Annotated in this window: 219 protein-coding genes and 2 pseudogenes (2 of these 221 cut by a window edge); 129 read left to right on the forward strand and 92 right to left on the reverse strand. The window is 60.9% G+C overall.

All coding sequences use genetic code 11. From position 1 onward, the window contains the following. Positions 1–1,144, reverse strand: partial view of a CaiB/BaiF CoA-transferase family protein gene (locus JOE27_RS16015; protein WP_174142402.1) — the 5' portion only. The gene continues 77 nt to the left of window position 1, outside the view; only the first 1,144 of its 1,221 coding nucleotides appear in the window; the start codon lies at positions 1,142–1,144; the stop codon falls past the left edge of the window. Positions 1,145–1,158: 14 nt separating this feature from the next. Continuing rightward, positions 1,159–2,340, reverse strand: coding sequence for an acyl-CoA dehydrogenase (locus JOE27_RS16020; RefSeq protein ID WP_204919201.1), 1,182 nt, complete (start codon positions 2,338–2,340; stop codon positions 1,159–1,161). Between the two features lie 162 nt (positions 2,341–2,502). Here JOE27_RS16020 and JOE27_RS16025 point away from each other — a divergent pair, with 162 nt between their 5' ends. The 10 genes from JOE27_RS16025 (at position 2,503) to JOE27_RS16070 (ending at position 12,302) form a co-directional block, all read left to right on the forward strand. Next, positions 2,503–3,411 carry a LysR substrate-binding domain-containing protein gene (locus tag JOE27_RS16025; protein WP_119687968.1) on the forward strand — a complete coding sequence of 303 codons (909 nt, stop codon included), beginning with the start codon at positions 2,503–2,505 and terminating at the stop codon, positions 3,409–3,411. Positions 3,412–3,821: 410 nt separating this feature from the next. Next, positions 3,822–4,943, forward strand: a complete 1,122-nt coding sequence (locus tag JOE27_RS16030) for a Re/Si-specific NAD(P)(+) transhydrogenase subunit alpha (RefSeq protein ID WP_039604735.1) — start codon at positions 3,822–3,824, stop codon at positions 4,941–4,943. An 11-nt stretch (positions 4,944–4,954) separates the two neighbouring features. After that, the gene (locus tag JOE27_RS16035) at positions 4,955–5,269 is read left to right on the forward strand and encodes an NAD(P) transhydrogenase subunit alpha (protein WP_012316824.1); all 315 of its coding nucleotides are present in this window, start codon (positions 4,955–4,957) and stop codon (positions 5,267–5,269) included. Positions 5,270–5,271: 2 nt separating this feature from the next. After that, complete coding sequence (locus tag JOE27_RS16040; protein ID WP_042111833.1) at positions 5,272–6,708, forward strand: NAD(P)(+) transhydrogenase (Re/Si-specific) subunit beta; 1,437 nt, start codon at positions 5,272–5,274, stop codon at positions 6,706–6,708. A 188-nt stretch (positions 6,709–6,896) separates the two neighbouring features. Further along, on the forward strand, positions 6,897–8,390 hold the full coding sequence (locus JOE27_RS16045) for an acetyl-CoA hydrolase/transferase family protein (RefSeq protein WP_039604671.1): 1,494 nt from the start codon (positions 6,897–6,899) through the stop codon (positions 8,388–8,390). Between the two features lie 375 nt (positions 8,391–8,765). Then, a complete protein-coding gene (locus tag JOE27_RS16050) occupies positions 8,766–8,981 on the forward strand; it encodes a DUF1127 domain-containing protein (RefSeq protein ID WP_012316827.1) in 216 nt (71 codons plus the stop codon). A gap of 316 nt (positions 8,982–9,297) precedes the next feature. Then, positions 9,298–9,615 (forward strand): DUF2388 domain-containing protein, encoded by a 318-nt coding sequence (locus tag JOE27_RS16055; RefSeq protein ID WP_204919203.1) that lies wholly within the window; start codon positions 9,298–9,300, stop codon positions 9,613–9,615. Positions 9,616–9,697: 82 nt separating this feature from the next. Beyond that, on the forward strand, positions 9,698–10,042 hold the full coding sequence (locus JOE27_RS16060) for a DUF2388 domain-containing protein (protein ID WP_046786716.1): 345 nt from the start codon (positions 9,698–9,700) through the stop codon (positions 10,040–10,042). Further along, complete coding sequence (locus JOE27_RS16065; RefSeq protein WP_012316830.1) at positions 10,027–10,347, forward strand: DUF2388 domain-containing protein; 321 nt, start codon at positions 10,027–10,029, stop codon at positions 10,345–10,347. The genes JOE27_RS16060 and JOE27_RS16065 overlap by 16 nt, the downstream gene beginning before the upstream one ends. Then, entirely contained in the window at positions 10,344–12,302 is a 1,959-nt protein-coding gene (locus JOE27_RS16070) for a DUF4105 domain-containing protein (RefSeq protein ID WP_204919205.1), read from the forward strand. Before JOE27_RS16065 ends, JOE27_RS16070 begins: the two co-directional genes overlap by 4 nt. 60 nt (positions 12,303–12,362) lie before the next feature. On the opposite strand, the gene JOE27_RS16075 is transcribed toward JOE27_RS16070, so the two are convergent. Beyond that, positions 12,363–12,764: a GFA family protein gene (locus JOE27_RS16075; protein WP_046786718.1), complete on the reverse strand. Its 402-nt coding sequence runs from the start codon at positions 12,762–12,764 to the stop codon at positions 12,363–12,365. A gap of 266 nt (positions 12,765–13,030) precedes the next feature. Here JOE27_RS16075 and JOE27_RS16080 point away from each other — a divergent pair, with 266 nt between their 5' ends. From JOE27_RS16080 to JOE27_RS16120, 9 genes are all read left to right on the forward strand, one after another. Then, on the forward strand, positions 13,031–14,338 hold the full coding sequence (locus tag JOE27_RS16080) for a CitMHS family transporter (protein WP_012316833.1): 1,308 nt from the start codon (positions 13,031–13,033) through the stop codon (positions 14,336–14,338). A gap of 73 nt (positions 14,339–14,411) precedes the next feature. Then, positions 14,412–15,182, forward strand: a complete 771-nt coding sequence (locus JOE27_RS16085) for a TerC family protein (RefSeq protein ID WP_012316834.1) — start codon at positions 14,412–14,414, stop codon at positions 15,180–15,182. Positions 15,183–15,410: 228 nt separating this feature from the next. Next, positions 15,411–17,069 carry a Na/Pi cotransporter family protein gene (locus JOE27_RS16090; protein ID WP_046786720.1) on the forward strand — a complete coding sequence of 553 codons (1,659 nt, stop codon included), beginning with the start codon at positions 15,411–15,413 and terminating at the stop codon, positions 17,067–17,069. 30 nt (positions 17,070–17,099) lie between these two features. Beyond that, complete coding sequence (locus JOE27_RS16095; protein WP_115273167.1) at positions 17,100–18,506, forward strand: pitrilysin family protein; 1,407 nt, start codon at positions 17,100–17,102, stop codon at positions 18,504–18,506. Between the two features lie 90 nt (positions 18,507–18,596). Next, positions 18,597–19,619 carry a DUF5924 family protein gene (locus JOE27_RS16100; protein WP_046786722.1) on the forward strand — a complete coding sequence of 341 codons (1,023 nt, stop codon included), beginning with the start codon at positions 18,597–18,599 and terminating at the stop codon, positions 19,617–19,619. Between the two features lie 126 nt (positions 19,620–19,745). Beyond that, positions 19,746–20,879 carry an MlaE family lipid ABC transporter permease subunit gene (locus tag JOE27_RS16105; RefSeq protein ID WP_046786723.1) on the forward strand — a complete coding sequence of 378 codons (1,134 nt, stop codon included), beginning with the start codon at positions 19,746–19,748 and terminating at the stop codon, positions 20,877–20,879. Next, a complete protein-coding gene (locus JOE27_RS16110; protein ID WP_115273168.1) occupies positions 20,876–21,667 on the forward strand; it encodes an ABC transporter ATP-binding protein in 792 nt (263 codons plus the stop codon). Before JOE27_RS16105 ends, JOE27_RS16110 begins: the two co-directional genes overlap by 4 nt. 3 nt (positions 21,668–21,670) lie before the next feature. Beyond that, positions 21,671–22,609 carry an MlaD family protein gene (locus tag JOE27_RS16115; RefSeq protein WP_115273169.1) on the forward strand — a complete coding sequence of 313 codons (939 nt, stop codon included), beginning with the start codon at positions 21,671–21,673 and terminating at the stop codon, positions 22,607–22,609. Continuing rightward, on the forward strand, positions 22,606–23,235 hold the full coding sequence (locus JOE27_RS16120) for an ABC-type transport auxiliary lipoprotein family protein (RefSeq protein WP_204919207.1): 630 nt from the start codon (positions 22,606–22,608) through the stop codon (positions 23,233–23,235). The genes JOE27_RS16115 and JOE27_RS16120 overlap by 4 nt, the downstream gene beginning before the upstream one ends. Here JOE27_RS16120 and JOE27_RS16125 read toward each other — a convergent pair. The 6 genes from JOE27_RS16125 to JOE27_RS16150 form a co-directional block, all read right to left on the reverse strand. Next, a complete protein-coding gene (locus JOE27_RS16125; protein WP_012316842.1) occupies positions 23,217–24,446 on the reverse strand; it encodes a spore maturation protein in 1,230 nt (409 codons plus the stop codon). The two genes, JOE27_RS16120 and JOE27_RS16125, sit on opposite strands and share 19 nt — an antisense overlap. Positions 24,447–24,598: 152 nt before the next feature. After that, positions 24,599–25,927: a glutamate/aspartate:proton symporter GltP gene (gene gltP, locus JOE27_RS16130; protein WP_204919208.1), complete on the reverse strand. Its 1,329-nt coding sequence runs from the start codon at positions 25,925–25,927 to the stop codon at positions 24,599–24,601. 734 nt (positions 25,928–26,661) lie between these two features. Continuing rightward, a complete protein-coding gene (locus JOE27_RS16135; protein ID WP_046786729.1) occupies positions 26,662–27,132 on the reverse strand; it encodes an inhibitor of vertebrate lysozyme family protein in 471 nt (156 codons plus the stop codon). Between the two features lie 2 nt (positions 27,133–27,134). Further along, positions 27,135–27,296: a DUF1328 domain-containing protein gene (locus JOE27_RS16140; RefSeq protein WP_003252966.1), complete on the reverse strand. Its 162-nt coding sequence runs from the start codon at positions 27,294–27,296 to the stop codon at positions 27,135–27,137. A gap of 56 nt (positions 27,297–27,352) precedes the next feature. After that, a complete protein-coding gene (locus JOE27_RS16145; RefSeq protein ID WP_046786730.1) occupies positions 27,353–27,637 on the reverse strand; it encodes a hypothetical protein in 285 nt (94 codons plus the stop codon). Between the two features lie 177 nt (positions 27,638–27,814). After that, a complete protein-coding gene (locus JOE27_RS16150; protein WP_204919209.1) occupies positions 27,815–28,636 on the reverse strand; it encodes a BON domain-containing protein in 822 nt (273 codons plus the stop codon). 210 nt (positions 28,637–28,846) lie between these two features. Here JOE27_RS16150 and algB point away from each other — a divergent pair, with 210 nt between their 5' ends. Continuing rightward, positions 28,847–30,193, forward strand: coding sequence for a sigma-54-dependent response regulator transcription factor AlgB (gene algB / locus JOE27_RS16155; protein ID WP_046786732.1), 1,347 nt, complete (start codon positions 28,847–28,849; stop codon positions 30,191–30,193). Next, on the forward strand, positions 30,190–31,968 hold the full coding sequence (locus tag JOE27_RS16160) for a KinB sensor domain-containing domain (protein WP_115273172.1): 1,779 nt from the start codon (positions 30,190–30,192) through the stop codon (positions 31,966–31,968). The genes algB and JOE27_RS16160 overlap by 4 nt, the downstream gene beginning before the upstream one ends. A 56-nt stretch (positions 31,969–32,024) precedes the next feature. Here the strand turns inward: JOE27_RS16160 and JOE27_RS16165 are convergent, their stop codons facing one another. The 7 genes from JOE27_RS16165 to JOE27_RS16195 form a co-directional block, all read right to left on the reverse strand. Beyond that, complete coding sequence (locus tag JOE27_RS16165; RefSeq protein ID WP_115273173.1) at positions 32,025–33,644, reverse strand: EAL domain-containing protein; 1,620 nt, start codon at positions 33,642–33,644, stop codon at positions 32,025–32,027. A gap of 87 nt (positions 33,645–33,731) precedes the next feature. Beyond that, positions 33,732–34,520, reverse strand: coding sequence for an N-acetylmuramoyl-L-alanine amidase (locus JOE27_RS16170; RefSeq protein WP_115275451.1), 789 nt, complete (start codon positions 34,518–34,520; stop codon positions 33,732–33,734). A 52-nt stretch (positions 34,521–34,572) separates the two neighbouring features. Continuing rightward, positions 34,573–36,534, reverse strand: a complete 1,962-nt coding sequence (locus tag JOE27_RS16175; RefSeq protein ID WP_204919210.1) for a GGDEF domain-containing protein — start codon at positions 36,532–36,534, stop codon at positions 34,573–34,575. Between the two features lie 97 nt (positions 36,535–36,631). Further along, positions 36,632–37,486: an endonuclease/exonuclease/phosphatase family protein gene (locus JOE27_RS16180; protein ID WP_046786736.1), complete on the reverse strand. Its 855-nt coding sequence runs from the start codon at positions 37,484–37,486 to the stop codon at positions 36,632–36,634. An 11-nt stretch (positions 37,487–37,497) separates the two neighbouring features. Next, positions 37,498–38,133, reverse strand: coding sequence for a thiol:disulfide interchange protein DsbA (gene dsbA / locus JOE27_RS16185; protein WP_039602079.1), 636 nt, complete (start codon positions 38,131–38,133; stop codon positions 37,498–37,500). A 169-nt stretch (positions 38,134–38,302) separates the two neighbouring features. Continuing rightward, complete coding sequence (locus JOE27_RS16190) at positions 38,303–38,920, reverse strand: c-type cytochrome (RefSeq protein WP_115273175.1); 618 nt, start codon at positions 38,918–38,920, stop codon at positions 38,303–38,305. Positions 38,921–38,951: 31 nt separating this feature from the next. Next, complete coding sequence (locus JOE27_RS16195) at positions 38,952–39,254, reverse strand: c-type cytochrome (protein ID WP_046786739.1); 303 nt, start codon at positions 39,252–39,254, stop codon at positions 38,952–38,954. Between the two features lie 193 nt (positions 39,255–39,447). On the opposite strand from JOE27_RS16195, the gene yihA reads away from it, so the two are divergent. Then, positions 39,448–40,080: a ribosome biogenesis GTP-binding protein YihA/YsxC gene (gene yihA / locus JOE27_RS16200; RefSeq protein WP_119687974.1), complete on the forward strand. Its 633-nt coding sequence runs from the start codon at positions 39,448–39,450 to the stop codon at positions 40,078–40,080. A 369-nt stretch (positions 40,081–40,449) separates the two neighbouring features. Here yihA and polA read toward each other — a convergent pair whose 3' ends face one another. Then, entirely contained in the window at positions 40,450–43,197 is a 2,748-nt protein-coding gene (gene polA / locus JOE27_RS16205; protein WP_204919211.1) for a DNA polymerase I, read from the reverse strand. Positions 43,198–43,271: 74 nt separating this feature from the next. Here polA and JOE27_RS16210 point away from each other — a divergent pair, with 74 nt between their 5' ends. Then, the gene (locus JOE27_RS16210) at positions 43,272–43,559 is read left to right on the forward strand and encodes a DUF2782 domain-containing protein (RefSeq protein ID WP_012316858.1); all 288 of its coding nucleotides are present in this window, start codon (positions 43,272–43,274) and stop codon (positions 43,557–43,559) included. 69 nt (positions 43,560–43,628) lie between these two features. After that, the gene (locus tag JOE27_RS16215; protein ID WP_012316859.1) at positions 43,629–44,579 is read left to right on the forward strand and encodes a homoserine kinase; all 951 of its coding nucleotides are present in this window, start codon (positions 43,629–43,631) and stop codon (positions 44,577–44,579) included. 151 nt (positions 44,580–44,730) lie between these two features. On the opposite strand, the gene JOE27_RS16220 is transcribed toward JOE27_RS16215, so the two are convergent. Beyond that, the gene (locus tag JOE27_RS16220) at positions 44,731–45,687 is read right to left on the reverse strand and encodes a zinc ABC transporter substrate-binding protein ZnuA (RefSeq protein WP_046786741.1); all 957 of its coding nucleotides are present in this window, start codon (positions 45,685–45,687) and stop codon (positions 44,731–44,733) included. 18 nt (positions 45,688–45,705) lie between these two features. Between JOE27_RS16220 and zur the strand changes: the two genes are divergently transcribed. The 4 genes from zur to JOE27_RS16240 all read left to right on the forward strand — a co-directional run bounded on the left by zur (position 45,706) and on the right by JOE27_RS16240 (position 48,571). Beyond that, the gene (gene zur / locus JOE27_RS16225) at positions 45,706–46,191 is read left to right on the forward strand and encodes a zinc uptake transcriptional repressor Zur (RefSeq protein WP_046786742.1); all 486 of its coding nucleotides are present in this window, start codon (positions 45,706–45,708) and stop codon (positions 46,189–46,191) included. Further along, positions 46,188–46,961, forward strand: a complete 774-nt coding sequence (gene znuC / locus JOE27_RS16230) for a zinc ABC transporter ATP-binding protein ZnuC (RefSeq protein ID WP_046786743.1) — start codon at positions 46,188–46,190, stop codon at positions 46,959–46,961. The genes zur and znuC overlap by 4 nt, the downstream gene beginning before the upstream one ends. Continuing rightward, the gene (gene znuB, locus JOE27_RS16235) at positions 46,954–47,736 is read left to right on the forward strand and encodes a zinc ABC transporter permease subunit ZnuB (RefSeq protein WP_046786744.1); all 783 of its coding nucleotides are present in this window, start codon (positions 46,954–46,956) and stop codon (positions 47,734–47,736) included. Before znuC ends, znuB begins: the two co-directional genes overlap by 8 nt. A 127-nt stretch (positions 47,737–47,863) precedes the next feature. Beyond that, positions 47,864–48,571 carry a PA5502 family lipoprotein gene (locus tag JOE27_RS16240; RefSeq protein ID WP_115273177.1) on the forward strand — a complete coding sequence of 236 codons (708 nt, stop codon included), beginning with the start codon at positions 47,864–47,866 and terminating at the stop codon, positions 48,569–48,571. Between the two features lie 52 nt (positions 48,572–48,623). On the opposite strand, the gene katE is transcribed toward JOE27_RS16240, so the two are convergent. Next, positions 48,624–50,768: a catalase HPII gene (katE, locus tag JOE27_RS16245; RefSeq protein WP_115273178.1), complete on the reverse strand. Its 2,145-nt coding sequence runs from the start codon at positions 50,766–50,768 to the stop codon at positions 48,624–48,626. A gap of 226 nt (positions 50,769–50,994) precedes the next feature. Here katE and JOE27_RS16250 point away from each other — a divergent pair, with 226 nt between their 5' ends. The 3 genes from JOE27_RS16250 to JOE27_RS16260 all read left to right on the forward strand — a co-directional run bounded on the left by JOE27_RS16250 (position 50,995) and on the right by JOE27_RS16260 (position 53,508). Then, complete coding sequence (locus JOE27_RS16250) at positions 50,995–52,002, forward strand: methionine ABC transporter ATP-binding protein (RefSeq protein ID WP_046786747.1); 1,008 nt, start codon at positions 50,995–50,997, stop codon at positions 52,000–52,002. Continuing rightward, positions 52,002–52,673, forward strand: a complete 672-nt coding sequence (locus JOE27_RS16255) for a methionine ABC transporter permease (RefSeq protein WP_039603885.1) — start codon at positions 52,002–52,004, stop codon at positions 52,671–52,673. Before JOE27_RS16250 ends, JOE27_RS16255 begins: the two co-directional genes overlap by 1 nt. A gap of 64 nt (positions 52,674–52,737) precedes the next feature. Further along, the gene (locus tag JOE27_RS16260; protein WP_012316868.1) at positions 52,738–53,508 is read left to right on the forward strand and encodes a MetQ/NlpA family ABC transporter substrate-binding protein; all 771 of its coding nucleotides are present in this window, start codon (positions 52,738–52,740) and stop codon (positions 53,506–53,508) included. 95 nt (positions 53,509–53,603) lie between these two features. Here the strand turns inward: JOE27_RS16260 and JOE27_RS16265 are convergent, their stop codons facing one another. Further along, positions 53,604–55,130 (reverse strand): PLP-dependent aminotransferase family protein, encoded by a 1,527-nt coding sequence (locus JOE27_RS16265; protein ID WP_204919213.1) that lies wholly within the window; start codon positions 55,128–55,130, stop codon positions 53,604–53,606. Positions 55,131–55,219: 89 nt separating this feature from the next. On the opposite strand from JOE27_RS16265, the gene JOE27_RS16270 reads away from it, so the two are divergent. The 3 genes from JOE27_RS16270 to JOE27_RS16280 are packed head-to-tail and all read left to right on the forward strand — an operon-like array spanning position 55,220 to position 56,997. Next, positions 55,220–55,849: an FMN-binding negative transcriptional regulator gene (locus JOE27_RS16270; protein ID WP_115273180.1), complete on the forward strand. Its 630-nt coding sequence runs from the start codon at positions 55,220–55,222 to the stop codon at positions 55,847–55,849. A gap of 12 nt (positions 55,850–55,861) precedes the next feature. Then, entirely contained in the window at positions 55,862–56,308 is a 447-nt protein-coding gene (locus tag JOE27_RS16275; RefSeq protein ID WP_046786750.1) for a GNAT family N-acetyltransferase, read from the forward strand. 14 nt (positions 56,309–56,322) lie between these two features. After that, entirely contained in the window at positions 56,323–56,997 is a 675-nt protein-coding gene (locus tag JOE27_RS16280) for a GNAT family protein (protein ID WP_115273181.1), read from the forward strand. Between the two features lie 3 nt (positions 56,998–57,000). Here the strand turns inward: JOE27_RS16280 and JOE27_RS16285 are convergent, their stop codons facing one another. Beyond that, positions 57,001–57,900: a homocysteine S-methyltransferase family protein gene (locus JOE27_RS16285; RefSeq protein WP_046786752.1), complete on the reverse strand. Its 900-nt coding sequence runs from the start codon at positions 57,898–57,900 to the stop codon at positions 57,001–57,003. Between the two features lie 106 nt (positions 57,901–58,006). Here JOE27_RS16285 and JOE27_RS16290 point away from each other — a divergent pair, with 106 nt between their 5' ends. After that, the gene (locus JOE27_RS16290) at positions 58,007–58,828 is read left to right on the forward strand and encodes an ABC transporter substrate-binding protein (protein WP_039604255.1); all 822 of its coding nucleotides are present in this window, start codon (positions 58,007–58,009) and stop codon (positions 58,826–58,828) included. Further along, positions 58,825–59,646, forward strand: a complete 822-nt coding sequence (locus tag JOE27_RS16295) for an amino acid ABC transporter permease (RefSeq protein WP_046786753.1) — start codon at positions 58,825–58,827, stop codon at positions 59,644–59,646. The genes JOE27_RS16290 and JOE27_RS16295 overlap by 4 nt, the downstream gene beginning before the upstream one ends. Positions 59,647–59,769: 123 nt before the next feature. Here the strand turns inward: JOE27_RS16295 and oadA are convergent, their stop codons facing one another. Both oadA and JOE27_RS16305 read right to left on the reverse strand, forming a co-directional pair. Next, a complete protein-coding gene (gene oadA / locus JOE27_RS16300; RefSeq protein WP_046786754.1) occupies positions 59,770–61,578 on the reverse strand; it encodes a sodium-extruding oxaloacetate decarboxylase subunit alpha in 1,809 nt (602 codons plus the stop codon). A 98-nt stretch (positions 61,579–61,676) separates the two neighbouring features. After that, positions 61,677–63,092, reverse strand: a complete 1,416-nt coding sequence (locus tag JOE27_RS16305; protein ID WP_204919216.1) for an acetyl-CoA carboxylase biotin carboxylase subunit — start codon at positions 63,090–63,092, stop codon at positions 61,677–61,679. A gap of 205 nt (positions 63,093–63,297) precedes the next feature. On the opposite strand from JOE27_RS16305, the gene JOE27_RS16310 reads away from it, so the two are divergent. Further along, positions 63,298–64,245, forward strand: a complete 948-nt coding sequence (locus tag JOE27_RS16310) for a LysR family transcriptional regulator (RefSeq protein WP_204920641.1) — start codon at positions 63,298–63,300, stop codon at positions 64,243–64,245. Here JOE27_RS16310 and JOE27_RS24890 read toward each other — a convergent pair. Both JOE27_RS24890 and hexR read right to left on the reverse strand, forming a co-directional pair. Further along, positions 64,187–64,405: a hypothetical protein gene (locus JOE27_RS24890; RefSeq protein WP_080765901.1), complete on the reverse strand. Its 219-nt coding sequence runs from the start codon at positions 64,403–64,405 to the stop codon at positions 64,187–64,189. The two genes, JOE27_RS16310 and JOE27_RS24890, sit on opposite strands and share 59 nt — an antisense overlap. Positions 64,406–64,518: 113 nt before the next feature. Next, positions 64,519–65,385, reverse strand: coding sequence for a transcriptional regulator HexR (gene hexR, locus JOE27_RS16315; protein ID WP_012316879.1), 867 nt, complete (start codon positions 65,383–65,385; stop codon positions 64,519–64,521). Positions 65,386–65,488: 103 nt separating this feature from the next. Here hexR and zwf point away from each other — a divergent pair, with 103 nt between their 5' ends. From zwf to JOE27_RS16335, 4 genes are all read left to right on the forward strand, one after another. Beyond that, the gene (zwf, locus tag JOE27_RS16320) at positions 65,489–66,931 is read left to right on the forward strand and encodes a glucose-6-phosphate dehydrogenase (protein ID WP_046786757.1); all 1,443 of its coding nucleotides are present in this window, start codon (positions 65,489–65,491) and stop codon (positions 66,929–66,931) included. A gap of 97 nt (positions 66,932–67,028) precedes the next feature. After that, entirely contained in the window at positions 67,029–69,218 is a 2,190-nt protein-coding gene (uvrD, locus tag JOE27_RS16325) for a DNA helicase II (protein WP_115273184.1), read from the forward strand. 120 nt (positions 69,219–69,338) lie between these two features. After that, positions 69,339–70,193: a TIM44-like domain-containing protein gene (locus JOE27_RS16330; protein ID WP_012316883.1), complete on the forward strand. Its 855-nt coding sequence runs from the start codon at positions 69,339–69,341 to the stop codon at positions 70,191–70,193. A gap of 114 nt (positions 70,194–70,307) precedes the next feature. Then, entirely contained in the window at positions 70,308–70,715 is a 408-nt protein-coding gene (locus JOE27_RS16335) for an SMI1/KNR4 family protein (RefSeq protein ID WP_046786759.1), read from the forward strand. A gap of 96 nt (positions 70,716–70,811) precedes the next feature. On the opposite strand, the gene JOE27_RS16340 is transcribed toward JOE27_RS16335, so the two are convergent. Next, on the reverse strand, positions 70,812–72,572 hold the full coding sequence (locus JOE27_RS16340; RefSeq protein WP_204919218.1) for a cation:proton antiporter: 1,761 nt from the start codon (positions 72,570–72,572) through the stop codon (positions 70,812–70,814). A gap of 321 nt (positions 72,573–72,893) precedes the next feature. Here JOE27_RS16340 and JOE27_RS16345 point away from each other — a divergent pair, with 321 nt between their 5' ends. After that, a complete protein-coding gene (locus JOE27_RS16345) occupies positions 72,894–73,379 on the forward strand; it encodes an acyl-CoA thioesterase (protein ID WP_012316886.1) in 486 nt (161 codons plus the stop codon). Here JOE27_RS16345 and pdxY read toward each other — a convergent pair. After that, complete coding sequence (pdxY, locus tag JOE27_RS16350; RefSeq protein ID WP_119687983.1) at positions 73,376–74,248, reverse strand: pyridoxal kinase PdxY; 873 nt, start codon at positions 74,246–74,248, stop codon at positions 73,376–73,378. The two genes, JOE27_RS16345 and pdxY, sit on opposite strands and share 4 nt — an antisense overlap. Before the next feature lie 120 nt (positions 74,249–74,368). Here pdxY and JOE27_RS16355 point away from each other — a divergent pair, with 120 nt between their 5' ends. Continuing rightward, on the forward strand, positions 74,369–74,761 hold the full coding sequence (locus JOE27_RS16355) for a DUF3301 domain-containing protein (protein ID WP_012316888.1): 393 nt from the start codon (positions 74,369–74,371) through the stop codon (positions 74,759–74,761). Here the strand turns inward: JOE27_RS16355 and JOE27_RS16360 are convergent, their stop codons facing one another. From JOE27_RS16360 to zigA, 3 genes are read right to left on the reverse strand one after another with little or no spacing between them, the layout of a single operon-like run. Continuing rightward, positions 74,762–75,733, reverse strand: coding sequence for a CobW family GTP-binding protein (locus JOE27_RS16360; RefSeq protein WP_204919220.1), 972 nt, complete (start codon positions 75,731–75,733; stop codon positions 74,762–74,764). Positions 75,734–75,772: 39 nt separating this feature from the next. Continuing rightward, positions 75,773–76,399, reverse strand: a complete 627-nt coding sequence (locus tag JOE27_RS16365) for a DUF1826 domain-containing protein (protein WP_119687984.1) — start codon at positions 76,397–76,399, stop codon at positions 75,773–75,775. After that, positions 76,396–77,604 (reverse strand): zinc metallochaperone GTPase ZigA, encoded by a 1,209-nt coding sequence (gene zigA / locus JOE27_RS16370; RefSeq protein ID WP_119687985.1) that lies wholly within the window; start codon positions 77,602–77,604, stop codon positions 76,396–76,398. Before zigA ends, JOE27_RS16365 begins: the two co-directional genes overlap by 4 nt. 111 nt (positions 77,605–77,715) lie before the next feature. Between zigA and JOE27_RS16375 the strand changes: the two genes are divergently transcribed. After that, positions 77,716–78,096, forward strand: coding sequence for a hypothetical protein (locus JOE27_RS16375; RefSeq protein WP_039602354.1), 381 nt, complete (start codon positions 77,716–77,718; stop codon positions 78,094–78,096). A 24-nt stretch (positions 78,097–78,120) separates the two neighbouring features. After that, entirely contained in the window at positions 78,121–79,008 is an 888-nt protein-coding gene (folE2, locus tag JOE27_RS16380) for a GTP cyclohydrolase FolE2 (protein ID WP_125924280.1), read from the forward strand. A 5-nt stretch (positions 79,009–79,013) separates the two neighbouring features. On the opposite strand, the gene JOE27_RS16385 is transcribed toward folE2, so the two are convergent. Beyond that, complete coding sequence (locus JOE27_RS16385) at positions 79,014–79,541, reverse strand: DUF3617 domain-containing protein (RefSeq protein WP_012316894.1); 528 nt, start codon at positions 79,539–79,541, stop codon at positions 79,014–79,016. 129 nt (positions 79,542–79,670) lie between these two features. Between JOE27_RS16385 and cls the strand changes: the two genes are divergently transcribed. Continuing rightward, positions 79,671–81,110 carry a cardiolipin synthase gene (gene cls / locus JOE27_RS16390; protein ID WP_046786766.1) on the forward strand — a complete coding sequence of 480 codons (1,440 nt, stop codon included), beginning with the start codon at positions 79,671–79,673 and terminating at the stop codon, positions 81,108–81,110. A gap of 35 nt (positions 81,111–81,145) precedes the next feature. Here the strand turns inward: cls and cfaB are convergent, their stop codons facing one another. After that, positions 81,146–82,330, reverse strand: coding sequence for a C17 cyclopropane fatty acid synthase CfaB (cfaB, locus tag JOE27_RS16395; RefSeq protein WP_046786767.1), 1,185 nt, complete (start codon positions 82,328–82,330; stop codon positions 81,146–81,148). Between the two features lie 201 nt (positions 82,331–82,531). On the opposite strand from cfaB, the gene lpdA reads away from it, so the two are divergent. Together lpdA and JOE27_RS16405 are read left to right on the forward strand one after the other, a co-directional pair. Beyond that, on the forward strand, positions 82,532–83,932 hold the full coding sequence (gene lpdA / locus JOE27_RS16400) for a dihydrolipoyl dehydrogenase (protein WP_204919222.1): 1,401 nt from the start codon (positions 82,532–82,534) through the stop codon (positions 83,930–83,932). A gap of 203 nt (positions 83,933–84,135) precedes the next feature. Further along, positions 84,136–85,044 carry a LysR substrate-binding domain-containing protein gene (locus JOE27_RS16405; RefSeq protein ID WP_115273191.1) on the forward strand — a complete coding sequence of 303 codons (909 nt, stop codon included), beginning with the start codon at positions 84,136–84,138 and terminating at the stop codon, positions 85,042–85,044. A gap of 68 nt (positions 85,045–85,112) precedes the next feature. Here the strand turns inward: JOE27_RS16405 and JOE27_RS16410 are convergent, their stop codons facing one another. Continuing rightward, positions 85,113–86,816, reverse strand: coding sequence for a BCCT family transporter (locus JOE27_RS16410; RefSeq protein ID WP_115273192.1), 1,704 nt, complete (start codon positions 86,814–86,816; stop codon positions 85,113–85,115). A gap of 397 nt (positions 86,817–87,213) precedes the next feature. Here JOE27_RS16410 and JOE27_RS16415 point away from each other — a divergent pair, with 397 nt between their 5' ends. The 12 genes and pseudogenes from JOE27_RS16415 to arsJ all read left to right on the forward strand — a co-directional run bounded on the left by JOE27_RS16415 (position 87,214) and on the right by arsJ (position 98,085). Further along, on the forward strand, positions 87,214–88,404 hold the full coding sequence (locus tag JOE27_RS16415) for an aromatic ring-hydroxylating dioxygenase subunit alpha (RefSeq protein WP_115273193.1): 1,191 nt from the start codon (positions 87,214–87,216) through the stop codon (positions 88,402–88,404). A 10-nt stretch (positions 88,405–88,414) separates the two neighbouring features. Next, positions 88,415–89,860 (forward strand): aldehyde dehydrogenase family protein, encoded by a 1,446-nt coding sequence (locus tag JOE27_RS16420; RefSeq protein WP_115273194.1) that lies wholly within the window; start codon positions 88,415–88,417, stop codon positions 89,858–89,860. A gap of 12 nt (positions 89,861–89,872) precedes the next feature. Further along, positions 89,873–90,034: pseudogene (locus tag JOE27_RS24895) on the forward strand (rubredoxin); the annotation flags it as partial. Next, entirely contained in the window at positions 90,023–91,258 is a 1,236-nt protein-coding gene (locus JOE27_RS16425; RefSeq protein ID WP_239539515.1) for an FAD-dependent oxidoreductase, read from the forward strand. The pseudogene JOE27_RS24895 and the gene JOE27_RS16425, both read left to right, overlap by 12 nt. A 9-nt stretch (positions 91,259–91,267) precedes the next feature. Continuing rightward, on the forward strand, positions 91,268–92,596 hold the full coding sequence (locus tag JOE27_RS16430) for an FAD-dependent oxidoreductase (protein WP_046786774.1): 1,329 nt from the start codon (positions 91,268–91,270) through the stop codon (positions 92,594–92,596). Continuing rightward, the gene (locus JOE27_RS16435) at positions 92,593–92,964 is read left to right on the forward strand and encodes an ethanolamine utilization protein EutQ (RefSeq protein WP_119687993.1); all 372 of its coding nucleotides are present in this window, start codon (positions 92,593–92,595) and stop codon (positions 92,962–92,964) included. The genes JOE27_RS16430 and JOE27_RS16435 overlap by 4 nt, the downstream gene beginning before the upstream one ends. A gap of 28 nt (positions 92,965–92,992) precedes the next feature. Continuing rightward, positions 92,993–94,150, forward strand: a complete 1,158-nt coding sequence (locus JOE27_RS16440; protein WP_204919224.1) for an MFS transporter — start codon at positions 92,993–92,995, stop codon at positions 94,148–94,150. Positions 94,151–94,529: 379 nt separating this feature from the next. After that, positions 94,530–94,886 (forward strand): metalloregulator ArsR/SmtB family transcription factor, encoded by a 357-nt coding sequence (locus JOE27_RS16445; protein WP_204919226.1) that lies wholly within the window; start codon positions 94,530–94,532, stop codon positions 94,884–94,886. Beyond that, positions 94,852–94,983: pseudogene (locus tag JOE27_RS24995) on the forward strand (arsenate reductase ArsC); the annotation flags it as partial. The gene JOE27_RS16445 and the pseudogene JOE27_RS24995, both read left to right, overlap by 35 nt. 17 nt (positions 94,984–95,000) lie before the next feature. Beyond that, positions 95,001–95,717, forward strand: a complete 717-nt coding sequence (arsH, locus tag JOE27_RS16450; RefSeq protein WP_204919228.1) for an arsenical resistance protein ArsH — start codon at positions 95,001–95,003, stop codon at positions 95,715–95,717. 121 nt (positions 95,718–95,838) lie between these two features. Continuing rightward, entirely contained in the window at positions 95,839–96,843 is a 1,005-nt protein-coding gene (locus tag JOE27_RS16455; protein ID WP_204919230.1) for an ArsJ-associated glyceraldehyde-3-phosphate dehydrogenase, read from the forward strand. 9 nt (positions 96,844–96,852) lie between these two features. After that, positions 96,853–98,085: an organoarsenical effux MFS transporter ArsJ gene (arsJ, locus tag JOE27_RS16460; protein ID WP_204919232.1), complete on the forward strand. Its 1,233-nt coding sequence runs from the start codon at positions 96,853–96,855 to the stop codon at positions 98,083–98,085. Between the two features lie 59 nt (positions 98,086–98,144). Here arsJ and JOE27_RS16465 read toward each other — a convergent pair whose 3' ends face one another. The 3 genes from JOE27_RS16465 to JOE27_RS16475 all read right to left on the reverse strand — a co-directional run bounded on the left by JOE27_RS16465 (position 98,145) and on the right by JOE27_RS16475 (position 101,717). Further along, complete coding sequence (locus JOE27_RS16465) at positions 98,145–99,020, reverse strand: isocitrate lyase/phosphoenolpyruvate mutase family protein (protein WP_115273200.1); 876 nt, start codon at positions 99,018–99,020, stop codon at positions 98,145–98,147. Positions 99,021–99,137: 117 nt separating this feature from the next. Further along, positions 99,138–100,445, reverse strand: coding sequence for a C4-dicarboxylate transporter DctA (dctA, locus tag JOE27_RS16470; protein ID WP_115273201.1), 1,308 nt, complete (start codon positions 100,443–100,445; stop codon positions 99,138–99,140). Positions 100,446–100,547: 102 nt separating this feature from the next. Beyond that, positions 100,548–101,717: a mandelate racemase/muconate lactonizing enzyme family protein gene (locus JOE27_RS16475; RefSeq protein WP_089230364.1), complete on the reverse strand. Its 1,170-nt coding sequence runs from the start codon at positions 101,715–101,717 to the stop codon at positions 100,548–100,550. Positions 101,718–101,816: 99 nt separating this feature from the next. Here JOE27_RS16475 and JOE27_RS16480 point away from each other — a divergent pair, with 99 nt between their 5' ends. Continuing rightward, the gene (locus JOE27_RS16480; protein WP_115273202.1) at positions 101,817–102,710 is read left to right on the forward strand and encodes a LysR substrate-binding domain-containing protein; all 894 of its coding nucleotides are present in this window, start codon (positions 101,817–101,819) and stop codon (positions 102,708–102,710) included. 223 nt (positions 102,711–102,933) lie between these two features. Here JOE27_RS16480 and glmS read toward each other — a convergent pair whose 3' ends face one another. The 21 genes from glmS to rpmH form a co-directional block, all read right to left on the reverse strand. Beyond that, positions 102,934–104,769 carry a glutamine--fructose-6-phosphate transaminase (isomerizing) gene (glmS, locus tag JOE27_RS16485; protein WP_046786781.1) on the reverse strand — a complete coding sequence of 612 codons (1,836 nt, stop codon included), beginning with the start codon at positions 104,767–104,769 and terminating at the stop codon, positions 102,934–102,936. A 2-nt stretch (positions 104,770–104,771) separates the two neighbouring features. Then, on the reverse strand, positions 104,772–105,548 hold the full coding sequence (locus JOE27_RS16490; protein ID WP_039602579.1) for a DeoR family transcriptional regulator: 777 nt from the start codon (positions 105,546–105,548) through the stop codon (positions 104,772–104,774). A gap of 214 nt (positions 105,549–105,762) precedes the next feature. Then, positions 105,763–107,130 (reverse strand): bifunctional UDP-N-acetylglucosamine diphosphorylase/glucosamine-1-phosphate N-acetyltransferase GlmU, encoded by a 1,368-nt coding sequence (gene glmU / locus JOE27_RS16495; protein WP_046786782.1) that lies wholly within the window; start codon positions 107,128–107,130, stop codon positions 105,763–105,765. Positions 107,131–107,250: 120 nt separating this feature from the next. Next, positions 107,251–107,670, reverse strand: a complete 420-nt coding sequence (locus JOE27_RS16500; protein WP_012316945.1) for a F0F1 ATP synthase subunit epsilon — start codon at positions 107,668–107,670, stop codon at positions 107,251–107,253. 43 nt (positions 107,671–107,713) lie between these two features. Further along, a complete protein-coding gene (atpD, locus tag JOE27_RS16505) occupies positions 107,714–109,090 on the reverse strand; it encodes a F0F1 ATP synthase subunit beta (RefSeq protein ID WP_016489910.1) in 1,377 nt (458 codons plus the stop codon). 27 nt (positions 109,091–109,117) lie between these two features. Beyond that, a complete protein-coding gene (atpG, locus tag JOE27_RS16510) occupies positions 109,118–109,978 on the reverse strand; it encodes a F0F1 ATP synthase subunit gamma (RefSeq protein ID WP_046786783.1) in 861 nt (286 codons plus the stop codon). Between the two features lie 48 nt (positions 109,979–110,026). Then, positions 110,027–111,571, reverse strand: a complete 1,545-nt coding sequence (atpA, locus tag JOE27_RS16515; protein WP_021785310.1) for a F0F1 ATP synthase subunit alpha — start codon at positions 111,569–111,571, stop codon at positions 110,027–110,029. Between the two features lie 21 nt (positions 111,572–111,592). After that, the gene (locus JOE27_RS16520; RefSeq protein ID WP_003253191.1) at positions 111,593–112,129 is read right to left on the reverse strand and encodes a F0F1 ATP synthase subunit delta; all 537 of its coding nucleotides are present in this window, start codon (positions 112,127–112,129) and stop codon (positions 111,593–111,595) included. A gap of 12 nt (positions 112,130–112,141) precedes the next feature. Then, positions 112,142–112,612, reverse strand: coding sequence for a F0F1 ATP synthase subunit B (locus tag JOE27_RS16525; protein WP_096426923.1), 471 nt, complete (start codon positions 112,610–112,612; stop codon positions 112,142–112,144). A 56-nt stretch (positions 112,613–112,668) separates the two neighbouring features. Further along, positions 112,669–112,926, reverse strand: coding sequence for a F0F1 ATP synthase subunit C (gene atpE / locus JOE27_RS16530; protein ID WP_003097235.1), 258 nt, complete (start codon positions 112,924–112,926; stop codon positions 112,669–112,671). A 143-nt stretch (positions 112,927–113,069) separates the two neighbouring features. Then, positions 113,070–113,939, reverse strand: coding sequence for a F0F1 ATP synthase subunit A (gene atpB / locus JOE27_RS16535; protein ID WP_003260030.1), 870 nt, complete (start codon positions 113,937–113,939; stop codon positions 113,070–113,072). 16 nt (positions 113,940–113,955) lie between these two features. Further along, entirely contained in the window at positions 113,956–114,363 is a 408-nt protein-coding gene (locus JOE27_RS16540) for a F0F1 ATP synthase subunit I (RefSeq protein ID WP_012316950.1), read from the reverse strand. Between the two features lie 149 nt (positions 114,364–114,512). Continuing rightward, positions 114,513–115,385: a ParB/RepB/Spo0J family partition protein gene (locus JOE27_RS16545; protein WP_046786784.1), complete on the reverse strand. Its 873-nt coding sequence runs from the start codon at positions 115,383–115,385 to the stop codon at positions 114,513–114,515. Positions 115,386–115,394: 9 nt separating this feature from the next. Then, positions 115,395–116,186 carry a ParA family protein gene (locus tag JOE27_RS16550; RefSeq protein WP_012316952.1) on the reverse strand — a complete coding sequence of 264 codons (792 nt, stop codon included), beginning with the start codon at positions 116,184–116,186 and terminating at the stop codon, positions 115,395–115,397. Between the two features lie 18 nt (positions 116,187–116,204). Next, a complete protein-coding gene (gene rsmG, locus JOE27_RS16555) occupies positions 116,205–116,855 on the reverse strand; it encodes a 16S rRNA (guanine(527)-N(7))-methyltransferase RsmG (protein ID WP_115273204.1) in 651 nt (216 codons plus the stop codon). Beyond that, entirely contained in the window at positions 116,852–118,744 is a 1,893-nt protein-coding gene (gene mnmG / locus JOE27_RS16560) for a tRNA uridine-5-carboxymethylaminomethyl(34) synthesis enzyme MnmG (protein WP_012316954.1), read from the reverse strand. The genes rsmG and mnmG overlap by 4 nt, the downstream gene beginning before the upstream one ends. A 514-nt stretch (positions 118,745–119,258) precedes the next feature. After that, entirely contained in the window at positions 119,259–120,629 is a 1,371-nt protein-coding gene (gene mnmE / locus JOE27_RS16565) for a tRNA uridine-5-carboxymethylaminomethyl(34) synthesis GTPase MnmE (RefSeq protein ID WP_115273205.1), read from the reverse strand. Positions 120,630–120,715: 86 nt separating this feature from the next. Continuing rightward, positions 120,716–122,398 (reverse strand): membrane protein insertase YidC, encoded by a 1,683-nt coding sequence (gene yidC, locus JOE27_RS16570; protein WP_204919234.1) that lies wholly within the window; start codon positions 122,396–122,398, stop codon positions 120,716–120,718. A 2-nt stretch (positions 122,399–122,400) separates the two neighbouring features. Continuing rightward, a complete protein-coding gene (yidD, locus tag JOE27_RS16575) occupies positions 122,401–122,646 on the reverse strand; it encodes a membrane protein insertion efficiency factor YidD (protein ID WP_080516506.1) in 246 nt (81 codons plus the stop codon). Further along, positions 122,639–123,043: a ribonuclease P protein component gene (rnpA, locus tag JOE27_RS16580; protein WP_080516507.1), complete on the reverse strand. Its 405-nt coding sequence runs from the start codon at positions 123,041–123,043 to the stop codon at positions 122,639–122,641. The genes yidD and rnpA overlap by 8 nt, the downstream gene beginning before the upstream one ends. Positions 123,044–123,056: 13 nt before the next feature. Next, on the reverse strand, positions 123,057–123,191 hold the full coding sequence (rpmH, locus tag JOE27_RS16585) for a 50S ribosomal protein L34 (RefSeq protein ID WP_003253163.1): 135 nt from the start codon (positions 123,189–123,191) through the stop codon (positions 123,057–123,059). A gap of 583 nt (positions 123,192–123,774) precedes the next feature. Between rpmH and dnaA the strand changes: the two genes are divergently transcribed. Genes dnaA through gyrB form a run of 4 tightly spaced genes read left to right on the forward strand, consistent with a single transcriptional unit; the run spans position 123,775 to position 129,998 of the window. Then, the gene (gene dnaA, locus JOE27_RS16590) at positions 123,775–125,310 is read left to right on the forward strand and encodes a chromosomal replication initiator protein DnaA (protein ID WP_046786788.1); all 1,536 of its coding nucleotides are present in this window, start codon (positions 123,775–123,777) and stop codon (positions 125,308–125,310) included. Between the two features lie 40 nt (positions 125,311–125,350). Next, complete coding sequence (dnaN, locus tag JOE27_RS16595; RefSeq protein WP_012312006.1) at positions 125,351–126,454, forward strand: DNA polymerase III subunit beta; 1,104 nt, start codon at positions 125,351–125,353, stop codon at positions 126,452–126,454. A 15-nt stretch (positions 126,455–126,469) separates the two neighbouring features. Further along, the gene (recF, locus tag JOE27_RS16600; RefSeq protein WP_115273207.1) at positions 126,470–127,573 is read left to right on the forward strand and encodes a DNA replication/repair protein RecF; all 1,104 of its coding nucleotides are present in this window, start codon (positions 126,470–126,472) and stop codon (positions 127,571–127,573) included. 4 nt (positions 127,574–127,577) lie between these two features. Next, the gene (gyrB, locus tag JOE27_RS16605) at positions 127,578–129,998 is read left to right on the forward strand and encodes a DNA topoisomerase (ATP-hydrolyzing) subunit B (protein WP_046786790.1); all 2,421 of its coding nucleotides are present in this window, start codon (positions 127,578–127,580) and stop codon (positions 129,996–129,998) included. A 53-nt stretch (positions 129,999–130,051) separates the two neighbouring features. On the opposite strand, the gene JOE27_RS16610 is transcribed toward gyrB, so the two are convergent. From JOE27_RS16610 to JOE27_RS16620, 3 genes are all read right to left on the reverse strand, one after another. Then, entirely contained in the window at positions 130,052–131,329 is a 1,278-nt protein-coding gene (locus JOE27_RS16610; protein WP_204919236.1) for a DUF2254 domain-containing protein, read from the reverse strand. Positions 131,330–131,444: 115 nt separating this feature from the next. Beyond that, positions 131,445–131,870 (reverse strand): RcnB family protein, encoded by a 426-nt coding sequence (locus JOE27_RS16615; RefSeq protein ID WP_115273209.1) that lies wholly within the window; start codon positions 131,868–131,870, stop codon positions 131,445–131,447. 134 nt (positions 131,871–132,004) lie between these two features. Further along, positions 132,005–133,309, reverse strand: a complete 1,305-nt coding sequence (locus JOE27_RS16620; protein ID WP_115273210.1) for a sigma 54-interacting transcriptional regulator — start codon at positions 133,307–133,309, stop codon at positions 132,005–132,007. Positions 133,310–133,532: 223 nt separating this feature from the next. On the opposite strand from JOE27_RS16620, the gene JOE27_RS16625 reads away from it, so the two are divergent. Genes JOE27_RS16625 through JOE27_RS16635 form a run of 3 tightly spaced genes read left to right on the forward strand, consistent with a single transcriptional unit; the run spans position 133,533 to position 136,543 of the window. After that, positions 133,533–134,417, forward strand: a complete 885-nt coding sequence (locus tag JOE27_RS16625; RefSeq protein WP_046786793.1) for an MBL fold metallo-hydrolase — start codon at positions 133,533–133,535, stop codon at positions 134,415–134,417. Positions 134,418–134,456: 39 nt separating this feature from the next. After that, entirely contained in the window at positions 134,457–135,728 is a 1,272-nt protein-coding gene (locus JOE27_RS16630) for an FAD/NAD(P)-binding oxidoreductase (RefSeq protein ID WP_204919238.1), read from the forward strand. Then, positions 135,725–136,543 (forward strand): sulfite exporter TauE/SafE family protein, encoded by an 819-nt coding sequence (locus JOE27_RS16635; RefSeq protein WP_119689102.1) that lies wholly within the window; start codon positions 135,725–135,727, stop codon positions 136,541–136,543. Before JOE27_RS16630 ends, JOE27_RS16635 begins: the two co-directional genes overlap by 4 nt. On the opposite strand, the gene JOE27_RS16640 is transcribed toward JOE27_RS16635, so the two are convergent. Further along, on the reverse strand, positions 136,532–137,419 hold the full coding sequence (locus tag JOE27_RS16640) for a LysR family transcriptional regulator (RefSeq protein ID WP_046786796.1): 888 nt from the start codon (positions 137,417–137,419) through the stop codon (positions 136,532–136,534). The two genes, JOE27_RS16635 and JOE27_RS16640, sit on opposite strands and share 12 nt — an antisense overlap. Before the next feature lie 126 nt (positions 137,420–137,545). Between JOE27_RS16640 and JOE27_RS16645 the strand changes: the two genes are divergently transcribed. After that, on the forward strand, positions 137,546–139,192 hold the full coding sequence (locus JOE27_RS16645) for a GMC family oxidoreductase N-terminal domain-containing protein (protein WP_204919239.1): 1,647 nt from the start codon (positions 137,546–137,548) through the stop codon (positions 139,190–139,192). A gap of 97 nt (positions 139,193–139,289) precedes the next feature. Beyond that, complete coding sequence (locus JOE27_RS16650) at positions 139,290–140,909, forward strand: MFS transporter (RefSeq protein WP_046786798.1); 1,620 nt, start codon at positions 139,290–139,292, stop codon at positions 140,907–140,909. 177 nt (positions 140,910–141,086) lie between these two features. On the opposite strand, the gene JOE27_RS16655 is transcribed toward JOE27_RS16650, so the two are convergent. The 4 genes from JOE27_RS16655 to glyQ are packed head-to-tail and all read right to left on the reverse strand — an operon-like array spanning position 141,087 to position 145,444. After that, the gene (locus JOE27_RS16655; protein WP_046786799.1) at positions 141,087–141,857 is read right to left on the reverse strand and encodes a lysophospholipid acyltransferase family protein; all 771 of its coding nucleotides are present in this window, start codon (positions 141,855–141,857) and stop codon (positions 141,087–141,089) included. Between the two features lie 60 nt (positions 141,858–141,917). Next, positions 141,918–142,445 (reverse strand): D-glycero-beta-D-manno-heptose 1,7-bisphosphate 7-phosphatase, encoded by a 528-nt coding sequence (gene gmhB, locus JOE27_RS16660; protein ID WP_046786800.1) that lies wholly within the window; start codon positions 142,443–142,445, stop codon positions 141,918–141,920. Between the two features lie 3 nt (positions 142,446–142,448). Further along, positions 142,449–144,500, reverse strand: coding sequence for a glycine--tRNA ligase subunit beta (gene glyS, locus JOE27_RS16665; RefSeq protein ID WP_012312031.1), 2,052 nt, complete (start codon positions 144,498–144,500; stop codon positions 142,449–142,451). Next, on the reverse strand, positions 144,497–145,444 hold the full coding sequence (glyQ, locus tag JOE27_RS16670) for a glycine--tRNA ligase subunit alpha (RefSeq protein WP_012312032.1): 948 nt from the start codon (positions 145,442–145,444) through the stop codon (positions 144,497–144,499). Before glyQ ends, glyS begins: the two co-directional genes overlap by 4 nt. An 83-nt stretch (positions 145,445–145,527) precedes the next feature. On the opposite strand from glyQ, the gene JOE27_RS16675 reads away from it, so the two are divergent. Next, positions 145,528–146,079: a DNA-3-methyladenine glycosylase I gene (locus tag JOE27_RS16675; protein WP_012312033.1), complete on the forward strand. Its 552-nt coding sequence runs from the start codon at positions 145,528–145,530 to the stop codon at positions 146,077–146,079. 41 nt (positions 146,080–146,120) lie between these two features. Then, positions 146,121–147,008: a lysophospholipid acyltransferase gene (locus tag JOE27_RS16680; protein WP_012312034.1), complete on the forward strand. Its 888-nt coding sequence runs from the start codon at positions 146,121–146,123 to the stop codon at positions 147,006–147,008. Between the two features lie 333 nt (positions 147,009–147,341). Here JOE27_RS16680 and JOE27_RS16685 read toward each other — a convergent pair whose 3' ends face one another. The 5 genes from JOE27_RS16685 to def are packed head-to-tail and all read right to left on the reverse strand — an operon-like array spanning position 147,342 to position 151,863. Further along, positions 147,342–147,650, reverse strand: coding sequence for a tetratricopeptide repeat protein (locus JOE27_RS16685; protein ID WP_204919241.1), 309 nt, complete (start codon positions 147,648–147,650; stop codon positions 147,342–147,344). An 11-nt stretch (positions 147,651–147,661) separates the two neighbouring features. Further along, complete coding sequence (gene trkA / locus JOE27_RS16690) at positions 147,662–149,035, reverse strand: Trk system potassium transporter TrkA (RefSeq protein ID WP_012312036.1); 1,374 nt, start codon at positions 149,033–149,035, stop codon at positions 147,662–147,664. Positions 149,036–149,057: 22 nt separating this feature from the next. Further along, positions 149,058–150,368 (reverse strand): 16S rRNA (cytosine(967)-C(5))-methyltransferase RsmB, encoded by a 1,311-nt coding sequence (gene rsmB / locus JOE27_RS16695; RefSeq protein WP_204919243.1) that lies wholly within the window; start codon positions 150,366–150,368, stop codon positions 149,058–149,060. After that, positions 150,365–151,297 carry a methionyl-tRNA formyltransferase gene (gene fmt, locus JOE27_RS16700; RefSeq protein ID WP_204919245.1) on the reverse strand — a complete coding sequence of 311 codons (933 nt, stop codon included), beginning with the start codon at positions 151,295–151,297 and terminating at the stop codon, positions 150,365–150,367. Before fmt ends, rsmB begins: the two co-directional genes overlap by 4 nt. A gap of 59 nt (positions 151,298–151,356) precedes the next feature. After that, positions 151,357–151,863, reverse strand: coding sequence for a peptide deformylase (def, locus tag JOE27_RS16705; protein ID WP_012312039.1), 507 nt, complete (start codon positions 151,861–151,863; stop codon positions 151,357–151,359). Between the two features lie 206 nt (positions 151,864–152,069). Here def and dprA point away from each other — a divergent pair, with 206 nt between their 5' ends. The 3 genes from dprA (at position 152,070) to JOE27_RS16720 (ending at position 154,444) form a co-directional block, all read left to right on the forward strand. Beyond that, on the forward strand, positions 152,070–153,167 hold the full coding sequence (gene dprA, locus JOE27_RS16710; RefSeq protein ID WP_204919247.1) for a DNA-processing protein DprA: 1,098 nt from the start codon (positions 152,070–152,072) through the stop codon (positions 153,165–153,167). A gap of 38 nt (positions 153,168–153,205) precedes the next feature. Next, positions 153,206–153,763, forward strand: coding sequence for an L-threonylcarbamoyladenylate synthase (locus tag JOE27_RS16715; RefSeq protein WP_012312041.1), 558 nt, complete (start codon positions 153,206–153,208; stop codon positions 153,761–153,763). A 381-nt stretch (positions 153,764–154,144) separates the two neighbouring features. Continuing rightward, positions 154,145–154,444 carry a hypothetical protein gene (locus JOE27_RS16720; RefSeq protein WP_204919249.1) on the forward strand — a complete coding sequence of 100 codons (300 nt, stop codon included), beginning with the start codon at positions 154,145–154,147 and terminating at the stop codon, positions 154,442–154,444. A 107-nt stretch (positions 154,445–154,551) separates the two neighbouring features. Here the strand turns inward: JOE27_RS16720 and JOE27_RS16725 are convergent, their stop codons facing one another. Continuing rightward, positions 154,552–155,529, reverse strand: a complete 978-nt coding sequence (locus JOE27_RS16725) for an NADPH:quinone reductase (RefSeq protein ID WP_119688011.1) — start codon at positions 155,527–155,529, stop codon at positions 154,552–154,554. A 134-nt stretch (positions 155,530–155,663) separates the two neighbouring features. On the opposite strand from JOE27_RS16725, the gene hemF reads away from it, so the two are divergent. Continuing rightward, on the forward strand, positions 155,664–156,575 hold the full coding sequence (hemF, locus tag JOE27_RS16730; RefSeq protein WP_046786806.1) for an oxygen-dependent coproporphyrinogen oxidase: 912 nt from the start codon (positions 155,664–155,666) through the stop codon (positions 156,573–156,575). A gap of 25 nt (positions 156,576–156,600) precedes the next feature. After that, complete coding sequence (gene aroE / locus JOE27_RS16735) at positions 156,601–157,425, forward strand: shikimate dehydrogenase (protein WP_204919251.1); 825 nt, start codon at positions 156,601–156,603, stop codon at positions 157,423–157,425. 91 nt (positions 157,426–157,516) lie between these two features. Here aroE and JOE27_RS16740 read toward each other — a convergent pair whose 3' ends face one another. The 3 genes from JOE27_RS16740 to betC form a co-directional block, all read right to left on the reverse strand. After that, positions 157,517–159,082: a SulP family inorganic anion transporter gene (locus JOE27_RS16740; RefSeq protein WP_119688012.1), complete on the reverse strand. Its 1,566-nt coding sequence runs from the start codon at positions 159,080–159,082 to the stop codon at positions 157,517–157,519. Between the two features lie 153 nt (positions 159,083–159,235). Then, complete coding sequence (choX, locus tag JOE27_RS16745; RefSeq protein ID WP_204919253.1) at positions 159,236–160,159, reverse strand: choline ABC transporter substrate-binding protein; 924 nt, start codon at positions 160,157–160,159, stop codon at positions 159,236–159,238. Between the two features lie 14 nt (positions 160,160–160,173). Continuing rightward, positions 160,174–161,691, reverse strand: coding sequence for a choline-sulfatase (betC, locus tag JOE27_RS16750; protein WP_115273219.1), 1,518 nt, complete (start codon positions 161,689–161,691; stop codon positions 160,174–160,176). Between the two features lie 109 nt (positions 161,692–161,800). On the opposite strand from betC, the gene JOE27_RS16755 reads away from it, so the two are divergent. Beyond that, positions 161,801–162,700 carry a LysR family transcriptional regulator gene (locus JOE27_RS16755; protein ID WP_125924436.1) on the forward strand — a complete coding sequence of 300 codons (900 nt, stop codon included), beginning with the start codon at positions 161,801–161,803 and terminating at the stop codon, positions 162,698–162,700. Positions 162,701–162,792: 92 nt separating this feature from the next. Here JOE27_RS16755 and JOE27_RS16760 read toward each other — a convergent pair whose 3' ends face one another. Then, on the reverse strand, positions 162,793–163,341 hold the full coding sequence (locus JOE27_RS16760; protein WP_046786812.1) for an NAD(P)H-binding protein: 549 nt from the start codon (positions 163,339–163,341) through the stop codon (positions 162,793–162,795). 53 nt (positions 163,342–163,394) lie between these two features. Here JOE27_RS16760 and JOE27_RS16765 point away from each other — a divergent pair, with 53 nt between their 5' ends. Further along, positions 163,395–163,727: a DOPA 4,5-dioxygenase family protein gene (locus JOE27_RS16765; RefSeq protein ID WP_012312051.1), complete on the forward strand. Its 333-nt coding sequence runs from the start codon at positions 163,395–163,397 to the stop codon at positions 163,725–163,727. Positions 163,728–163,775: 48 nt separating this feature from the next. Here JOE27_RS16765 and trpA read toward each other — a convergent pair whose 3' ends face one another. Continuing rightward, the gene (gene trpA, locus JOE27_RS16770; protein ID WP_115273221.1) at positions 163,776–164,585 is read right to left on the reverse strand and encodes a tryptophan synthase subunit alpha; all 810 of its coding nucleotides are present in this window, start codon (positions 164,583–164,585) and stop codon (positions 163,776–163,778) included. Beyond that, positions 164,582–165,799: a tryptophan synthase subunit beta gene (gene trpB / locus JOE27_RS16775; RefSeq protein WP_039603723.1), complete on the reverse strand. Its 1,218-nt coding sequence runs from the start codon at positions 165,797–165,799 to the stop codon at positions 164,582–164,584. Before trpB ends, trpA begins: the two co-directional genes overlap by 4 nt. Positions 165,800–165,909: 110 nt before the next feature. Between trpB and JOE27_RS16780 the strand changes: the two genes are divergently transcribed. Continuing rightward, positions 165,910–166,806, forward strand: coding sequence for a LysR family transcriptional regulator (locus JOE27_RS16780; RefSeq protein ID WP_161872431.1), 897 nt, complete (start codon positions 165,910–165,912; stop codon positions 166,804–166,806). Here JOE27_RS16780 and JOE27_RS16785 read toward each other — a convergent pair. Next, positions 166,803–167,126 carry a DUF883 family protein gene (locus JOE27_RS16785; RefSeq protein WP_012312055.1) on the reverse strand — a complete coding sequence of 108 codons (324 nt, stop codon included), beginning with the start codon at positions 167,124–167,126 and terminating at the stop codon, positions 166,803–166,805. The two genes, JOE27_RS16780 and JOE27_RS16785, sit on opposite strands and share 4 nt — an antisense overlap. A gap of 150 nt (positions 167,127–167,276) precedes the next feature. Between JOE27_RS16785 and JOE27_RS16790 the strand changes: the two genes are divergently transcribed. Both JOE27_RS16790 and JOE27_RS16795 read left to right on the forward strand, forming a co-directional pair. Further along, positions 167,277–167,492: a dodecin gene (locus JOE27_RS16790; RefSeq protein WP_012312056.1), complete on the forward strand. Its 216-nt coding sequence runs from the start codon at positions 167,277–167,279 to the stop codon at positions 167,490–167,492. Positions 167,493–167,594: 102 nt separating this feature from the next. Next, on the forward strand, positions 167,595–167,816 hold the full coding sequence (locus JOE27_RS16795) for a DUF1161 domain-containing protein (protein WP_039603612.1): 222 nt from the start codon (positions 167,595–167,597) through the stop codon (positions 167,814–167,816). A 97-nt stretch (positions 167,817–167,913) separates the two neighbouring features. Here the strand turns inward: JOE27_RS16795 and JOE27_RS16800 are convergent, their stop codons facing one another. Then, a complete protein-coding gene (locus tag JOE27_RS16800; protein WP_115273224.1) occupies positions 167,914–168,918 on the reverse strand; it encodes an LLM class flavin-dependent oxidoreductase in 1,005 nt (334 codons plus the stop codon). A gap of 154 nt (positions 168,919–169,072) precedes the next feature. Between JOE27_RS16800 and JOE27_RS16805 the strand changes: the two genes are divergently transcribed. Together JOE27_RS16805 and JOE27_RS16810 are read left to right on the forward strand one after the other, a co-directional pair. Next, entirely contained in the window at positions 169,073–169,498 is a 426-nt protein-coding gene (locus JOE27_RS16805; RefSeq protein ID WP_204919256.1) for an OsmC family protein, read from the forward strand. Positions 169,499–169,571: 73 nt separating this feature from the next. Beyond that, the gene (locus JOE27_RS16810) at positions 169,572–169,802 is read left to right on the forward strand and encodes a DUF1161 domain-containing protein (protein WP_046786817.1); all 231 of its coding nucleotides are present in this window, start codon (positions 169,572–169,574) and stop codon (positions 169,800–169,802) included. 40 nt (positions 169,803–169,842) lie between these two features. On the opposite strand, the gene JOE27_RS16815 is transcribed toward JOE27_RS16810, so the two are convergent. Both JOE27_RS16815 and JOE27_RS16820 read right to left on the reverse strand, forming a co-directional pair. Further along, a complete protein-coding gene (locus JOE27_RS16815) occupies positions 169,843–170,256 on the reverse strand; it encodes a lipoprotein (RefSeq protein WP_046786818.1) in 414 nt (137 codons plus the stop codon). Between the two features lie 55 nt (positions 170,257–170,311). Continuing rightward, positions 170,312–170,725, reverse strand: a complete 414-nt coding sequence (locus JOE27_RS16820; protein WP_046786819.1) for a hypothetical protein — start codon at positions 170,723–170,725, stop codon at positions 170,312–170,314. 84 nt (positions 170,726–170,809) lie between these two features. On the opposite strand from JOE27_RS16820, the gene JOE27_RS16825 reads away from it, so the two are divergent. Further along, a complete protein-coding gene (locus JOE27_RS16825) occupies positions 170,810–171,883 on the forward strand; it encodes an aminopeptidase (protein WP_204920642.1) in 1,074 nt (357 codons plus the stop codon). 39 nt (positions 171,884–171,922) lie between these two features. Here JOE27_RS16825 and JOE27_RS16830 read toward each other — a convergent pair whose 3' ends face one another. After that, positions 171,923–172,573 (reverse strand): HAD family hydrolase, encoded by a 651-nt coding sequence (locus tag JOE27_RS16830; RefSeq protein ID WP_039603779.1) that lies wholly within the window; start codon positions 172,571–172,573, stop codon positions 171,923–171,925. A gap of 20 nt (positions 172,574–172,593) precedes the next feature. Continuing rightward, positions 172,594–173,142: a gamma carbonic anhydrase family protein gene (locus tag JOE27_RS16835; protein WP_039603776.1), complete on the reverse strand. Its 549-nt coding sequence runs from the start codon at positions 173,140–173,142 to the stop codon at positions 172,594–172,596. A gap of 66 nt (positions 173,143–173,208) precedes the next feature. Between JOE27_RS16835 and prlC the strand changes: the two genes are divergently transcribed. From prlC to JOE27_RS16995, 31 genes are all read left to right on the forward strand, one after another. Beyond that, positions 173,209–175,296 (forward strand): oligopeptidase A, encoded by a 2,088-nt coding sequence (prlC, locus tag JOE27_RS16840; protein ID WP_204919258.1) that lies wholly within the window; start codon positions 173,209–173,211, stop codon positions 175,294–175,296. Then, positions 175,293–175,574: a YheV family putative zinc ribbon protein gene (locus JOE27_RS16845; RefSeq protein ID WP_046786820.1), complete on the forward strand. Its 282-nt coding sequence runs from the start codon at positions 175,293–175,295 to the stop codon at positions 175,572–175,574. Before prlC ends, JOE27_RS16845 begins: the two co-directional genes overlap by 4 nt. A gap of 100 nt (positions 175,575–175,674) precedes the next feature. Continuing rightward, a complete protein-coding gene (locus JOE27_RS16850; protein ID WP_204919260.1) occupies positions 175,675–177,669 on the forward strand; it encodes a M3 family metallopeptidase in 1,995 nt (664 codons plus the stop codon). A 65-nt stretch (positions 177,670–177,734) separates the two neighbouring features. After that, positions 177,735–178,793: a PA0069 family radical SAM protein gene (locus JOE27_RS16855; protein ID WP_204919262.1), complete on the forward strand. Its 1,059-nt coding sequence runs from the start codon at positions 177,735–177,737 to the stop codon at positions 178,791–178,793. Between the two features lie 567 nt (positions 178,794–179,360). Beyond that, positions 179,361–180,311, forward strand: coding sequence for a P-type conjugative transfer ATPase TrbB (trbB, locus tag JOE27_RS16860; RefSeq protein WP_305955519.1), 951 nt, complete (start codon positions 179,361–179,363; stop codon positions 180,309–180,311). Between the two features lie 14 nt (positions 180,312–180,325). Further along, positions 180,326–180,721: a conjugal transfer system pilin TrbC gene (gene trbC / locus JOE27_RS16865; RefSeq protein ID WP_115273230.1), complete on the forward strand. Its 396-nt coding sequence runs from the start codon at positions 180,326–180,328 to the stop codon at positions 180,719–180,721. Between the two features lie 3 nt (positions 180,722–180,724). Next, a complete protein-coding gene (locus tag JOE27_RS16870; RefSeq protein ID WP_115273231.1) occupies positions 180,725–181,036 on the forward strand; it encodes a conjugal transfer protein TrbD in 312 nt (103 codons plus the stop codon). Next, entirely contained in the window at positions 181,033–183,591 is a 2,559-nt protein-coding gene (locus JOE27_RS16875; RefSeq protein WP_204919264.1) for a VirB4 family type IV secretion/conjugal transfer ATPase, read from the forward strand. The genes JOE27_RS16870 and JOE27_RS16875 overlap by 4 nt, the downstream gene beginning before the upstream one ends. Further along, positions 183,588–184,352 (forward strand): conjugal transfer protein TrbF, encoded by a 765-nt coding sequence (locus tag JOE27_RS16880; protein WP_115273233.1) that lies wholly within the window; start codon positions 183,588–183,590, stop codon positions 184,350–184,352. Before JOE27_RS16875 ends, JOE27_RS16880 begins: the two co-directional genes overlap by 4 nt. Positions 184,353–184,362: 10 nt before the next feature. Next, positions 184,363–185,253 carry a P-type conjugative transfer protein TrbG gene (gene trbG, locus JOE27_RS16885; RefSeq protein ID WP_115273234.1) on the forward strand — a complete coding sequence of 297 codons (891 nt, stop codon included), beginning with the start codon at positions 184,363–184,365 and terminating at the stop codon, positions 185,251–185,253. Between the two features lie 2 nt (positions 185,254–185,255). Beyond that, positions 185,256–185,699 carry a conjugal transfer protein TrbH gene (locus JOE27_RS16890; RefSeq protein ID WP_204919266.1) on the forward strand — a complete coding sequence of 148 codons (444 nt, stop codon included), beginning with the start codon at positions 185,256–185,258 and terminating at the stop codon, positions 185,697–185,699. A gap of 6 nt (positions 185,700–185,705) precedes the next feature. Continuing rightward, positions 185,706–187,094, forward strand: a complete 1,389-nt coding sequence (locus JOE27_RS16895; protein ID WP_115273236.1) for a TrbI/VirB10 family protein — start codon at positions 185,706–185,708, stop codon at positions 187,092–187,094. A gap of 21 nt (positions 187,095–187,115) precedes the next feature. Next, on the forward strand, positions 187,116–187,895 hold the full coding sequence (gene trbJ, locus JOE27_RS16900) for a P-type conjugative transfer protein TrbJ (protein ID WP_115273237.1): 780 nt from the start codon (positions 187,116–187,118) through the stop codon (positions 187,893–187,895). Positions 187,896–187,904: 9 nt separating this feature from the next. After that, positions 187,905–188,150, forward strand: a complete 246-nt coding sequence (trbK, locus tag JOE27_RS16905; protein ID WP_115273238.1) for an entry exclusion lipoprotein TrbK — start codon at positions 187,905–187,907, stop codon at positions 188,148–188,150. Between the two features lie 14 nt (positions 188,151–188,164). Beyond that, entirely contained in the window at positions 188,165–189,880 is a 1,716-nt protein-coding gene (gene trbL, locus JOE27_RS16910) for a P-type conjugative transfer protein TrbL (RefSeq protein ID WP_115273239.1), read from the forward strand. 13 nt (positions 189,881–189,893) lie between these two features. Further along, positions 189,894–190,196 (forward strand): TrbM/KikA/MpfK family conjugal transfer protein, encoded by a 303-nt coding sequence (locus JOE27_RS16915; protein WP_115273240.1) that lies wholly within the window; start codon positions 189,894–189,896, stop codon positions 190,194–190,196. A gap of 11 nt (positions 190,197–190,207) precedes the next feature. Further along, positions 190,208–190,813, forward strand: a complete 606-nt coding sequence (locus JOE27_RS16920; RefSeq protein WP_115273241.1) for a muramidase — start codon at positions 190,208–190,210, stop codon at positions 190,811–190,813. A gap of 129 nt (positions 190,814–190,942) precedes the next feature. Further along, positions 190,943–191,248 carry a hypothetical protein gene (locus tag JOE27_RS16925; RefSeq protein WP_204919268.1) on the forward strand — a complete coding sequence of 102 codons (306 nt, stop codon included), beginning with the start codon at positions 190,943–190,945 and terminating at the stop codon, positions 191,246–191,248. A gap of 139 nt (positions 191,249–191,387) precedes the next feature. Beyond that, on the forward strand, positions 191,388–192,014 hold the full coding sequence (locus tag JOE27_RS16930) for a hypothetical protein (protein ID WP_147405232.1): 627 nt from the start codon (positions 191,388–191,390) through the stop codon (positions 192,012–192,014). A gap of 67 nt (positions 192,015–192,081) precedes the next feature. After that, positions 192,082–193,776, forward strand: coding sequence for a DUF2235 domain-containing protein (locus JOE27_RS16935; protein WP_204919271.1), 1,695 nt, complete (start codon positions 192,082–192,084; stop codon positions 193,774–193,776). Positions 193,777–193,891: 115 nt separating this feature from the next. Next, positions 193,892–194,350 carry a hypothetical protein gene (locus JOE27_RS16940; RefSeq protein ID WP_115273245.1) on the forward strand — a complete coding sequence of 153 codons (459 nt, stop codon included), beginning with the start codon at positions 193,892–193,894 and terminating at the stop codon, positions 194,348–194,350. A gap of 116 nt (positions 194,351–194,466) precedes the next feature. Next, entirely contained in the window at positions 194,467–195,093 is a 627-nt protein-coding gene (locus tag JOE27_RS16945; RefSeq protein WP_204919273.1) for a hypothetical protein, read from the forward strand. Positions 195,094–195,152: 59 nt separating this feature from the next. Then, positions 195,153–196,847, forward strand: a complete 1,695-nt coding sequence (locus tag JOE27_RS16950) for a DUF2235 domain-containing protein (protein WP_119688030.1) — start codon at positions 195,153–195,155, stop codon at positions 196,845–196,847. A 303-nt stretch (positions 196,848–197,150) separates the two neighbouring features. Beyond that, positions 197,151–197,777 carry a hypothetical protein gene (locus JOE27_RS16960; protein ID WP_237859707.1) on the forward strand — a complete coding sequence of 209 codons (627 nt, stop codon included), beginning with the start codon at positions 197,151–197,153 and terminating at the stop codon, positions 197,775–197,777. 61 nt (positions 197,778–197,838) lie between these two features. Beyond that, positions 197,839–199,539, forward strand: coding sequence for a DUF2235 domain-containing protein (locus JOE27_RS16965; RefSeq protein WP_119688031.1), 1,701 nt, complete (start codon positions 197,839–197,841; stop codon positions 199,537–199,539). Then, entirely contained in the window at positions 199,536–200,306 is a 771-nt protein-coding gene (locus JOE27_RS16970; protein WP_330929200.1) for a TraX family protein, read from the forward strand. Before JOE27_RS16965 ends, JOE27_RS16970 begins: the two co-directional genes overlap by 4 nt. Positions 200,307–200,317: 11 nt before the next feature. Continuing rightward, positions 200,318–200,857, forward strand: coding sequence for an IncP plasmid survival protein KfrC family protein (locus tag JOE27_RS16975; RefSeq protein WP_119688032.1), 540 nt, complete (start codon positions 200,318–200,320; stop codon positions 200,855–200,857). A 44-nt stretch (positions 200,858–200,901) separates the two neighbouring features. After that, complete coding sequence (locus tag JOE27_RS16980; RefSeq protein ID WP_119688033.1) at positions 200,902–202,740, forward strand: type IV secretory system conjugative DNA transfer family protein; 1,839 nt, start codon at positions 200,902–200,904, stop codon at positions 202,738–202,740. Beyond that, complete coding sequence (gene traF, locus JOE27_RS16985; RefSeq protein ID WP_115273252.1) at positions 202,737–203,276, forward strand: conjugative transfer signal peptidase TraF; 540 nt, start codon at positions 202,737–202,739, stop codon at positions 203,274–203,276. The genes JOE27_RS16980 and traF overlap by 4 nt, the downstream gene beginning before the upstream one ends. Positions 203,277–203,562: 286 nt before the next feature. Then, entirely contained in the window at positions 203,563–204,282 is a 720-nt protein-coding gene (locus tag JOE27_RS16990) for a carbonic anhydrase (RefSeq protein ID WP_012312070.1), read from the forward strand. A gap of 192 nt (positions 204,283–204,474) precedes the next feature. After that, the gene (locus tag JOE27_RS16995; protein ID WP_115273253.1) at positions 204,475–206,001 is read left to right on the forward strand and encodes a SulP family inorganic anion transporter; all 1,527 of its coding nucleotides are present in this window, start codon (positions 204,475–204,477) and stop codon (positions 205,999–206,001) included. Between the two features lie 2 nt (positions 206,002–206,003). On the opposite strand, the gene JOE27_RS17000 is transcribed toward JOE27_RS16995, so the two are convergent. Then, positions 206,004–207,092 carry a hypothetical protein gene (locus JOE27_RS17000; protein ID WP_115273254.1) on the reverse strand — a complete coding sequence of 363 codons (1,089 nt, stop codon included), beginning with the start codon at positions 207,090–207,092 and terminating at the stop codon, positions 206,004–206,006. 115 nt (positions 207,093–207,207) lie between these two features. Then, positions 207,208–207,849: a hypothetical protein gene (locus tag JOE27_RS17005; RefSeq protein ID WP_012312073.1), complete on the reverse strand. Its 642-nt coding sequence runs from the start codon at positions 207,847–207,849 to the stop codon at positions 207,208–207,210. 369 nt (positions 207,850–208,218) lie between these two features. Here JOE27_RS17005 and coxB point away from each other — a divergent pair, with 369 nt between their 5' ends. Genes coxB through JOE27_RS17025 form a run of 4 tightly spaced genes read left to right on the forward strand, consistent with a single transcriptional unit; the run spans position 208,219 to position 212,460 of the window. Then, positions 208,219–209,346, forward strand: coding sequence for a cytochrome c oxidase subunit II (gene coxB / locus JOE27_RS17010; protein WP_046786826.1), 1,128 nt, complete (start codon positions 208,219–208,221; stop codon positions 209,344–209,346). A 43-nt stretch (positions 209,347–209,389) separates the two neighbouring features. After that, positions 209,390–210,979 (forward strand): cytochrome c oxidase subunit I, encoded by a 1,590-nt coding sequence (gene ctaD, locus JOE27_RS17015; RefSeq protein WP_012312075.1) that lies wholly within the window; start codon positions 209,390–209,392, stop codon positions 210,977–210,979. A gap of 10 nt (positions 210,980–210,989) precedes the next feature. Further along, positions 210,990–211,556: a cytochrome c oxidase assembly protein gene (locus tag JOE27_RS17020; RefSeq protein WP_046786827.1), complete on the forward strand. Its 567-nt coding sequence runs from the start codon at positions 210,990–210,992 to the stop codon at positions 211,554–211,556. Positions 211,557–211,572: 16 nt separating this feature from the next. Beyond that, positions 211,573–212,460: a cytochrome c oxidase subunit 3 gene (locus tag JOE27_RS17025; RefSeq protein WP_046786828.1), complete on the forward strand. Its 888-nt coding sequence runs from the start codon at positions 211,573–211,575 to the stop codon at positions 212,458–212,460. A 149-nt stretch (positions 212,461–212,609) separates the two neighbouring features. Here the strand turns inward: JOE27_RS17025 and JOE27_RS17030 are convergent, their stop codons facing one another. After that, positions 212,610–212,813 carry a twin transmembrane helix small protein gene (locus tag JOE27_RS17030; RefSeq protein WP_012312078.1) on the reverse strand — a complete coding sequence of 68 codons (204 nt, stop codon included), beginning with the start codon at positions 212,811–212,813 and terminating at the stop codon, positions 212,610–212,612. 51 nt (positions 212,814–212,864) lie between these two features. Between JOE27_RS17030 and JOE27_RS17035 the strand changes: the two genes are divergently transcribed. From JOE27_RS17035 to JOE27_RS17055, 5 genes are read left to right on the forward strand one after another with little or no spacing between them, the layout of a single operon-like run. Beyond that, entirely contained in the window at positions 212,865–213,605 is a 741-nt protein-coding gene (locus tag JOE27_RS17035) for an SURF1 family protein (RefSeq protein ID WP_174141087.1), read from the forward strand. After that, positions 213,571–214,155, forward strand: a complete 585-nt coding sequence (locus tag JOE27_RS17040; protein WP_046786830.1) for a hypothetical protein — start codon at positions 213,571–213,573, stop codon at positions 214,153–214,155. The genes JOE27_RS17035 and JOE27_RS17040 overlap by 35 nt, the downstream gene beginning before the upstream one ends. 10 nt (positions 214,156–214,165) lie before the next feature. Continuing rightward, on the forward strand, positions 214,166–215,239 hold the full coding sequence (locus tag JOE27_RS17045) for a COX15/CtaA family protein (protein ID WP_115273257.1): 1,074 nt from the start codon (positions 214,166–214,168) through the stop codon (positions 215,237–215,239). Then, positions 215,224–216,117, forward strand: coding sequence for a heme o synthase (cyoE, locus tag JOE27_RS17050; RefSeq protein WP_115273258.1), 894 nt, complete (start codon positions 215,224–215,226; stop codon positions 216,115–216,117). The genes JOE27_RS17045 and cyoE overlap by 16 nt, the downstream gene beginning before the upstream one ends. Next, positions 216,114–216,746, forward strand: coding sequence for an SCO family protein (locus tag JOE27_RS17055; RefSeq protein WP_115273259.1), 633 nt, complete (start codon positions 216,114–216,116; stop codon positions 216,744–216,746). Before cyoE ends, JOE27_RS17055 begins: the two co-directional genes overlap by 4 nt. 97 nt (positions 216,747–216,843) lie before the next feature. On the opposite strand, the gene JOE27_RS17060 is transcribed toward JOE27_RS17055, so the two are convergent. The 5 genes from JOE27_RS17060 to aspA form a co-directional block, all read right to left on the reverse strand. Further along, positions 216,844–217,947: a polyamine ABC transporter substrate-binding protein gene (locus JOE27_RS17060; protein ID WP_115273260.1), complete on the reverse strand. Its 1,104-nt coding sequence runs from the start codon at positions 217,945–217,947 to the stop codon at positions 216,844–216,846. Beyond that, positions 217,947–218,990: a histone deacetylase family protein gene (locus JOE27_RS17065; protein ID WP_204919275.1), complete on the reverse strand. Its 1,044-nt coding sequence runs from the start codon at positions 218,988–218,990 to the stop codon at positions 217,947–217,949. Before JOE27_RS17065 ends, JOE27_RS17060 begins: the two co-directional genes overlap by 1 nt. A 111-nt stretch (positions 218,991–219,101) precedes the next feature. Continuing rightward, the gene (locus JOE27_RS17070; RefSeq protein ID WP_204919277.1) at positions 219,102–220,094 is read right to left on the reverse strand and encodes an AraC family transcriptional regulator; all 993 of its coding nucleotides are present in this window, start codon (positions 220,092–220,094) and stop codon (positions 219,102–219,104) included. 289 nt (positions 220,095–220,383) lie between these two features. Next, positions 220,384–221,202, reverse strand: coding sequence for a hypothetical protein (locus JOE27_RS17075; RefSeq protein WP_204919279.1), 819 nt, complete (start codon positions 221,200–221,202; stop codon positions 220,384–220,386). Between the two features lie 429 nt (positions 221,203–221,631). Beyond that, positions 221,632–223,056 (reverse strand): aspartate ammonia-lyase, encoded by a 1,425-nt coding sequence (gene aspA / locus JOE27_RS17080; RefSeq protein ID WP_042111854.1) that lies wholly within the window; start codon positions 223,054–223,056, stop codon positions 221,632–221,634. A 182-nt stretch (positions 223,057–223,238) separates the two neighbouring features. On the opposite strand from aspA, the gene JOE27_RS17085 reads away from it, so the two are divergent. Then, positions 223,239–224,156: a LysR substrate-binding domain-containing protein gene (locus JOE27_RS17085; RefSeq protein ID WP_182445235.1), complete on the forward strand. Its 918-nt coding sequence runs from the start codon at positions 223,239–223,241 to the stop codon at positions 224,154–224,156. Here the strand turns inward: JOE27_RS17085 and JOE27_RS17090 are convergent. After that, complete coding sequence (locus JOE27_RS17090; RefSeq protein WP_115273263.1) at positions 224,148–224,768, reverse strand: hypothetical protein; 621 nt, start codon at positions 224,766–224,768, stop codon at positions 224,148–224,150. The two genes, JOE27_RS17085 and JOE27_RS17090, sit on opposite strands and share 9 nt — an antisense overlap. Before the next feature lie 271 nt (positions 224,769–225,039). On the opposite strand from JOE27_RS17090, the gene purE reads away from it, so the two are divergent. The 3 genes from purE to JOE27_RS17105 all read left to right on the forward strand — a co-directional run. After that, entirely contained in the window at positions 225,040–225,531 is a 492-nt protein-coding gene (gene purE, locus JOE27_RS17095) for a 5-(carboxyamino)imidazole ribonucleotide mutase (RefSeq protein WP_003253304.1), read from the forward strand. A 10-nt stretch (positions 225,532–225,541) separates the two neighbouring features. Further along, positions 225,542–226,624 (forward strand): 5-(carboxyamino)imidazole ribonucleotide synthase, encoded by a 1,083-nt coding sequence (locus JOE27_RS17100; RefSeq protein ID WP_046786838.1) that lies wholly within the window; start codon positions 225,542–225,544, stop codon positions 226,622–226,624. A 108-nt stretch (positions 226,625–226,732) separates the two neighbouring features. Beyond that, positions 226,733–226,955, forward strand: the 5' portion of a protein-coding gene (locus tag JOE27_RS17105; RefSeq protein WP_046786839.1) for a GlsB/YeaQ/YmgE family stress response membrane protein. 23 nt of this gene lie beyond the right edge of the window; the window shows 223 of its 246 coding nt (coding positions 1–223); the start codon lies at positions 226,733–226,735; its stop codon lies beyond the right edge, outside the window.

A 226,955-nucleotide genomic window follows, 5' to 3' on the forward strand; every position in this document is an offset into this window, starting at 1 on the left:
TGTGCTCACCTAGCAGCGGCGGCGCACGACGATACTCAACGGGCGTTTCCGATAACCTGATAGGGCTGGCCACCTGCGGCACACTCCCAGCCAAGGCATGGGGCATGCTCACAGCCAGGCCGCGCGCAAGCACTTGCGGGTCCTGGAACATCTGCGCCAGATCATTGATCGGCCCACAGGGCACGCCTGCAGCTTCCAACTGGCTCACCCACTCAGCCGTTGTCTTGAACACCGTGGCCTGGCGAATCAACGGAATCAGCTCCGCCCGATTGGCCACCCGCAGCTTGTTGGTTGCGAAGCGTGGGTCATCAGCCCATTGAGGCTGACCAGCCACCTCGGCGAACTTGCGGAACTGGCCATCGTTGCCGACGGTAAGAATGAAGTCGCCATCTGCGGTCGGGAAATCCTGATAAGGCACAATATTAGGATGTGCATTGCCCAGCCGTCGCGGCGGGTTGCCAGTAGTGAGGTAGTTCATCGCCTGATTGGCCAGGCAGGCTACCTGCACATCCAGCAAGGCCATATCGATGTGCTGCCCGACACCGGCCTGGTCGCGATGGGCGAGGGCCGCCAGTATGGCCACGGTCGAATACAGCCCAGTCAGAATATCGGTAAGCGCTACCCCCACCTTCACAGGTCCGGCACCCTCATCACCGTCGGGGCGCCCGGTCAGGCTCATCAGCCCGCCCAGCCCCTGGATCATGAAGTCATAGCCCGCGCGCTTAGCGTAGGGCCCGGTCTGACCGAAGCCAGTGATCGAGCAATAGATAAGCCGGGGATTCACCAACTTCAGGCTCGCGTAATCCAGCCCATAGGCAGCCAGCCCGCCAACCTTGAAGTTTTCAATGACGATGTCCGACTTCGCAGCCAGCTCACGCACCAGGCGCTGCCCCTCTGGCTGAGTAAAGTCGATGGTCACCGAACGCTTGTTACGGTTGGCCGACAAATAGTAAGCCGCCTCACTGGTGTTCTCGCCTTGTACATCCTTGAGGAAGGGCGGCCCCCAGGCGCGAGTATCGTCGCCGCTGCCTGGGCGCTCGACCTTGATCACGTCGGCGCCCAGGTCAGCCAGAATCTGACCAGACCAAGGCCCAGCCAGCACACGGGAGAGGTCCAGCACCCGCAGATGAGATAGCGCGCCCATACCCTGGCTCCTTATCAATAGAAGGCCTGGATGCCGGTTTGCGCGCGCCCCAGAATCAGCGCGTGTACGTCATGGGTGCCCTCATAGGTATTGACCACCTCAAGATTGACCAGATGACGCGCCACGCCGAACTCGTCGGAGATACCGTTACCACCCAACATGTCACGGGCCATACGCGCAATGTCCAGCGACTTGCCGCACGAGTTGCGCTTCATGATCGAGGTGATCTCCACCGCAGCGGTGCCCTCGTCTTTCATACGCCCCAAACGCAGGCAGCCTTGCAGGGCCAGGGTAATTTCGGTCTGCATGTCGGCCAGCTTTTTCTGGATAAGCTGATTGGCAGCCAGCGGGCGACCGAACTGCTGACGGTCCAGGGTGTACTGGCGAGCGGTGTGCCAGCAGGCTTCAGCAGCCCCCAAAGCACCCCAGGAAATACCATAACGGGCAGAGTTCAGGCAGGTGAACGGACCTTTGAGGCCACGCACATCCGGGAAGATGTTTTCCTCAGGCACGAACACATTGTCCATCACGATTTCGCCGGTGATCGACGCGCGCAGCCCGACCTTGCCATGGATCGCCGGTGCACTGAGGCCCTGCCAACCCTTTTCAAGAACAAAGCCGCGGATATCGCCAGCGCCATCCTTGGCCCAGACCACGAACACATCGGCGATCGGGCTGTTGGTGATCCACATCTTGCTGCCGCTCAGGCGATAGCCGCCGTCCACCTTTCTGGCACGGGTGATCATCGAGCCCGGGTCGGAGCCATGGTTAGGTTCGGTCAGGCCGAAGCAACCGATCCACTCACCGCTGGCAAGCTTGGGCAGGTACTTCTGCTTCTGCGCTTCGGTACCGAACTCGTTGATCGGCACCATCACCAGTGAAGACTGCACACTCATCATCGAGCGATAGCCAGAGTCGATACGCTCCACTTCCCGGGCAATCAGCCCGTAGCACACGTAGTTGAGCCCACTCCCGCCATATTGCTCGGGAATGGTCGCGCCCAGCAGGCCGACTTCACCCATTTCGCGAAAAATAGCGGGGTCGGTCTGCTCATGACGGAAAGCCTCCAGCACCCGCGGGGCCAGCTTGTCCTGGGCGAACTGATAGGCGCTGTCACGAACCATGCGCTCTTCTTCAGTGAGCTGCTGGTCCAGCAGCAGCGGGTCGATCCAGTTGAAGCTTGCTTTACCGGCCATGAGTGAAATCCTCGAAATAGGGGAGCAGATTCTTGTGCCTTTGATCCTAGGCCTGATCTACAACGAGGACAAACGAGGATTGCGCACGTATTAGTGATAATTTATCACTCCGAAACACACAAAAACCCCATCTTGCAAACCCTATAAGTGAGGTTGCCGTACATGCGTCGCAAGATCCCCAGTACCACCGCATTGGTCTGCTTCGAAGCGGCAGCGCGCCACGAGAGCTTTACCAAGGCCGCTCAGGAACTTGCCCTGACCCAAGGCGCCGTCTGTCGCCAGATCGGCGGCCTCGAGGGGTTTCTCAACGTGGAACTGTTCCGGCGCTCGCGGCGCGGCGTCAAGCTGACAGAGGCGGGACTGTCGTATAGCCGCCAGGTTGCCGCACAGCTGGATGCTGTAGAGCGTGACACCTTGTCGGTAATGCGCCAGCAAGGTGCCAACGTGATCGAACTGGCCGTAGTACCGACTTTCGGCACCCAATGGTTGCTGCCGCGGCTCAAGGACTTCCAGCAACGGCACCCGGATGTCACCGTTAACCTCACCAACCGCACACGGCCGTTCCTGTTTGCCGACACCACGTTCGATGCCGCTATCTATTTTGGCGATGCCGACTGGTCAGGCACGCACTCCCACCGCCTGATGGGCGAAAACCCGGTACCCGTGTGCAGCCCAGCCTTGCTGGACGGGCAAGGCATGCTCGACGCGACGCGAATCGCCAACCTGCCGCTGCTGCAGCAGACCACGCGGCCCTATGCCTGGCGACAGTGGTTCAATGGTCTGGGCATGAACGTTTCCGGGGACATGACAGGCCCGCGCTATGAACTGTTCTCAATGCTGGCCCAAGCTGCCACCCACGAGATGGGCATCGCGCTGATACCACCGTTCCTGATCCAGCGGGAACTGGAGGAAGGCAGACTGGTGGTCGCTAACAGATACGCCCTGTCCAGCGACAAGGCCTATTATCTGATGATTCCCGAGCGCAAGGCCGAATCGGCGTCGCTGCGGGCATTCCGTGATTGGCTACTGGGGCAGGCACAGCATTACATCGCCCCTTCCCTACCCTTGTAGTCAATTATTTTGAACACCTACAGATGTATGTTTTTGTCGCATATAAGCAAACTGTTCAGGTGAATCGAAAAACCCCGACAAAACCGCTAAACACGCGGCTTTCAGAGGGTTTTACGACCTTCGCGAGTCCATCTGCGAAATCAGCGCAAAAAATTTCAAAAAATCCCCTAATCTGCCAATAGCCCATGTTTGACGGGCTGCGCCCTATCCGTTGCGACATACGGTCACAGGGTGACTTGTAGTTTTAACTTCGTTTCGCTCCAGAACCGGTTGAAGGCCCCTGGGTTCGTCTGCAAAATGCTCCGCCCGCCCTGGATTCGGCGGACTGGCGCTCAACAGCCAAACCCGCGCACCACCCGAAGTGCGCTGGCTTCTATAAAGACAAAAAGGTCACCGCAGGAGAAATAGTCGTGCACATTGGTGTTCCTCTCGAGACGCAGACCGGTGAGACAAGGGTCGCTGCGACCCCGGAAACCATCAAGAAACTGATTGGCCAGGGCCATCAGGTCACCGTCCAACGGGGGGCAGGGCTCAATGCCAGCATTCCGGACAGTGCCTATGAGGCCGTGGGCGCTTCCCTGGGAAGTGCAGCCGATGCCTACGGCGCCCAACTGGTCCTCAAGGTGGTCGGTCCCAACGACCAGGAGCTGGCCCTGATCAACAGCGGCAGCCTTCTGGTGGGCATGCTCAACCCATTCAACAACGAGCTGATCGGCAAGATGGCAGAGCGCGGTATCACTGCCTTCGCCCTGGAGGCCGCGCCGCGTACATCCCGGGCCCAGAGCCTGGACGTGCTGTCGTCCCAGGCCAACATCGCCGGTTACAAGGCCGTGTTGCTGGCTGCCCATCATTACCCGCGCTTCATGCCCATGCTGATGACCGCCGCCGGTACTGTGAAAGCCGCGCGCGTGCTGATCCTGGGTGCTGGCGTTGCCGGCCTGCAGGCCATCGCCACCGCCAAGCGCCTGGGCGCAGTCATCGAGGCGTCCGACGTACGCCCGGCTGTCAAGGAGCAGATCGAGTCGCTGGGCGCCAAGTTCATCGACGTGCCCTACGAGACCGATGAGGAGCGCGAGTGCGCGGAAGGCGTCGGCGGCTATGCCCGGCCGATGCCGGCCAGCTGGATGCAGCGCCAGGCCCAGGCCGTGCATGAGCGAGCCAAACAGGCCGACATCGTCATCACTACGGCGCTCATCCCCGGCCGCAAGGCACCGACCCTGCTCAGCGCCGAAACCGTGGCGCAGATGAAACCAGGCTCGGTGGTCATCGACCTGGCCGCTGCCCAAGGCGGCAACTGCCCGCTGACTGTCGCCGACCAGGTCGTGATGGAAAACGGCGTGACCATCGTCGGCCCGACCAACCTGCCGGCCCAGGTGGCAGCAGATGCCTCGGCACTGTATGCACGCAACCTGCTGGATTTCATGAAGCTGCTGTTCGACAAGGACGGCGCGCTGGTCATCAACCTCGAAGACGACATCGTCGCCGCGTGCCTGATGTGCCGCGACGGCCAGGTCGTGCGCAAGAACGGCTAAGGAGCACGACAATGGAAGACATGCTGATTTCCCATGGCATCTACAACCTGATCATCTTCGTGCTGGCCATCTATATCGGCTACCACGTGGTCTGGAACGTGACCCCGGCACTGCACACACCCCTGATGGCGGTCACCAACGCCATCTCGGCCATCGTCATCGTCGGCGCCATGCTGGCTGCCGCGCTGACCGTGACCCCGGCCGGCAAGCTGATGGGCACCCTGGCGGTGGCCCTGGCTGCGGTCAACGTGTTCGGTGGCTTCCTGGTCACCCGTCGCATGCTTGAGATGTTCAAGAAGAAAACCAAGAACGAGGCGCAGAAGTAAGCATGAGCATGAATCTGGTAACGCTCCTCTACCTCGTCGCCTCGGTCTGCTTCATTCAGGCGCTCAAGGGCCTGTCGCACCCGACCACGTCGCGGCGCGGCAACCTGTTCGGCATGATCGGCATGGGGATCGCGATCCTCACCACGGTTGGCCTCATCTATAAGCTTGGGGCAGAGCTGGCAACTGCCGGGATTGGCTACGTCATCGTCGGCCTGCTGGTCGGCGGTACCGCGGGCTCGATCATGGCCAAGCGCGTAGAAATGACCAAAATGCCGGAGCTGGTCGCCTTCATGCACAGCATGATCGGCCTGGCGGCGGTATTCATTGCCATCGCGGCAGTACTCGAGCCGCAATCGATGGGCATTGTCGCCAGCATCAGCGACCCGATCCCCACCGGTAACCGCCTGGAGCTGTTCCTTGGCGCTGCCATCGGTGCAATCACTTTCTCCGGTTCCGTGATCGCGTTCGGCAAGCTGTCGGGCAAGTACAAGTTCCGCCTGTTCCAAGGCGCACCGGTACAGTTCGCCGGCCAGCACAAGCTGAACCTGATTCTGGGCCTGACCACGATTGCCCTGGGCCTGCTGTTCACCTTCACCGGCCACTACAGCGCCTTCACCTTGATGCTGGTCCTGGCCTTCATCATGGGTGTACTGATCATTATCCCGATCGGCGGTGCAGACATGCCGGTGGTGGTGTCGATGCTCAATAGCTATTCGGGTTGGGCGGCGGCCGGTATCGGCTTCTCGCTGAACAACTCGATGCTGATCATCGCCGGCTCCCTGGTGGGCTCCAGCGGTGCGATCCTCTCGTACATCATGTGCAAAGCGATGAATCGCTCGTTCTTCAACGTCATCCTCGGCGGCTTCGGCGGGGATACCGATACCGGCGCAGCGCAAGGCTCGAAAGAGCAGCGCCCGGTGAAGTCCGGCTCGGCTGACGACGCGACCTTCCTGCTGAGCAACGCCGACACGGTGATCATCGTACCCGGCTACGGCCTGGCGGTAGCCCGTGCCCAGCACGCGCTCAAGGAGCTGACCGAGAAGCTGACCCACAACGGCGTGACCGTGAAGTACGCGATCCACCCGGTGGCAGGGCGCATGCCTGGGCATATGAACGTATTGCTGGCCGAGGCCGAAGTGCCCTACGACCAAGTGTTCGAGATGGAAGACATCAACGCCGAGTTCGGCCAGGCCGACGTAGTGTTGGTGCTGGGCGCCAACGACGTGGTCAACCCGGCGGCGAAGAACGATCCAAAGTCGCCGATCGCGGGCATGCCGATCCTGGAGGCGTACAAAGCCAAGACCATCATCGTCAACAAACGCTCCATGGCCAGCGGCTACGCCGGTCTGGACAACGAACTGTTCTACCTGGACAAGACCATGATGGTGTTCGGTGACGCGAAGAAGGTCATCGAGGATATGGTCAAAGCCGTCGAGTAACCCCGCTTCCACCACCCAGTGGACTATAAAGAAGCCCCGGCGAGATCCCTCCCGGGGCTTTTTCATTTTGCTGATCCAGATCAATGGCTCTATTGCGTGGCTCCTCATACGACCATGGTCGCGGGACGGCGCCGGGGTAAATCTCTAGACTGCGCTGCAGTAGCTTCAGTAGCCCGAGATAACAATCCATGTACCGTGATCGTATCCGCTTGTCCTCCCTGCACAGCAAGGTAATGAGTGCGGCTGACGCCGCTGGCCTGATCGAGGACGGCATGACCGTCGGCATGAGCGGGTTCACCCGCGCCGGCGAAGCCAAGGCCGTACCGCATGCCTTGGCCGAACGCGCCAAGCTGTCGCCTCTGAAAATCAGCCTGATGACCGGCGCCAGCCTGGGCAATGACCTGGACAAGCAACTGACCGAGGCTGGCGTGCTGGCGCGCCGCATGCCGTTCCAGGTCGACAGCACCCTGCGCAAAGCCATCAACGACGGTCAGGTGATGTTCATCGACCAGCACCTGTCGGAAACCGTCGAGCAACTGCGCAACCAGCAGCTCAAACTGCCGGACATCGCGGTAATCGAAGCGGTGGCCATTACTGAACAGGGCCACATCGTGCCGACCACTTCGGTGGGCAACTCGGCGAGCTTCGCGATCTTCGCCAAGCAGGTGATTGTCGAGATCAACCTGTCGCACAACGCCAACCTCGAAGGCCTGCACGACATCTATATCCCGACCTATCGCCCAACCCGCACGCCGATCCCGCTGGTGAAAGTGGATGACCGCATCGGCAGCACCGCAATCCCGATCGACCCCGCCAAGATCGTCGGCATCGTCATCAGCGACCAGCCAGATTCGCCCTCCACCGTGCTACCGCCGGACGATGAAACCCAGGCCATCGCCGACCACCTGATCAACTTCCTCAAGAACGAAGTGGATGCAGGCCGCATGACCAACAGGCTCGGCCCGCTGCAAGCCGGCATCGGCAGCATCGCCAACGCGGTGATGTGTGGCCTGATCGAGTCGCCGTTCGAAGACCTGACCATGTACTCCGAAGTACTTCAGGACTCGACCTTCGACCTGATCGACGCTGGCAAGCTGAGTTTTGCCTCGGGCAGCTCCATCACCCTGTCGGGCCGTCGCAATGCCGACGTATTCGGCAACCTGGAGCGCTACAAGGACAAGCTGGTACTGCGCCCGCAGGAGATCTCCAACCACCCTGAAGTCGTGCGCCGCCTGGGCATCATCGGCATCAACACGGCGCTGGAGTTCGACATCTACGGCAACGTCAACTCCACGCACGTCTGTGGCACCCGGATGATGAACGGTATCGGTGGCTCCGGCGATTTCGCCCGTAATGCCCACCTGGCCGTATTCGTCACCAAGTCGATCGCCAAAGGCGGCGCGATCTCCAGCGTGGTGCCTATGGTGAGCCATGTCGACCACACCGAGCACGACGTGGACATCCTGGTAACCGAACAGGGGCTTGCCGACCTGCGGGGCCTCGCGCCACGGGAACGGGCACGGGCGATCATCGATAACTGTGTCCACCCGGATTACCGTGCAGCGCTGAACGACTATTTCGATCGCGCTTGCCTGCGTGGCGGCCACACTCCGCATATCCTGCGTGAGGCGCTGAGCTGGCACGAAAATCTGGAAGAAAGTGGGCGCATGCTCGCCAGCTGATCTGTAGCAGCGGCCTGCCTTTGCCAACGGCCGCCACGCACTCCTGACGCCACAGCAACACCTCGAGGGCTGCCCTGCAGCCCTTTCTCGGCACAAGCCCGATTCAGCAAGCACTGAATACGATAAAACTGTACTACTGTACCGTTAATTCGCCACGCTCCCGCCTGCTCAAAGCCATATAAAACCTGAAAAAGCACCATAACGGTGCGGACCAGTACAGTTGCGCCTGTTTCGAGTGCAACAGTAGGGTTACACAGTTAACTGAACCATCGTAATGCAGTAGAACTGTATCTACTGTTATGGACAGCAGAGGAGGATCATTGGCATCAGTTAAACCACTCCCTAGTCCCGCCATAAGCGGAAGGATGAAACATCATGGAACGTACCCTCAGTTCCGGTCTCGTTTTCGAAAACAACGCCCAGCAAACCAACGCTTCGCTGCCGCTGCGCGCGCTCTCTACCCTGCTGCTGTGGCAGCGCCGCATGGCCAGCCGCCGTCAGCTGGCGCGTCTCGATGCCCGCCTGCTGGCCGATGCCGGTATCAGCGAGTCGCAGCGTTACGAAGAGCTGAGCAAGCCGTTCTGGCGCTAAGCACCGGCTCGCCGGCTTCAGCTGGCACCGTGAATCTCAAACCCGTTGCAGGAGACTGCAGCGGGTTTTTTTATGGGGTAACTCCCGGCCACCCTTGAAGCAGAGCCTGCCATCACTGAACCAGTACAATTTTAAAAGTATAAAAATAGACCATAACAGTTACCTTGTGCGCCGTTCATTAACATCCATAAATTCCGGCGCGTGATACGCTTGACTGGGCGGTCTGGTAAAAACCAGATGTTCAAAGCCACCGTGACGAACCGTGTGAGCGTCCAATAAGCAGATCCACCCGAATCTTCCCCAGGAGTGCACGACCATGATCCGTAATTACCTGATTGGCGCAGCCCTGCTGCTCGGCCTGGCCGGCACTGCCCACGCCACCAGCTTCATTGTCACTACTGATGCAGTCGTTGGCGCGGTTGCCGCCTCCACCGACGCTACCTCCGATGTGTCCTCGTCTTTCCGTGATGACAAGATCGTTCAGGCCGCTCGCGATGATGCGGCCAGCTACGTGGGCAGCCAGGGCGCCATTCGCGGCGCCAAGCTCGAGAGCGCTTTGCTGCACATCCGCTCGAGCATGCCAGCCCTGCAGGCCAGCGATGCGCAATTGGCCCAGGCCATCCTCGCGATCTGACCTGCTACAGCCCACAAGCGCTGGCCCTGGCCGGTACTTGTGGGCTAGCCTTCGCCGTTCCGTTCCTGTCGTAAGAAAGCCAATGCGTTATCTGTTGCCGCTGCTGTTTTCCGTAGTCGCCATGGGCAGTGCCCATGCCATGGACACCACCACGCAAGGCCTGGTCATCACAGGCTACGTCACCAGCCAAGTCACGACTGCCCCATTCGACCGAAAGCTGGTCAGGCAGGCTCGCGACGATGCCGCGGCCTTCGTCGCCAGCGACGGCCTGATTCACGGAGCACGCCTGGAAGCAGCACTCAAGTCGCTGCGCCATGACGGCGGCCGTCAATCTGTCGGCGACCTTGAACTGGCAGAAGCAATTCTCGTCCAATCACTAAATCTGACTCCCTGCATTTCCGGAGATGCTCCATGCGTAAACCGCTGATCGCCGCTACCCTCGGCATGTTGCTGCTGGCCGACCTGGCCCAGGCACAAACTCTGGTGGCCACCAGCAACATCATCGTGCGGGCCTTTGGCCGCTCGATCGACTTCACCTCTGACACCACCACCTCGATCCGCGACTCCAAGGTCGTGCGTGAAGCCCATGACGATGCCGCCAGCTTCGTCGCCAGCAACGGTGATATTCGTGGCGCCCAGCTTGAGGCCGCCTTCAACACCCTGCGCGAACGCGTGCCTGAAGCGCGCGGCGCCAGCGACCAGGTGCTGGCCGAAGCCATCCTGGCGCTGTGAACCGCGTACGTGCCTGGTTGCTCGGCTGCGCCCTGACGCTGCTGGGCACGCCCGCCCTGGCCGGCCTGCAGCTCGAGCTGCAGGCAGCCGGCCTGGCCCCACAGCAGGCTCAAGCCACCCAAGCCCTGCTTGATGAGGCTTTGGCCAAGCTCCCTCCCCGCTTCAAGCAACGACTCGACCGGCGCATTGAGGTCAGCTGGAGCGACAACATGCCAGCCGATGCCTACGGGCAGGCCTCCTTGGTCTCGACCCTGCAGCTAAACCGGCGCCTGCTGCCCGGCCTGACTGACGGCAGTGCTGCACAGGAGCGCACCAACCGTCCGCATGGCACGGTGCGTGAGGAGTTGCTGGCTACAGTCCTGCACGAACTTACCCACATATACGACCGAGCCCGGCTCTGGCCCAGTGCTGAACATTCGCTGATCGCCCGCTGCAAGCGCCAGCAAGGCACCGTTGGCAAGGTCGGTCTTCCCGAGCAATGCCGCGGCCAGGCCGAGCGCCGCTTTACCCTGAGCGACGACCCGCGCCTGCTCGACCTGGCCGGCTGGCAGCAATACGTCGGCCGCCGCGGTGAGCGCGAACAGCACAATGGCCAGTTCCTGCGCAGCCCCGACAGCTATGAGCTGAGCAGCCCCAAGGAATACATCGCGGTCAACATGGAGTACTTCCTCCTGGACCCGAGCTACGGCTGCCGTCGGCCAGCACTCAATCAGTACCTGGCTGATCATTTCGGCTGGGCGCCCGAGCAGGCAACGTGCGCCAAGGGCTTGCCATTCCTCAACGCCGGCAGCGACTTCGCCCGCCAGCCGTTGGGCGAAATCGACCCGGAACGGGTCTATGAGGTGGACTTTCTCCTGGCCGAGGCCAACCAGAACCTGGTGAGCCGTTGGGGCCACAGCATGCTGCGCCTGGTGATCTGCAAACCCGGCCGGCCTCGCGGGCCAGACTGCCGACTGGACCTCGACCAGCACCTGGTGCTCTCCTACCGTGCTTTCGTCAATGACGTTCAACTGTCCAGCTGGGATGGTCTGGTTGGCGCCTATCCGTCGAGGCTGTTCGTGCTACCGCTGGCCCAAGTGATCGACGAATACACCAAGACCGAACTGCGCAGCCTGGCGTCGGTGCCGTTGAAGCTCAACCGCGACGAAATTGAAAATCTGGTACGCCAGGCCGCCGAGATGCACTGGAGCTATGACGGCAACTACTGGTTCCTGTCCAACAACTGTGCGGTGGAGTCACTGAAGCTTCTGCGCAGCGGCACCGCCAACCCGCGCCTGAACGACCTCGACAGCATCATGCCCAACGGTTTGCTTGCAGTATTGAAGGGCCGGGGGCTGGCCGATACCAGCGTGCTCGACGACCCGCGCGAAGCCTTGCGCCTGGGCTACCGTTTCGACTCGTATCGCGACCGCTATCAAGCGATGTTCGATGTGCTGAAGCAACAGCTGCCAGTCAAGCAGGACAAGGTCGAGGACTGGCTGGCCCAGGACGCCGAACAGCGCCGCGGCTGGTTCTTGCAAGCCGACCTGCGCACCAGCGCCGCCTTGCTTCTGCTGGAACAGGCCAGCCTGCGCCGCCAACTGCTGCTGGCTCAGGATGAAGTGAAGCAGCGCTATCTGAATGCGGCCGCGCTGAAAGATGGCAGTATCAACAAGGCCGACCAGACCCTGAAGCAGATGCTCGCCAACAGTGGCTTCCTCAGCCGCCCGGCCGAACTGCTGGATACAAAGGGATACGGGCTGCCGCAGCCGGATGAGCGCAAGCATCTGGAAAAAGTCAGTAGTGAACGGCAGGCCCAGTTGCTGCGCTTGAGCACTGACCTGGACAGAGAAGTCAGGGCGCTGCTGGAGCCTTCGCGGGCCAAGGAAATTGCTGCGGTCGAGGCCAATGTGAAGCTGATTGGTGAGCACCTGCGGGCGCTGCACAAGGCAGCAGGCGGCCTGCAACTGCCTTGATTGCCCTCCTGGCCCTGTCGCCGGCAAACCGGCGACAGGGCGGGCAATGCCATCCAGAGGCTAGCGTTTTTCCTCTTCCTCTTCAGGCAAACCTTCATCCACATGCAGCCAGGGCAACCGGCTCCCGGTCCAAATGTGCCGCGTGGCCCGCACCCGTTCCGGGTGGTCCAGCGTCGCTACCGTCACATCGATGCTGCCCGGGCTATGCGACGTCACCAACGCCACATGTGCACCACAATCACCGCAGAAGTAGCGCTTGCAACTGGCCGGAGCCACATAGCACTGCGGCCTGCCCGCCACCCATTGGAAACCGGAGCGAGGCACGGTGAGCCAGGTCACCAGCAGGCCGCCGCTGACCCGCCTGCAGATCGAGCAATGGCAATGGGCGATATCCGTCAACTCACCCTTCAAGCAATAGCGCAAGGCGCCGCAATGGCAGCCACCTTCAGTTACATCAGACATCTCCTACCTCCCGTCGCCCTTTTCCTGGCGAAAGCTGGCTGAAAGCTTGCCCCCATAGGATAGCCACCACTACCGGCACAAGACCGGTCAGCCAGGGCACCCGGAATCTTCCGCGCCCGGCCCAATCAACAACAACAATGGTGATTCTGATGTATTCCTGTGCCCGCCCTTTCGCAGTCCCCCCCCGCTTGCTCCCCGCGCAGCGCTCAACGCGCTGATTCGCCCGATCGACTTTCCTTTCGCCGCGCCACGCCTGGAGTATTGCCATGCTGACCTTCCTCGGCTTTGCCATGGTCATCACCTTCATGTACCTGATCATGACCAAGCGCCTGTCGGCCTTGATCGCGCTGATCCTGGTACCGATCCTGTTCGCCCTGTTCGGTGGTTTTTCCGCCAAGATCGGCCCGATGATGCTCGAAGGCATCAGCAAGCTCGCGCCCACCGGCGTCATGCTGATGTTCGCCATCCTTTACTTCGCCCTGATGATCGACTCCGGCCTGTTCGACCCGGCGGTGCGCAAGATCCTCAAGCTGGTCAAGGGCGACCCGCTGAAAGTCTCGGTCGGCACCGCCGTGCTGGCCCTGGTGGTCTCGCTGGACGGTGACGGCGCCACCACCTACATGATCTGCTGCGCCGCCATGCTGCCCCTGTACAGCCGCCTGGGCATGAGCCCGCGGATCATGGCCGGCCTGATCATACTCGCCGGTGGGGTAATGAACATGACCCCATGGGGCGGCCCTACTGCCCGCGCAGCCAGTGCCCTGCACGTAGACCCTTCGGACATTTTCGTACCGATGATCCCGGCCATGGTCTTTGGCGTGCTGGCGATCCTGGCCATCGCCTACATGTACGGCAAGCGTGAGCGTGCCCGCCTGGGTGAACTGCACCTGCCTACCGACGACATCGATCACAGCGAAATCACCGTGTCGCAGTTCCCCGACGCACGCCGGCCGAAGCTTCTGTGGTTCAACGGTGCGCTCACCGCTGCGCTGATGGCTGCACTGATCGCAGGCCTGCTACCACTGCCGGTGCTGTTCATGATCGCCTTCAGCATCGCCATGATCGTCAACTACCCTTGCCTTCAGCAGCAGAAGGACCGTATTGCCGCCCACGCTGGCAGCGTACTCGCCGTGACCGGGCTGATCTTCGCCGCCGGTATCTTCACCGGCATCCTGTCGGGCACCGGCATGGTCGAGGCCATGTCCAAAAGCTTGCTGGCGGTCATTCCCGAAGCGCTGGGCCCTTACCTGGCGGTGATCACCGCGATCGTGAGCATGCCGTTCACCTTCTTCATGTCCAATGACGCCTTCTATTACGGCGTGCTGCCGGTGCTGGCCGAAGCGGCCAGCCACTACGGCATCAGCCCGGTGGAAATGGCCCGCGCTTCGATCGTCGGCCAGCCGGTACACCTGCTGAGCCCGCTGGTACCCTCGACCTACCTGCTGGTGGCGCTGGCAGGCATCGAATTCGGTGATCATCAGCGCTTCACCCTCAAGTGGGCAGTACTGGTGTGCATGTGCATAATGCTCGCCGCACTGCTGATGGGCATTTTTCCGCTGTTCAGCAGTCTGTAAATAAACGCCTGTCACCGCAACGCGAAGTGCCCTGTGCAGGGGCGCTTCGCCACTATCGTTCGAAGGAATACACATGGAATGGCTGACCAGCCCGGAAATCTGGGTTGCCTTTTTCACCCTCACTGCGCTTGAGATCGTTCTCGGTATCGACAACATCATCATGATCTCGATTCTGGTCAGCCGCATGCCCAAGCACATGCAGGCGCGCACCCGAATCTTCGGCCTGGCCCTGGCCATGGTCACCCGCATTTTGCTGTTGCTGTCGATCACCTGGGTCATGCGCCTGACTGCCGACCTGTTCGTGGTATTCGGCCAGGGCATCTCGGGCCGCGACCTGATTCTGTTCTTTGGCGGCCTGTTCCTGCTGTGGAAAAGCTCGCAGGAGATCTACCACGGCCTGGAAGGCGAGGACGAAAGCGGTGACGAGCCCAAGGGCAAGGGCGGCACGTTCCTCTTCACCATCATTCAGATCGCCATCATCGACATCGTGTTCTCCCTGGACTCGGTGATCACTGCTGTAGGCATGGTTTCGCATGTGCCGGTGATGGTCGCAGCAATCATCGTTGCAGTACTGGTGATGATGTTGTGCGCCGGTGCCATCAGCAACTTCATCGACAAGCACCCTTCGCTGAAGATGCTTGCGCTTTCGTTCCTGATCGTCGTAGGTACCGTGCTGATTGCCGAATCTTTCGATGTGCACGTGCCCAAGGGCTACGTCTACTTCGCCATGGCGTTCTCCCTGGGGGTGGAGGCCATCAACATCCGCATGCGCACCGCCATGGCGCGCAAGCGCGGCAAGGAGCAAGACGCAGTTAAATTGCGCAAGGACATTCCGGGTCAGTAAGCACCGCGAACGCAGTATTCGAGGGCCCTCATCAGGGCCCTTTTTCATGCCTTGGGTTTCGTGACAGACAGGTTTCAAATACTGGCCGAGCATGCCAAGCTGGCGACAGGCCCGCAAAACAACTAAAGCTTGAGTAAGCACTGGATAAAAACACCCACCCCCGGGCCAGGCTTACCGCTTCACCCATTGGCTCCGCCTTTGGAGCCCGGATAAGAGGGGGGCTACACCATGCTGACCCTGCTCAACCTGCTTTCCGCCGTCGCGTTGCTGGTATGGGGCACGCACATCGTCCGTACCGGCATCCTGAGAGTGTTCGGCTCCAACCTGCGCCGGGTCCTGAGCCAGAACATGAACCGGCGGCCATTGGCATTCATCGCCGGTATCCTGGTCACGGCCGTAGTGCAGAGCAGCAACGCGACCGCCATGCTGGTGACGTCATTCGTGGGTCAGGGCTTGATGGCCATGACCCCGGCCTTGGCAATCATGCTCGGTGCAGATGTCGGCACTGCACTGATGGCCAGGGTGCTTACCCTGGACCTTTCATGGCTCTCGCCGTTGCTGATATTCCTGGGTGTGATCTTTTTTCTGTCGCGCAAGCAAACGCGCGCGGGCCAGCTGGGCCGGGTAGGCATCGGCCTGGGTCTGATCATTCTGGCGCTGGAACTGATCGTTCAGGCGGCCACCCCCATCACCCAGGCTCAGGGTGTGAAAGTACTGTTCGCCTCATTGACCGGAGACATCCTGCTCGATGCTTTGGCTGGCGCAGTGTTCGCCATGGTTTCGTACTCCAGCCTGGCAGCAGTGCTGCTGACCGCCACCCTGGCCGGCGCTGAACTGATCAGCCTGCCAGTGGCCATCGGCCTGGTGGTCGGCGCCAACATCGGCAGCGGGCTGCTGGCCTTTCTCAGCACCAGCATGCAGAACGCCGCGGGCCGGCGAGTGGCCTTGGGCAGCCTGTTGTACAAGCTGATCGGCCTGGTGCTGATCATTCCGGTGCTCAATCCACTGGTGGCGTGGATGGACTCGCTGAGCTTCAGCCCACAGGAGCTGGTGATCGGCTTCCACCTGCTCTACAACACGCTGCGTTGCCTGGTCCTGCTGCCCACCGTCAAGCCCATGGGGCGCCTGTGCAACTGCTTGTTGCCGGAGCGCGAGAACGGTAACGGCCAAGTGCGCCCACGCCACCTGGACGCCTCGGCACTCACCACACCCAGCCTGGCCTTGGCCAATGCTGCCCGCGAAACGTTGCGCCTGGGCGATATCGTCGACAGCCTGCTCGAGGCCATGCTCAACGCCCTGCGCGGCACCCAGACCGCCCTCCCACAGCAGGTCCGTGCCCTGGGCGAAGATGCCGAAGCGCTGTACAGCGCCATCAAACTGTACCTGGCCCAAATGCCCCGGGAAGACCTCAGCGATCAGGACAACAGGCGCTGGGCCGAAATCATCGAACTGGCGATCAACCTCAAGCTGGCCTGTGACCTGGTCGAACGCATGCTGCGCAAGGTCCAACAGCAGAAGACCAGCCAACGCCGGGAGTTTTCCCAGGTCGGCCTGCAAGAGCTGGCCGGCCTGCAAGAGCAATTGCTGACCAACCTGCGCCTGGGCCTTTCGGTATTTCTCAGCGCCGACCCAGAGAGCGCACGCTTGCTGTTGCGGGAAAAACGCCGCTTCCGTGCCCAGGAAAGACGCCTGGCCCATGCCCATGTCAGCCGCCTGCAACGCAAGGTAGTGCAAAGTATCGAGACCAGTTCGCTACACTTGGAGCTGATCGCTGACATGAAGCGGTTGAACTCTTTGTTCTGCAGCAGTGCCTATGTGGTACTGGGTGGCTCGGACACCGGCGGGCTAATGCTCGACAGTGTGCCGGACGAAGCCCGCCTACCCTGATCTCGCCTACCTGGAGACCCAAGCTCGCCCATGCGTTGCCTGACCTTCGTTTGCCTGCTGATCTGTAGCCTGCACTCCTTCGCCCTCGATCGTTCGCGGGTCGAGGGCTACCTGCTGCCCAACGGTCTGCAGGTTATTCTTAAATCCGGCTACGAACGCGATCATGTGGCGATCCGCCTGGTGGTGGGTGTGGGCCTGGACGACTTCGACTGCGAGCAGAAAGAGCTGCCGCACCTGCTCGAGCACTTGCTGTTCAGCGGCATCGACGAGACCGGTGAGGGCGGCCTGGAAGAGCGCCTGCAGGCTTTGGGTGGCGAATGGAATGCCTTCACCAGCAGCGCCGACACCACCTTCGTCATCGAGGCCCCGGCGCGCAACCAGCGCAAAGTGCTCGACCTGCTGCTGGCGGTACTGCGCGACACCCGCATCGACGCCAAGGCGTTGGCCACGGCCAAGCGCATCATCGAACGTGAAGACGGCGGCCACTACGGCCACCTGCAACGTTGGCTCGACCGCCAGGACATCGGTCATCCGGCCAGCGATCAGTTGGCAACCGAACTGGGCCTCAAATGCCCGGAACGCTCCAACCTCGATGGCATGACGCTGGAGCAGGTGCAGGCCCTGCGTGATCGCTGGTACGCCGCCAACAACATGACCTTGATCATGGTTGGCGGCCTCGATCGGCTGCTGCCGGCCTACCTGGAGCGCACCTACGGCGAGCTGCCCGCCACCGAGCCGCAGGAGCGGCGCAACCTGGAAAGCATCAGCCAGCAGGCCGAACAGCGACGCGACCTGACCCGTGGTTTTCTGGGCGACAGCGTCAAACTGCACTGGTTGTTCATCGAGCCGGTACTGGACAACGACCACCAGTCGACCCTCGACCTGCTCTCACGCTATCTGGACTGGGCCCTGTACGACCAGTTGCGCCTGCGTAACGGCCTGTCCTATGGGCCTTCGGCACAACGCGAAAGCTTTGGTGACAGCGGCCTGCTCAGCCTGAACGCTGACCTTGAGCGCGATGACGTCGACGAGGCGGTCAAGGTGATGCAGAAACTGTTCGACCACTTGCGCGAGGACGGCCTTGATCCGGATACATTCGCCCGTATCAAGGAGGCCGCCGTCGCCAAGGAAAGCTGGAGCACCCAGGGCAACAGCGCGCTGGCCGATTATTACTGGGGGGCACTCAACGCCTACAGCAACGGGCGCTTTGCCGACCCGGCCCGGCAGCTGCGACAGGTCAGCCTGGAGCAGGCCAACGAGGCGCTGAAGGCATTGCTCAAGGATGAGGGTTATCTGCGCATCGAGAAGCCGTTGCTTGGGTATGACGAGCTGTATGGGCTGATTGCGCTGCTACTGGGGGTGATCCTGGCTGCCGGGCTGCTACGTCGCCGGCGTACTTCACCCCAACCACCGAGCGGTGCTACACGGCAGCGGTGATTCGGCGGTATCCTTTCGCCAGTACCGGCCTCTTCGCGGGTTTACCCGCGACGGCGCGGCACAGTCACCCTATCACTCTGTTGTATACCCATGCCCCCTATTCCCCATATCGTCCAGCGCGTCATCGAACTGCTCAAACGCTACCCCGGCATCATCGCGCTCGGCGGTTTCCTCTCCGGTATCGGCAGCTTCATTCTGGTCGACCGCCAGGCCAGCCTGGCCAGCTGGGTCGCCATTCTCATGCTGGTGAGCTGGATCTGGCTGATGCTGGAGAACACCCTGACAGGCCTGTTCGCCCGTACCTTCAAACGGGAAATTCCTCAGCCGCTGCTGCGCTACGCGACGCAGATGATCCACCAGGAAAGCCTGTTCTTCGTACTGCCGTTCTTTTTCATCACCACCACCTGGAACAGTGGCCAACTGGTATTCACCGGCCTGCTCGGTGCCGCCGGGCTGGTCTCGATCATCGACCCGCTGTACTACAAGTGGCTGGCACCGCGGCGCTGGCTGTTCATGGCGCTGCACACCCTCACCCTGTTCGCCGCGCTGTTGACGGCCCTGCCGATCATCCTGCACCTGACCACCGCGCAAAGCTTCAAGCTGGCACTGGTTGCAGCCATGGTGCTGTCGTTCCCGAGCCTGGCCAGCAGTTTCCCGATCAACACCTGGCGCCGTGGCGTGGCGCTGGTACTGGTGACCCTCGCGGTCGGCGGGGGCGGTTGGTTACTGCGCTCGTGGGTCCCACCGGCCACCCTGTGGATGACCGAAGTGGCGGTCAGCACAGAGGTATTGAACCGCCAGCCCGGCGAATCGCTGGATGAAGTTGCCGCCAGCCGCATTCGCAGCAGCGGCCTGTATGCCTACACCGCCATCAACGCACCGCGCGGCCTCAACGAGCGCATCTACCACGTGTGGCAGAAGGACGGCAAGGAAGTGGACCGTATCGCCCTGGATATCCATGGCGGGCGCAAGGAAGGCTACCGTGCGTGGACCCACAAGCAGAACTTCCCGCCAAACCCCGCAGGTAAATGGCAGGTGCGCGTACTGACCGAAGATGGCCAAGTGATCGGTGTGCTGCGCTTCAAGGTGGTAGACGACGCGCCGGCGAAGTAAGCGCTCCTGTGGGGGGCCGGCTTGCCGGCGATTGGGCCGCAACGCGGCCCCAACAGCACTCAGCACATTTCAACAAACCCCGCCATGCCTGCTGCGCTATGATCAGCCTCTACGCCTGTCAGATGCATGGAGCCTATGACCACCCCCAGCGCCACTCTGGACACCAGCAGCCAACCGGCCTGCCTGCGCATTGCCGGTGACTGGACCCTGGCCCACTACGCCAGCCTCAAGCGCGACAGCGAACACCTGCGCACCCAATACGGCGCGGACGCCGTAGCCGATCTCAGCCAACTGGGCCAGCTCGATACCGCCGGTGCCTCGCTACTGGCTGAGCTGCTGGGCTCTGAGCGCCTGTCGCACTGCACTCAACAGCTGCCCGCTGCCAGCCGCGCCCTGCTCAAGAACGTCTACTGCTCGGTTCAGGACTACTGCATCCCGGTAAAGGAACCCGAGCGCCCTGTGCTGCTCCTGCTGCTGGAGCGCATCGGCCGCGCGGTCAATACGTTGTGGCAAGACACCCTGCAGTTGCTCGGCTTCATCGGCCTGATCCTGGAAACCCTGCTGCGCCGGGCCTTGCAACCGCATCGCTGGCGGCTCACCCCGGTTGTCTCGCATATCGAGCAGACAGGTCTGGACGCCGCGCCTATCGTCGCGTTGCTGACGTTTCTGGTGGGCGCGGTGGTCGCCTTCCTCGGGGCGACCGTGCTGGCCGATTTCGGCGCAACCGTATTCACCGTCGACCTGGTGGCGTTCTCGTTCCTGCGCGAATTCGCCGTGTTGCTGACTGCCATCCTGATGGCCGGCCGCACAGCCAGTGCCTTCACTGCCCAGATCGGCTCGATGAAGGCCAACGAGGAGATCGACGCCATCCGTACCCTGGGCCTGAACCCGATCGAACTGCTGGTCGTACCCCGGGTGCTGGCACTGCTGATCTCGCTGCCGCTGCTGACCTTCGTCGCGATGATCTGCGGCATCGTCGGCGGTGCTGTGGTCTGCGCGCTTTCACTGGATATTTCGCCGGCCATGTTCCTCTCGCTGCTGCAAAGCGATATTGGCGTGCAGCACTTTCTCGTCGGCTTGGCCAAGGCACCCTTCTTTGCCTTCCTGATCGCGGCCATTGGCTGCCTGGAAGGCTTCAAGGTCAGCGGCAGCGCTGAGTCGGTAGGCGCCCATACCACCTCCAGCGTGGTTCAGTCGATCTTCGTGGTCATCGTGCTCGACGCAGTGGCTGCGCTGTTCTGCATGGAGATGGGCTGGTGAGTACCCCGGAAGCAGTGATCCAGGCGCGGGGCATCTGCAACCGCTTCGGCAGCCAGAGCGTGCACGAAAACCTCGATCTGGACCTTTACCGCGGTGAAATCCTGGCCGTGGTTGGCGGTTCGGGCAGCGGCAAGTCGGTGCTGTTACGCAGCATCATAGGGCTACGGCTGCCGAATGAAGGCCAGATCAAAGTGTTTGGCCAGAACCTGGCCGGCCTGCATGAAGAGCAACGCTCATTGGTCGAACGGCGCTTTGGCGTGTTGTTTCAGAAGGGTGCGCTGTTCTCCTCGCTGACCGTCACCGAGAACGTCGCATTGCCACTGATCGAGCATGCAGGCCTGTCGCGCGCCGATGCAGAGCACCTGGCCGGGGTGAAGCTGGCCTTGGCCGGCCTGCCGATTTCGGCCGCAGACAAATACCCCTCTTCACTGTCTGGCGGCATGATCAAGCGCGCCGCACTTGCCCGCGCACTGGCCCTGGACCCGGACATCCTGTTCCTTGACGAACCCACTGCCGGCCTCGACCCGATCGGCGCCGCCGCCTTCGACCAACTGATCCTCACCCTGCGCGACGCCCTGGGCCTGAGCGTGTTCCTCATCACCCACGATCTGGACACGCTCTACACCATCACTGACCGCATCGCGGTACTGTCGCAGAAGAAGGTGCTGGTGGCAGGCCCGCTGGCCCAAGTCGAACAGACCGACGACCCGTGGATTCACGATTACTTTCACGGCCCACGCGGACGGGCGGCTGAACAGGCCGCCAACCGTGCCGGGCAGGAGCGCTGAACGATGGAAACCCGAGCTCATCACGTCCTCATCGGCCTGGTCACCGTGCTGGTGGTGGCCGGTGCCATGCTGTTTGGCCTGTGGCTGACCAAGTCCAGCGTCGACGACGCCTTCAAGGACTACGAAGTGATCTTCAACGAAGCCGTCTCCGGGCTGTCCCGCGGCAGCCCCGTGCAATACAACGGCATCAAGGTCGGTGACGTGACCAGCCTGCGCCTGGACCCCAAGGACCCGCGCCGGGTGCTGGCCCGGGTTCGCCTGAGCGGCGATACCCCGGTCAAGGAAGACACCCAGGCGAAACTGACCCTCGCCGGCGTCACCGGCAACTCGTTCATCCAGCTCAGCGGCGGCACTCCGAAAAGCCCAGAGCTCAAGGGCAAAGACGGCAAGTTACCCGTGATAATCGCCTCGCCCTCCCCCATCTCGCAGCTACTCAATGACAGCAGCGACCTGGTCACCAACATCAACCTGCTGCTGCACAATGCGAACCAGATGTTCTCGGAAAACAATATCGACCGCCTGAGCAACACCCTGGCCAATCTGGAACAGACCACCAGTGCGTTCGCCAACCACAAAGGCGGCATTTCCCAGGCCATAGAACAGCTGGCCCAGGTCGGCAAACAGGCCAACGCCACGCTGGCCGAAACCCAAGCGCTGATGCGCAATGCCAACAGCCTGCTCGGCACCGAGGGCAAACAGGCCATCGGCAGCGCCGAGCAGGCCATGCAATCGCTGGCCGCCAGCACTGCGACCATCAACAGCCTGCTCAATGACAACCGCCAGTCCATCGACGACGGCGCGCAAGGCCTCAACCAGCTGACACCGGCCATCCGCGAACTGCGTGAAACCCTCAACTCACTCAAGGGCATTTCCCGACGCCTGGAAGCCGACCCGAGCGGCTACCTGCTTGGCCGCGACAACAACAAGGAGTTCCAGCCATGAAGCTGTCGCTGCGCCTGCTGGCCCTGACGGCCGCGCTGAGCCTGTCTGCCGCCTGCTCGATCCTGCCCCAGAGCGAGCCTGTGGACATCTACCGGCTGCCGGTCAACCAGGCCAGCCACAGCGCGACCCCGGTGCCATGGTCGTTACGCTTGAACAAGCCGCTGGCAAGCGAAGTGCTGGCCGGGCCACGCATCGCTGTGATCCCCAAGGGCGACGTGGTCAGCAGCTACAAAGGCGCCCGCTGGAGCGACCCGGTGCCGTTGCTGTTACGCAACCGCCTGCTCGATGGCTTCCAGCGCGACGGGCGTGTACAGCGTCTGAGCGCCGACGACAGCAACCTGCAGGCCGACTATGAACTGGCCGGTGAACTGCAGGCGTTTCAGAGCGAGTACCGGCCAACCGGTGCGGTGGAGGTGGTGATCCGCTATGACGCGCATCTGGTTCACGGGCGCAGCCAGCGAATCCTTGCCAGCAAGCGTTTCGAGGTGCGTCAGCTGCTGGCAGATACGCAGGTTTCGGCCGTGGTGGCCGGCTTCGGCATGGCCAACGATCAACTCGCCGCGCAGGTGGTGAACTGGACCGTCGCGCAAAGCGCTCAGGCTCAGGCTCAGGCAAAGAACCAGTAGCAGACCAGGATGGCCGCAATGACACCGGACAGTTCGGCCAGCAAGGCGCAACCTACGGCATGGCGTACGCGCTGGATGCCGACAGCACCGAAATACACCGCCAGCACGTAGAACGTGGTTTCGGTGCTGCCCTGAACGGTAGCGGCTACCAGTGCCGGGAAGCTGTCCACGCCGTGGGTCTGCATGGTCTCGATCAGCATCGCCCGCGCCGCACTGCCGGAGAACGGCTTGACCAATGCGGTCGGCAGGCCCTCGACGAAGCGGGTGTCCATACCCATCCAACTTACCGCGTGACGAATGCCATCCAATGCCAGCTCAAGGGCCCCGGAGGCGCGCAGCACACCAACGGCTACCAGCATGGCCACCAGGTAGGGCAGCAGGCTCTTGGCCACGTCGAACCCTTCCTTGGCGCCTTCGACAAAGGCCTCATACACCTTCACCCGCTTCAGCGCACCGATCACCAGGAACAGCATGATCACACCAAACAGCGTGAGGTTGCCCAGGACAGACGACAGGCTGGCCAGCGCAGCAGCCGACAGGGTACCGAGGAAGGCCATGAAGCCGCCCAGCAGCAGAGCACCCGGGATCATGTAGGCCAGCACCACCGGGTCCCACAGGCGCAAGCGCTGCATCACCGCCACCGACAGCAGACCGACCAGGGTCGAAACGCTGGTCGCCAGCAGGATCGGCAGGAACACCAGGGTCGGGTCAGTAGCGCCTTGCTGGGCGCGGTACATGAAGATGGTGACCGGCAGCAGGGTCAGCGATGAGGCATTGAGCACCAGAAACAGGATTTGCGCGTTGCTCGCGGTGGTGCTGCTGGGGTTGAGCTCCTGCAGGGCGCGCATGGCTTTCAGGCCGATCGGCGTAGCGGCGTTGTCCAGGCCCAGGCCGTTGGCAGCAAAGTTCATGGTGATCAGGCCCAGTGCCGGGTGGCCGGGTGGCACTTGCGGCATCAGCCGGGCGAACAGCGGGCCGAGCACTTTGGCCAGCCATTCCACGATACCGGCCTTTTCCGCAATCTTGAGGAACCCCAGCCAGAGGGTAAGGGTGCCGAACAGCAGGATCATGACTTCGACCGACAGCTTGGCCATGGCGAAGATGCTCTCGACCATCGCGGCGAAAATGCCGGCGTTGCCGCCCACCAGCCATTGAGCCAGGGCCGATACGGCCGCCACCAGGAAAAAGCCAAGCCAAAGGCCGTTGAGCATCCGTGTGTTCCCCCTGAAAAGTGCCTGAATGATAACGCACCAACGGCTGCTTTAGCCTGCGCTGGCCACATCGCCGGTTCGCCGGCGATGTGGCCCTTACAGACAGCAAAAAGCCCCGAATGAATCGGGGCTCAATGTTCAACGCGTCAGGTTCAGCGCTTGGCGGTCTCGCCAACCAGCGCCGCTTCCTTCTTGTCCGCAATCAGCGAGGCGTAGTATTGCTCGCCCTTGGCGGCGTCGTACATGCCTTCCCAACGAGCGATCACCAGGGCAGCCAAGGCATTGCCGACCACGTTCAGAGCGGTACGCGCCATGTCCATGATGCGGTCGACACCTGCGATGAAGGCCAGGCCTTCCAGCGGGATGCCTACGCTGCCCAAGGTTGCCAGCAGGACCACGAACGATACGCCCGGCACACCGGCAATACCCTTGGAGGTCACCATCAGGGTCAGCACCAGCAGCAATTGCTGGCTCCAGGACAGGTCAATGCCGTACAGCTGGGCGATGAAGATCGCCGCGATGCTCTGGTACAGGGTCGAGCCGTCGAGGTTGAACGAGTAACCGGTCGGTACCACGAACGAGCAGATCGACTTCGGCGCACCGTACTTTTCCATCTTCTCGATGACACGCGGCAGCACGGTTTCGGAGCTGGACGTGGAGTAGGCCAGGATCAGCTCATCTTTCATGATGCGCATGATCTTGATTACCGAGAAGCCAAAGATGCGTGCGACAAGGCCCAGCACCATGAAGGCGAAGAAGGCGATGGCGAAGTACACCAGCAGCACCAGCTTGGCCAGCGGCAGCAGCGAGCTGAAACCGAAGTTGGCGACCGTCACGGCGATCAGGGCGAATACGCCGATCGGGGCGTAGTTCATGATCATGTGGGTGACCTTGAACATGGTCTCCGACACGCCCTGGAAGGTACGCACCAGTGGTTCACGCAGGTCGGCCTGCAGGCTCGACAGGCCCAGGCCGAACAGCACCGAGAAGAAGATGATCGGCAGCATCTCGCCACGCATCAGCGCCGCGAAGATGTTCGACGGGATCAGGTTCAGCAGGGTCTCGATGAACGCATGCTCATGCTGCACCTCGGCGGCGGTCGCCTGGTACTTGGAGATGTCGACGGTGCCCAGGGTGCTCATGTCGATGCCGGCGCCCGGGTGGAACAGGTTTGCCAGCACCAGGCCGACAACGATGGCGATGGTTGTCACCACCTCGAAGTAGATGATGGTCTTCAGGCCGATGCTGCCCAGTTTCTTCGCGTCGCCAACCCCGGCGATGCCCACGATCAGCGACGAAATCACGATCGGGACGACGATCATCTTGATCAGGCGAATGAAGATGTCACCGGCGGGCTGGAGAACGTTGCTGATCCACCATGCCTTTTCTGCACTGAAATGATTCAGTAGCGCGCCGATTGCAACGCCCAGGATCAGACCGATGACGATCTGCCAGGCGAGGCTCAATTTTGCCTTCTTCATGTCTTTACCCTTTGTTCTAGTGATCACGGGCACCGACCGGAAAAGCCCGTAACAGAGCCGTTGGCAACGTCACGGGCATCGTACAGCTTCCGTCCGGAGGCCTCATGTAAGGACACCGCAAGCGAGCGACAGGGCGCTCGGGCCAGCGAAAAGGCGGCAACTATTGCGATGGGCAAGGACGAAATCTAATGCCGGAAGCGCATACCCCATGCCGATTCGACATACAGCAATGCGTCAAAATGAGGCATTCGCAAGTCATTGATTTATAACGTTCGGAAACCCGAACACGACCAAACCGCCAGATCTCGGCTGATTTGGCAGTACGCAAAAGAGGACATTGATGGCCTGTTCGACAATCCGAATGGCCGAAATGACACCTGACAACGGCAGCGTTGAGCGAAAAAAAATTGATGTGCGGTCAAGACAAAATGTGTCTCAGCAGGAAAAAGCTGAAAGGGAGATGTTGAAATGAAGATGGCATCTCGGAAGTCAGGCCAGCTCTATGTGGGAAAACTCACTGCTGACCTGAACCTCCGATTTTGCCTTGCCTGACCCGGCCCATTGCTGGAGGCACTCCCTGTACCCCTAGGCCACTCCGATCCTGCAACAATCAGAACAGCCCGGCCCCTTGGTCATGTGCGGCCCCTCCTCGGGGCAGCGCATCATAGAAGCGAGAACTATAGAAAGGTTCCACTTCTATTACGTGACAGTGCGCGACCAATCGTCCCTGACACTCAGTACCAGTTCGGGTCACGCTTGAGCTGCTCCTTCAGCATCGCCTGCATGCCTTCATCCGGCTCACCCAGCCAACGATACTGCGCATGGCGGGTTGGGGCCTTGTCACTCGGCAGGCCCTCGGGTACCTCCACCAGCATCCCGTAGGCATCGTCCTTGTCCCAGCTGAACGCTACGATCAGGCGTTTGTAGGTGCAGTTGTCCTTGGACTCACACAGCGGTCCGACCAGATATTTGTCACCATCCTCGGTCACCGCGGACATCTGCTGCTGCGCACTGCCCGTCAGGTTGATCACCCAGTCGGGCAGGCGTTCCTCGCCTTTGATCGCGTCCTGCCAGGTCTCCCGGTACTCAGGGTCAGAGCCGAGCAACTTGTCGGCGCTGACCTGGCCATCATTGGCCGCCATCGCCGCTGCGCTACCCCCCAACAGCAGAGCGGCAGCTACGGCGTTGCAAAGCTTCCTGCTCATCGTCAACCTCGACCACGTCCAAAGAAGAAGGAGGCTACGAACAGGACCAGGAAGACAATGAACAGGATCTTCGCGATACCCGTGGCAGCGCCGGCGATACCACCGAAGCCGAGTACGGCGGCGACAATGGCGATGATGAGGAAAGTGATAGCCCAACTCAGCATGATGCTTCTCCTTTCTTTTTTGAAATCGATCCGGTCGGTGTCGAAACCGCAGCGCCTTAGAACACCCAGCGTTGCTGGGGCACGACTTTTTCGACTGTGGCCGGCGAGGTGTTGGCCGAAGGCAGCTTTTGCGCTGCCCTCACCAATGTGTTGGCACGTGTAGCCTGGATTTGCGCCAGCAGCGCAGTCTGCGCCGCAACCTGCTCAGTGAGTCGCGCGGTCTGCCAGCTGTAGTAAAAAAGGCCTGCGGCCAAAGCCAGCAGCAACGCCATCCCCAGTATCAGGAACTGGCGCAGTGGCAGTGCGGCGATCTGCGAACGGTTGACGGATTGGCGGTTCATGCCGGCTTCTCCTGCTGTAATTTTTCTATTCAAACCTGAACAGGTAATTGCAGCCTGCGTGCCAGTGGCTCGATTTCTAATAAATCCTTATAAATCAGATAGTTATACAAACACATGATTGGGCCTGAGGACGTATCCTGCACGATGCCCGTCTTGGCGTCGTGCGTATTGCACGATTCATCCTTCAACCTTGGTCGCCACCTTGAGCAGATCGGCATCCACCCCACGTACGCCAATGATTTGCCGCGCGATCTCAACGGCGATGGTTTTCTGCTCGCTGCTGACCACCTCACCCGACAGCCGCACCATGCCGCCCTCACTGGCAACCTTGATGTTCAGGCCATCAAGGTTGCGGCTGAAGCGGAAGCTGTTCTGGATCTTGTCGATCACCCAACTGTCACTTGGCTGCGGCCCGGTGGACACGCCCACCGGCGTTTCGCGAGCCTGGGCCATGGCTGCGGAATCCAGACTGACCAGGTTGTTGACCAGGTACACACCGTCAGTGGTCCGCGCCACCACCCCAGCCAGTTCCTTGGCTTCAGCGCTGTCGACCTTGCCGCGCAGGGTGATCACACCTTCACTGCTCTGTACCTCGATAGGCGCCTTCTGCGTCGTACGGCTCCACAGCAGACGGGCACGAATGACGGCAGCCAGGGTTGCATCCTCAAGACGCTGAGCGTAAGCCCGCAATTCGAGCGGGCGCTCGACCAGCCCGGCGTTGACCTGCAACTGGTTATCGACCTGCTCGATGCCTCGAGTCGCCTGTGCGACGTGTTCGGCCAGCTGGCGCTCAACCTCATTCTCGACCTCACCCGTCAGGCGTGCCCGCTGGCCATCCACCTCGACCTCAATGCGAAACGGGTTGAGCATGCGGTTGAGTGCCAGCGCAGTCTGTAGGGAGCCCTCCAGGCGGGCATCCTGAACCGGGTCGGCAAACGCTGGGCTGCAAATGGATAACAGGCTGGCCGTCAACACAGCCGTTCGAGTGGTAAAAGGCATGACCGCACTCCTTCTGTAGGCTAAATCCACAAATCATCGCAACCAATGTGCCACCTCAATGCTCTAAGGCAATCATTGAGATATCGCGGGTTCACGGCATTCTTTGGCCATTGGCTAGCATGCATAGGACAGAATCCTTCAGAATTGACCATGCAACTTGCCCGATTTTTCCCACACTAAATGAAGATCTTTCCCAAAGGAGCGCTGGAAATGGAATCAGCCCAGGACAACCAAGGCCGTATTCTGCTTGTGGATGACGAGTCCGCGATCCTGCGCACCTTCCGCTACTGCCTCGAAGATGAGGGCTACAGCGTGGCCACCGCCAACAGTGCCGCGCAGGCCGAAGCCTTGCTCCAGCGCCAGGTGTTCGACCTGTGCTTCCTCGACCTGCGTCTGGGTGAAGACAACGGCCTGGATGTGCTGGCACAGATGCGCATCCAGGCACCGTGGATGCGGGTGGTGATCGTCACCGCGCATTCGGCCATCGACACTGCAGTCGATGCGATCCAGGCCGGTGCCGCCGACTACCTGGTCAAACCCTGCAGCCCCGACCAGTTGCGCCTGGCCACCGCCAAACAGCTGGAAGTCCGCCAATTGTCGGCACGCCTGGAGGCGCTCGAAGGTGAAGTGCGCAAGCCCAAAGACGGCCTGGACTCGCATAGCCCGGCAATGATGGCCGTGCTGGAAACCGCACGTCAGGTAGCCACCACCGACGCCAACATCCTCATTCTTGGCGAATCGGGGACCGGCAAGGGCGAACTGGCCCGCGCCATTCACAGCTGGAGCAAGCGTGCACGCAAGGCCTGCGTGACCATCAACTGCCCGTCGCTGAACGCCGAGCTGATGGAGAGCGAATTGTTCGGCCACACCCGCGGCGCATTCACTGGCGCCAGTGAAAGCACGCTGGGCCGCGTCAACCAGGCCGATGGCGGCACGCTGTTCCTCGACGAGATCGGCGATTTCCCCCTGACATTGCAACCCAAGTTACTGCGTTTCATCCAGGATAAAGAGTATGAGCGGGTAGGCGACCCTGTCACCCGACGCGCCGATGTGCGCATCCTCGCGGCGACCAACCTGAACCTGGAAGAAATGGTCCGCGAAAGCCGCTTCCGTGAAGACCTGCTCTACCGCCTGAACGTCATCACCCTGCACCTGCCGCCCCTGCGCGAGCGCAGTGAGGACATCCTTACCCTGGCCGATCGCTTCCTCGCCCGTTTCGTCAAGGAGTACGCGCGCCCTGCCCGCGGCTTCAGCGACGAAGCCCGCGCCGCGCTGCTCAATTACCGTTGGCCTGGCAATATCCGCGAACTGCGCAACGTGGTCGAACGCGCCAGCATCATCTGCCCACAGGACCGGGTGGAGATCATTCACTTGGGTATGGGCGAGCAACCTGCCGGCAGCGCTCCCCGGGTTGGTGCGGCGCTGAGCCTGGATGAACTGGAGCGTGCCCACATCGGCGCTGTGCTGGCAGCCAGTGACACACTGGACCAGGCCGCCAAGACCTTGGGTATCGATGCCTCGACCCTGTACCGCAAGCGTAAGCAGTACAACCTATGAAATGGCCGATGAAGCTGCGTACGCGGCTTTTCCTCAGCATTTCAGCGCTGATCACAGTCGCTCTGCTGGGCCTGATGCTAGGTTTGGTCAGCGTGTTGCAAATGACTGCCGCGCAGCAAGCTTCGGTGAGCAATACCACCCATGTCCTGGAAATAGGCTTGAAGCTTCGGCAGAACCTGGGCGAGCAACTGATGCTCATCCTCGATGCGCAAACTTCGCCTCAGAGCCTGCGAGCGCTGCAAGACAATTTCCAGGACCTGCTTGACCAAGGGCTTGCACAAGGCGGTGAACGTACCGGCTTCAACAAGGCCAGCAGCAACTATCAGGCCTTCCTGAGTGCCTATCGCCAAAGCCCTGCACCGGCAAACAGCATGGGTGCCGACCAGCCACTGGGCGCCGCGTTCAACCAAGTGCGCACCGACCTGATCGATTCGCACAAGCTTGCCATCGATTACATCACTCGCAGCGAACAACTGTCCCGCGACCGCGCTTTACTGGTCAGTGGTGTACTCGGCCTGACGGGCTTGGTGGTGCTTATGCTCGGCTTCTTTACCGCACACAACATCGCCCGCCGCTTCGGGCAACCCATCGAAGCCCTGGCCAAGGCCGCAGATCAACTCGGCCAAGGTAACTTCGATGTCACGTTGCCCGTCAGCCAAGCCATAGAAGTCAACCAGCTGACCCGCCGCTTCGGGCTGATGGCCGAGGCGCTGCGCAAGCACCAGGAGACCAACGTCGATGAACTGCTGGCCGGCCAACAACGCCTGCAGGCTGTGCTCGACAGCATCGACGATGGCCTGCTGATCATCGACCGCCAAGGCAACCTGGAGCATCTCAACCCGGTCGCCCAGCGCCAGCTCGGCTGGAGCAACAACCGCCTGGGCAGCCCCTTGGCAGAGGCACTGCAGCGCCCAGAGCTGGAGCAACAGCTGCGCCAGGTGCTGCGCGGCGGTAGCCTGGACCGCCCACCTGAGGACCTGAGTATCGAGGTTGATGAAGAGTCACGCCTGCTGTCCTACAGCCTGACCCCGGTCAGCCACCCGCAAGGACCGATTCTCGGTGCCGTGATGGTGCTGCACGATGTGACCGAGCAGCGCGCTTTCGAGCGTGTGCGTAGCGAGTTCGTACTGCGCGCCTCCCACGAACTGCGTACGCCGGTCACCGGCATGCACATGGCCTTCGGCCTGCTGCGAGAGCGCGTGAAGTTTCCACCTGAGGCGCGTGAGAATGACCTGTTGGAGACCATCGGCGAGGAAATGCAGCGCCTGACCCAACTGATCAACGACCTGTTGAATTTTTCACGCTACCAGAGCGGGCTGCAAAAACTCGAACTCGCCCCCTGTGCCATCGACGAACTGCTCGAACGTGCCCAGGTACGGTTCAGCGAGCAGGCATCAGTCAAGCAGATCGAGCTGATCAAGGCGCTGGAGCCGCCGCTGCCTCGGATCCAGGCCGACATCGCCCAACTGGATCGTGTGCTCGACAACCTGCTGCACAACGCCATTCGGCATACCGGCAGCGGGGGGCGAATCCGCCTGCATGCGCGACGCCACGCGGAGCGCGTCATCATCAGCGTCGAGGACAATGGCGAAGGCATTGCCTACGGACAGCAGGGGCGCATTTTCGAACCCTTTGTACAGGTAGGGCGCAAGAAGGGCGGGGCCGGGCTGGGGCTGGCATTGTGCAAGGAAATCGTGCAATTGCACGGCGGCCGCATGGGCGTCTTCTCCCGGCCCGGGCAGGGAACACAGTTCTACATGGCTCTTCCGGTGTGATTTCTTGACCTGCAGAGGTCGTTGAGGCAACGCCTTGCCGGCCACTGCAAGTACACTCACGGTTCATCATCTATCCGCGGCCTGCGGACTTGCCGGCCTCGCGTCACCAACTCGACGAACTGCCGGGCATTGAGCGGATGGGCGAAGAGCCAGCCTTGGCCATAATTGACACCCTCGCTGTTGAGCAGCACTGCCTGGGCCTCGCACTCTATGCCTTCGGCTATCACCCGTAGATGAAGGTCATGGGCCATGCGAATGATATGAGGCGCCACACCACTGCTGGCGGCATCGTGCCCGAGCGCGTCGATGAAGGCCTTGTCGATCTTCAGGCAGTCCACCGGCAAGGTCTGCAGATAAGCCAGGCTGCAGTAGCCAGTACCGAAGTCATCGATCAACACCTGATGCCCCACCGAACGAAGCGCCTGCAGGTTGTCACGGGCCACCACCACATCGATCAGCCCCCGCTCGGTAACCTCGAAGGCAATCTGGCTGGCAGCCACCCTGTGCAGTGCCAGCAACCGTGCAGCCACCCGGCCGATGCGCGGGACCATCACATCACAGGCCGCCAGGTTCACCGAGATGTAAAGGTTGCGGTGCGAACGCAGCAACTGGCCAAGTTGCTCAAGCACCCGTTGCAGGACGAAATCGGTGATCTGGCGAATCTGCCCGGTATTTTCAGCCAGCGGAATGAACAGGTCCGGGCTGGTCAGGGTCCCGTCAGGGCGCCGCCAGCGTACCAGCGCCTCAGCGCCCACACAGCGGCGGCTGTCGAGTTCGATGATCGGCTGATAGAGCACCTGCAGTTCACCGCGGCGCAAAGCGTTCTGCAATTCTGAACTCATGGAACGCCGCTGCAGGATCAGCTGCAGTACCAGCCAACCGATACAACAGGCCGCCAGAACGCTGCCTGGGAACAATAGCCAGAGCATGCCGTTCATCCGCAGTGGCAGGCTGGCTCGTGGGGCGATCAGCACGAGCTGGTAATCGGGCGATTTGGTCAGCATGCGATAGACAAGGCGGTCATGCAGTTCGAACAACGAATTGCCGCTGGGTGGCGGCCAATTGTCAGCTGGCGGCCAGACTTGTGGCGGGCCCAGTACCGGTATCGCTCTGGTGCCATTGTCCAGCACCACCAACAGGCTACCTCCGGGCGGCAGGTCAACCACGTCGGTCAAGTGCCCACGCGACGTAGAAACCAGGAAGTTGCCACGTGCAAGCATCAACGCGGCAAGGTTCTCGTTGGGTTCGGTGGTGGTATTGAGCCAATAGCTGTAAGTCGGGCCCTGGATGTCCGGAGCCCGCGTGGGCACGAAAGCCCGTGCCCCCCCGCGGTTGGAGCAGGCGACATTGACGTCTACGTATGCCGCCTCATAAATGAAACGCGAGCCCAGCCCAACTTGCTGCAACAACGCCAGCATCGCCGGGTTGCAGCCGCGCAAAGGCTGCGCCTGCAGGTCGTCGACACCCTCGCGCAACTGGCCGAAAACCTGCTCGAGGCGGTCGAGAAAACGCTCGCCCTGCGCATTCATCTGCGCACTCTCGCTCTGCTTCATCTGCTGCAGCGCAATACCGATACTGGCAGTCAGCAACACCGCAGCGCTGGCCAACGCTGCCAGAGAGGCCAGCATCCAGGGGCGGTAAAAAAATTGGCGCAACGCGGTAATCAGAGCCGACATGGGCAGCATCCAGTTGATATACAGGGTATAGCAACTGAATGGCGTATTGGCTTGGCCGTTTGGCGGAGCCCAAGGGCGCGCGGAGGATCAGCGCATCCGGTTGAGCACTTGAAGCATGGCAGCCGTCTGCGCATCGGGCATGCCGTCGAAGCGCTGTGGCCGGAAACGCATCTGGAACGCCGCAATGACATGGCGGGTAGCGACATCGAGCTGCCCGGTCTGTTCGATGGCGTAGCCGAAGCGTGCCAGCTCTTGCTGGTACCAACCCATGCTCGGTGGATTGGCGTTGAAATACGCCTGCTGGCGCGCCACGGCATTGGGCTCTGGCCATACCCCAAGCCCCGCATCGGCAAGACGCTTCCATGGGAACAACGGCCCCGGATCCAGTTTGCGCAAGGGTGCGATATCACTGTGGCCAATGATATGGCGAGGGTCGATGTTGTTACGTTTGACGATATCCTTTAGCAGCGCGATCAAAGACTGAATCTGCGCTTCGCTGTACGGATACCAGACTCGCCCATTGGGCGTGGTGTCAAAGCCTGGGTTGACGATCTCGATACCGATTGAGCTCGAGTTCAACCAGGTTCGCCCCTGCCATTGGCTGTCCCCGGCATGCCAGGCACGACGGCTTTCATCGACCAGTTGATAAACCTTGGCTGGGCCATCGCCGATCAGATAGTGGCTGCTGACCTCGCCATGAGTTAGCAGCGCCAGCGAGCGCTCCAGCGAAGCATTGGTGTAATGCAGCACGACGAACTGGATGCGGTTGTCCTGGTTGGCCGAGGGATGGCTGCGGTCGATACGCAGGCCGGTCGAACAACCGGCCAGTACGATCAGCAAAAATGCAGTGAACAACGCTTTCATGGAAGAAGCCAGGGTAATTAGCAGTGACGCATTAGCATAACGTATGCGCACCCGGCTCACCCGCTCAGCTTTGTTCCACCCGATTACGGCCCAAGTCCTTGGCCCGGTACAGCGCTGCATCAGCACGCTTGAGCACCTGATCACCGCGCTCACCCGAGCGGAATGCGCTCAAACCGATGGAGGCGGTGATAACCACCCGTTCGCCCTTGAAATGGAACGGACACGCTTCAATAGCGGCACGCAGCACCTCGGCCACTTGCGCAGCTACGGTGGGTGACGTCTGCGCCAGCAACAGTACGAACTCCTCGCCACCGAAACGGGCGATGAAATCGCGCGGCCGCAAGCGCTTGCGCAACTGGTCAGCGACAATCTTCAGTACCTTGTCACCCGCCAGATGGCCATAGCTGTCATTGATGCGCTTGAAGTGGTCCAGGTCGAGAATCGCCATCGCCAAGTGGCCGCCGTTCTCCTGCCAGGCCTGCATTTCGCGCTCTACCTGCTCGCTCCAGGCCGCGCGATTGGGCAGCCCGGTCAGCGGGTCGATCAATGCCTTCTGCCGCTGTTCCTCCAGGTGTTCGCGGTAGCCGAGGGCCTCCTGCTCCATGTTAGCGACGCGCTCGGCCAAGCCCTGAAGGCGCCCGGCGAGTTCCTGTTCGCGGCGGTCACGCTCATGCTGATGCTCATCCATGGTGCCCAGCAGCCCTTCCAGGCGGTTCTCGAGAATGTGCTTGAGGCTGTCCACATCGGCCGCCCCCTGCACGCTGCTTTGCAGGCCATCGACCTGCTCACGCAGCTGGCTGTCCAGCTCGCGCGCAGCAGAACTGTTGTCGGCATGACCGGCACTGGCTTCATGAAGGTGGCTCTGGAAGCTTTCCAGACGCTCATTGAGCTGCTGCAGGTAAGTCTCGAATTCGTGCTGCCCGCTGTCAGTGATGGCCAGCATGAGCACGGCCAGGTCATCGAGCACCGGGATCAGCTCGTACCAGTTCAGCCCCCGCGCCACGCGCTCGCGCATTTCCAGGGCTTGGGCCTTGTGGCGTTCCGGCAGGCTGAGGTCATCGAGCAGGCCGATCAGGGTTTGCTCGATATGCGCGGCAACCTGACTGTAGGGCGGCTCGACTGCGTCAGGGAGTGAATAGGGTCCGTCTTCGCCGAAGGTTTCTTCCAGGGGCTTGAGCGCTTGTGGCTCATCGACCTGTATTGGCAGCTCGGTTCGAGCGCCCTCAAGGCGCTGCGGTTGCTCAGCGCAGACGGCTGCAACCTCGACCGGCTCCTGTGCGTGCGGCTCAGGCTCGCCTGGAGCGGGCGGTGCGGCAACAGGCGTTTCAGGCACCACAGGCACAGGGTCATGAACCTCAGGTGCTACCAACGGCTGCAGCTCGTCGATATCCGGGGGTGGTAGATCCACCAGCACCGGCCCGTCCGGCAATGGCTGCAGTTCAGGCGCAGCGATTACAGAAGGGGCCGCCGGTTCTACAGCGTTTACACCCTGTGGTTCGCTCTCACGGTTGCCGAACAAGCGCTGCAAAAAGCCCGGCCTGGCATCCTCATCCGGCCTGTTCAACGATGACAGCGCCCGCCCCTGCAACCCGCTCAGCTCTCCGAGCAGCGGCGGCAACTCGCGCGACTGGCTGACGCCGCCGTCGAGTTTCTTCGCCAGTTTCTTGAGCGACCGCGATACGTCACCGGACAACGGCAGGCCTTGCAGTTGCGTCACGAGCGCGGTCAGCGCATCGCTGACCTGGTTCATGCGGGTTTCGCGGCGCTGCTCGGAGTCGAGCACGGCCTTTTCAAGACGCGGGATCAACCCGGCAAGGCCGGCATCCATGTTGTCGCTGCGAATGACCTCACGCATTTCCTTCATGCATTGGTCCACCGCCTTGTCGCTGCCTTCTGCGGCCAAGGTACTGCGCACCAGGCCTCGACGCAGCAGGTCAAGCCGCGCTGCCCATCGGCGCTCCAGCTTTTCCTGCTGTTCGATGCTTTTAAGGTATTTTTCTTTCCAGCGCTCGGCTTCTTCGGTCATGCCTGGATCCGCAACGGGTGATGCATCGGTGGGCTATGGTTACACGCTGTCGGCGCACGGCTGGAACTCTTGAGTGCTCCAATGGCCTTTTGCTGATCTAGCTCAGGGCCGGAAGCGTATCCACAGTCAATGCATCAGGCAATCGGATCTCTACGGCGACCGGGAGATGGTCGGAAATAGGCTGGGCCAGCACCTCGACCCGCTCCAAGGTCAGGCTCGGGCTGAGCAGGATGTGGTCCAGGCAACGCTGCGGGCGCCAGCTGGGGAAGGTGGCTTCGACCTGAGGTGCAATCAGGCCCAGATCACGCAATGGAGAATGGTCGAGCAGGTCGTTGGCATGGGTGTTCATGTCGCCCATCAGGACCTGATGGCGGTATCCACCGATCAGTTCTCGGATGTAGGCGAGCTGGCGAGCGCGGGTCCTTGCACCAAGCGCAAGATGCATCATGACCACGATCAGCGCGTCCTCGCCTTCGCCGAAGCGCACCAGGATCGCACCGCGGCCGGAGGGACCGGGCAGGGGGTGATCTTCCAGCAGATGCGGCTTGAGGCGGCTGAGCACCCCATTGCTGTGCTGGGCGAAATGCCCAAGGTTGCGGTTGAGCTGTTGGTACCAGTAAGGGAAGCCCCCCAACTGGGCCAGGTGCTCCACCTGATTGACGTAACCAGAACGAAGGCTGCCGCCATCTACTTCCTGCAAGGCCACCAGGTCGAAATCATTGAGCAGGTCGCCGATTTTCTGCAGATTGCCGGCGCGCCCGGTGTGCGGCAGCAGATGCTGCCAGCTGCGGGTCAGGTAATGCCGATAGCGCTCGGTACTGATGCCGACCTGGATATTGAAGCTGAGCAGCCGCAGGCGACCATCTTCCGGCAGGCCATTGGCCTGCAGATGATGCTCGTTGACCTGCGGCTGATGCAGGCCAATACCACGCGCGGCTCTGAAGCGGGGCATGGGTTCGCCGCTTACTTAGCGGCGCGCTCCTTGTCGATCAGTTGGTCAGCGACGTTCAGCACGCCTTCCGGGCCCTGAGCGGTGCCGAGGTCAAAACGGTACTTGCCGTTGACCACCATGCTAGGTACGCCGGTGATTTCGTACTTCTTCGCCAGCTCTTTGGCCTGGTTGACCTGGCCCTTGATGGCGAACGAGTTGAAGGTGGCGAGGAACTTGTCCTTGTCGACGCCCTGGGTGGCGAGGAAGTCAGCCATGTCCTGGGGATCGGTCAGGCGCTTGCGCTGGTTCTGAATGGCATCGAACACTGCGGCGTGAACCTTGTGCTCGACGCCCATGGCTTCGAGGGTCAGGAACATTTGGCCGTGGGCGTCCCATGCACCGCCGAACATCGCCGGCACACGTTTGAAGTTGACGTCCTTCGGCAGTTTTTCAACCCAAGGGTTGATCACCGGCTCGAAGTGATAGCAATGAGGGCAGCCGTACCAGAACAGCTCGACCACTTCGATCTTGCCGGGAACGGACACCGGAACAGGGTTGCTCAGCTCGAGGTACTCCTTGCCGGCCGTGGCAGGCTCCGCAGCCTGAACGGCGGACATACCGAATACGCTGGCGGCGACCAGCGCAGCGCTGAGAATCAGTTTACGCATGCTTTACTCCTGAGCAGTCTTTGGTCGCCTCGACACGACCTGTACTGAGACAGGTCGGGAAGGGCCCGAGTTCTGTAGTGTACCGGCTGCGGACTGAAAAAAGGGCGGTCCGCGCCGCCCTTTCATCTTTAGCGTTGCAGCATTAACCGAATGTTAATGCGCAGATAGCTCAGTGAAGGCCCTGGATATAACTGGCCAACGCTTCGATATCATGGTTGCTCAGCTTGCCGGCTATGGTCCGCATGGTCATGGCATCACCATCATTGGTGCGGTTGCCTTCACGGAAGTCGGTGAGCTGCTTGGTCACGTACTGCGAATGCTGGCCACCCAGGTGTGGAAAGCCGGCCAGCGCGATGCCTGCGCCATTGGGCGAATGGCACCCGGTGCAGGCAGGCATGCCTTTTTCCAGATCGCCGCCATTGAACAGCGCCCGGCCACGCTCGACCAACTTGGGGTCGGCGGCGCCGACGCTGCCTTTCTGGCTGGCGAAGTAGGCGGCGATGTCGGCCAGGTCCTGGTCATTGAAGTTGGCCAGCATGCCGGTCATCTCCAGCACGGTACGCTTGCCGGACTTTATGTCATGCAACTGTTTTTCGAGATAGCGCTGGCCCTGGCCGGCCAGTTTCGGAAAATTGGGTGCCAGGCTATTGCCGTCGGGGTTGTGGCAGGCGCCACAGATGGCGGTCTTGGCCTGGCCGGCGGCGGCGTCGCCTTTGACAGGTTCTGCAGCATTGGCCGCACCTGCGACACCCATGGTCAACAGCAGACTCACGACTAGTTTGTTCATCAGCTAATCCAACACGGCTAAGGGTGAAATGTTATGTATCGGGACTGCCGCTCATCCAAAGGATGACCAAACGGTAGTCCTCGGCACTGCAGTCCCTGCACAATCCACGCGGCGGCATAGCCTTGAAACCCTGAGTCACATGTGCCATGAGTACCTCCATGCCTTGCGCCAGCCTTGGCTCCCAGGCTGCCCGGTCACCCTTCTTGGGCGCCTGTGGCAACTGCCCGGCGTGACAGGCCGCACACGTGCGGTTGTACAACGCCTCGGGATCCTGTGTAGCCTGTGCGCTGAAAAACGGCAGGAACATACCGACAGCTAGCAGCCATTTCGCCATGCGGAACGGCCTGACAGGGTTGGGGGACGCGCTGCGTTCTGATGCGCGAGCTATTGTTCGACACCCCATGCCCGTTCTCCTTCGCTGGGAGAATGAGCACACAAATACTGGGGCATTATATACTTCCGCCATCCAAACGGAAACGACACCGCTTGCCGGCCTAGGCTTTGGCAACACCCACATCGGATATCCCATGCAAGTCAAGAACCCCATCCTCGGCCTCTGCCAGAAAGCCACATTCGCCCTCAGCGCTGCCAAGGTCGAACAATGCCCGGACGACCAGGGTTACGAGGTGGCTTTCGCCGGCCGTTCCAACGCCGGCAAATCCAGCGCCCTCAATACCCTGACTCATGCCAGCCTGGCGCGAACCTCGAAAACTCCAGGGCGCACCCAGCTGTTGAATTTCTTCAGTCTGGACGATGAACGGCGTTTGGTCGACCTGCCAGGTTACGGATATGCAAAAGTCCCGATCCCGCTCAAGCAGCATTGGCAGCGTCACCTGGAGGCCTACCTGGGCAGCCGCGAATGCCTGCGCGGCGTCATCCTGATGATGGATGTGCGCCACCCGATGACCGACTTCGACAAGATGATGCTCGACTGGGCCAGGGCAAGTGGCATGCCTATGCACATCCTGCTGACCAAGGCAGACAAGCTGACCCACGGCGCAGGCAAGAACACCCTGCTCAAGGTGCAGTCGGAAATCCGCAAAGGTTGGGGGGATGGCGTGACCATCCAGCTGTTCTCGGCTCCCAAGCGTCTGGGGCTGGAAGAGGCCTACAAAGTGCTGGCGGGCTGGATGGTGCTGGAAGACAAGCCGGTAGCCTGAAGCGACGTCATCGCCGGCAAGTCGGCTTCCCACCCTGTGGGGGCCGGCTTTTGGCGATAGTGCCGCCATCGTCACCCCCAAATTTCGGGCAAAAAAAAACCCGGACTTCGTATGGGGAGGGGGAAGTTCGGGGTCCAAGTCCGGACCGCTAGGGCGGGGTCCAGATATCTGCCAACACTTAACACAACATAGGAGCATCGAAGGGCTTCACCAGCCATTCAGTTACTCTGAGTTCCGCTTCACCGGTTTAGTTCCAGAGCCCTCAAAACTATTTGCGATAGTTTCATGAAACCGTAGTACTAATGGCATCGAGCCATGCCAGGATCCGCGTCGCTGCAACCCGGATCCTACACAGGTTTCCCTGCTCAATCAGTGAGCTTCGTCCCAATTCGAACCAACGCCGACCTCGACCAGCAGCGGTACATCCAGCTGCGCGGCCTTGCTCATGTGCCCGCGAATTTCATCTTTCACCTGCTCGACCAGGTCTTCGCGCACTTCAAGCACCAATTCGTCGTGTACCTGCAAGATCACACGAGCATCGAGGCCGCTTTCGCTCAGCCAGTTGTCCACGTTGACCATGGCCCGTTTGATGATGTCGGCGGCGGTACCCTGCATCGGTGCGTTGATCGCCGTGCGCTCGGCGCCCTTGCGTAGGGCCGGATTCTTGGCGTTGATGTCCGGCAGGTAAAGCCTGCGGCCGAACAAGGTCTCGACGAAGCCTTGCTCGGCAGCCTGGGCGCGGGTGCGTTCCATGTAGGCCAAGACGCCTGGGTAACGGGCGAAATAGCGGTCGATGTAATCCTGCGACTGCTTGCGGTCTACGCCGATCTGCTTGGCCAGGCCGAAGGCGCTCATACCGTAGATCAGGCCAAAGTTGATGGCTTTGGCGCTACGACGCTGATCGGTGGTGACCGCTTCCAGGGCTACGCCAAAAACTTCCGCAGCCGTGGCACGGTGCACATCCAGGTCATTGCGGAAGGCGTGCAGCAGGCCTTCGTCCTTGGCCAGGTGGGCCATGATGCGCAGTTCGATCTGCGAATAGTCCGCCGCCAGCAACTTGTAGCCCGGGCTGGCGATGAACGCCTGGCGGATACGCCGGCCTTCGGCGGTACGGATAGGGATGTTCTGCAGGTTCGGGTCGCTGGACGACAGGCGCCCAGTGGCGGCCACGGCCTGCTGGTAAGACGTATGGATCCGCCCGGTTCGCGGGTTGATCTGCCCCGGCAACTTGTCGGTGTACGTGCTCTTGAGCTTGCTCAGGCTGCGGTACTGCATCAGTACCTCCGGCAACGGGTAGCCTTGCTCGGCCAACTCGTCCAGTACTGCTTCGGCCGTGGAAGGCTGGCCCTTGGCGGTCTTGCTCAGCACCGGCATGCCGAGCTTGTCGTAGAGGATCGAGCCGAGCTGCTTGGGCGAGCCGAGGTTGAATTCCTCACCCGCCAGCTCGAAGGCCCGACGCTCGAGGTCGGCCATTTTCACGCCCAGCTCACCGCTCTGTATCTGTAACAGGGCGGCATCAACCAGCGCGCCCTGGCGCTCGATCTTGGCCAGCACCGGCACCAGCGGCATCTCGATATCCATCAGCACCGGCTGCACGCTCGGTGTCTGCGCAAGGCGGGCCTGCAGCGCCTGATGCAGGCGCAGGGTAATGTCGGCATCTTCGGCGGCGTAAGGGCCGGCCTTGTCCAGGTGGATCTGGTTGAAGGTCAGCTGTTTGGCGCCTTTGCCGGCGATGTCTTCGAACGCGATGGTGGCGTGGTCGAGATACTTCTGCGCCAGGCTGTCCATATCATGACGGGTCGCAGTGGAGTTGAGCACATACGATTCAAGCATGGTGTCATAGGCAACGCCCTGCATCTGGATCGCCGGCGAGCCATTGGCAAGGATGTTGATATCGTACTTGGCGTTCTGCCCTACCTTTGCCTTGGCCGGGTCTTGCAGGAGCGGCTTCAATGCCAGCAGCACGGCTTCGCGATCCAGTTGCACCGGCGCGCCTTCATAGTCGTGTGCCAACGGTACGTAAGCCGCTTCATGGGGTTCGACAGCGAAGGACAGGCCGACCAGCTGTGCCTTTTGCGCATCGAGGCTGGTGGTCTCGGTATCGAAAGCGAACAGCGGCGCCTGACGCAGCTTTTCCAGCCAGGCATCGAAGCGAGCCTGATCGCGGATGGTTTCGTATTTCGGCTCGACCGTGGCCGCAGGCGCCTGCACAGGCGCAACTTCATCGCCGGCCCTGGCCGCGTCCCGCTGAACGTCGGCGATCCAGCTCTTGAATTCCATCTCGGTATAAAGCGCCAGCAGCGCTTCACGGTCCGGCTCGCCGCACACCAGGGCATCCACTTCGATATCCAGCGGCACGTCGACTTTGATGGTCGCCAGTTCGTAGGACAAAAACGCCGCGTCACGGTGTTCTTCGAGCTTGGCCGGCAGGGTCTTGGCGCCACGAATCGCCAGTGCCGGCACCTTGTCCAGGTTGGCGTACAGGTCGCTGAGGCCGCCGCCGATACCGGTCAGCAGCCCTACTGCGGTTTTTTCACCGACCCCAGGTACGCCTGGGATGTTGTCGACCTTGTCGCCCATCAGGGCGAGGAAGTCGATGATGTGCTCCGGGCCGACGCCGAACTTCTCATGCACGCCAGCCACATCCAGCACACTGCCCGTCATGGTGTTGACCAGGGTAACGTGGCCGTCCACCAGCTGCGCCATATCCTTGTCACCGGTCGAGATGATCACTGGCCGCCCCTTTGCCGCACTGCTGCGCGCCAGCGTGCCGATCACGTCGTCGGCCTCGACCCCCTCGACGCACAGCAGCGGGTAACCCAAAGCCTTGACGCTGGCATGCAGCGGCTCTACCTGCACCCGCAGGTCGTCCGGCATGCTGGGGCGGTTGGCCTTGTACTCGGCGAACATGGCATCGCGGAAGGTACCGCCCTTGGCATCGAACACCACGGCGAAAAGGCTGTCGGGGTATTGCTTGCGCAGGCTCTTGAGCATGTTCAACACACCCTTGACCGCGCCGGTGGGCATGCCCTTGGAAGTGGTCAGCGGCGGCAGCGCGTGGAAGGCGCGGTAAAGGTAGGAGGAACCGTCCACCAGGACGAGGGGCGCTTGGCTCATGAGCAGAATCAACCTTTTCGGCGGGTCCGGAGCTAGAATAGCCGGATCAATGACGACAAAGGGACAAGGTTATCATGCGTACACTCAATCGCCTGTTACTGCTCAGCCTGTTGGCAACCATGCCAGTCGTCACCCTGGCGGCGGACGACGCCCCCTCGGCAGATCCCGAGGTGACCATTCGCACGGAAGGCGATAAAACCATCCAGGAATACCGGCAGAACGGCTTCCTGTATGCGATCAAGATCACGCCGAAAAACGGCAAGCCTTATTTTCTGGTACGCGCCGATGGCTCTGATGGCAATTTCATTCGTTCCGACCAACCGGACATGCTGATACCGTCCTGGAAGATCTTCGAGTGGTAATCTGACGCGTACCGTTCACATCAACCTGGCACTTCCCGGCGGAAGTGCCCGTATGGGCATTCTTTCATCATGTCAGTCTTCACCCCCGTGACCCGGCCTGAGCTGGAAACCTTTCTGGCGCCGTATCAGCTGGGCCGTCTGCTCGATTTCCAGGGCATTGCCGCCGGCACCGAAAACAGCAACTTCTTCGTCAGCCTCGAACAGGGGGAGTTCGTCCTGACGCTGATCGAGCGCGGCCCCAGCGAGGACATGCCGTTCTTCATCGAACTGCTAGACACGCTGCACGCCGCCGATATGCCGGTGCCTTACGCCATACGTGACCGTGACGGCAATGGCCTGCGCGAGCTGTGCGGCAAGCCGGCACTGCTGCAACCAAGGCTGTCGGGCAAGCACATCAAGGCGCCGAACAACCAGCACTGCGCCCAGGTAGGTGAGCTGCTGGCGCATATCCACCTGGCCACCCGCGAGCACGTCATCGAGCGCAAGACCGATCGCGGCCTGGACTGGATGCTCGCCAGCGGTGCCGAGCTGATGCCGCGCCTCACGGCAGAACAGGTTGCCCTGTTGCAGCCGGCGCTGGACGAAATCATCGCGCACAAGGCGCAGATCCTGGCATTGCCGCGGGCCAACCTGCATGCCGACCTGTTCCGCGACAACGTGATGTTCGAAGGCACCCATCTGACCGGCGTGATCGACTTCTACAATGCCTGCTCGGGGCCGATGCTGTACGACATCGCCATCACCGTGAATGACTGGTGCCTGGATGAAACCGGCGCGATCGATATGCCTCGTGCCCAGGCCCTGCTGGCGGCCTATGCAGCGCTACGGCCGTTCACGGCAGCCGAGGCCGAGCTCTGGCCACAGATGTTGCGGGTCGGGTGCGTGCGCTTCTGGCTGTCGCGTTTGATCGCGGCCGAGTCGTTTGCCGGGATGGATGTGATGATCCATGACCCGAGCGAGTTCGAGGTGCGTCTGGCGCAGCGCCAGCAAGTGGCTTTGCACCTGCCGTTCGCGCTCTGACCGAAGCGCCACCGCTCTCGGTAGGAGCGGCCTTGTGTCGCGAAAGGGCCGCAAAGCGGCCCCGGATATCGCGCTGCCGCAGACATGTCTGGGGCTGCTGCGCAGCCCATTCGCGACACAAGGCCGCTCCTACAGCGCCTATGCAAATGGCTTAAAGCTGCTCCAGGCACCCTGCCAGCTCTGCGCCCAGCTTTTCCAGCAAACGCTCGTAGCCCTTGGCATCCACTGGGTCATTCCCGCCCAACGCATCCAGCTCAGCCAAGCGCACCGGCAGCCCGGCCGTCAGCGTCTCAGCCAAGCGCGGTCGCAGCGGCGGCTCACTGAACACACAGGTCTTGCCCACTTCCTGCAGACGCTTGCGCATGGCAGCGACATGCTGCGCCCCCGGCTGCACTTCGGCCGCCACGCTGAACACACCCGCGTGCTTGAGCCCATAAGCAGACTCGAAGTAGTCAAACGCTTCGTGGAACACGAAGTAAGGTTTGTCGGCAATACCCGCCACCCGGGCCTTGATGCGTGCATCCAGGCTATCGAGGCGTGCAGTGAAGGCCTTCAGGTTGCTCTGGTAGCGCGCGGCATTGGCAGGGTCCGCCGACGCCAGGTCCGCCGCCATCTTCGCCGCAATCACCCGGGCGTTAACTGACGACAACCATAAATGCGCGTCCAGGCTGCCCGGACGATGATCGTGGTCATGCTCATCGTGGTCTTCTTCATCGTGTGAATGGCTGTCCTCGCCAAAGTGGCGCAACTGCATGCCCGGCAGCGACTGAACAGCCACGACAGGTTTGCTGCGGCTGCCCAACACCCGCGGCAGGAAACCTTCCATGTCGGGGCCGATCCAGTACAGCAGGTCGGCATCGCCGACGCGGCGCACGTCGGATGGGCGCAGGGCATAGTGGTGCGGCGAGGCGCCAGGAGGCAGCAGCACCTCGGGGCTACCAACCCCGTCCTGCACAGCGGCGGCAATCTGCTGCAACGGTTTGATACTGGTCAGCACACGCACGTCGGCTTGCGCCGAGCAGGCGATAAAAGCGACAAAAAGCACAAGCAATCGGGACACAGTGAATACTCGACTCGTCAGAAACAGGTAACATAATAACGTCTCCATCCAGAACCGTCGCTGCTCATGTCCATCACGCCGCTGGCCCACCGTCCCCACGATCACTCTCATTGCGTGCACAGCGCCCTGACCGAGGCCGAGGTGCTGTGCACCCGCCAGGGCCTGCGCCTGACCGCACTGCGCCGGCGTGTGCTGGAGCTGGTATGGCAAAGCCACAAGCCGCTGGGCGCCTACGACATCCTCGCCGTGCTCAGCGAACAGGATGGCCGGCGTGCTGCGCCACCAACCGTTTATCGGGCGCTGGATTTCCTGCTGGAAAACGGCCTGGTACACCGCATCGCTTCACTCAACGCCTTCATCGGTTGCAGCCACCCCGAGCACGCGCACCAGGGCCAGTTCCTGATCTGCCGCGAATGCCACGTCGCCATCGAACTGGAGCAGGACAGCATCAGCGATGCGATCATCGCCAGCGCCAAAGGCGTGGGTTTCAGCGTGGAAACGCAGACGGTGGAAATCGTCGGCCTGTGCGGCAATTGCCGGGGCGCCGCATGAGCGATGCACTGATCCGTCTGGAGCAAGTCGGCGTCACGTTCGGCGGCGAGGCCGTGCTCGACAGCATCGACCTGTCGGTGGCACCCGGCCAGATCGTCACCCTGATCGGGCCCAACGGCGCAGGCAAGACTACCTTGGTCCGTGCTGTGCTCGGGCTGCTCAAGCCGCACCGCGGCACAGTGTGGCGCAAGCCGAAACTGCGTATCGGCTACATGCCGCAAAAAATCCAGGTGGACGCCACGCTGCCGTTGTCGGTGCTGCGCTTTCTGCGCCTGGTACCCGGTGTAGACCGGCAGGCAGCGTTGTCGGCACTGCAGGAAGTGGGCGCCGAACAGGTCATCGACAGCCCGATCCAGACCATTTCCGGCGGCGAGATGCAGCGCGTGCTGCTGGCCAGGGCGCTGCTGCGCGAGCCCCAGCTGCTGGTACTGGATGAGCCGGTACAAGGCGTCGACGTGGTCGGCCAGACCGAGCTGTACAACCTCATCACTCGCCTGCGCGACCGCCATGGTTGCGGGGTATTGATGGTCTCGCACGATCTGCACCTGGTGATGAGCGCCACCGACCAGGTGGTCTGCCTCAACCGGCATGTGTGCTGCTCCGGCCACCCCGAGCAGGTCAGCAACGACCCCGCCTTCGTCGAACTGTTCGGCCAGAACGCACCGAGCCTGGCCGTCTACCACCACCACCACGATCACAGCCACGACCTGCATGGCTCGGTGGTCGCCCCTGGCACCCATGTTCACGGAGACCACTGCAAGCATGGCTGATTTTCTTCTTTACGCCCTGCTCGCGGGTCTTTCCCTGGCGCTGGTGGCTGGCCCGCTGGGCTCCTTCGTGGTGTGGCGGCGCATGGCCTATTTCGGCGATACCTTGTCCCACGCAGCGCTGCTGGGCGTGGCCATGGGCTTCGTGCTGGACGTCAGCCCGGCGCTGGCGGTAACCGTGGGGTGCCTGTTGCTGGCGTTGCTGCTGGTAACCCTGCAGCAACGCCAGCCATTGGCGTCCGACACCCTGCTCGGCATCCTCGCGCCCAGCACCTTGTCGCTGGGCCTGGTGGTGCTGAGCTTCATGCACGACGTACGCATCGACCTGATGGCCTACCTGTTCGGCGACTTGCTGGCCATCAGTACCACTGACCTGGCCTGGATCCTGGGCGGCAGTGCGCTGGTACTGCTGCTGCTTGCAGTCCTTTGGCGACCGTTGCTGGCGGTTACCGTCCACGAAGAGCTGGCCATGGTTGAAGGCCTGCCGGTCGCTGGCCTGCGCCTGGCGCTGATGCTGCTGATTGCCGTGGTCATCGCCGTCGCCATGAAGATCGTCGGCGTGCTGTTGATCACCTCCCTGCTGATCATCCCTGCCGCTGCGGCACAGCGCCACGCGCGCTCGCCGGAGCAGATGGCAGTGGGGGCCAGCCTGCTGGGCGTCACGGCCGTCTGCGGCGGCCTGGCCATGTCCTGGTTCAAGGACACCCCGGCCGGCCCATCGATCGTGGTCTGCGCGGCAGTGCTATTCTTGCTGAGCCTGGCCCTGCCCAAACGCTGAAAACCGGGGTGCGCCATGGCACACCCTGCAACCTTTTCGCGGGTAAAGGGTCTGTAAGACTTGTTTTCGAGCGTGCGCACCTGGGTGTAGACTTGCTCGCTTTTTGCGCAAATAGAGAGTCGCAGGAATGAAGCCGTTCGCATCCCGTTATCTGCTTGTTGCCGCGTTTTCCCTGTTCCTGGCCGCTTGTTCAAGTGCGCCGGTCGAGCAGCCCGGTGCACCTGCCCAAGCCGATGCCTGGCAGCAGCTGCAGCAAAGTATCAACAGCAATGAACTGGCCACAGCCGAAGATCAGCTTGCCTCGCTGCAGGCTCAATCGCCCGACGATGGCCGCCTGGAACAGTACCAGCGGCAGTTGGCTGAGGCTTACCTCAAACGCAGCCAGATCGTCCTTCAGAAGGGTGACGTCAACGCTGCCGCAACCGCGCTGGCACGTGCCCGCGCACTGATGCCGCAGGCACCTGCCGTGACTGGCGGTGACGCGGTCTCACAGGCACGCAAGGCTGAGCTGGAAAAAGCCGAGGCCGCCCTGAAGGCTGCCGAGGCCAAGCCCAAGGCGCGGGTGATCGACCCGACCGCGCCTAGCACGGTCATTGCACTGAAGACCACGGACATCCGGGCCATGCGCCGGCAGCTCGATGAAATTGCCACTGATGTGGTGAATTATCAGTGCGACGTGGTGTTCCAGGTACCTCGCACCGAAGATGCGCCTTGGTTGAAGACCTTGCTGGAAAAGCGGGTTCGCAAGATCGACAGCGGCTTCGCACTTGAGCAAAAACACGAGATTCAGCGCAAGTTGCCCGCTCAGGTGGTATTGGTACCGCATCAGCGTTGACACTTCTGGGGGCCCATCGCCGGCAGCCGGCGATGGGTACCAACGCAGCGTCTTACGCAGGGATCGCCTCTGCAGCCGCCTCCCGCTCCCAGACCCGATGCCCTTCCACGGCTTTGACGAAGGCATCCACTGCCTTCTGATCATCCCCAAGCAACAAGCCTTTGTCCTCCTTCAGGCCCAAGCTGCCCAGCAACGCTTTGGCCTCTTTGGCCAACACGATCGCCTTCAAATGCTTATAACCCTCGAGCAGGAAGTGCTTGGCCACACCACTGCCGCTCAAGGCATCGATTGAAGCCTTGCCTCCCGGCACCACTATCCCGTCGAACATGATCGACGGCATACCCTCGATCGAAGCATCCACCGGCAATTGCTTGCCATCGGCGCTCTTCACCGGCGCCGAGGATGGCCCCAGCAGCATGGGCCGCGCGCTTTGTGCTTCGAGCGCCTTGACCAGCCTGTCGACGCTCGCGGCGTCCACGCCATCGGCGACCACAACGGCAATCTTGCGTCCCTTGATGCCCACATCTCCAGGGTGGTTCATCTGGCTCAAAGCCTTGGACTGCGCAAGCTTGCTACCTTTGACCTGAACCGTGCCCTGCTTGGGCGCCGGCAAGCCGAGGTTGGCCGCCACAGCCGCTGCCAGCTTCAGGTCGATATTGGCCAGGATCTCATTGACCTCACGCGCGCGGATTGCTTCGCGCTCCACCTTGCCCAATTCAAAGCTGTAGGCCTTGATGATGTGCTGCTGCTCGGTCGGGCTCATGCTCTGGAAGAACAGCCGCGCCTGCGAGAAATGATCGCCGAACGACTCGCTGCGCTGGCGGATCTTGTGTGCCTCGATGCGCTCCTGATAGCTCTCGAAGCCACCATCCTGCGCCGCCGGCGGCGTTTCCCGCGGCCAGCCGCCATCGATCGAATTGGGCTCGTAGGAAGCACGGCCCTTGTCGATGGTCATGCGGTGCATGGCGTCGCGCTGGCTGCTGTGGTTCGGCGCTACCGGCCGGTTGATCGGGATCTCGTGGAAGTTCGGGCCGCCAAGGCGGCTGATCTGTGTGTCGGTATAGGAGAACAGCCGGCCCTGTAGCAGCGGGTCGTTGCTGAAGTCGATGCCCGGCACGATATGGCCAGGGCAGAAAGCGACCTGCTCGGTCTCGGCGAAGAAGTTGTCCGGGTTGCGGTTGAGCACCATCTTGCCGAGCGGCGTCACCGGTACCAGCTCCTCGGGGATCAGTTTGGTCGGGTCGAGCAGGTCGAAATCAAACTTGTGCTCATCGGCCTCTGGGACGATCTGCACGCCCAGTTCCCACTCGGGGTAATCACCCGTCTCGATCGCATCCCACAGATCGCGGCGATGGTAGTCGGTGTCCTTGCCTGCCAGCTTCTGGGCTTCGTCCCACAGTACCGAATGCACACCCTGGCGTGGCTTCCAGTGGAACTTGACGAAGCTGGCCACCCCTTGGGCATTGATCAGGCGGAAAGTATGCACGCCAAAGCCTTCCATCATCCGCAGGCTCCGCGGGATGGCGCGGTCGGACATGGCCCAGATGACCATGTGCGCCGACTCAGGCACCAGCGAGACAAAATCCCAGAACGTGTCGTGGGCTGAACCGCCCGTGGGCATTTCATTGTGCGGCTCAGGTTTGACCGCATGCACGAAGTCGGGAAACTTGATGGCATCCTGAATGAAAAATACCGGCATGTTGTTGCCAACGAGGTCAAAATTGCCCTCATCGGTGTAGAACTTCACAGCAAAGCCACGCACGTCGCGCACCGTGTCACCCGACCCGCGCGGGCCTTGTACGGTGGAGAAGCGCACGAAGACCGGGGTTATCTTTTCGGGGTCCTGGAGGAAACCGGCCTTGGTCAGTTCGCTATGGTTGCCGTAGCTCTGGAAGTAGCCGTGGGCACCGGTACCTCGGGCGTGGACGATACGCTCGGGAATGCGCTCGTGGTCGAAGTGGGTGATCTTCTCACGCATGATGAAGTCTTCGAGCAGCGATGGCCCACGAGCACCAGCCTTCAGGCTGTTCTGGTTGTCGGCTACCTTCACACCCTGGTTGGTACGCAAGGCCTGGCCAGTGGCATCGCTGCGAAACGCCTCCAGGCTCTGCAGCTTGGCGTTGGTGTTGGCGCGGTCGGGGGTCTGCGTGCCGGCGGCCTCACTGTGCTTGGGCGCGTCCGTTTTCTTGCTGGTCATGGTCGGCTCTCCTCATCAGTCTTCAGGCTTGCCCTCTGCGGGCTCGTTCCAGTAGTGACTAGAGGGCTTTGGCGAGCGTTCAATCGGGATTACCAGTTGTCGCGTTATGCCTGATGGATTGGTCCATTACGAAATAAATGCTAAGAACAACTATTGGAAAAGGCTAAAATGCGCCACCCCAGCCAACCGCTGACCCAAATTCCATGCGCCCCACAAGGTTCGCTACGTGATCGAGTTCCAACATGTACACAAGACCTACCGCGTCGCCGGTAGGGAAATCCCCGCTCTGAACCCAACCAGCCTGACCATCGAAGACGGCCAGGTGTTCGGCCTGATCGGCCATTCCGGCGCAGGCAAAAGCACCATGCTGCGCCTGATCAACCGGCTGGAAGAGCCCTCTGGCGGGAAGATCATCGTCGACGGCGAAGACGTTACCGCCTTCAACGCCAACCAGCTGCGCGGCTTCCGCCAGCAAGTCGGGATGATCTTCCAGCACTTCAACCTGCTGGCCTCCAAGACCGTCGCCGACAATGTCGCCCTGCCGCTGACGCTGGCGGGTGGGCTGTCGCGGGCCGAAATCGACAAACGCGTCACCGGGCTGCTGGCCCGCGTGGGCCTGTCGGACCACGCCAAAAAGTACCCGGCGCAGCTCTCCGGCGGCCAGAAGCAGCGCGTCGGCATCGCCCGCGCCCTGTCGACCAACCCGAAGATCCTGCTGTGCGACGAAGCCACCAGCGCCCTGGACCCGCAAACCACCGCATCGGTGCTGCAGTTGCTGGCCGAGATCAACCGTGAGCTGAAGCTGACCATCGTGCTGATCACCCACGAGATGGACGTGATCCGCCGTGTCTGCGACCGCGTCGCGGTGATGGACGCCGGCCATATCGTCGAGCAAGGCTCGGTGGCCGACGTGTTCCTGCACCCGCAGCACCCCACCACCAAGCGCTTTGTCCAGGAAGACGAGCAGGTCGATGAAGGCGAGCAGCGCGACGATTTTGCCCACGTGCCAGGCCGCATCGTGCGCCTGACCTTCCAGGGCGACGCCACCTACGCGCCGCTACTGGGCACCGTGGCCCGCGAAACCGGTGTCGACTACAGCATCCTCGCCGGGCGTATCGACCGCATCAAGGATGTGCCCTATGGGCAGCTGACCCTGGCCGTCACCGGCGGCGACATGGAAGCGGCGTTCGACCGCTTCACGGCAGCTGACGTACATATGGAGGTACTGCGTTGATGGACGCCCTGAATTTCTTCGCCAACGTCGACTGGGCCGAAATCTGGCTGGCCACCATCGACACCATGATCATGCTGTTCGGCTCGCTGTTCTTCACCGTGCTGCTGGGCCTGCCACTGGGCGTGCTGCTGTTCCTCTGCGGGCCGAAGCAGATGTTCGAACAGCGGGGCGTGTATGCGCTGCTGTCGCTGGTGGTCAACATCCTGCGCTCGTTGCCGTTCATCATCCTGCTGATCGTGATGATCCCGATCACTGTGCTGATCACCGGTACCTCGCTGGGCGTTGCCGGCGCCATCCCGCCGCTGGTGGTGGGTGCCACGCCGTTCTTCGCCCGCCTGGTGGAAACTGCCCTGCGTGAGGTGGACCGCGGCATCATCGAGGCCACCCAGTCGATGGGCGCCACCACCCGCCAGATCATCACCAGTGCGCTGTTGCCGGAGGCCCGCCCGGGCATCTTCGCGGCCATTACCGTCACCGCCATCACCTTGGTCTCGTACACCGCCATGGCCGGCGTTGTCGGCGCTGGCGGCCTGGGCGACCTGGCCATCCGCTTCGGCTACCAGCGTTTCCAGACCGATGTAATGGTGGTCACCGTGGTACTGCTGCTGGTTCTGGTTCAAGTACTGCAGAGCGTGGGCGACAAACTGGTCGTGCATTTTTCCCGTAAGTAACCCCAATGGGGTCGGCCCGGCCGACCCGTTCGGGGGCCGTCGCGGCCCTCACAAGGAGTGATTCATGAAGAAGCTGCTTGCTGTCGCTGCCGCTGTCGCGGCGTTCTCGGCCCACGCCGGTGACCTGACTGTCGCCGCCACCCCGGTGCCGCACGCCGAAATTCTCAACTTCGTCAAACCGCAGCTGGAAAAAGAGGGTGTAAACCTGAAGGTGAAAGAGTTCACCGACTATATCCAGCCGAACGTACAAGTCGCAGAGAAGCGCCTTGATGCCAACTTCTTCCAGCACCAGCCGTACCTGGATGAGTTCAACAAGGCCAAGGGCACCAACCTGGTCAGCGTTGCCGGCGTGCACATCGAGCCGCTGGGCGTCTACTCGGCCAAGATCAAGAAGCTCGACGAACTGCCTTCCGGTGCCACCGTGGTCATCCCCAACGACGCCACCAACGGCGGCCGTGCCTTGCTGCTGCTGGACAAGGCCGGCGTGATCAAGCTCAAGGACAACAGCAATATCCTGTCGACCGTGAAGGACGTTGTCGCGAACCCGAAGAACGTGAAGTTCCGTGAGCTCGAAGCGGCCACCATCCCGCGTGTACTGACCCAGGTCGATGCTGCCCTGATCAACACCAACTACGCGCTGGAAGCCAAACTGAACCCGGAAAAAGACGCGCTGGCCATTGAAGGCAGCGACTCACCGTACGTGAACATCCTAGTTGCCCGCCCGGACAACAAGGACTCGCAAGACATGAAGAAACTGGCGGCTGCGCTGCATTCGCCTGAGGTGAAGCAGTTCATCACCGAGAAGTACAAAGGCGCTGTAGTGCCGGCGTTCTGATCAGAAATCCCCGGGCCGCTTTGCGGCCCCAGGATTTCATCGGCATGCAAAAACCGTCGGCCTGCTTTGCAGGCCTTTGGCGACACCAGGCCCCCCTACCTCCAAGCCTTGCGCAAGCGCATCAACGCCTCAGCAATCTCTCCCTCTGGCACCGCCGCAAACCCAAGCACCAACCCCGCGCGTTTATCCACAGGCACCTCGCTGTCCTCAAGCCAGTAACTGCTGAGCGGATTCACTTCCACTCCCACCGCCTCGGCCTTGGCCACCAGTTCCTGCTCGCGTGTAAAGTTATCCACATCGACTTTCACATGCAGCCCCGCTGCCACATCCGGCATCCCCGCAAGCCCTGGCACGCCCACAGGCCACCCTGCCTTCAGCACATTGCGCCGGCTCAACGCCGCACGGCGCATGCGGCGTATATGCCGCTGAAAGTGCCCCTGGGCCATGAACTCGGCCATCACGCACTGGGTTCCCACCTCGGAATGCCGCACTGCCAGCGCCCTGCCCTGGCTGAAAGCCTGCACCAACCGCGCCGGCAATACCAAATAGCCAAGGCGCAGCGCTGGGAAAGCGATCTTGCCAAAGGTACCGACGTACAGCACCCGCCCTTGCCGGTCCAAAGCCGCCAACGGCGCCAGCGGTGCTCCGTTGTAACGGTACTCGCCGTCATAGTCATCTTCGATGATCCAGCCATCCTGGCGCTCGGCCCAGGCCAGCAACGCCAAGCGCCGGGCCAGGCTCATGGTCACCCCCGTCGGGTACTGGTGCGCCGGGGTGACGTAAACCAAGCGACAGTCGCCAGCGAGGGCAAGCCTGGCGCAGTCGAGGCCCTCTTCATCTACCGGCACACCCCTCACCCGCCCGCCCGCTACTGCAAACGCATGCCCGGCTGCACGATACCCGGGGTTTTCCACAGCCACCTCATCCCCGGGCTGCAACAACAACTGTGCACAAAGACTTATTGCCTCCTGCGCACCACTGGTGATCACAATTTGTCCAGCCGTGCACGACATCCCCCTCGACCGACGTAGATACGCAGCGATCAATTCACGCAGTAACGGCTCGCCCGCCGGGTCGCCATAGCCAAGCTGCGCTGGATCGGGATTTCGCCAGAAGCCCGCATGCAGCTTGGCCCAGACCTCAAAGGGGAACAGATCGAAGGCCGGAACACCTACCCGAAACGCCCGCGGCGGGCCAACTTTTGGGAATGGCAGATGGTTACTTTTCAGACGCTCCAAACGCTCACTGGAACGCCCACATCTGGATAAATCATCAGTGCTTTCTGAGCATTTTGTGGATAACCCTGTTGATAAGCCATGGGATAACCCTGTGGACAGTTGTGTGGATAGTTTCGGCAGATGGCAAACATAGGTGCCATCTCCAACCCGGCTTTCTATGTAGCCTTCGGCATACAGTTGGTCATAGGCACGCACCACGCTGTTGCGCGAGAGCGCGAGCATGCCCGCCAGGTCTCGTGTCGACGGCAGGCGCGTGCCGCTGCTCAAGCGCCCATCCAGCACGCGAGCGCGCAGCGCTTGATAGAGCTGCTGACTCAACCCTCGGCGTTGATCGAGGACGATCCCGGCGGGATCGAATGGCAATACCAAAGGGCGCTCGCTCATCGCATTGGACCTATCAAAATCATCACCAATGGCTCTTAACCTGAACCAATAGCCTGCCTACGATGAAGCCAATCGACAAGGATCCGCCCATGTACAACAGCAAACCGCACCAGGAACACAACCTTGAGCGCCTGCATCAACAGATGCGGGAAACCCGCCTGGCCCTGCTTGTCACCCACGGCGAGCAAGGTCTGCTGGCCAGTCACATACCCGTGTTGATCGATACCAGCGAAGGTGACTTGGGCACCGTTTACGGGCATCTGGCCCGTGCCAACCATCAGTGGCTGGCCTTGGAGCAAGGTGTAGAAGCCTTGTTGGTTTTCGCCGGCCCTGACGCTTATGTCAGCCCCGGCTACTACCCGAGCAAGCTCGACAACCCCAAGGTTGTGCCCACCTGGAACTACTTGGCGGTGCATGCCTACGGCGTCGCTGAAGTGGTGCAGGGCGGCCCCGACCTGCTGGATATCGTCAGCCGCCTGACCGACCTGCACGAGCAAGGACGCAGCGCCCCATGGAAGGTCGCCGATGCACCCAGCGATTACATCGAAGGCATGCTCCGCGCCATCGTCGGCTTCCGTCTGCCCATCGCACGCCTGCAGGGGGCACGCAAACTCAGCCAGAACCGCTCGGCGCAGGACATCGAAGGCGTACGCCAAGGCTTGGCCAGCAGTACCGATCAGCTAAACAATCAACTGGCGGCGCAGATGCGCACGCCCTGAAGGAACAGCCCCATGCCCAACGTCATCCTGCGCCCCGTCAGCGCCAACGACCACGCCGCGTGGCTGCCCCTGTGGCAGGCCTACCTGCGCTTTTATCAAACCGAACTGGCCGATGAAGTCAGCGCCGTGACATGGCAACGCATCCTCGACTCGCAGGAGCCAACCCACTCGGCGCTGGCCTGGATCGATGGCAAGGCGGTAGGCATGGTCAACTGGATCTATCATCGAACCAACTGGAGCATTGCCAACGCCTGCTACCTGCAGGACCTGTACGTTGACGGTAAGCAGCGCGGCCTGGGCGTTGGCCGGCAACTGATCGAACTGGTCAACGCCAGTGCCAAAGCGGCCGGCTGTTGCAAGGTGCACTGGCTGACACATGAAACCAACGCTACCGCCATCGGCTTGTACGAGCAGGTCGCCGAGCGACCCGGCTTCATCCAATTTCGCCAAACGCTGTGAGACGGGAGCAACGCATGAGTCAACCCAATAACTGGCAACCTGCAGCCCTGCCCCAGGCCGAGCCCCTTGAAGGGCGTTTCATCCGCCTGGAGAAGCTCGATCCGGCGGGTCATGCGGACGATCTCTGGGAGGTGCTGCAAGGTCCGCACTGCGACCCAGCACTGTGGGACTACCTGCCCTATGGCCCGTTTGCCGAGCGCGGTACGTTCGATCAATGGCTTGCAGACAATGCCGCCAGCCGCGATCCGCTGTTTTACAGCGTCATCGACCGCAGCAGCGGCCAGGTACAAGGCATTCTGAGCCTGATGTCGATGGTGCCTGCCCACGGTCGCATCGAGATCGGCCATATTGCCTTCGGCGCAGCCATGCAACGCACCCCCAAGGGCACCGAAGCGGTATACCTGCTGGGCAAGCTCGGTTTTGAACTGGGTAATCGCCGACTGGAATGGAAGTGCAACAACGCCAATGCCCGCTCCAAGCGCGCAGCGGAGCGCTTTGGCTTCATCTACGAGGGTGTGTTCCGCAATCACATGGTGATCAAGGGCCAGAACCGCGACACGGCCTGGTACTCGATTACCGATCACGAGTGGCCTGCAGTGGCGGCCGCTTTCGAGCGCTGGCTGAGTGCCGACAACCAGCGCCACGAGGGTCAGTCGAAAACGCTGGAAGCCTGCCGGGAGCAGGGCTGAGGCTCAGCTCAGGTTACGCTTGAGCTCAGCGATGTGCTCTGGCCCGATGCCACAGCATCCGCCGAGCAAGCTGGCGCCGCGCTGGCGCCAATCCTGGGCCCAGCTCAGGTAACCCGGCGGGTCGAGGTCTTCGCGCAGCTCATCCAGGCCATCGTTAGCGGTGGCGTCCTTGGGTTGCGGCGGGAAGGCGTTAGCGTAGGCTCCGATGGCGATATCCACACCCAGGCGCTCAAACACTTCGCGCGCAGCGTCGATGGCAGCACCGATCACTTCCGGCTGGCTGCAGTTGAACAGCATGGCTTTGACGCCCAGCGTTGCTACTGCTTCGGCAGCTGCGGTCACACTTTCACCAGAACGCAGCTGCGGTACGTCGCCGACCTCTTCATCCTGCAAGGTGAACGATACCCACAACGGCTTGCCATCTGCTGGCAACTGGCCGGCAATTGCCTGCACTTCTGCGATCGCACTCTGGGTTTCGGCCAGCCAAAGATCGACATACGGTGCCAGCCCCACCACCAGTGGGAGCAATACCTCGGACACGCGCTGTGGCTCGAACAGGTCAGGGCGGTAGGAGCCGAACAGCGGAGGCAATGAGCCAGCGACTCGCACTGGCCGTGGGCTGGCATCCGCCGCAGTACGTGCCAGCTGACCAGCGGTGGCGGCCAAGGCGAAGCCTTCATCAGCGAAGCGGTCTTCACCAATATGGAACGGCACCACTGCATAACTGTTGCTGGTGATCACCCCAGCACCGGCTTCGATATAGGCCGCATGCACCGCCACTACGGCTTCCGGCGCTTCGCTCAGTGCAAGTGCCGACCACTCCGGCTGGCGGAACGGCGCGCCTCGGCGCTGCAGCTCCCGACCCATACCGCCATCAAGAATTTCCAACGTCCGATCGCCCATATAACTTCCGCTTATATTGATATGAATAATATTCACTGGTGGCTTTAAACTTATAACTATTAAATATCGAAATCTGATTTTTTAACAACTTTTTCCAGGTGTCTTCATGCGTTTGCCTTCCTTGATTTGCGCAGGCCTTCTGGCCCTGAGCGCCACCTCTGCAGCCTTTGCCGGTGCCACACTGGACCGCGTCGAGTCGCGCAAGGAAGTCGTCAACGTACTGATGGAGAGCTACCCGCCGTTCTCCTTCCTCAATGAACAGAACCAGCTCGATGGTTTTGACGTCGATGTGGCCAAGGCGGTCGCGGCCAAGCTCGGCGTAAAGCTGCGACTGGAAACACCCTCCTGGGATGTCATTGCTGCGGGCCGCTGGAGTGGTCGCTACGACCTGTGCATCTGTTCGATGACGCCAAGCAAGGCCCGCGCCGAGGTGTTCGACTTCCCGGTGGAGTACTACGCCTCGCCTGCGGTGATCGTGGTCAACGCCAAGGATGAGCGGATTCACACGGCCAAGGACCTCGACGGCCTCAAGGTCGGCCTGACCAGCGCCTCCAGCTATGAGAGCTACCTGAACAAGAACCTGGTTATCGAAGGCGCGGAAGACAAGAAGATCGAGTACCCCTTCGACTTCGTCCAGATTGCCCCCTATGACACCGACAACGTCGCCTTCCAGGACCTCGGCCTGGGTGCAGGCGTGCGCCTGGATGCGATCCTGACCAACTTGGTGACCGCGCAGCCACGCCTGGCCCAGGACAAGCGCTTCAAACTGGCAGGCGCGCCGCTTTACGAAGAGCCCAACTCAGTCGCCATCGAGAAAGGCGATCCAGAGTGGGACGCCAAGCTGCGGCAAGTGTTCGCCGAGCTGAAGGCCGATGGCACGCTGGCCAAGCTGTCGCAGAAGTGGATCGGCGCCGACATCAGTAAATGAGCGCCCATCAACCTGCACCCAAGCCCGTCGCCTCCGCGACGGGTTCACGCCTGTTCGGCTTTCGCACCCGTCTGTACCTGACGTGGCTGGTACTGCTGTTGCTGTTCGTGGGTTTCTTTCTCAGCTTTGATCTGAAATTCTCGATTATCGTCGAGAAGTTCCCCAACCTGGCAGGCTTCAAGCTGGGCCCCAATGGCTTCCTGCAGGGCGCTGCGCTGACCCTGTTCCTGTGCTTGTGCTCTATGGTGGTGTCGGTGCTGTTGGGCTTTGCCGCCGCCCTGGCACGGTTGTCGAAGAGTGCCCTGCTATTCGGCGTGGCCAGCTTCTACACCTCGTTCTTCCGCGGCACGCCGCTGCTGATCCAGATCCTGTTGATCTACCTCGGCTTGCCCCAAGTAGGCCTGGTGCCAGGTGCAATCGCAGCGGGCATCATCGCCCTGTCGCTAAACTATGGCGCTTACCTGAGCGAAATCTTCCGAGCCGGCATCATTGGCGTTGCCTTGGGCCAGCGCCAGGCAGCGCTCGCCCTGGGCATGCGCCCGGTGGCGATCTTCTGGCACATCACCCTGCCCCAGGCAATGCGCACCATCATCCCGCCGAGCGCCAACCAGTTCATCTCGATGCTCAAGGACTCGTCGCTGATTTCGGTGATGGGTGTCTGGGAAGTGATGTTCCTGGCCCAGTCGTATGGGCGCTCAAGCTATCGCTACCTGGAGATGCTGACGACAGCTGCAGTGATCTACTGGGTGCTGTCGATCCTGCTCGAACTGGCCCAGGCCAGGCTGGAGCGGCATTTTGGCAAGGGCTATCAGCGCTAGGTCCAGCGCAACCGAGGGGTATTTGAGCTAGCGCCGCCCGCATCGCAAGGGGCCTGACAACCACCCAAAAAAAGGGGAGCATCCGCTCCCCAGAGGTTAACCGCTTGTAGATGAGGGCTTATGTCAGCCCTCGATCTCGATCAGGATCTCACCCGGCGTCACGCGATCGCCCTTGGCCACGTGGATGGCAACGACCTTGCCGGCGATGGCCGCCTGCACTTCGGTTTCCATCTTCATCGCTTCGGTGATCAGCACTGCCTGGCCGGCCTTGACTGTGTCGCCTTCCTTGACCAGCACATCGACGATGTTGCCCGGCATGGTAGTGCTGACGTGGCCTGGCGCGCTGGCCTGCTTGCGCTTGCTGCTGCCGCCGCCGACAAACTCGTTGAGGGGCTCGAACACCACTTCTTCCGGCATGCCGTCGATCGACAGGTAGAAGTGGCGCTTGCCTTCGGCCTTGACGCCCACGCCGGTGATGTCGACGCGGTAGGTTTCACCGTGCACGTCGATGACGAACTCGGTCGGCACACCTTCACCCCCCGGGGCGGCGACCGCACCGGCTTCCGGGATCGGCAGCAGCGCTTCGGGGGTCAGGGTGCCGGCTTCACGCTCTTCGAGGAACTTACGGCCAATGTCCGGGAACATGGCGAAGGTCAGCACATCTTCCTCGCTGTGCGCCAAGGCGCCGATGTCGGCACGCAGTTTGGCCATTTCCGGCTTGAGAAGATCGGCCGGGCGCACATCGATCACGTCTTCGCTGCCGATCGCCTGGCGGCGCAGTTGCTCGTTGACCACGCCCGGCGCCTTGCCGTAACCGCCTTGCAGGTACAGCTTCACTTCGTTGGTGATGGTCTTGTAGCGTTCGCCGGCCAGTACGTTGAAGAACGCCTGGGTACCGACGATCTGCGAGGTCGGGGTCACCAGAGGTGGGAAGCCAAGGTCTTCTCGCACCCGCGGGATCTCGGCCAGCACTTCGTTCATGCGGTTGAGTGCGCCCTGCTCCTTGAGCTGGTTGGCAAGGTTGGAAATCATCCCGCCTGGCACCTGGTTGACCTGCACGCGGGTGTCCACCGCAGTGAACTCGCTTTCGAACTGGTGGTACTTCTTGCGCACGGCATAGAAGTACAGGCCGATTTCCTGCAGCAGTTCCAGGTCCAGACCGGTGTCGAACTCGCTGCCCTTGAGCGCGGCGACCATCGATTCGGTACCCGGGTGGCTGGTCCCCCAGGCAAAGCTGGAGATGGCGGTGTCGATATGGTCAGCACCGTTTTCCACAGCCTTGAGCTGGCACATGGCGGCCAGGCCGGCAGTATCGTGGGAATGGATGAACACAGGCAGCGACTGCTCGGCCTTCAGCGCCTTGACCAGCTCGCCGGTGGCATACGGGGTCAAAAGGCCAGCCATGTCCTTGATCGCCACCGAGTCGCAACCCATGGCTTCCATCTGTTTGGCCTGGTTCACGAAGGCTTCGATGGTATGCACCGGGCTGGTGGTGTAAGCGATGGTGCCTTGGGCGTGCTTACCGGCAGCCTTCACCGCCTCGATGGCCACGCGCAGGTTACGCACGTCGTTCATTGCGTCGAAGATGCGGAACACGTCGATACCGTTGACCGCCGCCTTGGCGACGAACGCCTTGACCACATCATCGCTGTAGTGGCGGTAGCCCAGCAGGTTCTGCCCGCGCAGAAGCATCTGCAGGCGGGTATTGGGCAGCGCATTGCGCAGTTTGCGCAGGCGCTCCCACGGGTCTTCCTTGAGGAAGCGCACGCAGGCATCGAAAGTGGCGCCGCCCCACACTTCCAGCGACCAGTAGCCGACCTTGTCGAGCTTGTCGCAGATCGGCAGCATGTCTTCGGTCCGCATACGGGTAGCCAGCAGGGACTGGTGGGCGTCACGCAGGATTGTGTCGGTAACAAAGATCTTCTTGGACATTCTTATCTCCTCATGGCGACAAGCTTGAAGCTACGAGCCGCAAGAAAAAGCCGATTCGCTTCAACTTGCAGCGGGTCGCTCACAGCTTGCAGCTGCATTCATAGGCCTGCGTGGGCGGCGATGGCGGCGGCGATGGCCAGGGCCAGCTCTTCGGGTTTGCGCTTGATCGAGTAGTTGGTCAGTTCAGGGTGGCTTTCGACGAAGCTGGTGTTGAACTGGCCGCTACGGAATTCCGGATTGCGCAGGATTTCCTGGTAGTACGCGGCGGTGGTCTTCACCCCTTGCACGCGCATGTCGTCCAGGGCCCGCAGGCCACGGTCCATGGCTTCTTCCCAGGTCAACGCCCACACCACCAGTTTCAGGCACATGGAGTCATAGAACGGTGGGATGGTGTAACCGGTGTAGATCGCTGTATCGGTGCGCACACCCGGGCCGCCAGGGGCGTAGTAACGGGTGATCTTGCCGAAACTGGGCAGGAAGTTGTTCTTCGGGTCTTCGGCGTTGATGCGGAACTGCAACGCGTAGCCGCGGTGCTGAATGTCTTCCTGCTTGACCGACAGCGGCAGGCCCGAGGCGATGCGGATCTGCTCGCGGACCACGTCGATACCGGTAATTTCTTCGGTGATGGTGTGCTCGACCTGCACGCGGGTGTTCATTTCCATGAAGTACACCTCGCCATCGGCGAGCAGGAACTCCACAGTACCGGCGTTCTCGTAGTTCACAGCCTTGGCTGCCCGGACCGCCAGGTCACCGATGTAGGCACGCTGTTCGGGGGTGAGCTGGGGGCTTGGGGCAATTTCGATGAGCTTCTGGTTGCGGCGCTGGATCGAGCAGTCACGCTCGAACAGGTGCACCACATTGCCGAAGCTGTCGCCCAGAATCTGCGCCTCGATGTGCTTGGGGTTGACGATGCACTTTTCCAGGAACACTTCCGCTGAACCGAAGGCCTTGGTAGCTTCGGAGATGACGCGGGGGAAGTTCTGCTCCAGCTCTTCACGGCTGTTGCACCGGCGAATGCCCCGGCCGCCACCGCCGGAGGTGGCCTTGAGCATCACTGGGTAACCGATACGCTCGCCTTCGCTCAGGGCTTCGTGGATGTCGGCAACGTTGCCTTCGGTGCCTGGGGTAACGGGCACGCCGGCCTGAATCATGGTGCGGCGCGCTTCGGTCTTGTCGCCCATGCGGCGAATGACGTCGGCGGCCGGGCCGATGAACTTGATACCACGCTCGGCGCAGATCTCTGCCAGCTCCGCGTTTTCCGACAGGAAACCGTAGCCCGGGTGCAGGGCATCACAGCCGGTTTCCACAGCAAGATTCACCAGCTTGCGCGGGTTCAGGTAACCAGCCAGCGGCTCGGCACCAATGCTGTAGGCCTCGTCAGCGCGCTTGACGTGCAAGGCGTGACGGTCGGCGTCGGAGTAGATCGCGACAGAGCGAATACCCATCTCGGCGCAGGCACGCACGATGCGGACTGCGATTTCACCCCGGTTGGCGATCAGGATTCTTTTTATCACTGGAGTCTTCCCAAAGCCGTAGGAACAGTCGAGCCGGTTCTACCGGTCGGCGCGTGACCAAGCGTCGCTGGCCAGTCGCACATTCACCCTAGCGCTGTAGGTCGATAAACAAAAATCAATATTTGTTAGAGGCTGTATTAGCAAAAGCTTATAGTTAGGTAACAAGGTTTTACCGGAGCCTAGAATAAAAATGCGTAAGTCCTTGATGCGTATGACTTTGCGTCAGTTGCAGGTCTTCAATGAGGTGTGCGATTTGCGCTCATACAGCCGCGCCGCCGAGGAGATGGCGCTGACGCAACCCGCCGTTAGTCTACAAATTCGTCAGCTGGAAGAGCTGGTAGGGCAGCCGCTGTTCGAATACGTCGGCAAGAAACTTTACCTGACCGAAGCCGCCGAGGCGCTGCAGCGCGCCAGCCGGGACATCTTCGGGCGCCTGGAAAGCCTCGACATGCAGCTTTCCGACATGCAGGGCTCACTGCAAGGGCAACTGAAACTGGCGATCGAATCCAGCGCCAAATACTTCGTCCCACACCTGTTCGCCGCCTTCAAGCAACGTCACCCGGAGGTCAACCTGACCCTTACCGTGGTCAACCGCGCCCAGGCGATTCGGCGCCTTTCCGACAACCGCGACGACCTGATCATCATGTCCATGGTGCCGCAGGACATGGGCCTGGAGTTCCTGCCGTTTCTCAACAACCCGATCATCGCCGTGGCGCCGCCGGACCATGCGTTGTGCAAACTGGAGCAGTTGCGCCTGCAGGACCTCGAGCCTCATACACTGCTGGTCCGTGAACAGGGCTCAGGGACGCGCAAAGCCTGCGAGGAGTACTTCAAGGACAAGCGTGTGCACTTCACCCAGACGCTGGAGGTAGCGTCGGCCGATGCCCAGCGCGAATGCGTCATCGCCGGCCTTGGTGTCGCCCTGCTGACCCGCCATGCAGTGAACATGGAGCTGGCCATGGGCGTGCTCAAGGAATTGCCAGTGGAGGAACTACCGCTGTACCGCAGCTGGTGTGTGGTGCAGGCCAAGGCCAAGCGGCAGTCACCGGTAGCCTTGGCCTTTCTGGCTTTCATTCGCAGCGAACGTGCGCTGATCAGCGCGCTTGTTGAGCGCTTTTCGGGGAAGCTGGCGCTGAAGTCTGCCACACCGTGAGGGCTTGCAGCTCCGGGTAGTCTGCAAGGTCGCGCAGCAGTTGACGTTGGTCGCAGTAGCTTTCGATCGCACGGCGGTACTCCATGCGGCGCTGATCTTTTTCCTGCTGTTTGCGAGCCTTGGCGCTAGGTAGGTAAGAGCCATCGAAATCACGAGCCATGCCTGTCTCCCTGATCGAGTGCGGGGAGTTTCAGACTGGCTCGAGCGCTTTACCGTTTTGCTGAGGATTGGTGACAAATCGATGAAATTTGCAGATTCTTCCGCAATTGCCGATCAGTCATCCATCGCCTTGATCGACTTGGGCGACAACCGCAGGCTGCGCAAGCTGCGCTTCACACTCTTGAGGTGATTGACCAGGCTCGGCCCACGGGCCATGGCCACGCCCATGGCCAGTACATCGATCACTACCAGGTGGGCGATACGCGAGGTCAGCGGGGTGTAGATTTCAGTGTCTTCGTGCACATCGATCGCCAGGTTGACGGTCGAAAGCTCGGCCAGTGGGGTCTGGCTGGGGCACAGGGTGATCAGGTTGGCGCCGCTCTCACGCACCAGGTTGGCGGTGATCAAAAGGTCCTTGGAGCGCCCGGACTGGGAAATGCATACCGCCACGTCACCCGGCTTGAGGGTGACCGCCGACATGGCCTGCATGTGCGGGTCGGAGTACGCGGCGGCACTGAGCAACAGGCGGAAAAACTTGTGCTGCGCGTCTGCAGCAACCGCGCCGGATGCACCAAAGCCATAGAACTCCACACGTTGCGCCTGCGCCATGGCACTCACCGCCTGTTGCAACGCGTGCGGGTCAAGGTGCTCGCGCACTTCCATCAGGGTGTGCAAGGTAGTGTCGAAAATCTTCAGGCTGTAATCGGCAACCGAGTCGTCCTCATGGATGGCGAACTGCCCGAAGCTGGCGCCGGCAGCCAGGCTCTGCGCAAGCTTGAGCTTGAGGTCCTGAAAACCTGAACAGCCGATCGCCCGGCAGAACCGCACGATGGTCGGCTCGCTGATACCCACGCTGTGTGCAAGGTCCGCCATCGAGCTGTGCATGACGGCAGCCGGGTCCAGCAGCACGTGGTCGGCCACTTTCAGTTCCGATTTGCGCAGCAGGTGGCGCGATTGGGCGATATGTTGCAACAGATTCACGGGCTGGACTCGGTTATGATCGGCTGGCCGGGATGTAGCTTTCTTGTAGTTATACTACATGGACGCCAACCCGCCCAGTTAAACGAACGTGGAGAGTGGTGGTTTGACTATTCCTTGCGACATTCTGGTGTTCGGCGGCACTGGCGATCTGGCCCTGCACAAACTGCTGCCGGCGCTCTATCACCTGTATCGCGAGGCACGCCTGAACATTGCCGTGCGCATCATTGCCCTGGCCCGGCGCAACCTGTCGCGCAATGAGTACCTGAAGCTCGCCGAACGCCATTGCCGAGTGCAGATCGCCCGGAGTGATTTCGACGAAGAAGTGTGGCAACGCTTTTGCGCACGCCTGGACTACTTTCCCATGGACGCCGCGCAAAGTGCCGACTTCGGGCGCCTGGCGCGCTACCTCGGCGAGCCTGGCGGGCTGACCCGCATCTATTACCTGGCCACCGCGCCCAATCTGTTCGTGCCGATTGCCAACCACCTACGGGTGGCGGGCCTGGCCGACCATGAGGCGCGTATCGTGCTGGAAAAGCCGATTGGCCATTCGCTGGAGTCGGCCACCGCCATCAACGAAGCGATCGGCGCGGTGTTCGAGGAATCTCAGGTGTTTCGCATCGACCACTACCTGGGCAAGGAGACCGTGCAGAACCTCATGGCTCTGCGTTTCGCCAATGCGCTGCTTGAACCGGTGTGGCGCAACGGGCAGGTCGATCATGTGCAGATCAGCGTCTGTGAAACCCTCGGTGTAGAAAACCGGGGCGGCTACTACGATCGGTCCGGGGCCACCCGCGACATGCTGCAGAACCACCTGCTGCAGCTGCTGTGCCTGGTAGCCATGGAGCCGCCTGCGCAGTTCGAGGCCGAGGCGGTACGCGACGAGAAGGTCAAGATTCTGCGCGCCCTCAAGCCAATCACCGGCCAGGACGTTCAGGACAAGACCGTGCGCGGTCAGTACGGTGCCGGGCACATCGGCGGCCAGGAAGTGCCCGCCTACTACTTCGAGAAGGACGTGGACAATGACAGCGACACCGAAACCTTCGTCGCCGTCCACGCCCACATCGACAATTGGCGCTGGGCTGGCGTGCCTTTCTATCTGCGCACCGGCAAACGCATGGCACGACGCTCGTCGCAGATCGTCATCCAGTTCAAGCCCGTCCCCCACGAGCTGTTCAACGGTGGCCAGGTCAACCAGCTGTTGATCCGGCTACAGCCCGACGAGCGCATCAGCTTGCGCATGATGACCAAAAGCCCCGGCAAAGGCATGCGCCTGGAGCCGGTGGACCTTGACCTCAACCTGGCGCAGGTGTTCGGCCAGACGCGTCGCTGGGAAGCCTATGAACGCCTGCTGCTGGACGTGCTGGAAGGTGATTCGACGCTGTTCATGCGGCGTGACGAGGTGGAAGCCGCCTGGGCTTGGGTCGACCCGATCATCAAGGGTTGGGAGGAGCATTTTCAGGCCCCCCGCCATTATGCGGCCGGCAGCAATGGCCCCGACCAGGCCAACAGCCTGTTGGCCAGGCACGGCAGGCACTGGCATGGCTGAAGAGGTACGCCACGCAACGATGGGCGGCGGCGCGGCAGGGTGAATATTTATACAGTAGGCGTTTGCCCCGTAACCGGCCTGCCCCTAGAATGGGCGGATGCACACAGATGACCTCTCCCTCCTGCTGAACTCCCTCAACGATGCCCAACGCCAGGCCGTCGCGGCCACGCTCGGGCGTCAGCTGGTGCTTGCTGGCGCCGGTTCCGGTAAAACCCGCGTGCTGGTGCACCGCATCGCCTGGCTGATCCAGGTCGAACAGGCCTCGCCGCACTCGATCCTGTCGGTGACCTTCACCAACAAGGCCGCCGCCGAGATGCGCCAGCGCATCGAGCAATTGCTGGGCATCAACCCGGCCGGCATGTGGGTGGGCACCTTCCACGGCCTGGCGCATCGGTTGTTGCGCGCTCACTGGCAGGAAGCCCGTCTGGTGCAGAACTTCCAGATCCTCGACAGTGATGATCAGCAGCGCCTGGTCAAGCGGGTGATCCGTGAGCTTGGCCTCGATGAGCAGCGCTGGCCCGCGCGCCAGGCCCAGTGGTTCATCAATGGGCAGAAGGACGAAGGCCTGCGCCCACAGCATATCCAGCCCGGTGGCGACCTGTTCCTGGGGACCATGCGCAGCATCTACGTGGCCTACGAGCAGGCCTGCGAACGCGCCGGGGTGATCGACTTCTCCGAGCTCCTGCTGCGGGCCCTGGACCTGTGGCGCGACCACCCGGGCCTGCTCGAACACTACCAGCGGCGCTTCCGTCACCTGCTGGTGGACGAGTTCCAGGACACCAACGCCGTGCAGTACGCCTGGCTGCGCCTGCTGGCTGGCAAGGGCGGCGGCAGCCTGATGGCCGTGGGCGACGACGACCAGTCGATTTACGGCTGGCGCGGCGCCAAGATTGAAAACATTCACCAGTACACGGCTGACTTCCCTGATGCCGAGATGATCCGCCTGGAGCAGAACTACCGCTCCACCGGCGGCATCCTCAAAGCCGCCAACGCGCTGATCGCAAACAACAGCGGGCGCCTGGGCAAAGAGCTGTGGACCGACCTGGGCGAAGGCGAGCCTCTGACCCTTTATGCGGCTTACAACGAGCATGACGAAGCGCGCTACGTGGTCGAGACCATCGAGAGCCTGATCAAGCAAGGCAATTCGCGCAGCGACATCGCCATTCTTTATCGCTCCAATGCCCAGTCGCGCGTGCTGGAAGAAGCGCTGCTGCGCGAGCGCATCCCCTACCGCATCTATGGTGGGCAGCGCTTCTTCGAGCGCGCCGAGATCAAGAACGCCATGGCTTACCTGCGCTTGATGGAAGGCCGTGGCAACGACGCCGCGCTCGAACGGGTAATCAATGTGCCGCCGCGTGGCATCGGTGAAAAAACCGTCGAGGCCATCCGCGAACATGCGCGCCACGGTCAGTTGTCGATGTGGGGCGCCATGTGCCAGTTGCTGGCAGCCAAAGCACTCAAAGGCCGGGCCGCCAGTGCATTGGGCGCTTTCATCGAGCTGATCGAGAGCCTGGCTGGCAAAGTCGCGGACATGCCCCTGCATACCATGACGCAGACGGTCATCGAGCAGTCCGGCCTGATCATCTATCACCAGGAAGAAAAGGGTGAAAAGGGCCAGGCACGGGTAGAAAACCTTGAGGAACTGGTCAGCGCCGCTCGCAACTTCGAAACCACTGACGATGACGCCGACCTTTCGCCGCTGTCGGCCTTCCTCGGCCATGCTTCGCTTGAAGCCGGCGAGGCCCAGGCTGACGAGCACGAAGACAGCATTCAGCTGATGACGTTGCACAGCGCCAAGGGCCTGGAATTCCCCTACGTCTTCTTGGTGGGCATGGAAGAAGGCCTGTTCCCGCACAAGATGAGCCTGGAAGAGCCAGGCCGCCTGGAAGAAGAGCGCCGCCTGGCGTACGTGGGCATTACCCGCGCCATGCGCCAGCTATTCATGACCTATGCCGAAACGCGTCGCCTGTATGGCAGTGAGACCTACAACAAGGTGTCACGATTCGTACGTGAAATTCCGCCTGGCCTGGTTCAGGAAGTGCGTCTTTCGAACAGCGTCAGCCGCCCGTTCGGCGGCGCCAAGAGCACCAGCGCGAGCAGCCTGTTCGCCAATGCCAACATTCCGCAGACCGCTTTCAATCTGGGCCAGCGGGTACAACATTCGGTATTCGGTGAAGGCGTGATCCTCAACTTCGAGGGTTCCGGCGCACAGGCGCGTGTGCAGGTGAACTTTGCCGAAGGCAGCAAGTGGCTGATGCTTGGCTATGCCAAGCTCGAAGCTATCTGAAGCCTGTGGGGCGCGCTGAAATATTTAGGCAAAAGCTGGAAACATTATGTCGCTGGTCATGTGCACAGGAACCTGTGCAACATGACGCGCGTGCAATCCACAACAGGGGAAATCCCATTTATGCAACGTTTTCTTAGCATCGCACTGGCGCTTTGCGTCGGCCTGACGCTGAGCCTGGACGCCAACGCCAAGCGCTTCGGCGGCGGCAAGAGCTCGGGCTCCGCGCCTATCCACCAGACCCGCCAGGCTACGCCAACCACGCCCGCCGCTGCACCGACCGCTCCTGGCCGTGCACCGGCCGCCGCCAGCGGTGCTTCGCGCTGGCTGGGCCCACTGGCCGGCCTCGCCGCCGGTGGCCTGCTGGCGTCCATGTTCATGGGTGACGGCTTCGAGGGCCTACAGATCATGGACTTCCTGATCGTCGCCCTGATCGCGTTCCTGGTGTTCCGCTTCATCGCCGCACGGCGCCGCCAGCAGCAGCCGCAGATGGCCGCTCCGGGCCACGCACCGTTCCAGCGTGAAGCCCACGGCCAGCCTGCCCAGCCGTCGATCTTCGGTGGTTCGGCTGCACCTGCAGCGCCAGCCGCGCCGGTCATCAACGCCCCGGCCTGGTTCAACGAGCAGAGCTTCCTGGCCGCAGCCCGTAGCCACTTCCAGTCGCTGCAGCAGCACTGGGATGCCAACGAGATGGACAAGATCGCCGAGTTCGTCACCCCGCAGATGCTCGAGTTCCTCAAGCGTGAGCGTGCTGATCTGGGTGATGGTTTCCAGGCTACCTACATCGATAACCTCGATGTGCAACTGGACGGTGTCGACGATCGTGCCGACCGCACCGACGCCACCCTGACCTTCCGTGGCGTGTCGAAGACCTCGCGCTTCGACCAGGGCGAACCTTTCAGCGAAAGCTGGCACATGGTTCGTGCCCCGGGCGAGAACCAGCCTTGGCTGGTCGCCGGTATCCGCCAAAACGGTTAACCGTCGCACGTTGCACAAAAAACCCCGGGCTAGCCCCGGGGTTTTTGCTTTTGCCAGACCGCCCTACTAGGGTATAACGCGCAGCGATGTCATCAAGGTTGGAGGAAATGAACCGTGGAAGAAGTGATCGAACAACTCCGTGAAGCCAATGAACCGGTACCGGTGCCCCTGGAGCTTCCCGACGAGGACCAACTGGTCGAGATCGAGGAACAACTGTTCATCAACATTCCGTTCGTATTCAAAGAATTCCTCTTGACCGTCAGCGACGTGGTGTACGGCTCCCTGGAGCCGGTCACCGTCACCGATCCCCAGTCACATACCTACCTGCCCGACGTGGCCGCCAATGCCTGGGATGCTGGAGTACCGCGTGACCTGATCCCGCTGTGCCAGGACGGCGACAATTTCTACTGCGTCGAGGAAGACGGCACGGTGGTGTTGTGGGATGCCGACGAGGAAGGGGTTGGTGAAGACAGCTGGGAATCGGTCTGGCACTGGGCACGGGACGTCTGGCTGGAAAGCTGATGACTTGCACGGTCGCCAGGCTTTAAGCGCCTGGCGACATCGTTACCGCACCGTCCACTCCCACAATGGTGGAATCCAGCGCAGAGACCCTCCCGCTCAGTGCGTGTTTTCCCGGCTGTTTTCCAGCGTCTCCAGCAGGGCGATCTGCATCCGCGAATGCACGCGGATGAACCAGCGCCACAGCACCGCCACCACTATCGCGGCCACCACGGCGATGATCAGCAGCAATTCGTTGGTCGGCAGGATGCTTGCCGACAACGCCGACAGCAGCAGGAAGATGACCAGCAGTGACAGCAGCGGGATCACTTCGGCCACTACACGGCGAACGCGCTGGGTATGGCGCCCTGCCATTTCCGGTTTGACACCCATCTCCGCCAACAGCATCGACAACGCTTTGAGCTTGCGATAGGCAGCGATAAGGAAGGGCAGCGACAACAACAGCGCCGCGCCCCAGATTATCGCCTTTTGCTGGCTGATATCGCTCACCCATTCACTGAGCCAAGTACCGATACGTACAGCGAAATAGCCGCCGCTGAAGAAGATCGCGATCACCAGCGCCAGGTTGACACCCACCTGCAGCAGGATGCGCCGGATCATCGCGGCCAGCATCGCGCTTTCACCCTGCGGCTGGATACTGCGCAGCCATTCGCCATACAGCGACAGCACGCGCGACAGCCGGCTCGGCATCACCTTGCCCAGCTTCAGCGACAGCGGGTCCGCGGCGCGGATGAGATAGGGCGTAAGCAACGTGGTGATGGCCGAAACGGCCACCGCAACCGGATAGAGGAAGTCACTGGTAACCTGCAGCGTCATGCCCAAGGCCGCAATGATGAAAGAGAACTCGCCGATCTGTGACAGCCCCATGCCCACGCGCAGCGAGGTACGGCCGTCGTTGCCGGCAATGAATGCACCCATGCCGCAGGACAGCATCTTGCCCAGCACCACGGCCACAGTGATGACCACAATCGGCCAGGCGTAGTCGAGCAGCACGTTCGGGTCGATCATCAAGCCAATGGCGACGAAGAAAATGGCGCTGAACAAGTCACGTACCGGCTCGATCAGCCGTTCGATCTTCAGCAACTGGCGGGATTCGGCCATGATCGCACCGATCAGGAAGGCCCCCAGCACCATGCTGTACTCCAGTTTGACCACCAGCAGGCAGAAGCCGAAACACAGGCCCAGGACGGTGATCAGCAGCATTTCGTTGCTTTCGAATTTCGCCACGTAGGCCAGCAGTCGCGGCACCAGCAAAATGCCGATAACCAGCGCCACGATCATGAAAAGCGACAGCTTGCCGACTGTGGAAAAGACCTCACCGGAACTGACCGTACCGCTGACCGCAATCCCCGATAGCAGGGCTATGATGCCGATGCCGAGAATGTCCTCGACGATCAGCACGCCGAAGATCAGCTGAGCAAAACGCTCGTTTTTCATCTTCAGGTCGTTGAGTGCCTTGACGATGATGGTGGTCGAGGAAATCGCCAGGATCGCACCGAGGAACAGCGAGTCCATAGTGCTCCAGCCAAACCAGCGGCCAATCTCGAAACCGATCCAGATCATCAGGACGATTTCCAGAAATGCTGCAATGAACGCCGTGGCCCCCACCTTGAACAGCTTGCGCAGGCTGAACTCAAGGCCCAGGCAAAACATCAGGAAGATCACCCCCAGCTCAGCGAGGGTCTTGATGGTGTCTTCATCGTGAATCAGGCCGAACGGCGGGGTGTGCGGGCCGATGATGAAACCGGCAACGATGTAGCCCAGCACTACTGGCTGCTTGAAGCGATGAAACAGAATGGTCACTACCCCGGCGACCAGCATGATCACTGCCAGATCCTGGATGAAGCTGATGGCATGCATGGCGCGATACTCCTTTTCGTTGCCCGGGCAAACCGCTCCTCTGCCAAGGAAAACCCGAGCGAGCAGCAAGTACATACTGTATTGAATGCAGGAAGGCCCATGTTGCATGGGCGTACTCAGGTTAACATCGCACCCCGCCGCATATTGCCGACGCAATATGTAGAAACAGATCGGCCGAGCAACGGCCCCTGATGGCATGATCGGCGTGACGACGGAGCGTCTGTCAGCGTCCCGTATCAGGAAGGCAAACTTCAAGAGGGGAAACAGAAAGTGTCAGCAGATACCCGCCCCGATTCAGCGCAACCTCACCGTGAGCACACTATGGAACCTGGAAACGCCCAGCTGAGCATGACCGTCCTGATGACCCCGGACATGGCCAACTTTTCTGGCAACGTACATGGCGGCACCTTGCTCAAGTATCTCGATGAAGTGGCGTATGCCTGCGCTAGCCGCTATGCCGGCAGCTATGTGGTAACCCTGTCGGTCGATCAGGTGATTTTCCGCGAGCCGGTGCACGTGGGCGAACTGGTGACGTTCCTGGCCTCGGTCAACTACACCGGCAATACCTCCATGGAGGTGGGCATCAAGGTGGTGACCGAGAACATTCGCGAACGCTCGGTGCGGCATTCCAACAGCTGCTTTTTCACCATGGTCGCGGTCGACGACAACCGCCGCCCGGTCCCGGTCCCTGCGCGTCAGCCGCAGTCCAGTGAAGAAAAGCGCCGTTTCCTGCAGGGCCAGCAACGCCGGCAGATCCGTCAGGAGCTGGAAAAGCGTTACCAGGACCTGAAGACCGACGCCCTTTAAAACGCCAGGCGCTGCGCCTCGAAGCGTACACGCGGGTGAGCGATGCGGTCCTGAGCGCGCACCAACTGCAGTTCGTAGCTGGCGCAGGCCTGGGTTTCCAGCAGCACCTCATGGACAGCTGCCGCGGTGTATTCGAAGGCTTGCACCCAGCTGTCGCCCAACAGCACCCGGGCCAGGAACAGCCCTGAGGTCAAGTCCCCTACCCCGACCGGCTGGCGAGGGAATGCCAGCAGCGGGCGGCGCAAGTGCCAGCTGTGGTCATGGGTGACCAGCAACATTTCAAACATGTCTTCGCAACGCCCCGGGTAGGCCAGGTGCTTGACCAGCACAACCTGCGGGCCACGCTCGAGCAGGCCGCGAGCCATGTCCACGCAATCTTCCAGGCTTTGCGCGCGCCGGCCACAAAAACTGTCCAGCTCCAGCTGGTTGGGGCACAGGATGTCAGCCTGGGCAACCGCATCGTCCAGCAGGAACTCGCTCACCTCCTGGGGCACGATGCAGCCCTTCTCCGCATGCCCCATGACCGGGTCGCACAGGTACAGCGCCTTCGGGTTGACCGCCTTGATCCGCTCTACACCTGCCAATATCGCCCGCCCCTGTTCGGCGCTACCCAGATAGCCCGAGAGCACGGCATCGCAATGCCCCAGTTCGCCAATGTTGGAAATGCCTTCCACCAACGCAGGAATTTGCGCTGGAGCAAGCACTTCGCCCGCCCACTGGCCATACTGAGTGTGGTTGGAGAACTGCACGGTATTGAGCGGCCAGACATTGACCCCTATACGCTGCATGGGGAACACCGCGGCGCTGTTGCCGGCGTGGCCGAACACCACGTGGGACTGAATGGCGAGCAGGTGCGGAGTGCGTTTCATGCGGGCGTTTTCCAAAGCTGTTTCAAGGATTGTGCGTCGCGCAGTATGAACTCGATTGCCACCTGTACGACAGACCAGGGACGCAGTTAAGCTGGATCGACCTGTTTGGAGCATACGCAAATGTTGACCCTGGAGAATCTCTTCGTCCTGATGCTGGTGGCCACGGCAGGCGCTTGGTTATGGCACAACCACGGGCTGCGCGAGAAAGCCTTGGAACGGGTCAAACAGCATTGTGCCAAGCTGGATCTGGAGCTGCTCGACGATGCCGTCGCGCTCAAGCGCATCGCATTCCTGCGCGATGCCAACGGCAGAAAGCGCCTGGCCCGCGTGTATGCCTTCGAGTTCACTGTCACCGGCGAACAACGCCACCCGGGCACGGTGACTCAGTTTGGCGCTCATAGCGTGCAGATCGAGCTGGCGCCCTACCCGTTCGAGATCAATACGCCGCCACGGGCCGACAACGTGATCGAGATGAAGCAATGGCGCCAGGAACACAATCGCTGGCACAACTGATCACACCACCCGGCAAGCCTCCAGCGCAGCCTGCAGCGCTTGAAGGGGTTGGGGCTGGTCGAAAATAAGCTCAATGCGCGTGTCCTTGCGCCAGTCACTCGGCTGCCAAGCCGGCAAATTGCCGTCAAGGCCGTTGAAAGACTGCCACCCCTGCGGGCTGTGGATAACACCTTTGGCCCGACGCCATGAGTGAGAGTCAAGCAAGCCACGCAGAGCCTGTGGATCGAATTGCTGGCTTGGGTGCCAGCGCCAGCCGACACTCCAGCCGCCCTCACCTTGCTGTGCATGACAGATTGGCTGACGTGGGTCTATCCACAGGGCGCCTGCGGCCGCTTGGTGATTGTCCACAACCCTTTTATCCACAGCAGCATCGCTCACGGCGGCTGTGGATGAATAAGGAAGCCTGGAAACTGCTAACAGCCCCTGCTCTGTCCAAACGCCCTGTTTCGCTGCAAATTCCTTATTTATCAACAACCTACTATTTTCATCAACAGCCTCGCTCTTATTGAAAACGACCAGCGCCGCAGCTGCCAGGGCCTGCTGTTGCGCATCAGGTAACGGCTCACCTCGCGCCAGCGCTTGAGCATCCACAACCATCACCATCGGCTGCAGCGTCAGCACTCCAACCCAGGGGGCCTGATTCAGTTGAGCCAGTAACTGCAAGGGGTGACCAAGACCCGAAGGTTCAATGAACAGCCGGTCGGGCCGCGCCTTGCGCAACAGGCGCCCCAGCCCGACCTGAAACGGAGTGCCATTGACGCAGCACAGGCATCCACCCGCCACTTCGGCAATGGCAACCCCATCTTCATCACGGCTGAGCAGGGCCGCATCCAGGCCGATCTGGCCAAACTCATTGACCAGTACGGCCCAACGCTCGCCGGCCGGGCGCTGAGCCGTAAGCTGACGGATGAGGCTGGTCTTGCCTGCACCCAAGGGGCCAGCGATGACGTGGGTAGGAATGTTCTGCAGCATGCGTTTACTTCAGGCCGAAATTCACTCCACTATGCCCCGTCACGCCAACCAGTCAAGGCTGAGCAACAGGCGAGGGTCATGGCCAGCCGGCGAGCGATGGATCAGGCCTGCCCCTTCGTTGCCTACCCATTTTTCGCCCTTCAGCAGCGCAACATCACCCGCTTGCAGTCGTTGGATGTTATCCACAGGTGCCGGTGCGAGCTGCAATCCGGCTCGTTCGATGGCTCCTTCGCACAGCCATTCGCTGCCGCAGCCCACATAAGTCGTGAGCAGGCGCACAGGCACGTTATCCACATGAAAGCGCGGGCACATTGCATTGTGCAGTACCCGCACGCGCAGACCGACCCGACGAGCACCCAACAGGCACGTATAGGCTGAAACCAGCCAGCACACATCTGCGACGAAACTCTCATAGCCCTGCAGATCAGCCGCTTCCCCCAAAAAGCCCGGCAATAACGGCGGCTCATGCTCATCCACCTCGAGCACCCGCTGGTCCGCCAACGGTTGGCCGAGGCTGACCACCAATCCCGCGAAGTCTTCAACCTGGGCAGGCAAGCGTCGCTGCCAGACTGCCAGGTTCACGCCCTCTTGAAATATGTCGGTGAGTACCCGAGGCGATTCGCCGTGTACTTGGCGGATATCCACAGGCTGAGCCGCTGGCGTCATGCTGCCTCCTCGGTGTGCCAGGGACCGAAGGGATCCGGCAAGCGCAGCCAGCCCGCATGACCCATTTCCATCTCGTCATCGGTCAACAAGCAGGCATCCAGGTCTGTGGATAACTGGGCGAAGTCGATGTTCTGCCCAATGAACACCAGCTCCTGACGGCAGTCACCACTCTCAGCCACCCAGTGTTCAAGAATTTCTGCAGCGCTCTGTTCGTCCTGCGGCCAGTGTTCCTTTGGCACAAAACGCCACCAGCGGCCGGCCAGTCCATAGCGCATCATGCCGCCAGCCTGCGACCAGCTGCCAGCCTCCTGAAACTTGCTGGCCAGCCAAAAGAAGCCTTTGGAGCGCAGTAACCGGCCATTGCTCCATTGCTTGTGGATAAAATCAAAGAAGCGTTGTGGGTGCAGCGGCCTGCGAGCTTGCCAGGTAGTAGCGGCAATGCCGTATTCCTCGGTTTCCGGCACATGCTCACCGCGCAGTTCCTGAAGCCATCCAGGTGCCTGTGCAGCCTGCTCGAAATCGAAAAGGCCGGTATCCAGGATCTGTGCCAGCGGCACCTGGCCCATGACCATCGGGAAAATCTGCGCTCGGGCATTGAGGCTGCGCAAAATGGCGATGAGCTCCTCGCGCTCATGCTGGCTGATCAGGTCGATCTTGCTCAGCAGCAGCACATCAGCAAACTCCACCTGTTCGATCAGCAGGTCGCTGATCGATCGCTCATCGTCGTCCCCCAAGGTTTCGCCACGGCTCGCCAGGCTGTCCGCCGCCTGATAGTCGCGCAGGAAGTTGAGGCCATCGACCACCGTCACCATGGTGTCCAGCCGTGCCATGTCGCTCAGGCTACGGCCCTGCTCATCGCGGAAAGTGAACGTCTCAGCTACCGGCAACGGCTCGGAGATGCCGGTCGACTCGATCAGCAGATAATCGAACCTGCCTTCCTCAGCCAGCCGTGCGACTTCCTCCAGCAGGTCCTCACGCAGGGTGCAGCAGATGCAGCCGTTGCTCATCTCAACCAGCTTTTCTTCAGCCCGATTCAGGCTGACATTACGCTGGACCTCACTGGCATCAATGTTGATTTCGCTCATGTCATTGACGATGACTGCGACACGCAGGTTGTCGCGATTACGCAGGACATGGTTGAGCAAGGTGCTTTTACCGGCACCCAGGAAGCCGGAAAGCACAGTAACGGGAAGACGATTGGGCATGGCGAAACCTCTACAGGCAGACGCATTCGAAACGATGCATTGCACAATGTTATAAAGTAACAATACAATTTCGCCAAGCCGTACTCGTCGGATGAGTACCCGGAGATGGAAATGAACCTGTCACCTGCCGCCCTGTTGCTGCTGCTCGCTGCGCCTACATCCTTGCTTGCGATGCCTCAGCAAAACACGCTGGCGGTATGTACACGCAGCGCGACGCTGTTGGCCTGCAAGGACGCCAATGGCAGTTACTACAGCGTGCGTACGGAGGGCAGCCACTTCTACCTGCGCGGTTTCGACAGTGCGACGCGCCGCTTATGGGCGCAAACCAACAGCCGCTATGGAGCGCTGACATTCTTCACCGGCCTGGCCAGCGATGGTGAAGCCTGGGTTGGCTACAGCCGCCGAGTTGGCTGGACCTCTCTTAACCGCGTTTCCAGCTCCAACGGCCAACGATTCAATCTGCATTGCAGCCTGGTCGGTGGCTGCCGCTGACATTTCTTTTATCTGGTATTGCCAATGACTAGCCTGACGCTCCCCGATATCGCCGCACAGACACATCAGCATGCTACGCCACTGGCCTGGGTGGGCATGTGCGGGATCGCCCAGCTCGTGCACTTCGACGGGCGTAGCGTAGCGGCCATGGCCGATGCAGGTGTAAGCCTGGAGGATGGCGCCTCGCGCGGTATTCATATGTCCCGGCTGTACCTGTCACTGGAGCGTCTCGAACGTCAATCGCTGACTCCGTTGGCAATCCGCCAAATACTGGCAGATTTTCTGGCTAGTCATGAGGGCCTATCCCATGCCGCCTACCTGCGTTTGACCTTCGATCATTTGTTGAAAAGGCCGGCCCTTGTCAGCCCATTGGCAGGATGGAAAAGCTACTCGATCACCGTGAATGCCAAGGTTGAAAATGGAATGTTCCACGTGGAACTATCGGTTCGCGTGCCTTATTCGTCGACCTGCCCATGCTCTGCGGCACTTGCACGGCAATTGATTCAGCAACAATTCCAGGCAGACTTTTCCGGGCAGGCAATGAACCGAGAGGCGGTCGTGGAGTGGTTGGGCAGCAGCCAGGGCATCGTTGCTACCCCCCACAGCCAACGGAGCCTGGCTGAGGTTCACGTACGGTTGGGCGAAAGCCTGGAAGTACTACCGGTCACGAAGCTGATCGACCAGATTGAGGCAAGCTTGGGCACCGCCGTTCAAACAGCCGTGAAACGCGCAGACGAACAGGCGTTCGCCTTGGCCAACGGACAGAACCTGATGTTCTGCGAAGATGCCGCCCGCCGCCTGCATGAAGCGTTGCGACAGATGGAATGGACCACGGCCTTCAAGCTGCGTGTGGTACATGCAGAAAGCCTGCATGCCCACGACGCAGTAGCCGCCAGCCATTGGCAATGGTGAGCTCTTCAGGTACGCGGCTTTACTGTTCCACAGTCATTTCCCAGCCATACCGCACGGGTATTCATACTGCCCCGTTGTTGGACACCCGAAGCATTGAATGTCCCGTTGACCTGGGTAGTGAACTCCTTATCGCTGAGGAAAGTAGCCTGGCCGGTACCCTGAGCTTTTGGGCAACTGAACTGAAACTTCCAGACATTGCCGGTCCGGTCGGTAATCTTTTGCGTGCAGCCTGACTGAGGGTCCTGCAAGGGAATATCGTTTGTTTTCACCTGCTCCGGCGTCAGGCAGGAACGCACGCCATTACCTGCTACCGCGATGCCCTGCTTGGCCAGCGCCCCTTCCATCATAGCCCTCTGCTCGGGCGGCAGGTTCTTCAGTTGGCCAAGCATGAACTGCATGTCCGGCAACGGCTTACCGTCGACCTGCATGTTGCTGGTGGTGAGCTCCCACAGACCAGGCTGCAACATCTGCGCATGCACCAGTGGGCTGGCCAGGCCAAAAGCCAGGGCCAGCAGTGGCAGACGAATCTTCATGGACGAACGCTCCTCAAATTAACCGGCTCATGGCCGGGCAAAGGCTTAGACGGCAAATCCGCTTTCAGGTTGCAAGGCGGCCCTGGAAGTGTTCTGTTATCTGCTGTGTATTTGCCAAGCAGGATGCGTATGGATTACCACAGCCCCTACTTCTTCGGCTATGTGCTCGGGCTCGTTCACTTGCTTGGCATCATCGCCGCGCTGCATGCGGTGTTTACCGTGCGTACTGCCCAAGGGGCCATCGCCTGGGCCATGTCGCTGTTCTTCATTCCCTACTTCACCCTCATCCCCTACCTGGTATTCGGTGCCCGCTCCTTCAATGCCTACATCAAGGCTCGGCGCCAGGCCAACCAGGAAATGCACGTGGCCATGGCCAACCTCAACTGGCGGCCATGGGTGGAGGAAGCCCTAACCGCTCGGGAGTCACAGAGCTACGCCGCCCTGCGTGCCATGCCGAAACTTGGGCGAATGCCATGCCTGGCCAATAACCAAGTGAAGCTGTTGATCGATGGCAAGGCCACCTTCGACGCCATCTTTGCTGCTATCGAACAAGCGCGAGAAGTGGTGCTGGTACAGTTCTTCATCATCCACAACGACACCCTCGGCAAAGCACTGCAGCAACTGTTGCTGCGCAAAGCGGCCGATGGCGTGAAGGTGTTCGTGCTGTATGACAGGGTTGGCAGCCATGCCTTGCCCGCCAGCTATAGCCAGAGCCTCAGAGACGCAGGTGTACAGATCCATGCCTTCGCCACCCGCCGCGGCTGGTTCAATCGCTTCCAGGTGAACTTCCGTAACCACCGCAAGATTGTCGTGGTCGATGGGGTCACCGGTTTCATCGGCGGGCACAACGTCGGTGATGAATACCTTGGCGGCAACCCCCAGCTCTCGCCCTGGCGTGATACCCACGTGCAGATCGGCGGCCCGGTGCTGGCCTGCCTGCAGGAGTCTTTCGCCGAAGACTGGTACTGGGCAACGCGTCAGCTACCGCCACTGATCCTGCCGGACACCTATCCTGACAATGGTGTGCTGTGCCAGGCCCTGGCCAGCGGGCCGGCAGATTCCCAGGAAACCTGCTCACTGTTTTTCATCGAAGCCATCCACTCCGCGACTCGCCGCGTATGGATCACCAGCCCCTACTTCATTCCCGACGAGGCCGTGTTCGCCGCACTGCGCCTGGCCGTGCTGCGCGGTGTGGATGTGCGCATCCTGATTCCAGCGCGGCCTGACCATCGGATCGTTTACGCAGCCTCCAGCCTGTTCGCCTTCGAGGCCGTACGGGCGGGGGTACGCATGTTCCGCTATCAGCCAGGTTTCCTTCATCAGAAGGTGGTGTTGGTGGACGACGAGGTCAGTGCTATCGGTAGTGCCAACCTGGACAACCGGTCGTTCCGGCTCAACTTCGAAATTACCCTGCTGACCGTGGATCGAGATTTCGCGGATCAGGTCGAAACGATGTTGACCACTGATTTCGAGAAGGCCAGGGAAATTACGCCTGAGGACAGCAGTAAAACCCACCGCATTCAACAGCTAGGGATGCGTATTGCGCGGTTGATTTCGCCGATACTCTGATAGGTAACCGGGGCCACTGAAGCGCCCCGGGGGAATCAGCGATACAGGTCTTCACGCGTCCAGGGCAGGTCATGATGCCCATCGGCGTAGGGTTTGACGGCAAGGATCTGATGCAGGTTGATCCAGCCCTTCTGGAATGCGTAGGCGCAGCCGGCCAGGTACAGACGCCAGATGCGCAGGGTCTTTTCCGGCACCAGCGCGGCAGCCTTGTGCAACTGGTTCTCCAGGTTTTCGCTCCAGTGGTGCAAGGTCTTGGCGTAATGCAGGCGCAGGCTCTCGACGTCGACGACCTCCAGCCCGGCCGCACAGATACTTGCACTGATCATCGACAAGTGCGGCAGCTCACCGTTGGGGAATACGTAACGGTCAATGAACTCACCCGCCCCTCGCCCCACCGGACGGCCATCGACATGCTTGGCGGTGATGCCATGGTTCATCACCAGGCCGCCCTCTCGCACAGCGCCGAACAATTTCTGGCTATACAGCGCCAGGTTGGCATGCCCGACATGCTCGAACATGCCAACGCTGACCACCTTGTCGAAGCGGCCATCCTGAGGAAGGTCGCGATAGTCGAGGATCTGCAGGTCGACCCTGTCGGCCAGGCCTTCTGCCTTGACCCGTTGCCGCGCCAGCTTGAGCTGCTCTTTGCTCAAGGTAATGCCGAACACTTTCGCCCCGTACTCGCGTGCGGCAAAGCGTGAAAGCCCCCCCCAACCGCAGCCGACGTCCAATAGGTAGTCATCGGTTTGCAGGCGCAGCTTGCGGCACAAGTGGTCAAACTTGTCCTGCTGTGCCTGATCGAGGGTGTTGTCCTGCTCACGGAAGTAGGCGCAGGAATACGCCATGTCCTGATCGAGCCAGAGTTGATAGAACGCGTTGGAGACGTCGTAGTGATAGGAGATGGACTTGGCGTCTGTGCGCTTGTCGTGAGCCACACGCTGTGGCGGTGCATCATCTTCCCCCGTCAGCAAGGCTTCGCTCAGCTCATCGCACACCCGAATGGCTTCACCGATATCGCCCTCCAGCTCCAGCTTGCCTTCCACGAACGCGGCGCCCAGCTGGTCCATGGTTGGATGGGTCAGCTGAGCGATCAACTGAGGCTCCTTGACGAGGATGGTGACCTGCGGACTGGGCCCCAGATCGAACTGGTTACCGTCCCACAATTTCAGACGAAGTGGCAGATGCAGGCTCTGCAGCGCCGGCGGAAGTTGCGCAAGCATGAACGACCCTCCTTCTGGGCTCGATACATGAAATTTCGAACACCACCGAAACAGGGTAGTTCATTCGTGCGAAGTTTCCGCTGAACGAGACCAAGGTCTAGAACCAACTGATCTTATGAATACCTCAGATTGTATACAATTTAGCGCTCTCAGCTTAACCTTGTGTCCATCTCGCGCTTCTTCATCTGGAGTAGAAAACCCATGAAATCCTATGACGTGGTGATCATCGGCGGTGGCCCCGGCGGCTACAACGCGGCGATTCGTGCCGGGCAACTGGGCCTGAGTGTCGCCTGTGTGGAAGGCCGCTCGACCCTTGGCGGTACCTGCCTGAATGTCGGCTGCATGCCGTCCAAGGCATTGCTGCACGCCTCGGAGTTGTATGAGGCTGCCAGCGGTGACGAGTTTGCCCACCTCGGCATCGAAGTGAAGCCAACCCTGAACCTCGCCCAGATGATGAAACAGAAGGACGAGAGCGTGACTGGCCTGACCAAGGGCATCGAGTACCTGTTTCGCAAGAACAAGGTCGACTGGATCAAAGGCTGGGGCCGCCTGGATGGCGTCGGCAAGGTCATTGTCAAAGCCGAGGACGGCAGCGAGACGCCGTTGCAGGCCAAGGACATCGTCATCGCTACCGGCTCCGAGCCCACTCCCCTGCCAGGCGTGACTATCGATAACCAGCGCATCATCGATTCCACGGGCGCCTTGGCCCTCCCCGAGGTGCCCAAGCACCTGATCGTGATCGGCGCCGGCGTCATCGGCCTGGAGCTGGGTTCGGTGTGGCGTCGCCTGGGCAGCCAGGTCACCGTCATTGAATACCTCGACCGCATCTGCCCCGGCACAGATGAGGAAACCGCAAAGACCCTGCAAAAGGCCCTGGCCAAGCAAGGCATGGCCTTCAAGCTCGGCAGCAAGGTGACCCAGGCGACGGCCTTGCCCGACGGGGTCAGCCTGACGCTGGAACCGGCCGCCGGCGGCGCTGCAGAAACACTGCAAGCCGACTACGTACTGGTTGCCATCGGCCGTCGTCCTTATACCCAAGGCCTGAATCTGGAAAGCGTCGGGCTGCAGACCGATAAACGCGGCATGCTCACCAACGAGCATCATCGCACCTCGGTGCCAGGTGTCTGGGTCATTGGCGACGTCACCTCCGGCCCGATGCTGGCGCACAAGGCCGAAGACGAAGCGGTCGCCTGCATCGAGCGCATCGCCGGCAAACCCCACGAGGTCAATTACAACCTGATCCCCGGCGTGATCTATACCCGCCCCGAGCTGGCCAGCGTCGGCAAGACCGAAGAGCAACTCAAGGCAGAGGGCCGCGCCTACAAAGTGGGCAAGTTCCCCTTCACCGCCAACAGCCGCGCGAAGATCAACCATGAGACCGAAGGCTTCGCCAAGGTCCTCGCCGATGCCAACACCGATGAGGTACTGGGCGTGCATCTGGTCGGCCCGAGCGTCAGCGAGATGATCGGCGAGTTCTGCGTGGCGATGGAATTCTCGGCCTCGGCTGAAGACATCGCCCTCACCTGCCACCCGCACCCGACCCGCTCCGAGGCCTTGCGCCAGGCGGCGATGAATGTGGATGGGATGGCGATGCAGATCTGAGGTTCGAAACCCCGGAACGACGCCCCTCTCACTGAGGGTTGTTACAGTGAGTTCGAAGAACTGAAGCTGTTGCGGCAGGCCCCAAATCATGGGGCCTGTGGTCTGGTCCAGTCTTCAAAATATTTCTCCCGACTGCCCCCTGGAGACTGAACGGATCATTAATATAGAGCGGCTGATAATAATAATGAGTGGAACCCCAAGCCGTGAAAATCCAGCCTCTTCCGCCGCTCAACAGCCTGCATGCGTTTGAGTCTGCAGCCCGCCATTTGAGCTTTACCCTTGCTGCCAAAGAACTGAACGTCACCCAGGGTGCCATCAGCCGTCAGGTTCGCCTGTTGGAAGACTACTTGGGCAAGGCACTGTTCACCCGCACCACCCGCACCATGACCCTCACCCATACCGGCACGCAGTACTACGAAACGGTGCGCGAGTGCATGTTGCACCTGGCCCGTACCACGGGCGAGATTCGCCAGTGGCATGGCAACCAGCAAGTGACGGTGGCCACCAGTACCGCCATGGCCTCACTCTGGTTACTGCCCAAGGTGTCGGAGTTCCAGAGTGCCCATGAAGACATCGATCTGCGGATCATCGCCCACGATCATGTGAAGGATTACGCCAGGCTCGAGAGCGACCTCGCGCTGTACTACTGCAACCCACCGCCCAAGGACATGACTGTCACGCCGCTGTTCTCGGAAAAGATCTTTCTGGTATGCAGCCCGGCCTATCTGGCCAGGCATCCGCAACTGAGCAGCATCGAAGGCTTGTCGACGTGCACCTGGCTGTGGCTTGAAGACTCCCAGCGCGACTGGGTAGGTTGGCCGGAGTGGTTCAAGCGCCTGGGGTATCAGCCGATGACGCCCAAGCACCGCGTGAACATCAACAGCTACAGCATGTTGATCCAGTCGGCGATCAGTGGCCAGGGCGTGGCTCTGGCCTGGGGCAACCTGGTGGACGATGCGTTGAGCAGTGGCGCGCTGGTCATGCCCAATGATGTGGTGCTGCAGACCGATGCCAAGTTCTGCCTGCTGGAGTCGACCAACGAGCGGGGCCCCCGTGAAAGCGTGCGGCTGTTCCGGGACTGGTTGATGGCCCAGCCATCCGTGCAGAAATAGGCTGCCAGAAAAGCCCAAGACCGACAGCGGATGACTGCCGGTCTTGGGTATTGCATACCGGGTTGGGCTCAGCTGGCTTTCTTCGCCGTCAGCCCCCCATCAAGGCCCCCGCCCGTCAGTGTGCCCGTCACCGGGGTGATGCCCTGAGGGATGATCTGCGGGATTGGCATGCGCCCGCCCGGCGGTGTATCGAGCACGCCATCAGCCATTTCCTGGCGCAAGCTGCGCATCAGGGTGTAACTGATAAGCAGGATGAACCCCGCAATGGGCAAGCCCGCTGCGATGCTTGCCATCTGGATCGCCTTGAGCCCTCCCGCCATCAGCAGGGCCGTAGCAATGGCACCCTCCAGAATGCACCAGAGCAGGCGGATACTCTGCGGCGGGTTGGCACTGCCCATGGAGTTCAACGTACACAGCACCTGGGTGCCGGAGTCAGCCGAAGTGATGAAGTACGTCGCAAGCAGGATACAGACCAGCACGCTCAGCACCTTGCCCAACGTACCTGCTTCGATCTTGTGCAGCAGGGTGAACATGGCGGCGGTGGTTTCCTGCTTGGTCGCCAGCAACACCGTGCCACCTTCGAACTTGGCCTTGTCGCCCTGCAGTTCGCCGCTGGCTACCTGCTGCTCGTGGTGCTGGCGGTCGACCTGTTCGGTCTTGAGGGCTGCACCCCCGAACACCGACATCCAGACAATGGTCACCAAGGTTGGCACCAACAGCGCGCCAGCAATCAGTTCACGAATGGTGCGGCCCTTGGAGATCCGGGCGATGAACAGACCTACAAACGGCCCCCAGGTCATCCACCACGGCCAGTAGAAGGCCGTCCACCAGTTCTGCCAGCCACTGTCCTTCTGGGCATCGCTCCAGAAGCTCAAGCCGACGATGTGCTGGGCATAGTCGCCGGTGCTTTCAAGCATCAGGTTGAGAATGTAGCGCGTCGGCCCAAGCAGCAGGATCAACACCACCAGTATCACCGACAGCAGCATGTTCCATTCCGACAGGCGCTTCATGCCACGCGAAACACCAGCCATCACCGATACGGTGGTCACCAGGGTAATGAGCACGATCAAGGTGACTTGCACCCCCAGGCTGATGGGCAGGTCGAACACCTGGCTCAAGCCGGTGTTCATCTGCACTACACCCAGCCCCAACGACTGGGAGACACCGAATGCAGTGATCACCACTGCAAGGATATCGACCACGTGACCGATAGGCCCATAGATGCGCTCACCGATCAGTGGGTAGAGGATCGAGCGCATGCTCAGCGGCAAGCCCTTACGATAGGCAAAGTACGCAAGACCAAGGCCCACGATGGTAAAGATTGCCCACGGATGCAGGCCCCAGTGGAACAAGGTGATGCGCATGGCGGTGGTCGCCGCTTCGTCGGTCAGGCCCGTGGCAAAGGGGTTGCCCGCGTAATGCCACATGGGCTCTGCAACCGACCAGAAGATCAGGCCGATGCCCATGCCACCACTGAACAACATGGCGATCCAGGAGCCGAAGCTGAACTCAGGCTTGTCGTCGTCACGCCCTAACTTGATGTGCCCGAACTGGCTGCACATGAGATAAAACAGTAACCCCAACACACCAGTGACCGAGATCAGGTAGAACCATTTGAAGTTCTGCAAGATAAAGTCGGAGGCACGTTGAAAGGCAGCAGCCGCGTGTTCTGCGAACAGGGCGCAAAACAGCACGAAAAGTACAACGGCCAGCAACGACCATATCGTCACGGTGGGATTGAGGCCTTTGAGCAGGCCAGATTCGGCACGCATGGGTTATCCCCTATTGTTTTTGTTCAAGGGTTTTATGTCACGGCTGGATAGCGCCGCTGCCACAGGCAGGTGCCAGATCCCTGGCGGCGGTCCTCCCGTAGGCCCAAGGCACGGCACGCTCCCTTGGGCCCTGACAAAATGGGAGAATCACCCACACTTCGACAAACTATTTCTTGTCATCAATTGATTACAAAAAATCATAAACGTGGGCAATCCAGAAGATGACCGTTCATCAACTATTCCTTTGCGAAGACCCTAACCTGCGCGCAAATCATTAATGATTAAAACTGATAAATAACGCTGAAATAAATCGTTTGTCGAGCCCTCCTTCTCTTGCTGAAACTGGCGCCAGGCATCAAGGCACTGCCTGCCGTGCATCTGACAAGAGAAAACAAAAATGACCGTATCGACTGATTCCCGCCTTATTCCCGTCCACGCCCTGGAAACCGTTCTGGCACCGATCCATGAAGCCCATGGCCTGACCAATGAGTTCTACACCGACCAGCGCTATTTCGAGCTTGAGCGCGATGAAGTGTTGGGGCGCAACTGGGCCTGTATCGGTTTTGCCAGCGACCTGCCGACCACCAGCTACGTCAAGCCTGTGGACTTCATGGGCCTGCCGCTGTTGATGATGCGCAACCGCGAAGGCCTGGTGCAGGTGTTCCATAACGTCTGCAGCCACCGCGGCGTGAAACTGGTGCAGCAGGCGGGTGAAGTGCAGGGCGTGATCCGCTGCCCCTACCACTCCTGGACCTACGACCTCAATGGCGGCCTCAAAGGCACACCGCACGTCGGCGGGATCAATCAGCACAAGGACGAGCGTTTCGCCTGCGAAAAGCATGGCCTGAAGGCACTGCGCACCACGATCTGGATGGACATGGTGTTCATCAACCTGTCCGGCGATGCACCGGCCCTTGAAGAGCAACTCAAGCCACTGACCGAGCGCTGGACCCAGTTCCTGGGCAGCGACGGCATGAACCTGCTGCGCCGTGAAGCGAACAGCGGCGCCATGAGCATCGAGGTCAACTGCAACTGGAAGCTCGCGGTCGAGAACTACTGCGAGGCCTACCACTTGCCGTGGGTACACCCGAGCCTGAACAGCTACTCGCGCCTGGAAGACCACTACAACATCATGTTCGAGGAGTTCGCCGGCCAGGGCAGCCACGCCTACAACCTCTCGGCCGTTGCCGGCACCCATTTGCCGATTTTCCCATCCTGGCCACAGGAGCGCCTGCGCACCGCCGAGTACGTGGCGTTCTTCCCCAACGTGCTGCTCGGCATCCAGGCCGACCACGCCTTCGCCATGATGCTGGAGCCCGTGGCCCCAGGCAAAACCATCGAACACCTGCGCCTGTTCTATGTCGGCGATCAGGCCCTGGACAGCCACTACGACGCCTCGCGCAAAGCCGTGATGGAGTCCTGGCGCGTGGTGTTCGCCGAAGATATCGCTTCGGTCGAAGGCATGCAGAAGGGCCGCCTCTCCCCTGGCTATAGCGGTGGCGCATTCTCGCCGGAAATGGACCTGCCGACCCACTACTTCCACAAGTGGGCTGCCCGCCAATTGCTCGACTGCGCGCAGCGCGCCTGAGGTGATCACCATGCATTCGATAGCCCCGCACTGGCTGAACTTCATCGACGGCCAGTGGACCGACAGTGAGCAGCACCTGACCATCCACAACCCCGGCACCAGCGCACCTGTGGCGACCGTCGCCCAGGCCAGCGTGGCCGACGCCGAACGCGCCCTGCAGGCCGCCCGACGCTGTGTCGACAGCAATGTGTTGAGCCGCGTGCGGCCGGCGCAGCGTGTGACCTGGCTGCTTGAGATTGCGGCGCAGATTCGTGCAATCACCGATGAAGGCGCCTGGGTGCTGTGCCAGGAAAACGGCAAGAGCCTGCGTGATGCGCGTGACGAATTCGTCGAGGCTGCGCGCTACTTCGAGTATTACGCCGGCATGGCCGACAAGATCGAAGGCAAGTCGATTCCGCTGGGCGACGGCTACATGGACTTCACCGTCTACGACCCGATGGGCGTGTCGCTGCAAATCGTGCCGTGGAATTTCCCGGTGTCGATCTGCGCGCGCTCCCTGGCCCCGGCCCTGGCGGCGGGCAACGCTGTGGTGATCAAGTCGCCGGAGCTGTCGCCGCTCGGCCTGTGCGTGCTGATGCAGGCCATCGAGCGTGCTGGCCTGCCACAGGGTGCGGTCAACCTGATCTGCGGCCGGGGCCGTGAAGTGGGGGCCTATTTGGCCGGCCATCGCGACGTCGACCAGATCGTCTTCACCGGCTCTGTTGCTACCGGCCAGAGCATTTTGCGTTCCGCCGCCGACCACGCGACCCCCAGCGTCATGGAGCTGGGCGGCAAGTCGGCTGCCCTGGTGTTCCCCGATGCCGATCGCGAGCAAGTGATCAACAGCGTGAAAAGCGGCATTTTCTTCAACGCCGGCCAAGTATGTTCGGCCATGTCACGCCTGTTGGTGCATCGCTCGGTCTACGACGATGTCGTCGCTGATGTCGTGGCAATGGCAGAGGGGTTGAGCGTCGGCCTGGGCCAGGACAACCCGGACCACACACCGGTGATCTCTGCAGGCCAGCTCGAGGGTATCGAAGCCCTGTGCCAGCGGGCCCAACAGCAAGGCGCCGTCGTCGCAACCGGCGGCGAGGCCATCTCTGGCCTGCGTGGGCACTACATGGCGCCGACGGTACTGCGCGATGTAACCCCGGACATGGAGATCGCCCAGGCCGAAGTGTTCGGCCCGGTGTTGGCAGTGATGCCCTTCGACAGCGAAGAGCAGGCCATCGCCATTGCCAACGGCACCGTCTTCGGGCTGGTGGCAGGCGTGTTCACCCAGGACCTCAACCGCGCTCTGCGCTGCGCACGGCGCCTGTGCGCCGGCCAGGTGTTCGTCAACGAGTGGTATGCCGGCGGCATCGAAACCCCGTTTGGCGGGGTCGGGCTCTCGGGCTTCGGACGCGAAAAAGGCCAGGAGGCGCTCTACAGCTACGTCAGGACCAAAAACCTGGCCGTACGTATCAAGGGCGAGTGAGGAGGTAACGCGATGAAAACCTGGCTCTGCATCATCTGTGGCCTGATCTACGACGAAGCCAAAGGCTGGCCCGACGACGGCATCGCCCCCGGCACCCGCTGGGAAGATGTGCCCGAGGACTGGCTGTGCCCTGAGTGCAAGGTCGGCAAGGCCGACTTTGAAATGATCGAACTGAGCACTCCGATTGCTGCTGTGGCGGCGGCGCCGGTCATCCAGGCACCACCTGTTGCCATCGCCCGCCCGGCGCAACCGGTGGTCATCATCGGTAGCGGCCATGCCGGCTATGGCCTGGCACAAGCCCTGCGCAAGGCCGACCCGCAGCTGGAGATTCGCGTACTGACCCAAGAGTCGGGGCATATCTACTCCAAACCTGCCTTGTCGATCGCCCTGGCCCAAGGGCGCACTGCTGCAACCCTGGCAACTGAAAGCCCGCTGGCGATCGAGCAGCGATTGGGCATTCGTATCTATGCCGGATGCAAGGTCGAGCGTATTGATACCCAGGCGCGACGGCTGCATACCAGCCTAGGCGAAATGGACTACGGCCAACTGGTACTGGCCAGCGGTGCTTCTGCGGTGCGGTTGCCTATCGAGGGGTGCGCCGAGGCCCTGCTCAGCGTCAACAACCTGCACGATTACCAGGCGTTCCGCCAACGTCTCAAAGATGTAAAGAGCGTGGCAATTCTGGGTGACGGGTTGATTGGCTGCGAGTTCGCCAACGATATGGCGAGCAATGGCTACAAGGTGCGGGTGATCGGCCTGGGCGCCTGGCCCATGGAGCGCCTGCTGCCCGAGGCGGCAGGCCAGCACTTGCAGCAGGCGCTTTCGGGCCTTGGCGTGCAATGGAATCTGCGCACCACCTTGCAGCGCATCGAGCGCAACAGCGACGGCTACCAACTGACTCTGGCCGACGGTCAAGTGGTCGAGGCAGACCTGGTGCTCAGCGCAGTGGGCTTGCGCCCCAACCTTGAACTGGCGCTAGAGGCCGGCCTGGACTGCGGCCGGGGGATCAAGGTCGATGCACAACTGCAGACCTCGCACCCGGGCATATACGCCTTGGGTGACTGCGTCGAGATTAATGGCCAGTTGCTGCCCTACCTGGCGCCGATCAACGAGGGTATTCGTGCCCTGGCCAAGACGTTGCTGGGCCAACCGACCGCTGCCCATTACCCACTGGCGCCTGTGACCGTGAAAACCCCGGTTGCCCCACTGTGCCTGCTGACGCCACCCGGTGACTGTCAGGGGCAATGGCGTTGCGATCCGACCAGCGATGGATTGAGCGCGGCGTTCCACGACCACGCCGGTGCCCTGCGCGGGTTCGTGCTGCTCGGGCGCCAGGCGCAACTGCAACGTAATACCTGGCTGCAAAGCTGCCAGGACACCCAGCAACATGTGGCCTGAGGCCGAACCATGAACAGTATTGTCAATCTGCCTCACGACGACCGCAGCTGCGGTTGGTACGCCGCGCTGCCTGAGCCGGCACCGAGCAAGCGCCTGAGCGGCGAACAGAATGCCGACCATGTAGTGATCGGTGCAGGCTTCGCCGGGCTTGCGGCCGCACGGCGGCTGGCCGAGCACCTGCCACAGGCGCGCATTATCCTGGTGGATGCCCAGCGCATCGCCTATGGCGCCTCGGGTCGCAACTCGGGCTTTGTCATCGACCTGCCGCACAAGTTCGCTCTGGAGCATCCCGACCCGCAACACAAGCAGCGCCTGCTGGGGCTGAACCGGGCCGCCATCGACCAACTGCAGACCTTGATCGACCGTCATGGCATCGAGTGCCAGTGGTCTCATGCGGGCAAGTACCAGGGCGCGGTGGGCGAGCGTGGCCAGGGCTACCTGGACCATTTCGAAAAACTCATGGCCGACCTGGGTGAGCCCTATCGCGTGGTGGAGCGTGACGAACTGGCCGGCGTACTCGGTAGCCGCTACTACAGCCGTGCTATCTATACCCCGGGTTGTTACTTGATGCAGCCTGCCGCCCTGGTCCGTGGCCTGGGTGGTGCGCTGCCGGCCAACGTCGAAGTGCTTGAAGAGTCGCCCATCCGCTCACTCGAGAAAGACCCCAGCGGCAAGTGGCTGCTGCGCGGCGACAACGGACTGATCCGTACCCCGCAGGTATTGCTGGGCACCAGCATTTTCACCCAGGAGTTCGGTTACCTGCGCAACCGCCTGCTGCCGGTGATGACCTTCGCCAGTTGGACACGGCCGCTGAGCGATGCCGAGATGGCAGCAATCGGCGCCCAGGCCGACTGGGGGCTTACCCCTGCCGACCACGCCGGTACCACGGTGCGCATGACCCAGGACCGACGCCTGATCATTCGCAATACCTACAAGCACGTTCCTCGCTACGGCCGTAGCATCACCGATACCGCCCGCAACAAGATTCGCGATGATCATCGCAAGGCGTTCGAGGCGCGCTATCCACAACTCAAACAGGTGCCGTTCACGCATACCTGGGGCGGTGCCTATGCGATCTCGCGCAACTTCACCAATTACTTCGGTCAACTCGATGACGGCGTCTACGCAACCGCCTGCGACAACGGCGTTGGTGCCGCCTGGGGCACCATTTCCGGCACGCTGCTGGCCGACATGGCAGTGGGCGCGGACTCGCGGCAATTGAGCGACATCCGCGCCGTGACCGGGATGCCCTCACGCAACCCGCCTGAGCCGTTCCTGGGCCTGGGCGTGCGCACTCGGATTCGCTGGGCAGCGTTCAACAGCAGGCGCGAAGTATGAGCCGCGTGCCGAGCGGCAAAGGCCCGGTGCGCCTGGTCGATCATCGCGACCTGGATTTTGCCCAGCGTGGCGGCCCGCCGGGTGACGCATGGGTCGCACGCGCCATCAGCAACGAAGTGTCGCCCAACCTGGGCATCGGCTTTGCCCGCTGGGCAGGTGCCGAAGTGGCCTGGACGGTGCTTTACGACGAAGTGATTTTCATCATCGAGGGCTGCTTTGAGCTCCAGGCCAACGGCGAGCTGTATCGGGTATCGCCTGGCCAGGTGTTGTGGATTCCCGAAGGCACGCAACTGGTTTATGCAGGCCACGCGCTGTTCGGCTATGTGGTGTACCCGGGCGACTGGAAACAGCGTCACGGCCTTGCCTGACTACCGACCCTCTCCCTGGGGAAGCCAATTGTTCGCACTAAGTAAAAGGTTCGGCACGATTTATGTCGCTGCCTTGTTGATGCAACTGGGCTCCAGCCTGCTGATGACCTACCTGGCCCTGCGCCTGGATGCAGCCGGAGTGGCACAGTTGTGGGGCGGCGCGCTGATGGCCGCAAACGCGTTGGGGATGGTGTTCGGAGCCCGCTCCGGCTACTGGCTGATTGGCCTGGCCGGCCATGCGCGGGCCTTTGTGGTGAGCGCCGGGGTGATAGTGACCGCGGTGCTTACGCACCAGCTCAGTGATGGCTTGCCGCTGTGGCTTGCCCTGCGGTTTATCGTGGGGGCGGCGATGATGTGCCAACTGATGGTCATCGAGAGCTGGCTCAACGATTGTGCCCCGGTTAGCCGGCGAGGCGGCGCCATGTCGCTGTACATGGTGGCCAGCTATGTCGGCATGATGCTTGGCCAGCTGATGCTCAGCCTTGGAGATGGGTTGCACACACTGGCGCTGACAGGCGTGGCCATTGCCTTTGCCATTGGCTTGATCCCAGTGGCCCTGCACAGCGGCGCCCAGCCGAGCGGTATCAGCCAGGCTCGGATCAAACCGATGCTGTACCTGCGCCGGCTTCCTCAATCGTTGTTCACCATCCTTGCTTCGGGATTGCTGAACGGCTGCCTGTATGGGCTGACCCCAATCTTCGCCGCGCAACTGGGCTTTACCCCGGCGCAGGTTGGGCAGTTCATGGCCATCAGCATTGCCGCCGGGCTGCTGGCGCAGCTGCCGCTGGGCAAACTGTCGGATCATTTTTCGCGCATCACGCTGATCCGGGCTACGGCCTTATTGCTGTGCATCGCTTACCTGCCGCTGGCTCTGGGCCTGGCATCAGGACAGCTGTGGATAATTTTGGCGGGCGCCACCATCGGTTTCTTGCAGTTCTGCCTGTATCCACTGGGTGTGGCGCATGCCAACCACAATCTGGAGCCTGAGCTGCGTGTAGCGGTGGCTGGGGTATTGCTGATGACGTTTGGCATTGGCGCCACCATCGGGCCCTTGATTGCCAGTGCGATGATGGAGCAATCCGGCCCGCAGGCGCTGTATATCTTCAGCATTGGCGTGGCGGCGATGGTGACGTGTTTTATAAGAGAAAAGCACAGAGTGGGTGGGTCACTGGCAGGGGCAGCATAGCCGTAGCTGTGCATGTTGCGCTTTCCGCTGGGCGAACAACTGCAGGCTGTCGCAGTAGCTACGCCAGTCCCGCCTGGGGATGTCTGCTCATCCAGGATGAGTACACCCATCATCGAAGGGTTGCGATACATTCGAAAAAGCGTATATTCGAAAAAACATATAGACGCGGATTGGCAAGATCCGCGTCCTGTTTGTTTGTACCGCAAACGCAGCTCGCTCGCCGCTCGCCAAGCTTTGCTCCGGCACACGAACCCTGTGCATTTCGACGCTTTCAGCGCGGCGACCAGTGACAAACACGATGCCTCCGACACACCCTTCACGAGAACCATGAGCGCATCAAGCTGCTCGTCCTTGTGAATACCAAACACTGAGTAACCCCATGACTGACTCGCTGACCCCTACCAAGGTCTTCAAATGCCTCGCCGACGAAAACCGCATTCGGATGATGCTAATGATCGCTCGCGAGGAAGAACTCTGCGTCTGTGAACTGACCTGCGCGCTGGAAGAAAGCCAGCCAAAGGTTTCCCGCCACTTGGCGCAGCTTCGCACCTGTGACCTGCTGGAAGACCGCCGCCAGGGCCAGTGGGTTTATTACCGGCTGCATCCATCGCTTCCCGCCTGGGTACGTGAGGTCCTGGCAACGACGCTGGAGGCCAACCGTGAATGGCTGAGTACCAGCACCAAACGTCTGGACTCCATGGGTGACCGCCCACAACGCGTCGCCTCGTGCTGCTGATCCTTGCCGAGAAGAACCGATGAAAGTTCTGTTCCTCTGCACAGCCAATAGCTGCCGCAACACCCTCTGCGAGACCGCTTTCAGCCACCTGGCGCCTTGTCTCAGGAGTAAATCATGACCGAACACCACATCCCCAACATCGACAACGATCTGGTCGACCTGCCGACCGCAGCCAAACTGGCAGTCGAGCAAAAGTCCACCCATAAGCCTCGCATCCTGCTGCTGTACGGATCGACCCGAGAACGCTCGTTCAGCCGCCTGCTGACGGAAGAAGCAGCACGCCTGCTGGAGCACTTCGGTGCCGAGACGCGCATCTTCAATCCGACCGGCCTGCCATTGGCGGACGACGCCCCCGATGACCACCCCATGGTCAAGCAGCTGCGCGATCTGGTGCTGTGGTCCGAAGGCATGGTCTGGTGCTCGCCAGAACGCCACGGTGCAATGACCGGCGTGTTCAAGTCGCAGATCGACTGGATTCCATTGAGCATGGGCGCCGTGCGCCCGACCCAAGGCAAAACCCTAGCGGTGATGCAGGTCTGCGGTGGCTCGCAGTCGTTCAACGTGGTCAACCAGCTGCGCGTCCTCGGCCGCTGGATGCGCATGTTCACCATCCCTAACCAGTCGTCCGTGCCGAAGGCCTATCTGGAATTCGACGAGGCGGGCCGCATGAAGCCCTCTTCGTACTACGACCGTGTCGTCGACGTTATGGAGGAGCTGGTGAAGTTCACCCTGCTGCTTCGTGATCGCTCCGACTACCTGGTCGATCGCTACTCCGAGCGCAAGGAGTCGGCTGAAGAGCTTTCCAAACGCGTTAATCAACGATCCATCTGAGGCTTTCTGAGCAGGCAACTGCACCCGTATCCCGTGCTGGCAACGCTGCGCACGTTGGGTACATCAACCAGTTCAGCGACACCCTCTGACCATTCGCTAATCGCGATCCGAGAACAAGAACATGGCTATCAAAGTAGGTATCAACGGGTTTGGCCGTATTGGCCGCTTGGCGCTTCGCGCGTCCTGGGACTGGCCAGAATTCGAGTTTGTGCAGATCAATGACCCGGCCGGTGACGCCGAGACCCATGCCCATCTGATCAACTTCGATTCGATCCACGGACGCTGGCACCGTGAAGCCCGCGCAGAAGGTGACGCGGTAGTGATCGAGGGCAAGCGCATCAAGGTCACCGCGAACAAGACCATCGCGGACACAGACTGGTCGGGCTGCGATCTGGTCATCGAGGCCAGCGGCAAGATGAAGTCGGTAGCCGTGCTCCAGGCCTACCTGGATCAGGGCGTCAAACGCGTGGTGGTCTGCGCTCCAGTGAAGGAAAAAGGCGCACTGAACGTGGTGATGGGCGTCAACCAGCACCTGTTCGACCCGGCGCAGCACCGTATCGTCACCGCCGCTTCTTGCACCACCAACTGCCTGGCCCCGGTGGTCAAGGTGATTCACGAGAACCTGGGCATCCGCCACGGCTCGATCACCACCATTCACGACCTCACCAATACCCAGAGCATCCTCGATACACCGCACAAGGACCTGCGGCGCGCGCGTGCCTCGGGCATGAGCCTGATACCGACCACCACAGGCTCGGCCACCGCAATCGCCGAGATCTTCCCCGAGCTGCGCGGCAAGCTGAATGGTCACGCCGTGCGTGTACCGCTGGCCAATGCCTCGCTGACAGACTGCGTGTTCGAAGTGGAACGACAGACGACGGCTGAAGAGGTCAACGCGCTGCTGAAAGCCGCTGCCGAAGGGCCGCTGAAGGACATCCTGGGCTACGAAGAGCGCCCCTTGGTGTCCATCGACTACCGCACCGATCCACGCTCCTCAATCATCGATGCGCTGTCCACCCTGGTGGTCAATGGTTCCCAGGTGAAGATCTACGCCTGGTACGACAACGAGTGGGGCTACGCCAACCGTGCAGTTGAGCTGGCACGCTTGGTCGGCGCAGCGGAGTAAACAGCGATCATGAAGGCGTTGTCAGCCCTGCCTGCACAAGTGCGTCAGTACCTGCTGGTTACCGGCAATTACTGGGCCTTCACCCTCACCGACGGCGCATTGCGCATGCTGGTGGTGCTGCACTTCCATTCGCTGGGCTACACGCCGCTGCAGATCGCGGCGCTGTTCCTGTTCTACGAAGTGTTCGGTGTGATCACCAATCTGGTGGGCGGTTACCTCGGCGCCCGCCTGGGGCTCAACCGCACCATGAACATCGGCCTTGGCATGCAGGTTGTGGCCTTGCTGATGCTCACGGTACCGGCAGCCGGGCTGACGGTGCCGTGGGTGATGGCCGCCCAGGCGCTATCCGGCATCGCCAAGGACCTGAACAAGATGAGCGCCAAAAGCTCCATCAAGCTCCTGGTCCCGGACAGCCAGCAAGGCACGCTCTACAAGTGGGTGGCCATCCTCACGGGCTCCAAGAACGCGCTCAAAGGCGTCGGCTTCTTCCTCGGGGGAGCACTGCTTGCGCTGCTTGGTTTCACCCTGGCGGTGCTGGCCATGGCAGCAGTACTGGCTCTGATCTGGATCGGCAGTTTGATGCTGCTGAAAAAGGACTTGGGCAAAGCCAAGGCCAAACCGAAGTTCCGCGACATGCTGTCCAAGAGCCGGGCCATCAACATCCTCTCGGCCGCACGGCTGTTTTTGTTCGGTGCGCGGGACGTCTGGTTCGTGGTGGCGTTGCCGGTGTACCTGAGCACGGCGTTTGGCTGGGACTTCTGGCTGGTCGGTGGTTTCTTGGCCGCGTGGGTGATCGGCTATGGCATCGTCCAGTCGCTTGCTCCTCACATCACCGGCAAGAAGCGCGGTCATGTGCCCGATGGCAGAGCGGCCTTCATCTGGGCAATCGCCCTGGCCGGGCTCCCTGCGCTCATAGCCGTGGGCCTGTCGGCAGGCTGGTCGGCGCAGCTGGTGCTGCTCGGTGGGCTGATGCTGTTCGGCGTGCTATTCGCGGTGAACTCATCGCTGCACAGCTACCTGATCGTCAGCTATGCCAAGGAAGACGGCGTCTCCCTGGATGTAGGCTTCTACTACATGTCCAACGCCCTCGGTCGCTTGGTCGGCACGTTGCTGTCAGGTTGGGTGTTCCAAGCTTATGGGTTAGAGGCTTGTTTGTGGGTCTCCAGCATCTTCGTATTGGCTGCCGCACTCATCTCGATCGCATTGCCCAGGCACAGTGAGATTGCACACCAGGCAAACTGATCAGTGAGGAAATGCGGGGACCGTCAGGCCTCCGCTTTCACCGGGCCGCGTGGGATGACTCAGCGTGGCGAGTCGTGCCCTACCTTCAGATACGTCTTCGTCCACTCTCGATAACTTTCGACGCGCGTGTACTTCGAAATCAGCTCAGGGAGGGAGAGTTCGCGCCCCTGTGAACCGCTTTGCTCACGCAGCGCTTGGTAGATCGACTTGATCGCTGAAAAATAAGGAGTATGCCCATTGACCACGATGCGCACATTGGCCGCGCTGAGTTTTTCAACATCACTGAGGGCCGGATTACCGTAGTTGATAAGCATGATCGGCGTGGTGAGGTGTTCCGTGAGTGCCGCTAGGTGATGGAAGTCTTTGACCCCGACCAAGCAGATAGCATCTGCACCCGCTTTCTCATAGGCCGCAGTACGAGCGATAGAATCTTCCAGAGTGGTTGCGGCCACGTTCGTTCTGGCGATGATGCTGAGGCTGTCATCCGAGCGGGAAAATCGAGCAGCGTAGATCTTGGCTGCTGCCTCTTCCCCTCCGATCAACGCCGGCGATTGCTCTTCGTATCTGGCCGGCAGATGAGTGTCTTCCAAAGTCAACGCGGCAACGCCGGCTTTCTGTAACTCAGTGACTGTGCGCATGACATTCAGCGCATTCCCAAACCCATGGTCAGCGTCAGCGATGATAGGGATTTGGCTCGCACGCCCAACTCTGTTGACCTGCTCGACATACTCATCAAGCGTCAGGAGTGCAATGTCCGGTGCCCCAAGCACTTGAAGCGAGGCGACAGACCCTCCCTGTATACCCACCTCGAAACCGAGGTCGGATGCCATACGCACCGATATGGGATCGAATACGGAAGCAGCAAATTTACAGACATGTCCTTGAAGCAAATCACCAAACGCCTTGCGCAATTCATGATGCGATCGCTCGATCATATTCGGCTCCATCAAATTCATTCAGCTGGTGCAGAGCACGCTTTGCGGGGCTAAAGAAACCAGATCACAACCGATCATCGCCGACTTTCAAGCGCGATGACCGGAAGTGAAGGTGAGTCACTTATGCGCCAGCAAGGCCTTCCTTGCCGCCTTTTCCTGTTTCATGGCTGCGATTTCTCGTTCACAAGCTTCGACATCAAAGGAGTTGTCCCACTTGGCGATCGCGATGGTGCCGATGCCATTACCGATCAGGTTGGTCACCGCCCGCGCTTCGTTGAGGAACCGATCGATGCCCAGCAGCAGCACAAGGCCTACCAGCGGAATGGAATGGATAGTTGTGAGCGTTGCAGCCAGCGTTACAAACCCCGCACCCGCAACGCCAGCCGAGCCTTTGGAGGTCAGCAGGAATACGGCCAGCAGAATCATTTGATCCATGAATGTCAGCGGCGTGTTGGTCGCTTGGGCGATGAAGATGGCAGCCATTGTGAGGTAGATGCATGTGCCGTCCGCGTTGAAGGTGTAGCCCGTAGGCAGCACCATGCCGACCACCGATTTCTTGCAGCCAAGCTTCTCCAGTTTCACCATCATTCTCGGAAGCACGGCTTCGGTTGAGCAGGTACCTAGGGTGATGAGAATTTCATCTTTGAAGTAACGGAGGAACTGCATCAGCGGCATTCCGGACCATCTGGCGACGGCACCGAGCACGACCACAATGAATATCAGAGTGGTGATATACAGTGCGATCAGCAATTGGCCGAGTGACAGCAACGTGCCGATACCGTACTTGCCAATGGTGAATGCCATGCCGGCACCGGCGCCGATCGGAGCGAGGCGCATGACCATTGCGACGATTTTGAACAGGCCTTGAAGGAACAAGTCGATGGTATTGATCAGCGGCTTGCTGGTTTCACCCATCTGCACCAGAGCGACGCCCATCAAGACAGAAAGCAGGATCACCTGCAGCATTACGCCGTTGGAGAAAGCGCCGACGAAGGTATGCGGGATGATATTGAGGAAGAATTCGATCGTGCCGCCTTGTTCACTCGCGGCTTGGCTGTATTTGCTGATGGCACTGCCATCGAGGGCGTTGGCATTGATGTTCATGCCTTCGCCGGGTTTAACGATGTTGACCACAATGAGGCCGACGACCAAGGCAATGGTCGACAGTATCTCGAAGTAGATAAGCGCCTTAACGCCAATTCGGCCAACCTCTTTGATGCTGCCCATCTTGGCGATACCAACAACGACAGTACCGAAGATGATCGGTGCCAAGAGCATCTTGATCAGTTTGATGAAGCCATCGGCGAAAGGTTGGAGCTTGGCACCGATATCGGGTAAGAAGTAACCGATTGCCGCGCCGATCACGATGCCGATCAGCACTTGCACATACAGCTGGCCGTACCAGCGGGATTTGGAAATTTCCACGAAAGCACCTCATTTTATTTTTGTGATGGGCATGTGGCTTGGCGGTGCTGCGCTCCGCCTGGTACTGCGGCCTCTTCTACAGAGACCGCATACCGAGGATGATCAACCCTCGCCCAGCTCACGCATCACTGCGTACAAGGCGGATTTGGCTTCAAAGCCCACACCCGGAATGTCGGGCAGGCCGACGTAGCCGTTTTCAACCTTGATGCCGTCCGCGAAGCCGCCGAACGGCTGGAAAACATCCGGGTACGACTCGTTACCACCAAGGTGCAGGCCGGCGGCAATGTTGAGCGACATCTGGTGGCCACCGTGGGGTACAACGCGGCGGGAAGACCAGCCCATTTCTTCCATCACCTTGAGGGTGCGCATGTATTCGACAAGGCCGTAAGACAGCGCGCAGTCGAACTGCAGATAGTCACGATCAGGTCGCATACCGCCGTGGCGCAGCAGGTTGCGGGCGTCCTGATGAGAGAACAGGTTTTCGCCAGTGGCCATAGGCAGTTCATAGTGATTTGCCAGCTCAGCCTGCAGCGCGTAGTCGAGCGGATCACCGATCTCTTCGTACCAGAACAGGTTGTATTTCTTGATGGCTTCGGCGTAGGCGATGCCGGTCTGCAGATCGAAGCGCCCATTGGCATCGACGGCCAGGCGGCGGCCGTCGCCAACCACTTCAAGCACGGCTTCGATACGGCGGATGTCCTCGTCCAGCGGGACCGCGCCGATCTTCATTTTCACGACGTCGTAGCCGCGGTCGAGATAGCTCTGCATCTCGGCTTTGAGCTTGGTTTGATCTTTGCCAGGGTAGTAATAGCCGCCGGCTGCGTACACCCAGACTTTATCGTCGGCGACGCCGTTGCGGTAACGATCAGCGAGCAAGCGGTACAGCGGTTTTCCTTCGATTTTTGCTACGGCATCCCAAACCGCCATGTCGATGGTGCCCACGGCGACAGAGCGCTCACCGTGACCTCCTGGTTTCTCGTTGGTCATCAGGGTTTTCCAGATGGCAAACGGGTCCAGGTTGTTGTTTTCGTGGTCGATGAGAGTCTCTGGGTCTGCTTCAGTGATACGTGCAAGGAAGCGGTCACGCATCAAAGCGCCTTGGCCATAGCGACCGTTGGAGTTGAAGCCATAGCCGATGACCGGCTTACCGTCGCGAATCACATCCGTGACAACAGCGACGACCGAGCAGGTCATCTTGGAAAAATCGATATAGGCATTGGCGATTGGCGAGGCAATGGAAACGGTTTTTTCACGGATGTCGACGATACGCATGACGGGTTCCTCTTGTTGTATGTGACCCCACGTTATGCTTTGAGGTAGCGCTCGCCCAATGCTATTAATGCCGGACCCTATGCACAGGAGGCATGGCCCTTGGAACTTGTTTGGCTAGAAGATCTTTCAGCGCTGGCGGAGTACGGAAGCTTCGTGCGGGCGGCCGAAGCGCGACACGTAACCCAGCCGGCCTTCAGCCGCAGAGTCCGCTCTCTTGAGAACTGGATGGGAGTTGAGCTGTTCGTGCGCTCACCACATGGAGCCACGCTCACCGAGGCTGGCAGGCATATCTTGCCCAGTGCCCAAGAAGCGGCCCGATCCTTGTACCGGATACGCAGCGAAGCTCAAGAGGTCGCAGGGGTAGCAGCCAGGTCACTACAATTCGCAGCGACACACTCCCTCTCGTTTACATTCTTCCCGAAGTGGCTCCGGAGTTCCGAAAGCGGTGCGCCAATCGAGGCAGTTCAACTGCACTCAGATAGCATGGCCGTTTGTGAGCAAATGCTGATTCATGGCCAGGTTCAGTTTTTGCTATGCCACCGCCACCCCGACGTACCGCCGCTATTGGCACCCGAACAGTTCACCAGCAAGAAGGTAGGCGAAGACACTCTCGTTCCGCTTGCCAGTGCCCGCGCTGACTTCGGTACTTCTCCTGCGGCATTGCCTTACCTCGCCTACACCCATGAATCCGGACTGGGCCGTATCGTCGCGCACAGACTGCGCGGCAAAGAAGATTACCTTCACCTCAAGCCCCTGTTCACCAGTCACCTTGCAGCGGTGTTGATGTCCATGGCCTTGGAAAGCAAGGGCGTGGCGTGGCTACCCAAGAGCCTTACGGAGCAGGAGATACTGGACGGGCGTTTGATCCGGGCGCTCGATGAAAGCTGGGACATTCCCCTGGAAATTCATCTGACCCGGCCAAAAGCAACCCTCAGTCAGTCTGCAGAAACATTCTGGGCCAGGGCGGGAGTTGATCAGTCGCCTGCAATGTAAGGCGACGCGGGATGGCGCTTGTCACGTACGACGAAAGAGTTTCATCAGCCTTAATTGGGAAGGCTGCGAGAAAACGCCAGTCTGAGGTAGGGGAGAAGCAGGGAGGCTTGTAAAACCGCCGGTAGAGGAAAAGCGAACGCTTCCCCCTCTACCGGCGGCAGTTTCAATTGTTCGACGACCGTTTTAATTCAACGAAACCAATTGGCCTCTTGGCCGCCGATGCTTATTCCACCGTCACCGACTTAGCCAAGTTACGCGGCTGGTCAACATCAGTGCCCTTGAGCACCGCCACGTAGTACGACAGCAACTGCAGTGGAATGGTGTACAGGATCGGTGCCAGCGCGTCAGCGATATGCGGCACCTTGATTACATGGGTACCTTCGCCGTTGCTCATACCGGCGTGCTCATCGGCGAACACCACCAGCTCACCACCCCGGGCGCGGACTTCCTGCAGGTTCGACTTGAGTTTCTCCAGCAGCTCGTTGTTCGGCGCTACCGTTACCACCGGCATGTCGTTATCCACAAGCGCCAGCGGGCCATGCTTGAGCTCACCCGCCGGGTACGCTTCGGCGTGGATGTAGGAAATCTCTTTGAGCTTGAGCGCACCCTCCATCGCAACCGGGTACTGCGCACCACGGCCCAGGAACAGGGTGTGGTGCTTGTCGGCGAACAGCTCGGCGATCTTTTCGACGGTGTGGTCCATGGCCAGGGCTTCGCCCAGGCGTGCCGGCAGGCGACGCAGCTCTTCGACCAGCTCCGCTTCCACACCAGCCTCGAGGGTGCCACGCACCTGGCCCAGGGCCAGGGTCAGCAGCATCAGCGATACCAGCTGGGTAGTGAACGCCTTGGTCGACGCCACGCCGATTTCCGGGCCGGCCAGTGTCAGCAGGGTCAGGTCGGATTCGCGTACCAGCGAGCTGATACCCACGTTGCAGATGGCCAGGCTGCCGAGGAAGCCCAATTCCTTGGCATTGCGCAGGGCAGCGAGGGTGTCGGCAGTTTCGCCAGACTGGGAAATCGAAACGAACAGGGTGTCCGGCTGGACCACCACCTTGCGGTAGCGGAACTCACTCGCTACTTCGACCTGGCAAGGGATGCCGGCCAAGCTTTCCAGCCAGTAACGGGCAACCATGCCGGCGTGGTAGCTGGTACCACAGGCCACGATCTGCACGTTGCGCACCTTGGCGAACAGTTCAGCAGCCTGTGGGCCAAAGGCCTGGACCAGCACATGGTCCTTGCCCAGGCGGCCTTCCAGAGTGCGCTGAACCACGGTCGGCTGCTCGTGAATCTCCTTGAGCATGAAGTGGCGATATGCGCCCTTGTCAGCGGCTTCGGCGCCTTCGTGATACTGCACGGTTTCGCGCTGGACCGCGTTGCCGGCCTGATCCCAGACCTTCACCTGGTCACGGCGGATCTCAGCGATGTCGCCCTCCTCCAGGTACATGAAGCGGTCAGTGACCTGGCGCAGCGCCAACTGGTCGGAAGCCAGGAAATTCTCACCATGGCCAAGGCCAATCACCAACGGGCTGCCACTGCGCGCGGCAACCAGACGATCGGGTTGTTTCACGCTGATCAGCGCCAGGCCATAGGCACCGTGCAGGCGCTTGACCGCTGACTTCAGTGCGTCCGCCAGGTCCGGGATGGTCTTGAGAGTATGGTGGATCAGGTGGACGATAACCTCGGTATCGGTTTGCGAAACGAACACATAGCCAAGGCCTTTGAGCTCTTCGCGCAGCTCTTCATGGTTTTCGATGATGCCGTTGTGTACCACTGCCACTTCTTCACCCGAGAAATGCGGGTGCGCATTGCCCTCGGTCGGTGCGCCGTGGGTAGCCCAACGGGTGTGGGCAATGCCCAACTGGCCGATCAGCGGGTCGGCAGCGTTGGCAGCGTCCAGTTCAGCGACCTTGCCGATGCGGCGCCGGCGCTGCAGTTCACCTTGCTGGGTATAAACGGCAAGGCCGGCGCTGTCGTAGCCGCGGTACTCGAGCCGCTTGAGGCCTTCGATGAGAATGGCGGTGATGTTGCGTTCAGCTACGGCGCCAACGATTCCACACATGATTATTTCTCCTGGCTGATCGCGGCGCAGATCAGGTTGACGCCGCGGGCTTGAATCTGTTCGCGTGCCGCTGCTGGCAGGCGTTCGTCTGTAATGAGGGTGCTGACACTGCCCCAAGGCAGTTCAAGATTGGGGATCTTGCGCCCGACCTTGTCGGATTCGACCATCACGATCACCTCGCGGGCCACTTCGGCCATGACTCGGCTCAGGCCCAGCAGCTCATTGAAAGTCGTGGTGCCGCGGTTGAGGTCGATGCCATCTGCGCCGATGAACAACTGGTCGAAATCGTATGAGCGCAGTACCTGCTCGGCGACCTGGCCCTGGAACGACTCGGAGTGCGGGTCCCAGGTGCCGCCGGTCATCAGCAGTACCGGTTCATGCTCAAGCTCGCTAATGGCGCGGGCCACGTTCAAAGAGTTGGTCATCACCACCAGGCCTGGCTGGCGGCCGAGCTCCGGGATCATCGCGGCAGTAGTGCTGCCACTGTCGATGATGATCCGCGCGTGTTCACGGATACGGCCGACAGCAGCGCGGGCGATGGCTTTCTTGTAGGCAGACACTGGCTGTGCGGTTTCCCCAAGCATCTCCTGCGGAACCGGTACCGCGCCGCCGTAGCGACGCAGCAGCAAGCCATTGGCCTCTAGGGCCGCGAGGTCCTTGCGTATGGTGACTTCCGACGTTTCAAAGCGCTTGGCCAACGCGTCCACACTGACCTCACCTTGCTCGCTGAGCATGGCCAGGATGTTGTGACGGCGTTGGGGGGTATTTCGTTTCGACATGGGCGCTTAAGTTTCGATTCGAAAGATAATGATTGCAATCAAAACCTATGAGAGAGATTTCGTCAAGGCTGTCGATCTGAAAAATCACCGGCCTGTGGATAAATAAATGCCACCGATCGCGGTGCAGCGGCTTGCCCCTCCGATGCCTTTACAGCCAATAAAAAAGCCGACTTATTCACACAGGTCGGCTTTCGATCGAACGGGCTGTGGATAATCAGCCCTTCTTGATCTTCTCCGGCCGCTTCCAGCCCTCGATGTTACGCTGACGCGCACGTCCCACGGCAAGTTGCCCAGCCTCGACAGTCTGGGTAATCGTCGAACCCGCCGCAGTCGTGGCCCCTGCCTTGATATCCACAGGCGCCACCAACGAGTTGTTCGAACCGATGAACACATCCTCGCCCATCACAGTCTTGAACTTGTTGGCGCCATCGTAGTTGCACGTGATGGTGCCAGCACCAATATTGGTGCGTGCCCCGATCTCGGCATCACCCAGGTAGCTCAAGTGACCCGCTTTGGCGCCTTCACCCAGGTGGGCATTCTTCAGTTCGACAAAGTTACCCACATGGGCCTTGGCATCCAGCACGCTGCCCGGGCGCAGGCGCGCGAACGGGCCGGCATCGCTACCCTCGCCCATCACGGCGCCTTCAATATGGCTGTTGGCCTTGACCACCACGCCTTTGCGCAGGGTGCTGTCCTTGATCACGCAGTTAGGCCCAATCTGAACGTCGTCCTCGATCACGACCTTGCCTTCGAGGATGACGTTGATATCGATCAGCACATCGCGACCAACGGTCACTTCACCACGCACGTCGAAACGAGCCGGGTCACGCAGGGTCACACCCTGTGCCATCAATCGTCGGCCTTCGCGCAGTTGATAGTGGCGCTCGAGTTCGGATAGCTGGCGCCGGTCATTGGCACCCTGCACTTCCATCGGGTCGTGCGGTTGTTCGGTAGCCACCACCAGGCCATCAGCCACTGCCATGGCGATGACGTCGGTCAGGTAATACTCACCTTGGGCGTTGTTGTTCGACAAACGCCCCATCCAGTCGGCAAGGCGAGCGGCTGGCAGGGCCAGGATGCCGGTATTGCCTTCCTTGATCGCTTTCTGCACATCGCTGGCGTCCTTGTGCTCGACGATCGCAGTCACCTTGCCTTGGGCATCACGCACAATGCGCCCGTAGCCGGTCGGGTCTTGCAGGTTAACGGTGAGCAGGCCCAGCTGCTGGTCGGTGGCCTTGGCCAGCAGGCGTTGCAGGGTTTCCACTTCAATCAGCGGTACGTCGCCATACAGCACCAGCACCGTGTCGGCAGTGATCGCCGGCAGCGCTTGGGCAACGGCATGCCCGGTACCCAGTTGCTTGTCCTGCATAACGAAATTCAGGTCGTCGGCTGCCAGGCGCTCACGCACCTGCTCCGCACCATGGCCAATCACTACGTGAATGCCTTGAGGCTGAAGCTGCCGTGCGCTGTGGATAACATGGCCGAGCATGGAATTGCCGGCCACCGGGTGCAGCACCTTGGGCAGCGCCGAGCGCATGCGGGTACCTTGGCCGGCGGCGAGAATAACGATATCGAGTGACATTGACTGGCTACCAATCCTGGGCGGTCAGAGAAATGACCGAGGGGGAATTCGGAAAAAGAAAAAGGGTAGCCGAGGCTACCCTTTTACTCAATCGCAACAGCAGTGATCAGCCGGGGCCGATTACTTGCCTTTGCGCATTTGCTGGACGGTACGCAGCTGAGCTGCGGCCTCGGCCAGACGTGCGGCGGCGGCGCCGTAATCGAAGTCCGCGCCTTTCAGACTCAGGGCGTTCTCGGCAGCCTTGAGGGCTTCCTGAGCCTGAGCTTCATCCAGGTCTGTAGCACGTTGCACGGTATCGGCAAGCACCTTGACCATGTTCGGCTGAACCTCGAGGAAACCACCAGAGATGTAATACACCTCTTGGGCGCCACCCTGCTTGGTCAGCGTGATCGGACCTGGCTTCAGATTGGTGATCAGAGGCGCGTGGCCTGGAGCGATACCAAGATCACCCAGGTTACCGTGCGCAACCACCATCTCGACCAGACCGGAGAAAATCTCTCCTTCCGCGCTGACGATATCGCAATGGACTGTCATAGCCATCTGCTTGCCTCAACCTGATAGCGCCCCTTGCGGGGCGCAGGAATTACAGTTTCTTGGCTTTCTCGATCGCTTCGTCGATGCTGCCGACCATGTAGAACGCTTGTTCTGGCAGGTGGTCGTAGTCACCTTTGAGGATACCGCTGAAGCCAGCGATGGTGTCTTTCAGGGAAACGTACTTACCTGGCGAACCGGTGAAAACTTCGGCCACGAAGAACGGCTGCGACAGGAAGCGCTGGATCTTACGAGCGCGGGCTACCAGTTGCTTGTCGGTCTCGGACAGTTCGTCCATACCCAGGATCGCAATAATGTCCTTCAGCTCTTTGTAGCGCTGCAGAACATACTGAACGCCACGAGCAGTGTCGTAGTGCTCATTGCCGATCACGTTCGGGTCCAGCTGACGCGAAGTCGAGTCCAGTGGGTCGACCGCTGGGTAGATACCCAGGGAGGCGATGTCACGGGACAGAACGACGGTGGCGTCCAGGTGGGCGAAGGTGGTCGCTGGCGACGGGTCGGTCAAGTCGTCCGCTGGTACGTATACGGCCTGGACGGAGGTGATCGAACCTTCCTTGGTGGAGGTGATGCGCTCTTGCAGAACGCCCATCTCTTCAGCCAGGGTCGGCTGGTAACCTACTGCCGAAGGCATACGGCCCAGCAGTGCGGATACTTCGGTACCGGCCAGGGTGTAACGATAGATGTTGTCGACGAACAGCAGAACGTCGTTACCTTCGTCACGGAACTTCTCAGCCATGGTCAGGCCGGTCAGCGCTACGCGCAGACGGTTTCCTGGTGGCTCGTTCATCTGACCGTAGACCAAGGCTACTTTGTCGAGAACGTTGGAGTCCTTCATCTCGTGGTAGAAGTCGTTACCCTCACGAGTACGCTCACCCACACCAGCGAACACGGAGTAACCGCTGTGTTCCATGGCGATGTTACGGATCAGTTCCATCATGTTTACGGTCTTGCCGACACCGGCACCACCGAACAGACCAACCTTACCACCCTTGGCGAACGGGCAAACCAGGTCGATAACCTTGATGCCGGTTTCCAGCAGGTCGTTGCCGCCTGCCTGGTCAGCGAACGAAGGCGCTGGCTGGTGGATACCGCGACGCTCTTCTTCGCCGATCGGGCCGGCTTCGTCGATCGGGTTGCCCAGTACGTCCATGATACGGCCCAGGGTGGCCTTACCAACAGGAACGGAAATGGCAGCACCGGTGTCGACGACATCCAGACCGCGCTTCAGGCCTTCGGTCGAGCCCATCGCAATGGTACGAACCACGCCGTCGCCCAGCTGCTGCTGAACTTCCAGGGTGGTTTCCGCGCCTTGTACTTTCAGCGCGTTGTATACACTCGGCACGACGTCACGTGGGAATTCCACGTCGATGACGGCGCCGATGATTTGAACGATACGTCCGCTACTCATAGCTGGATCCTCTGAATATGTGAACCGTTAAACCGCGGCAGCGCCGCCGACGATTTCCGAGATCTCCTGGGTGATCGCAGCCTGACGCGCCTTGTTGTAGATCAGCTGGAGCTCTTTGATCAAATCACCGGCGTTGTCTGTGGCGTTCTTCATCGCGATCATCCGGGCCGCTTGTTCAGCAGCGTTGTTCTCGACCACCGCCTGGTATACCTGCGACTCCACGTAACGCACCATCAAGCCGTCCAGCAGCTCTTTTGCGTCGGGTTCGTACAGGTAATCCCAGTGGTGCTTGAGTTCCTGATCCGGGGTTGCCACCAACGGTACCAATTGCTCGACCGTCGGCTTCTGGGTCATGGTATTGATGAACTTGTTCGAAACCACGCAGAGGCGATCGATACGGCCGTCCAGGTAGGCGTCCAGCATCACTTTGACGGAGCCGATCAGATCGTTGATCGATGGCTCTTCGCCCAAGTGGCTGATCGCGGCTACGACGTTGCCGCCAAAGATGCGGAAGAAAGTCGCACCCTTGCTGCCGATCACGCACAGGTCGATTTCCACGCCCTGTTCGCGGTTCGCGTTCATGTCCTTGACCAGGGCCTTGAACAGGTTGGTATTCAAGCCACCGCACAGACCACGGTCACTGCTCACCACAATATAACCGGCACGCTTTACAGGGCGCTCGATCATGAAGGGGTGGCGGTATTCCGGGTTGGCGTTGGCCAGATGACCGATCACCTGGCGGATACGCTCCGCGTAAGGACGGCTAGCAGCCATGCGCATTTGTGCCTTGCGCATCTTGCTGACCGCCACTTTCTCCATGGCGCTGGTAATTTTTTGCGTGCTTTTGATGCTCGCAATCTTACTGCGAATCTCTTTTGCGCCTGCCATGTATCACCTATCAGGTTAGCAAGCGGGGGCCTGAGCCCCCGCTGCGGCTTACCAGGTCTGGGTGGCCTTGAACTTCTCGATACCGGCTTTCAGGCCTGCGTCGATTTCGTCGTTGAAGTCACCCTTCACATTGATCTTCGCCATCAGTTCAGCGTGATCACGGTTGAAGAAGGCGATCAGTGCTTGCTCGAAGCTGCCGATCTTGGAGACTTCTACGTCAGTCAGGAAACCACGCTCAGCGGCGTACAGCGACAGGGCCATGTCCGCGATGGACATTGGCGCGTACTGCTTCTGCTTCATCAGCTCGGTAACGCGCTGACCATGCTCCAGCTGCTTGCGGGTCGCTTCGTCCAGATCGGAGGCGAACTGGGCGAATGCAGCCAGTTCACGGTACTGAGCCAGAGCGGTACGAATACCACCGGACAGCTTCTTGATGATCTTGGTCTGAGCAGCACCACCTACGCGGGATACCGAAACACCGGCGTTCACTGCAGGGCGGATGCCCGAGTTGAACATGGCCGATTCCAGGAAGATCTGACCGTCGGTGATGGAAATCACGTTGGTCGGAACGAACGCGGAAACGTCGCCAGCCTGAGTTTCGATGATCGGCAGCGCAGTCAGGGAACCGGTTTTGCCAGTTACAGCACCGTTGGTGAACTTCTCGACGTACTCTTCCGAAACGCGCGATGCACGCTCCAGCAGACGGGAGTGGAGATAGAACACGTCGCCTGGGTACGCTTCACGTCCTGGTGGACGGCGCAGCAGCAGGGAGATCTGACGGTAGGCAACGGCCTGCTTGGACAGGTCATCGTAAACGATCAGTGCGTCTTCGCCGCGGTCACGGAAGAACTCGCCCATGGTGCAACCGGCGTATGGCGCCAGGAATTGCAGTGCGGCGGATTCCGAAGCACTGGCAACCACCACGATGGTGTTGGCCAGGGCGCCGTTTTCTTCCAGCTTGCGAACGATGTTGGCAACGGTGGAACGCTTCTGGCCGACAGCAACATAAACGCAGAAAATACCGGAGTCTTTCTGGTTGATGATGGCGTCGATGGCCATGGCGGTCTTGCCGATCTGACGGTCACCGATGATCAGCTCACGCTGGCCACGGCCGACCGGGATCATGGCGTCGACGGACTTGTAGCCAGTCTGTACAGGCTGGTCTACCGACTTACGCCAGATCACGCCTGGAGCAACTTTCTCGACCGCGTCGGTCTCGGTGTTGCCCAGAGGACCTTTGCCATCGATCGGGTTGCCCAGTGCGTCGACTACGCGGCCCAGCAGTTCCTTACCAACCGGAACTTCCAGGATGCGGCCGGTGCACTTGGCGCTCATGCCTTCGGCGAGGGTGTCATAGGCACCCAGGATCACTGCACCTACGGAGTCTTGCTCCAGGTTCAGGGCCATGCCGTAGACGCCGCCAGGGAACTCGATCATTTCGCCGTACATGACGTCGGCCAGACCGTGGATCCGCACGATACCGTCGGAAACCGAAACGACGGTACCTTCGTTACGGGCTTGGGAGCTCACATCGAGGTTGTCGATGCGGCCCTTGATGATTTCACTAATTTCGGAAGGATTGAGTTGCTGCATTGCTCTGCTGCCCCTTCAAACTCAAGATTTCAATGCTTCGGCCAGTTTCGCGATTTTGCCGCGAACAGAGCCATCGATTACCAGGTCACCAGCGCGGATGACGACGCCGCCAATCAGGCTGGCATCCTCCGACGCGTGCAGGCGCACTTCCTGGCCTAACCGTGCACTGAGAACCTTGGCGAGTTTGTCTTGCTGTTCTTGGTTCAACGCGAAGGCACTGGTGACTTCCACGTCCACGGATTTCTCTTGCTCGGCCTTGTACAGGTCGAACAGAGCGGCAATCTCCGGCAGAAGCAGGAGACGGTCGTTTTCCGCGGCAACATGAATGAAATTCTGTGCCTGTGCATTGAACTTGTCACCGCACACGTCAATGAACGTGGCGGCCTTTTCTGCGCTCGTCAGTCGCGGGGCCTTGAGCAGGCGCTGCATGGTGTCGTCTTGCGACACCGCAGCAGCCAGGCCGAGCATGGCTGACCAATTGGCCAGTTGCTGATGGGCCTGGGCATGCTCAAAGGCAGCCTTAGCGTAAGGTCGGGCCAACGTGGTCAGTTCTGCCATGATCGCCCTCGCTTAAATTTCAGCGGCCAGTTTGTTAACCAGCTCCGCATGCGCGTTTTGATCGATTGTGGCGCCAAGGATCTTTTCAGCACCGCCAACGGCCAGGGCACCCACTTGGGTACGCAGGGCGTCTTTGGCACTGTTCAGTTCCTGTTCGATCTCGGCCAGAGCCTGAGCCTTCACACGGTCAGCTTCGACGCGGGCCTGTTCACGGGCTTCCTCGACAAGCTGAGCAGCGCGTTTCTTGCTTTGCTCAATGATTTCGGCTGCCTGTGCTTTAGCTTCACGCAGTTGCTGACCCGCTTTCTCTTGGGCCAGCTCCAGGTCGCGAGCTGCGCGGTTGGCAGCGTCCAAGCCGTCGGCAATCTTCTTTTGGCGCTCTTGCAGAGCAGTGATGACCGGAGGCCATACATACTTCATGCAGAAGAGTACAAAAATCAGGAAAGCAACGGATTGGCCAATCAGGGTTGCATTAATGTTCACGCCAACACCTCGCTCGGTCTTAATTCATACAGCCATCAACTCGTGGATACGAGTGATTAGCCGGCGATCTGACCAACGAACGGATTCGCGAAGGTGAAGAACAGAGCGATACCAACACCGATCATGGTTACGGCGTCGAGCAGACCGGCAACGATGAACATTTTGACCTGCAGCATCGGAACCATCTCAGGCTGACGAGCAGCGCCTTCCAGGAATTTGCCGCCCAGCAGGCCGAAACCAATGGCGGTACCCAGAGCACCCAGGCCGATCAGCAGAGCAACAGCGATAGCGGTCAGACCAACTACAGTTTCCATCTTTCCTCCCGACTTTTACGTCGTATTGGTTAGGTTTTTAGTTTGAAGCGGTAAAACAAATCGTTTGGAACAGCTGCCCTTGCGGACTTTTAAAGCCCTCCCCCCAAACGAGCGGGGAAGGCTATCAGACACGCCAGGCGGTCTTAATGGTTATCTTCGTGAGCCATCGACAGGTAGACGATGGTAAGCATCATGAAGATGAAAGCTTGCAGGGTGATGATCAGGATGTGGAACACAGCCCACGCCCACTGCAGCACCACACCCAGGCCGCTCAGCCACAGAAGGCCGGAGCCGAACATCACGGCGATCAGGATGAACACCAGCTCGCCGGCGTACATGTTGCCGAACAGTCGCAGCGCCAGCGAGATCGGCTTGGCGATCAGGGTGACAAACTCGAGCAGGAAGTTGACCGGAATCAGCAGGATCTGCACGAAGATGTTCTTGCTGCCGAACGGGTGCAGGGTCAGCTCACCGATGAAGCCGCCCAGGCCCTTGACCTTGATGCTGTAGAAGATGATCAGGGCGAACACGCAGAAGGCCATTGCCAGCGTCGCGTTCGGGTCGGTAGTCGACACGGCGCGGAACGGAATGTGCGGATCACCGGAAATCAGGATGGCCAGCTGAGGAATCCAGTCGACCGGTACCAGGTCGACGGCGTTCATCAGGAATACCCAGACGAAGATGGTCAGTGCCAGCGGCGCAATCACCGGGCTACGGCCGTGGAAGGAGTCCTTCACGCTGCCGTTGACGAAATCGACCATCACTTCGACGAAGTTCTGCAGACCGCCAGGCTGGCCGGAGGTCGCCTTCTTCGCCGCCATGCGGAAGATGAACAGGAAGATCAGACCCAGCGCGACGGACCAACCCAGGGTGTCCAGGTGGAACGCCCAGAAGCCCATTGCCTTGGCTTCTGCAGCCGAATGGGCGAAGCCCCAGCTGCCGTCTGGTAGTTGACCGTAGGTCAGGTTCTGCAAGTGGTGCTGGATATAGCCCGAAGCGGTTTCTGCTGCCATGGTTGCCTCAAACGCCCTAAGGTCTCGAAAGTCTTTTATTCATCAGCAGGGGCGCAAACCAGCTGACCAAAAGGGTCAACACGAAGACGCCGAAGACTGCTAACGGCGCCAGTGGCTTCACTCCTGCGAAGGTCAGTGCGAACAGCACTGCCGTCAAAATCATCTTGCCGGCCTCGCCTGCGTAAAACGACTTGACGATGGCCTGCGCCGCCCGGGCTCCGCTAAAGCGAAAAGCCTTCCAGGCGAAATACATATTCGGCAGCCAGGCAATCAAACCTCCGCAGAGACCTGAATATCCACTGACTGCCCCTTTCCACTGCCACAACACCAATGTTGCCAGCAGCAGCACGACAAATTGAGCCAGCAGTACCGGAAAAACCGCCCAGCGATGGAAAGGCAGGCGGTTTGGCGTGCGGATTTCCATCACAACTGCTCCTCAGAAGTCGACCAACAAGTCAGTAACGACTTGGCATAAATTGTGCCGACAAAATGCGCGCAGAGTATAGGGGTGGATTAACCCCTATTCAACTCTTGGGTAGTGATTTCCGACTGCGCGCTACAACTGGAATTGTTTCAGCGGATGTGAGCAAGGACGCCCTGCAACTCGTCGAGCGAGTTATAGCGAATAACCAGCTGGCCTTTTCCCTTGTTTCCGTGACGAATCTGCACCGCGGAGCCCAGGCGCTCTGCGAGCCTCTGTTCAAGGCGCTCGATATCCGGATCAGGTTTGCTCGGTTCTACCGGGTCAGGTTTGCCACTGAGCCACTGGCGCACCAGTGCCTCGGTTTGGCGCACGGTAAGCCCACGTGCGACAACATGACGCGCCCCTTCTTCCTGGCGATCTTCTTCAAGACCGAGCAAAGCACGTGCGTGGCCCATCTCCAGATCACCATGGGCAAGCATGGTCTTGATCGCTTCAGGCAGCGAGATCAGGCGCAGCAGATTGGCCACGGTAACCCGCGACTTGCCTACGGCATCGGCTACCTGCTGCTGGGTCAGTTCGAACTCCTGTTGCAGGCGCTGCAGGGCCAGGGCCTCTTCCAACGGGTTGAGGTCCTCTCGCTGGATGTTCTCGATGAGGGCCATGGCGATGGCCGCTTCATCAGGCACTTCCCGCACCATCGCCGGGACGGTGTCCAGGCCAGCCTGCTGCGTGGCCCTCCAGCGGCGCTCACCGGCAATGATCTCGTAGCGGTTGCCATCGATCGGGCGCACCACGATCGGCTGCATCACACCGTGCGTGCGAATCGAGTGCGCCAGTTCTTCCAGCGCCTGCGGATCCATGTCACGGCGCGGCTGGTATTTACCGCGCTGGATCAACTCGACCGGCAGGTGTTGCAGTTCTTTCTGGTCGATCTTGACAGCCTGCTCTTCGAGCGCGCTGACGGAAGGACCACTGAGCAGTGCATCCAACCCACGTCCGAGACCCCGTTTCTTAACGGCCATGCGGATTCCTTAAGTTGTTTGTGCAGTGCGTGATTGACGGCGTTGACGGCGAACCAGTTCCCCGGCCAGGGCCAGATAGGCCAGTGCGCCACGCGATTGCTTGTCGTAGGCCAGCGCCGGCATGCCAAAGCTCGGTGCCTCGGCCAAGCGGATGTTGCGCGGAATGACGGTATCGTAAAGCTGCTCGCCGAAGTGCTCCTTGAGCTGCGCCGATACATCGTTGTTCAGGCTAAGACGCGGGTCGTACATGGTGCGCAGCAGCCCTTCGATCTTCAGCTCCGGGTTCAGACGGGCGGCAATGCGCTTGATGTTATCCACAAGGTCGCTGAGACCTTCCAGTGCGTAATACTCGCACTGCATCGGGATGATCACACCATCGGAGGCGACCAGGGCATTGAGCGTCAGCATCGACAGCGACGGTGGGCAATCGATGAGGATGAAGTCGTAATTCTCGCGGATCGGCGCCAGGGCGTTGCGCAGGCGGCTCTCCTTGACCTGCATTTCCAGCAGCACCACTTCCGCGGCAGTCAGGTCGCGGTTGGCCGGCAGCAACTGGAAGCCACCATGCTCGGAGTAGTGCATGGCCTGGGCAAGGTCGCATTCCCCGATCAGCAGGTCGTAGACCGAGTGTTCGAGTTCGTGTTTGTCCACACCGCTGCCCATGGTGGCGTTGCCCTGCGGATCGAGGTCGATCAGCAGCACACGACGCTTGGTCGCAGCCAGCGATGCGGCGAGATTGATACAGGTGGTGGTTTTACCCACTCCACCTTTCTGGTTCGCGATTGCGAATACCTTAGCCATTGTTGCGTGTGTTCCCAGTCATGCCTTGCGGCGCAGTATCAGCAGATGGCGCTGGCCCTGGCAACCTGGAACGGTCAGGGCCTGCTCGCTTTCCACTGTGAAGTCTGCGGGCAATGCTACCAGTTCATCGGCAGGATGCAGCCCCTTCATTGCAAGCCATTGCGTCCCGGTGTCGCCCAAGTGGCGGGTCCAGTTGGTGAAGTTCTCCATGCTGCTGAAGGCGCGAGAGATGATGCCCTTGAACGGCTGTGCTGGCTGGAAGGCCTCGACCCGGCTGTGGATAACCGTGAGGTTGTCCAGTTTCAGCTCCATCTTCACCTGGGTGAGGAAGCGGGTTTTCTTGCCGTTGGCGTCCAGCACGGTTACGCGTTTGTGCGGATGCAGGATAGCCAATGGAATCCCGGGCATGCCACCGCCGCTGCCGACATCAAGCCAGCTATCGCGATCGCTGTGGATAAAACCCATTACGCTGAGGCTGTCCAGCAGATGGCGCGAAACCATCTCGTTCGGGTCGCGCACGGCCGTCAGGTTGTAGGCTTTGTTCCATTTGATCAACAGGGCCAGGTAGCCAAGCAGCCGTTCGTGCTGCTCGGCGCTCAGCTCGACACCGAGCTGGCGTGCACCTGTGGACAACTCTTCAGCGTGTTGCGGGGTGACCAAGGAACTCAAGCGCTTTGCTCCAATTCGCGGCCAGCGCCGCGTTTTTTCAGATGTATCAACAACAGGGAAATTGCCGCTGGTGTCACGCCAGGGATCCGCGAAGCCTGGCCCAGCGTCTGCGGGCGAGTCTGGCCGAGCTTGCCCTGGATTTCCTTGGACAGGCCGGAAATCGAGGTGTAGTCGATATCCACAGGCAGGCAGGTGTCTTCACTGGCACGCAGGCGAGCGATCTCGTCCTGCTGGCGATCGATGTAGCCAGCGTACTTGGTCTTGATTTCGACCTGTTCGGCAACCTGTGGATCGATCTGTTCGCCGCCGGTCGCTTCGATCAGCCCGGCGTAGTCCACTTCCGGTCGCGCCAGCAGGTTGAGCAGGCTGTATTCGTGGCTCAGCGGGGTACCGAACTTATCCACAACGGCCTGGCCCTGCGGGGTATTCGGGCGTACCCAGGTCGATTTCAAGCGCTGTTCCTCACGCTCGATGCCGTCACGCTTGGCGCAGAACGCGGCCCAGCGCTGGTCGTCGATCAGACCAAGCTCACGACCTTTCTCGGTCAGGCGCAGGTCGGCGTTGTCTTCGCGCAGGATCAACCGGTATTCGGCTCGCGAAGTGAACATGCGGTACGGCTCCTGGGTACCCAGGGTAATCAGGTCGTCGACCAGCACTCCGATGTACGCCTCGTCACGGCGCGGGCACCAGCTTTCGCGGCCCTGCGCGCGCAGTGCGGCGTTGGTACCGGCCAGCAGGCCTTGGGCGCCGGCTTCTTCGTAACCGGTAGTGCCGTTGATCTGGCCAGCGAAGAACAAGCCACCGATAACCTTGGTCTCGAGGCTGTACTTGAGGTCACGCGGATCGAAGTAGTCGTATTCGATGGCATAGCCCGGGCGCACGATGTGCGCATTTTCCATACCGCGAATCGAGCGCACCAGCTCCAGCTGCACGTCAAACGGCAGCGAAGTGGAAATGCCGTTGGGGTACAGCTCATGGGTGGTCAGGCCTTCCGGCTCGATGAACACCTGATGGCTTTCCTTGTCGGCAAAGCGATGGATCTTGTCCTCGATCGACGGGCAGTAACGCGGGCCGACACCTTCGATGACGCCCGAGTACATCGGCGAACGGTCGAGGTTCGAAGCGATGATTTCGTGGGTACGCGCATTGGTGTGGGTAATCCAGCAGCTGACCTGACGCGGGTGCATCGCGGCGTTGCCCATGAACGACATGACCGGGATTGGTGTGTCGCCCGGCTGTTCGGTCATCACCGAAAAGTCCACCGAACGACCGTCGATACGCGGAGGTGTACCGGTTTTCAGACGACCGACGCGCAGCGGTAATTCACGCATGCGGTGGGCCAGGGCAATCGACGGTGGATCGCCAGCGCGGCCGCCGGAATGGTTCTGCAGGCCGATGTGGATAAGGCCACCCAGGAAAGTGCCGGTCGTGAGCACCACCGAATCGGCGAAGAACCGCAGCCCCATTTGCGTAACCACGCCTTTGACCTGGTCTTGCTCGACGATCAGGTCGTCACAGGACTGCTGGAATATCCACAGATTTGGCTGGTTTTCCAGGATTTCGCGAACCACGGCCTTGTAGATGGCGCGGTCGGCCTGTGCACGGGTGGCGCGAACAGCCGGGCCCTTGCGGTTGTTCAACACGCGAAACTGGATGCCGCTCTTGTCAGTGGCCAGTGCCATGGCACCGCCGAGCGCATCGATCTCTTTGACCAGATGGCTTTTACCGATGCCACCGATGGCCGGGTTGCAGCTCATGTGACCGAGGGTTTCCACGTTATGGGTCAGCAGCAGGGTTTTCACACCCATGCGTGCAGACGCAAGCGCAGCCTCGGTACCGGCATGGCCGCCGCCGATGACGATCACTTCAAAACGGGAAGGGAAATCCACCACGCACCTCGTGCCTGTTTTTGCGAATAGAGAAGGTAAGCGGACAAGTATAGGGACTTCACCCCCTCTAAAGAAACCTTTTGCGCAAATTTTGACCAGGCTGTGGATGAGTGGCTGATAACAGAAACTAGAGAGAAGAAATTTAAAAAAGCTTTGTTTTTATGTTTATTCTTATGCACGCACCAATCTGTGGATAACGTTCTACATCCCTCTGGATTCGCCATGTAGAAGAAAATTAAACCCTGTGGTTGGAGTGCCATGAGGGCTATGGATAACCGGATTTAGCCTGTGGATGAAATGCCTACTTACCCACAGGGCAGGTTTTCCTCAGAAAAAAAGCATGCTTATCAACGGAGCTGAAGCCGACTTTTCCACAGGGCTCATGAGCGCTTTTTCAGGCCGGTGATTAAAAATTTGCAGCTACAAAACCCTGTCCGAGACGCCCGAGCCCCAAATCTCAGGCAAAAAAAAGCCGCTCCAGGAAGAGCGGCGTCGTGAATGGTTTGGCTAAAAGCTACTTACCGATGCAGAAACTCGAGAAAATCCGCCCCAGCAGGTCATCCGAACTGAACGCGCCCGTGATTTCCCCCAACGCGTGCTGGGCCTGGCGCAGGTCCTCAGCCAACAGCTCTCCGGCCCCCGCCAAGGTCAATTGCGCACGACCGTGCTCCAGATGAGCACTGGCCTGGCGCAGGGCATCGAGGTGCCGCCGGCGTGCGCTGAAGCCACTCTCTGCAGTCTGTTCATAACCCATGCAGGCTTTGAGGTGATCGCGTAACAGCAGCAAGCCCTGATCGTCACCTTTGGCGCTCAAGGTGATGGTTACATGACCGTCATCGCACTGTTCCAGCCCTACGGGTTCGCCGCTGAGGTCGGCTTTGTTGCGAATCAGTGTGACCTTGCCCGGATCAGGCCTTTGATCAAGAAACTCCGGCCACAGGGCGAACGGATCACTGGCCTCAGGGGCGGTGGAGTCGACCACCAACAACACTCTGTCGGCTTCGCCTATGGCCTTGAGTGCGCGCTCGACGCCTATCTTTTCCACATGGTCGTCGGTGTCGCGCAAACCGGCCGTATCGACGACGTGCAGCGGCATGCCATCGATGTGGATATGTTCACGCAGGATATCCCGCGTAGTACCTGCGATGTCGGTGACGATTGCCGCCTCACGACCGGCCAGTTGATTCAGCAGGCTCGATTTGCCTGCATTCGGCCTGCCGGCGATCACCACCGTCATGCCGTCACGAAGCAGCGCACCCTGCCCGGCCTCACGCTGCACTGTGGACAACTCGGCACGCACTGAGTCGAGCATCGACAGGACGTGGCCATCGGCAAGAAAGTCGATTTCCTCCTCGGGGAAGTCGATCGCTGCCTCGACATAGATCCGCAGCGCGATCAGTGCTTCAGTCAGGCTGTGCACACGCTTGGAGAACTCCCCTTGCAACGAGCGCAGGGCGTTGCGTGCTGCCTGGCTGGAGCTGGCTTCGATCAGGTCGGCAATCGCTTCGGCCTGGGCCAGGTCGAGCTTGTCGTTGAGAAACGCCCGCTCACTGAACTCACCCGGGCGGGCCAAGCGGCAACCCACCTGCACGCAGCGTTGCAACAGCATGTCCAGTACGACCGGGCCACCATGCCCCTGCAATTCGAGCACGTCCTCACCGGTGAACGAGTTGGGTCCGGGGAAGAACAGTGCAATACCTTCATCCAGCACCAGCCCTTCCTGGTCGCGGAATGGGCCGTAATGGGCATGGCGCGGTGTCAGTGTGCGCCCGGTTATGAGCTGGCCAGCCTTGGCCGCCAATGGGCCGGACAGCCTGACAATACCCACCCCTCCACGTCCTTGTGCGGTTGCGATGGCAGCGATGGTTTCACGCACAGTGTTCATGCTCGAAAGCCTCTACGACAAAAACGACAGATAGCAAAAACGCCCCCGAGGGGGCGTTTTTATTCACAGGCTAGCGCAGTAGCCCGTCAAGCAGCAGCTTTTTTGGTCGCTGCTTCAATACGGCGGGTGATGTACCACTGCTGCGAAATCGACAGGCAGTTGTTCACAACCCAGTACAGCACCAGGCCAGCCGGGAACCACAGGAAGAAGAAGGTGAAGATGATCGGCATCATTTTCATCACCTTGGCCTGCATCGGATCCGGCGGCGTCGGGTTCAGGCGCTGCTGGATGAACATGGTAGCGCCCATGATGATCGGCAGGATGAAGAACGGATCCTTGATCGACAGGTCGGTGATCCACAGCATCCATGGGGCCTGGCGCATCTCGACGCTTTCCAGCAGCACCCAGTACAGGGCCAGGAACACCGGCATCTGTACCAGGATCGGCAAGCATCCACCCAGTGGGTTGATCTTCTCTTTCTTGTACAGCTCCATCATCGCCTGGGACATCTTCTGGCGATCGTCACCGAAGCGTTCCTTCAGTGCGGCGAGCTTCGGCGCCACGGCACGCATGCGCGCCATCGAGCGGTAGCTGGCGGCCGACAGCGGGAAGAACAGGCCCTTGATGAGCATGGTCAGGACAATGATCGACCAGCCCCAGTTACCCAGCAGGCTGTGGATATGTTGCAGCAACCAGAAGATCGGCTGGGCAATGAACCACAGGAAGCCGTAATCGACGGTCAGTTCCAGGCCTGGGGACAATTCCTTGAGCTTGGACTGGATCTTCGGGCCGGCATACAGCATGGCGCTGGTTTCGGCCTTGCCGCCAGCCGGTACGCTGATGGCCGGGCCGGTGTAGCCGATGATGTAGTTGCCCTGGCTGTCCTTGCGGGTCTGGACGACATTGTTGTCCGACTTGGCAGGGATCCAGGCAGTTACGAAGTAGTGCTGCAGCCAGGCAACCCAGCCGCCAGACACATTTTCTTTCAAACTACCTTTGTCGATGTCCTTCATCGACACTTTCTTGTACGGCTCGCCAGCTGTCCACAGGGCAGCACCCAGGTAAGTGGCGGTACCGGTGGCGGTGCTCGAGGACGGATCACCACTGGCGTCACGCTTGAGCTGGGCAAACATGTTGCCGCTCCAGGCCTGGCCGCTCTGGTTGTCGATCAGGTAGCTGACGGACAGGTCGTACTCACCGCGCTTGAAGCTGAAGCGCTTGATGTAGTTCACACCGTTGTCGCTGAACTTCAGGTCGACCACCAGTTGTTCCTGGCCATCAGCCAGCTGGAAGGACTTCTGCTCTGCGGCGTACAGCGGACGGCCGGTGGAGCGCGCATCCGGGCCGTTGGCACCGGTCAGGCCGCTCTGGGCCAGATATACGCGCTCGCCACCGTTGTCGAACAGCTGGAACGGAATGTCCGGATGATCCTGACGACGCGGGTACTTCGGCAGGTGCAGCTGGACGATGTCACCGCCGACTGGATCGATAGCCAGTTCCAGGACATCGGTCTTGACCCGGATGAGATCCTTGCTGAGTGCAACAGGTGCCAGTTCGGCAGGGCTCGACTCGGCGTTGGCGCTCGGTACATCGGCGCTGGCGCCGTTGTTAGCGGCCGGTACGCCATCGGGCAGGCCCGGAGCAACAGTGCTGGCAGCAGTATTCTGAGTCGGCAAGGCAGCCTGGCCGTAGTCATCGTTCCACTTCAGGACCATGACGTAGGACACGATTGCCAGGGCGGCGATCAGGATCGTGCGTTTAATATCCATGATTACTCGGCTATCGAAGAAGTTCGGGAGGAAGGCGCGGGGGGAACGGGATCGAAACCGCCGTCGTTCCACGGATGACAACGCCCCAGGCGACGAACGGTTAGCCACCCGCCACGCAAGAGGCCATGGGTTTCTATGGCTTCCAACGCATAACAGGAGCAACTGGGGTAGAAACGACAGTGGCTGGCCATCAGAGGACTGATGGCATAACGGTAAAACTGGATCGGAACGAGTGCCAGTTTACGCATCTTGGCTGTCTACCCCTGCGGAATCGGCGTTAGCCGCTGGAGTGGGCCGGCTGCGCGCCAGGCGTTTCCAGAGCTTGCCAAAGTGTTGGTGCAATTCCGGGTTTTCTATCTCACCCAATCCCTTGCGCGCGACGATCACTATGTCCAGGCCAGCGAGCATTTGCTGGTGCAGACGGAAGGAATCGCGCATCAAGCGCTTGAGGCGATTGCGTTGAACGGCAAGCTTGACGCTCTTCTTGCCAATCACCAAGCCAAGGCGTGGATGATCGAGACCGTTCTCGCGAGCAAGGATCAGCAGGTTTTTCCCTGGAACCTTGCCGGTTGGGGAGTCGAAGACCGCTTTGAAATGCCGGGGTGTAAGCAGTCGCTTTTCCCGACTGAAGTCCTGACTCACCACCTTTGCCGAAAGATCAAATGGCCAGACGCTTACGGCCTTTGGCACGACGACGCGACAGAACAGCACGGCCGTTCTTGGTAGCCATACGGGCACGGAAGCCGTGGGTGCGAGCGCGCTTGATGGTGCTTGGTTGGAAAGTACGTTTCATGGCGTGTTACCTGGTTTGTCGACAACGGGCCGGAATGGCCCCCTTTTTAAGAGATCGGCGATTCTAGAGAAAGCAAGCCAATAGGTCAATTTCCAACCAGCCTTTCCTTATGGAAGGTGCTTTCAGCGATCGAGCGGGGCGGCGTCTGGTCGGGCAGGCAAACGGATGACAAAACTAAAAAAAAGAAGAGACATATAAAAAGCTTTTCTGAATAACTTATAAATCTTAGGTGGATAAGTTTCTGTGGATAACCTTCTGCAGGCCAAAGATTACGGGCTGTACAGCGATCAAAAACATTGTCCACAACCCGTGCTGCGCTTGTGCTGGGCCTGAGTACAGCCTGTGGATGAAAAGGCTCATTATCCACAGGTGAGTTATCAACAGATCTTGACCCTGGGTTGTGCATAGCCCTTATGGCGGGTTATCCACAGAGCTTATTCACAGTCCTTCAGGGTCGTTTTGGTCGCTAAATGGCTGTTTTGCCATGGCTCATAATGTTTCCACATGTGGATAACTGATCGCTTGACCGGTACAATGGCCGTTTGTTTTTGCCTCATCCGGCTTTCAAACTCAGGGGATATCCGTGTCAGTGGAACTTTGGCAGCAGTGCGTGGAGCTTCTGCGCGATGAACTGCCTGCCCAGCAATTCAACACCTGGATCCGTCCGCTACAGGTCGAAGCCGAAGGCGACGAGTTGCGCGTGTATGCGCCTAACCGTTTCGTTCTCGATTGGGTGAATGAAAAGTACCTCGGCCGTCTGCTCGAACTGTTGGGTGAGAACGGTAGCGGCATCGCGCCTGCCCTTTCCTTATTGATAGGTAGCCGTCGCAGCTCCGCACCGCGGGCCGCGCCCAATGCCCCGGTCAGCGCTGCAATGGCTGCGTCCCTTGCGCAGAGCCACGCGCAGCCAGCAGCCGCGCCAGTCATGGCTGTTGCTGACCCGGTCTCGGTGCCCACTGCTGAACCTGCGCAGGCCACCGACATGGCCGAGGCGTCGTCGCGAGGCAGCTATGATTCGATGGCGGACAGCGCTCCGGCACCTGTCGCGCCGGGGCGTACCGAACAGCGCAACGTTCAGGTGGAGGGTGCGCTCAAGCACACCAGTTATCTGAACCGTACGTTCACCTTCGAAACCTTTGTCGAAGGTAAATCGAACCAGTTGGCCCGGGCAGCCGCCTGGCAGGTTGCCGACAACCCGAAGCATGGCTACAACCCACTGTTCCTTTACGGTGGCGTGGGCCTGGGTAAAACGCACTTGATGCATGCTGTGGGTAACCACCTGCTGAAGAAGAACCCGAATGCCAAGGTGGTGTACCTGCATTCCGAGCGCTTCGTCGCGGACATGGTCAAGGCGTTGCAGCTCAACGCGATCAATGAGTTCAAGCGCTTCTACCGTTCGGTCGATGCGCTGCTGATCGACGATATCCAGTTCTTCGCCCGCAAGGAGCGTTCACAGGAGGAGTTTTTCCACACCTTCAACGCATTGCTCGAAGGTGGCCAGCAGGTGATTCTCACCAGTGACCGCTACCCGAAGGAAATCGAAGGTCTGGAAGAGCGACTGAAGTCGCGTTTCGGCTGGGGGCTGACGGTGGCTGTGGAGCCGCCGGAGCTGGAGACCCGCGTGGCGATCCTGATGAAGAAGGCCGACCAGGCCAAGGTCGAGTTGCCGCACGATGCCGCTTTCTTCATCGCTCAGCGTATTCGCTCCAACGTACGTGAGCTTGAAGGGGCATTGAAGCGCGTCATCGCCCACTCGCACTTCATGGGCCGCGACATCACTATCGAGCTGATTCGCGAGTCGCTGAAGGACCTGCTGGCGCTGCAAGACAAGCTGGTGAGTGTGGATAACATTCAGCGCACCGTGGCCGAGTACTACAAGATCAAGATCTCCGATCTGTTGTCCAAGCGCCGTTCGCGCTCTGTAGCGCGCCCGCGTCAGGTGGCCATGGCGTTGTCCAAAGAGCTGACCAACCACAGTCTGCCGGAGATCGGCGACATGTTTGGCGGCCGTGACCACACCACCGTGCTGCACGCTTGCCGCAAGATCAACGAACTGAAGGAATCCGACGCGGACATCCGCGAGGACTACAAGAACCTGCTGCGCACGCTCACCACCTGATGGCCGCCAGCGCAGCTAATTGAAGGCAAGGGACTAGACCATGCATTTCACCATTCAACGCGAAGCCCTGTTGAAACCCCTGCAACTGGTCGCCGGTGTCGTCGAGCGCCGTCAGACCTTGCCGGTCCTGTCCAACGTACTGCTGGTCGTGCAAGGCCAGCAGCTGTCGTTGACCGGTACCGACCTGGAAGTCGAACTGGTAGGCCGCGTCCAACTGGAAGAGCCGGCCGAGCCTGGCGAAATCACTGTCCCGGCGCGCAAGCTGATGGACATCTGCAAAAGCCTGCCGAACGACGTTCTGATCGATATCAAGGTCGACGAACAGAAGCTGTTGGTCAAGGCCGGCCGTAGCCGTTTCACCCTGTCGACCCTGCCAGCTAACGACTTCCCCACTGTGGAAGAAGGCCCAGGTTCGCTGACCTGCAACCTTGAGCAGAGCAAACTGCGTCGTTTGATCGAGCGCACCAGCTTCGCCATGGCTCAGCAGGATGTACGTTACTACCTCAACGGTATGCTGCTGGAAGTGTCGCGTAATACCTTGCGTGCCGTGTCTACCGATGGGCATCGTCTGGCGCTGTGCTCCATGAGCGCAGCCATCGAGCAGGATGAGCGTCATCAGGTCATCGTGCCACGTAAAGGTATCCTCGAACTTGCGCGCCTGCTCACCGACCCGGAAGGCATGGTCAGCATCGTCCTGGGCCAGCACCACATCCGTGCGAACACAGGCGAGTTCACCTTCACGTCCAAGCTGGTCGATGGCAAGTTCCCTGACTATGAGCGTGTACTGCCCAAGGGTGGTGACAAGCTGGTCATCGGCGATCGCCAGGCCTTGCGCGAAGCGTTCAGCCGTACCGCAATCCTTTCCAACGAGAAGTACCGCGGTATCCGCCTTCAGTTGGCTGCCGGTCAGTTGAAAATCCAGGCAAACAACCCGGAACAGGAAGAGGCGGAAGAAGAGATCAGCGTGGACTATGACGGTGCATCGCTTGAGATTGGCTTCAACGTCAGTTACCTGCTGGACGTATTGGGTGTGATGACAACGGAACAGGTTCGCCTGATTCTCTCCGATTCCAATAGCAGTGCTCTGCTGCAGGAAGCCGGCAATGACGACTCGTCTTACGTTGTCATGCCGATGCGCCTGTAACCTGTAGCAGGCCAAATGTCCCTTCGACGTATCATGGTCACCGCGGTGCGCAACCTGCACCCGGTGACCCTCTCACCCTCCCCCCGCATCAATATCCTCTACGGCGCCAACGGCAGCGGCAAGACCAGTGTGCTGGAAGCTGTGCATTTGCTCGGGTTGGCCAGATCGTTTCGCAGTACCCGGCTCAATCCCGTCATTCAGTACGAGCAGGCTGCGTGTACGGTTTTCGGCGAAGTACAGTTGGGCGAAGGCGGCACCAGCAACTTGGGTGTGTCGCGCGAGCGGGCGGGCGACTTCACTATCCGTATCGATGGGCAGAATGCCAAGAGCGCCGCGCAGCTTGCAGAACTACTGCCCCTGCAGCTCATCAACCCAGACAGTTTCAGGTTGCTTGAAGGCGCGCCGAAGATCCGTCGCCAGTTTCTGGATTGGGGAGTGTTCCACGTGGAACCTCGCTTCATGCCAGCTTGGCAGCGCCTGCAGAAGGCGTTGCGGCAGCGGAACTCATGGTTGCGGCATGGTACACTTGACCCAGCTTCGCAAGCCGCCTGGGACCGGGAATTGTGCCTGGCCAGCGCGGAAATAGATGAATACCGTCGCAACTACATCAAGGCCTTGAAGCCCGTCTTCGAGCAAACCCTGAGCGAACTGGTCGAGCTGGACGGGTTGACCCTTAGCTACTACCGAGGCTGGGACAAGGACCGGGAACTCAACGAAGTACTCGCCTCTTCTCTCCTTCGCGATCAGCAGATGGGCCATACCCAGGCCGGTCCGCAGCGTGCTGATCTGCGTCTTCGTCTGGCTGCCAACAACGCAGCCGACATCTTGTCGCGTGGTCAGCAAAAGCTGGTGGTTTGTGCATTGCGCATCGCCCAAGGCCACCTCGTTAGTCAGGCTCGCCGCGGCCACTGTATTTATCTGGTGGATGACTTGCCGTCCGAGTTGGACGACCAGCATCGCCGTGCACTGTGCCGCTTGCTAGAAGAATTACGCTGCCAGGTGTTTATCACCTGTGTAGATCACGAATTACTGAGGGAAGGCTGGCAGACGGAAACGCCAGTTGCTTTGTTCCACGTGGAACAAGGCCGTATCACCCAGACCCACGACCATCGGGAGTGAAGGCATGAGCGAAAATCAAACGTACGACTCTTCAAGCATCAAGGTGCTGAAAGGTTTGGATGCCGTGCGCAAGCGTCCCGGCATGTACATTGGCGACACCGATGACGGTAGCGGCCTGCACCACATGGTCTTCGAAGTGGTCGACAACTCGATCGACGAAGCCCTCGCCGGGCACTGCGATGACATCACCGTCATCATCCACACCGATGAATCCATCAGTGTGCGCGACAACGGTCGCGGCATTCCGGTCGACGTGCATAAAGAAGAAGGCGTTTCTGCAGCCGAGGTCATCATGACCGTACTGCACGCCGGCGGTAAATTTGATGATAACTCCTACAAAGTTTCCGGCGGCCTGCACGGTGTAGGTGTTTCGGTAGTAAACGCCCTTTCGGAAAAGCTGGTGCTTACCGTTCGCCGTAGCGGCAAGATCTGGGAGCAGACCTACGTTCATGGTGTTCCACAGGCGCCGATGGCCGTTGTGGGCGAAAGCGAAACCACCGGCACCCATATTCATTTCAAGCCTTCGGCCGAGACCTTCAAGAATATTCACTTCAGCTGGGACATCCTGGCCAAGCGTATTCGTGAACTGTCCTTCCTGAACTCTGGCGTTGGCATCCTGCTGAAAGACGAGCGCTCGGGCAAAGAAGAGTTCTTCAAATATGAAGGCGGCCTGCGTGCATTCGTTGAATACCTGAACACCAACAAGACTCCGGTCAACTCCCAGGTGTTCCATTTCAACGTCCAGCGTGAAGATGGCGTGGGTGTTGAAGTTGCCCTGCAGTGGAACGACAGCTTCAACGAAAACCTGCTGTGCTTCACCAACAACATTCCGCAGCGCGATGGCGGTACCCACCTGGTTGGTTTCCGCTCTTCGCTGACCCGTAGCCTGAACAGCTACATCGAGCAGGAAGGCCTGGCCAAGAAGAACAAGGTTTCCACCACCGGTGACGATGCTCGTGAAGGCCTGACCGCAATCATTTCGGTCAAGGTGCCGGATCCGAAGTTCAGTTCGCAGACCAAGGACAAGCTGGTCTCCTCGGAGGTGAAAACCGCCGTGGAACAGGAAATGAACAAATACTTCGCCGACTTCCTGTTGGAAAACCCCAACGAAGCCAAAGCGGTAGTCGGCAAGATGATCGACGCTGCCCGTGCCCGTGAAGCGGCGCGCAAAGCGCGTGAAATGACTCGCCGTAAAGGCGCGCTGGATATCGCGGGCTTGCCGGGCAAACTGGCGGACTGCCAGGAGAAGGACCCTGCCCTTTCCGAACTGTACCTGGTGGAGGGTGACTCCGCAGGTGGCTCGGCCAAGCAAGGTCGTAACCGTCGTACCCAGGCGATCCTGCCGCTGAAGGGCAAGATTCTCAACGTCGAGAAAGCACGCTTCGACAAGATGATCTCCTCCCAGGAAGTGGGCACACTGATCACCGCGCTGGGCTGTGGCATCGGCCGCGAAGAGTACAACATCGACAAACTGCGCTATCACAACATCATCATCATGACCGATGCTGACGTTGACGGTTCGCACATCCGTACCCTGCTGCTGACCTTCTTCTTCCGTCAGCTGCCAGAGCTGGTCGAGCGTGGCTACATCTACATTGCCCAGCCACCGCTGTACAAGGTGAAGAAAGGCAAGCAGGAGCAGTACATCAAGGACGACGAGGCCATGGAAGAATACATGACCCAGTCGGCCCTCGAAGATGCCAGCCTGCACCTGGATGAGTCTGCGCCGGCCGTTTCCGGCGTTCAGCTGGAGGTTTTGGTCAACGAGTTCCGTGGTGTGATGAAGACCCTCAAGCGTTTGTCTCGCTTGTACCCGGAAGAGTTGACCGAGCACTTCATCTACCTGCCGGAAGTTACCCTGGAGCAATTGGGCGACCATGCCGTCATGGAGAACTGGTTGGCCAAACTGCAGGAGCGCCTGAGCAACAGCCAGAAGTCTGGCCTGATGTACAAGGCCACCCTGCGCGAGGACAAGGAGCGCAATGTGTGGCTGCCTGAAGTGGAAATCACCTCGCACGGCCTGGCCAGCTACATCACCTTCAACCGCGATTTCTTCGGCAGCAACGACTATCGCACGGTGGTCAACATTGGCTCCAAGTTGTCGAGCCTGCTGGGTGAAGGTGCTTACGTACAGCGCGGTGAGCGTCGCAAGGCGATCGTCGAGTTCAAGGAAGGCCTGGATTGGCTGATGAACGAGACCACCAAGCGTCACACCATCCAGCGATACAAAGGGCTGGGTGAGATGAACCCGGACCAGTTGTGGGAAACCACCATGGACCCAACTGTACGTCGCATGCTCAAGGTCACCATCGAAGACGCGATTGCCGCCGATCAGATCTTCAACACCTTGATGGGTGACGCGGTTGAGCCTCGCCGCGACTTCATCGAAAGCAACGCGCTGTCGGTTTCTAACCTGGACTTCTGATCAGGTTGTTCTTACCAAAAAGCCCGCGCAAGCGGGCTTTTTGGTTTGGGCTGTCATTCAATCGTCCTGAGCTTCACGTGCACTGACCTCAGCTGATCTTTTTCATGCGCGAGTGTAAGTGACGCCTCTGCACGCATGACAAGCTGCTCCCCATGCCTGATGCAACTCTGCTTGAAAAGCGCGGGGTTTATCTGGGCCAGGCTGACAAGTGCCTTGAGCAACCGAAGGTCGACTTCTAGAAGAGCGGCGCCGTCTCTGCTGATAGGGGCAAAAAAATCGTCGAACAAATCGTCCACCGTCAACCCTCGCAGGTGGACCCACTCGCAGCTTTTTTCCTGGTCCGGTTCGCAAGCGTGTGCTTTGCCCCAGTACGTCAAAGTTCTAAGGCCCCTGCCAATCACATCAATAGCGGTGCCCGGATCATTGACCGCTGGTGACAACGCGCGGGATGCGATTTCCGATAGCACGCATAGCCCAAACCTCGGGTCATGTTCAAAGGTTCTTCGGGTGCCTATGGTCAACGTCGCCAGCGTGTCCTTGAGGCTTTGCTCATCAGGATGCTTGTCACTCAAAGGTACAATGCGAGCGACCGGCATACCGATGTGGACAAAACTACCTGGGAGAACTTCCACATAGATCCGGATCTGTAGCGCGTTGGAAATGGCGCCCAAGGCTTGCACATCGATATGTTGGACGTAGCCAGTCTGGTTGCTGGCAATGGTTTGCGCGGATAGCGGTAGTACAAGGTCTACCGGGTACGCTGAGCCTCCCAGATAGGGCCAGCGAATGCGATGAGCCATGGCCTCTATCGCCGCCTTTTCCACACGGTCAATGGTTTCTCCAACCCGTCCGAGTTTGGAAAGGTGGTCTATCCAGCGCAGCAGTGTGTAAATGATCAGCGTCACGACAGCTAGCGTCACCGCAAAAAGCACGACTCGGCCCTGGCTTCCATAGAGGCCGGTACTCAGGGCAATGATGCCAACCAGGCTGAAGAGAAACGAACCGATGAATGTGGCCAGCGCGTTCTGGGTCGTGGTGTCTTCCATGACCAGCGTTGTGGCACGCGGGGTCACCCCGCTACTTGCGGCCCCGTAGGCGGTGACCATCGTGCTCAATGAGAAGGTAGTCACAGCCAGCATGCTGGAGGCAATGATCCCGAGAATCTTGTCCACTGCATCTGCGCCGATGCGCGCTGGCAAGGTTTGCGGGATGAAGTCTCTGAACAGGATGGCAAGCAATGCAGTCGCCACACCCAGAATGGAGAACAGAGAGGCTCTGAACCAGAGTCGCTTGGTGAGTTGACCCGCTACCCAACGCCAACGCGCAATCATGTGCAGTACCTTCAAGAGACTGATCGAATAGTTAACAGACTAGAAGTTTCAATCCACAACCCAGCAAAAAACCCGCGCAAGCGGGCTTTTTGTTGGCGGCTGGTTTTATACGGCCTTAGTAACCGCTGAGGATGTTTACGATCACCCCGGAAGCAATGGCCACCAGCACGTAGTCGCCGTTGACGTACAACCAACGGTGGTCGCGGGGCGGCGGCGAGAGGTGCCGGGCGCGCCAGTCGGTCACCCAGTAACGGTCATTGCGATAGTGCGGGTCTACCACATGGCCGCGCTTCCATTGCTGGTGAGGTACCGGCATCCCCGGTTGTGGACGGAAGTTCGGATTACGGTAGGACTGAGCCTGGCCGTTGCCGGGTTTGCCATGTTGTTGCGGATGGCCTTGCTGCTTGCTCTGCTGCGGATGACCTTGGCCCTGATGCGAGCGGTCGCCATCGTGCCCTTGAGGCGGGCCGGGTTGGGCGAAGCTGGCCAGTGGTACGCTGAGCATCAAGGTAGCGCAGAGCACAGAGAGGCTTTTTTTCATCGTATGTCGATCCTTTGCATGTTCACGTCCGGCGGGTTTCAACGAGACGCCGATTACGGTTAATGCTTCAGACCGTGATTCGCGATGAGTAATCCCTGGCAAGAGGTAAAGGTCCGGTAAAGAATCGCCAAGCCCTAAGCCGGATTCAGCCCCAGCGCTTTCAAGCGCCGATACAGCGTACGTTCACTCATCCCTAAGTGGCGCGCCAGTTCGCTACGCGGGCCCTGAAACTGTTCCAGCGCTTGTGCCAGATCACTCAGGTCGCTGCGAGCGCGACCCTTGTTCGCACCGGTTGCGATTTGCGGGCCTACATCTTCCGGCAGATGCTCAGGCCGTATCAGCCCATCATCGGCAAACAGCCGCGCCCGTTCCAGGATGTTGCGCAGCTCGCGGATATTGCCTGGGAACGTATGCAGGGCCAGTTGCTGAAGCGCAGCGTCAGTAAGGCTCGCGGCAGGTTTGCCTGCCATGCGTTGCAGCAGGCTCTGCGCAAGCAGCGGCAGATCCTCTACGCGTTCGCGCAAGGCAGGCAGGCGGATGGGAAAGCCACTGATGCGGTAATACAGGTCTTCCCGGAACGTACCCTCGGCAACCATCTGCTTGAGCGGTTTGTGTGTTGCAGACACCAGGCGGAAGTCCGCATGCACGGTGCGCAGGCTGCCAACCGGGCGCAAGGTGCCGGATTCGATCAGGCGCAGCAATTTGACCTGCATCGCCAGTGGCACCTCACCAATCTCGTCGAGGAACAGCGTGCCGCCGTGGGCCGCTTCTGCCAGGCCGATCTTGCGCTGGTTGGCACCGGTAAAGGCTCCCTTCTCATAGCCGAACAGCTCGCTCTCGAACAGTGACTCGGTCAAGCCGGTGCAGTCGACCACCACCAAAGGGCCATTCGCCCGTGGGCTACCCATATGGATCGCCCGGGCGAAAAGCTCCTTGCCTGTACCGGATTCACCCTGGAGCAATACCGGGATCTGTGCGGGGGCCGCACGTTGCAGGCTGGCCAGTGCCGTTTTGAACGCTGGCGCCCGGCCGACCAGGCCCTGTTGTTGAGGTTGCGCCGAGGCCAGTGTGACCGTGGTCAGGCGTTCTACGAACGCCACCACCCTGCCCTGCTCATCGAGGATCGGCCGCAGTTCCACATCCACATGCTCAGGCCCGCGGGGGGTGTGATGAATGTGCAGTACCCGTTCCGGCAGCTTGCTGTCCCAGGCCTTGCGCATGGGGCAATGCTCACCGGCCTGGTCGCAAGGCACGGCGTAGTGATGGGAAACCCGGTGGCACTTCTCACCCAGTGGCGCACGGTCGTCACGGCCGAACTGCCGACGATAGGCGGCATTGGCTGCGAGGATGTTGTAGTCGGTGTCCAGCACGATGGTAGGCAACGCATCGTGTTCGAGGTAGGAAACCAGAGCTAGGATGAGGGGATGGGATTCAGGCATGACGGCACCGATTGGATAAGCCGTTGAGGGTAACAAGGACTGCCAAACACTGCCATTGGCTGACAGTCGACTGCCAGCGCAGCTGCCACACCGGGCTGTCATGCGCCATCAGGGGCCGATTTCACTGGCCTTGGTACGGGTTAAACCGCTGGCATGCATCTTGATAAACCACCCGTCACTGCCTACGCCTCTAAAAGGCGGGGTGGATTATTTGGAGAACGTGATGATCATCGGCAACAACCTTCAGGTGGAAGCCTTTTTCGACGACGCCACCTCGACCATCAGCTACCTGGTACTGGACCGCGAGACCAACCAGTGTGCGTTGATCGACAGCGTACTGGACTATGACCCCAAGTCAGGCCGCACCTGCACCGAGTCTGCAGACCGTCTGATTGATCGGGTACAGAGCCTGGGCGCCAAGGTGCAGTGGATTCTGGAAACCCATGTACACGCCGACCACCTTTCAGCTGCGGCGTATCTCAAGGAAAAGCTCGGCGGCCACACCGCCATTGGCGCTGAGATAACCAAGGTACAGAAAGTCTTCGGCGACTTGTTCAACGCCGAGCCGGGCTTCGCCCGTGATGGCAGCCAGTTCGATGTGTTGCTCATGGACGAAGAAGGCTTTCGCATAGGTAACCTGCACGCCCGCTCGTTGCACACGCCTGGGCATACCCCCGCTTGCATGAGTTACCTGATAGAGGATGCGGGAGAAAAAGCACTGTTCGTGGGCGACACCCTGTTCATGCCCGACTACGGTACCGCACGCTGTGACTTCCCAGGCGCTGATGCTCGCACCTTGTACCAATCGATCCGCCGCCTGCTGGCCTTCCCTGACCAGACTCTGCTGTTCATGTGCCATGACTACCTGCCGGGCGGGCGTGACATGCGTTATGTCACCACCGTTGCCGAGCAGCGCGCCAGCAACATTCATGTTCACCAGGGCATCGATGAGGACAGCTTTGTCGCCATGCGTGAAGCGCGTGACAAGACCCTCGAGATGCCCGTCCTGATCCTGCCTTCGGTGCAGGTCAACATGCGCAGTGGCCATTTTCCGCAGCCGGAATCCAACGGCGTGAGCTACCTGAAGATCCCGTTGAACAAGCTCTGAGCGCCCTGCCCCATCATTAGAATTCCCAGGATTTACGCCATGCCTGCCTTGTTGTCCCCTGCTAATTCCGACCACCACAAGGTGGTCATCGTCGGTGCCGGCGCTGCCGGCATCGCCACTGCTTCCAGCCTCATCAGCCGCGACCCGTCACTGGATATCGCGGTGGTCGACCCTGCCGACGTCCATTACTACCAGCCCGGCTGGACCATGGTCGGTGCGGGTGTGTTCAAGGCACCGAGCACCGCGCGCACCATGGCCTCGACCATCCCCCGTGGCGTGCGCTGGATCAAGGCGCGCGTGCAAGGGTTCGACCCGCTGGGCCAGCTGGTCATGCTCGAAGATGGTCGCACCATCAGCTATGAACAGCTGGTGGTCTGCCCCGGCCTCAAGCTCGATTGGGCTGCCATTGACGGGCTCAGTGATACCCTGGGGCGCAACGGCGTCACCTCGAACTACCGCTACGACCTGGCACCCTACACCTGGGAGCTTGTGCAGAACCTCAAGCAAGGCCGCGCCCTGTTCACTCAGCCGCCCATGCCGATCAAGTGCGCCGGTGCGCCGCAGAAGGCGCTGTACCTGTCCTGCGACCACTGGATGCGCCAGGGGCTGCTGGGCGATATCAAAGCCTGCTTCTTCAATGCCGGCGCAGTGCTGTTCGGTGTTCCCGATTACGTGCCGGCCCTGATGGCCTACATCGACAGGTACGGTGTGGACCTCAATTACAGCCACCGTCTGGCTGCAGTAGATGGCCCGAACAAGCGCGCCACCTTTGTCCGCACCTTTGCCGATGGCAGCACTGAAACCCGCACTGAAGCTTTCGACATGCTGCACGTGGTGCCGCCACAGGTTGCCCCGGACTTCATTCGTCAAAGCCCATTGGCCGATGCCGCTGGCTGGGTCGATGTCGACCCGCATACGCTGCGTCATCGTCAGTTTGCCAATGTCCATGCCCTTGGCGATGTGGCCAGCACCAGCAACGCCAAGACTGCGGCCGCTGCGCGCAAGCAGGCTCCGGTGGTTGCCAACAACGTGCTGGTGGCGCTGGGCAGGCTGGCTAACCTTGCCCAGTACGATGGCTACGGCTCCTGCCCGTTGACGGTCGAGCGCGGCAAGATCGTGCTTGCCGAGTTCACCTATGGCGGCAAGGTCGCGCCGAGCTTCCCGCGCTGGTTGCTGGATGGCCGCCAGCCGACGCGCCTGGCCTGGCTGCTCAAGGCGCGAGTGCTGCCGCCGCTGTACTGGCAAGGCATGCTGAAGGGGCGGGAGTGGCTGGCACGGCCGCAACCGCTGGCGGCCGAGGCACCACGGTGATCGAACATCAACTGCTCGGTGCCGGGCTGGGCGCGATCATTGGCGCAGTGCTGGCGCTGACTGGCGCGGGGGGCGGCATCCTGGCGGTGCCGCTGCTGGTGTTTGGCCTTGGTCTGTCGATGGTCGAAGCTGCGCCCATTGGCCTTCTTGCCGTAGGTCTTGCCGCTGCCGTGGGGGCGATCCTCGGCTTGCGCCAAGGGCTGGTGCGTTATCGCGCCGCGCTGTTCATCGCCCTGATCGGCATCGCTGCTGCACCGCTCGGGCTGATGCTCGCCCATCGTCTGCCCGACACACCCTTGGCCTTGGTGTTCGCCGGCGTGCTGGTTTACGCATGCCTGCGCATCTGGCGCAAGGCTGCCAGCGAGCTGCGTGGCGAGGCCAACGACGCGCACCGTTTCATCGAACCGTGCGTGCTCAACCCGCTGCAGGGCCGTTTGCGCTGGACACTGCCCTGCGCGCGGGCGCTGGCCATGACCGGAGCGCTTTCGGGATTGTTGTCCGGCTTGTTGGGGGTGGGGGGTGGCTTCGTGATCATCCCTGCCTTGAACCGCTACACCAACCTGCGTATGAAGAGCATCGTCTCGACCTCGTTGGCGGTGATCGCCCTGGTGTCTACAGGTAGCGTGGTCAGTGCCAGCCTGGCCGGCGTTATGCACTGGCAGGTGGGAGCACCTTTTGCCGTGGGCGCGGTGCTTGGCCTGCTGCTGGCGCGGCCACTGGCGACGCGGCTGGCCGGGCCTCGCCTGCAGCAGCTGTTCTCGGTGGCCGGCTTTGCGGCTGCCCTGCTGCTGGCCGGCAAGGCGCTACTCGGCTAGCAGCTCGGCCTGTTCCTGCGCGCACAGCGCCAGCAGGTAATCCCAGACCACCCGCAGGCGTACCGACTTGTGCAATTCACGACGGGTGCATATCCAGTAGCTGCGCTGGATGGTTTCGCTGGGCAGTACGCGCACCAATGTCGGGTCGTGGCGAGCCATGTAGTTGGGCAGCACGGCGATACCCAGGCCGGCGCGCGCAGCGGTTTGCTGGGCGATTACGCTGGTGCTGCGAAAAGCCACATTGGGCGCCCGGCAGAAGCTGTTGAGAAACAGCAGCTCCTGGCTGAACAGCAGGTCGTCGACGTAGCCGATCCAGCTGTGCCGGGCCAGATCTTCACGGTTGCGTAAAGGTGGCGCGCGGTCCAGGTAAGCCTGGCTGGCATACAGGGCCAGGCGGTAGTCGGTGAGTTTGCGGGTAATCAGCAGGTCGGCACTGGGACGTTCCAGGTGAATGCTGATTTCCGCCTCGCGGTTGAGGATGCTGACAAAGCGAGGCACGGCCACCAGCTCCACTTCCAGGCCCGGATACCGATCGAACAGCGCATTCATGCGTGGGGTGAAGAACATGATGCCGATGCCTTCGGTGACCCCAAGGCGAATCTTGCCCAGCGGTGTGATGGCCTGGGTGATTTCTTCCTGCGCCAGCAACGCGACGTTCTCCATGGCTTCGGCGTGCTTGAGTAGCGCCTGGCCGGAGGGCGTCAATTCGTAGCCCTGCGCGTGTTGCACGAACAGTGGGGTGCCCAGGCTTTTCTCGATGCTCTCGATATGCCGGGCAACCGTGCTATGGGTCGTGTTGAGACGCTTGGCAGCGCTGAGCAGGCGGCCACTGCGCTGCAACTCGAGGAAAAACCGCAGATCATTCCAGTCGAACATGCATCCTTTCCCTGTTTTTCGCTGTGCTAAAACGCACAACGGCTGCGCGAAATCTCGTGTTTCCTCAGCGAAATTAATCAATAAGATGTACGACGACAAGAATAAAAATCAGGCGCGAGGTTGCACATGCCATCAGCCGATTCTGTCTTCGACTACGTTATCGTGGGTGCCGGTCCTGCCGGTTGCCTGCTGGCCAATCGATTGTCCGCCGACCCGTCCCGCCGCGTGTTGCTGCTGGAAGCCGGGGGCCGCGACAATTACCCCTGGATTCACATCCCCGTCGGTTACCTTTACTGCATCGGCAACCCCCGCACTGACTGGTGCTTCAAGACCGAAGCGCAAAGCGGCCTGGGTGGTCGTAGCCTGGGTTATCCCCGGGGCAAGGTGCTGGGGGGCTGCTCATCGATCAACGGCATGATCTACATGCGTGGCCAGGCTGCGGACTATGACCATTGGGCCGAACAGGGCAATGACGGTTGGGCCTGGAAGGACGTGCTGCCGCTGTTCAAGGCCAGCGAAAATCACTTTGCAGGCAACAGTGATCACCATGGCGCCACTGGCGAATGGCGGGTGGAACGCCAGCGCTACAGTTGGCCGATCCTCGATGCCTTCCGAGATGCCGCCGAACAGAGCGGCATCGCCAAGGTCGATGACTTCAATACCGGCGACAACCAAGGCTGTGGATATTTTCAGGTCAACCAGCGCAGCGGTGTGCGCTGGAACGCATCCAAGGCTTTTTTACGACCTGTGCATAACCGTTCCAACCTCACCGTGCTGACCGGCGTGCAGGTTGACCAAGTGCTGCTGAACAACACCCGCGCCCGCGCAGTGAGAGCATTTTGGCAAGGCGCCTGGCACGAGTTCGCTGTGCGCCGCGAGATCATCCTGTGTGCAGGGGCGGTGGGTTCGCCCGGCATCCTGCAGCGCTCCGGCATTGGCCCGCGCACGTTGCTGGAAACGCTCGGCATCGGCGTACGGCACGATATGCCCGGTGTCGGTGGCAATCTGCAAGACCACCTGCAATTGCGCCTGATCTACCAGATCCGCAACACCAGAACGCTCAACCAGATGGCCAACAGCCTGTGGGGCAAGATGGGTATGGGCCTGCGTTATCTCTACGACCGCAGCGGCCCGCTGGCCATGGCGCCAAGCCAACTTGGGGCGTTCGTGCGGTCCAGCCCGGAGCAGGCCACCGCCAACCTGCAATACCACGTACAACCCCTGTCGCTGGAACGCTTCGGCGAGCCGCTGCACCGCTTCCCCGCCTTCACCGCTTCGGTGTGCAACCTGCGCCCGGCTAGCCGTGGGCGCATCGACATCCGTAGCTCGGACATGAACAGCGCGCCACTGATAGACCCCAACTACCTCAGTGACCCTCAAGACCTGCGCGTTGCCGCCGACGCCATCCGTATCACACGCCGCATCGTCCAGGCCCCTGCCCTCGCCGCTTTCGATCCGCAGGAATACCTGCCAGGCCCTGCCCTGCAGACCGAGGAGGAGCTGTTCGAAGCGGCAGGCAAGATCGGCACCACCATCTTCCATCCGGTCGGGACCTGCCGTATGGGCAGCGGCCCGCTGGACGTTGTGGATAACCAGCTGCGTGTACGCGGCATCCCCGGCCTGCGCGTGGCGGATGCTTCAATCATGCCGCAGATCACCTCCGGCAATACCTGTTCACCCACCCTGATGATCGCCGAGAAGGCGGCCCAACTCATTCTCAAGGGAGCTGCTACCCAGACCTACCTGAACGAAGACGCGTTACCGACGCCCTGACCCGGGTGCGTGCAGTACCGGCGGCTTGCGGTCAGAAGCTGCCGACAGTGGAACAACAAGAATAATCACTGTGGCCTGCGGGCCGAGGACAGCAACGATGTCGGATTACATCCAAGAGCAGGGGGCGACGGCGAGCAGCCCAAGCCGTCGTGAAGAACGCAAGATCATTTTCGCGTCATCCCTCGGGACGGTTTTCGAGTGGTATGACTTTTTTCTCTACGGTGCGCTGGCGGCAGTGATCAGCAAGCAGTTCTTTGCTGGCGTCAACGACACCACCGCTTTCATCTTCGCCCTGATGGCATTCGCCGCCGGCTTCCTGGTACGGCCCTTCGGCGCGCTGGTGTTCGGCCGGCTGGGTGACATGATCGGGCGAAAATACACCTTCCTGATCACCATCGTGCTGATGGGCTTGTCCACCTTCGCCGTTGGTTTGCTGCCCACCTATGCAAGCATCGGCATTGCCGCGCCGATCATCCTGGTGGTACTGCGCATGCTGCAGGGGCTGGCACTGGGGGGCGAGTATGGTGGCGCGGCGACGTATGTGGCCGAACACGCACCGCCCGGCAAGCGCGGCTTCCACACGGGCTTCATCCAGTCCACTGCTACCCTCGGGCTGCTGCTGTCGTTGCTGGTGGTGCTGGGCAGCCGCTACATCACCGGCGATGAGTTCGAAACCTGGGGCTGGCGCTTGCCGTTCCTGCTGTCGATCGTGCTGCTGGGCATTTCCACCTGGATCCGCATGAGCATGCATGAGTCGCCGGCCTTCGTGAAAATGAAGGCCCAGGGCAAGATCAGCAAATCGCCAATCCGCGAGTCGTTCACCTCCTGGCCAAACCTCAAGGTGGTGCTTACCGCACTGTTCAGTATCAACGCCGGCCAGGCCGTGACGTTCTACACGGCGCAGTTCTACGTGCTGTTCTTCATGACCCAGATGCTCAAGATGGATCCGGCCCAGGCCAATACCTTGCTGATCATCAGCGTGGTGATCGGTGCGCCGTTCTTCGTGTTCTTCGGCTGGCTGTCCGACCGCATCGGCCGCAAGCCTATCCTGATGCTCGGCCTGCTGCTGGCCACGGTGTTGTACTTCCCGCTGTTCAAGGCCCTCAGCCACTACGCCAACCCGCAGATCGACGCAGCGAGCCGTCAGGCGCCGATCGTGGTCACCGCTGACCCGCAAGGCTGTACGTTCCAGTTCGACCCGGTCGGCAAGGCGCGTTTCGACAGCCCGTGCGACAAGGTCAAGACCTTCCTGGTCAAACAGGGCCTGCCGTACAGCTCGGTGAATGTGGCGGGCAGCCAAGTGGTGGTGAACATTGGCGACAAGACCATCAACGGGTTTGACGAAACAGCCATGCGCACAGCCATCGAGCAGGCGGGCTACCCGGCCAAGGCGGACCCGTCGCAGGTCAACCAGGTGATGGTGGTGGTGCTGATCGTTGCAATGATCCTGATCGCAACCATGACTTATGGCCCGCTGGCGGCGGTGATGGTGGAGCTGTTTCCGACGCGTATCCGCTACACCTCGATGTCGCTGCCCTACCACATTGGCAATGGCTGGTTTGGCGGTTTCCTGCCCACGGTTTCGTTCGCGCTGGTGGTGTACACCGGGGATATCTTCTACGGCTTGTGGTACCCGGTGCTGGTAACCGGGATCAGCCTGGTGGTGGGAATCTTCTGCCTGAAAGAAACCAAGGATGTGGATATCGACAAGGTCTGATGATGTCGTGAAGCCATAAAAAAACCGGCTGTAAAAGCCGGTTTTCTTATGCCTCAAAAAAACTTATGCACGCTTTTCAGAAAAATGTCATACACAAAAATAAATAGGCAATTCATAGACTTAGCTATCAAACGAGGCATTTCATCCAAAAATTGCTAACACGTTATCCACAGATCGTCAGGCAATCTGCTCGTGTGGTTTTTCATCTACCGGTGGCAACGAGCCCAAGCGGCGCTGAGTCGCTTCGTTCCACGCCGCGGCACGGTCATTCAACTCTGCAATGGCACGCGGGCCGGTACCATTGGCATACATCGGCTCCCCGATGACCACCTCGATGGTGCCAGAGCGCTTGCCCCACCCTGACTTGGGCCAGTACTTGCCGGCGTTATGCGCGATCGGCAGCACGGGCAGCCCGGCATTTACCGCCAGCGCGGTACCGCCACGGGAAAACTTGCCCACGGTGCCAAAGGGTACCCGAGTACCTTCCGGGAAGATCAGCACCCAGACCTTCTGCTTGAGCAATTCGTCACCCTTGCTCGCCACCTGGCGCAAGGCTTCCTTGGGGTTGTCGCGGTTGATCGCGATCGGCCGCAGCATGGCCATGGCCCAGCCAAAGAACGGCACGTACAGCAGTTCACGCTTGAGCACCTGGCTCAATGGCGAGAAATAGGCTGACAGGAAGAACGTCTCCCAGGTGCTCTGGTGGTTGGACAGAATCACACAGGGCTCTTTGGGCACGTTCTCGGCACCGGTGACCTTGTAGTGGATACCCAGAATCACCCGCGCCAGCAGCACGGCAAAACGGCACCAGTAGACGTTGATGAAGCGGTAGCGCTTGTGAAACGGCAAAAATGGCGCGATAAAAAAGCTCAGCGAGCACCACAGCAGGGAACTGGTGCCCAGCAGCAGGTAAAAAAGAAAGATTCTGATCGCCCGCAGGATCGACATAGTGGCATGTACCGTTGCGGGCTTGCCCGCCTGATAAAAATGCGCCCTTGGGCGCATTGTTTAGATTAGTTCTCTGGCGATAGCTGCCAGATCGTCGAAAATCAGTGTGGTTTGCGCGACACCCTTTTCAAGCGTCCGCTCGCCTTTGCCGGTTTTCACCAGCACCGGTTGTGCACCGACGGCCAGGGCGGCCTCCAGGTCACCTTTACTGTCGCCGACAAACCATACGCCGCGCAGGTCGGCCTGATAATGGTCGGCGATTGCCCGCAGCATGCCAGGCTTGGGCTTGCGGCAGTCACAACCCTCGTCCGGCCCATGCGGGCAATACACGATGTGGCCGACTTCGCCGCCGTGCCCTGCCACCAGCGTGCGCAGACGCGCATGCATGGCTTCGAGGGTTGCCAGTGAATAGTAGCCACGGGCAATGCCGGACTGGTTGGTGGCCACGGCCACCGTCCAGCCCGCTTTGCTCAACTGCGCGATGGCCTCGATCGAGCCGGGGATCGGGATCCACTCCTCCAGCGACTTGATGTAGGCGTCGGAGTCCTGGTTGATCACCCCGTCACGATCGAGAATCAGCAGTTTCAAGGCTTACCCCAGCAGCGAAATGTCAGCAACGCCCAGGAACAGGCCGCGCAGGCGGCTGAGCAGGGCATAACGGTTGGCGCGGACCTTGGCATCCTCGGCGTTGACCATCACCGCCTCGAAGAAGGCGTCGACCGGGTCACGCAGGGCCGCCAGGCGGGCCAGCGATTCGCTGTACTGACGTGCGGCAGCCATCGGTTGCACAGCCTGGTCGGCCTGCTGGATGGCCGAATACAGCGAGAACTCGTTGGCGTTGTCGAAGTACTTCGGCTCGACCTGTTCGGCAATGGCGCCTTCAGCTTTGCTCAGCAGGTTCGACACACGCTTGTTCACTGCGGCCAGCGCCTCGGCTTCCGGCAGCTTGCGGAAGGCCTGCACGGCCTGCACACGCTGGTCGAAGTCCAGGGCCGAACCCGGCTTCAGGGCACGTACCGACAGGTAGGTGGCAACGTCGATGCCTTCGTCTTCATAACGTGCACGCAGGCGGTCGAAGATGAACTCCAGCACCTGCTCGGCCAGGCCTGCGGCCTTGACCTTGGCGCCGAACTGCTTGACCGCGAACTCCACCGCAGGGGTCAGGTCCAGGTCCAGTTGCTTCTCGATCAGGATACGCAGCACGCCCAGGGCGGCGCGGCGCAAGGCATATGGGTCTTTGCTGCCGGTGGGCAGCATGCCGATGCCGAAGATACCGACCAGGGTGTCGAGCTTGTCGGCGATGGCTACCGCAGCACCGGTCAGGGTCTGTGGCAGCTCGGCGCCAGCACCGCGCGGCATGTACTGCTCGTTCAGCGCCAGGGCCACGTCTTGCGGTTCGCCGTCGTTGAGCGCGTAGTAGTAACCGGCAACGCCCTGCATCTCTGGGAATTCGCCGACCATTTCGGTGGCCAGGTCGCACTTGGACAGCAGCCCGGCACGGCCGGCGCGCTGGGCGTCGCCGCCGATCAGCGGGGCAATGTACGCGGCAAGCCGGGAGACGCGCTCGGCCTTGTCGTAGACGGTGCCCAACTGCGCCTGGAAGACTACGTTCTTCAGGCGTTCGTTGAAGGTTTCGAGCGGCTGCTTCTTGTCCTGCTTGAAGAAGAACTCGGCGTCGGTCAGGCGCGGGCGCACGACCTTCTCGTTACCCGAGACGATCTGCTTGGGGTCACGGCTTTCGACGTTGGCCACGGTGATGAAGCGCGGCAGCAGCTTGCCTTCGCTGTCCAGCAGGCAGAAGTACTTCTGGTTGTCCTGCATGGTGGTGATCAAGGCTTCCTGCGGCACCTCGAGGAAACGCTCCTCGAACGAGCACACCAGCGGTACCGGCCACTCGACCAGCGCAGTCACCTCATCCAGCAGCGCTGGCGGTACGATGGCAGTGCCTTCCTGCTGCATGGCCAGTTCGGTGGTGCGCTTGGCAATCAGCTCGCGGCGTTCGGCGAAGTCGGCCAGCACGTAGGCTTTGCGCAGGTCTTCGACGTAGTTGGCCGGGGTGGTGATGACCACGTTCTGCGGATGGTGGAAGCGGTGCCCACGGGATTCACGGCCGGCCTGCTGCGACAGGATGGTGCAGTCGACGACCTGATCGCCCAGCAGCATCACCAGCCACTGGGTCGGGCGCACGAACTCTTCACGGCTGGCGGCCCAGCGCATGCGCTTGGGGATCGGCAGGTCGTTGAGCGAATCTTCGACGATGGTCGGCAGCAGGCTGGCGGTGGCCTTGCCCGGGATATGCTGGGAGAAGCGCAGCTTGGCGCCGCTCTGGTCGATTTCCGACAGCTCTACCCCGCACTTTTTGGCAAAGCCCAAGGCAGCCTGGGTCGGCTCGCCGTCCTTGAAGGCAGCCTGCAGGGGCGGGCCGTCGATATTGATGCTGCGGTCAGGCTGCTGTACATCCAGCTGGCGAATCAGCACGGCCAGACGACGCGGCGCGGCGTACACCTGTTTGCCGGTGTAGTTCAGGCCGGCGGCCTGCAGGCCTTTTTCGATGCCGGCCAGGAAGGCGTCACCAAGGGTGGCCAAGGCTTTGGGTGGCAGCTCTTCGGTGCCCAGTTCTACCAGGAAATCTTGAGCACTCATTGTGCAGCCTCCAGCTTCGCCAACACTTCGTCACGCAGTTCAGGGGTAGCCATCGGGAAGCCCAGGCGTGCACGGGCTTGCAGATAGCTTTGCGCCACGTCCCGGGCCAGGGTACGCACACGCAGGATGTAACGCTGGCGCTCGGTCACCGAGATGGCGCGACGGGCGTCGAGCAGGTTGAAGGTGTGCGAGGCCTTGAGCACCATTTCATAGGTCGGCAGCGGCAGGTCCAGCTTGATCAGGCGGTTGGCTTCGCTTTCGTAGAAGTCGAACAGCTCGAACAGTTTCTCGACGTTGGCGTGCTCGAAGTTGTAGGTCGACTGTTCCACTTCGTTCTGGTGGAACACATCGCCGTAGGTGACCTTGCCGAACGGGCCGTCGGCCCAGACCAGGTCGTACACCGAGTCGACACCCTGGATGTACATGGCCAGGCGCTCCAGGCCGTAGGTGATTTCACCGGTGACCGGGTAGCACTCGATGCCGCCTACTTGCTGGAAGTAGGTGAACTGGGTCACTTCCATGCCGTTGAGCCAGATTTCCCAACCCAGGCCCCAAGCGCCCAGGGTCGGCGATTCCCAGTTGTCTTCGACGAAGCGGATATCGTGGACCAGCGGATCCAGGCCGATGGCTTTCAGCGAGCCGAGGTACAGCTCCTGGAAGTTGGCCGGGTTGGGCTTGAGCACCACCTGGAACTGGTAGTAGTGCTGCAGGCGGTTGGGGTTTTCGCCATACCGCCCGTCGGCAGGGCGACGGCTGGGCTGCACGTAGGCGGCGTTCCAGGTTTCCGGGCCGACGGCGCGCAGGAATGTAGCGGTATGGAAAGTGCCGGCGCCTACTTCCATATCGTAGGGCTGAAGCACCACACAACCTTGAGCTGCCCAGTAGTTCTGCAGGGCGAGGATCAGGTCTTGGAAGGTACGCACGGCTGGCGTAGGCTGGCTCACGAAATTCACCTGTATCTGGGGATGCGGATGTAAAGAGCGGGAGTATAACCTGATTCGCCTCGCCCTCTACTCATTGGAGCCTTATGCCACGCTGCTTTTGGTGTACCGACGATCCGTTGTACCAGGCTTATCACGACCAGGAATGGGGAACACCGCAGCGTGATCCGGCGTTGCTGTTCGAGATGCTTTTGCTCGAAGGGTTCCAGGCCGGCCTGTCATGGATCACCGTCTTGCGTAAACGCGAGCGCTATCGCGAGGTGCTGCATGGCTTCGACCCGGTGAAGCTTTCGCAGATGAGCGATGAGCGCATCGAAGAGCTGATGCTCGATGCCGGCATCATCCGCAACCGCCTCAAGCTCAAGGCTGTCCGGCGCAATGCCCAGGCCTGGCTGGCTGTGGATAACCCGGCCGAGTGGCTCTGGTCGTTTGTCGGCGGCGAGCCGAAGATCAACCATTTCAGTGCCCGAAGCGAAGTGCCGGCGGTCACCGACGAGGCCAAGGCGATGAGCAAGGCGTTGCAGAAAGCCGGCTTTACATTCGTTGGCCCGACCATCTGCTACGCCTTCATGCAGGCTACCGGCATGGTCATGGACCACACCACCGATTGTGATCGTTACGCCGCCTTGCTGCGCTGAGGGGTTACAATGCGCGCCTTGCTGAAATAAGGAATTGGCCTGTGGAAAAGTTCAAGGGCGCCCTGATGGTCGGGGTGCTGCGTCTGTTTGCCAAGCTGCCCTGGGGCGCGGTACAGCGCGTCGGTGCCGGGATCGGCTGGCTGATGTGGAAAGTCCCCAACGGTTCGCGCAATGTCGTGCGCATCAACCTTGCCAAGTGCTTCCCTGAGATGGACCCGGTCGAGCGCGAGCAGCTGGTCGGCCGTGCGCTGAGAGACATCGGCAAATCCTTTGTCGAAAGTGCCTGTGCCTGGATCTGGCCGCCACAGCGTTCGCTTGAGCTGGTCAAGGAAGTGCACGGCCTGGAAGTGCTGGAGCAGGCCCTGGCCTCAGGCAAGGGTGTGGTCGGCATCACCAGCCACCTGGGTAATTGGGAAGTGCTCAACCACTTCTACTGCAACCAGTGCAAACCGATCATCTTCTACCGCCCGCCGAAGCTCAAGGCCGTGGACGATCTGCTGCGTGAGCAGCGGGTGCAGATGGGCAACCGTGTGGCGCCTTCGACCAAGGAAGGCATCCTCAGCGTGATCAAGGAAGTGCGCCGCGGTGGGCAGGTGGGGATTCCCGCCGACCCGGAGCCGGCGGAATCGGCTGGTGTGTTCGTGCCGTTCCTGGGCACCCAGGCGCTGACCAGCAAGTTCGTGCCGAACATGCTGGCCGGTGGCAAGGCGGTGGGGGTGTTCCTGCATGCCCTGCGCTTGCCGGATGGCTCGGGCTTCAAGGTGTTTCTCGAAGCTGCGCCAGAAGAAATGTACAGCACGGATGTGAACGTGTCGGCGGCGGCCATGAGCAAGGTGGTCGAGCGTTATGTGCGCGAATACCCGAGCCAGTACATGTGGAGCATGAAGCGCTTCAAGAAGCGCCCGCCTGGCGAGGCGCGCTGGTACTGAGATTTTGGGGGCGCCTTGCGCCCCTTTCCCCACAGCTACCCCGCTGCTCTCAAACTCAGCGCAAACCCAGTGGGAGATTCTATGGTTATCAGCAAGCCATTTTCGCGCCTTTGGTGACCTATTCGTCCTGATTTTTCATCAGGGCGAATGCCGCTCGTGCGAACTTTCTAGCCAGGATTACCTTTGCGGGGCTTTCCTTTGAGTCTTGCATCGGATTTACCGGCCCTATCGCCGGCAAGCCGGCTCCCACAGGGAACGCGCAGTTCTTGAGGCCTGCACTGTACTTGTGGGAGCCGGCTTGCCGGCGATGGGCTGCAAAGCAGTCCCGGCATTTCAGGCTTTATTCAGCTTCTTGAGAAACACCGCCATCTCTTTCTCGGCCTGCTTGTCCCCATGGGCCTGCGCCGCCACGATCCCGTCTTCCCAGGCCTTGCGCGCCGCCGTCAGGTCGCCCTGCAGTTGATACGCCTTGCCGAGCAGCTTCCACGCTGCCGAATATTTGGGGTCCTGGGCCACGCAACGGGCCAGGTGCACTGCCGCTTCGGCGCCGTTGCCCTCGTCCAGCCAAGCCTTGCCCAGGCCGAACCGCAGCAGCGGGTTATCCACACCCTTGGCCAGCATTTTCTCCAGCGATTCGCGCATGCCCGCCTCCCCTAGAAGAAACTCAAGCCGACGTGGAACAGCTTCTCCACGTCGCGAATGTGCTTTTTATCCACAACGAACAGGATCACGTGGTCACCCGACTCGATCACTGTGTCGTCGTGGGCGATCAGCACCTGCTCGTCGCGGATGATCGCGCCAATGGTGGTGCCCGGCGGCAAGGCGATATCTTCGATGGCCTTGCCGATCACCTTGCTCGATTTCGAGTCGCCATGGGCCACCGCCTCGATGGCCTCTGCCGCACCGCGGCGCAGGGAGTGCACGCTGACGATATCGCCACGGCGCACATGCGCCAGCAAGGTACCGATGGTTGCCAGCTGGGGGCTGATGGCGATATCGATTTCGCCGCCTTGCACGAGGTCTACGTAGGCCGGGTTGTTGATGATCGTCATTACCTTGCCCGCGCCCAGGCGCTTGGCCAGCAGTGACGACATGATGTTCGCCTCGTCATCATTGGTCAGGGCCAGGAAGATGTCGGCATCGGCAATGTTCTCTTCGAGCATCAGGTCCTTGTCCGAGGCGCTGCCCTGCAGCACCACGGTGCTTTCCAGGGTGTCGGAGAGGTGCCGGCAACGGGCTGCGCTCATCTCGATGATCTTCACCTGGTAGCGGCTTTCGATGGCCTCGGCCAGGCGTTCGCCGATCTGCCCGCCGCCGGCGATGACCACACGCTTGTTGGTCTCGTCGATGCGCCGTAGCTCGCCCATCACGGCGCGGATGTCTTTCTTCGCGGCGATGAAGAACACCTCGTCATCGGCCTCGATCACGGTGTCGCCCCGTGGGGTGATTGGCCGGTCACGGCGGAAGATTGCGGCCACGCGGGTATCGACGTTGGGCATGTGCGCGCGGATCTGGCGCAACTGCTGGCCCACCAATGGGCCGCCGTAATAGGCCTTGACCGCCACCAGCTGCGCCTTGCCCTCGGCAAAGTCGATCACCTGCAGCGAACCTGGGTGTTCGATGAGCCGCTTGATGTAGTTGGTCACGACCTGCTCGGGGCTGATCAGCACGTCCACGGGGATGTGGTCGTTGTCGAACAGCTCTTCGCGGGTGAGGTAGGCCGATTCACGCACCCGGGCGATCTTGGTGGGCGTGTGGAACAGCGAATAGGCGACCTGGCAGGCGACCATGTTGGTTTCGTCGCTGTTGGTCACCGCCACCAGCATGTCAGCGTCATCGGCACCGGCCTGGCGCAGGACCGTCGGGAGCGAGCCGCGGCCTTGCACGGTACGGATATCCAGGCGGTCGCCCAGGTCACGCAGGCGGTCGCCGTCGGTATCGACCACAGTGATGTCGTTGGCTTCGCTGGCCAGATGCTCTGCCAGCGTACCGCCCACCTGGCCTGCGCCAAGGATGATGATCTTCATCCGCTACTCCCTAACTTTTTTCTTAACCGCGCGAGGCGGCGATCTTGATCAGCTTGGCATAGTAGAAACCGTCATGGCCGCCTTCCTGGGCCAGCAGCTGGCGGCCATGGGACTGGCGGATACCAGCTTCGGTGGCCAGGTCCAGCTCACGGGCGCCCGGCGTGCGGGCAAGGAAGGCCTCGATCACTTCGGTATTCTCGGTCGGCAGGCTGGAGCAAGTGGCGTACAGCAGCATGCCGCCGACTTCCAGGGTCGGCCACAGGGCATCGAGCAACTCGCCCTGCAGCGCGGCCAGCGCCGGAATGTCGTCAGCCTGGCGGGTCAGCTTGATGTCCGGGTGGCGGCGAATGACGCCGGTAGCCGAGCACGGCGCGTCGAGCAGGATGCGCTGGAACGGCTTGCCGTCCCACCAGCTGGCGGTGTCACGGGCGTCGCAGGCGATCAGTTCGGCGTCCAGTTGCAGGCGGTCGAGGTTCTCGCGCACCCGGGTCAGGCGCTTGGCTTCCAGGTCGATGGCCACTAGGTGCGCAAGGCCCGCTTCTGCCTCGAGCAGGTGGCACGTCTTGCCGCCTGGGGCGCAGCAGGCATCGAGCACGCGCTGGCCGGGGGCCAGTTCAAGCAGGTCGGCCGACAGCTGCGCGGCTTCGTCCTGAACGCTCACCCAGCCCTCGGCAAAGCCCGGCAGGCTGCGCACGTCGCAGGCCTCAGTCAGCACAATGCCGTCGCGGCTGAACTGGCAGGCGCTGGCGCCAACGCCGGTTTCGGTCAGCAGGGCAAGGTAGCCATCGCGGCTGTGGTGGCGGCGGTTGACCCGCAGGATCATTGGCGGGTGAGCGTTGTTGGCCGCGCAAATGGCTTCCCATTGCTCGGGCCAGAACGCCTTGAGGGCTTTCTGCAGCCAGCGTGGGTGGGCGGTGCGTACAACAGGGTCGCGTTCCATGCCGGCGAGCAGCGCCTCGCCTTCACGTTGGGCGCGGCGCAGCACGGCGTTGAGCAGGCCCTTGGCCCACGGTTTTTTCAGTTTGTCGGCGCAACCGACCGTCTCGCCGATGGCGGCGTGGGCCGGGATGCGCGTGTAGAACAACTGGTACAGGCCTACCAGCAGCAGTGCCTGCACATCGGCATCAGCGGCCTTGAACGGCTTCTGCAGCAACTGGGCTGCGAGCAGGTCCAGGCGTGGCTGCCAGCGGGCGGTACCGAACGCCAGGTCCTGGGTCAGGCCGCGGTCGCGGTCCTCGACCTTGTCCAGTTGCGCTGGCAGCGAACTGTTCAGCGAGGCCTTGCCACTGAGCACAGCGGCCAAGGCACGGGCGGCGGCGAGGCGTGGATTCATTGGCCAAGCACCTTGCCGGTGGCGAACTTCTCGCGGCGGCTATTGAACAGGTCGCTGAAGGCCAGGGCCTTGCCACCAGGCAATTGCAGGCGGGTAAGGCTCAAGGCCTGGTCACCGCAGGCGACCACGAGGCCGTCTTTGCTGGCTGACAAGATCTCGCCAGGGGCGCCTTCACCGGTGGACAATCTGGCGGCCAGCATCTTCACGCTTTCGCCATCCAGAGTGCTGTGGCACACCGGCCAAGGGTTGAAGGCGCGGATCAGGCGCTCAAGCTCCACAGCCGGGCGGCTCCAGTCGATGCGTGCCTCGTCTTTGTTCAGCTTGTGCGCATACGTGGCCAGGGCGTCGTCCTGCACCTCGCCTTGCAGGCTGCCATCGGCCAGGCCGGCGATGGCTTGCACCACGGCTGGCGGGCCCATTGCGGCGAGGCGATCGTGCAGGCTGCCGCCGGTGTCTTCGGCACTGATTGGCGTGACGACCTTGAGCAGCATCGGGCCAGTGTCCAGGCCTGCTTCCATGCGCATCACGGTCACGCCGCTCTCGGCGTCGCCGGCTTCCACGGCGCGCTGGATCGGCGCGGCGCCGCGCCAGCGTGGCAGCAGGGAGGCGTGGCTGTTGATGCAGCCCAGGCGCGGGATGTCCAGCACCACCTGGGGCAAGATCAGGCCATAGGCGACCACTACCATCAGGTCCGGCTTGAGCGCGGCGAGTTCCGCCTGGGCATCTTCATTGCGCAGGGTTGGCGGCTGGAACACCGGGATGTCATGGGCCACCGCCAGTGCTTTGACCGCGCTTGGCATCAGCTTCTGGCCACGGCCGGCCGGGCGGTCGGGCTGGGTGTAGACGGCCACGATCTCGTAGGGGCTGTCGAGCAGGGCCTTGAGGTGTTCGGCGGCAAACTCTGGAGTGCCTGCAAAGACGATGCGCATGGAGTTCTCGCTTCAAAAAAGAAAAAGGCTTGCCGGAGCAAGCCTTCTGGAAGGTGGGATCAGGCTTGCTGGCGGTGCTGCTTTTCCAGCTTCTTCTTGATCCGGTCGCGCTTGAGCTGCGACAGGTAGTCGACGAACAGCTTGCCGTTGAGGTGATCGAACTCGTGCTGCACGCATACCGCCAGAAGGCCTTCGGCTTCGAGCTCGAAAGGCTTGCCGTCACGGTCCTGCGCCTTGACGCGCACACGCAGCGGACGGTCGACGTTCTCGTAGAAGCCCGGCACCGACAGGCAGCCTTCCTGGTACTGGCCCATGTCGTGGGTCAGCTCTTCGACCGACGGGTTGATGAAGACCCGCGGCTCGCTGCGGTCTTCGCTCAGGTCCATGACCACAATCTGTTTGTGGACGTTGACCTGGGTGGCAGCCAGGCCGATGCCAGGCGCTTCGTACATGGTTTCAAACATGTCGTCGATCAGCTGGCGCAGGGCGTCGTCGAACTCCGTCACCGGTTTGGCGATGGTGCGCAGGCGCGGGTCTGGGAATTCGAGAATGTTCAAAATGGCCATAGGGTCAGGCAATCACTGTGCGTTCGGTTGAAAACTGAGCATACATAATAAAGGGAATCGACGATTTCGGCACCTGGCAAGCTCGTCTAGGGTGTTTATGGGCTTGATAGCGTCCATTTAATGGACAGCTTTTCAAAGTGTTACCCACAAACTTATCCACAGGTTGTGCCACGTAAATGGCCCTGTTTCGATCAAGGATGATCTCTATGCCGTTCAACCATTCGTCGCTTTGCCCGCCTGCCGAACTGGAAGCGCGGTTACGTCTACACCGCCTGCCCGAGACGGGATTGCGTCGTTTTCACACCTTGCTGCAAGCCTTTGGCAGTGCGTCTTCAGCGCTCAGTGCACCGGCGGGTGCCTGGCGTGCGCTGGGCATTGCGCAGGCCACCATCGACGCCCGGCGCAGTGCCGAAGTACGCGACGGGGCGCTGGCTGCAATGGCCTGGATAGAGCGTCCGGGCCAGCATTTGCTGATGTGGGACAGCCCTGGCTACCCCGCGCTGCTGGGCGAAATCGATGATGCCCCGCCGCTGCTTTTCGTCGCAGGCGACCCGGCTTTGCTCGAACGGCCACAGCTGGCAATAGTGGGCAGCAGGCGTGCTTCACCCCCGGCGCTCGACACCGCCAAGGCATTTTCCCGTTACCTCTCGCAGGCTGGCTTCACCATCACCAGTGGGCTTGCTTTGGGAATCGACGGTGCCGCTCATCGGGCCGCATTGCAGGCCGGGGGAGGCACGATCGGTGTGTTAGGCACTGGGCTGCAAAAACTTTATCCACAGCGCCACCGTGACCTGGCCAAAGCGATGATCGACAGCGGTAGCGCGCTGGTTTCCGAGTACCCGCTCGATGCCGGGCCGCTGCCGGGTAACTTTCCGCGACGCAATCGCATCATCAGTGGCCTGTCACTTGGCGTGCTGGTGGTTGAGGCGAGCCTGGCCAGCGGTTCTTTGATCACTGCCCGCCTGGCCGCCGAGCAAGGCCGTGAGGTTTACGCCGTTCCCGGCTCGATCCACCACCCCGGTGCCAAAGGCTGCCACCAGTTGATTCGCGACGGCGCACTGCTGGTTGAAAGTGTGGGGCAGATACTGGAAAGCTTGCAGGGTTGGCAGAACCTGCCGCCGGCAGTTGTGGATAAACCGTCCCATCCATTGCTTGCCTTGCTGCATGCTGCACCGCAGACCAGCGAGGCACTGGCTGCTTGTAGCGAGCTGCCCTTGGCGCAAGTACTGGCGCAATTGACCGAGCTGGAGCTTGAGGGCCGGGTGACCAATGAAGCCGGGCGTTGGTTTGCCCGCGCTGGCTAAGTAAACTGCGCGCATGGCTTAAATGCGGAGAGACACAAATGGTGAGCAGTTGGCGTGTGCAACAAGCCGCGCGTGAGATTCGGGCCGGTGCGGTGATCGCCTACCCGACTGAAGCGGTCTGGGGCCTGGGCTGCGACCCATGGAACGAGGACGCGGTGTATCGCTTGCTGGCGCTCAAGTCGCGGCCTGTGGATAAAGGGCTGATCCTGGTCGCCGACAACATCCGCCAGTTCGACTTCCTGTTCGAGGATTTTCCAGAGGACTGGATCGACCGCATGGGCAGCACCTGGCCTGGGCCCAATACCTGGCTGGTGCCGCACCAGGACCTGTTGCCGGAGTGGGTGACGGGGCAGCATGACACCGTGGCGCTGCGGGTCAGTGATCACCCGCAGGTGCGCGAGCTGTGCGCGCTGGTCGGGCCGTTGATTTCCACTTCTTGCAACCCAGGCGGGCGCCCGGCGGCGAAGAGCCGGTTGCGAGTGGAGCAGTATTTCCATGGTGACCTGGACATGGTGCTGGGTGGGGCCCTGGGTGGGCGGAAGAATCCGAGTGTGATTCGTAACCTGGCCACGGGCGAGATCGTTCGCCCGGGTTGACGCTGGCGAGGGCTGCGCCCTCGAATCGCCGGCAAGCCGGCTCCCACAGGGGTTGCGTGTAAGCCGGCTTGCCGGCGAATGGGCCGCAAAGCGGCCCTGAATGCTGCCAGCACATCAGTTTGGGAAAACTCCTACAACCCGCATCGAATACCATCACCTTCTCAGTGGGAAGTCCTGTCTCTAGGCTTCAGACCGTCGCCGAACAACTTGGCGATCGGGTGTGGTAACCCGGGTGGTCTGGAGTCACAGTCTATGGCGGCTGTGCGCGGGAGGCGTTTGCCTGCCGGGGAATGCTCCAGCCCGGTTTACCACCCCGCGTACAGCTGCCACCTAATCCGTGTGGTAACGGATGGATGTCAGCTTCAATCTCTGGAGCTAATCATGAAAAAGCTAGTGCCCGATCCACCACTTCCCTGCACTTCCACCCGCCCCTTCGGCCGCTGCGACGCCGGCCATTCAGCGCTGTTCAGCGTAAACCCCAACATTTCCGCCGCCGACGCCTTGGTCCACGTAGCCCTCTACCTGCGGTGTGCCTACGAGACTGGCTACAAGACGCTCGATTACCTGCGCGAAGAAGGCCGCGGCATGTACTGGTCGAACCTGCATGCGATCGAGATGGCGGAAGGGTTGGTAGAGGCGATGCTTGATGGCATCGAGTCAGCGCCTGCGCAGCAGAGGTAGTTGTGAGGTTTGCAGGTGTTCGTCTTGGTTTTTGCATAGATGCGTAGAACGAGCGCCGTCCGCACGGCGCTCTATCTCAAAGGCTCTAAAAGCTCCAAGCCAGGCACTCAAGGCAACAAAACAGTCGAACCCACCGTCCGCCGCGCCGACAGTTCGCTCTGCGCCTTGGCCGCCTCGCTCAACGGATACCGCTGCTGGATATCCACAACCACCTTGCCACTGGCGATCACTGCAAACAGGTCATCCGCCATGGCCTGAGTGTTCTCGGCATTGTTGGCGTAGCTGGCCAAGGTCGGCCGGGTGACATACAGCGAGCCCTTCTGCGCCAGGATCCCCAGGTTCACCCCGCTGACTGCGCCGGACGCATTGCCGAAGCTCACCATCAACCCGCGTGGCTGCAGGCAGTCCAGCGAGGTCAGCCAGGTATCGGCGCCTACACCGTCATACACCACCGGGCATTTCTTGCCATCGGTCAGCTCCAGCACCCGCTTGGCCACATCCTCGCGGCTGTAGTCGATGGTCTCCCAGGCGCCCAGTGCCTTGGCCCGCTCTGCTTTCTCGGCCGAACTGACGGTACCGATCAGCTTGGCCCCCAGCGCCTTGGCCCATTGGCACGCGAGCGAGCCGACGCCCCCGGCGGCGGCGTGGAACAGGATCACCTCGCCCGGCTGCACGGCGTAGGTCTGCTTGAGCAGGTACTGCACGGTCAGGCCCTTGAGCATCACCGCCGCCGCTTGCTCGAAGCTGATGTTGTCGGGCAGCTTGACCAGGTTGGCCTCCGGCAAGGTGTGCACCTCGCTGTAGGCACCCAGCGGGCCGCCGCCATAGGCCACGCGGTCGCCCACTTTCAGGCGGGTGACGCCCTCACCTACCGCCTCGACTACCCCGGCACCCTCGGTGCCCAGGCCTGAAGGCAGCGCAGGCGGGGCATACAGCCCGCTGCGGAAATAGGTGTCGATGAAGTTCAAGCCGATCGCATGGTTACGCACTCGAACCTGCTGCGCCCCGGGCGGTGCCGGGTCGAACTCCACCAGCTGCAATACTTCCGGGCCGCCATGCTGGCTGAACTGGATACGCTTGGCCATCTCGCACTCCTGTTGTCGGGATCGGGAAAGGCCTTCTATCGGACGCCTTTGCTTGATCGCCGTCAACTGCGGCGCGCCAGCTGCCGGTGGTATGCTACGCGGCGAATTCTTCCCTGCCCGTTCCTGGTGACCCGATGACTAGCCGCACCGAGGCCGTGAAAGCCTACCTGCTCGACCTGCAAGACCGCATCTGCTCTGCCCTCGAAACCGAGGACGGGGGCGCCCGCTTCGTCGAGGATGCCTGGGTGCGCGAAGCCGGTGGCGGGGGCCGCACGCGGGTGATCGGCGACGGCAAGCTGATCGAGAAAGGCGGCGTCAACTTCTCCCACGTGTTCGGTAGCGGCCTGCCTCCGTCGGCCAGCGCCCACCGCCCCGAGCTGGCAGGCCGTGGCTTCGAGGCCTTGGGCGTGTCGCTGGTGATCCACCCGCATAACCCGCACGTGCCGACTTCCCACGCCAACGTGCGTTTCTTCATCGCCGAAAAAGAAGGTGAAGAGGCTGTGTGGTGGTTTGGCGGCGGCTTCGACCTGACCCCCTACTACGGCAACGAGGAAGACTGCATCCACTGGCACCGTGTGGCCGAGCAGGCCTGCGCGCCGTTCGGCGCTGACGTGTACCCGCGCTACAAGGCCTGGTGCGACCGTTACTTCCACATCAAACACCGTGGCGAGCCGCGCGGTATCGGCGGGCTGTTCTTCGATGACTTGAACGAGTGGGGCTTCGATACCTGCTTCGCCTTCATCCGCGCCATCGGCGATGCCTACGTCGACGCCTACCTGCCGATCGTCCAGCGCCGCAAGGACACGCCCTATACCGCTGAGCAGCGCGAGTTCCAGGAGTACCGCCGCGGGCGCTATGTGGAGTTCAACCTGGTGTATGACCGTGGCACCCTCTTCGGCCTGCAGTCCGGTGGCCGTACCGAGTCGATCCTCATGTCGCTGCCGCCGCAAGTGCGCTGGGGCTACGACTGGAAGGCCGTACCTGGCAGCGAAGAAGCGCGCCTGACCGAGTACTTCCTGCAAGACCGCGATTGGCTTGCACAGTAAGCTTGTGGATAACCGAGGAGCCCTCATGGACCAGTACGTCGTATTTGGTAACCCAATCGGCCACAGCAAGTCGCCGTTGATTCACCGCCTGTTCGCCGAACAGACCGGCCAGGACCTGGAGTACGCCACCCTGCTGGCGCCGCTTGACGAGTTCAGCGACTGCGCCCGGGGCTTTTTCAAGCAAGGCAGTGGCGCCAACGTGACCGTGCCATTCAAGGAAGAGGCCTACCGCCTGTGTGACAGCCTCACCCCGCGCGCCCAACGGGCCGGGGCGGTGAACACCTTGAGCAAGTTGGCCGATGGCTCGCTGCGGGGTGACAACACCGATGGCGCGGGCCTTGTGCGCGACCTTACAGTGAATGCCGGGGTTGAACTGACTGGCAAACGTATTCTGATCCTTGGCGCCGGGGGCGCAGTGCGCGGCGTGCTGGAGCCGATCCTGGCGCATGACCCTCAGTCCTTGGTAATTGCCAACCGCACACTGGAAAAGGCCGAGCAGCTGGCACGCGAGTTCGATGAGATGGGGCCGGTGATGACCAGCGGTTTCGCCTGGCTGCACGAGCCGGTGGACGTGATCATCAACGCCACGTCGGCGAGCCTGTCCGGCGAGCTGCCGCCGATTGCCGACAGCCTGGTCGAGGCCGGGCGCACCGTGTGCTACGACATGATGTATGGCAAGGAGCCGACGCCATTCTGCCAGTGGGCCAGCAAGCTGGGGGCGGCCAAGGTGCTGGATGGGCTGGGCATGTTGGCAGAGCAGGCGGCGGAGGCGTTCTTCATCTGGCGTGGGGTACGTCCGGAAACGGCGCCGGTGCTGGCTGAGTTACGCCGGCAGCTCGCTCGGGGCTGAGATTTATGGGGCCGCTTTGCGGCCCATCGCCGGCAAGCCAGCCCCTACAGGTACAGCGCCGGCCTCAGGCCTTGGCAAGCAGCCCTGAAGATCACTCCGCAAATTGAATGGGGCAAAGCTCCACCCCTTCCAGCTTCTGCAATTCCTCGACCACCTGCGGCCTTGCCCGAAGCAAGGTCAGGCTCCCTCCGGCCCGGCGCAACCGCCGTGCCTCGCGGTGCAACATGTCCACACCCGAGTAATCGATGAAATTCACCTGGCGTGCATCGATCACCACATGCGGGCCCTGGCAACGCTGCAGGCGCACCTGCAGGTAGTGCGCCGCACCGAAGAAGATCGACCCGCCCACCCGCAGCACGTCGGCCTGCCCTTCGCGGCTCTGCTGTACGCGTGGCCGTGAAGTGCGCTTGAGGTAGAAGAACAGCGAAGCCAGCACACCGGCATAAATCGCTGTCTGCAGCTCCAGCAGCAAGGTTGCTGCAGCGGTCAGGGCCATAACCAGGAACTCCGACCGGCTGACCCTGAACAGCGCACGGATGCCCCGGTGGTCCACCAGGCCCCAGCAGATCAGCAGGATACTGCCGGCCATGGCCGGTATCGGCAGGTGTGCGATCAACCCTGCACCGGTGACGGCGAACAGCGCCACCCAAAGCGCCGAGAACACCCCTGCCATGGGCGAGCGGGCGCCAGCGTCGTAGCTGAGCCCAGAGCGGGTGAAGGAGCCAGAAGACAGGTAGCCTGAAAAGAATGAACCGACGATGTTCGACATACCTTGGGCGCGGATTTCCTGGTCGGCGTCGATCAGCTGTTCGGAGCGTGCCGACAGCGAACGGGCAATCGACAGGCTGGTTACCAGGCCCAGCATACCCACCGCTACGGCACTGGGCAGCAGGCGCAGCATCAGCTCCACATCCAGTAACGGCAGTGGGCTGAGTGGGGGTAGCTGGCCGGTGAACGCTGGCACCCGCGGTACATGGCCAAAGAAACCAGGCAGCGACCAGGCCACCAGGCTGATTACGATGAGGCTTATCAACAGGCTCGGCCAGCGTGGCCGCCAAAGTTTGAAGGCCACACCGACAAGGACGGTGCCCAAGCCCAGGATCAGGGACGGCAAGTCGACCTCACCAGCATGGCTTGCCAGGTCTTGTACTGTTTTAAACGCCGTGGCCTGGCTCGGCAAATCCATACCCAGCAGGTTGGGTAACTGGCCGAGGGCAATGACGATGGCGGCGCCCAGGGTGAAGCCAAGCACCACCGAATGGGAAACGAAGTTGACCAGTGCGCCGAAGCGCAGCAGCCCGAGCAGCAACTGGAAGATGCCAGCGAGGAAGGTCAGCAGCAGCACGAGGGTCACGTAATCGGCACTACCGGCCACCGCCAAGGGGCTGATGCTGGCGTAAAGGACGATGGAGATGGCGGCGGTCGGCCCGCAAATCAGGTACCAGGACGAGCCCCACAGGCAGGCGACCAGTACCGGCACGATGGCCGCATAAAGACCGTATTCGGCAGGCAGGCCGGCGATCAGGGCGTAGGCGATCGATTGCGGCAGGGCAAGGATGGCACCGCTCAGGCCGACCAGCAGGTCCTCGCGCAGGCTGCGGCCCGATTGACGGGGCAGCCAGGTCAAGAAGGGCAGCAGGTGGTTTAAGCGGGGCATGGGCAGTTCCTGATTCAAAAGCGCAGGCGAGGGCTTTGCCCTCGTTTCGCGACACAAGGCCGCTCCTACGCCAAATCGTACCCTGCGTGTAGGAGCGGCCTTGCGTCGCGAATGGGCCGCAACGCGGCCCCAGCAACCTAACAGATAAACCAATCAGAGTTTGGCGTTGACAGCCTCTTTGGCATCGCCGCCAGAAGTGGTGGTCACTCCATCAAGCCATTTTTGAAGCAGATCTGGATGCGCCTTGACCCACGCCTTGGCCGCTTCATCGAAACTGATCTTTTTATCCACAACCTCCGCCATGATGCTGTTTTCCATGTCCAGGGTGAATGTCAGGTTACCCAACAATTTTGCGGGGTTAGGGCAGGCTTGTGGATAACCTTTGCGCGTCAGGGTATAGACCTCACCCTTGCTGCCAAACCACTTCTCCCCGCCCGTCAGGTAATGCATGTTCAGTTTCACGTTCATCGGGTGCGGGGTCCAGCCCAGGAAGGTGATGAACTGCTTCTTCTTCACGGCGCGGTCGACCTGCGCCAGCATTGCCTGTTCGCTCGATTCGACCAGCTTCCATTGGCCGAGGTCGAATTCATTCTTGTCGATGATCTGCTTCAGCGACAGGTTGGCGGGCGCGCCTGAGCCGATTCCGTACAGCTTCTTGTCGAACTGATCGGCATGCTGTTGCAGGTCGGCGAAGCTCTTCACGCCGGCATCCCACACGTAATCGGGCACCGCCAGGGTGAACTCGGTGCCTTCAAGGTTGCGCGACAGCTGCTGCACATCGCCATTGGCAACGAACTTGTCATGAAAACCCTGATGCGCCGGCATCCAGTTACCCAGGAAGGCATCGACCTTACCGTCCTTGAGGCCGCCGTAGATGATCGGCACCGCCAGGCTGTCGATCTTCACCTGGTAGCCCAGGCTCTCCAGAAGCAAGCGGGCGATGGCGTTGGTGGTGGCGATGTCGCTCCAGCCGGGGTCGGCCATCCTTACGGTGCTGCATTGCGCGTCTTCGGCGTGGGCCGTGGCGGTGCCCAGGCTCAGGGCCAGGGCGAACACGATGGTGGAGAACTTCTGCATGGCGGCTTCTCTTCTCAATCCAGGGGTGCGGGCTGTGGATAACGTGCCTTGCGCTCGAGGTCGTCGAGATCGATGTGGTTGCGCATGTACTGTTGGCTGGCGTCCACCAGCGGTTGGTGGTCCCAGCTTTTCAGTTTGCCGATGGCCAGCGCTTCGGCCACCAGGCGGCGGCGCCGCTGGCTGGCCAGTACCTGCTGGCGCAGGCTGGGGATATCCCAGCGCTGGCGTGCTTCGTCGACAAATGCCTGCAGCAGCACCTGATGGTCCGGGCTGCCGGTGAGGTTCTCCCGCTCGTGCGGGTCGCGGCTCAGGTCATAGAGTAAACACGGGTCGTCTTCGCTGTACACGAACTTGTATGGGCCGCGGCGGATCATCATCAGTGGCCCGACGGTACCCTCGGCCATGTACTCGCCGATCACTTGGTCGTGGCCACCCTGCCCTTGCAGGTGGCCGAGCAGCGATTGGCCGTCCAGATGCAAACTTTTATCCACAGTACCGCCGGCAAGCTCGACCAGCGTCGGCAGCAGGTCGCAGGTCGATACCGAGGCACTGACCCGGGCCGGGGCGAAGCGCTTGGGCGCGTGGACCAGCAGCGGCACCCGCGCCGACATCTCGAACCAGTGCATCTTGTACCAGAGCCCGCGCTCGCCAAGCATGTCGCCGTGATCGCCAGAGAAAATGACCAAGGTGTCGTCGGCCAGGTTGCACTCCTCCAGGGTCTGCAACAGCTGGCCGATGTTGTCGTCGATGTAGCTGCAGGCACCGAAGTAGGCACGGCGTGCATCGCGGATCTTGTCCACAGGCAGGGGCTTGTTCCACAGGTCGTACACCTTGAGCAGGCGCTGTGAGTGCGGGTCGAGCTCGTGCTGGCCGAACTCGGCGCGGGGCATGGGGATATCCACACCCTCGTAGCGATCCCAGTAGCGCTTGGGGATGGTGTACGGGTCGTGGGGGTGGGTCATGGACACGGTGAGGCAGAACGGACGACCATCGTTCTCGCGGACATGGTCGTAAAGGTACTGACGGGCCTTGAATACCACTTCTTCGTCGAAATCCAGCTGGTTGGTACGCACGCAAGGGCCGGCCTGCAATACCGATGACATGTTGTGATACCAGCTTGCGCGCTCGTCCGGGGCATCCCAGTTAACTGCCCAGCCGTAGTCGGCGGGGTAGATGTCGCTGGTCAAGCGTTCTTCGTAGCCGTGCAACTGGTCCGGGCCGCAGAAATGCATCTTGCCCGACAGCGCGGTGCGGTAGCCGAGCCGGCGCAGGTAGTGGGCGTAGGTCGGGATATCGGCCGGGAAGTCGGCGGCGTTGTCGTAGGCGCCAATACGGCTGGGCAACTGGCCGCTTACCAGGGTAAAGCGCGAGGGTGCGCACAGCGGGCTGTTGCAGTAGGCCGAATCGAACACCACCGCCTGATCGGCCAGGCGGCTCAGGTGGGGCATCTGGATTGGTGAAGGGCCATATATCGGCAAGAGCGGCGCGGCCATCTGGTCGGCCATGATGAACAGGATATTCGGGCGCGTCATGGTTGGCTTCCATCGTTGAAGGTTATGCGAATAGCTTGCCTATCAAGATGCGACTGCAAGTAACATGGGTAAAGCCCATGGCGGGCAATGTCTGGGATTAGTTAAGCTTATGTTTGATCACCTGACCGACTTGTCGCTCGACGCACTGCGCGTTTTCGAGGCCGCTGCCCGCTTGCGTGGTTTCACGGCTGCGGCCCTGGAGTTGGGCACTACCCAGCCGGCGGTAAGCCAGCAGATCAAACGGCTGGAGGCTCGGTTGAACACGCGCCTGTTTGACCGTATCTACCGCGGCATCGCGCTGACCGATGCCGGGCAGGTATTGTTCGAGCAGGTTCATCAAGGCCTGCAGGCCATGGATGACGGCATTGCCCTGGCCAGCGGGCGCAGCCAGCGCGAGGTGCTGCAGGTGGCCACCGACTTTGCCTTCGCAGCGTTCTGGCTGATGCCGCGGTTGCAGCGGTTTCACGAGGCTTATCCACAGGTGGACGTTAGCCTGGTGACCGGTGAGCGCAGCCAGGGGATGCTGCGGCCGGATATCGATGTGGCGGTGTTGTTTGGGGATGGGCGGTTCCACCAGGGCGAGAGCCGTTGGCTGTTCGATGAGGAAGTATTCCCGGTCTGCAGCCCTCGGCTGACTCGTGGCAAACCCTTGTCAGCCGTGGCTTTGCAACGTTTGCCACTGCTTCATCTGCGCGGCGAGCAAGCCAGCCGCTGGTTCGACTGGGCGGGGCTGTTTCGTGGCTTTGGCGTGGAAAGCCCGCCGCCGCCCGGGCAGCTACGGTTCGATAACTACACGCTGTTGGTCCAGGCGGCAATTGCCGGGCAAGGGGTGGCGATCGGCTGGCGGCATCTGGTCGATGGGCTGGTCGAGCAAGGGTTGCTGTGCCGGCCGCTGGAGGGGAGCCTGCGCTCGACGCGGGGGTATTACGTGGTGTTGCCGCCGCGCAAGCGGCGTGGGGCGCTGATCGAGCGGTTTGTGGGTTGGCTTGAAGATGAGCGGAGTCAGTGATTGGGGCTGCTGCGCAGCCCATCGCCGGCAAGCCAGCTCCTACAGGTCCATGCAGGACTTGAGCTTGCGCAGTACCTGTAGGCCCCGGGGCTCTACGTCACGAAGTTCAGATGCTCGCCCCGATGCAGATCCAGCTCGAGCATATCGGCCATCCCCGCCGCCATTCGCTCCAGGTCCATGAGTGCCTGTGGCGCATTGATCAACGTCCAGTGCAATGGGCTGCGTTGCAGCGCATCCACAACCTGGTCCACGCACTCACGTTCTGCTTCGGTGTACTTGCCCGGCGCATCCAGCACATCGAAATCGCCCACCAGCAGCACCCGGCGTATAGTCGTGCGAGAAAGCCCGGCCACCAACGCTTCGCTCATCTGCCCTTGCGCTGCAAGGTCACCCGGCGCTAGCGCCGACAACAGGGCAATCACCGCCGAGCCCCCTGCTGCGCCCTGCTCCGCCTGGTCGGCATCACCCAGCCCGCCTAGCTTGAAATGCAGGCCCGGGCGCGGCGCATGGCGGTTGAGGTCATCGACCACGGCAGTGACCTCGTGCTGACGTGACAGCAACTCGACCATCAGGGCACTGCCCAGGCTGCTTTGAGCCCCGAACAGCACCAGCTTGAACACTGGGGTTTCGGCATTTTTCACTGCATCACTCCCTTTGCGGGTGGGTGATGGTTTGACCGCAATCAGGAGACATCGTGCAGAGGATCAAGGGCTATCACGCCCACGTTTATTACGACGCATCGACTATCGAGCAAGCGCGTGAGCTGTGCGAGGAGGCGGCGCGGCTGTTCCCCGTGACCATGGGGCGCATGCATGAGAAGCCGGTAGGGCCGCACCCGGACTGGAGCTGCCAGCTGGCGTTCGGGCCGGAGGTGTTGGGGGTGGTATTGCCGTGGTTGGCGTTGTATCGCAAGGGGTTGGTGGTGTTTCTGCACCCGCTGACTGGGGATGAGCTGGCGGATCACCGCGATCATGCGATCTGGATGGGGGCTTTGCGGCCTTTGAAATTATCGGTTTTTGGCGGTTAGCGATGTGTTGGCTTCTTCGCGGACAAACCCGCGAAGAAGCCACACGGCTCAGCGCCGAGCGCCGCGCACGCCTTCAGCCAGCGCAGAGCACAGGCTCAATACATCGGCAACAGCCTGATCGGCGTCTTTGGCCTGGGCGATCTTGTCGACCAGCGCCGAACCTACCACCACGCCATCAGCCAGGCGCGCAATCGCTGCGGCCTGCTCTGGCGTACGAATGCCGAAGCCAACGCTGATCGGCAGGTCGGTATGCCGACGCAGGCGGGCGATGGCTTCGGTGACGTGCTCGGTGGTTGCCGAGCCGGCGCCGGTCACGCCTGCCACCGACACGTAATAGACGAACCCCGAGCTGCGCTCCAGCACCCGTGGCAGGCGCACATCGTCGGTGGTCGGGGTGGTCAGGCGAATGAAGTCGATGCCAGCGGCCTGGGCCGGGGTAGCGAGCTCAGCATCGTGCTCCGGCGGCAGGTCGACGATGATCAGGCCATCGACACCCGCTTCTTTGGCTTCTGCGACGAATTTCTCTACGCCAAAGCGGTGGATCGGGTTGTAGTAACCCATCAGCACGATCGGTGTGGCCTGGTTGTCGACGCGGAATTCACGCACCATCTGCAGGGTCTTGGCCAGGTTCTGGCCTGCTTCCAGCGCACGCAGCGTGGCCAGCTGGATAGCTACGCCATCGGCCATCGGGTCGGTGAACGGCATGCCCAGTTCGATCACATCGGCACCGGCCGCCGGCAGGCCCTTGAGGATCTGCAGCGAGGCATCGTAGCCAGGGTCGCCGGCAGTGACGAAGGTGACCAGTGCGGAGCGGCCTTCGGCTTTCAGCTCGGCAAAGCGTTGTTCAAGACGGCTCATGCCTGTTTCTCCTGGGCGGCCATGTGGTTCATCACGGTTTGCATGTCTTTGTCGCCACGGCCTGACAGGCAGATGACCATCAGGTGGTCCTTGGGCAGGTTTGGCGCGCGCTTGATCGCTTCAGCCAGGGCGTGCGAGGTTTCCAGGGCCGGGATGATGCCTTCCAGGCGGCAGGTGGCGTGGAACGCGTCGAGGGCCTCATCGTCGGTGATGCTGACGTACTCCACACGCTTCACTTCATGCAGGTAGGCATGCTCGGGGCCGATGCCCGGGTAGTCGAGGCCGGCCGAAATCGAGTGGGCGTCAGTGATCTGGCCGTCACCGTCCTGCAGCAGGTAGGTGCGGTTGCCGTGCAGCACGCCGGGTACGCCACCGTTGAGGCTGGCCGCATGCTTGTCGGTGTGCACGCCATGGCCACCGGCTTCCACACCAATGATCTTGACGCTCTCGTCTTCGAGGAATTCGTGGAACAGGCCCATGGCATTGGAGCCACCGCCGACACAAGCAATCAGGCTGTCGGGCAGGCGGCCTTCCTTCTCTTGCAACTGGGCGCGGGTCTCTTTGCCGATGATCGACTGGAAATCGCGAACCATTGCAGGGTACGGGTGCGGGCCGGCCACGGTACCGATCAGGTAGAAGGTGTCGTCGACGTTGGTGACCCAGTCGCGCAGGGCTTCGTTCATGGCGTCTTTCAATGTGCCGGTGCCGGCTGTAACCGGAACGATCTCGGCGCCCAGCAACTTCATGCGGAACACGTTGGCCTGCTGGCGCTCGATGTCGGTGGCACCCATGTAGATCACGCAGGGCAGCCCGAAGCGTGCGGCGACGGTGGCAGTGGCCACGCCGTGCATGCCGGCGCCGGTTTCGGCGATCAGGCGTTTTTTGCCCATGCGCTTGGCCAGCAGCACTTGGCCGATGCAGTTGTTCACCTTGTGCGCGCCGGTGTGGTTGAGCTCTTCACGTTTGAAGAAAATCTTGGCGCCGCCGCAATGCTCGGTCAGGCGCTCGGCGAAATACAGCGGGTTGGGGCGGCCGATGTAGTCGCGCTGGAAGTAGGCCAGTTCTTCGAGGAACTTGGGGTCGGCCTTGGCGGCTTCATATTCGCGGGCCAGATCCAGCACCAGCGGCATCAGGGTTTCGGCCACATAGCGGCCACCGAACGAGCCGAACAGGCCGTTGGCGTCGGGGCCGGGGCGGTATTGGGACTGGGTCATGGGGCGCTCCAGGGCGTAATGAATGAGTGATGGGCTTTACTCTAACCACGGCAAGCCCGGCTGAAAACCGATAAGATTGCGCAAACCTGTCAGGAAAACTCACACGTCAAATGGCCCACGACCTCCCTCCCCTGAACGCCCTGCGGGCCTTCGAAACCACCGCCAGGCTCAATAGCGTCAGCCAGGCTGCCGAAGCGCTGCATGTGACTCATGGCGCCGTGAGCCGGCAGATCAAGGTGCTGGAGGAACACCTGGGCGTGGCCTTGTTCGTCAAGGACGGGCGCGGCATCAAACTCACAGATGCCGGGGTCAGGCTGCGTGATGCCAGTGGTGAAGCGTTCGACAGGCTGCGCAGTGTCTGCGCCGAACTCAGCCGGGATGTCAGCGAGGCGCCATTCGTGCTGGGGTGCTCGGGTAGCCTGCTGGCGCGATGGTTCATTCCCCGGCTTGGGCGCCTGAAGGCGGATTTGCCAGAGCTGCGCCTGCATCTGTCAGCAGGGGAAGGCGACCTTGATCCGCGTCGGCCGGGGCTCGATGCGCTGTTGGTGTATGCCGAACCCCCTTGGCCTGCGGACATGCAGGTACATGTATTGGCCGAAGAGCGTATCGGGCCAGTGTTGAGCCCACACTTTAACGGCTTCGAGCGGTTGCGCAGTGCGCCCGCCGTGGCGCTGCTGGACGAAGCCTTGCTGCATACCACTTCACGCCCGCAGGCGTGGCCGACCTGGGCCGGACAACAGGGGTTGGACCCGGCTGCACTGCAGTATGGGCAGGCCTTCGAGCATTTGTATTACCTGCTGGAGGCGGCTGTGGCAGGGCTGGGGGTGGCTATCGCACCGCAGCCGTTGGTGGCGGATGACTTGCGTGCCGGGCGACTCAGCGCACCGTGGGGCTTTTCCCCTACTGCAGCGGCGCTGGCGCTGTGGGTGCCACGGCGCGCCGCAGACGGGCGCGCCGAGCAGCTGGCGCAGTGGCTGCGCCGCGAACTGGAGCGGCAGGCAGGTTAGTTGCGGCGGTACAACAGGTAGGCCGCGAGCAGGCCGAGCGCGCCGATGGCTACGCCAGCAGTGGTCACCGGGTGCTCCTGAGCATAATCACGGGTTGCGATACCGGTCTGGCGGGTGCGGGTCTTCACTTCCTCATAAGCATCGCTAAGCAGGCTGCGCGAGTGTTTCAACGCGCTTTCGGCGTTGCTGCGGATTGCCTTCACGGACTTCTGCGACTCCTCCGACGCATCATGCTTGAGGCTCTCCAGGCTCTTAAGGAGGCTTTCGATCTCCGCTTCCATGCTTTCCAGGGATGTTTTACGCAGCGAATTGCGGTGCATGGTGACTCTCCTTTGCAGTATGGACTGTATGGATTGCGACTGCGGCCCGGGGCGAAAGTGCGATCGAACTTTCGCCCAGCCTGACGGCTCGCAGGTAAACCAGGCCGGCACTGCTAGGCTCAATTTCACTGTCACCCAAGGAGAGCGCTCATGACCGATCATCACACCTACAAGAAGATCGAGCTGGTAGGTTCCTCGACCACCAGCATCGAAGACGCCATCAACAATGCGTTGGCCGAAGCGGCCAAGAGCATCAAGCATCTGGAATGGTTCGAAGTGGTCGACACCCGTGGCCACATCGAAGGCAACAAGGTGGCGCACTTTCAGGTCACGCTCAAAGTGGGCTTTCGCATCGCCAATAGCTGAAACAGGGTCTGGCTGGCAACGGCCGGCGTGATGGCGTTATACAGACAGGGGCGCCTTTGCCGGCGCCCTTTCCCATTTTCATCTGCACAAGGAAAGCGAGTGATGAAGAAACTGATTCTGGCGGTGGGCCTGATGATGCTGGCGGGTGGCGCGCTGGCGGCGGGCAAGCCTTGCGAGGAGCTCAAGGCCGAGATTGCCGCGAAGCTGGATGCCAAAGGTGTGCAGGGCTACACACTGGAGATCGTCAGTAAGGGCGACCCCGCTGGCAAGGTTGTGGGGAGCTGTGAAGGTGGCAGCAAGGAAATTGTCTACCGGCGTGGTTGAGCGCTGGCCCAACCGCCAGCAAGCCTGCCCCACTGCGTTTCCAATATCTCGCGGCCTTGGAGTTCCCAGTGGGAGCCGGCTTGCCGGCGATTGGGGCCTACTCAGATTTCAAGGCTTGCGCCAACAATTCATAAGACCTGATCCGGTCCTCATGCTCATACAGGTCGCAGGTAAAGATCAGCTCGTCCGCCCCGGTCTGCTCCAGTAGCACCTCGACCTTGGCCCTCACCTTCTGCGGGTTGCCGATCATCGCCAGGCCCAGGAAGCTACCCACCGCATCGCGCTCATGTGGCAGCCACAGCCCATCCATGCTCGGTACCGGCTTGCGCTGCATCAGGCTCTGCCCGCGTATCAGGGCAAGAATACGCTGGTACACCGAAGTGGCCAGGAACTCGGCCTTGTCGTCGGTTTCGGCCACCACCATCGGAATGCCCAGCATCACGTAAGGCTTGTCGAGCGTGGTAGAGGGCTTGAAATGGTCGCGGTAGATACGGATCGCCTCATGCATGTAGCGCGGCGCGAAGTGCGAGGCGAAGGCGTAGGGCATGCCGCGCATGCCGGCCAGCTGTGCGCTGAACAGGCTGGAGCCCAGCAGCCACATCGGCACCTCGGTGTCGTGGCCAGGTACGGCGATCACTTTTTGATCATCTGTGCGCGGGCCAAGGTAGCGCGACAATTCTTCTACATCGTCCGGGAAATCATCGGCGCTGCCCGAGCGCTCGCGGCGCAGGGCGCGTGCGGTCATCTGGTCGGAGCCCGGCGCACGGCCCAGGCCCAGATCGATACGCCCGGGATAAAGGCTGGCCAACGTGCCGAACTGCTCGGCGATCACCAGGGGGGCATGGTTGGGCAGCATGACGCCACCCGAGCCGACACGGATGGTTGAAGTACCCCCCGCCAGGTAACCGATCAGCACGGAGGTCGCGGAGCTGGCGATGCCGTCCATGTTGTGGTGTTCGGCAACCCAGAAGCGGTTGTAGCCAAAACGCTCGACATGCTGGGCCAGGTCCAGCGAATTGCGCAACGCTTGCGCCGGGCCGGAGTCGGCCCGCACTGGCACCAGGTCGAGGGTAGAAATTTTCAGGTCACGCAGCTGCGTCATTGGAGCCTCCGCAAAAGTGATTGGCCGAAGGCCTTTTAAACTCTGTATGGGCACATTCGGAAGATTCAATGCTTGCGGTGCGATTGATCTGAACTTGCCGAAGGTGAGTAGCCTCTGAACCCATAGATACGTAACAGAGTGACCAGGAGGCATCATGAAAAAGACTGCATCGGCGATCTGGCAAGGTGGCTTGAAGGACGGCAAAGGCGTTATTTCGACTGAAAGCGGCGCGCTAAAGCAGAACCCCTATGGTTTCAACACCCGCTTCGAAGGCTCGCCCGGCACCAACCCAGAGGAGTTGATCGGCGCGGCCCATGCCGGCTGCTTCTCGATGGCGCTGTCGATGATGCTCGGCGAGGCGGGGCTGACGCCCGACCGTATCGATACGATCGCTGAAGTGACCTTGGAAAAACAGCCCGATGGCTTTGCCATCACTGCTGTGCACCTGGTGCTGAAGGCCAAAGTGCCTGGCGCCAGCCAGGCCCAGTTCCTTGAAATCGCCAATAAGGCCAAAGCAGGCTGCCCGGTGTCCAAGGTGTTGAACGCGAAGATCAGCCTGGACGCCACCCTGGTGGGCTAAGCGGCGCAACAGCTTCGGTTTGCTGTAGTCTAAACAGCATCGGCAGCGCAGCTGCCCATCCAGGAGCCGTGCCATGATACGCGTCGCAATCGCCGTGTTGGCGTCTCTGTTGGCCACATCTGCCGTGGCGGCGGTCAAGCCGTGTGAGGAACTGAAGGCCGAGATCGAAGCCAAGATCCAGGCTCAGGGTGTGCCGTCGTACACGCTGGAGATCGTGCCCAACAGTGAGGTCAAGGATCAGAACATGATCGTTGGCAGCTGTGATGGCGGGACCAAAAAGATCATTTATCAGAAGAACGAATGATCGCCAATTGAAACCGGGGCTGGTAAGCAGCCCCCCGGTTTCAGGGAATGCAGAACACATTGCTGGGTTCGTTGACCACCACTGTGCGGTTGGCGTCGTACAGCAGCACCTGTGGTTCCATTACTGGTGCACGCGCCTCCAGGCGATAGCGTTCGCCTGCCTTGAAATCGTCAAAGCGCACGGTCAGGTAACAGGTCCGATCCCTGGGCTGGCTCATCATGCCGCCCCCGTAGATTTCATAATCGAAGCGCACCACCAGTTCGTGCTTGCCAGGTGTGACCTGGAAGTAACGGCCGTCCTCCAGGCGCTTGCCATCGAGCTTGTCCGCCATGATGACTCGGCCGGGCGTGATGGTGTAGAGGTCGACCCAGGCCTGCTTGGGGTCTACGGGGGGCAAGGGGCTGGCGCATGCCCCCAATGCACTGAGGGCCATCAGCATCATGGGCTGGCGCATGGCGAAACTCCCACTTGCGATTCACAAGTTACAAGCATAGCGCCGTTTGCGGGCTTCAGGTGCGTTGGCAGCCCGCCGGCAGGCCTTGGCTGAGCAGTTTCTGCTGGTGGTCATAGAGCTTGATCCAGGGCCGGAAGCCGATGCTGCCTGCTTGCAGTTGATAACGCTGGCCGGCGTTGAAGCCCTTGAAGGTCAGATTGAGCTGGCAGTCGCGCCACAACGGTTCCCCGACCGGGCCGATATTGCTGGGTGTGACCGGGAACTGGTAGCGGACGGTCAGCTCGTGGCTGCCGGGCTGAACCTCGAAATAGCGGGTGTCTGCCCAATCGCGCTCGTCCACCTGCACCGCGTGCAGCGAGGTTTCGTCGTGCGGGGTGAGGTCGATCCATGCCTGGTTCGGGTCCGGGTCGGGCAGGGTCGAACAGGCAGACATCAGCAGCATTGAGCTGGCGATGAACAGTGCACGCATGGCGAAACTCCCCCTTGGCGAGATAGTCTTGGAGCGCATCGGCCGTGAGCGAATGGATAGCCCAAGATGGTCTGGTTTTTTCTTTTGAAGCGCTCAGGCCCTGGGCCACTCGACCGCGTTTTCAGCACTTTGGTTCCCGTGCTGGGCGCCTTTCTGCTCAGTGGTTGCAGCAGCCTTGCCTATTACGGCCAGTTGGCCGATGGCCAGTGGCAACTGTTGCGTGCACGTCAGCCGGTGGAGCGAGTACTCGCCGACCCGGCGACCAGCCCGCAGTTGCGGGCCCGTCTGCAACACGCCGAGCAGGCGCGGCTGTTCGCCAGCAAACGACTGGGCCTGCCGGACAACGGCAGCTATCGGGTGTATGCCGACCTTGGGCGGCCCTATGTGGTGTGGAATGTGTTTGCTACGCCTGAGCTCTCGCTGCAACCGGTGACGCACTGTTTCCCTGTTGCCGGTTGCGTCGCTTACCGCGGTTATTACCAACAGGGCGCGGCCCGCGGCGCGGCGGCGGTGATGCGTCAGGCGGGCATGGATGTCTATGTGAGCGGTGTCGAGGCGTATTCGACGCTTGGCTGGTTCGACGACCCGATCCTGTCGTCGATGGTCGGCTGGGGTGATGAGCGCCTGGCCACGTTGATCTTCCACGAATTGGCGCATCAGCGCGTCTATGTGCAGGACGACACGGAGTTCAACGAGTCCTTCGCCACGTTCGTCGAGCAGGAAGGAACGCGGCAATGGCGCGCCGCTCGTGGGCTTGAAGCGACTCAGGGTGAGCAGGGCCTGCAGCGTGACCAGTTCATACGGCTGATTCTGGCCAGCCGCGAGCGGCTGCAGGCGCTCTATGCCGGGCCGCTGGATGATGCGCACAAACGTGCGGCCAAACAGGCAGAATTCGACCGGTTGAGGCGCGATTATCGCCAGGTTCGAGATAGCCAGTGGGCTGGGGACAAGCGTTATGACGCCTGGATGTATGGGCCGATGAGCAATGCCAAGCTATTGCCGTTTGGGCTGTATGACCAATGGGTGCCGGCGTTTGCGGCGGTGTTTCGCGAGGTTGGTGGGGATTGGGTACGCTTCTATCGGAAGGTAGAAGCGCTAGGACGGTTGCCGGCCGAGCAGCGCAAGGCGGTGTTGGCTCGATTGGTGGCCAGTCAGTGAGCGCTGGGGGCCGCTTTGCGGCCCATCCTACATACGCGCTCAGGCCCTGATGAACGCCTGATGCATCTCAGCCAAGGTGGCGTAGTGGAATTCAGGCGTGTGGGCCTTCAGCTCTTCTTCGCTGCCGAACCCATACCCCACTGCCACTGCCTGCAACCCATTGCTGCGCGCCCCGATCAGGTCGTGCTTGCGGTCGCCGATCATCAGGGTCTGCGCCGGGTCCAGCCCTTCCTCGTCCAGCAGGTGGCGAATCAGCTCGACCTTGTTGGTGCGGGTGCCGTCCAGTTCGCTGCCGTAAATCACCTTGAAGTGATGATCGAAGGCGAAGTGCCTGGCGATCTCACGGGCGAACTCCCAGGGCTTGGACGTCGCGATGTAAAGCGTGCGGCCCTGACCGTTCAGGGCCTGGAGCAGTTCCGGCACACCTTCGAAGACCAGGTTTTCGTAAAGGCCGGTGACACGGAAGCGTTCCCGGTAAAAATTCACCGCCTCCCACGCCTTGGCTTCATCGAAGCTGTAGAACTGCATGAAGGCCTGCAGCAGGGGTGGGCCGATGAAGTGCTCGAGGCGCGCCAGGTCCGGCTCGTCGATGCCCAGTTTCGCCAGGGCGTACTGGATCGAACGGGTAATGCCCAGGCGCGGGTCGGTCAGGGTGCCGTCAAGGTCGAAAAGGATATTCTGCTGGTGCATGGTGGTCTCGGTAGTCAGGTTCATTCCGGGCGGTCGTAGCCTTCGGCCAGGTGCTGGTCTTTGAGCTTCACGTAGTTACCGGCGCTGTAAGGGAAGAAGGCGCGTTCCTTGTCGGTCAGTGGCCGTGCCTGCTTTACCGGGCTGCCCACATACAGGTAGCCGCTCTCCAGGCGCTTGCCGGGCGGCACCAGGCTACCGGCACCGATGATCACCTCGTCTTCGACGATGGCGCCATCCATGATCGTGCTGCCCATCCCGACCAGAATGCGGTTGCCAAGGGTACAGCCATGCAGCATGACTTTGTGGCCGATGGTCACTTCGTCGCCGATGATCAGCGGGAAGCCGTCCGGGTTGAACGGGCCGGCGTGGGTAATGTGCAGCACACTGGCGTCCTGCACGCTGGTCCTTGCACCGATGCGGATGCGGTGCATGTCGCCGCGAATCACCGTCAAAGGCCATACAGAGCTGTCTTCACCGATTTCCACGTCACCCAGAACCACTGCCGAACGGTCGACGAAGGCCCGTGGCCCAACTTTCGGAGTGTGTTGCTGGAAGCTACGAATGGCCATGATAGGGTCTCTCATCTGTGCCGATAGGCAGGCTGCCTGCTGCGGTCGGCGTCGATTGTAATTAAGATGGGGCAGTGTTTCTTCTGCCAAGGTAGCCAAACCGTGAGTGCGAACAACCCGCTTCTGCAGTCTTATGATCTGCCGCCCTTCTCGGCGATCCGTGCCGAACACGTGCTGCCGGCGATCGAAGAGATCCTGGCCGATAACCGTAAAGCCATTGCCCAGATCCTCGAAAAGCAAGGCAAGAACCCCACCTGGGCCGGCCTGGTGCTGGCCATGGACGAGCTCAATGACCGCTTGGGCGCTGCCTGGAGCCCGGTCAGCCACCTCAATGCGGTGTGCAACAGCAAAGAGCTGCGTGAGGCCTACGAGTCCTGCCTGCCGGCGCTCAGTGCCTACTCTACCGAACTGGGCCAGAACCGTACGCTGTTCGAGGCCTATGAGGCACTGGCCAACAGCCCTGAGGCCGCAGGTTTCGATGTGGCGCAAAAAACCACCCTCGAGCATGCACTGCGTGACTTCCGCCTGTCGGGCATCGACCTGCCACCTGCCCAGCAGCAGCGTTACGCCGAAGTGCAGAGCAAGCTCAGCGAGTTGGGCAGCCGTTTCTCCAACCAACTGCTCGACGCCACCCAGGCCTGGACCAAGCACGTTACCGACGAAGCCGCGCTTGCCGGCCTGACCGATTCGGCCAAGGCGCAGATGGCTGCTGCCGCCCAGGCCAAAGGCCTCGATGGCTGGCTGATCACCCTGGAATTCCCCAGCTACTATGCGGTGATGACCTACGCCAGTGACCGCGCCCTGCGTGAAGAGCTGTACGCGGCCTACTGCACCCGCGCCTCCGACCAGGGCCCGAATGCCGGCCAGTTCGACAACGGCCCGGTGATGCGCGAGATCCTCGACCTGCGCCAGGAACTGGCCGGGCTGCTGGGCTACAAGAACTACGCCGAGCTGAGCCTGGCCACCAAGATGGCTGAGTCCAGCGATCAGGTGCTGAGCTTCCTGCGCGACCTGGCCAAGCGTTCCAGGCCGTTTGCCGCCCAGGACCTGGCGCAGCTCAAGGCCTATGCCGCCGAGCAAGGTTGCCCCGAGCTGGCCAGTTGGGACGCCGGTTACTTCGGTGAGAAGCTGCGCGAGCAGCGCTACAGCGTGTCCCAGGAAACCCTGCGCGCCTACTTCCCGATCGACAAGGTGCTGTCCGGCCTGTTCAGCATCGTCCAGCGCCTGTACGGCATCGAAATCGCCGAGCTCAAGGGTTTCGACAGCTGGCACCCGGACGTACGCCTGTTCGAAATCAAGGAAAACGGCCAGCACGTCGGCCGCTTCTTCTTCGACCTCTATGCCCGCGCCAACAAGCGTGGCGGTGCCTGGATGGATGGTGCCCGCGACCGTCGCCGTACCGCTGGTGGTGAGCTGCAAAGCCCGGTGGCCAATCTGGTGTGCAACTTCACGCCCGCTGCGCCTGGCAAGCCTGCGTTGCTGACCCACGACGAAGTCACGACCCTGTTCCACGAATTCGGCCACGGCCTGCACCACCTGCTGACCCGTATCGAGCATGCTGGCGTGTCTGGCATCAATGGCGTGGCTTGGGATGCGGTCGAGTTGCCGAGCCAGTTCATGGAAAACTGGTGCTGGGAGCCGGAAGGCCTGGCACTGATCTCCGGCCATTACGAAACGGGGGCTGCCCTGCCCCAGGACCTGCTGGACAAGATGCTGGCGGCGAAGAACTTCCAGTCCGGCATGATGATGGTGCGCCAGCTGGAGTTCTCGCTGTTCGACTTCGAGCTGCACGCCAGCCACGGCGACGGCCGCAGTGTGCTGCAGGTGCTTGAAGGCGTGCGCGACGAGGTGACGGTCATGCGCCCACCGGCGTACAACCGCTTCCCGAACAGCTTTGCGCACATCTTCGCTGGCGGTTACGCGGCGGGCTACTACAGCTACAAATGGGCCGAAGTACTGTCGGCTGATGCCTTCTCACGGTTCGAGGAAGAAGGCGTGCTCAACGCCGAGACAGGCCGCGCCTTCCGCGAGGCCATTCTGGCCCGTGGCGGTTCGCGCGAGCCGATGGTGCTGTTCGTCGACTTCCGTGGCCGTGAGCCTTCCATCGATGCATTGCTGCGCCACTGTGGGCTGAGTGAGGGCGCGGCGGCATGAGCGAGGTAGCTGTGAACAAAACCAAGAAGCGCTTCATCGCCGGGGCGGTCTGCCCGGCGTGCAGTGAGCCGGACAAGCTGATGATGTGGAGCGAAGACGACGTGCCGCACCGTGAGTGCGTAGCCTGTGGCTTCACCGACACCTTGAATGAACAGGGCCTGTCGGTACCCAAGGAACTTGGGACGCGGGTCAACCACCTGGCGCCCAAGGCGGCGCCGGCCAAGGTGCAGACGGTGCAGTTCTTCCCCAACCCGAAGCTCAAGAAACCGGCCGAGTAAGGCCTGCCCGCCTGCGTCGGGGTGGTAGATATTCAAGCCTCTACCGCTCCGCCAGGCAGGCATGCTCGCCCGCTCATGAACCTGAGCAAGGCGATGCACCATGAACAATCCCCTCCTGCAAAGCAGCAACGCCCCTATTGATTTCCCTTCGATAACCCTGCAAAACATGGCCGCTGCTTTCGACCATGTGCTTTCGGCGCATGAGCAAGGTATCGCGCGCATCATCGAACGACAGCAGGCACAGCCCACCTGGGACGACCTGGTGCTCGCCGTGGATGAGCTGGACGCGCAGTTGTCGGGCACGTTGTATACCGTCATCCCGCTCGTGGGCCGGGACCAGGACTGGGCCGAATCCATTCTGGGGTTCTATGGCAGAACAGTTGCGCGTTTCGAGCAGAAAGATACCGACAGCAGGCTGCATGCCTTGTATGAACGGTTGGCGCGCAGTGACATCGGCATCAACCTGGCCGCGATGAAGCGCGCTACCTTGCGCTGGCATCTCGACAGGTTTGCAACCAGTGGCGCAGCGTTGGACGAACACGACAAAGCCCGCCTCGCCGAGCTGCAAGCGCAGATCGGTACGTTGCGGGAGGCCTTTGTGCGCGATATCGACCGGCCGGGGTTGCTGATCGAGGACGAGGGCGAACTGATTGGTCTTTCGCAACGGTTGCGAGATGAGCTGGCCGCCCGGGCCAGCGAGGCTGGTTTGCAAGGTTGGCTGGTTGCCTGTGAAAGCGCCCCAACCGAGGCGGTGCTTCGGCAAGCGAAGCACCGCCCCCTGCGCGAAAAGCTCTACCGCGCCTTCCACACCCGTGGGGTCGATACTGACCTGCAGGAGGACAACGGTACGCGTTTGCAGCGTTTGGCCGAACTGCTGGATGACAAAGCCCGCCTGCTCGGCTTTGCCAGCCACCTCGAGCTGAGCCTGAGTACCAAAAGTGCCGGCTCGGTCAGCGCTGTTCGGGGTTTTCTGCAAACCCTCGCAGCCAGCGTACGACCCGCCCTGCAACGATGGCGTGAGGGCGTTGGGCAGAAGGCGCTCGTGCAGGGCCTCACGCGCGTGCAGCCTTGGGATGTCATTCACCTGCAGGCATTGCCGGCGCATGCGCAACCGAGTGAGGTGTTTCGCGAGCACTTCCCCTTGAGTGCCGTGGTCACTGCACTGGCCCGGCTGGCGCAGCAGCTGTTTGGGCTTGAGCTGCGTCCAGCCCGAATGCCTGCCTGGGATGCCAGCGTGCAGACCTTCGAAGTCTGGCAAGACCAAGCGCCTATCGGCCTGTTCTATCTGGACGCCGTGCAACACGCCGGGAAACAGGCTGACGCCGTGTTCACCACGTACGTGCGCAACCGGCGTATTGATGCCGAGGGTATCTACCATGCAGCGGTGGTGGTGGTGAACAGTGACATCCCCGCAGCGTTGGGCGAGAGTGAGCCGCTTTTGGACCACCTGGCATTGCGCAAGCTTTATCACGAGTTTGGCCATGCCTTGCATCACTTGCTGGTCCGCACCAGCAACAATGTCATGTCCAATGTTTCGGAGCTGGGCACCGATGGCATGGAACTGTTCGGCAAGTTGGTGGAGCGCTGGGTGTGGGATGCAGGCTACCTGGCCAGCATCGCCGTGCCGGACCAGTCTGGCAGTAGGCTGAGCACGGCTGGCGCTGCAGCGTACCTGAAACAGTTCAAGCAGCAGGGGATCGAGGAAATTGGCCGCGACCTGAGCCTGGCGCTGTTCGACCTGGACCTGCACGGCACGCCGTATGACGGCAGAACGCTCGAGCAGCGGCTCGACGATGCCCGGGAGCGATGCGGCTATTGGCCATTGGCAGATTTCGAGCACCCCGCGCATGCCTTCGACCATCTGGTCAGCGGATACGATGCTGGCTATTACGCTTACCTGTGGGCCGATGTGCACGCGTTTGACCTGTTTACCCGTTTTGAAACGAACGGTTTGCTTGACCGCGCAACGGGCCAGGCGCTTGCGCAGGCATTGTTCGAGCCCGGCGCTTCGCGGCCACTGCGCGAGGGCCTTGAAGCCTTCCTTGGGCGCGCCCCAAGCCATGCCCCCTACCTGAGTTGGCACGGGCTGGCCTGACCGGAGGTGCTGGCAAGATGAGCCTTGCCCCTATACTGTTCATATATACAGTATAGGGCTTGGCGATGAATCCTCCAGCACCACAGAAAGGCCGTGGGACGGCGCATAATCCACACAACCGCTTCGCCCCGAGCCATTCGGTGGCTGAGGATGACGGCTGGCATCAGGAGGTTCCATTGACCCAAGGCACCGAGGTGCGGGTTGAAACGGCCAAGACGATCATCAGCCGCAACACCTCACCCGACCTGCCCTTCGATCGCTCCATCAATCCCTACCGAGGCTGCGAGCATGGTTGCATCTACTGCTATGCCCGCCCCTCGCACGCCTATTGGGACTTGTCCCCAGGGCTGGATTTCGAAACCAAACTGATCGCCAAGACCAATGCCGCCGAGGTGCTTGCCGAGCAACTCAGCAAGCCGGGCTATGTGTGCGCCCCCATCAACCTGGGTGCCAACACAGACCCCTACCAGCCGATCGAACGTGAGCACCTATTGACCCGGCGCTTGCTGCAAGTGCTGTTGCGTTTTCGCCACCCGGTGACCATCGTCACCAAAGGTTCGCTGGTATTGCGTGACCTGGATTTGCTGGCCGAAATGGCCAGCCAGCGGTTGGTGCGGGTGATGATCAGCCTGACCACGCTGGACGACGGCCTCAAGCGGGTGCTCGAGCCGCGTGCGGCCTCGCCCAATGCCAGGCTGCGGGCAATCCGGGTGCTGCGCGAGGCGGGTGTACCGGTGGGCGTGTTGTGTTCGCCGATGATTCCCATGATCAACGACAGCGAACTGGAGCACCTCTTGGAAGCCGCCAAGGAGGCTGGCGCGCAGAACGCAGCCTACATGATGTTGCGCCTGCCGCTGGAAGTGGCACCGCTGTTCGAGCAGTGGCTGCAGGACCATTACCCGCAGCGCGCCAGCCATGTGTTGAGCCTGATTCGCCAGAGCCGGGGTGGCGAGCTGTATGACAGCCGCTTCGGTGCGCGCATGCGTGGTGAGGGTATTTTCGCAGAGTTGCTGGCGCAACGCTTTGCCAAGGCCATGCGCAAGCTGGGTTTGGAGGGGCGCCAGGCACAGACCTTGGATTGCACCCTCTTCTGTCCGCCGGGTAACCAATTGACACTGTTCTGAACTTTTCCGAGCTTGAAAGGTCTCGCGGCAAACATCGAAGTGATATCTAAGTGCTATCACTAAGTGGCACTTAGATATCACTGCTCAAAGTTTGTCTGTAAAGCGGGAAGTACCTAACGCTTAACGCGTTGGTTGTCATTGCATAGGTAAGAATACGTCGCAGGGAAGTGTGAACTCGGTCAAATTTTTGCAGTGCGCAGTAATGGCAAACATGATGGCAACTATGCCGCTAAATGCGGCTGAACAATGCTGGAGCCCAGCTTTTACGCGCGTTACAGCCGGATTGCCTTAAAAGCTGGCTGGAACGTTAGTTCCAGTCTTGTAGGATAAAGCTTACAAGCTTGTAAGAAATTTACCATTTCGTTAACAATTGTTGCTCGGGTACTCTGCGCGCCCTTGTGAATTGCCTCGCATAACTTGAAGAAATCCTGCTAACCGCTGGCAGGGTAATTCGAGGCGAGGTGTTTTTCGATTCGCCATAAGTTCGATGACCTGCACTGGCAGGAAGCTTGAGTCGCTCGCCCATTACTGTGGGCGGCATTTATTTCATGGACGATTAGTGTGGATATTGCAGAAACTGCCAGCCTGAAAGATCGCGCCAAGAAAAAATTGGAGCGCGATGCCGGCCCCCTCATCATTGATGCGCTCAACGATCCGCAGACCGTCGAACTGATGTGCAATGGCGACGGCAAGCTGTGGCTCGAAAAGCTGGGGCAGCCGATGAAGCACATCGGTGACCTTCGCCCGGCGCAGGCAGAGTCCATTATCAAGACCGTGGCGGGCTACCACGGTAAGGAAGTGACCCGCAGCAAGCCACTGCTCGAAGGTGAATGGCCGCTGGACGGTTCGCGTTTCGCCGGCCAGCTACCCCCGGTGGTGCGGGCAGCAACGTTCGCCATCCGTAAAAAGGCAGTGGCCATCTACACCCTCGACCAGTACGTCGAGTCGCAGATCATGACGCCGATCCAGTGCGATGCCATCAAGCGTGCTATCCGTGATCACCGCAACATCCTTGTCATCGGCGGTACCGGTACCGGCAAGACCACACTGGTCAACGCAGTCATCAACGAGATGGTCGTGGAGTTTCCGAGCGAGCGCGTGTTCATCATCGAAGACACCGGCGAAATCCAGTGCGCGGCGAAGAACTTCGTCCAGTACCACACCACCGTCGATGTGAGCATGACTCACCTGCTCAAGACCTCCCTGCGCATGCGCCCGGACCGCATCCTGGTCGGCGAGGTGCGTGGCGAGGAGGCACTCGACCTGATCGATGCCTGGAACACCGGCCACCCCGGCGGCGCGGCGACCCTGCACGCTAACAGCGCCAGCGAAGGCCTGACCCGTCTGAAATCCCTGGTTTCCCGCAACAAATCGGCCCCGGCCGACATCGAGCCGCTGATTGGCGAAGCGGTTCACGTCGTCATTTCTATCGCCAGAACCCCAGAAGGCCGCCGCATCCAGGAAATCCTCGAGGTTTCCGGGTACGAAAACGGCCGTTACATCATGCGCAATCTTTAAGGAAAACACTGCACATGCAAGCCAACACTTCGCTGTTCCGTTTAAACGCCCAAACGTTTGGTTATCTGGCCTTCTGCTTCTTGGTGCTGGCCGTGACGATCACCCCGGAGCACGCGTTCGCAGCCTCCAGCAGCGGCGGTTCGCTTCCGTACGAAAGCTGGTTGACCTCCCTGCGTGAGTCGGTCACCGGTCCGGTCGCTTTCGCCCTGTCGATCATCGGCATCGTGGTTGCCGGTGGTGTGCTGATCTTTGGCGGTGACCTCAACGGCTTCTTCCGTACCCTGATCTTCCTGGTGTTGGTGATGGCGCTGATCGTGGGTGCCAACAACATCATGACCGGCTTCTTCGGTACCAGCGCCGAGCTGGCTCAGTTGCTGCCGCAGCACAGCCTGGTACAGGGTCAGGTCTGAACCATGGCCCTGCGCACGATTCCCATCCGGCGGGCCGGCAACCGGGACAACCTGTTCATGGGCGGGGATCGCGAACTGGTGATGTTCTCCGGCCTGCTCGCCTTCGCGCTGATCTTCAGCGCACAGGAGCTGCGGGCAACCGTGGTCGGCCTGGTGCTGTGGTTCGGCGCGCTGTTCATGCTCCGCGTGATGGCCAAGTCCGACCCGAAGATGCGTCCCGTCTACCTGCGTCACAGGCGCTACAAGTCGTATTACTCGGCGCGTAGCACACCGTTCAGGGAAAATCCTCCAAGTCAGGGAAATCAATACAAATGATCGAAGGTATTGCGTATGCCATCGCAGCCCTCGGTGCCTTGCTGGTCCTGCTGCTGGTTCAGCGCCTGCTGCAGGTGGATGCCGAGCTCAAGCTGAAAAAGCATCGCTCCAAGGATGCTGGTCTTGCGGACCTGTTGAACCATGCAGCGATGGTTGATGACGGCGTGATCGTGGGCAAGAACGGTGCCTTCATGGCAGCCTGGTTGTACCGTGGTGATGACAACGCCAGTAGCACTGACGCGCAGCGCGAGTTGGTTTCACTGCGTATCAACCAGGCCCTGGCTGGCCTGGGCAATGGCTGGATGATTCACGTCGATGCGGTTCGCCGCCCGGCTTCGAACTATTCCGCCAAAGGCGTATCGCATTTTGCCGACAGCCTGACTGAGGCGATGGATCAGGAGCGCCGAGCGTACTTCGAATCGCTTGGGACCATGTACGAGGGCTACTTCGTGCTGACCCTCACTTACTTCCCTCCGATGCTGGCCCAGCAGAAGTTCGTAGAACTGATGTTCGACGATGACGCTGCGCCACCGGACCACAAGGCACGCACCCGTAATCTGATTGAGCAATTCAAGCGTGACTGCCTCAGCGTCGAAGGCAGCTTGTCCTCGGTACTCAAGCTGACGCGCCTGAAGGGCAATCGCATGGTCACCGAGGAAGGTGCTGAAATCACCCATGACGACTTGTTGAGCTGGGTGCAGTTCTGTGTCACCGGCGTCAGCCAACCGGTACTGCTGCCGAGCAACCCGATGTACCTGGATGCCGTGATCGGCGGCAAGGAGCTCTGGGGCGGAGTGGTGCCGAAGATCGGGCGCAATTTTGTCCAGGTAGTCGCCATCGAAGGTTTCCCGCTGGAGTCTGCCCCAGGCATCCTCTCGGCATTGGCTGAGCTACCTTGCGAATACCGCTGGTCCAGCCGTTTTATCTTCATGGACACCCACGAGGCGGTTCAGCACCTGGAGAAGTACCGCAAGAAGTGGAAGCAGAAGGTCCGCGGCTTCTTTGACCAAGTGTTCAACACCAACAACGGCAACATTGACCAGGACGCCCTGGCCATGGTGCAGGACGCTGCCGATGCGATTGCCGAGGTCAACTCCGGCCTGGTCGCGCAGGGTTACTACACCAGCGTGGTGGTACTCATGAGCGAGGACCGCGCCCTGCTGGAAGAATCCGCACGTAGTGTCGAGAAAGCCATCGAACGTCTGGGCTTCGCCGCGCGTATCGAAACCATCAACACCCTCGACGCCTACCTCGGTAGCCTGCCCGGTCACGGCGTGGAGAACGTGCGTCGGCCTTTGATCAACACCCTCAACCTGGCCGACCTGCTGCCCACCAGCAGCATCTGGACCGGCAGCGCCGATGCGCCCTGCCCCCTCTACCCGCCGCTGTCGCCGGCACTGATGCACTGCGTAACCAGTGGTGCCACGCCGTTCCGTCTGAACCTGCACGTGCGTGACCTGGGCCACACCTTCATGTTCGGCCCCACCGGTGCCGGTAAGTCGACGCACCTGGCGCTTATCGCGGCCCAACTGCGCCGGTACAAGGGCATGTCGATCTTCGCCTTTGACAAAGGCATGTCCATGTACCCGTTGGCGGCCGGTATTCGTGCCGAAAGCGGTGGCCAGTCGGGGCGTCATTTCACCGTGGCGGCGGACGACGAGCGTTTGGCCTTCTGCCCGCTGCAGTTCCTCGAAACCAAGGGTGACCGCGCCTGGGCGATGGAGTGGCTGGACACCGTGCTGGCGCTAAATGGCTTGGAAACCACCGCAGCCCAGCGCAACGAAATCGGTCACGCAGTGATGACCATGTACCGCGACGGCTCGCGTACCCTGTCCGAGTTCTGCATCATCGTGCAGGACGAATCGGTTCGCGAGACCCTGCGCCAGTACACGGTCGACGGCACTATGGGTCACCTGCTCGATGCCGAAGAAGATGGGCTATCGCTCTCAGATTTCACCGTGTTCGAAATCGAAGAGCTGATGAACCTGGGCGACAAGTACGCCCTGCCGGTGCTGCTGTACCTGTTCCGCCGTATCGAGTGCGCGCTCAAGGGCCAGCCAGCAGTGATCATCCTCGACGAAGCCTGGCTGATGCTCGGCCACCCGGCCTTCCGCGAGAAGATCCGTGAGTGGCTGAAAGTACTGCGTAAGGCCAATTGCCTGGTGCTGATGGCCACCCAGAGCCTGTCGGATGCGGCCAACTCGGGGATTCTCGACGTCATCGTCGAATCCACTGCAACCAAGATCTTCCTGCCCAACGTGTATGCCCGCGATGAGGACACTGCTGCCCTCTACCGCCGCATGGGCCTGAACGCCCGGCAGATCGAGATCCTCGCCACCGCTATCCCCAAGCGCCAGTACTACTACGTGTCGGAAAACGGCCGTCGCCTCTACGACCTGGCCCTGGGCCCGTTGGCCCTGGCCTTCGTCGGCTCGTCCGACAAAGAGTCCGTGGCTGCCATCAAGCGCCTGGAAGCCAAATACGGTGATGCCTGGGTGGCAGAGTGGCTGGCGGCCAGGGGTCTGAGACTCAATGACTATGGAGTGGCCGCATGAGCCTCGCTGAAAGCATCAAGGGGATGGTCATGAAACGCCCCGCCAAAGATTCCGCAAAAACCGGGGAACCCAAGAGCGGCGAGCCCAAGGGCGCGGTGCTCGACAACCCGTACCTGACCGCACGGCGTACCTGGAATGACCACGTTGGCAGTGTCGTCACCTCTCGCCAGTCCTGGCAGGTGGTGGGCATCCTGTCGATGATGGTCGCTCTCGCGGGAGTCGGCGGCATCATCCATATTGGCAGCCAGTCGAAGTTCGTGCCCTACGTGGTGGAAGTCGACAAACTCGGCCAGGCCATGGCTGTGGCGCCTGCGCAAATGGCACGGCCGGTAGACCTGCGAGTGGTGAAGTCGCAGGTCGCCTCTTTCGTCGCCGATGCACGCACTGTCACCCCGGACGTCGCGCTACTGCGTAAATCGATCTTCCGGCTTTACGCTCTGCTTGGGCCGAACGATCCGGCCACGCAGAAGATGAACGAGTGGCTCAACGGCACCAAAGAGTCGAGCCCCTTCCTGCGCGCCGCTGAAGAAACCGTCAGCGTCGATATCCGTTCAGTCATGCAGCAGACACCGGAAACCTGGCAGGTGGACTGGGAGGAAGTCACCCGCGACCGCCAGGGACTGATCAAGGGCAAGGCCAACTGGCGCGCCTTGGTGACCACCTATACCGCCGAACCCACTACCCAGACCAGCGAAGAGCAAGTAAGGATGAACCCGATCGGGACTTACGTGCGCGACTTCTCCTGGTCCAAGCAACTTTGAAGGACCGACCATGAACCGTTACCTCTGCGCAATGCTCGCGGCAGCTTTGCCCGTGTTCGCACAGGCCGCGCCAGGAACCAGCCAGGCCGATCTGTACTTTTCCGATGCCAACCCGACGCTGACCCCGCAGGAAAAGGCTGCGCTGGCCATTTCTCAGCGCTGGCAGCAGGCCAGCGCCACAGGCATCAAGCCGGTGGACGGTGGCGACGGCACTGCTCGTTTCATTTTCGGCGCCCAGCAGCCGAGCATCGTCTGTGCCGTGCTGCAGGTTTGCGACATTGCCCTGCAGGCCGGGGAGCAGGTCAACTCGATCAACCTCGGCGACACCGCGCGCTGGACGGTCGAACCGGCGATCACTGGCATGGGTGAGAGCGAGGTCCAGCACCTGATCATCAAGCCGATGGATGTTGGTCTTGAGACCTCTTTGGTGGTCACCACCAATCGTCGTACCTACCACTTCAAACTGCGTTCGCACCGTACCCAGTACATGCCGCAGGTTGCCTTCACCTATCCGGAAGAGGCACTTGCGAAGTGGAACCTGATCAAGAACCGCGAAGCGACCGAGCGCAAGAAGGCAACCATCCCGGAAACCGGCGAGTACCTGGGTAACCTGAGCTTCGAATACACCGTCAGTGGCGATACCTCGTGGAAGCCGGTGCGGGTATATAACGACGGTACCAAGACCATCATCCAGATGCCGCGCAGCATGGCCCAGACCGAAGCACCTTCTTTGTTGGTAGTGCGCAAGGACGGTGGCTGGTTCAAGGATGATGAGACCGTGATGGTCAACTACCGCATCCAGGGCGACCGCTACATCGTCGATACCGTGTTCGACAAGGCCATCCTGATTGCCGGCGTCGGCAAGTCGCAGGACCGTGTCACCATCCAGCGAGGTAAATGATGATGCGCGCATGGATCGCCCTGTTCGCCACCCTGTGGCTTGCCGCCTGCGCCAGCGGCCCCTATGGCAACTTCGCCGAGCGCACTACGCCGGCGATCAACCAGCAGTTGGCTAGCGCCTCCGTACGCCAGTTGGCCGTCGTACACCCGCCGGCCAGCACGCGGCTGCGGATCAACCAGGAAACGCCGGACGGCTACGGCACCTCGCTGGTCAGTGCACTGCGTGCCTCTGGTTTCTCGGTGCAGGAATTCAACCCTCAAGCTCAGCCAGCGCCGGCACCGTCTGGCGGTATTGCGCCATTGCCAGTCAATTACATCGTCGATGCGCCCAAGGACAGCGAGTTCTTGCGTGTCACTCTGCTGGTGGGCCGTGAGTCGTTGAGCCGCATCTATGCGGTACAGAGTGGCCGGCTGTTGGCTGCCGGCGCCTGGGTGCGCAAGGAGTGATAGGAAATGAGTAACATGAACGATGTCATGTCACCGGACGCGTCCCCCGGCAAGCTGAATCGCAGCAGCGGCGTGCGTCGGGTCAACAACTGGCCGATGTACATCATTGGCGGCGCCGCCATGGTCTTCTTGCTGATCATGCTGATGGTCGCGGCCGACCGCGCTGAGAACCAGAACAAACCGGTGGAAAAAGAAGCCGAGAAGGCTGGCAACAGTAGCCTGTTCGCCCAGCAGATCAGAGGCATCGATTCTGACGGCATCATTCCCAGCAAGGCCGAACCACCGGTCGTGCCGGTGCTGGACAATGTACAAGCCCAGCCGGCGGCCTTGCAGGTAGTGCGCCCTACCAATCTGGATGCGCCGCCGATGCCACCGCGCGAGCTGCCGCCTGACGTTGATGCCGATGAGCTGGAGCGCATTCGCCGGATGAAGATGCAGCAGTTCCAGGATGCAGTTCGCGCACGTAGCACCGTGCGCGTCGAGGCACCGCGCAGTTCGGGTTCGAGCATCGGCGCAGGTGCCGGCGCTCCAGTCAGCCAGCAAGATGCCTTGGCTCGTATCGCCGCGGCACGTCAGCGTCTGGATGAACAATCGCGCAGTGACCCCAATACAGCCTTCAAGGCAAGGTTGGCTGAGCTGCGCTCCGCCGGTATCGGCGGGGGTGGGGCCGGTGGTACTGCGCAGGGCGATTCCCCGTTCCTGATGCAGGCCGCAGCGAGCACAGGCAAGGACTACAGCCAGTTTGGCAATTCCGGTAATGGCGACCGTTGGCAGTTGAATTCTGCGCCAGAAGCACCGCGCAGCCCCTACGAACTGCGTGCCGGCTACGTGATCCCAGCCATGCTGGTTTCTGGTATCAACTCAGAGCTGCCCGGGCAGATCATGGCCCAGGTTTCGCAGGCCGTGTATGACACCCCTACCGGCAAGCACCTGTTGGTACCCCAGGGCTCGCGCCTGGTCGGCGCCTACTCCAGCGACGTTTCCTATGGCCAGTCGCGTGTACTGGTGGCGTGGCAGCGCATCATCTTCCCTGATGGCAAGGCGATGGATATCGGCTCGATGCCAGGTGCAGACGCTGCGGGCTATTCGGGCATGCATGACCAGGTCAACAACCACTATGTGCGGATCTTTGGTTCGGCCTTGTTGATGTCTGGCATCGTCGCTGGCATCAGCCTCAGCCAGGACCGCGCAAGCAGTGACAGCAGCGACCGCGAGACCGCTAGCAGCGCCATGAGTGAAGCACTCGGCCAGCAACTGGGCCAAGTGACCGCGCAGATGATCTCGAAGAACCTGAACATCGCACCGACCCTCGAAATCCGTCCGGGCTATCGCTTTAACGTGATGGTGACCAAGGACCTGACTTTCTCGAAGCCTTACCAGTCTTTCGATTACTGATAAACCGCCAAGGAGAGCAACATGAAGCCCACGCACTTGTTGAAACCTGCCATTGCGCTGTTGGCCGGGATTGGATTTACCCTGCAGGCTAACGCTGGGATTCCTGTGATTGATGGGGCGAATGTCGTCCTCAACGAGATAACTTCTGTGGAGAGCATTGCACAGACGACCAAGCAGGTTCAGGAGTACATGACCCAGATCAATCAGTACAAGACACAGTTGGATCAGTACGAGAACATGCTCAAAAATACGGCGGCGCCGGCGGCTTATATCTGGGATGAGGCTAATGCAACTATCAATAAGCTGATGCAAGCCCAAGACATGCTCGACTACTACACCAATCAGGCGGGTAGTCTTGATTCTTATTTGGATAAGTTCCAAGACACCAGCTACTACCGCAGCTCGCCATGCTTTAGTGGCGGTGGGTGCACGGATGCCGATCGGGCAGCGCTCGTGAAGCATGAAGAAATGACATCTAAGTCGCAAAAAACGGCCAATGACGCCCTATTTAAAAGCATCAAGCAACAGCAGGAAAATCTAAAGGCTGACGCCTCACAGTTGGAGAACCTGCAAAAAGCTGCAACGACCGCCGACGGTCAGGTCAAGGCCATTCAATACGCTAATCAATTGTCCAGCCAGCAAGCGAACCAACTGTTGCAGTTGCGAACGCTGATGCTGGCGCAGCAGTCCGCGGAGGCTAACCGAGCTGCAGCTGAGCTGGATGAGAAAGCCCGTGGTCAAGCCCAAGCGAAAAAGCTGACCACCTGGGAATATAAGAAAAGCCCTGAAGATGATTATTGAGGAATACATATGAAATTCAAATATTATAAGTTGGTGCTTGCTGCAGGCATGGCCGTTACCCTAGCAGGGTGCCTGGAGGAAAAAGTACCTGAGCCTACGGCGGACAACTGCGCGCCGGACATGTACGAAAAGAACTTGGCTAGTCTGTCGAAGGAAGCCAGCCGAAATGAATTCACTGCCGCCTGCAATAGCTTCCTCAAAGCGAAGAAAATGACCAAGTGGAAGTTTGAAAAAAGCCCTGAAGACAAATTCTAAGGTGGACTAGTCTGATGATTGGTAAGCGTCGGGAACTGACCCTGACAGTACTGCTGGTTGCTTTTTGCCTTGCAACGCCGACGCTTGCCCTTGCGGCAGACAGTCAGTTGGGCAGCTCAGGTATCATGAATGAGGTGCTTGTTAGGTTTCATAATGCAACCGAGAAGTGGTTGCCTGCCATCCAGTCGGCGGCTGAACGGTTGTTCCTTGCGCTGGCAACTATATCGATGGTCTGGACTTTCGGTATGATGGTAATGCGCAAGGCCGAGATGGGAGAGTTCTTTTCAGAGTTCATTCGTTTCCTCGTGGTGTTCGGCTTCTATTGGTGGCTACTTAAAAATGCCATGGGCGGTCTGCAAATCGCCGATTCGATCGTCAGATCCTTGAGTCAACTTGGATCTGAAGCTGGCAAGTTGGGCAGCACCGATTTGAAGCCATCCAGCATTGTCGATCTGGGCTTCGAGCTTTATGACCGAACCGTGGAAGCTACTGACCAGCTCAGCTGGCGAGAAATGGGGCGCCAAATAAGTATGGAGTTTATGGCTATCGCCATTTTGCTGGTATTGGCGATCGTCGGTATCAACCTTTTGGTGCTCCTCGCATCAAGCTGGTTCTTACTCTACGCGGGCGTGTTCTTCTTGGGCTTCGGTGGCTCTCGTTGGACTTCAGATATCGCCACGAATTACTACCGAGCTGTTCTTGGTGTGGGCGCTCAGCTGTTCGCCATGGTCTTGTTGATCGCTATTGGTAAGGACTTTATCCAGACCTTTGCCAGTAAAATTAGCGACGATGTCGCCGTGCAGGAGCTTGCGGTCATGCTGGTCGTATCGGTATTGCTGCTGTTCTTGGTAAACAAGATACCCCCGATGATTGCGGCGCTGGTTGGAGGTGCGGGCAGCGCCTCGACAGGTATCGGCAATTTCAGTGCAGGTGCAGCTGTGGGCGCGGCAACTACCGCTGCGTCCTACATGGGTAAGGGCGCATCGTCGATGATGACGGGGGGAACGAACCTAGTTGGCAGCATGCAAGCTTTGACCTCTGCCTTCAAGGGGGCGCAGTCGAGTGTTTCTGCCGGGACGGACATCTCCTCGCGTGTCAGTGGAATGCTGGGAGGGCCGGGGAGCCACAGCGGCGCGAGCCCTGGCTCAAGCAGCCCCGGCGGCGCTAGCCCCCTTGGTTCCGTAATGGGCACTTCATCTTCTTCGTCCGGCGCAATAGCGCAGACGGCATTTTCTGCGGGTGGAGAATTTTCGCCCGTAGATCAGGCACCTGCTTTATCGTCCTCTGGCCAGTCAGCGGAAACGGCGGGCGGCACAGGAGCATCTTCAGGAGAAGGGGCTGAAGGCGGTGCGGCCGGAACAGCCGGAACCGTATCAAGCCGTGATAGCAGTTCAGGGGGCCAAGGTGGCGGTGATGCAGGTGGCCAGGCGGCCAGTGGTGGTGGCTCCGGCGCCAAAGGCGGCAAAGGAGAGGGCACTTCCAGTTCGTCATCCAGCAAGATTGGCAACGCAGGCCGAATTGCCCTTCAGATGACGGCCAACCTTGCCTCTGGCACTGGCCGCGTTTCCCAATCGCGAATCGACAAAACGCTGGGCGGACGGCTTGCCACGGAGATCTCCGACTCTGAATCTAGCCGGCACGCAGCAATGGATACTCGCTCGGCCAGTCGTGATTTCGAGCCGGATGCCGAAGTGCAGAGCTTCAGTGAAAGCAAGCAGGACAAAACCTGAACATGGAGTGCTCATGAAAATCGCAAAAATTCTTCCGGTGGCCGGACTGGCCGCCACCTTCGCCATCGCCCTCCCCGCCGAGGCCAAGGACCCCTGCGCGACCGTGCTGTGCATGTGGGGCAAGCTCAAGGGCGCCGGTGTGGTGGAAAACTGCGACGGCCCCGTCGCTGACTACTTCGACATCGTCAAGAAGAAGAAAGGCAAGATCAAACTGAGCCGAACCGCCAACGCGCGGCAGTCCTTCCTCGACAGTTGCCCGAAGGCCGACCCGAGCGCGACCAAGTCGATCAACGACAAGTTCGGCAAGGTCATCTGAGGCGCGCCACGATGCCATTCGTCGCTGACGTTCCGCCCCCGGCCCTGAGCGAACCTATCGCCTGCTCGATCATGGCGGCAGTCAAATACGAGCTGCCGGTGAACATCGTCCTGGCCGTGTCCGGCCAGGAAGGCGGCAAGCCTGGCCAATGGGTGCGCAACAGCAATGGCACCTATGATGTCGGGCCGATGCAGTTCAATACGTCCTACCTGCGCGAGCTGTCGCGCTACGGCATCACCGCCGAGGATGTGGAACAGGGTGGCTGCTATTCCTACGAACTGGCCGCCTGGCGCATTCGTGGCCATGTGCGCAATGACCGTGGGGACCTGTGGACGCGGGTCGCCAACTACCACTCACGCACCCCTGCGATCAATGCCCGTTACCGCCAGCAGGTGATGCGCCGTGCCGCTTGGTGGGCCGACTGGCTGGATGAACGCTTTGCCACCCAGCAGGTGGCGCAGGGTGCGGTATTCTCCGGCGTGCCCGGCGAAGTTCCGGCGGCGGCTGTTGAAACGGCCCCGGCGGTCAAGGCGGCTGTTGTGAAGCAGTCGGTTACAACGCAGCCCGCCGCAACGTCAGGATATGTCCCTCGCGGCCTGGTGATGGGGAGCAGGTGATGGATACCAATCAGTTATTCTTCGGTCCATGCGAGGGGGCAAACACGTGCCACGACATCAACACGGACCCCGCCGTGAGGCGGATGAGGGAGAGAAGAGATCGAGGCGGCCGGCAAGCGGTTTGAGGCCGTGCTGAAGGCCAATGACGTCGATCCGACGCTGGCCAAGGAAACGCTCTTCGCGTTGGCCGACCATCTGAACCGAGCCTTCCAGTCGCAAAACGTCGAATACCAGATTGCAACGTGGTTCAAGAAACCGTACGACGATCCTGCTGCACGGGCACAAAGCGTTTCTGCCATGGGTGAAAGCTTTGGTGCGCTCGCCATCCGTGCAGCGGGCGACTCGTTGAAGGGTTCCCCATTGCTGCACAAGAGCGACGCTTTCCTGAGCGCCTCATCAGTGCTGCCGGTGACGGGGTCAGTGACCGGATCGTAACCCTCAACAAGCAGAATTCCTGACCTGGCGGCCCCTGGCCAGAGGCTTCTCGGTATTCTTCGATCCACCCAAGGCGGCTTTGGCTGCGCAACGACAATAAACAAGGACCCGCCGTGAGGCGTCTGCAGGGAGAATGAAATTGAACGGTACAACCATCGGTGCGAACGCATCCATCGTCGGTAACGCCTGTTGCCGCACCAAGAGCCTCTGGTCGCGGCTGCGCCTGAACTCGCTCATACCTCTCGCACTGGGCGCCTGCGTCCTTCTGCCTGCCACCTCATCGGCGCTTCAAGCCAAGGAGATTTTCATGCAAGACAATCAAGCTCAGTACCAGCCCTACACACCTGGCATGAAACTACCCGATGGTGTGTTTCCGCCGATGCAGGGATACACCCATGAAGATCTGATTGAAGCTGCGGCCAAGCGCGCGGAAGCGGTCATGAAGGCTGGCGGCGTGGATCCGACGCTGGCGCGCGAATCGCTGTTTGCACTGGCAAAGCACCTCAACCAGGCGTTGGAAGCACAGAATGTCGAGTACCAGATTTCGACTTGGTACCAGAAGCCTTATGAGAATCCGGCAGATCGCAGCAAAAGTGTCGCCGACATGGGTGAAAGCTATGGTGCTATGGCCGTGCATGCTGCGACTGAGTCCCTGAGGGGGTCGCCTTTGCTTGATCGGGACAAGGCCTTCCTGCGCAACTACATCAGCAGCGTTGGCGATGGCGTTCATGACCTGATCGTTACCTTGAACAAACCTGGCGCTTGAGAAAGGTACGAGACTTTCCAGGAAAGTTCATCCCGCCTTAGGGTGGGATGATCCATAAGGATTTGAGATGAGTGATGCTCTGCGTTTCACGGTGTACTTCGATGGCACCGGAAATAACAAGGACCTGAACACCCCCGAAGGCACCCAGACCAACGTGGCCCGCCTGTTTGACCTGGACACTGCCAAAGGGACCAATCTGGCGCGCAACTCGGGGCATGCCCCGCTACAGTACGACGATCAGGAGCGGTCTGGTCAGTCGGAAAAAATCTATTTCGATGGAGTGGGAAGCCAAGCGCAGACTTCGGGAACATCCTTGCTGGAGGGAGCCACGGGACGGGGGGCGCAGGAACGTATTGACCAGGCCTATGACGCTATCGTGTCCTTCCACAATAAATACCCGGACCATAAAGTCGATGTGAATATCGTTGGCTTCAGCCGCGGTGCATCACAGTCCCGAGCGCTGGCCAACGAATTTATCGAGCGCGGCGTGCCGAAACTCGATGGTCAGGGACAGCCTACCGGGGAATTCCTGATTCCGCCGGGCCAGGCCCATATCAACAAGCTGGGAATCTTCGATACCGTGGCCACGGATGGCCTGGCTAACACCGATACGCACCTGGGCAAGAACCTGGAAATCGGCAAGAACGTCGAGTCCACCACCCACCTGGTGGCGATGAACGAATACCGCGATACCTTCCGCCTGACCAGTGCCCTGCGCAACGACGACAACTCGCGAATCGAAGAAATCAAGTTCGCGGGTGCGCATTCGCAGGTGGGTGGTGGCTACAAGAACGACATCTTGGCGGCGGGCCCGCTGGCAGTGATGTATGAACGCTTGCAGTCCGCTGGCATCGAGATGAAGCCGATGCTGCAGGACGATGTGCGACGCGTCGAACAATACAACGAGTTGATCAAGCACCCGGACAAGATTCATGAGGCACTGATTGACTCCCGGTTGCTGAAGGGCGAGCAAGCATTTGCACAGGGCCCTGACGGTGCTTACCAGAAGGTTGACAACACGCCATTCCCGCTTGAAAGAGGCACGCTCAATGTCTTTGACCGCCAGAGCCGGCCATTTGATCATGAGACCAACGGCCGAGGTGTAATCTTTGAAAACGATGATCGTCTTAGCCATAACGGAGTCTCCAGAGCCCTGGAGAGCGTGGGCAGCAACCTTAAGTCGCTGGGGCAGAATGCCTTGTCCGCTACGGCACGTTTCGTAGGGTTGGAAACCCGTGAGCAGGCAGTAGACAAGAGTATGGACGTGCTCGAGCAGATGCAGGCCGAGCGGGCTGCTGTCGCGCAAGAGCAGGTTTCCGGTCTTTCCACAGACCTCAAGGCATCGCGTCCGAATACCACTTACATCGAGGGGCTTAAGCTTCAGCCGGTACCCGTTCCTCAAAGCGCCAAGCAAGACCAGCAGCAGGATCCCCAGGCCCGGCAACGCAGCGATTCATTCAAGGCTATGGAAGAAAAAGCCCGCGGCCTCAACCCGTCGGCCAGTATCGGCGAAGCCTCGCAAAGCGGCCGCAAGGCCACTAGCGGAATGGTCGTGGGCATGGACGAGCACCACATCCTGCAGAAGGTCGGTCAGACCGACCAGTTCGTTATCCATGACCGCCGCGACGTCGACCCCAGCCGCAACTTCCAGTTGGGCAAGAGCACGGCGATCGTTAATGAAAAGGGTATCGGCGACGTGGCTCGCAATGTCGCGCCTAAGCTGGAATTGGACATGGGTTTGTCTCAAGCGATGCGTCGGTGAGGGACTTCAGCGTATGAACATGCCTTGCCGGGCAACACTGCTCGCTCCACTGCTGTTGGGCGCCTCGTTGCTCTTGTCTGGCCTATCTTCTCCAGTCCACGCCAAGGAGATTTCCATGCAAGACCACAAGGGCCAGTACCAACCTTATACGCCTGGCATGAAGCTGCCCGAAGGCGTCTTTGCGCCGATGCAGGGTTACACCCACGAGGATCTGATCGAGGCGGCCGGCAAGCGGGTTGAAGCCGTGCTGACAGCTAATGACGTCGATTCGACGCTGGCCAAAGAAACGCTTTTCGCCTTGGCCGATCATCTGAACCGAGCCTTCCAGTCGCAAAACGTCGAATACCAGATCGCAACCTGGTTCAAAAAACCGTACGACGACCCTGCTGCACGCGCACAAAGCGTTTCTGCCATGGGTGAAAGCTTTGGTGCTCTCGCCATCCGTGCAGCGGGCGACTCGTTGAAGGGCTCCCCATTGCTGCACAAGAGCGACGCTTTCCTGAGCGCCTTCATCAGTGCTGCCGGTGACGGGGTCAGTGACCGGATCGTAACCCTCAACAAGCAGAATTCCTGACCTGGCGGCCCCTGGCCACAGGTTTCTCGGTATTCTTCGAACCACCCAAGGCGGCTCTAGCTGCGCAACGACAATAAACAAGGACCCGCCGTGAGGCGGATGCAGGGAGAATGAGATTGAACGGAACAACCGTCGGTGCGAACGCATCCATTACCGGCAACGCTTGTTGCCGCACCAAGGGGCTTTGGTCGCGAATGCGCCTGAGCTCGTTCATGCCTCTCATACTGGGAGTCTGCGTACTCCTGCCCGCCACTTCATCTGCGATTCACGCCAAGGAGATTTCCATGCAAGACAATCAAGTCCAGAATTCATCCACCACAGCCGATACCAAACTGCCCGAAGGTGTGTTCCCTCCCATGAAGGGCTACACCAACCAAGAATTGGCCACCGCCGCGTGCCAAAGTGTCGACAAGGTGTTCAAGGAAAACAACATCGATCCGACGCTTGCCCGTGAGTCTCTTTTCGACCTTTTCAATCACTTGACCGCTGCCTACCAGGCAAACGATGTGGACTACCAGATCTCGACTTGGTACCAGAAACCTTATAACGACCCTTCGGCTCGTACCGAGAGCGTCAAGGCAATGGCCAAGGAATTCAACGCACTCACCATTCGTGCCGCCGGCGATGCACTGATCAAGTCGCCGCTGGGCAACATGAGTCGGGATTTCCAACGCAGCTACCTGCAGAGCGCCGGTCTGGGTGTGCAGAACCTGATTGAAACCCTGAACAAACCCGGTACCTGAGTCGTCAAGGTTGAACGATCATTCCAGCCTGGCCGTTGGAATATTCATAAGGACATGACATGAGCGATGCATTGCGTTTTACGGTGTATTTCGATGGCACCGGCAACAACAAAGACCTGGACACCCCGAAAGGTTCTCACACCAACGTCGCGCGGCTGTTCGAGGCAGACCAGGCCAAGGGCACCAACCTGGCACGCAACTCTGGGCACGAGCCGCAGCAATACGATGCTCACGATCGCTCCGGCCAGTCCGAGAAGGTGTATTTCGATGGGGTTGGCAGCCAACCCGACGTGACCCTGCGGTCACTGGCGGAAGGTGGCACTGGGCTGGGTGGCCAGGGACGTATCGACCAGGCCTACGATGCCATCGTGGCATTTCACAACAAGTATCCGGATCAGAAGGTTGATGTGAACATCGTCGGCTTCAGCCGTGGCGCTGCGCAATCCCGCGCGCTGGCCAACGAGTTCATCGACCGGGGCGTGCCGAAACTGGACGGCCAGGGCAAGCCCACCGGCGATTACCTGATCCCGCCGGGCGAAGCGCATGTCAACAAGCTAGGCATCTTCGACACCGTCGCCTCATATGGCAATGCGATGTCCGATACCCACTTGGGCAAGAATCTGGAAGTCGGCAATAATGTTGATTCCACTACACACCTGGTGGCGATGAACGAGTACCGGGATACTTTTCGCCTGACCAGTGCCTTGCGCAACGACGACAACTCACGCATCGAAGAAGTGAAGTTCGCCGGTGCCCACTCGCAAGTAGGGGGTGGATACCGTAACGATGTGCTGGCAGCAGGGCCGCTGGCTTACATGTATGAAAGCTTGCAATCGGCCGGCGTCAAGCTGGGCCCGTTGCAGCAGGTAGACGTGCAGCGCATCGAAAATTACAACGAGCTGGTCCAGAGCCCGGAAAAAGTCCAGCAGGTGCTTATTGATTCACGTCTCAAGGCAGGGAACGAGGCTTTCACTCAAAACGCGGACGGTACTTTCCAGAAGGTCGACAACACGCCGTTTGCTATGGAACGCGGCTTCGTCAATGTGATGGATCGCCAAAACCAACCGTTTGAACATGAAACCGCTGGCCGGGGCGTTGTCTTTGAAAATGATGACAGCCTCAGTCACCTCAAGGTAGTCCGTGCCGCTGAAAACCTGGGCAACCGCCTGGCGGATCTTGGGCGACAGGCACTCTCGGGGGTTGCCCGCTTCGTAGGCAAGGATGACCCCGAGCAAGCACTTGATGAAACGCTCGACCGGGTGGAGCAAACCCGCGCTCAGGCGAGCGCGGTTGCTCGCCAGCAAGGTGACGCGTTGTCCGACGAGCTAAATGCTTCGCGCCCCAGTGTGGCCTATATCGAGAGCCTTGATTTGCAATCTGTACCGTTACCTCAAGGTGCCAGGCAAAGCCTTCAGCAAGACCCCCAGGCCCAGCAGCGCAGCGACTCCTTCAAGGCCATGGAAGAAAAAGCCCGCGGCCTCAACCCGTCGGCCAGCATCGGCGAAGCCTCGCAAACCGGGCGCAAGGCCACCAGCGGGATGGTCATTGACGTGGACGACCACCACATCCTGCAGAAGGTCGGCCAGACCGATCAGTTCGTCATCCATGACCGCCGCGACGTCGACCCCAGCCGCAACTTCCAGGTGGGCAAGAGCACCGCGATCGTCAATGAGAAAGGTATCGGTGAAGTGGCCCGCGAAGTGGCGCCGAAACTGGAGCTGGACATGGGGCTGTCTCAAGCGATGCGTCGGTGAGGGTTCATAACTGAATCAGGCGATGCGGTGGGCGATCTGATTTTTACGTTGAACAAGCACGGATCACTGCAGTTATTCGTAGGGATATGAGATGAGTGAATCCAGACAGCTCACCGTGTACTTTGACGGCACCGGAAACAACAAGGACCAGGCCACTCCAGAAGGGACGCAAACCAACGTTGCACGTTTGTATGAGCGCTGGCCACAGGTTTCTCGGTATTCTTCGATCCACCCAAGGCGGCTCTGGCTGTGCAACGACATTGAACAAGGACCCGCCTCGAGGCGCAGGCATGGAGAATGAGATTGAACGGTAATACCATCGGTGCGAACGCATCCATTAACGGCAACGCCTCTTGCCACACCCAGGGCCTTTGGTCGCGACTGCGCCTGAGCTCGCTCGCACCTGTCGTGTTGGCAGCCTGCGTGCTCCTGCCTGCCACTTCATCAGAGCTTCAAGCGAAGGATATTTCCATGCAAGACAACCAAAGCCAATACCAACCTTATACCCTTGGCATGAAGCTGCCCGATGGGGTTTTTCCCCCAATGAAGGGCTACACCCATGGCGACCTGATCGCCGCAGCCCAGGCGCGCGTGGAAGCGTTCATGAAGGCCCAGAAGGTTGACCCGACATTGATCCGTGAGTCGTTGATCGCTCTGGCTACCCATTTGAATACCAGGCTTGAGAAAGAAGGCGCCGAATATCAGATCTCCAGTTGGTATCAAAAACCCTACGACGATCTTGAGGCGCGTAATCGCAGTGTTGAGCGTTTGGGTGAGCACTTCGGCGGTGTTGCCGTGGATGGCGCTGCGGACTCCCTCGAAGGGTCGCCGCTGCTCTATAAAGGCCGCGAGTTCTGCTCGGACCTGATAGGTGCGGCAGGTGATGGTGTCCACGACCTGATCGTCACCCTGAACAAGCCAGGGGCCTGAGTCGGGTATCAATCCCACCGCAGATTTATGGCGTACTCACCCAGCAACATAGGGATATGAGATGGGCGACACAATGCGTTTTAACGTGTATTTCGACGGCACTGGAAACAACAAGGACTTAAATGCGCCTGAAGGCACGCAGACCAACGTAGCTCGGCTCTTCGAGCTGGACACGGCCAAAGGCACCAATCTGGCGCGCAACTCAGGGCATGCCCCGCAGCAGTACGATGCCCAGGACCGCTCCGGCCAATCGGAAAAAGTCTACTTCGACGGGGTTGGCAGCCAGGGCAAAACCTCTGCTCGCTCGGCGCTGGAGGGCGGTACCGGGCTAGGTGGCCAGGAACGCATCGAGCAAGCCTACGACGCCATCGTGGCCTTTCACAATAAGTACCCCGACCAGAAGGTCGACGTGAATATTGTCGGCTTCAGCCGCGGTGCGGCGCAGTCCCGCGCACTGGCCAACGAGTTTATCGAGCGTGGTGTACCCAAGCTGGATGAGCAGGGCAAGGCTACTGGCGAATTTCTGATCCCGCCGGGGCAAGCCCATGTGAACAAACTTGGCATCTTCGATACCGTGGCTTCATACGGTAACGCGATGTCGGATACCCACCTGGGCAAAAACCTGGAAATCGGCAAGAACGTCGATTCGACTACCCATCTGGTGGCGGCGAATGAATATCGTGACACTTTCCGCCTGACCAGCGCCCTGCGCAACGACGACAGTTCGCGTATTGAAGAGATCCTATTCGCAGGTGCACATTCGCAGGTGGGGGGGGGTTACAAAGACGACGTGCTGGCGGCAGGGCCGCTTGCGTTGATGTACGACCGTCTGCAGTCGGCCGGTATCGAGATGAAACCGATGCAGCAGGAGGACCTGCAGCGCATCGGTCAGTACAACGATGTCATCAAAAACCCGGAGAAGGTCCAGGAAGCGCTGATCGATTCGCGACTGATCAACGGTAAGGATGCGTTCACCCGAGGGACCGATGGCTCTTACCAGAAGCTGGACAATACGCCTTTCCCGATGGAGCGCGGAACGATCAATGTCTTCGATCGCCAGGCGCATCCTTTCGATCATGCGACCAATGGGCGGGGTGTGGTATTTGAGAACGATAACTCGCTGAGTAAGTTGGAAATCCAGCGCGGCGCTGAAACGGTGGGCGCATGGTTCAGTGAGGCCGCGGGAAAGATCAAGGACAGCACTGCCGAGTTCTTTGGCCTGAACAGCCGAGCTACGGCTAACGAGGCCTATCAGCAAAATGGCTTTGACGCTCAACTGCAGCGTATGGAGCAGGCCAAGGCGATGAGCCAAAGCACAGCGCTACAAGAGTCGATTACTAACTCTCGACCCGATAGCAACGCCATCGAAAAGCTCAACCTGCAACCTGTGCCATTTCCCAAGGACCTCAAGCAAGGCCAACAGCTAGATACCCAGGCCCAACAGCGCAGCGACTCGTTCAAGGCCATGGAAGAAAAAGCCCGCGGCCTGAACCCGTCGGGCAGCATTGGCGAAGCCTCGCAAACCGGGCGCAAGGCCACCAGCGGGATGGTCATTGACGTGGACGACCATCACATCCTGCAGAAGGTCGGCCAGACCGATCAGTTCGTCATCCATGACCGCCGCGACGTCGACCCCAGCCGCAATTTCCAGTTGGGCAAGAGCACCGCGATCGTCAATGAGAAAGGTATCGGTGAAGTGGCCCGCGAAGTGGCGCCGAAACTGGAGCTGGACATGGGGCTGTCGCAGGCGATGCGTCGGTGAGTGAGTTCCTTAAAACCGGCACGGTTGCTGCGCGGCAAGGACAGCATGCGTTCGCCCTGCCTCGCCTGCAACTGGCCGACGGTGCCCTGGAGGCATTGAAGTGGCTCGCGTTGCTGCTGATGACCGGCGACCACGTGAACAAGTACCTGTTCAACGAGACTCTGCCGTACCTGTTCGAGGCGGGGCGGCTGGCGATGCCGCTGTTCGTGGTGGTACTGGCCTGCAACCTGGCGCGCGCGGGTGCGCTGGCAAATGGCGCCTACCGTCGCACCGCGCAGCGCCTGTGCCTGTTTGGCGTGCTGGCGACACCACCTTTCATTGCCCTGGGCGGGCTGCTGTATGGCGGCTACCCGTTGAACATCCTGTTCACCCTGCTGGTGATTACCCTGGCGACTGCCGCGTGTGAGCGCGCGTCGGCGGGGCGGCCGCTGTACTGGGCTGTGGCGCTGCTGGTATTCGTGGTGGGTGGGGCGCTGGTCGAGTTCTGGTGGCCGGCCGTGCTGCTGGGGCTGTGCGTTGGGTGGTACGTGCGGCGCCCGAATGCCTTGGCGGGCGTGGGTATCCTGGTCTCGCTCGTGGCCCTGTCGCCAATCAACGGCAATGCCTGGGCGCTCTCCGCCCTGCCCTTGTTGCTGGCAGCCATGTGGGTGCAGCCGAAGTTGCCGCGCTGGCGCTGGTTGTTCTATGCCTATTACCCCTTGCACCTGCTGGCGCTATTGCTGATCCGCATCCCGATGGCCAAAGCCGGTTACCTCTTCCTGATATGAAGCACGAGCCCATGGACGAATCGAAGAAAGTGAAGCTCCCGCAAGGTGACGACGGGCTTGGCCTCGAAGCCCAGGCGCAGGCGCTGGCTGCCGAGCAAACGGCCCTGCTTGAGGGTGGCTCGGTGCAGGCGCGGTACAACCAGGCATTGGGCGAATACGTCGAGCAGAAGGCCGACCAGTGCGCTGCCCTTGAGCAGCGCCTGGAAGGCCTGGTGGATCGCCAGCAGGCGCAACTGCAACAAAACCTGGCCCAGCGCCCTGGCTGGATTGCCTTGCCATCCACTCGCGCGGCCTGGGACCAGGCCAACCAGCGCTGCCAGGCGCGCTTGCAGCAGCTGCAGTTGCGCCTGGAGCGGGTGCAGGACCTGCACAACGGCATGGGCCTGTACACTCCGCTGCTCGAAGAGCTGGCGGTGCGCAAGCTGCGCGCCGAACAGCCCGAGCTTGCCGAACAGTGGAGCCTGCAGCGTCAGGCCGAGCGCTCTCTGACCGAGGCGCAGCGGCGTACCCAGGCCCAGGAGCTTGGGCGTTCGCGTACCTCATCGCCCTGAACCGGCACTCTCTCTTTCCATTCCTTCGTTCACGGAGCGAACCCATGAAACACAACAACGCCGTCGGCCCGCAGATACGCGGTGGCCAGCGCAGCAGCGGCAGCACCTGGCAGGCTTTGCTGGCGATCTTCTTCCTGCTGGCCGGCCTTGCCACCGCCACCCAGTACTTCGCCTACCTGTTCCAGTACCACGTAGCGCTGGGGGCCAACCTGAATGGCGTCTACGCGCCCTGGATGATCCTGGTGTGGGCGGCCAACTGGTCGGGCCAGTATCAGGACTCGCTGATGCGCGCCGGTTCGCTTGGCATGCTGGTCAGTGGCGTGGGCATGATGGCGCTGATGGTCATCCGCCTGATCAACAGCAACAGCGCCAAAGGCAATGCGTTTCTGCACGGCTCGGCGCGCTGGGGCGAGCGCAAGGACATCGAAAGCGCCGGCTTGCTGGCCGACGAAGGCGTGTACGTCGGTGCCTGGCTGGACAAGCGCAACAAGCTGCATTACCTGCGCCACAACGGCCCCGAGCACATCCTCACCTTCGCCCCGACCCGCAGCGGCAAGGGGGTCGGCCTGGTGATCCCGACCTTGCTGTCGTGGAAGCACAGCGCGGTGATCACCGACCTCAAGGGCGAGCTGTGGGCGTTGACCGCCGGCTGGCGGCAGCAGCATGCCGGCAACCGGGTGCTGCGCTTCGAGCCGGCCACGGCCAATGGCTGCGTGGGCTGGAACCCGCTGGAAGAAATCCGCCTGGGCACCGAGTTCGAAGTGGGCGACGTGCAGAACCTCGCCACGCTGATCGTCGACCCGGACGGCAAGGGCCTCAACGACCACTGGCAGAAGACTTCGCAGGCCATGCTGGTCGGCTGCATCCTGCACCTGTGCTACCGCTCGCTGGACGAAGGTGGCGTGGCCAGCCTGCCGGCGCTGGACGCCCTGCTCGCCGACCCGTCGCGGCCAATCAGCGAGCTGTGGGAGGAGATGACCCACTACGGCCACCTGGACGGCGAAAACCACCCGCTGGTGGGTTCTGCCGCACGCGACATGCTCGACCGGCCAGCGGAAGAGGCCGGTTCGGTGCTCTCCACGGCCAAGTCCTACCTGTCGCTGTTCCGCGACCCGATCGTGGCGCGCAACGTCGCTCGCTCGGAGTTCAAGATCCGCGACCTGATGAATCACGACGACCCGGTCAGCCTGTTCATCATCACCCAGCCCAACGACAAGGCGCGCCTGCGCCCGCTGGTGCGGATCCTGGTGAACATGATCGTGCGCCTGCTAGCGGACAAGATGGACTTCGAGGACGGCCGGCCCAAGGCGCACTACAAGCACCGGCTGCTGATGATGCTTGACGAGTTCCCGAGCCTGGGCAAGCTCGACATCATGCAGGAGTCGCTGGCCTTTGTTGCCGGTTACGGCATCAAGTGCTACCTGATCATCCAGGACCTGTCGCAGTTGCAGGAATTCTACGGGCAGAACGAGAGCATCACCTCCAACTGCCACATCCAGAACGCCTACCCGCCTAACCGCGTGGAAACGGCCGAACACCTGTCCAAGCTCACCGGGCAGACCACTATCGTCAAGGAGCAGATCACTACCAGCGGGCGCCGCTCCAGCGCGCTGCTGGGCCAGGTGTCGCGGACCATCCAGGAAGTGCAGCGGCCGCTGCTGACCACTGACGAGGCCCTACGCATGCCCGGGCCACGCAAGGATAGCCAGGGCAATATCGAGGAACCCGGCGACATGGTGGTGTATTGCGCCGGTTACCCGGCGTTCTATGGCAAGCAGCCGCTGTACTTCCAGGACCCGATTTTCCTGGCCCGCGCCAAAGTGCCTGCACCGCGTGAAAGCGACCGCACCATCGACATACGTGGCACGGCGACACCGGCATGAGGCGACCGCTGAGCGTGGCAGCAGTGCTGGCCATCCTGGCGTTGCTGGTATTGCCGCTTGTGTTGCGCAGCGGCGCGAGGATTAACATCACCAGCAGCTTCCCGCCGGGCATCTACTGGGTTGTAGACAAGGCACCGGTAAAAGGCGACCTGGTGATGTTCTGCCCGCCCCAGCAGCCGGTTTTCGACCTGGCCCATACGCGCGGTTACCTGAGCAGCGGGCCCTGCCCGGGGGGTTACATGCGCATGATCAAGCGCCTGGTCGCGGTGCCAGGCGACGAAGTGCTGATCGCCGCCGAGGGGGTCAGTGTCAACGGCCAGCTGCAGGCTCGCAGCCAGCCGTTACCGCAGGACCCCAGCGGGCGCAGCATGCCGCACCCTTCATCGGCAAATTTTCGACTGGGCAATGGCCAGGTGCTGATGCTCTCCGATTACAGCCGGTTGTCGTTCGATGGCCGCTATTTCGGTGCAGTGCCGCAGGCACAGCTGGACGAAGTCGTCCAACCTTGGCTGGTGTGGAACAGCACGCCCCGGTAAACCCGGGGCAGGTCAGCCTCAGTAATACTCATCCCAGTAAATAATTACAGTAATGGTACTTGGCAGTTGATGGTTTTTTGCTATTATCCAATTCCCGCCTTTCATATCTGGAACACCCGTTCTAGAGCCTCCGAATTAAGTTTCAGTTAAGTTTTCCCCGCTAGCGTAGGAAACCAGTCCACGAAGACTGTGATCTATGGCCTGTGCGTGTCATCTAATTCCTCGCATAGCCAGAATCTTTCACCGGTAAAATGGATTTACCAACTCACCGTCAAGAGGATGAATCATGCCCGTCAAGGACCCATCCAAGGTCGTTCCGCAGGCCCCCGCGGAGAGCGCCGATGCCGCCCTCAAGCACATCGTCGACGGCTTCCTGCGTTTCCACCATGACGTCTTCCCCGAGCAGCAAGAGCTGTTCAAGAAGCTCGCCACCGCGCAAACGCCGCGCGCCATGTTCATCACCTGTGCCGACTCGCGCATCGTCCCCGAGCTGATCACCCAGAGCTCGCCAGGCGACCTGTTCGTGACCCGTAACGTTGGCAACGTGGTACCGCCGTATGGCCAGATGAACGGCGGCGTTTCCAGCGCCATCGAGTACGCCGTGTCGGCGCTGGGCGTGCACCACATCATCATCTGTGGCCACTCCGACTGCGGCGCGATGCGTGCGGTACTCAACCCGCAATCGCTGGCCAAGATGCCGACCGTTTCCGCCTGGCTGCGTCATGCCGAAGTGGCACGCACCGTGGTCGAGAACAACTGCTCCTGCGGCAGCGAGCATGAAACCATGCAGGTGCTGACCCGCGAAAACGTCATTGCCCAGTTGCACCACCTGCGCACCCACCCGTCGGTGGCGTCGCGCCTTGCGGCTGGCGAGCTGTACATCCATGGTTGGGTCTATGACATCGAGACCAGCCGGATCGAAGCCTACGATGCCGCCAGCGACAGCTTCATGCCCCTGGCCGCCGGTGAGCCGGTGCCCTGCGCGACTCCGAGAGGCCGCTACTAAGCGACCCATCCACCGCTAGAACCTTGATAGCCGGCTGCACCCCGCAGGGGTGTGGCGCGGCCTTCGGCTGCCTTGAATTCCCTGACTGCCCTGCCGGCATGCTCGCTGGCGGCCCGCGCCTGCGCGTTTGTCAGGGGCCAAACGTGCCCATGGCCAGAGGAAAGGCCATGTGACAGAGAAAGGAGAAACACGGTGAACATTACACAGTTGAAAGCGGCCTTGCCGCGAGAGTTGCTGGCGTCGGTTGTGGTCTTCCTGGTGGCCCTGCCCTTGTGCATGGGCATTGCGATCGCTTCGGGCATGCCTCCTGCCAAAGGCCTGATAACCGGCATCATCGGCGGTATCGTGGTGGGCTTTCTGGCCGGTTCGCCACTGCAGGTCAGTGGCCCTGCCGCGGGCTTGGCCGTGCTGGTGTTCGAACTGGTGCGCCAACACGGCGTTGCCATGCTCGGGCCGATCCTGCTGCTGGCGGGGGTGTTGCAATTGCTGGCCGGGCGTTTGCGCCTGGGCTGCTGGTTCCGCGTCACCGCCCCGGCGGTGGTGTACGGCATGCTGGCAGGTATCGGTGTGCTGATCGTGCTGTCACAGGTGCATGTGATGTTCGACACCGCGCCGCAACCTTCGGGCTTGCAGAACCTGATCGGGTTCCCCGCTACAGTGGCTAGCGCCCTGCCCTTTGAAAGTGCCGGCAGTGGCTGGCAGGCCGGCCTGCTCGGTGTGGGGACCATCGCCGTGATGTGGGGTTGGGAACGCTTGCGGCCACAGCGGCTGCGGTTCGTACCTGGGGCCTTGCTCGGTGTGGCGGGCATGACGTTGGTCAGCATGTGGCTGGCACTGCCCGTCAATCGCGTGCAAGTGCCGGCAGACTTGACCGAGGCCATCGACTGGCTGCGCCCCGAAGATTTGCTGCAACTGGCTGATCCGACCTTGCTGGTGGCCGCCTTCGCCCTGGCTTTCATCGCCAGTGCCGAAACGCTGTTGTCTGCCGCGGCGGTGGACCGCATGCACAGCGGCCAGCGCTCGGACTTCGACCGTGAACTCTCCGCGCAGGGTATCGGCAACATGCTATGCGGTGTATTGGGCGCGCTGCCGATGACCGGAGTGATCGTCCGCAGTTCGGCCAATGTGCAGGCAGGCGCGCAAACCCGTGCATCGGCGATCCTCCACGGCTTGTGGCTGTTGGCTTTCGTGGTGGTATTGAGCAGTGTGCTGCAGCAGATCCCGGTGGCAAGCCTGGCGGGCGTGCTGGTTTACACCGGTATCAAGTTGGTCGACTTCAAGGCCTTTCGTGGGCTTGGCCGCTACGGTCGCATGCCCATGTTCACCTATGCAGCTACCGCGCTGGCGATCATCTTCACGGACCTGCTGACCGGTGTACTGCTGGGCTTTGCCCTGACGCTGCTGAAGCTGGCACTCAAAGCGGCCCGCCTGAAGATCAACCTGCTCAGCCTGGACCGGCCGGGGCACATGGAGCTGCGGCTCACCGGCGCCGCCACCTTTCTCAAGGTGCCGGCACTGACCCAGGTGCTGGAAACGGTGCCCCCTGGCACTCAGCTGCACGTACCTCTGGCCAACCTCAGTTACATCGACCACTCGGTACTGGAGTTACTGGAAGATTGGGGGCGTACACAGCGCAGCGCCGGATCACGCCTGCTCATAGAGCCGCGTGGGCTCAAGCGGCGTATCGAAGGGGGCTTGCGCACTGCGGCAGAGTGTTGAGGTCAGTCTTCCTCGACGACACGCATGGAGGGCGAGCCGGGCCAGGTACCGTACAGGTTGATGGTCCGGCTGCCGCCAACCCACTGGCTGAGGGGCGTCGCCCAGTGCCGCTTCAACGTTTGATTGGCGCCCAGGTTGACGAATTCGGCGCTGAAGTCGAGATTCCTGGCGCCGAGCGGAATGGTGAAGTTATGCGACAGGCCGCCGGAAATGGTCATCGGGCCAACCGTGGTGCGGCGTTCACCTGGCAGATCATAGGCAATCGATACCTTGGTGATGTAGGTGGTGGCGGAAGTGGCCTTGCTGTCGACATGCAGTTGCAAGCTGCCAACTTTGCGCACCCAGATCGGAATGATCATTCTGTCGGGGCCAAAAGAGGCAAAGCTGTAGGCCACAGGCAGCGGGATGGTCGCAACCTGGCCATCTTGAGCAGGCAGCGTGTGCGATTCCACCGAAGCGGTATCGCGGATGGAAATGAACGTTGCCCCACCTTTGCCTGAAATACCGTCTTCGCCCAGCAAGGTGTTCAGGCCGCTGGCTGAACCCGAAAGGGCGAATTTGGCATTCTTGCTCTTGGCCCCGGCATTCACGCCGCTACTGGCCAGAATGACGCTCGTTACCACGCCAAAACCTTCTGCAATCCTGCCATTGCTGGCCATGCCGACTTTCTCGGCCTGTGCATATAGCCAATCGTACTGGTCGTGGATCAAGGCCAGGTCACTCAGACGTTGCTCACCATGAAGGGCAAACTCCGAAGCGATCGACTCCTCTTTACCGAAGTTCCACTCTAGCGTCAGGTCTGGCTTGACCTGAGCGCCGGTGGCAGGGTCGATCACCGTCCCTGAAACATTGGCCTTGGTCTCCCTGCGTGATACGTCCTTGGAGCTGATGGCCCAGCGGCGCCCTTGCTGAACATTGGAAATCTGCACGGTGGGCAACGCTTCGTTGACCAGGGTGAAATCGCCGGAAGCCGGGTCGATGATGCCTACTGCACCGGGTTTGATGACCGGGTTGAGGGCCCAGTTGCCCCAAAGGGTGGAGCGGCTGCCGCGTAACAGGTCCGTGTAAAGCCTGTTCCATTTGATGCTCATGGTTCTTCCTCGCCTTGTTAGGTCAATGCCTACCCGATAGGGGGCGGGAAGAATCTATCCGTGCGCGGTACAGCCGATCAGTTGGAGCCTGTTCCCATGGGGCTGCTGGCAGCGCTCAGGCCGGCTGGCCCAGTTCGACACCCAGCTGGCGCGACAGGCATGGCCAGCGTTTCCAGGCCTCGCCAGTCTTCGGGCTGCTCAAGGTTTCCCGGTAGGCTTCTACGGATTCGGTAGCAAAGCTTTCCTCGTTGAGCATTTCATCCACCGAATGGTGCACCACCTCATCGAGCTGGTTGGCGAAGGTCTCTCCGATCAGTTGATGGGCAATCAAGTTGGCCATGGTGGTATCGAATGGGATCAGTGGTTGCTGGAAGTGGCGGATATAAAGGTCGTTCACCTCCTCCACCAGACGGTGCGCCAGGTAGGCTTCATCCAGCAGGCAGTCCAGGCCCACGTGCCCTTGCATCACGCTCGGCGGCTGCAGGAAATAGGCTTCGGCGATCTTCAGTACAGGTTTGATCTGCGACTCGATACCGGCCTCGAGCGCCACCGCGTGGGCAGCCTCCAGCAACTCCGGCACCTGGTCGATATAGGCGCTGACGAAGCGCGCCAAAGTACCCTGGGCGTCCTGCTCAGGCAGTTGGATCGAGGGGTGCAGATGGGGCAGTTGCAGCTCGAGACGCTCTTTCAGTTGGCCGGTATGGCGTTCGTGATCGTGGGCTTGGCTTATTTGCTCGCGTACAGCAGCGATGTTCATGACAACTCCAGGGACAATACGTTTCAAACGGAAGACACTAAATTAGCTCGGTATACAGAATACCTAAGACGCATTTGTTATAAATCGCGCAAACGTGTGCGCTGTTGGGTATATGCAGATGCCACCATTATGCCACTTAGCGTCTAGAGCAGGCCTTGCAGGCGATTTCGCGATTTCATGAAGATCATTTCACCTGCGTCGTTGCGTGCCATTGGTCGCTGTCTATACTCGGGTTGAACGTGATTCGCTGATGAGGCCCGACTGCTTTTCGCAGGGGCTCGGTCGTCGAAGCCAGGCAGTCTTGACCGCCGTTCCCTCTTGCCGCAGGCCACGCCTCCGGGACAACAAGAATTAGAAGGGGAACCCGCAATGATGCGACATCCACCAGTCTGGATGGGCCTCCTGTTGTGGTTGGTTTTAGGTCAGGCCAACGCCGCCTGGACCGTGAACATGGCGCCGGGGGCGACGGAAGTCTCCAACGCCGTGTTCGACCTGCACATGACCATCTTCTGGATCTGCGTGATCATCGGCGTCGTGGTGTTCGGCGCGATGTTCTGGTCCATGGTCATCCACCGCCGTTCCACCGGCCAGCAAGCTGCGCATTTTCACGAGCACACCTGGGTGGAAATCCTGTGGACCGTGGTCCCCTTGCTCATCCTGGTGGCCATGGCCATCCCCGCCACCAAGACCCTGATCGATATCTACGACGCCAGCGAATCGGACATTGATATCCAGGTTACGGGCTACCAGTGGAAATGGCACTACAAATACCTGGGCCAGGACGTGGAGTTTTTCAGCAACCTGGCCACCCCTGCCGACCAGATCCAGAACAAGGCGCCCAAGGATGAGCACTACCTGCTTGAGGTCGACCAGCCGCTGGTGCTGCCGGTAGGGGCGAAAGTGCGCTTTCTGGTGACGGCCGCCGACGTGATCCATTCCTGGTGGGTACCGGCTTTCGCGGTCAAGCGTGACGCCATCCCAGGCTTTGTCAATGAAGCCTGGACGCGCGTCGAGAAGCCCGGCATCTATCGCGGCCAATGCACCGAACTGTGTGGCAAGGACCACGGTTTCATGCCGGTGGTGGTGGAGGTCAAGTCCAAGGCCGACTACGACACCTGGCTCGGCGAGCGCAAGGCCGAGGCGGCCAAACTCAAGGAGCTGACCAGCAAGGAATGGACCCTTGAAGAGTTGGTCGCGCGCGGCGACAAGGTTTACCACACCACCTGCGTGGCCTGTCACCAGGCCGAAGGCCAGGGCTTGCCGCCGATGTTCCCGGCTCTCAAGGGCTCGAAGATCGCCACCGGCCCCATAGAGGCCCACCTGAACATCGTCTTCCATGGCAAGCCCGGCACCTCCATGGCGGCCTTCGGCAAGCAGCTGTCTGAGGTCGATATCGCCGCCGTGGTCACCTACGAGCGCAACGCCTGGGGCAATGACAAAGGCGACATGGTCACACCGAAGGACGTGCTGGCGCTCAAGCAGGCACAAGCGCAATGAACCGGGTTACTCGCGGCAGTCAGTGGGCTGCAGGAGACAGGACATGAGTGCAGTGATCGACGACCACGCCCACGGCCATGAGCATGCCCACGGCCCGGCAAAGGGCCTGATGCGCTGGGTGCTGACCACCAACCACAAGGACATCGGCACGATGTACCTGTGGTTCAGCTTCATCATGTTCCTCCTTGGCGGCTCGTTCGCCATGGTGATACGCGCCGAACTGTTCCAGCCCGGGCTGCAGATCGTCGAGCCGGCATTTTTCAACCAGATGACCACCATGCACGGCCTGATCATGGTGTTCGGCGCAGTGATGCCGGCCTTCGTCGGCTTGGCCAACTGGATGATCCCGCTGATGATCGGCGCGCCGGACATGGCCCTGCCGCGGATGAACAACTTCAGTTTCTGGCTGCTGCCGGCAGCGTTTCTGATGCTGGTATCGACCCTGTTCAGCCCTGGTGGCGGGCCGAACTTTGGCTGGACCTTCTACGCCCCGCTATCGACCACCTATGCCCCCGCCAGCGTGACCTTCTTCATCTTTGCCATCCACTTGATGGGTATCAGTTCGATCATGGGGGCCATCAACGTCATCGCCACCATTCTCAACCTGCGCGCACCGGGCATGACCCTGATGAAAATGCCGCTGTTCGTCTGGACCTGGCTGATCACGGCCTTCCTGCTGATCGCGGTGATGCCGGTGCTGGCCGGTGTGGTGACCATGATGCTGATGGATATCCACTTTGGCACCAGCTTCTTCAGTGCCGCCGGTGGCGGTGACCCGGTGCTGTTCCAGCATGTGTTCTGGTTCTTCGGCCACCCAGAGGTGTACATCATGATCCTGCCGGCCTTCGGCGCGGTCAGCTCGATCATCCCGGCGTTCTCGCGCAAGCCGCTGTTCGGCTACACCTCGATGGTCTATGCCACGGGTGCGATCGCCTTCCTGTCGTTCATCGTCTGGGCGCACCACATGTTCGTGGTCGGCATCCCGGTGGTGGGTGAGTTGTTCTTCATGTACGCGACCATGCTCATTGCCGTGCCCACCGGGGTGAAGGTGTTCAACTGGGTCAGCACCATGTGGGAAGGCTCGCTGACCTTCGAGACGCCGATGCTGTTCGCCATCGCCTTCGTCATATTGTTCACCATCGGTGGGTTCTCCGGGCTGATGCTGGCCATCGCGCCGGCAGACTTCCAGTACCACGACACCTACTTCGTGGTGGCGCACTTCCATTACGTGCTGGTGCCTGGGGCGATCTTCGGCATCTTCGCCTCGGCCTATTACTGGCTGCCGAAGTGGACCGGCCACATGTACGACGAAACCCTCGGCAAGCTGCATTTCTGGCTGTCGTTCATCGGCATGAACCTGGCCTTCTTCCCCATGCACTTCGTTGGCCTGGCCGGCATGCCGCGGCGCATTCCTGACTACAACCTGCAGTTCGCCGACTTCAACATGGTGTCATCGGTCGGTGCGTTCATGTTTGGTGCCACGCAGATCTTCTTCCTGTTCATCGTCATCAAGTGCATTCGCGGCGGCGCGCCGGCCCCGGCCAAACCCTGGGATGGTGCAGAGGGCCTTGAGTGGTCGGTCCCTTCGCCGGCGCCGTATCACACCTTCCAGACGCCACCGGATGTGAAATAGGTAACCGCCCATGACCGGCCAACCGCTCAAACGTCTGGTGCTGCGCCTGCTGATGCTGACGGTGGTGATGTTCGCCTTCGGCTTTGCCCTGGTGCCGATCTACGACGTCATGTGCAGGGCCTTCGGCATCAATGGCAAGACCGGCGGGCAGTATGAGGGTAGCCAGGTCAGCGATCCGACGCGTTCGGTGCGGGTGCAGTTCATGTCGACCAATGCCGGCGACATGGTCTGGGACTTCTATGCCACTGCCGACCAGCTCGCGGTCAACCCGGGGGCCGTCAACCAGATGATCTTCGTGGCTCACAACACCACTGACCGGCCGATGAGCGCCCAGGCCGTACCCAGCATCACACCGGCCGAGGCCGCGGCGTATTTCCACAAGACCGAGTGCTTCTGCTTTACCCAGCAGGTGCTGCAGCCCGGCGAACGTATCGAGATGCCTGTGCGCTTCATCGTCGACCGGGACCTGCCGGCCAGCGTGAAGCACCTGACACTGGCCTACACCTTGTTCGACATCACCGCTCGCCACCCGCCGGTCGCGCATGTCGCGCCCCAGGACGTTCAGGGCGCCCGTTAAGGGAAGGAGAACAGCAATGGCAAGTCATGACCACTACTACGTCCCTGCGCAGAGCAAGTGGCCGATCATTGCCACCATCGGCATGTTCGTCACGGTGTACGGCCTTGGCACGTGGTTCAACGACCTCAAGGCTGGCCACCCCGACTCCCATGGGCCGCTGATTTTCTTCGTCGGTGCCCTGCTGCTGGCCTACATGCTGTTCGGCTGGTTCGGGGCGGTCGTTAAGGAAAGCCACGCCGGGCTGTATAGCGCGCAGCTGGACCGCTCGTTCCGCTGGGGCATGAGCTGGTTCATCTTCTCCGAGGTGATGTTCTTCCTGGCCTTCTTTGGCGCGTTGTTCTACGTGCGGGTACTGGCCGGGCCATGGCTCGGTGGTGAAGGCGACAAGGGGGTCGCACACATGCTGTGGCCCAGTTTCGAATTCACCTGGCCCCTGCTCAATACCCCGGACCCCAAGCTGTTCCCGCCGGCCAAGGACGTCATCGACCCTTGGCACCTGCCTTTGATCAACACCATTTTGCTGGTCAGTTCGAGCGTGACCATCACCATCGCCCACCATGCACTGCGACGTGACCACCGTGGGGCGCTGAAGCTGTGGATGGCAATCACCATCCTGCTGGGGTTGAGCTTCATCGCGCTGCAGGCCTACGAATACTTCGAGGCCTACACCAAGTTGGGCCTGACGCTGGGCTCGGGGATCTACGGCGCAACCTTCTTCATGCTCACAGGCTTCCACGGTGCCCACGTTACCTTGGGCACGATCATTTTGATCGTCATGTTCGTGCGCATCCTGCGTGGGCACTTCAACCCGGACAAACACTTCGGCTTCGAGGCGGCAAGCTGGTATTGGCACTTCGTCGATGTGGTGTGGGTCGGTTTGTTCATCTTTGTATATGTGCTGTGAAGGGCGACGCAGCCCTTGTAGGAGCGGCCTTGTGTCGCGAAAGGGCCGCAGCGCGGACCCTGGATGTCGGCTCAAACGCATAAAGTGCCGGGGCTGCTCTGCAGCCCTTTCGCGACACAAGGCCGCTCCTACAAGTGGCGCAGAGAGGCTCAGAAAGGAGCGTGGGAGACCAGCTGGCCACTGATGAGGCCATAAGCAACCAGGGCGATGGTCAGGCAGGCCAAGGTGACACGCACGGTCAGTGCCTTGAGCAGGCGGGTCGAGTTCTCATCGTCCTTGACCAGAAACACCAGGCCGCTGAACAGGCTGGCAATGGTGGCCAACAGCATCATGACGATCGCGGCCTTGAGCATGGCGTTTCTCCGGGGGGATGCGGTGATGTGGATAAGTATAGCGAGGCGCCCGTGAGGCCGTTTCGCCCGGGCTGGGTACCCACCCTGGTAGTGCTTGCGCTGCTGCCGGGGTTGATTGCCCTTGGCTGCTGGCAATTGGGCCGAGCCGACGAAAAGCGCGCATTGCTGGCCAACCATGCCGAGCGCAGCGTCGACGCGCCGCTTTCCGCGGCCCAGTTGCAGTTGAGCAACGATACCGCCTTCCGCCGTGTGCACCTCTACGGCCGTTTCGATGCCGAGCACAGCGTGCTGCTGGACAATCGCATGCGCGACGGCCAGGCAGGCGTCGAGTTGCTGCAGCCCTTTCTCGACCAGCCCAGCGGCTTGTGGCTGTTGGTCAACCGCGGGTGGCTGCCCTGGCCCGACCGCCGCGTACCGGTGCCCTTCGACACCCCTGCGCAGGCTCTGGCCCTGGATGCCTCGGTATACGTAGCGCCCGGCAGCACCTTTCAATTGCACCCCGACCCCGTTGGCGGCCAATGGCCGCACCTGCTGACGGTCGTGAACCCCACACAACTGTGGCAACAGCTTCGGCGCGAAGGGTTCGCCCATGAATTGCGCCTGCAGCCCGGCCCGGCGGCTTACCGCCTGGACTGGCCGGTGGTCGCCATGGGCCCGGAAAAACACCTGGGTTATGCGGTGCAATGGTTCGCCCTGGCCACCGCACTGGTGCTGCTCTACCTCTACTTTGGCTGGCACAACAAAAAGGAGAACCGCCATGGCCGCCACCACCACTCCACTGGACCTGCCTGAACGTCGCAAACCCAGGGCCCGCGGGCGTTTGCAGCTGATCCTGATTCTGCTGGTGGTGCTCGGCCCGATGATCCTGGCCACCAGCATGTACAAGCTCAAGTTCTGGGTGCCGGAAGGCCGAAGCTATCACGGGACGATGATCGGCAATGGCCAGAGCCGCAGCGATATCGGCATCGCTGGCGAAGACGCACGTTGGCAACTGCTGGTCAGCGCCCCAGAAAGCTGTGCCGAAGACTGCCAGCGCCTGGTTTACCTGGCGCGGCAGATCCAGATTGGCCTTGGCCGGGACGCCAGCCGTGCCAGCCATGCCCTGGCCGCTGCCCAACCGTTGAGTGCCGGCTACCAGGCCTTGCTGGGGCGCGAGTACCCACAGCTGCAGCGTTATCCACTCGATACACAGCGCTACCTTCAGAAGGTAGGAGACCCCGCGCCGCAGCTGTGGATCGTCGACCCGCACGGCAACCTGGTGCTGCGCTATGACGGCAAGGTCAGCGGCAAGCATGTACTGGATGACCTGCGCCACCTGCTCAAGCTGTCCAACATCGGCTAGGAGCCCTGCCATGGCCAGACCCGGATTCCGCCTCGCTGTGTTCGCCACCCTGCTGGCGCTGCTGGTCGTACTGCTCGGTGCCTATACCCGTCTGACCCATGCTGGCCTGGGCTGCCCCGACTGGCCTGGCTGCTATGGCTTCATCAGCGTGCCGAAAACCGACGCGCAGCTGGCCCATGCCGAGCTGCACTTCCCCGAGCACCCGGTGGAGGTCGCCAAGGGCTGGGCCGAGATGGTCCATCGTTACTTTGCCGGCACGCTCGCCTTGGTGATTGCCTTGCTCGCCTTCCAGGCCGTGCGCCGGCATTCGCGCGACGGCCAGCCCTACCGCCTGCCGGTGCTGTTGCTAGGCGTTGTACTGGCCCAGGCGGCATTCGGCATGTGGACAGTGACCCTCAAGCTGTGGCCGCAGGTCGTCACCGCACACCTGCTGGGTGGCTTCACTACCCTGGCCTTGTTGTTCCTGCTGGCGCTGCGCCTGTCACGGGCCTTTGCACCGTTGCCTAAATTACCGCTGAGCTTGCGGCGGATTGCTGCCTTGGCGCTGCTGGTGGTGATCGGCCAGATTGCCTTGGGCGGCTGGGTCAGTTCCAACTATGCGGCCGTTGCCTGCACAGACTTGCCGACCTGCCATGGCCAGTGGTGGCCGGCAGCGGACTTCAGCAACGGTTTCCACCTGACCCAGCACGTCGGCCCCAACTACCTGGGCGGGCAACTGGACAGCGATGCGCGCACGGCCATCCACATCAGCCACCGCCTGGGCGCGCTGCTGGTCACTGGTGTGCTGCTGATGCTCAGCTGGAAGCTGCACCGCTGTGGCTTGCCTGGGTTGGGGCGCCTGGTACTGCTGGTGCTGGCGCTGCAGGTAGGCCTGGGCATCAGCAATGTGCTGCTGCACCTGCCTCTGGCGGTGGCTGTGGCGCATAACGCAGGCGGCGCCCTGTTGCTGCTGAGCATGGTGCTGGTCAACTACCGTATCCGCGTCGTCGACAAGGTGCGCGTGGGCCAGGGCTGGCGCCTGACGCCGGTGACAGGCGTGGGCGCGGCCCATCACTTGAGGAACGACTCGTGGCGACGCTTCTAACTGCGCAGCGTGCAGGCTGGCGCGACTATCTGGAGCTGACCAAGCCCAAGGTGGTGGTGCTGATGCTGATCACCTCGCTGGTGGGCATGTTCCTGGCGACCCGTGCCGGGGTACCTTGGAGCGTGCTGTTGTTCGGCAACCTGGGGATTGCCCTGTGCGCCGGGGGCGCTGCGGCGGTCAACCATGTGCTGGACCGGCGCATCGATGCGCTGATGGCCCGCACCCACAAGCGGCCGCTGGCCCAAGGGCGGGTCGCGCCACTGCCGGCGCTGCTGTTCGCCCTCGCCCTGGCGCTGCTGGGCATGGCCCTGTTGCTGGTGTTCACCAACGCCCTCGCCGCCTGGCTGACGCTTGCCTCTCTGCTCGGCTATGCGGTGCTCTATACCGGCTTTCTCAAGCGTGCGACCCCGCAGAACATCGTTATCGGTGGCCTTGCAGGCGCGGCCCCGCCGCTGCTTGGCTGGGTGGCAGTAAGTGGCCAAGTCAGTGCCGAGCCCTTGTTGCTGGTGCTGATCATCTTCGCCTGGACGCCGCCGCACTTCTGGGCCCTGGCCATTCACCGCAAGGAGGAGTATGCCAAGGCCGATATCCCGATGCTGCCGGTAACCCACGGCGAGCGCTACACCAAGCTGCACATCCTGCTCTATACCCTGATACTGCTGGCGGTGACCCTGCTGCCCTACGCCATCCACATGAGCGGCCCGTTGTACCTGGCCTGCGCCCTCGCCCTTGGCCTGCGCTTCCTGCAATGGGCCTGGGTGTTGTACCGTGGCAGCCGGCCGCACGCGGCGATCGGCACCTTCAAGTACTCTATCGGCTACCTGTTCGCGCTGTTCATTGCGTTGCTTGTTGACCACTACCTGTTGCTGAACCTATGACCCGAACCCAGAAAACCGTCTTCATCCTCGTTGCCCTGGTCGCGTTGATCATGGGCCTGACCGTCAACAAGGTGCTAAATGGCAGTGACCAGCCAAACCCCACCGAGCTGATCGATGCCGGCATCATCCTCTTGCCGCAGAGCCGCACAGTTGCCGACGTGACCATGACCAACCAGGACGGCCAGCCGGTGCAGCTCGACGATCTCAAGGGCAAGTGGTCGCTGCTGTTCTTTGGCTATACCTATTGCCCGGATATCTGCCCCACCACCCTGGCCCAGTTGCGCCAGGTGAAGAGCGAGCTGCCCAAGGAAGCGGTCGACCGGCTGCAGGTGGTACTGGTGAGTGTCGATCCGAACCGCGACACGCCGAACCAGCTCAAGCAGTACCTGGGTTATTTCGACAAGGATTTCGTCGGGGTGGTGGGGTCGATCGAGGATACCCAGAAGCTGGCCAATGCCTTGAGCATTCCGTTCATTCCGGCGGATACCAGCAAGCCCGGATATACCGTGGATCACAGCGGTAACCTGGCGATTGTCGGGCCGGATGGACGTCAGCGTGGGTTCATACGCGCGCCGTTCAACAACCAGAAGCTGGTGGCGCAGTTGCCGGGCCTTGTGAAGCGGGATTGAGATTGCTGGCCTGCTTTGCAGGCCATCGCGACACAAGGCCGCTCAACAAGGAACCGCGCTCTTCTGCAGGAGCGCGCGGTCCTGTTGCAAGACGGTATCAAGTCCCGGACTTGATCCTGGTCCAGGCCCGCGTCCTCGCCCGCTCTGCCTCACGCGTCAAAGGCTTGAGCGTATACAGCTTGGCCATCGCCTCCGCCGTTGGATACAGGTTGGGGTTGTTGCGGATCGCTGGGCTGACCTGGTCCGTCGCATCCTTGTTCGGGTTCGGGTACCCGACAAAGTCGCTGATCGGCGCAATCACCTCTGGGCGCAGCAGGTAGTTGATGAACGTATGCGCATCCTCCGGGTTGGCAGCGCCCTTCGGAATCGCCAGCATGTCGAACCAGATCGGCGCGCCCTCCTTGGGCAAACGCATGTCCACCACCACACCGTTTTTCGCATCCCGGGCGCGGTTTGCTGCCTGGGAGAAGCTGCCGGAATAACCAACGGCAACGCAGATGTCACCGTTGGCGATATCCGCCATGTACTTGGAAGAGTGGAAGTAGGTGATGTAGGGGCGGATCTTCTGCAGCAGAGCCTCGGCTTGCTTGTAGTCATCCGGCTTGCTGCTGTTGGGGTCCAGCCCCAGGTATTGCAACGCCAGCGGCAGGATCTCTGATGGCGAGTCGAGCAGCGCTACGCCGCACTGCTTGAGCTTGGCGATGTTCTCTTCCTTGAAGAGCAGGTCCCAGCTGTCCACGGGGGCCTTGTCGCCCAGTACCGCCTTGACCTTGTCCGGGTTGAAGCCGATCAGCACCGTGCCGTACATGTAGGGCACGGCGAACTTGTTGCCTGGGTCGTTGGCCTCGATGAGCTTCATCAGTGCCGGGTCCAGGTGTTGCCAGTTCGGCAGCTTGCTGCGGTCCAGTGGCTGGAACACCCCCGCCTCGATCTGCTTGGCGAGAAAGACGTTGGACGGTACTACCACGTCGTAGCCGGAGTTGCCTGTCAGCAGCTTCGCTTCCAGGGCTTCGTTGGTGTCGAAGATGTCGTAGACCAGCTTGACGCCGCTGTCCTTCTGGAAGCCGGTCAAGGTTTGCGGGGTGATGTAATCGAACCAGTTGTAGACGCGCAAGGTGCGCTGTTCGGCTTGTGCCTGGACGGCGCCGGTGAACAGGGTGGCAGCTATGAGTGGGGCGAGCAGGCGCTTGAGTCGGGCCATTATCGGGCTCCTGGCTGGGCGAGCTGGAAGCCTTCCAGCACATTGACCGCGTTGATACCGATTTCTTCCACTGCGTAGCCGCCTTCCATCACGAACAAGGTCGGCTTGCCGAGCTGGGCGATGCGTTTGCCCATCTCCAGATAGTCCGGGCTGTCCAGCTTGAACTGGGAGATAGGGTCATCCTTGAAGGTGTCCACGCCCAGAGAGATGACCAAAACGTCGGCATCGTAATCGGCGATGCGCCGGCAGGCGTCTTCCAGCGCGGCGCTCCAGGCTGCCCAGTCGCTGCCGGTAGGCAGCGGGTAATTGATGTTGCAGCCTTCGCCCGCGCCTGCGCCGGTTTCGTCCGCGTAGCCCAGGAAGAACGGGAACTCGTCTTGCGGGTCGCCGTGGATCGAGGCGAAGAACACGTCATCGCGCTGGTAGAAGATGTCCTGGGTGCCATTGCCATGGTGGTAATCGACGTCAAGGATAGCCACCTTGGCCCTGCCTTGGTCGAGGAAGGCCTGGGCAGCAATCGCGGCGTTGTTCAGGTAGCAGTAACCTCCCATGACCTCGGCGGCGGCGTGATGCCCTGGTGGGCGGCACAGGGCGAAGGCCGCATGGGCGCCTTGCTCGATTGCAGCTTGGGCGGTGAGGGCAACCTGTGCTGCGCTGTAGGCGGCCTGCCAGGTGCCTGCGGTGATGGGCGCGCCGGCATCGAAACTGTAGTAGCCCAACTCGCCATGCAGGCCGGTGGGTTTGACTTGGCGCAAGGTGCGTGCCGGCCAGGTGAAGGGCAACAAGTCGCCCTCCTGACCCAGCGCCGCCCAACGTGCCCAGGCACCTTCGAAGAAGTCGAGATAGTCTGCGCTGTGGATGCGCTGCAGTGGTGCACGGCCAAAATCGGTCGGGGCCTGGACATCACCGAGGTTGCGCTTTTTCACCTGCTCGAGCACATGGTCAGCACGCGAAGGCATTTCGAAGCAGGGCATCAGCTTGCCGTCGATCAGCTCGCAGCGGCCGTGGTGCAGGCGGTGGTCATCGGAATAGATCGTCAGCATTGTTGTTCTCCGGTAGTACTGGCGTTGGCCCATTTTCACGGGCTGCCGGGCGCGGGAGAACGACGCAAACGGCCAAAAGGGGATCGATGTGGCCAAGCTCGCCGGCCTTGATCAACCTCGGAAATGGCTGGGCGCCACACCGCTCCAACGCTGGAAGGCATGCCGGAAGCTTGCCGTCTCACTGAACCCCAAGCGCTCGGCAATTCGGTAGATCGGCATCTGCCCCTCGGCCAGCAGCTGCTTGGCTCGCTCGAATCGCAGCTCATCGAGCAGCTGTTGATAACTGCTGCCCAGCGCCTGTAAGTGCCGGCGCAAGGTACGAGACGAGCAGTTCATCTGCCGCGCCAAGCCTTCCAGGCCGGGGGCAGCGTCCAGTTGCTGCAGCAGTAATTGGCGTATCCGCCCCAGCCAGGCCTGGCGCCCGGTGAATTCAAGGTTCAGGCGCCGGCAGCGCTCGCTCATGGCTTTGTGGGTGATCGGGTCGGCCAGGGGCAGTGGGGCGTTCAGCCAGCGCCGCTCGAAAGCAAAAGCGTTGTCCGGCGCGTCGAACCCGAGCGGGCACGGGAAAGCATCGGTATAGCGGGCGTGATAGTCGGGCCGAGCATGTTCGAAACGCGCGCCGAGCAGCGGCAGCGGGCGGCCCAGCAGGTCGTCACAGATGACTTTGAGCGAGACCAGGCAGAACTCGGCATTGAAAGCGGCCAGCGCCGGGAGGTCGCGGTATTCATCGGCGCTAAGCCAGATGCGCTGGCCATCGTCTATCAGGCGTAAGCGAAAGACTGTTCCCAGCAGTGCCGGATACTGCAAAGCAAGGCGCAAGGCGTCACCCAAAGTGGCACTGGAGAGCAGGGCGTAACCCAGCATGCCGTAGCACGACACATGCATGCGTCTGCCCAGCTCCAGGCCGATGTCTTCACGCCGTGCCACGGCGTTGGCGCATACCTGCAGCTCTTGCTGGGTGGTGATGCGGGCATCGGCATGGCCAAGGTCTGCCGGGCCTATACCGCTGCCAGCCAGCAGCGCCGTTGCCTCGCACCCCTGTTCCTGAAACAGGTTGAGGATCAGCGAAACCGCGTTGAGGGTGGTCAGGTGGCTGTGCAGCATGCTCGCTATTCCCGGGACAGGTATGAATAGATGAGCAATTTGCATGCCGTTATCGCAATCGGCGTTGACTCGCGGAAGGTACAATGCCCGTGGCGATCATTAAAGCCACCGGCCAGGAGCCCAGTGTGACTGCGCTACGCACTTGGCTCCCGCCGAGGGGCTTAAGGATGCAGCCAGAAAGGCTTGGTTACATTGGCGCGACGTCCCGGCATTGCCTGGCCAAGCGTCATCCGCTTTGGTTTGCCGGCGATCGGGTTCACCTGGAAAGCAACGATAATCATCTTGGCGCTTAGACGGCACTCGAAATGACGACGGCCAACATATCCGCCAACGTATCTGTCCAGAAATTTGCTGTGTCGAATTTACCGGCGCCTCCATAACTCGTCATTCCGTTTCCGCTGCGGTAGAGGGTGCAAACAACAACTTCATCATCTGCTATCGAGTTTTCATCGTAGGTTTTTGACCTATTCAGCGAGCGACCTTGATCCGCGTTCTTGATGGGCCAGGGTATCCCGTGGTCTGGCATGGAACTTCCCCGCATCCACATAATACGGTCGTTTTCTTCTTTTGCCGCTTTCATTTTTGCAGCTTGACTATCAATCGTATCCCATTTTGGCTTGGCTATCCGCTCCAGGAAAACGTCCTGCCCTCTCAATGATTTGATAACTGGCGCTAAAATTTCATTGATGGTGTCAGTATGGTTTATATAGAACTCTAGTGGCAAAAGCATGTAGCTGCTGTCATAAATATTTGCAGGAATGGTGTTGCTTTTCACGATCACCACCATGCGTAATTTTCTGATTTTTTCTCCTAATTCGACTACGGATCCAGGAAAAAGCTTATGGGCGAGGACTGGCAGAACGAAGGTATCACCTTGCCTTTTTGCTTCCCCGCTATTCCAGGTGCCCATCAGCAGGGTGGTATCAGAGGGATCATAAATGAAGTTTTTATCGAGTAGCCCCTCGTAGCTGGAAGCATTGCCTAAACTATAGTCGCCCAGGCGATGTTCAGGGGCGTGCGGACTGGCGGGGTCTTCAATAACATAAGGATGAGTTTCAAAGCCTGTCCGAGGAGCCTTTACGATGCGAGTGATTTTATAGTTTTTCATGACACGTCTCTTTGAGGAGTTGGTAGTCCGAATGCTAATTTCACTCAATGGCTGCGGCAACTGGTAAAAATGATAGTTTTGACAGGTAAACAAGGGTAGTGGCGCTAAGCTAATTTGAGGCCCTTATTCGAAACGACATTCAGATATAAAAGGTGGTGGGCTTCCGGAAAGAGATTTCTCACCCCCAAGAGAAAGAACCTGCTGTTCCGCTTGTCTTAGGCAGGCGCAGTCATCGCTTCACAATCCCAAGCGGTGGTGGGGCTTTGGTTTGCTCGCACGAATATCACCCATCAATCCGGCGTCCTTGTTTGCGTCTTTCCCGGATTGCGTGAAGAACAAAAAAAGGGCCCGGAGCGTGCGCTCGGGCCCTTGAAAGGTCGAGAGGTGTCTAGTCCCTCAAACCTGGTGAGACTGTTTGCAGCAGCCGGGTTACGCCTTCAGCGGAACCAGACGTGGAGCGATCATGTTTTCCGGGCGCAGGATGTCGTTGAGCATCACTTCGTCCAGCAGCTGTTCTTCGCGCACCAGTTCCAGCACACCACGGCCGGTTTCCAGGGCTACGCGGGCGATACGGGTGGCGTTTTCGTAGCCGATGTAGGGGTTCAGGGCGGTGACCAGGCCGATCGAGTGCTCGACCAGTTCACGGCAGCGCTGTTCGTTGGCAGTGATGCCGACGATGCAGTGCTCGCGCAGCATGTCCATGGCACGCTGGAGCAGGCGGATCGAGTCGAAGATCTTGTAGGCGATCAGCGGCTCCATCACGTTCAGCTGCAGCTGGCCACCTTCGGCGGCGACGGTCAGGGCCAGGTCGTTGCCCATGATGGCGAAGGCAACCTGGTTGACGGCTTCCGGGATGACCGGGTTGACCTTGCCTGGCATGATCGAGCTGCCTGGCTGGCGCGCTGGCAGGTTGATCTCGTTGATGCCGGTGCGTGGGCCGCTGGACAGCAGGCGCAGGTCGTTGCAGATCTTCGACAGCTTGACCGCAGTACGCTTGAGCATGCCGGAGAACAGCACGAAGGCGCCCATGTCGGAGGTGGCTTCGATCAGGTCGGCAGCCGGTACCAGCGGCTGGCCGCTGATGGTCGCCAGGCGCTGTACGGCCAGGGCCTGGTAGCCAGGGTCGGCGTTGATGCCGGTGCCGATGGCGGTACCGCCCAGGTTGATTTCGGTCAGCAGTTCCGGGGCCAGCGAGCGCAGGCGCTGCAGGTCTTCGGTCATGGTGGTGGCGAAGGCGCGGAATTCCTGGCCCAGGGTCATCGGCACGGCGTCCTGCAGCTGGGTGCGGCCCATCTTCAGTACGTGGTCGAACTCTTTACCTTTGGCAGCGAAGGCCTGGATCAGGCTGTCGAGGCTGGCCAGCAGCGCGTCGTGGCCCAGCAGCAGGCCCAGACGGATGGCGGTCGGGTAAGCGTCGTTGGTCGACTGCGCCATGTTCACGTCGTTGTTCGGGTGCAGGTACTGGTACTCACCCTTCTGGTGGCCCATGGCCTCCAGTGCGACGTTGGCGATGACTTCGTTGGCGTTCATGTTGGTGGAAGTACCAGCGCCACCTTGAATCATGTCCACAACGAACTGGTCGTGGAAGTCACCGCGGATCAGGCGGGCGCAGGCCTCGCTGATGGCGGCGTGCTTGGCATCGCTCAGGTGCCCCAGCTCGCGGTTGGCGTCGGCAGCGGCCTGCTTGACCATGGCAAGTGCCACGACCAGCTTCGGGTAGTGCGACAGCGGAACACCGGAGAGATGGAAGTTGTTGGCAGCGCGCAGAGTCTGGATGCCGTAGTAGGCATCGGCAGGGACTTCAAGGGTACCAAGCAGATCTTTTTCGACGCGGAACGATGCAGCGGAGGACATGATGGATATCATCTCGATTTTGACCCGGCACATGCCGGAATGGCGCCAATCCTAGGCCTTAAGGGGATTTTGCGGCCAATGCTGTTGCACGCTAACCTATGCACAAACGGCATAGTGTTTGATGTGACGCCAATTGACATTCGAGCGTGTTCCATTTTGGTGCATGCCGGGAGATTCGCTTAGTGAACCTAGAAAGCAAATGGCTGGAAGACTTCAGTGCGCTGGCCGCCACCCGTAGTTTTTCCCAGGCGGCGGAGCGCCGTTTCGTCACCCAGCCGGCGTTCAGCCGACGTATTCGTAGCCTGGAGGCGGCGCTTGGCCTGACGCTGGTGAATCGTTCCCGCACGCCCGTCGAGCTGACGGCGGCTGGTCAACTTTTTCTGGTTACGGCGCGCACAGTTGTCGACCAGTTGAGCGAAGTTCTACGCCATTTGCATCATCTTGAAGGTGGCCAGGGCGAGGTGATCCAGGTGGCGGCGGCGCACTCGCTGGCATCAGGCTTTTTCCCTCGCTGGGTTGCACAACTGCGTAACGATGGTTTGAACATCGCCACACGGCTGGTAGCCACCAACGTCGGTGATGCTGTGCATGCCTTGCGCGAAGGCGGCTGCGATTTGATGCTGGCTTTCTATGACCCGGATGCGGCGCTGCAGATGGACGCCGAAATTTTCCCGTCGCTGCACATGGGGACCACCGAAATGCTTCCCGTCTGCGCCGTGGGGGCCGATGGAAAGCCGATGTTCGACCTTGAGGGCGATGCCAGCGTACCGTTGCTTGCTTACAGTGCCGGCGCCTTCCTTGGCCGCTCCGTGAGCCTGCTGCTGCGCCAGCGTAATTTGCGTTACACCACGGTCTATGAAACAGCCATGGCTGACAGTTTGAAGAGCATGGCGTTGGAAGGCATGGGCGTTGCCTGGGTGCCCCGGCTTTCAATGCGTGGCGAACTGGAGCGTGGCGAGTTGGCCATCTGCGGAGGGGCCCAGTGGCATGTGCCACTGGAAATCCGCTTGTATCGCTGTGCATTGGTGCGCAAGGCCAACGTGCGCCTGCTCTGGCGCAAGCTCGAGTCCGCTGGTGCTCAAGGTGAAGGCTCAGTGTGAGTTGTACTTGAGGTAGTCGGCGATGTTCGCCCGGTTCTTGTCGCTGTACCGGTAGCAGTTCGATCGGGCCGGAATTCGGGGGTGTGTGTAGGTTTCGCACACCCATCCGTTGAACTTCAGTTCGGCGTCTTCATGCGTGGCGGAAAGCAGATGGCCGATTTCATGGGCGGCGCTGCTGTAAGCGGCCAATGAGGCGATGGCGGTGTTCTGTTTGAAGTACGCCAGGCCCGCATTGTAGTTAAGCCCGCTGTGGTCATAGCTGTTGCGCGTCATCAGCAGGTGCTTGTTCATGAACGAGAAGGGGTGGTTCGAGGTCAGTTCAAGCACTCCTTGGGTGAACGCCTCAAGAATCTGACTCGATGGCACGCCTTGATAATCAATATCGGTGATGCCGGGCACGTTGCGTCGCAAGATCAGTTCCGTGGGGTGGGAGGTGAAACTGCGCATCTCATCGAGCCAGTGCTGAAAGTAATCGTTGTGCAATTGCTCGTCGCTGATGCTGGCCAGTTCGTCGTGAAGGTAAACGGTCACAACCAGCGACTTGGCCGCTACTGCGCAAGGCAGCTGCAGGGACAGCAGGAGGCTGAAAAAGAACGTGAGGGTCTTGGGCATGGCGATTCTCCAAGGAGATTGAAATTGGCGGGCGCAATCGTCACCACCCGGAATGCCTTTCGGCAGTGGGAAAAAGTTGTCCCACGAGACAGCTTGCCCTTTGATCCGACATGTGCTTGTAGGGGTGGGCGGGCCGACTTGAAATACGCTACAATCCCGCGCCTTCGGCCGACCCGGTCGATTCAGAATCCGTATGACAAGCCACGCCGGTCCACCTGCGTGGCTTGTTGCTTTTAGCGCGCCAGAAGGCGCTTGCAGGAGAGGCTCGACGATGAGTGCACTGGTTGGCGTGATCATGGGCTCCAAGTCCGATTGGTCCACCCTTAGCCACACCGCCGATATGCTGGAAAAACTCGGCATTCCCTACGAAGTGAAGGTGGTTTCCGCCCACCGCACCCCGGATCTGCTGTTCCAGTACGCTGAAGAAGCCGAAGGGCGTGGCATCGAGGTGATCATCGCCGGCGCTGGTGGCGCTGCGCACCTGCCTGGCATGTGCGCCGCCAAGACCCACCTGCCGGTGCTGGGTGTGCCGGTACAGTCGTCGATGTTGTCGGGTGTCGACTCGCTGCTGTCGATCGTGCAGATGCCTGCCGGCGTACCGGTTGCCACCCTGGCCATCGGCCGTGCCGGCGCGGTCAACGCCGCGCTGCTGTCGGCGAGCATCCTCGGTGCCAAATACCCGCAGTATCACGCGGCGCTCAAGCAGTTCCGCACCGAGCAGACCGACACTGTGCTGGACAATCCAGACCCACGTCAGGCTTGAGGCTGAACCCATGAAGATCGGTGTTATCGGTGGCGGCCAGCTGGGCCGCATGCTGGCTCTGGCGGGCACCCCGCTGGGCATGAACTTCGCCTTCCTCGACCCGGCGCCGGACGCCTGCGCGGCGCCACTTGGCGAGCACCTGCGTGCCGACTACGGCGACCAGGACCACCTGCGCCAGCTGGCAGACGAAGTCGACCTGGTGACCTTCGAGTTCGAAAGCGTCCCGGCCGAGACCGTCGCCTTCCTCTCGCAGTTCGTCCCGGTGTACCCGAGCGCCGAAGCGCTGCGTATCGCCCGCGACCGCCTGTTCGAGAAGAGCATGTTCCGCGACCTGGGCATTCCAACCCCGGCCTTCGCCGACATCCTCTCGCAGGCCGACCTTGATGCGGCGGTGGCCAGCATCGGCCTGCCGGCCGTGCTCAAGACCCGGACCCTGGGTTACGACGGCAAGGGCCAGAAGGTTCTGCGCACCCCTGAAGATGTGGTGGGTACCTTTGCCGAGCTGGGCAGCGTGCCGTGCCTGCTGGAAGGCTTCGTGCCGTTCACCGGCGAAGTATCCCTGGTGGCCGTGCGAGCACGCGATGGCGAAACCCGCTTCTACCCGTTGGTGCACAACACCCACGAGAGCGGCATCCTGCGCCTGTCCGTGGCAAGCCAGGCGCACCCTCTGCAGGGCCTGGCCGAAGATTATGTCGGCCGTGTGCTCAAGCAGCTGGACTATGTGGGTGTGATGGCCTTCGAGTTCTTTGAAGTCGACGGTGGCCTCAAGGCCAACGAGATCGCGCCGCGTGTGCACAACTCCGGGCACTGGACCATCGAAGGCGCCGAGTGCAGCCAGTTCGAAAACCACCTGCGCGCCGTTGCCGGCCTGCCGCTGGGTTCGACTGCCAAGGTTGGCGAGAGCGCCATGCTCAACTTCATCGGTGAAGTGCCGGCAGTGGACAAGGTCATCGCCATCGATGACTGCCACCTGCATCACTATGGCAAGGCCTTCAAGGCCGGGCGCAAGGTAGGCCACGCCACCTTGCGTTGCCAGGACATGGCCACCCTCGAGCGCAAGATTGCCGAAGTAGAGGCCCTGATCAGCAACTGATCGGGCATCTGATCGAACTTCTGCAAGCGGTTCGCCCTCTGAAATGGCAACAAGCCAAAGCGCTGTCTAGGCTTTGGCTTGCTCCATCTTCACTGCAGAGGGATTGCCATGGGTATCATTGGAACTATCTTCATCGGCCTCATCGTTGGTCTGCTGGCGCGCTTCATCAAGCCCGGTGACGACAGCATGGGCTGGATCATGACCATCCTGCTGGGTATTGCCGGCTCCTTGATCGCCACGTATGGCGGCCAGGCGCTGGGTATTTACCAGGCCGGGCAGGCAGCGGGCTTCTTCGGCGCGCTGGTGGGTGCCATCGTCCTTCTGGTGATCT

This window comes from Pseudomonas sp. M5 (assembly GCF_016907075.1).
Lineage (GTDB): Bacteria > Pseudomonadota > Gammaproteobacteria > Pseudomonadales > Pseudomonadaceae > Aquipseudomonas > Aquipseudomonas putida_E.

What these genes read in the sequence shown, in the direction of transcription:
- JOE27_RS16020 (WP_204919201.1), bottom strand. Translation starts at nt 2,340, where the DNA reads ATGGCCGGTAAAGCAAGCTTCAACTGGATCGACCCGCTGCTGCTGGAC.
- JOE27_RS16025 (WP_119687968.1), top strand. Translation starts at nt 2,503, where the DNA reads ATGCGTCGCAAGATCCCCAGTACCACCGCATTGGTCTGCTTCGAAGCG.
- JOE27_RS16035 (WP_012316824.1), top strand. Translation starts at nt 4,955, where the DNA reads ATGGAAGACATGCTGATTTCCCATGGCATCTACAACCTGATCATCTTC.
- JOE27_RS16040 (WP_042111833.1), top strand. Translation starts at nt 5,272, where the DNA reads ATGAGCATGAATCTGGTAACGCTCCTCTACCTCGTCGCCTCGGTCTGC.
- JOE27_RS16045 (WP_039604671.1), top strand. Translation starts at nt 6,897, where the DNA reads ATGTACCGTGATCGTATCCGCTTGTCCTCCCTGCACAGCAAGGTAATG.
- JOE27_RS16050 (WP_012316827.1), top strand. Translation starts at nt 8,766, where the DNA reads ATGGAACGTACCCTCAGTTCCGGTCTCGTTTTCGAAAACAACGCCCAG.
- JOE27_RS16055 (WP_204919203.1), top strand. Translation starts at nt 9,298, where the DNA reads ATGATCCGTAATTACCTGATTGGCGCAGCCCTGCTGCTCGGCCTGGCC.
- JOE27_RS16060 (WP_046786716.1), top strand. Translation starts at nt 9,698, where the DNA reads ATGCGTTATCTGTTGCCGCTGCTGTTTTCCGTAGTCGCCATGGGCAGT.
- JOE27_RS16065 (WP_012316830.1), top strand. Translation starts at nt 10,027, where the DNA reads ATGCGTAAACCGCTGATCGCCGCTACCCTCGGCATGTTGCTGCTGGCC.
- JOE27_RS16075 (WP_046786718.1), bottom strand. Translation starts at nt 12,764, where the DNA reads ATGTCTGATGTAACTGAAGGTGGCTGCCATTGCGGCGCCTTGCGCTAT.
- JOE27_RS16080 (WP_012316833.1), top strand. Translation starts at nt 13,031, where the DNA reads ATGCTGACCTTCCTCGGCTTTGCCATGGTCATCACCTTCATGTACCTG.
- JOE27_RS16085 (WP_012316834.1), top strand. Translation starts at nt 14,412, where the DNA reads ATGGAATGGCTGACCAGCCCGGAAATCTGGGTTGCCTTTTTCACCCTC.
- JOE27_RS16090 (WP_046786720.1), top strand. Translation starts at nt 15,411, where the DNA reads ATGCTGACCCTGCTCAACCTGCTTTCCGCCGTCGCGTTGCTGGTATGG.
- JOE27_RS16095 (WP_115273167.1), top strand. Translation starts at nt 17,100, where the DNA reads ATGCGTTGCCTGACCTTCGTTTGCCTGCTGATCTGTAGCCTGCACTCC.
- JOE27_RS16100 (WP_046786722.1), top strand. Translation starts at nt 18,597, where the DNA reads ATGCCCCCTATTCCCCATATCGTCCAGCGCGTCATCGAACTGCTCAAA.
- JOE27_RS16105 (WP_046786723.1), top strand. Translation starts at nt 19,746, where the DNA reads ATGGAGCCTATGACCACCCCCAGCGCCACTCTGGACACCAGCAGCCAA.
- JOE27_RS16115 (WP_115273169.1), top strand. Translation starts at nt 21,671, where the DNA reads ATGGAAACCCGAGCTCATCACGTCCTCATCGGCCTGGTCACCGTGCTG.
- JOE27_RS16120 (WP_204919207.1), top strand. Translation starts at nt 22,606, where the DNA reads ATGAAGCTGTCGCTGCGCCTGCTGGCCCTGACGGCCGCGCTGAGCCTG.
- JOE27_RS16125 (WP_012316842.1), bottom strand. Translation starts at nt 24,446, where the DNA reads ATGCTCAACGGCCTTTGGCTTGGCTTTTTCCTGGTGGCGGCCGTATCG.
- gltP (WP_204919208.1), bottom strand. Translation starts at nt 25,927, where the DNA reads ATGAAGAAGGCAAAATTGAGCCTCGCCTGGCAGATCGTCATCGGTCTG.
- JOE27_RS16135 (WP_046786729.1), bottom strand. Translation starts at nt 27,132, where the DNA reads ATGAGCAGGAAGCTTTGCAACGCCGTAGCTGCCGCTCTGCTGTTGGGG.
- JOE27_RS16140 (WP_003252966.1), bottom strand. Translation starts at nt 27,296, where the DNA reads ATGCTGAGTTGGGCTATCACTTTCCTCATCATCGCCATTGTCGCCGCC.
- JOE27_RS16145 (WP_046786730.1), bottom strand. Translation starts at nt 27,637, where the DNA reads ATGAACCGCCAATCCGTCAACCGTTCGCAGATCGCCGCACTGCCACTG.
- JOE27_RS16150 (WP_204919209.1), bottom strand. Translation starts at nt 28,636, where the DNA reads ATGCCTTTTACCACTCGAACGGCTGTGTTGACGGCCAGCCTGTTATCC.
- algB (WP_046786732.1), top strand. Translation starts at nt 28,847, where the DNA reads ATGGAATCAGCCCAGGACAACCAAGGCCGTATTCTGCTTGTGGATGAC.
- JOE27_RS16160 (WP_115273172.1), top strand. Translation starts at nt 30,190, where the DNA reads ATGAAATGGCCGATGAAGCTGCGTACGCGGCTTTTCCTCAGCATTTCA.
- JOE27_RS16165 (WP_115273173.1), bottom strand. Translation starts at nt 33,644, where the DNA reads ATGTCGGCTCTGATTACCGCGTTGCGCCAATTTTTTTACCGCCCCTGG.
- JOE27_RS16175 (WP_204919210.1), bottom strand. Translation starts at nt 36,534, where the DNA reads ATGACCGAAGAAGCCGAGCGCTGGAAAGAAAAATACCTTAAAAGCATC.
- JOE27_RS16180 (WP_046786736.1), bottom strand. Translation starts at nt 37,486, where the DNA reads ATGCCCCGCTTCAGAGCCGCGCGTGGTATTGGCCTGCATCAGCCGCAG.
- dsbA (WP_039602079.1), bottom strand. Translation starts at nt 38,133, where the DNA reads ATGCGTAAACTGATTCTCAGCGCTGCGCTGGTCGCCGCCAGCGTATTC.
- JOE27_RS16190 (WP_115273175.1), bottom strand. Translation starts at nt 38,920, where the DNA reads ATGAACAAACTAGTCGTGAGTCTGCTGTTGACCATGGGTGTCGCAGGT.
- JOE27_RS16195 (WP_046786739.1), bottom strand. Translation starts at nt 39,254, where the DNA reads ATGGCGAAATGGCTGCTAGCTGTCGGTATGTTCCTGCCGTTTTTCAGC.
- yihA (WP_119687974.1), top strand. Translation starts at nt 39,448, where the DNA reads ATGCAAGTCAAGAACCCCATCCTCGGCCTCTGCCAGAAAGCCACATTC.
- polA (WP_204919211.1), bottom strand. Translation starts at nt 43,197, where the DNA reads ATGAGCCAAGCGCCCCTCGTCCTGGTGGACGGTTCCTCCTACCTTTAC.
- JOE27_RS16210 (WP_012316858.1), top strand. Translation starts at nt 43,272, where the DNA reads ATGCGTACACTCAATCGCCTGTTACTGCTCAGCCTGTTGGCAACCATG.
- JOE27_RS16215 (WP_012316859.1), top strand. Translation starts at nt 43,629, where the DNA reads ATGTCAGTCTTCACCCCCGTGACCCGGCCTGAGCTGGAAACCTTTCTG.
- JOE27_RS16220 (WP_046786741.1), bottom strand. Translation starts at nt 45,687, where the DNA reads ATGGAGACGTTATTATGTTACCTGTTTCTGACGAGTCGAGTATTCACT.
- zur (WP_046786742.1), top strand. Translation starts at nt 45,706, where the DNA reads ATGTCCATCACGCCGCTGGCCCACCGTCCCCACGATCACTCTCATTGC.
- znuC (WP_046786743.1), top strand. Translation starts at nt 46,188, where the DNA reads ATGAGCGATGCACTGATCCGTCTGGAGCAAGTCGGCGTCACGTTCGGC.
- znuB (WP_046786744.1), top strand. Translation starts at nt 46,954, where the DNA reads ATGGCTGATTTTCTTCTTTACGCCCTGCTCGCGGGTCTTTCCCTGGCG.
- JOE27_RS16240 (WP_115273177.1), top strand. Translation starts at nt 47,864, where the DNA reads ATGAAGCCGTTCGCATCCCGTTATCTGCTTGTTGCCGCGTTTTCCCTG.
- katE (WP_115273178.1), bottom strand. Translation starts at nt 50,768, where the DNA reads ATGACCAGCAAGAAAACGGACGCGCCCAAGCACAGTGAGGCCGCCGGC.
- JOE27_RS16255 (WP_039603885.1), top strand. Translation starts at nt 52,002, where the DNA reads ATGGACGCCCTGAATTTCTTCGCCAACGTCGACTGGGCCGAAATCTGG.
- JOE27_RS16260 (WP_012316868.1), top strand. Translation starts at nt 52,738, where the DNA reads ATGAAGAAGCTGCTTGCTGTCGCTGCCGCTGTCGCGGCGTTCTCGGCC.
- JOE27_RS16265 (WP_204919213.1), bottom strand. Translation starts at nt 55,130, where the DNA reads ATGAGCGAGCGCCCTTTGGTATTGCCATTCGATCCCGCCGGGATCGTC.
- JOE27_RS16270 (WP_115273180.1), top strand. Translation starts at nt 55,220, where the DNA reads ATGTACAACAGCAAACCGCACCAGGAACACAACCTTGAGCGCCTGCAT.
- JOE27_RS16275 (WP_046786750.1), top strand. Translation starts at nt 55,862, where the DNA reads ATGCCCAACGTCATCCTGCGCCCCGTCAGCGCCAACGACCACGCCGCG.
- JOE27_RS16280 (WP_115273181.1), top strand. Translation starts at nt 56,323, where the DNA reads ATGAGTCAACCCAATAACTGGCAACCTGCAGCCCTGCCCCAGGCCGAG.
- JOE27_RS16285 (WP_046786752.1), bottom strand. Translation starts at nt 57,900, where the DNA reads ATGGGCGATCGGACGTTGGAAATTCTTGATGGCGGTATGGGTCGGGAG.
- JOE27_RS16290 (WP_039604255.1), top strand. Translation starts at nt 58,007, where the DNA reads ATGCGTTTGCCTTCCTTGATTTGCGCAGGCCTTCTGGCCCTGAGCGCC.
- JOE27_RS16295 (WP_046786753.1), top strand. Translation starts at nt 58,825, where the DNA reads ATGAGCGCCCATCAACCTGCACCCAAGCCCGTCGCCTCCGCGACGGGT.
- oadA (WP_046786754.1), bottom strand. Translation starts at nt 61,578, where the DNA reads ATGTCCAAGAAGATCTTTGTTACCGACACAATCCTGCGTGACGCCCAC.
- JOE27_RS16310 (WP_204920641.1), top strand. Translation starts at nt 63,298, where the DNA reads ATGCGTATGACTTTGCGTCAGTTGCAGGTCTTCAATGAGGTGTGCGAT.
- JOE27_RS24890 (WP_080765901.1), bottom strand. Translation starts at nt 64,405, where the DNA reads ATGGCTCGTGATTTCGATGGCTCTTACCTACCTAGCGCCAAGGCTCGC.
- uvrD (WP_115273184.1), top strand. Translation starts at nt 67,029, where the DNA reads ATGCACACAGATGACCTCTCCCTCCTGCTGAACTCCCTCAACGATGCC.
- JOE27_RS16330 (WP_012316883.1), top strand. Translation starts at nt 69,339, where the DNA reads ATGCAACGTTTTCTTAGCATCGCACTGGCGCTTTGCGTCGGCCTGACG.
- JOE27_RS16340 (WP_204919218.1), bottom strand. Translation starts at nt 72,572, where the DNA reads ATGCATGCCATCAGCTTCATCCAGGATCTGGCAGTGATCATGCTGGTC.
- JOE27_RS16345 (WP_012316886.1), top strand. Translation starts at nt 72,894, where the DNA reads ATGGAACCTGGAAACGCCCAGCTGAGCATGACCGTCCTGATGACCCCG.
- pdxY (WP_119687983.1), bottom strand. Translation starts at nt 74,248, where the DNA reads ATGAAACGCACTCCGCACCTGCTCGCCATTCAGTCCCACGTGGTGTTC.
- JOE27_RS16355 (WP_012316888.1), top strand. Translation starts at nt 74,369, where the DNA reads ATGTTGACCCTGGAGAATCTCTTCGTCCTGATGCTGGTGGCCACGGCA.
- JOE27_RS16360 (WP_204919220.1), bottom strand. Translation starts at nt 75,733, where the DNA reads ATGCTGCAGAACATTCCTACCCACGTCATCGCTGGCCCCTTGGGTGCA.
- JOE27_RS16365 (WP_119687984.1), bottom strand. Translation starts at nt 76,399, where the DNA reads ATGACGCCAGCGGCTCAGCCTGTGGATATCCGCCAAGTACACGGCGAA.
- zigA (WP_119687985.1), bottom strand. Translation starts at nt 77,604, where the DNA reads ATGCCCAATCGTCTTCCCGTTACTGTGCTTTCCGGCTTCCTGGGTGCC.
- JOE27_RS16375 (WP_039602354.1), top strand. Translation starts at nt 77,716, where the DNA reads ATGAACCTGTCACCTGCCGCCCTGTTGCTGCTGCTCGCTGCGCCTACA.
- folE2 (WP_125924280.1), top strand. Translation starts at nt 78,121, where the DNA reads ATGACTAGCCTGACGCTCCCCGATATCGCCGCACAGACACATCAGCAT.
- JOE27_RS16385 (WP_012316894.1), bottom strand. Translation starts at nt 79,541, where the DNA reads ATGAAGATTCGTCTGCCACTGCTGGCCCTGGCTTTTGGCCTGGCCAGC.
- cls (WP_046786766.1), top strand. Translation starts at nt 79,671, where the DNA reads ATGGATTACCACAGCCCCTACTTCTTCGGCTATGTGCTCGGGCTCGTT.
- cfaB (WP_046786767.1), bottom strand. Translation starts at nt 82,330, where the DNA reads ATGCTTGCGCAACTTCCGCCGGCGCTGCAGAGCCTGCATCTGCCACTT.
- lpdA (WP_204919222.1), top strand. Translation starts at nt 82,532, where the DNA reads ATGAAATCCTATGACGTGGTGATCATCGGCGGTGGCCCCGGCGGCTAC.
- JOE27_RS16410 (WP_115273192.1), bottom strand. Translation starts at nt 86,816, where the DNA reads ATGCGTGCCGAATCTGGCCTGCTCAAAGGCCTCAATCCCACCGTGACG.
- JOE27_RS16415 (WP_115273193.1), top strand. Translation starts at nt 87,214, where the DNA reads ATGACCGTATCGACTGATTCCCGCCTTATTCCCGTCCACGCCCTGGAA.
- JOE27_RS16420 (WP_115273194.1), top strand. Translation starts at nt 88,415, where the DNA reads ATGCATTCGATAGCCCCGCACTGGCTGAACTTCATCGACGGCCAGTGG.
- JOE27_RS16425 (WP_239539515.1), top strand. Translation starts at nt 90,023, where the DNA reads ATGATCGAACTGAGCACTCCGATTGCTGCTGTGGCGGCGGCGCCGGTC.
- JOE27_RS16430 (WP_046786774.1), top strand. Translation starts at nt 91,268, where the DNA reads ATGAACAGTATTGTCAATCTGCCTCACGACGACCGCAGCTGCGGTTGG.
- JOE27_RS16435 (WP_119687993.1), top strand. Translation starts at nt 92,593, where the DNA reads ATGAGCCGCGTGCCGAGCGGCAAAGGCCCGGTGCGCCTGGTCGATCAT.
- JOE27_RS16445 (WP_204919226.1), top strand. Translation starts at nt 94,530, where the DNA reads ATGACTGACTCGCTGACCCCTACCAAGGTCTTCAAATGCCTCGCCGAC.
- arsH (WP_204919228.1), top strand. Translation starts at nt 95,001, where the DNA reads ATGACCGAACACCACATCCCCAACATCGACAACGATCTGGTCGACCTG.
- JOE27_RS16455 (WP_204919230.1), top strand. Translation starts at nt 95,839, where the DNA reads ATGGCTATCAAAGTAGGTATCAACGGGTTTGGCCGTATTGGCCGCTTG.
- arsJ (WP_204919232.1), top strand. Translation starts at nt 96,853, where the DNA reads ATGAAGGCGTTGTCAGCCCTGCCTGCACAAGTGCGTCAGTACCTGCTG.
- JOE27_RS16465 (WP_115273200.1), bottom strand. Translation starts at nt 99,020, where the DNA reads ATGATCGAGCGATCGCATCATGAATTGCGCAAGGCGTTTGGTGATTTG.
- JOE27_RS16475 (WP_089230364.1), bottom strand. Translation starts at nt 101,717, where the DNA reads ATGCGTATCGTCGACATCCGTGAAAAAACCGTTTCCATTGCCTCGCCA.
- glmS (WP_046786781.1), bottom strand. Translation starts at nt 104,769, where the DNA reads ATGTGTGGAATCGTTGGCGCCGTAGCTGAACGCAACATCACCGCCATT.
- JOE27_RS16490 (WP_039602579.1), bottom strand. Translation starts at nt 105,548, where the DNA reads ATGTCGAAACGAAATACCCCCCAACGCCGTCACAACATCCTGGCCATG.
- glmU (WP_046786782.1), bottom strand. Translation starts at nt 107,130, where the DNA reads ATGTCACTCGATATCGTTATTCTCGCCGCCGGCCAAGGTACCCGCATG.
- JOE27_RS16500 (WP_012316945.1), bottom strand. Translation starts at nt 107,670, where the DNA reads ATGGCTATGACAGTCCATTGCGATATCGTCAGCGCGGAAGGAGAGATT.
- atpD (WP_016489910.1), bottom strand. Translation starts at nt 109,090, where the DNA reads ATGAGTAGCGGACGTATCGTTCAAATCATCGGCGCCGTCATCGACGTG.
- atpG (WP_046786783.1), bottom strand. Translation starts at nt 109,978, where the DNA reads ATGGCAGGCGCAAAAGAGATTCGCAGTAAGATTGCGAGCATCAAAAGC.
- atpA (WP_021785310.1), bottom strand. Translation starts at nt 111,571, where the DNA reads ATGCAGCAACTCAATCCTTCCGAAATTAGTGAAATCATCAAGGGCCGC.
- JOE27_RS16520 (WP_003253191.1), bottom strand. Translation starts at nt 112,129, where the DNA reads ATGGCAGAACTGACCACGTTGGCCCGACCTTACGCTAAGGCTGCCTTT.
- atpE (WP_003097235.1), bottom strand. Translation starts at nt 112,926, where the DNA reads ATGGAAACTGTAGTTGGTCTGACCGCTATCGCTGTTGCTCTGCTGATC.
- atpB (WP_003260030.1), bottom strand. Translation starts at nt 113,939, where the DNA reads ATGGCAGCAGAAACCGCTTCGGGCTATATCCAGCACCACTTGCAGAAC.
- JOE27_RS16540 (WP_012316950.1), bottom strand. Translation starts at nt 114,363, where the DNA reads ATGGAAATCCGCACGCCAAACCGCCTGCCTTTCCATCGCTGGGCGGTT.
- JOE27_RS16545 (WP_046786784.1), bottom strand. Translation starts at nt 115,385, where the DNA reads ATGGCCGTTAAGAAACGGGGTCTCGGACGTGGGTTGGATGCACTGCTC.
- JOE27_RS16550 (WP_012316952.1), bottom strand. Translation starts at nt 116,186, where the DNA reads ATGGCTAAGGTATTCGCAATCGCGAACCAGAAAGGTGGAGTGGGTAAA.
- mnmE (WP_115273205.1), bottom strand. Translation starts at nt 120,629, where the DNA reads ATGAACACTGTGCGTGAAACCATCGCTGCCATCGCAACCGCACAAGGA.
- yidC (WP_204919234.1), bottom strand. Translation starts at nt 122,398, where the DNA reads ATGGATATTAAACGCACGATCCTGATCGCCGCCCTGGCAATCGTGTCC.
- yidD (WP_080516506.1), bottom strand. Translation starts at nt 122,646, where the DNA reads ATGCGTAAACTGGCACTCGTTCCGATCCAGTTTTACCGTTATGCCATC.
- rpmH (WP_003253163.1), bottom strand. Translation starts at nt 123,191, where the DNA reads ATGAAACGTACTTTCCAACCAAGCACCATCAAGCGCGCTCGCACCCAC.
- dnaN (WP_012312006.1), top strand. Translation starts at nt 125,351, where the DNA reads ATGCATTTCACCATTCAACGCGAAGCCCTGTTGAAACCCCTGCAACTG.
- recF (WP_115273207.1), top strand. Translation starts at nt 126,470, where the DNA reads ATGTCCCTTCGACGTATCATGGTCACCGCGGTGCGCAACCTGCACCCG.
- gyrB (WP_046786790.1), top strand. Translation starts at nt 127,578, where the DNA reads ATGAGCGAAAATCAAACGTACGACTCTTCAAGCATCAAGGTGCTGAAA.
- JOE27_RS16610 (WP_204919236.1), bottom strand. Translation starts at nt 131,329, where the DNA reads ATGATTGCGCGTTGGCGTTGGGTAGCGGGTCAACTCACCAAGCGACTC.
- JOE27_RS16615 (WP_115273209.1), bottom strand. Translation starts at nt 131,870, where the DNA reads ATGAAAAAAAGCCTCTCTGTGCTCTGCGCTACCTTGATGCTCAGCGTA.
- JOE27_RS16620 (WP_115273210.1), bottom strand. Translation starts at nt 133,309, where the DNA reads ATGCCTGAATCCCATCCCCTCATCCTAGCTCTGGTTTCCTACCTCGAA.
- JOE27_RS16625 (WP_046786793.1), top strand. Translation starts at nt 133,533, where the DNA reads ATGATCATCGGCAACAACCTTCAGGTGGAAGCCTTTTTCGACGACGCC.
- JOE27_RS16630 (WP_204919238.1), top strand. Translation starts at nt 134,457, where the DNA reads ATGCCTGCCTTGTTGTCCCCTGCTAATTCCGACCACCACAAGGTGGTC.
- JOE27_RS16640 (WP_046786796.1), bottom strand. Translation starts at nt 137,419, where the DNA reads ATGTTCGACTGGAATGATCTGCGGTTTTTCCTCGAGTTGCAGCGCAGT.
- JOE27_RS16645 (WP_204919239.1), top strand. Translation starts at nt 137,546, where the DNA reads ATGCCATCAGCCGATTCTGTCTTCGACTACGTTATCGTGGGTGCCGGT.
- JOE27_RS16650 (WP_046786798.1), top strand. Translation starts at nt 139,290, where the DNA reads ATGTCGGATTACATCCAAGAGCAGGGGGCGACGGCGAGCAGCCCAAGC.
- JOE27_RS16655 (WP_046786799.1), bottom strand. Translation starts at nt 141,857, where the DNA reads ATGTCGATCCTGCGGGCGATCAGAATCTTTCTTTTTTACCTGCTGCTG.
- glyS (WP_012312031.1), bottom strand. Translation starts at nt 144,500, where the DNA reads ATGAGTGCTCAAGATTTCCTGGTAGAACTGGGCACCGAAGAGCTGCCA.
- JOE27_RS16675 (WP_012312033.1), top strand. Translation starts at nt 145,528, where the DNA reads ATGCCACGCTGCTTTTGGTGTACCGACGATCCGTTGTACCAGGCTTAT.
- JOE27_RS16685 (WP_204919241.1), bottom strand. Translation starts at nt 147,650, where the DNA reads ATGCGCGAATCGCTGGAGAAAATGCTGGCCAAGGGTGTGGATAACCCG.
- trkA (WP_012312036.1), bottom strand. Translation starts at nt 149,035, where the DNA reads ATGAAGATCATCATCCTTGGCGCAGGCCAGGTGGGCGGTACGCTGGCA.
- rsmB (WP_204919243.1), bottom strand. Translation starts at nt 150,368, where the DNA reads ATGAATCCACGCCTCGCCGCCGCCCGTGCCTTGGCCGCTGTGCTCAGT.
- fmt (WP_204919245.1), bottom strand. Translation starts at nt 151,297, where the DNA reads ATGCGCATCGTCTTTGCAGGCACTCCAGAGTTTGCCGCCGAACACCTC.
- def (WP_012312039.1), bottom strand. Translation starts at nt 151,863, where the DNA reads ATGGCCATTTTGAACATTCTCGAATTCCCAGACCCGCGCCTGCGCACC.
- dprA (WP_204919247.1), top strand. Translation starts at nt 152,070, where the DNA reads ATGCCGTTCAACCATTCGTCGCTTTGCCCGCCTGCCGAACTGGAAGCG.
- JOE27_RS16715 (WP_012312041.1), top strand. Translation starts at nt 153,206, where the DNA reads ATGGTGAGCAGTTGGCGTGTGCAACAAGCCGCGCGTGAGATTCGGGCC.
- JOE27_RS16720 (WP_204919249.1), top strand. Translation starts at nt 154,145, where the DNA reads ATGAAAAAGCTAGTGCCCGATCCACCACTTCCCTGCACTTCCACCCGC.
- JOE27_RS16725 (WP_119688011.1), bottom strand. Translation starts at nt 155,529, where the DNA reads ATGGCCAAGCGTATCCAGTTCAGCCAGCATGGCGGCCCGGAAGTATTG.
- hemF (WP_046786806.1), top strand. Translation starts at nt 155,664, where the DNA reads ATGACTAGCCGCACCGAGGCCGTGAAAGCCTACCTGCTCGACCTGCAA.
- aroE (WP_204919251.1), top strand. Translation starts at nt 156,601, where the DNA reads ATGGACCAGTACGTCGTATTTGGTAACCCAATCGGCCACAGCAAGTCG.
- JOE27_RS16740 (WP_119688012.1), bottom strand. Translation starts at nt 159,082, where the DNA reads ATGCCCCGCTTAAACCACCTGCTGCCCTTCTTGACCTGGCTGCCCCGT.
- choX (WP_204919253.1), bottom strand. Translation starts at nt 160,159, where the DNA reads ATGCAGAAGTTCTCCACCATCGTGTTCGCCCTGGCCCTGAGCCTGGGC.
- betC (WP_115273219.1), bottom strand. Translation starts at nt 161,691, where the DNA reads ATGACGCGCCCGAATATCCTGTTCATCATGGCCGACCAGATGGCCGCG.
- JOE27_RS16755 (WP_125924436.1), top strand. Translation starts at nt 161,801, where the DNA reads ATGTTTGATCACCTGACCGACTTGTCGCTCGACGCACTGCGCGTTTTC.
- trpA (WP_115273221.1), bottom strand. Translation starts at nt 164,585, where the DNA reads ATGAGCCGTCTTGAACAACGCTTTGCCGAGCTGAAAGCCGAAGGCCGC.
- trpB (WP_039603723.1), bottom strand. Translation starts at nt 165,799, where the DNA reads ATGACCCAGTCCCAATACCGCCCCGGCCCCGACGCCAACGGCCTGTTC.
- JOE27_RS16780 (WP_161872431.1), top strand. Translation starts at nt 165,910, where the DNA reads ATGGCCCACGACCTCCCTCCCCTGAACGCCCTGCGGGCCTTCGAAACC.
- JOE27_RS16785 (WP_012312055.1), bottom strand. Translation starts at nt 167,126, where the DNA reads ATGCACCGCAATTCGCTGCGTAAAACATCCCTGGAAAGCATGGAAGCG.
- JOE27_RS16790 (WP_012312056.1), top strand. Translation starts at nt 167,277, where the DNA reads ATGACCGATCATCACACCTACAAGAAGATCGAGCTGGTAGGTTCCTCG.
- JOE27_RS16795 (WP_039603612.1), top strand. Translation starts at nt 167,595, where the DNA reads ATGAAGAAACTGATTCTGGCGGTGGGCCTGATGATGCTGGCGGGTGGC.
- JOE27_RS16800 (WP_115273224.1), bottom strand. Translation starts at nt 168,918, where the DNA reads ATGACGCAGCTGCGTGACCTGAAAATTTCTACCCTCGACCTGGTGCCA.
- JOE27_RS16805 (WP_204919256.1), top strand. Translation starts at nt 169,073, where the DNA reads ATGAAAAAGACTGCATCGGCGATCTGGCAAGGTGGCTTGAAGGACGGC.
- JOE27_RS16810 (WP_046786817.1), top strand. Translation starts at nt 169,572, where the DNA reads ATGATACGCGTCGCAATCGCCGTGTTGGCGTCTCTGTTGGCCACATCT.
- JOE27_RS16815 (WP_046786818.1), bottom strand. Translation starts at nt 170,256, where the DNA reads ATGCGCCAGCCCATGATGCTGATGGCCCTCAGTGCATTGGGGGCATGC.
- JOE27_RS16820 (WP_046786819.1), bottom strand. Translation starts at nt 170,725, where the DNA reads ATGCGTGCACTGTTCATCGCCAGCTCAATGCTGCTGATGTCTGCCTGT.
- JOE27_RS16830 (WP_039603779.1), bottom strand. Translation starts at nt 172,573, where the DNA reads ATGCACCAGCAGAATATCCTTTTCGACCTTGACGGCACCCTGACCGAC.
- JOE27_RS16835 (WP_039603776.1), bottom strand. Translation starts at nt 173,142, where the DNA reads ATGGCCATTCGTAGCTTCCAGCAACACACTCCGAAAGTTGGGCCACGG.
- prlC (WP_204919258.1), top strand. Translation starts at nt 173,209, where the DNA reads ATGGGGCAGTGTTTCTTCTGCCAAGGTAGCCAAACCGTGAGTGCGAAC.
- JOE27_RS16845 (WP_046786820.1), top strand. Translation starts at nt 175,293, where the DNA reads ATGAGCGAGGTAGCTGTGAACAAAACCAAGAAGCGCTTCATCGCCGGG.
- JOE27_RS16850 (WP_204919260.1), top strand. Translation starts at nt 175,675, where the DNA reads ATGAACAATCCCCTCCTGCAAAGCAGCAACGCCCCTATTGATTTCCCT.
- JOE27_RS16855 (WP_204919262.1), top strand. Translation starts at nt 177,735, where the DNA reads ATGAATCCTCCAGCACCACAGAAAGGCCGTGGGACGGCGCATAATCCA.
- trbC (WP_115273230.1), top strand. Translation starts at nt 180,326, where the DNA reads ATGCAAGCCAACACTTCGCTGTTCCGTTTAAACGCCCAAACGTTTGGT.
- JOE27_RS16870 (WP_115273231.1), top strand. Translation starts at nt 180,725, where the DNA reads ATGGCCCTGCGCACGATTCCCATCCGGCGGGCCGGCAACCGGGACAAC.
- JOE27_RS16875 (WP_204919264.1), top strand. Translation starts at nt 181,033, where the DNA reads ATGATCGAAGGTATTGCGTATGCCATCGCAGCCCTCGGTGCCTTGCTG.
- JOE27_RS16880 (WP_115273233.1), top strand. Translation starts at nt 183,588, where the DNA reads ATGAGCCTCGCTGAAAGCATCAAGGGGATGGTCATGAAACGCCCCGCC.
- trbG (WP_115273234.1), top strand. Translation starts at nt 184,363, where the DNA reads ATGAACCGTTACCTCTGCGCAATGCTCGCGGCAGCTTTGCCCGTGTTC.
- JOE27_RS16890 (WP_204919266.1), top strand. Translation starts at nt 185,256, where the DNA reads ATGCGCGCATGGATCGCCCTGTTCGCCACCCTGTGGCTTGCCGCCTGC.
- JOE27_RS16895 (WP_115273236.1), top strand. Translation starts at nt 185,706, where the DNA reads ATGAGTAACATGAACGATGTCATGTCACCGGACGCGTCCCCCGGCAAG.
- trbJ (WP_115273237.1), top strand. Translation starts at nt 187,116, where the DNA reads ATGAAGCCCACGCACTTGTTGAAACCTGCCATTGCGCTGTTGGCCGGG.
- trbK (WP_115273238.1), top strand. Translation starts at nt 187,905, where the DNA reads ATGAAATTCAAATATTATAAGTTGGTGCTTGCTGCAGGCATGGCCGTT.
- trbL (WP_115273239.1), top strand. Translation starts at nt 188,165, where the DNA reads ATGATTGGTAAGCGTCGGGAACTGACCCTGACAGTACTGCTGGTTGCT.
- JOE27_RS16915 (WP_115273240.1), top strand. Translation starts at nt 189,894, where the DNA reads ATGAAAATCGCAAAAATTCTTCCGGTGGCCGGACTGGCCGCCACCTTC.
- JOE27_RS16920 (WP_115273241.1), top strand. Translation starts at nt 190,208, where the DNA reads ATGCCATTCGTCGCTGACGTTCCGCCCCCGGCCCTGAGCGAACCTATC.
- JOE27_RS16935 (WP_204919271.1), top strand. Translation starts at nt 192,082, where the DNA reads ATGAGTGATGCTCTGCGTTTCACGGTGTACTTCGATGGCACCGGAAAT.
- JOE27_RS16940 (WP_115273245.1), top strand. Translation starts at nt 193,892, where the DNA reads ATGCAAGACCACAAGGGCCAGTACCAACCTTATACGCCTGGCATGAAG.
- JOE27_RS16950 (WP_119688030.1), top strand. Translation starts at nt 195,153, where the DNA reads ATGAGCGATGCATTGCGTTTTACGGTGTATTTCGATGGCACCGGCAAC.
- JOE27_RS16965 (WP_119688031.1), top strand. Translation starts at nt 197,839, where the DNA reads ATGGGCGACACAATGCGTTTTAACGTGTATTTCGACGGCACTGGAAAC.
- JOE27_RS16975 (WP_119688032.1), top strand. Translation starts at nt 200,318, where the DNA reads ATGGACGAATCGAAGAAAGTGAAGCTCCCGCAAGGTGACGACGGGCTT.
- JOE27_RS16980 (WP_119688033.1), top strand. Translation starts at nt 200,902, where the DNA reads ATGAAACACAACAACGCCGTCGGCCCGCAGATACGCGGTGGCCAGCGC.
- traF (WP_115273252.1), top strand. Translation starts at nt 202,737, where the DNA reads ATGAGGCGACCGCTGAGCGTGGCAGCAGTGCTGGCCATCCTGGCGTTG.
- JOE27_RS16990 (WP_012312070.1), top strand. Translation starts at nt 203,563, where the DNA reads ATGCCCGTCAAGGACCCATCCAAGGTCGTTCCGCAGGCCCCCGCGGAG.
- JOE27_RS17000 (WP_115273254.1), bottom strand. Translation starts at nt 207,092, where the DNA reads ATGAGCATCAAATGGAACAGGCTTTACACGGACCTGTTACGCGGCAGC.
- JOE27_RS17005 (WP_012312073.1), bottom strand. Translation starts at nt 207,849, where the DNA reads ATGAACATCGCTGCTGTACGCGAGCAAATAAGCCAAGCCCACGATCAC.
- coxB (WP_046786826.1), top strand. Translation starts at nt 208,219, where the DNA reads ATGATGCGACATCCACCAGTCTGGATGGGCCTCCTGTTGTGGTTGGTT.
- ctaD (WP_012312075.1), top strand. Translation starts at nt 209,390, where the DNA reads ATGAGTGCAGTGATCGACGACCACGCCCACGGCCATGAGCATGCCCAC.
- JOE27_RS17020 (WP_046786827.1), top strand. Translation starts at nt 210,990, where the DNA reads ATGACCGGCCAACCGCTCAAACGTCTGGTGCTGCGCCTGCTGATGCTG.
- JOE27_RS17025 (WP_046786828.1), top strand. Translation starts at nt 211,573, where the DNA reads ATGGCAAGTCATGACCACTACTACGTCCCTGCGCAGAGCAAGTGGCCG.
- JOE27_RS17030 (WP_012312078.1), bottom strand. Translation starts at nt 212,813, where the DNA reads ATGCTCAAGGCCGCGATCGTCATGATGCTGTTGGCCACCATTGCCAGC.
- JOE27_RS17040 (WP_046786830.1), top strand. Translation starts at nt 213,571, where the DNA reads ATGGCCGCCACCACCACTCCACTGGACCTGCCTGAACGTCGCAAACCC.
- JOE27_RS17045 (WP_115273257.1), top strand. Translation starts at nt 214,166, where the DNA reads ATGGCCAGACCCGGATTCCGCCTCGCTGTGTTCGCCACCCTGCTGGCG.
- JOE27_RS17055 (WP_115273259.1), top strand. Translation starts at nt 216,114, where the DNA reads ATGACCCGAACCCAGAAAACCGTCTTCATCCTCGTTGCCCTGGTCGCG.
- JOE27_RS17060 (WP_115273260.1), bottom strand. Translation starts at nt 217,947, where the DNA reads ATGGCCCGACTCAAGCGCCTGCTCGCCCCACTCATAGCTGCCACCCTG.
- JOE27_RS17065 (WP_204919275.1), bottom strand. Translation starts at nt 218,990, where the DNA reads ATGCTGACGATCTATTCCGATGACCACCGCCTGCACCACGGCCGCTGC.
- JOE27_RS17070 (WP_204919277.1), bottom strand. Translation starts at nt 220,094, where the DNA reads ATGCTGCACAGCCACCTGACCACCCTCAACGCGGTTTCGCTGATCCTC.
- JOE27_RS17075 (WP_204919279.1), bottom strand. Translation starts at nt 221,202, where the DNA reads ATGAAAAACTATAAAATCACTCGCATCGTAAAGGCTCCTCGGACAGGC.
- aspA (WP_042111854.1), bottom strand. Translation starts at nt 223,056, where the DNA reads ATGTCCTCCGCTGCATCGTTCCGCGTCGAAAAAGATCTGCTTGGTACC.
- JOE27_RS17090 (WP_115273263.1), bottom strand. Translation starts at nt 224,768, where the DNA reads ATGCCCAAGACCCTCACGTTCTTTTTCAGCCTCCTGCTGTCCCTGCAG.
- purE (WP_003253304.1), top strand. Translation starts at nt 225,040, where the DNA reads ATGAGTGCACTGGTTGGCGTGATCATGGGCTCCAAGTCCGATTGGTCC.
- JOE27_RS17100 (WP_046786838.1), top strand. Translation starts at nt 225,542, where the DNA reads ATGAAGATCGGTGTTATCGGTGGCGGCCAGCTGGGCCGCATGCTGGCT.